Source organism: Stenotrophomonas sp. NA06056, from assembly GCF_013364355.1.
Classification (GTDB): domain Bacteria; phylum Pseudomonadota; class Gammaproteobacteria; order Xanthomonadales; family Xanthomonadaceae; genus Stenotrophomonas.
The window spans coordinates 1996321-2227006 of sequence record NZ_CP054931.1; the positions used below are offsets into that span (position 1 = coordinate 1996321).

The following is a 230686-nucleotide window of genomic DNA, read 5'->3' on the forward strand; positions in this document are numbered from 1 at the left end:
TACAGGCTACGCATGACAGTTCGCTCACAGGCGGGGCCTGCAAGCATACGCCCGCATGGACCATGAGGCAGGTGCTCTGGCGTGCACAGTGATGGAAATGTGCTTGCAGATGCGCATAAGCTGCGGCGATGCAGCAGGCCATGACAGACACCCCATCGTCGAACCCCATCCTCAGCAGTGGCGCCCGCGAGCTGATGAAGTGGCTCGCGCTGCTGTCGATGACCGGTGACCACGTGGCCAAAGTGATGTTCGGCGGCTACGTGCCGGTGGTGAGCGAGTTCGGGCGCATCGCTTTCCCGCTGTTCGCGCTGGTGATGGCGTGCAACCTCGCACAGCCAGGGGCGGACCTGCGCAAGTCGATCCGGCGGTTGCTTGTCTGGGGCCTGGTTGCGCAGCCGGTGCACGCGCTGGCATTCGGCCACTGGTTGCCCTTGAACATCCTGTTGACCTTCGTCCTGGCTGCCGTGGCAGTGCATGCGCTGACGAGCAACCGGCAGCTGTTGCTGCTGGTGGCGGGAGGCCTGCTGCCATTCTTCGTGGACTACCAATGGGCAGGCGTAGGCTTCGTGATGCTGGGCTGGATTGCGTTCCGCCACCGGGTGTACTGGCTGCTGCTTCCGGCGTTCGCTGCCCTGTGCTGGGCCAACGGCAACGGTTGGGCGTTGCTGGCCATCCCGCTGGTACTGGCCTTGGCCCGGGTGCCGTGGGCGGTGCCGCGCTCGCGGTGGACGTTCTACCTGTACTACGTGGGGCACCTAGCGCTGCTGGCTGCCTATGCACTGTGGCTGCGCTGAGCAACGGCAGTCATTGTGGCGGTGAGCCGCTTCCGGCCACGTCGCTGGTGTACTGCAGGACCTTGTCTTCACCCTGCAGGGCGATTGCCTCCACCGGTTGCCCGCGCAGCACGACGCGCAGGCGCCGGATCGCCTCGGCTGCATGACCCAGTTCCGCAGGCGGCAACGACAACGTGATGCGGCCATCGCTGTGCTGGTGAACCACATACCGTGACAATGGCAGCGCAGCGAGTGCATGGGTCAGGTCGATGTTGTTGATCCACTGCTGGTCGGCAGTCAGGTAGCGCACCGGACGCCGACCCTGCAGGCCGATGATCATCGGGGTGTCGCCGGCCAGTGCGAGTGCGCCGCGGTCCCCGGTGCGATAGCGCAGCAGCGGCAGGCAGAAATTGAAGCCGCCGCTGAGGGTGATCTCCCCGGTTTCCCCCGGCGGCAACGGCGCACCGTCGGGGCCGAGAACTTCCACATACATGCCTGGCTGCAGCAACACATGGCCGCCGGCGGCGTCGTCATATACGGCCAGCGGACCTGCTTCGTTCATGGAGTACAGATCGAGCACCGCGCAGCCAAAGCGCGCAGCCAGGGCCCCGCGCAGGCCGGGAGACAGGGCCATTGATACCGACAGCAGCGCCTGCGGGCGGTGCCGTACGGGCAGCTCCAGCAGTGCAGCGAAGGATATCGGGTCGCCGGCAATCACTTCCGGCTGCATCTGGTCGATATAGCGGGCACGATCGTCTGGATGACGCCAGTCATCGGGATGGAGGTTGATCTTGGCCAGGCCGGATTCATCCATCGTCGGCGTCACCGACACATAGGTGAAGCAGCGCTGCTGCATGCCCAGCAGCATCACCCCCATCTGGCCACGGCCGTGCACCAGGGTGATGCCGAATCGCCGCAGCGCACGCTTGTGATGGGCCAGATAGCGTGCCGCCACCACCGGGTGCGATGGCAGTACCAGCGGATGGCCTGTGGTACCGGTGGTGCGGAAATTGATCATCCGTTGCAGGGGCACCGTGTCCGGCACGAAGCGGGCGATGTCGGCGGCGAGGTCGCCGCGGTGTACCGGTGTGATGTCGGTGAAAGTAGAGGGCTTAGGCTGCCCGCGGTAGTACGGTACCTGGGCAAGCACCTCGGCTACGTGCGCCTGCAGCCACGCAGGCGGCTGTTCCGGTGTCCAGTCGAAGCGCGCGTGGCCTATGTCCTGTTCATAGCCACGCAGTGCTTCGATCTCGTCGGGCAGCAGCCGGTTGCCACTGGCGTTGCGGAAGATCGGCGCTGACGGATGTTCGCGCATCAGCTGCAGCATCGCGCGCCCGGCCGGGCTCAGTGCAGGATAACGATCGGCGTCGGTCGGCTCATGGTTCACTCGCGTGTCCACTTGTCCGCGGATTCTTCGGCCGCTTTGCGGGCCAGCGCCTCGCGGATCGCACGGGCGCGCTCCTCGGTGGCACGGCTGGCATCCAGCAGGCGCTGTCGTTCCACACCGCTGACCCGGGCCAGGCGATCGGCGGCCTGCGCGGAGGTTTCCCCTTCGGGCAGCAGGTCCAGGCGGGCCACGACAGTGCGCACCAGTTCTTCGCGGCGCTCAGGATCGAATACGAACCGTTCCGCGGCGGCGCTGGCGGCCAGCGCCGGAACCGTTGCTGCGAACAGGGGCGTCCAAGCCTCGGCCGCGATGGGCAGGTCATTCCAGCACGCGTCGGCCATCAGCCATGCAGCCACCGCTGAAAGCGAGAGCTGGTTGGCATCCACCCCGGCCAGGTCACCGGACAGCGTTGCCCGCAGTGCTGGGGGCAGATGCAGTGAGCGCGCGGCAAATACATCGCCAACGACAGCGGCGACGTGCAGCCGGCCGCTGCCAGCGCGGCGCGGTGGCTCGAGGAAATCGGGCGGCATGTCCAGCAGGCGCCGCAGCAGTACATCAAGGGAGGGGCCGGAGGTCATGGTCAGGTTCCGAATTTGGCAAAGACCTGGGTGGAAGGGCAGTCCAGGCAGGCCTGCGGCGGCGCACCCCGGCGCGCCGCGGCCAGCTGTCCGCGCAGTGCCTGCACGTGGGCGATCGTCTGCACATCGCGGGTGGGAATGAAATGGTCGTCGTTGGTGAAGCTGCAAGCGCTGATGCGTGCGTGTTCGTCGATGAACAGGGTCGGTCGCCGGGCCTCGCAGTCGGTGACGGGCAGCAGGTGGCCCAACGCACTGGCCTGGAAGCGCGCCAGATAGGCGTCCCCAGCATGAAGGCGGACGTCGCGCTCGGCCAGGCGGGTCAGCAGTGACGGCAGCCGCGTGCGCAATGCCAGCACGTCGGCGGCGGTCAACGCATGCAGCCGATGGAACTCCGGCCGGTCGCGCCCGCCCAGCTGGTTCACGGTAATCTCGTCCACGCCCCAATCGGCAAGGCGCAGGCACAACGACTCGAACATCGGCAGGGTGTCGTGCATCAGCACGATATTGGCGCGCAGCAACGGGCGGCGCTCTTCGTCGCGTTGGGCGGCCAGTGCACGAATCGCCTGCTGCACGCGCGCCGCGCCGCCGTCCCAGCCACGCAACGCATCGTGCGCATCGTCCAGCGCGTCGATGCTGAAAGTGATCTCATCGAACGCCGCTGCCAATGCCGACGCAGCACCCTGCTGCCAGGCACGGGTGCCATTGGTGGTCACGCTGATACGCAGCCCGTGTTGATGGCGCAGCCGCTGAGAAAGCTCCAGCAGGCCAGGCCACAACATCGGCTCGCCACCGAGCCAACTGAACAGCACCGGTTGCCCGATTGCCTGTTGGAAGCCAGCGAACAGTATGGCGAGGCGTTCCACTTCGGCTGGATCGGCGTGCAGGCGCGGTTGCCGTACGCGGCGGTCATAGGCACAGAAGCCACAGGACAGATTGCACAACGTGGTCAGGCGCCATAGCACGATCATCGCGGTGCTGCCACGCTGTCGGGCGCGTAGTGCTGCTGGCTGAAGGCGCGTGCGAACTGCAGCAGGTCGGCCATGTCGCGCACCACATGGATGTTCCATCCCTCATCGCGGGCGCGCAGCAGGTCACGGGTCCATCCGGCGTTGCCTGCGTCGGCGATGCTGGCCGGCAGCGGGCTGAACAGGTTGAGTGCCATGGTGCCGCCGCCGCGTGCTGTACGCAGCGCCTTGGCGGCGACGTCCCAGCCGCTGTTGCCATGCTCGTCCTTGTCGAACATGGTGGTGATGCCGTCGTCGGAGATGTGCAGGACATGCACCGCCCGCGCGTGCGCTGGACGGTCCGCATAGGTATCGCGCAGGCGATGGATCGGGAACGCAGTTGCGCCGCCGAAATAGCCGGTCAGCACCTTGAGGATGTCATCTTCCGAGCGCACGAAGCCCTCGGTATGCAGATGCTGCCGGGTACCACTCCACAGCGTGGCCTGCACGCGCGCGCCTGCGCGCAACGCCGACAGGGCGATGATCGCGCCGGCCAGGGTCAGGAATGACGTCCACGCCTGTGGATTGGGCATTGAACCGGAACTGTCCACATACAGGTCCAGGTCGACCGGCTCGGTGGCGGGTTCGCGGCCAGGAGCCTGCCCCTGCACGCGCTGCACCGTGGTCACTCCGGGAATGACGTAGGGCGACTGCAGTACCGATTGCAGCCAGTCCACCGCGTCCAGTGCATCGCCGGGCTCCCACGGTTCCAGACCTTCCGGCAGCGCCTCCAGCGACTGTGGCTGCGGGCGTGATGGAAAGCGGATCAAGTGTGGCAGGGCGCGCTCACGGTAGTAGCGCACGGCAATCTGATGGTCATCCAGATCGAGCCCGGCCGCACGAAGGATCTGCCCATACTCGAACGGCTCGCGCATCTGCCCGCCGGATCGCGTGGGCTGTCCAGCGTCGGGCTTCAGCGGCGGGCCGCTCACGGGCTGCCCATCGGCTGCCCGCTCGTCGCCGGTGATGCGCGGATCGGACGCCGGATGCGGGGCGGGCTCCAGTTCGTCATCCTCCCGTTGCCCCAGGCCGACGGGCTGGCTTCCATGGCCGGCGTGCTGGGTATCCATCAACGCGTCGACCCGCGTGTCCGGCTGGGATTCCAGCAGCCAGGGGAGCAGCAGGGTGGCGAAGCGGCCTGCGCCGGTCATCCAGTCGTTGGCATAGACGCGCACCACGCGTGCGCCCAGCCAGGCGTCTCCCTGCAGTGCGCTGTCGTGGGTTGAACCGCCCAGTTCACCGCGTGGCTGTTGCCAGAGTTCTTCGTAGATGCCCATGTACAGCTGCCACACTGGCGAACTTGCCTGGGACGGCTGCGCGGCCAAGCGGCGATAGATCGCGTCCATGCGCAGGCCGTTCTGGCGCTGCAGGCGGTCGTTGATCAGCAGGTCGGTGTAGAGGTTGGCGACCATCGGTGCATGCGCTTCCAGCGTCGGTAGCGCATGGCGGATGCGGGCCAGCAGCCGTGCGTGGTCGCTGGCCGTGGCCGGCGCCAGCACGTGGTGGCCGATCTCATGGGCCAGGATCTCCAGCGCATAGGGCTGCAGCTGCAGGCGCTGGACCTCTTCCACATCGATGACGATGCGCTGATCGGCCAGACGGATCGCGGCGAAGCTGCCGGTCAGGCCCTGCGCGGCAGCCTGCATGTGCGAGCTGCACAGCTGTGGGTCCTGCAGCCGGGTGAAACGGCTCCATGTGGCCAGTGCCTGCGGCCACGCCTCGCGCCACGGCTGCAGCGGATCAGCGACGGTGGCGTTCATTGCGGCGGCAACACATGGACATGGTGCGACCACGGCGAGAACAGGGCGATTCCCGCAGGGCCGGACACTGCAGCCAGGTTGTCCTTGGACAACGCCGGTGCCATCCATTGCACGCCCAGACGTGCGATCACGCCCGGCGCCGGTCCGCTGCCGCTGGCCGCCGTGTACTCGGCGAGGTCGGCAGGCAGCAGGACGGCACCAAAGGCATCAGCCAGCAGGAGGAAGTACTGGCCTGCGCTTTCAACCACGAAGCCTTCGGCCGTCGCGCGAACCTGGGGTGGGGCGGGGAAGGTGCCATCCAGACCGCTGAAACCACCGATGCGATGCCCGCTCGGATCGACCTTGCCGTGCCGCGGATTCCACCAGCGGTCCTGCTGCAGTTGAGCGCGGACCGAGGGCAGATCACCCGCAGCGATGCCCAGCACAGCGGTCACCGCGTCCGTCGGCAGGGCATCGATGCAGGCAAGGGCGGGCGTGCGCAACTGCACCATGCCCGCCTGCCAGGCGCAGAGTGCGCCCAGGTCACGCAGTGCCGGCAGTGATGCGCAATCACCCGCATGGGCGGCCATCGCATCGATCCATTGAGCGACGCGGACACCGGGACTGCTGCCCAGTCGCACCACCGCATTGCTGATCGTGCCCAGCGTTTCGCGTGGATCGAGTACCAGCAACGGCGCAACGGCCGGAACCAGTGACCGCCAGGCCAGATCGATCCAGGGTAGCCGGGCCTTCGGTCCGGCGTGGCCCTGCGCTACCAGTTCCAGGCCCAGTTCGAAAGCAGCCTCGACGATGCGCAACGTGGCCGACGGGTCGTGGCGCTGCACGGCCTGGCACAGCGGATCGAGGGTGCCGCTGACGAAGCCGCTGAATGCGGCCATGTCGAGGCCGGGCCAACGGTGTCGCGCATCGGCCACGGCCTGGTTCAGCACGGCGCGGCGTGCGGCCAGCACATCCGCCAGAAGGGTGGAAACCACGGTCAGCGCGCCCGCAGCCAATGCAGGTAATTGGTGTAGCGTTGGTGCAGGTACTTCAGTTTCAGCAGGTCGTCATACAGATGACCGTACAGCTTGCGGCCCTTCACCCGATCCTCGACCAGGCGTTCGATGCGGGTCAGGCGCTTGCGGGTTTCGGTTTCGGTCATGCCGTCCAGACCCCGCTGGAACTGTGCCGAAAGCTCGCCCACCGGATCGTCGCGATCCAGATCCAGCCGGTCATACTCGGCATTGGACGCATCCAGCAGCCAGCGCAGCCAACTGAGCCGATCGGTGCGATAGGCGGCGTTCTCCGGCAGGGCGAAGAAGGGCGCATCCAGGTCCGGCTGCAGCTTGTCGTTCAGCACGAACGGCAGCACCTGGCGAACATCCTCCAAGGTTACAGAGGGGCTGCCACGGAAGTACGCCATGGCCTTGGCGAACACCAGAAGCGTCATCAGGTTGCGTACCGACAGGCCATTGCGGGTCTGGCAGCCAAGGTCCTTCATGCGATCGCGGCCACTGTCGGCAGCTGTCACCTGCGCCCATTCGGCACCGGCCAGGCGCGCGGTGTCCTTGGTCAGGTACTCGAACTGCGCACCGGCCGTCTCCATCAGTTCGAACTGGCTGCTGAAGAATTCGATGCGCCGACGCACGTCCTGCGGCACCTCGATCGCCCGGATCTCGTGCAACAGCTGGTCGCCCTCGGCCTCGCTGAAGATGATGTCGCGTGGCACCACCTCTTCCGGCCGGATGTCCTGCTCGATGCGCAGCAGCATCTCTTCCAGGAACCGCGGATTGAACGCCAACGCCTGCACCACCACGTCGATGCGGTCGCGCAGGGCTTCGATCACCTGGTAGGTGCCGCCACCGCGGTCATCGTTGGCGGTCAGGTACCACGCCGATTCCGGGCATTCGTAGACATGGTTGAGGACTTCGGCATAGTTGTCGCCCATCACCGTCAACAGGGCGCTCTGGGTACGGGTCGGAATGCGGTTGTATTCATCGATGATCTTTACCCGCATGCCGAGCCACGACCGCCAGGCGATGCGGATGTCCGCCATGTCCTGCGCGGCCACCAGGTCGGCGGGCAGCGGGTTGCCGAGCAGGTCGGCGATGGTCATCTGCGGGTGGCCGTGCTGCATCGCCCGGCGCACTTCGCGCACCGGATAGCCGGCCAGTACGCCCATCAGGATCGCGCTGGCGGTCTTGCCGCGCCCAGGTCCGCCGATGAACAGGCACTTCCGGCGGGTGGCGAAGGTCAGCAGCGGCAGCAGGACGTAGCTGGAATAGCTCTGTGCCGATGGCAGGGTCAGCGGCCGCCGGGTGTCGCCCACCGTGAACGACGCCGACGGACCTTCGTGATACTCGATGTCGTAGTGCGGACTGATGATCGCGTTGTTGACGATCCAGAAGTAGGCCTGGCGCAGTTTCTCATCCAGCCGCAGCGGTGCGCTGGCGGTGTCATCCTGCAGGCGTACCGGGCCTTCGTACAGTTCGGCCACATCGAACGTACGTGATGCAGTCTCGGTGCGCGGATTGGTCGGTGCCTGCGACAGGCGCTGGAACAGGTTGAACGGTGGCACGCGATTCCTTTGGCAGTGGCCTCGGCGAATTGTAAAGGCGCGGCGCGTGGGTTGGGGGGAGACCTCGCGTCTGCCGTACGCGTTCGGCTCTACAATCAGATCATGCCGTCCATGCCCACCCTCGACGATCTGCGTCGCTACGCCGTAGCCCGCACGCTGTTCACGCCCACCACGCTGCTGACCGCGATACGTCGCCTGGGCTTCGTGCAGGCCGACCCGATCCGAGCGCCCGCGCGCGCCCAGGACCTGACCCTGCGGCACCGGGTGAAGGGCTACCAGGCCGGGGATCTGGAACGTCGTTACAGCCGGTTGCCGATCGAGGAAGACTTCCTGGTGAACTACGGCTTCCTGCCGCGCGAACACCTGTCGTTGATGCATCCCCGGGTGTCCCGCAAACCGTGGGACGCCAGCACGCGGCGCAAGGCGGCGGAGGTGCTGGCGTTCGTCCAGGAGCGGGGTACGGTGCATCCGCGCGAGGTCGACCAGGCGTTCGCGCATGGTCGGGTGACCAACTACTGGGGCGGCACCAGCAATGCCAGCACTCATCTGCTGGACGGCATGCACTACCGCGGCCTGCTGCGCATCGCGCGTCGTGACAGTGGTACCCGCATCTACGCCGTTGCGGCACATGCACCCGCCGATGGCGGCAAGGCCGCACGCCTGCAGCGCGCCACGGCCCTGATCGATCTGGTGGTGCGCAAGTACGCACCGTTGCCTTCGGCGAGCCTGACCTATCTGGCGCGGCTGCTGGGCTATGGCGCGCCGCATCTGGCGGTGGAGATCCAGCAGGCACTGCGGCTGGCGCGCGAGCAACTGGCGGGCTGCAACATCGACGGAACCACCTGGTACTGGCCAGCCGACGAGAATCCCCGTTCGCGGCGCTATCAGGCCGATGAGCAGGTGCGGCTGCTGGCACCGTTCGATCCCGTGGTCTGGGACCGGCGCCGTTTCGAACAGTTGTGGGGCTGGGTCTACAAGTTCGAGGCCTATACCCCGGCAGCCAAGCGCCGCTTCGGCTACTACGCGCTGCCGCTGCTGTGGCGTGAGCAGGTCATCGGCTGGGCCAATATCACCGCCAAGGATGGCGGGTTGTTGCCGGATATTGGTTTCGCCAGTGCCTCGCCCATGAAGGATGTTCTGTTCCGCAATGCGCTGGATGACGAGCTGGAGCGGATGACGCGGTTCCTTGCTGGGTAAGGTTCTGCTTGGGATGACAGCTAGCGCTGCTGCTATTCGTCGCGCCGTTCCGTGCGTACCCGTGCGCGTGCATCATAGAGCTGGCTGTCCGCATGGTGGATGGTGTCGGCCACGGTCTCACCTGGCGCACTGACCGCCGCACCCATGGAGAACGCGGTCGGTGATTGCGCTGCGTTGGCGGCGTACCAGCCTTCCAACAGGGGAAGGCGTACCGACGCCGATGCGGTCAGCACGACCAGGAACTCGTCTCCTCCCAGGCGGACCACCGTCTCCCCCGCGCTCAGCGGCGCCCTGAGGAAGGCGGCAAACTCGATCAGGATCGCGTCACCACGGTGATGGCCCTGCGCATCATTGATCTGTTTGAAATCGTCCAGGTCGAAGACCAGGCACGCCCACGTGCCGGCGGTCATTTCGTCGAGACGGTGCAGGTAACGGCGGTTGTGGCACTGGGTGAGCGGATCCTTCAGCGACAACTCGCGCAGACGCTGTTCCTGCAAGCGCAGCGCGGTGACATCCTGGGCATGGCCCAACACGAAGGGCGGCTGTCCCTCGCTGTCGAGCACGTTGTTGTAGGCCCAGTAGCGGAGCGTACCATCGGCGGCGATGAGTTCGATGACACCTGCATCGGTGTGGTTGGCCTCGATGCGCTTCAGGTAGGCACTGAATACCTCGCGGCGCTCGGGTGGCATGTAGTCGCACAGGCTGCGACCGATGATCTGGCGTTCCTCGTATCCGAGCGATTGCAGCGCTGCCGGGTTCACCGAGGTCAGCGTGCCATCCAGCGTATGCGTGCAGATCAGGCCCAGACTGTAGTGGAACAGCCGCCGATAGCGCACTTCGCTCGCCGCGAGGGCGTCCAGCGCTGCGCGTTCTTCGGTGACGTCCTGGATGGCACCCACGAGCCGAGGATGGCCCTCCACCTGCTGTCGATTGCCCACCACGCGGGTCCAGATGCTGCGCCCATCGGCTGTGCTCATCGGCAGCTGCACCTCCCAAGGCGTACCATCCTCCACGCAACGCTGCACGGCCGCCTGGATGATGCTGCGGCTGTCCGCGCGATAGAACGACAACGCAGACCCGAGTGTCGGCTGGTAACTGGAGCGCACGCCGTGGATCTGTTTGGTCTCACGCGTCCAGCGCACCTCGCTGGTGTCAAGGTCAAGCTCCCAACCACCCACCTTGGCCGCGGCGTTGGTGCGCTGCAGGAAGTCCTCGCTGCGTTTCAGATCGCGATGCAGCGCCTGCGCCTGGTCGATCTGTTGCAGCAGTGCGCTGCGTTGTTCAAGCACCTGCGTGGTGACTCGGCCAAGATGGACCATCAATTCCCGTTGCGATGGCGACAGCACGCCGGGCAGGGTGTCGAGCAGGCACAGTGTGCCGATGCGCGCGCCATGGGCGGTGGTCAGTGCTATTCCAGCGTAGTGGCGTACCCTGTGCCCTGCGGTGACCAGCGGACTGCTGGCGAACCGAGGGTCCTGCCGCGCATCGGCAATCTCCAGCAGCTCGTCCTGCTCGATGGCGTGCGTGCAGAATGAAATCGAGCGCGGGGTTTCGGTAACGTCTCCCAGCCCGATGCTGGATTTGAACCATTGCCGGTGCGCGGCAACGATGGAAATCAATCCGATGGGCATGCCCGTGGCAGCAAGTGCGGCGGCGACGATGGCATCGAATACCGGCTCTGGCGGTGTATCGAGGACACCGAGGCGATCGATCTCGAGGAGTCTGGAGGCTTCATCCATGGCAGGCACTGCGTCTCCGGCAGGGAAGGGCAGGTCACAGCGGTCACGTTACGGCGCGACGCGTTATGCCGTTGCGCGGAACAGTGAGGCTGGTGTCAATGATTGCTCAGTGATGGGGTTCATGCAGGTCGCTTCCGCGTTGCTGCGCGGGGTGGGCGTACCGAAACGTGACGGTGGTCGCGCACATGCCAGCGCCAGGGAAAATCCACGGCACGGGTGATGCCGATGCGCGGTCCCACCACCGGATCGTCCGGTGGCGGCATGCCGTCGTCCAGAATCGTGATGCCGTGGCTGGCGGACACCAGGTCGGCGCCGTCGAAGCGACGGTCCAGGCCAAACGCCTGCGACAGTTTGCCGGGGCCACTGGCCAGGTCATGATCGCGGCGGGCGGCAGGGCGCAGTGGGTACATCAGTTCCTGCCCGGCAACCGGCGCGGCGGCGCGCAGCAGGACCGCAATGCCCTCGCCGACGTCACCGCAGACGACATTGCTGCCCCAGTGCATGCCATAGGTGAAGTAGACATAGAGGTGGCCAGCCTCGCCGAACATGCTGGCGTTGCGCGCGGTCATGCCGCGCCAGGAGTGCGCAGCCGGGTCTTCGCTGCCGGCATATGCCTCGACCTCGACAATGCGTGCCACGCGTCCATCGTTGCGCACCAGCAGCTTGTTCAGCAGCTCTGGCGCCACCACCGTCGAGGCCCGCTGATAGAACGCACGCGGCAGCCGCGTCCCGTCAACGGGCGGCGCGGCGAAGGTGGCGTCTGGACCGGTCTTCTTCGGCATGCTGGAATCATCGCCTGCCAGCAGTGAAGCTGTCGCCAGTGCGGCGTCAATCCGCCGTGGCTGGACGGTCGAGCGCGGCACGGCGCGCCGCAAACACCTCCGGTGTCTGCGGTTTGATGAACAAGGCCACCAGTTCCGGGAACTCCTGTTTCACCGCAGACTCGATCCGGGTGATGCAGGCCTCGATCTGCGGCGTGCTGCGATCGTCCTCGAATTCCGCGCTGAGCATCGCCACCACCTGTTCCGGGCCCATCTGCAGGGTGGTGACACCGTTGGCGCTGCGCAGATCCGGATCGGTCACGGCCACGGCCATGATCCGTTGCGCCACCGCCGGGTGGGCCGGCTCACCGATCAGCAGGCCCTTGGTCTCGCGCGCCAGCAGGAATGCGGTCAGCGCCAGCACACTGGCAATGCACAGCGAGGCGACCCCATCCAGCACCGGCATCTCCAGTAGTTGCGCGGCCAGCAGTCCAACCAGTGCGAAGCCGAGGCCGAGCAGGGCGGCACTGTCTTCCAGCAGCACGGTAAACGTGGATGGGTCCTTGCTGCGGCGGAACGCTTCGAAGTATCCCAGCGAGCCTTTGCTGCGGCGGAACTCGCGTAGCGCCACCCACCATGACGCGCCTTCGAACAGGATGGAGATGCCCAGTACGCTGTAGCTGATGGCGTGATTGGTGGCCGGCTCCGGCTGGCGGATGTGCTGGATGCCCTCGTAAGCGGAGACGCCGGCGCCTGCGGCAAACACCAGCAGGGCGACGATGAAGCTCCAGAAGTACAGTTCGCGGCCGTAGCCGAACGGGTGCAGTGTGTCGGGTGCCTTCTCGGCACGGTGCAGACCGTACAGCAGCAATACTTCGTTGAGGGTATCGACCAGCGAGTGCACGCCCTCGCTGAGCATGGCCGAGCTGCCGGAGAGGCCGGCGGCGATGAACTTTGCGATGGCGATGGCGAGGTTGCCTGCCAAGGCGGCGTAGATGACCAGGCGGGAGCCGGTGGAGGCGGACATGGCGGATCAACTGAGGCGTGTCGGGAGTATGATCACGCCGCCGGCGTTTTCGGAATGTGCAAGCGTGATGGCCTTTCCCGGCATCGTTCGACCGGACTAGGGAAAGTCAGGCCACGCGGCATCTCGATATGCCTCCCAGTGCCACCAGGGAGCCCCGGATTGGCAATAGAACAGAACCTTCTGATTCATCCGCTCCTGATAGCCCAGGTCGGTTCTTCCGAAAACTTCCATTGGCATCGGGCCGCTGGGCAGGTCGAGGAGCCGGAAATCGGGCAATGTCTGTTCATCCGGTGCAAATCGCATCGGCTTGTCGAAATGCCGTCTCTCATCCACCAATGCCTGCTCGATCATCGCCTCGTAGCCGGAATCGAGGGGGATGGCGCGCTCGCTGACACGCATCAGTGCGATCTGCACGAGCCTGAAGTTGGTACCGGTGGTCTTCGGCTCGACAATCAGCAGAGCATAGGTGGCGGCCAGCTCTGTGCGCCATGCATTGAGTTCGCGCTCGAATGACCGTTCCAGGCCCTTCAGTTGCGATGAGCTGAGGAATATGGACGTACAGCCCCAGCCGGCCAGCGGAATTCTGCCGTCCGCCTTTAGTTCGTGCCTGCCCGGCTCGTTGGCGCGCAGTCGTGCAACGATGACCATGCGTGATGTGTTTTCTCGAGCCCGTGCCGCAACGGCTTCATTGAGTTTCTTTAAGTTGCCATCGGAAGGGGCAGAGCCCACCTGCAGGTAGTCGCTTAAGGGGGCGCCTCCCCAGCGGATCTCGGCGGCTGCGTTCAACAGCACCCCGGACACTGACGCAGGGGCGGTGCGGCGTCGTACCCAGTCCGGATGCAACTCATGCAGGCCTGCGATCTCCCAGAGCAGCTTCAGCAGCCCCAGTGCGGTGACCTTGCCTTGTCTCTGTGCACCGTTGGCCTGGGTGGGGGGCGCTTCCACATCGGTTACACCCGCAGACGATTCCGTGGTCTTCCTGCCCACGCAGAGAGATACTTTGTAGCAGCCATTGTCCTCGATGACCCCGGGTACATAGGTGCCGCTGATCCAGCCGCGGGTTACTGCCGGTCCATAGTAAAAACACGTGGTTTGGTGGTCGGGGCCGGTTCCAGGATGGCGTGCCAACCCATAATGGGTCCCGTAGTTGCGGATCACCAGAAGCACTGGTGACGCTGGCCTGCACAGGCAGCTGAGTCGTTCCAGCGAGTGCAAGCACTTCAGCTTCCCTCCCCAGCCGACAGAGGACTGGTACTGTACTGAATAGGTGGAGCCATCGCTGCAGCTCAATTCATACCGACGCTTTTCCGCCACGAATGCCTCTACGGGAAGACCTTTTCAGCATATCCTGCCGCAACGGCTCAGTTTCGGCCATCCTGGCGAACGGCATCGGTCGGCACCGGGGCGCCATAGCCCCCGTTATACGCTGTCCTTCAGTTTGATGGTTCAACTGAAACTACTCTCGTATTCCAGTGTGCAGCTGTGTCGTTGAGATATTGGGGATGAGGTTTCGAGCTGTCTGGAGAATGGATGGCCCCTCGAATCCGCAGTGGCTGGTGAAGCTTCGCGATGCTACAGAGCTAAAGCTCCCGTGGCTGTTTATCGAGCGGATGAAAGCCTCAACTGAGCTATTTTCTCCTCAAGGACGAGGCGAAGCTGGCCCGAGTCCCATTCGATGTCTCCAGCCATTAGATCCTCAACGAGAGAACGAAGGCCGTTTGCTCTCGTGAGTAGATCGCAAACTCGCTTCGCCATTTCGAGTCGTCCGTCCCAAGGTCGTTCAAAGGGTAGTCGCAAGTAGTGCCCTTGATCGTCACGATTCAATTGATGATGCCGATTTAGGAGGTCAATCCTCACATCCTCGTGGATATTCACTCCATTTGCTCTTGCCGCCGATGCCAGGTTCTCCAAAATCGTGATTTTATGAGAATCTGGATCTTGAAGTGCCAGGAAGTAGATCAACGAGTCCCACTGAAGCCAGCCCCGCTCCCCTGCAATCAGAATTCTGAGCGCCTCTGCCAGCCTCTGTTCGATAAAGAGGCATTTGTTCAGGATGGAGCTGTCACGCATGTAGGACTTGATCTCCGCGCACGCCTTGGCGTGAATCCGGCACATGAGCGTTGCCAGAAATCGTTCCGCGACACCGAGCCACCGCAGTTGCGCTCTGGATAAGTAGGGAGTCGTGATCCTTCGCGCCACCAGGCCGGGAAGGTCAAGCGCCTCCTCAAGCTCAATCAGCAGGTGCGCGCTCTCAGTGGAGAGCGTCTCGGCTCGAAACGCTTTCGGGATTCCGCCAGTCTCCAGGCTCTCAAACTCAAGCCAAAGATCGAACATCGTATTGAATCTCGTCGATATATTTTGCTCGACGGATGCGACATGGAGTCGCTCAAACTCCTTGATGGCGGGGGCGAAATCGACAAGGGTCAAGTTGCTGTTCTCGCGCTCCGCAGCAACAATCAGCCTAATCAATTGGCAGCTTGAGATCTCCTCCCCGATACGGGCGTGAAAGCGTCCATCCCTTCCTCGCTCCATCAGTGCGAAAGTAGAGCGGTCATCGTGAACTGCCATCACTCGTTCCGTGACTTTGGAAGGGTCATGGCACGCCCTCGCTCTGATCAGTCTTCACCCGCGCAACACGCTTTCGGTACTCGTACACGTTGTCACCGCGGATGCGCTTTTCCTGCGTCCCGCTGATGCTGTCCACGCGACGATCCGAGCCGGTCACCGGCTGCGCTTCGATAGCGGTTTCGTGTTCGAACGAATGCGATTTGTCGGTGTTCCGGTAAAACCGGTACAGCGCCCAGTACAGCGCGGTCGCGCCAGCCGGGCCTGCAGCCAACAACCAAAGACCACTGTCATCACTCATGTGCTGGCCACCAGGAAGGCAATTGCGAGGGCTTCGATGATCGTGCCGGCGGTCAGCGCCGCCAGCAGCATCTTCCACTGCTGCACCGGCACGCTGCCCATGGTTTCACCGGTCCGGCCGTTCACCGCGATGTAGTGCAGCATGCCGCCGTTCTTTCCGGGCTGGTGGTACGAGTACAGCCACACCGGCAGGTACATGGCCACCCAGCGGGTACCGTGCACCTCAAGCTGCTCCTGTTCCCAGCGTACGCCACGGTCATAACGGCGCACCGTGCCTTCCACCTGCGATCGGGCGATCGACAGCAGCTGGTCTTCCAGGCGCGGCCGCAGCTTTTCGACGTCCAAGTTGCGCTTTTCCGAGGTGAATCCCGCCAGATAGGAGGCGTTCCACTTCACCGCGTTCTTGGTATCGAACGGCAGGATGGTGTTGATGATGTTGTTGGTGTTGGCGCGCGTGTCCAGGTTTCCGCGCTCGGCCGACGATTCCAAAGGCAGGTCGTCCACGGTGAAATCGACCTGGCGTTCCACCTGGTAGACATCCGCGTCGTAGTAGGTCTGCTTGTTCTTCTCGCTGCCACGGGTGTATTCGCGCGTCTTGATCTCACCCTTGCCGGCCACGGCCGCGCTGACATTGCTGTCGACGATCATGTAGGGCAGGTACACGCCCACCACGTTTTCCGGGGTGAACTGATCCTTGAATGCCTTGAGCGCGAACATCCGGCGCTTGTCCACGAACTGCCGGATACGCGCGACCGCATCCGCCTTCTTGATGTGGAACGGCAGCACTGCGTCAGGAACCGCGCCGTTGGCGATCTGTTCGTTGACGCCGAATACGTGACGGCACCAGTGGCACCGCGCCGTCATCGTGCTTTCGGTATTGACCGTGACTTCGGCGCCGCAACCGGTGCACTTGAAGGTCATCAGTGCCGAGGTGTCGGCATCGATATCGCGCGCGCCCGATGCGATGACGGTGCCGCGCAACTGGTCGATGGCTTCGCCCAGCCCGAATTCCTCCTCCACCCGTGCGCCATGCCATTCGTGACGGCAATACAGGCAGACCAGGATGTCGGTGCCCAGCTTGGGCCGGATATCGGTGGCGCCGCACTTTGGGCAACGGTTGAGGCCGTCTTTCAGCTCGGCTGCGGACGTGTCGATGGCGACCGGGTCAGGCGCCTCGACCTCGTTGCGGATGGCCTCAGGCAGCGTCGAGGTATCGAGCGGGAAGCTGCCGGGCAGGGGAGGGACGTCCTGCGGCGATCCCGGCCCATCCAGCACCGCCGCCGGCAGGGGCGGCGGTGCTGAAGCGGATCGGGGCAGCGGCGGAGGCGTGTTTCTGGGATCGGACATGGTGGTTGCGCGTCCTGCGTCTGCTTACAGTCCCAGCGCCTTGGCTTTCAGCGCGTCATAGTCGGTCTGGGTGATCAGGCCCAGATCCAGCATTTCCTTGGCTTTCTTCAGTTTCGCGACCGGGTCGTCGGCAGCCGGCGCGGCCGGGGTTGCCGGCTGCTGCAGATTGCCCGCGCCGAACATGCCCGATGCCATACCCACGCCGACAAGGCCGGCGGCACCGCCGTTCTCGCCTGCGGACTGGATGCCCTGGGCAACGCTGGCCTGCAGGTTGGAATTGCCGCGCGAGCCGGACAGGGCATCGGCGCGCTGCACGGTCTTCAGCAGTTCACGGGTGTTGGCGTCGTACTCGATCGAGACGATGGCGGTCTTGACGATGGCCAGGCCGCGGTCGGACTTCCACTGATAGCCCTGCTCGACGGCGGCCGACAGGCTCTGCGCAAAGCCCAGCGAATCCTGCTGCAGCTTGGTGATGCGGTTGCCCTTGCTTGGATCGTTGGTGTACAGGCTGAACGCCGGCGCCAGCGAACCCACCACTTCATTGAACAGCTGGCTTGCAGCGGCGTTGTCCAGGTCGGTGAAGTCGAACACCTGGCCCGGCTGCAGGTAGCTGGCCGGGACGAAGTTCTTCACGAACAGAATCGGGTCGACGATCTTCAGCGTGTACGAACCACGAGTGACCGCGCCGACCTGGGTGTTGAGGAAGCCGTCGTCCCAGTAGATTTCCGACTGGGTGCCGAAACGGTTGTCCGGCAGTTCCTTCAGCGAAACGAAGAAGGCGGCCTGCTGCGAGCCCGGCTGGCCGCCGAACTTGAAGCGCTCCCAGCTCTGCTTGATGAAGGTGCTGACCAGACCATCGCCGGCAAAAATCGACTGCGAGTTCAGATCATCCGAGCGCCACTCGTAGCCACCCGGCTCGGCGACGAAGGCCGTGATCGCGCCGTCCTGGAACAGCAACAGGCCGTAGCCTTCCGGCACGACGATCTTCGAGCCGTTGCTGATGATGTTGGAGGAGCCGCTGGTGTTCGAGCCGCGCCCGGCATTGGTGCCTTGGGGCACCGCCGCAAACAGGGCTGCCGTGGACGGCAGGCCGGTCGGCACGGTGTAGAAGTCTTTCCATTGGTCAGCCAGCACGCCGCCGACTGCACCCTTCACCGCTTGTACCAGACCCATGACCCACTCCCTGTAGTTGCCGGACAGGCACCACGCCTGTCGTGCTCGGCTGACTATAGAGGAGGCAGGCTACACCCGGCTAGCGCCCGGGCGAGCCCCCATTCATCTCGTCGCTGGAGCGGGGTTGCGCCTGACCACCCGGCAGTGGCCCTGCGCAGCTCAGGCGCGTCTCAGCGCACCGATTGCGGCACCCTGCGCAGCTTGCCGATGTCATAGCCCATGGCCTTGATGCGGGCGACTGCCTGTTGGTATTCCGCCTCGCTCACCTGCGGCGTGCGCGCCATGTACCACACGTAGTCGCGCTTGCTGCGGGCCACGATGGTCTGGGTGTAGCCCTCATCCAGCCAGGCAATGAGGTATTCGGCCTGGATGGGCCAGATGAACTGCATGCCCCACACCGCGCCATTGCCATGCTTTTCCACGCGGCCTATCGGGTGCATCGACTTCTGTGGTGACTGGAAGCTGCCCTTGCGGTAGGTAAAGGTGGTCTGGATGCGGCCATCGGCCTGCAGCGCGTAGCTTTCCACGGCATCGAAGGCCTCGCGCTCCGGCCGCGACGGAATATGGGCGATGACATACCAGTCGCCCATGAAACGGGGCACGTCGACCTTCGGCGCCAGTGGGATAGGGCGGGTGTCGTGGCTGCTGCAGCCTGCGCCGAACAGGGCCACGGCCAGCAGCGGGAACAGTTGGGTGATGCGCATGGCGGCGGTCTCCTTCAGCGCGGACGGAACAGGTAATGGGCCACCAGCCATTGCTGGCCATCGTCGTAGCCGAACAGCTCGGCGCAGGCCATCCAGAACATGCGCCAGCGCTGCCACCAGATGCGTGCGGTGGCCTCGTCGCCATAGGTCTGCACAAGGACGGGCAGCAGTTGCTCGCGGGCGGCATCCTGATTGGCCAGCCAATGGTTGGCGGTGCGCTGGTAGTGAGTGCCATCCAGCAGCCAGCGCTGATCCAGCACCAGTTCGCGCTGGAAGTGCAGCAGCGTGTCCGCGGCCGGCATCAAACCACCGGTGAAGAAGTGCCGGCCCATCCAGTTGTCGTCGCCCTCGGTCTCGAACGGATACATCAACGTGCGATGGGCGAAGATGTGCACGAACAGCGCGCCGTCCGGCTTCAACCAGCGAGCGATGCGGCCCAGCAGGCGGTCGTAGTTGCGCACATGTTCGAACATCTCCACCGACACGCAGCGGTCGAATGCCGCTGCAGGCAGCTCCAGCCGGTTGACGTCGCGGGTCAGCACTTCGACGTTGCCGAACCCGCGCGCCTCGCATTGCGCGAGGATATGGCTGCGCTGGCTGTGCGAGTTGGAAACGGCGGTGATGCGCGCGTTCGGGTAGCGCTCGGCCATCCACAGCGTCAGCGAGCCCCAGCCGCAGCCCAGTTCCAGAATGTGCTGGCCATCGGCCAGGCCGGCGCGCTGCCCGTACAGCTCCAGCATCGCGTCCTCGGCCTGGTCCAGCGTCTCGCTGCCGGTACGGTAATAGCAGCTGCTGTACTTCAGGCGATGCCCCAGGCAGCCCTGGAAGAAGGCAGCGGGAACCTCGTAGTGCTGGCGGTTGGCGGCATCCACGTGCAGGGCCAACGGGCTGCTGGCCAGTTCGGCGATGCGGCGGCTGAAGCGCTGCGACTGCTCCTCCATGCTGCCGGCCGACTCTTCGGCCAGGCGTTGTGCGCACAGGCGCCGGATGCCTGCGCGCAGTGCCGCATCAGGCAGCCAGCCACGCTCGGCCCAGCCAGTGAGGCCGCCTTCTGTATCGGCAACCGAAGCAAGGGAGGGGGTGCTGTTCATCGGAGTCACTCCTTGGGGCTGCGCGGAAACCAGGGGAAGAACATCGAGGTGCTGCGCTGGTAGTCACGATAGTCATCGCCACGACTGCGCAGTGCCTGTTTCTCGGTGAAGGGAACGCCACTGAGGTAGCGCAGGAACACGTACATCAGTACCGGCCCGGACCAGGCCAGCCACCACAAGGGCGACGTTGCTGCCAGCAGCACATAGGTGAACCAGTGCAGCCATTCGAAGAAGTAGTTGGGGTGGCGCGTGTACCGCCACAGGCCCTGACGGCAGGTACGGCCCTTGTTGGCCGGATCGGCACGGAAGCGTGCCAGCTGGCGGTCAGCCAGCGCTTCGCCACCCACGCTGAGCAGCCACACCACCACCGCCGCTGCGATCCAGCCCAGCATGTCGCTGCGCGGGTTGCTGGCCACGGCCACAAACGGCAGCGCAAACAGCACCACCAATGCGGCCTGTGCCATGAAGAAGCCGAAGATCTTTCCCTGGTGGCCGTGCCAGTGCTCACGCAGATAGCGGTAGCGACCATCCTCTTCCTCGCTGCGCACGCGCCGCCACAGGTGCAGGGCAAGTCGGCTTCCCCACAGGCCACCCAGCACCGCAAGCGCGATGCGGGGTTGCAGCGCGCCATCACCCAGCCATGCGAGCAGCAGCGCACCTGCGGCCACGCCCTTTGCCCACAGCACATCGACGATGCCGATGTTGCGGTGCCTGCGCTGCCAGGCCCAGCCCCAAGCCATGATCAGCGCGGCATACAGCAGTAGCCACCACAAGGTGCTCATCGGGCTGCTCCGATCAATGGGGCGTCATGTTTACGGGGCGTTCCGCGACGGGCCACTGCGCACAGCAGCGACAAGGCCACGCACCAGCCCAGTGCCAGTGTTGCCACACCCTGCCAGGCCGGTGCGGTGAAATGCACCGCCTGGAATCCGCGCGCCGCCGACAGATAGGCCAGCGGCGCCAGCAGGCCAAGGGCCACCGGCAGCAACCAGTGCCGCTGCAGGAACGCCATCGGCCCTGTCAGCGTCATCGCAAATGCGGCCCACAGGGCGAAAATCCACGGTGGTGGCACCCAGCCCAGCGGTGCAGCGGCGTACTGCACGCCACCACTGGCGGTTGCGCTGCCATCCACCAGCCAGGCGCAGGCCAGCGCCAACAGCATCAAGCGCAGATCCAAGCGCGGCTGTGACGAGGTAAGCAGCTGGCTGGCCACATACACGGAGGCTGACAGCACGGCCGGCCATTGCCAGCCTCGGCCGGCGCCGGCAACGGCGCACAGCCACACCATCTGGTTGCCGATCACGTTGACCCAGGTGCGGCGCATGTCAGTCGATCCGCTCGCCGCGGGCATCGGCTTCGGGGCGGTAACCCGGCCGTGCCAGCAGTAGGTGCGACACGCCGATGGAGCGTTCCAGGAAGCCACCTTCGCAGTAGGCCAGGTAGAACTCCCACAGCCTGCAGAAGCGCTCATCGAAGCCCTGCGCGCGTACCGCCGGCAACTGCGCGAGGAAGCGCTGCCGCCAGGCGCGCAGGGTCAGTGCATAGGAGTGGCCGAAGTCCTGCTGTGCGATCAGCTGCAGGTCGCTGGCCCGGGTCTTGGCGGCCAGGATGGCGTTGATCGAGGGAATGAAGCTGCCCGGAAACACGAAACGCTTGATGTAGTCCACGCTGCGCCGCGCCTGCTCATAGCGCTGGTCTTCGATGGTGATGGCCTGCAGCAGGGCCACCCCATCGGGTTTCAACAACCGCTGCAGGGTGGCCATGTAGGTATCCAGGTACTCGGCACCGATGGCCTCGATCATCTCGATGGAAACCAGCTTGTCGAACTGTCCCTGCAGATCGCGGTAGTCCTGCATCAGCAACGTCACGCGGTCCTGCAGGCCGGCCTCGCGCACGCGCTGTGCGGCCAATGCGTGCTGTTCGGCAGAGATGGTGGTGGTGGTGACATGACAGCCGTAGTGCTGCGCCGCATGCACCGCAAAGCCGCCCCAGCCGGTGCCGATCTCGACCACGCGATCACCCGGCTGCAATCGCAGCTGTTGGCAGATGCGGTCCAGCTTGCGTCGCGACGCGCTTTCCAGTGATTCGGCGGCACCGCTGAACAGCGCCGAGGAGTACATCAGGTCCGGCGACAGAAACAGCGCGAAGAAGTCGTTGCCGAGGTCGTAGTGGGCGGCGATGTTGCGGCGGCTGCCCTCGCGGCTGTTGCGGCGCAGCCGGTTCCAGCCGCGCAGCAGCCAGCCGCCGATCCGCGCCGGGCCGCGCTCCATGCCGTCAAGCAGGTCGCGGTTGCGCACCAGCAGCTGCACCAGCGCGACCAGATCATCGCAGCGCCAATCACCGTTGATATAGCTCTCGCCGGCGCCAACGCTGCCGTTCGCGGCCACCTTGCGGTAGAACGCCGGGTCATCGATGGTTACGGTGACCTGAAGGTCGCTGCCTGCGTTGCCCAGCTGCACCTCGCCAAACGCATCGCGCACGCTCAGGCGGCCATTGTGCAGTGGCGCAAGCTGGGCCAGCAGACGCCGGCGCAGGAACGCATCCAGCGTGCCGGGCAGGGGAAGAGCGGCCGAGGGGGTCATTTCGTTCATCGTGGTTTCTCGGCAAGGGAAGGATGGTCGTGCACGGGGTTGCGCTTGAGCCAGAGGCGCAGTGCCTGCCAGTGGATGGCGGTGACCACCTGCGCGCTCATCAAGGGGTAGCAGGCCAGCACGCGGGCAAGCCCACGGCCATCGATGGGCCGCCGCTGCATGCTCTGGGTCGCATCGAACTGTCGTTGGCCGTCGCGCCAGACCTGCATGTGCACGCGCAGGTCGTCCGCGGGCGCGGTGAAGCGCCAGTCATACGCGCAATCCATCGGCATGAAGGGTGAAACGTGGAAGGCCTTGTCGAACTGCCAGCGTAGGGCGCGACCCTGCTGCACCGCGGTTGCGACCGGCAGCACATAGGCGTGCCGCTCCTTCCAGGGGGTATTGGTGATCTCGGCGACGATGCAGTCCAGGGTTTCCCCGTCAGCCTGGTAGCAGTAGTAGAAGCTGACCGGGTTGAACACGTGGCCGCCGAAACGCAGGTGGGTCAGCAGGCGCACCGGACCGTCGGGGCGTCGCCCGAGCACCGTGGCTGCGTGATCGCGCACTGCGTCGGACAGGGAAGTCGTCGGGTCGCCGAAGTAGTCGCTGCGGCGGAACTCTGCCACATTGCGGCGCCCGACCGACCACAGCCAGCGGCCGGCAAAGACCTGGTCCAGTTCGTCCAGGTCCAGCAGCAGCTGCGCGATCGGGTAGCGGAACGCATGCGCATGCGGATGGTAACGGCGATGCTCGACGTGCCCGAAGTAGATGGCGCTGGCGCTCACGCGGGCACCTCCGCTTGCTGCGCGCTGTGGCTGCGGAATGAGCGTGCCTGCAGCGCGTCGACCAGGCGGCGGGCACTGCGGATGCCGTCCTCGTGGAAACCCCAGCCCCAGTAGGCACCCGCGAACCAGGTGTGGCGATGTCCCTGCACCTCGGCCCAACGCTGCTGTGCCTGTACCGCAATGTGGTCATGCACGGGGTGCGCGTACTGCAGGCGACGCAGCACCTTGGCCGGATCGATGGCCTCGCTGCGGTTGAGGGTCACCACCAACGGCGTGTCGCCGGGCAGCCCCTGGAGCAGGTTCATGCAGTAGCTGACCGTGCAAGGTGCGGAAGGATCGCGCGGCACATGAGCATTCCAGGCCGCCCACGCCTTGCGGTTGGCCGGCAGCAGCGAGGCGTCGGTGTGCAGCACGGCCTGGTTGGGCTGGTAGCGGATCGCACCAAGCACCGCGTGCTCCACCGGATCCGCGTCAGGCAGCAGGGCCAGGGCCTGGTCGCTGTGGCAGGCCAGGATCACCTCATCGAAGCCTTCGATGCCGTTCGCCGTGTGCACGCGCGCCCCCCAGGGCATGCGCTCGACCGCGTGCACAGGACACTCCAGCCGTTCGTGCACCCGCCATCGCGCACGCAGCGCCTCAACATAGCGCGCCGAACCGCCCTTGACCACGCGCCAGGGCGCGCGTCCGGTCATCTGCAGCATCTGGTGATTGGCCATGAACTGCACCAGGTAACGCGCCGGGAAGTCCAGCACCTGTGCCGTCGGCGACGACCACAATGCCGAGGCCATCGGCAGCAGATGCTCCTGCACGAACGCCTCACCATAGCTCTGGCTGTGCAGATACTGGCCCAGCGTCGGACCGTCCACCTCGCCGAGCAGCAGGGGGGCATCGCGATAGAAGCGACGCAGGTCTGACAGCATGCCCCAGAAGCGCGGGGACACCAGGTTTCTTCGCTGGCAGAACAGGCCATCCAGCGAGGTGGCGTTGTACTCCACGCCACTGCGCTCGCTGTGCATCGAGAAACTCATCGTGGTGGGCTGCGAGGCCACCCCGAGTTCATCGAACAGGGCAGACAACAGCGGGTAGTGCAGGGCGTTGAAGACGATGAAGCCGGTATCGACCGCCAGCCTGCGACCGTCCACGGTTACGTCGTGGGTGTGGGTGTGGCCGCCCAGGTAATCGTTCGCCTCGAACAAGGTGACGTCATGCTCGCCGTCCAGCCACCAGGCGCTGGACAGGCCGGCGATGCCGGAGCCGATGATCGCGATGCGCATGTCAGTGCCTCGCCTTGGCCAGCACCCAGGCCGGGATCGGCTTGAGGCCCTTCACCAGGCCCAGCGCAGCCATCATCCGCAGGCCATACCAGCTGATGTCGATCTCCCACCAGCGGAAGCCCTGGCGCGCGGTGCCGGGGAAGAAGTGGTGGTTGTTGTGCCAGCCCTCACCGAAGGTCAGCAGGGCCAGCCACAGGTTGTTGCGGCTGTCATCGCGGGTCTCGAAGCGGCGCCGGCCGAAGCGGTGCGCCAGCGAGTTGATGGTGACCGTGGCATGGAACAGCACGACGGTGGAGATGAAGAAGCCCCAGACCAGCAGCTGCGGGCCGGAGGTGTGCAACGATGGGGCCACGCGCTCGAGCAGGGCGCCAAGACTATACAGCGCAGCGGCCAGCAACACGGGCACCACGGTGTCGAAGCGGTCCAGCCAGCGCAGCTCGGGGAACTTGGCCAGATCGGGAATGCGCTGCAGGTCGGTGGCAAAGGCGCCGCGGGTGAGGAACCATCCCATGTGGCTGCGCCAGAATCCGCGCTGGCGAGGGGAGTGCGGGTCCTGCGGTTGATCGGCGTGGCGGTGATGATGGCGATGGTGTGCTGCCCACCACAACGGACCGCGCTGCACGCTGGCGGCACCGATGACCGCGAACACGAACTGCACGGTGCGCGATGCCTCGAACGTACGGTGCGAGAAGTAGCGGTGATAGAACGCGGTGATGGCGAACATCCTGATCGCGTACAGGAACACTGCGACGGCGACCGCCGTCCACGACACGCCTACCCAGATCACCGCGAGGCAGGCCACGTGCAGCAGCGCGAAGGGCAGGGCGCGCAACCAGTCGATGCGCTCACCCTGGCCACCTTCGGCCACCGCTTCGCTTCCGGCATCGGTATCGAACCAGCGCTGGAAGGTGCGCAACAGGCGCGAACGTCTGCGGAGTGGAGGCGCTGCGGATGCCATGGACGGAGGCCCGAGGGAGTCGATTGCCTACCTCTACGTGTTGTGGTGCCGGTTGGATGCAGACGATTGCATTCGACTGCGTTTTCACTTGGTCGTAACAACGCAGCTCGATACCAGCGGTCGCTGCAGTTCATCGCGCCAGCGTTGCTCCGGCTGCTCGCTGGCGGCGGCGGCAAAGCGCACGGTCACCTGCGGATAGTCGCCACGCGTATCGCGCAGGTTGCTGGTGCCACGGAATTCCAGCAGGCGGCGATCGGCATCGGCGTACACCAGCGACAGACGCGGGGCCACCGCGCCGAACCAGGTGTCAAGGCGGACGTCCACCGCGTGGGCGGCAAGCCCCTGCCAGAGCACGGGGCCCCGGTACTGCACCTGCACGGGGTAGAAGCGCTGCCGGCCGGGCACCAGGAACGGCAGGCTGACCGGCGTTCCGCTCAGCAGGGTTTGCCAGTGGCCCCGCACGGCCGCATCGAAACCGGCATCGATCACCGCATCCGCCGGCAGGGGCAGCTGCTTTGTTCGTGAAGGGGCCGACGCGTCTTCCTTCCAGTCAACCCGCACTCCATCGCGGTCGACCAGCACACGGGCCGCCTGGCCGCTGCGGGCGTCCTGCAGCACATAGCCCCGCGCCTGGGCCCGCACAGCGGCACGCATCTGCTTGCGGGCGAAAGGTTGGCCGGCAGGGCACAGGTACTCCACCCAGCGCTCGCTGCCATCGCCGGCCCCGCGCTGCCAATGCACTTCGCGGTAGGCGGTGGTTCCATTGGGCAGGGTGGCAACGCCCTCCGAGCGCAACAGCGGCGCCGCGCCGACGGCGCAGGGTGTGAACATCAGCAACCAGGCAACACGCATCGGGGCGATCCATGGGAGGCTTGTCAGGCTGTACGCACGCCGGAGCCGGCTGGATGCAGGCGGCTCCCATCCGGAGTGCATCCAACCGGCTCCGCCATGCGTAGAGGGGAGGACTCCTCTTCACCCAACGGCTGCCCCCGCCGATGTACCGTCCTCCCGCCAGCCCCTCTCTTTCCTTCGACACCGCCCGGATCGTGTCCAGTTCACAGCAGCCCAGCAACGAGCCGACGAACTGGAATGGCGAGATGGACGGCGTCGCCCGGCTGCGCGATCGCGACTGTTTCATGCGCATCTACGACCATTTCATGCCGCGCCTTTGCATTTATCTGCGCGGCCTTGGTGCGCCCGCGTCGGTGGCCGAAGAGCTGGCTCAGGAGTGCCTGCTGCGGCTTTGGCTGCGCGCGGCCGAATTCGATCCTGCGCAGGGTGCATTGAGCACCTGGCTGTACCGCATCGGCCGCAACCTGCACATCGACCGGGTGCGCCGCGAGCGCAGCTGGATGCAGGTACAGGAGGCGGTGGAGGACGCTGCTGCCGGAGATGTCAGCGAGCGCAGCAGCGCCGAGCAGTTTGCCGACCATGCCCGCCTGCGCCAGCGCATCAACGAACTGCCGGCCACGCAGGCGCGCCTGGTGCGGATGTCCTACTTCGAGGCCAAGAGCCACAGCGAGATCGCACAGGCGCTGGGCATGCCGCTGGGCACGGTCAAATCGCACCTGCGAAGGGCGTTTCTGCAGTTGCAGTCGAAGGTGGGGGGCGCACCATGAACCCGCACCACCATCTGCATGAGTCGACGCTGATGAGCTACGCCGCCGGCGCCCTGCCGACGCCGTTGAGCATTGTCGCCGGCACCCATCTGGAACAGTGCCCCCATTGCCGCCAGCGCCTGCGCGAGGCAGAGGCCATCGGTGCCGCACTGCTGGAGCAGACCCAGCCGTCGGCGGGTGAGGGGAGGCTGGCGGGGCTGCGCGACGCGATGCTCGCGCAGCTTGGTGAGGTGCCGGCCGGGATGGTGCCGAACCCGCTGCGGTCGATGCCGCCGGAACGGCCCGAGGCTGACCCGGATCATCTGCCGAAGTCGCTGCATCCTTACTTCGGCGATTCGTTGGGAAGGCTGCACTGGCGCTGGATGGCTCCCGGTGTGCATTGCATCCGCGCCGAGCAGATGCCTTCGCTGATCATGCTGAAGATCGCGCCGGGCAAATGCCTGCCGATGCACAGCCACGGTCGCAGCGAACTGACGCAGATCCTGCGGGGCTCCTACAATGATGCGCTCGGGCTGTTCGCACCGGGCGATGTTGCAGACCTGGACGAGGACGTCGAGCACCAGCCGGTAACGGCGCCTGGTGTACCGTGCATCTGCGTTTCCGCGCTGGACGCGCCGTTGGTGTTCAGTGGTTGGCTGGCGCGGAAGATCCAGCGCTTCGTCAAACTCTAGGCTGCTTCAAGGTCCACACATGCACGAAACACGCCCACTACGGATTCTGCTGACCGGCGCGACTGGGCTGGTCGGGCAGGGCGTTGCCCGTGCCTGTCTCGCATCGCCACAGGTGGCGCGGATGGCTGCCCTGGTCCGCAGCACGGCCGGGCTCGACGCGCGGATCGAGCAGATCGTGCTGGCGGATTTCCAGCATGCCCGCGATGTGCGACCGCAGCTGGACGGATTCGACGCCTGTTTCTATTGCGCCGGCGCACCACCGGTCGGCACTGCCGAGGATGAGTATCGGAAGGTCACGCTCGATGCCACCCTGGCTGTAGCTGCAGCATGGGCAGAGGCGAATCCAGACGGCCGGTTCCTGTACGTCTCGGGTGCCCACGCCAATCCACACAGCCGGATCATGCCGCTGCGCATCAAGGGCGAGACCGAAACTGCATTGGAGCAGCTCCCTGTACGCACCGTCATGCTGCGTCCTGCCGGGGTGCGCCCGGTGGCGGGAACCGGTACCCGCCACGCCGCGTTGAAACCGCTGTACCGCTTCGGCGGCCCGTTGATGGCTGCGGCCGGTCGCATCGCGCCGTCGCTGGTGACCAGCAACGAGGCCATCGGTCGCGCGATGATCGTTCTGGCGACGATGCCTGACCCGCCACCGGTGCTGGAATGCGCGGAGATCAATCGACTGGGTGCTGCGACCAGGACCTGAGGAATGCGCTGCACATCTGCTGCACATCGCGCGCACTACAGTCGTCGCTCACTCTTCTGTGATGTATCGACGTGAATCTGCAGACATCGTTCTCTCCGCTTCGCCCATCGCGCCCCGCGCCTGACAACGGCCGTTTCGACCTGTTGGATATCAACGCACTGCAGGATCCCGGTAGTGGTCGCATCGTCCATCTCTATTCGCTGGTGGCGCGCTGCCTGTCCTGCGAAGTGGTGTTCAAGGCGCAGGAAGGCGACGGACTGGTCAGTACCTCTGTTGCACGCGTGCTGCGTTGTCCGACCGGCTGCGGCGAGCAGGCCTTCAAGGGAAGCGTGCTGCGTCAGTGGCGTCAGGGGTCACACGCTCTGTAAGCCGTGTCCGGCTAGAGCACGGCTGGATTGGCCTGCCACACGGCGAAGTTGAGCGCGCTGGCAAATGCCACCCAGACCAGGTAGGGCAGCAGCAGCCACGCCGCCAGCGGGCGCACCCGATGGAAGGCCACCATCGTGGCCACGATCAGCGCCAGCAACAGCAGGATGTCAGCGAATGCCAACGCGCCCTGTTTCCAGCCGAAGAACAGCCAGCTCCACAGCACATTGAGGGCCAGCTGCAGCAGGTAGAGCGCCAGCGCAGGCGTGGTCGCGCGCCATCCTCCCTGACGCCAGACCAGCCACGCTGCCAGCGCCATCAGCGCGTAGAGCAGCGTCCACACCGGGCCAAACACGCTGGCAGGCGGCGCCCATGTCGGCAACGCGAGGCCTGCGTAGAACTCCGCTGCAGAGATGGAGGCGCGCGCGCCCAGCGCCGCGGCCAGAAAAGTGACGATGGCCCAGCCCAGAAGACCAACTGCCTGCCTGCGGACGTTCATGGTGTATCTCCTCCAGCACAACTGCGGACTGCGGTAGTGCGTTGTACGTAAACGCGTCGCGACTGGATGCAGCCTTCGGTTCAGTCGGCCGTACCGCCGTTGCTGGCCGCTGCGGCACCGGGCAGCAGCGCAGGCCGACCCTCGAACCACTCCCGCGCGCCAGCCAGATGCCATTGACGGCGCTGGCCATCCAGTTCGATGCCGGCGCCCAGCAGGCCCCAGCGCAGGTACAGGTCGCCGCGCTTGCGCTGATCCAGCAGATCCAACCGCGCACGTAGCGAAAGGCGCTCGTTTTCCGCCTGCAGTCCATCCAGCACCAGATGCCCGGCGCGCCAGCGCAGTCGGGTATGCGCATCCACCTGGCCGGAATCGAGCAGGGACAACGCCCAGCGCGGGTAGTCGCTGCGCTCGGCAAACAGCGCCAGCAGCGGGCCCGCGTCGCGCATTGCAAGGTCCGCACGCGCATCCACCTGGAAGGGTGACTGCGCATCGATGTCACCGCGGGCGACGGTGACACGGCCCCACCACGGTTGTGGTCGCTGCTGGTCACCCACCTGCACGTTGCGCAGCTCGATCACGCTTCCGCCGAGATCGAACCGGCGCTGGCTGAAGTCGCCGCGCTGCAGCCTGCCATCGACGCGCGCGTCGCCCTGCAGGTCAAGCCCCGCTATCTGCAGGCGGGCGCGCTGACTGCGCAGACGGACACTGCCGTTGCCGACCCGGCCTTGGGTATCAAGTTGAACGTCGCCGCTTACCTGGCCAGCACCTCCCAGCAGCCGCACCTGGCCCGTGCCCAGGTAGCGGTTGTAGGCGGTGAGGTCTGGAATGGTCGCGTCATCGAAGCGCAGCTGCGCACGTACGCCCTTGCGCAGTTCGCGCAGGCGGCCATCACCCGTCAGTGTCAGCGCCAGATCACGCCCATCGAACAATGTGGCGCCTTTGGCGCCGCCCGCACGGGCATTGAACGTGGGAAGCTTCACTGCCAACACGGCGCGCGTCGGCGTTCCGGCCTGCAGCTGTCCATGGGCGCTGGCCGTTCCCTGCATGTGCACGCCGGCCACCTCGGCCACCGCCCGCGCCGCAGGGATGTCGACGCTGCTGCCAGCAGCCAGCTCTCCGTCCTGCAGGCGCAGGTCCGCGCGCAGGACGCCGCCGCCCTGCAGCTGGAACCAGGGCTTCTGCACGAACAGCGCGGGGATCCAGTTGAGCGAGGTGAAGGTCCATTCGCCCTTGACCGTGCCAGACGTGCGCGCCAGTACATCGCTGGGTTCGGCAAATGGAATGTGCCGCCCGGCGATGATCAGGTCCGCGTCCAGTGCGGCGCCGGTGCCGTCGCGCTGCGGCAATCGCGCCTGCAAGCGGATATCGCGGGCGGCGTCCAGCTGCACCGCCAGCGTTCCGCGATCCGGCGCGCCGGCGCCCACCTGCAATGGAATCCGCCAGACGGCATGGCTGCCTGGCTGCAGTGTGCCTTGATCAAGGGTGATCGAGGCCTGCAAGTGCCCCGGCACGGCGGCGCTGGCAATCGAGGGTAGCTGGGTGTCCGTATCCAGCCGCAGCCCCTGGCTGCGCGCCTGCACCTCCAGCGCTGCATGCAGCAGACCCAGCTTCGCCAACCCCGGTGCCTGATCGCGATAGTGGCGCGGATAGGAGAACTGCGTCTTCAACTGCATGTCGCCGAGCAGCTGGGTGCCGTCGAAGCTGACATCGGCATCAGCGAAAGCCACTTCCGAGCCCAGTAGTTCCGAGGGCCCACCACGCAGCTGCTTGACGAAGCCGACCGTGCCGCTGCCCTGGCCGACGATCAGCAGCTTGCCGGCGCGGAAACTGCGGATGCTGTCGCTATGGATCGCATCGAATCGCAAGGTCCAGCCACGATCACCGCGTGGGGGAGAGGGAATGGCCTCATCCACGCGCGCGATCTCTGCGGCCACACCGGTGGCGTGCAGCGACGGCACGCGCACCTCGCGGTGGAACAGCGGCAACAGCGCCAGTCGGGCACTGGCGCGGTCCGCGCGCAGCACATACACCGTGTGATTGACGTGGCCGCGCATCTGCACGTTCCAGGCGATGACGTGTCCTGGCAGCAGCGTGATCGCAGGGCCGGTTGTCATCACGAACTTGTGCGGTTTGCGATTGGTGACCTGATCGAACAGCGGTGTATTGAGAAAAATGTTCCCCGCAAGCAGATACAGCAGATACAGGCCCAGCAGGTAAGGCAGCAACCTGCGCCCGTAGTGGAGCCATCGCTGCGGGCGGGCGAGGGAGTAGGGCATGAACCCTCGGCGGGGAGTGAGATGGTCATCACTATCGTGGATGCGGCTGCGGCACGATGTGAACGTGCTGCGCACCCTGCGCTCTATAATCAGCATGTCTCTGTTCAAGGAGGTCACGGCATGAATGCCCAGACCAGCAAGGAAGGCGCAACTCCGGACGCGCCGCGCGATGCCGCCACGGCATCGTTCGATCCGACGTATACCTCGGCAAACAGCGAGGTCCGCGCTGCCGCCGCGGGTTACTCGGTCACGTTGAACGAGGGCGACGGCGCGCTGAAAGTGGGCGCTGAGCAGAAGCGCGCTGCGTCCAGTCTTGCATCGCAGTTCCAGGGCACGTCGCTGAGCATGGCCGGCAGCCCGACAGCCGATGGCGGCAGGGACTACCTGCTCACGATGGAGTCGGTGGTCGGCGCAAGCGTGAAGGGTGCCGGCTTCCAGGACACCAGCAGCACGGGTGTACGCGCGCGCTACAGGGTCAGCCTGCCCAGCGACGCGGTGGACGTCGATCCCACCCGCGTCAATCCGTTCGATCCGCAGACCATTCCCAAAGGAGGCAGCGTCACCCTGGATGGTCAGCAGTTCACGGGTACCGCGCTGGAAGGCAGTTTCCGCAACATCGCCATGCAGAGCCAGACGACCGAGGCGAGCGGTGGCAGCTACCGTGTGGATCGCCTGGAAGATGGACGGGTGCGGGTCACCACCGGGCCGAACGAGGCGGTCGAAGCCTTCAACGGCATGGGATTCAACGCTGGCCGGTTCAGCGCGATTGCCGGCCGCCAGGACGCGCTCGGTCACTCTGCCGTCCGCACCGCCACCTTCGATCTGGATCAACCCGAAGGCCGTCAGGCCTATGAACAGTTCATCGACAACGGCACGTTGAGCAGCCAGACCCCGGGCGTACAGGATCTGGCTACGGTCGAGCGGCTGGGCGTGAGTTCGCAGACCCGGCTGAAAGTCGGCTACGGCGACACGTTCGGCGTGGATCTGGCAGGTGCCCGCAACAGCGGTGACGTAGTGCAGGTCAGCCGCGAAGATGGCAGCCGCACCGAAGTGCGCAGCGTGCAGTACAACGGCAATCTGCCGGCAGCCCGGGTCAGCGCTTACGGTGCCGACGGCCAGGAGGATACGGCGCAGCGCCGTTACGAGTTCACCTTCGACCTGCGGGGGCATGCGCAGGGTGAACAGATTGCCGGGATGGTCAACGCGGCGCTGTCCGGTGACCCAGCAGGTGATCGTGGGCCGGTAAAGGCGGGCGAGCTGAATACTCTGAGCTTCAGCGAGGACCAGATGCGCACACTGATGGAGCGCACCCAATCGATGGTCAAGGACAACCCGATGCTGGGTCCGTCGTGGCAGGTGCTTGCAGGGGACGGCAGCGGCAATCCGCAGCAGGATGTGGACGCCTTCGCCCTGGCGCTGGCACGCAACCAGGGGCAATCCACCTACGGCATGGCCGAACGCATGTTCCACATCGCCGCAGCGGGCGGCAAGGATCTGCAGAAGATCGACGCGGGCGTGCAGGGCGAGCACCTGCAGTCGCTTGCGGCGCCGTCACCGCTGCTGCCGCGTCAGGACCCGCGGCACGCCGCAAGCCCGGACCATGGCCTGTGGCTGCAGAGCCAGGGCGCGGTGGGCAGCCTTGACCAGGCCATGGGGCGACAGCCCGATGAGATGAGCGAACGCCTGGGCATGGCGCTGCTGGTCGCGGCAAAGGACAAGGGTCTGCAGCGGATTGACGAGGCCGTGCTCAGCGACGATGGCCGCTATGCATTTGCGGTGCAGGGTCAGCCGCACGCTGCGGATCGTCAGATCGCCCGCACCGAGACCGCGCAGGCGGTGGCCATGCCGGTCGAAGATCAGCTGCGCCAGCTGCAGGACGCGCCCCGGCACTCCAGTGCTGTGCAGCAAGATGCCCGGCAACAGGAGCAGGAGCAGGCCGTACAGGAGCAGGCCGCGCGGGCCATGCCGCGCTGACGCGCACATGGCCCGGCTGTGCGCCGGGCGCGATCATCGTGCAAAGGAGCCCTCGGGCAGGCATTGGCGCTCGGCCGAGTCGACGACCATGCCCAGGTAAGGTTCGCCAATGCCTTGTCTGGCCAGCAACTGGCGCTGCCAACCTTTCGCGGCGGGCACGTCACTGCTGAGGCAGGCATGGCGGGCGGCGGCCTCCAGGTTCCATGCAGTGGGGTACTCGGCCAGGATGTCCTGCCACCCCTGTCGCATCAGCGGCCACTCGACTGCCGAGTTCTGGAACAGCCGCTGCCCTGACACGCCCTCGCTGACCGACGCGTACATGCGCGCATACAGGCTGGCGCGGCGACGCTTGGATGTGCGCGTGATGGCATGCCGCGCGAAGGCTTCCATCTGCTGCGCATCGCCATGCCAGTGCGGGGTGAAGCGCTGGATCGCGATCAGATACAGCGGGTCATGGTCGGGAAAGAGCTTGCTGCCTTCGTCGAACAGCGTCATGAACGCTGCTTCGTCCACCCCCTGCCGCAACGCGATCAGGATGGACATTTCATACCAGTAGGGGTCGCGCTTGGCGATCGCCTTATGCTCCTGCATATAGGCTGCTGCCACCGCGTTGTACTCGTTGAACTGCTGCCAGTCCTGCGCGCCCACCTCGTTCGCATAACCATCACCACGGAAGCTCCAGGCGAGGTTGAGCGGAACGCGCGCGGCGGCCAGGTGGGCCGACGGAGAGCGCGGTGATTGCCGAATCCAGCGTGCGGCCCACGCGGTCCAGTCATTCCACTGCTGTACGTCCTGATGCGCAGTGCCGATGCGGCGCGACATGCAGATGTAGAAACGGCCGAGGTTGGAATAGCCACTGGCATTGCGCTCACCCTTGCGGAAGCGCTCGGCCATGGCATCCAGCGCCTTGAAATCGTCGGCGTCCATCAGTTGCGCCACCTGCTCGCACAGGGCCAGTGAATCGGGGTCTTCCGCAGCCCAGGCGGGCGAAGCGGAAAGACAGGTCACGCTCAACAGCGTGCCGACGAAGTGCATCCTGCGCATCGGGGTCATCCTTGAAATTGAGGGCCGGGGGGGCATCAGGCTGGTCCCGGCAGGCGCAGTATCCCATTGCCCGCCGCCCATCGGAAGCGCCACCGTCTTCTGCGCTACGCTGGGCGCATGTCCCAGAGCCCCGAACTGCTGCGCCGCCTGCTGCGCGCCAAGGACCATATGGACCGGGCCAGCCACGAAGACTGGCCGGTGGCCCGGCTGGCGCAGGTCAGTGCGGTCTCTTCGGCCCATTTCGCGCGCTCCTTCAAGGATGCCTTCGGAGTGCCGCCGCATCGCTACTTGCTCAGTCGACGCATCGAGCGCGCCGTCGCTCTGCTGCGCGATACCGATCTGCCGATCACCGAGATCGCGCTGCAGACTGGCTGGACCAGCCTGGGCACCTTCGGCCGGATCTTCCGCGACATCACCGGCGACAGCCCGGGCGCCATCCGCAGCCGTGAACGTACCGACGCTCCGGCGCAGGGCCCTGTACCGGAGTGCCACGCCCGTGCCGCGCAGCGCCCGGATCTGAAGATCGCAGTTTTGGAGAAGCGCCGTCGCGGCAGCCTTGTTAGCGTAGATCCCACCTGAGGGAGAATCCTATGACTGGCATGGTGAATGTGGTTGGGCTGTATGTGCACGACCAGGACGCGGCGCTCGATTTCTATGTCGACGTGCTCGGCTTCCAGGTGCACACCGACGTGGGCAGCGGCGACTATCGCTGGCTGACGGTGCACTCCGGCGACAAGAACGGCTTCCAGCTGGGCCTGTTCAAGCCGGGGCCGCCGGTACACGATGCCGCCACTGCACTGACCCTGCAGCAGATGGTGGCCAAGGGCGCGATGCCACCGCTGGTACTGGCAGTGGACGATTGCCGGGCCAGCTACGAACGACTGTTGGCGCGTGGCGTGGAATTCACCCAGGAGCCGGTGGAACGCTTCGGTGCGGTGGATGCGGGGTTCCGCGATCCGTCCGGGAATGGCTGGAAGATGATCGAGCGTCCCACGAGGAACCCGCAATGAGGGCTGGTGGCTGGGCGCGCCCCGTGCACCGCTGGACCTCGATCATCTTCACTTTGGCGGTAATCGCCAACTTCGTGGGGCGCTGGGCGGGGCAGGGCGAGCCACCCGCCTGGATCACCTACTCGCCACTGCCGCCGTTGTTCCTGCAGTTGTTCACCGGGCTGTACCTGTTTGCCGTCCCTTATCTGCTGCCGAGGCGTGCGTAGGGGAAGCTGCGCATTGGATCACGCCGCACGGACTGGGCCAGCCTGCGGCGTGTGATGATGGAGCCCAGGTGATCGCTAAGGAATGCACGCATGTCATTGGATTGGTTGTTGATCGGCGCTCTTCTGGCGGCGCCCGCCGTTGATGCGCAGGACGAGACATGGTCCGTGCGGTTGTCCGGCGATCTTGCGGCCATCGATGCGGCCTTGCGTGACAGCCATCCGGGCATGTTCGACGCGCGCAATCCCGGCTTCGTGCCACAGCTCGATGCAGCGCTGGCGCAGGCACGCTCCCGCGCCGCCAAGGTCGACAGCCATGCCGGGTACTGGTGGACACTGAAAGGCTACGCAGCGACCTTCAACGATGGCCATGTCAGCCTGAATGCCATGGCAGGCGCCCCGCAGCTGGCGATCCGTTGGCCGGGATTCCTGACCGGTTTCGATGGCGACGCGCAGATCGTCATGACCGCCGAGGAGGGCGTCGCGCTGCCTCCTCTGGGCGCTACGCTGGCCTCATGCGATGGCGTGGACGCGCAGGTGCTGGCGCGGCAACGCGTGGGTGACTTCAGCGGGCGCTGGAACCTGCAGGCCAGCCGAATCCATGCAGGCGGCGAAGTATTGCTGGATCAGGGCAATCCCTTCATTGCCACGCCACGCATGTGCACCTTCCTCGTGCAGGGGCGAATGGTGGACTATCCGCTGGTGTGGAAGCCCATCGATGCCGCAGCACTTGCACCACGCCTGGCCGATACCCGTCGCAGCTTCCGGCCAGCCAATGGCATGCGCAGGATGCCCGGCGGTGGCTACTGGATCACCACCAGCAGCTTCAATGCCGATCCCACCAAAAGCAATTTCAAGGAATTGACTCGGCTGCTGCAGACGCTTGCTGGCCAGTCCGATGCATTGCGGCAAGCGCCGGTGGTGGTGCTGGATGTGCGCGGCAACAGCGGCGGCGCCTCGCAATGGAGTCTCGAGCTTGCGCGCCTGGTCTGGGGCAGGGAGCGTGTCGACACCATCGGCGACCACACCTGGGTCGAGTGGCGCGCTTCCAAGGCGAATCTGGCCCAGTTGCAGGCATTCCAGGCAACGCTGAAGGCCTCGCCCGATGCAGCAGCTGAAATGCTGTCGATGCTCGACACGGTCACCGCAGGCATGGCCCAGGCGCTGGCCAAGGGCGAGCCGCTCTGGCATGCGCCACGCCCACCGGATGCTGCTTCCCCACCGGCTGCTGTAGATACACCGGCGCGGCCACGGCGCAATGTAGTGGTCGTTGCCGATGCCTCCTGCGGCTCCGCCTGCCTGGATGCACTGGATCTGTGGAAGCAGCTCGGGGCGATCCAGGTGGGCGTCGAAACGTCCGCCGATACGGTCTACATGGATGTAAGGCCAGAGCCGCTTCCCAGCGGCCTGGCGCGCATTTCCATCCCGATGAAGGTGTTCCGCGGTCGCGCGCGGGGATTCAATGAAGCCCTGCTGCCTGATTGCCGTTACGCAGGCGACATGCGCGATGGTGCCGCACTGGAAACCTGGGTGTTGCAGGTCGACGCAGCGCGACAGGCAGGGGATCGCTGCCCGTGATCGCTCAGCCCAGATCGCATCCGCTCGGCAGCGGCCAGCTGGTGCTGGGCAGCATGTTCTTCAGCGAGGCCGGCGCATTGATCGCCACGTAGCTGGCGCCCAGCAGTTCTTCCAGATCCGCGATGGTGACCAGGTAGCTGTCCAGGCTGCCCAGGCCCGTTTCGTTGGGAATGATCCAGCTGATGGCTTTGGCGGTGCCGGTGTTCGGATCCTTGGTGATGATCGTCTTCCAGAAGAATTCCGGGGTCGGAATGCCGTGGCTGGCCAGGAAATAGTCATTGGACGCATCGCCATAGACAACGCCGCCATAGACGTCGACGGGGGCAATGTCCCGATAGCACTCAGCGACATTCTCGGCCTTGACCCAGATGCCCTGATTGAAGCTGGACACCTGCGGCACGATGTTGGTCATGTAGTTGGCGCGGCGGATGTAAGTGGCGTCGTAGTCCATATGGTTGGACGTCACCAGATGGCCCCGGTCATAGCCGGACTGCACGCTGGCATAGGAGGACGTACTGGTCTGGCCGAGGCAACCTGCCGGCAGGTCCGGGTCCCTGTAGAAGCTGGACGGACGTGCGGCCGAACCGGTGTCCGCCACCAGTGTGTATTCGTACCGGGTCGCACTGTGGATGCTGCAGTCATAGGTCAATACGAACCCTCCCTTGTTGAGGGTCACGACCTGGGCGTGTGCTGCGCCGGCAAAGGCGCTGAAAGCAAGGGCAAGCAAGAACGTGGCAAGGCGCATTGCGGATCTCCATGGATGTGGGCAAGGCGCAGCCGTCCACCACGGCAGGCCAGGCCTTTCCGTGTGAAGGACGATGCGGTGACAGGGACGGGGGATGCGATCCGGCCGTGGCCGGTGGTGCCTGGAATCTCGACCGCTGAAGGGCGTTACGAACGCTGTCGCGGTGTCGTTAGCGTCATTTGTTGACGCCGGCAGGTCAACGCCCAAAGTGCGAAGGTGTGACTGCGCGCAAGCACTGGGCTCCTGTCAGATCAGGGCACCTCTGCATGAAAAGAAGAGCTGGTAATGGCGTCGCCGCTACCCGGGCGAGCGCCGGCCGCAGGATGCGCACAGGGGATTAACGTGACGCATCACGCACGGGCCGTTCGATGCCCTGTAGCGGTCGTGCAGCGCTGGCGCTATGCTCGCTCGGAAAAGGGGACTACGCAGATGAAATGGACTTCCATCGCGGCCGCAACGCTCTGCGCGCTGCTCGTCAACGGATGCACCTCCTACCTGGCAAAGCCGGATGTCCCGCTCGCGCCCGACGAGGGCATGGTGGTGATGTCGATGAACTGCCAGAGCAACATCAACTACATCACTCTTTTTCCCGGTGGCGCCGATTCCAGAGGTGCATTTGCCGAGAGGCACAGTGACTTCGATGTGGGCTGCAAGGCAGGGCTGGTGTCATTGCGGATGAAGGCAGGGCGGCACTACGTTGGCCACCTTACCGAGCATGGCTACGGCTTCATGGGTTCGGTGAAGGAAGATGACGCACTCGCTTTCGACGTCCAGCCCGGCGTGATCACCTATATCGGCGAGATCATCGTGTTCGGGCTGTACAGCCACATCGGCGACAGCGACCGCTGGGTGTCGGTACGCAACCGCGAAGTCGAATCACGGCGACTGCTGGAAGAGAGGCAGGGATGGCTGCTTGCGCGGTATCCGTTCCGAAGCCAGCTGGCCACTCCTGCGCCAGGCGCACCCTCCAGCGACGCGCTCGAAGCGGAGCTGAGCACCTGCGGCGAAAAATGCAACGCCTACCTCGCTCCGCCGCTGCAGATGCGGTGACCGCGTATTTCACCCGGCATTCCAACGGAACCAGGCAGATGAAGCGAATCATCGCGGCGGCAGTGCTGTTGATGCTGTCCACTGCGGCCAGCGCGGGCATCGAGAACATGAAGGAATCGAAGAAGCTCAAGCCGGACGAAGGGATTCTGGTCACTTCGGTCACCTGCGCAGATCAGATCAACTTCGTGCAGCTTTACCTGTCTGGCAATACGTCGGCCGGCTTCTGGGGGCCGTACCGGTTCAACTCTGTGGCCACCTGCGCAACGGGACTGAAGACCCGTCCCATCAAGGCTGGCCGCTACTACATCGGCTGGATCGGCATGGGGCAGCAGGGCATGGCCATTCCCGAGCCCCAAGCCGTCAGCTTCACGATCGAGGCGGGCAAGCTCAACTACATCGGTGACATCTACGTCGGCGACGTTTCACCCTTCCGCGTGGACACCGAGACACTGTTGCGGATAACGGGCAATCTGGTCAGCGTCATCGATCGGGAGGCACAGGCAAGAGCCTCCCTGGCTGCCGATCACGCCTGGTTGCTCACGCGCTATGAATTCGTCAGTTCACCCGCAGTGCCGCCGCCAGCAGCAAACATGGTTGAGAAGCACCCAGTCACGCCTTGATGTCCATGGCAGCGGGTGTGGAAGCCCGAGAATCTCCATGCCAGCCGACCCGCCTGCTGGGTGTTCACCCTGCAGGCGCAGGCGACGTCGTAGAACCGCAGACAGCGCGGGGTGTTCGAGAATGAAGCGAGTGGGCGGCCACGCCCGCAGAGGTGGTCGCGTCAAATAATTGACCATTATCCCTGGCGGCACTCCGGGATCCGATGGATTATCTGCACTTTCTACTTTTGCGACGTCGCGCACGATATCTGGCGATTATAGGATCATAATTCGCCGCAACTGCAGGAGCGAATGCAAGGTTCGCCCGCTGGCCTGGATTCAACGAACGGGCCGCATGCAGAGGCGGGACTGCACGATTGGCGTGACAAGAATTTCAGGCTTGTACTTACGTCCAAATGCGAAGGGGGCAGGGGATGCGCACGCGAACCTTTGGAATGCTGGCCGTCGGCATGGTCGCCTTGCTGGGATTTGAAGGCACGGCCCTGGCGGACTTGCCGAAAAACATGATTTTCTTCATGTCCGGAACTGCCTGCCCGGCAGGTAGCAGCAGGCTCACCAATGCGAATGGCAGGATGCTGCTGGTGGCCAACGATACAGGTGCGATCGGGTCGACCTCGGGAAAGGCGCTGGCAGACCGCGAAGATCGCAGACACAAGCACAAGGCGAAGGTATCAGCCAATCTGAACGAGCATTCGATATCGGCCGCCAGCAGTTGCTGCAACAGCCAATCGACCCGCAAGGGAGAGCACTCTGCGGATCTGGAAACCGACGAGTCGACATCTGCGCTTCCGTTCGTTCAATTGCTTGCCTGCAAGGTCGATTGACCCCTCCGTCAAGCTGTGATTCCAGCACCAAGCGCCGTGCTGCGGCCCCGGGTCCAGTACATGCCTGGCCGCGATCGCTTTCGCCTCACGCTCACTCAAAAGGTGCGACATGGCTACCACGCGTCGTCTTTTCCGTCCAACCCCGGCCCCGCTGCTCGCAGCTTTGCTCCTGTACGCATCCGCGCCGCAGATCGTTGCAGCAGCGGATGCCATGCCATTCTTCACTCAGGCCTATTTTGCCGGCACATGCCCAGAAGGCTGGACGTCGGTCGATGGTGCCAAGGGACGCTTTGTGGTGCCTGCGCCCCTGGGCGCCGGTGTCGGCGGCTTTGCCGGAGATGCGCTCGATGGAAAGAAGCCTCCGGCGCACAGGCACCAGCGCATCAACGGCAAAATCAATCTTCCATCGAAGAACTTCGTGCTGATAGGCGGTTGCTGCAACGGCAGCCTGGGTGATTCCGGGGACTATTCGGTCAGCGGTGCCTCCGAGGAGGCGAGCGGCGACTTGCCTTACGCCCAATACGGCCTCTGCATCAAGACCTCCAATGGCGATGGCTCGGCCATCCCGTCAGGTCTGATGACCTTCATGGCACAGACCATGTGTCCAACTTCGTGGGAAGTGGAAAATTCGGTTGCGGGGCGCTATATCGTCGCGCTCCCCGACAATGGCACGCCCTACTACCAGTTCGGCGGAAAGCCGCTGGATCCAAGCGAAGTGCGCAGCCACGTGCATGGCGTGCAGGGAAAGATTCCGTTCAGCGGCCATGACATCGCAGGCGCCAGCGGCTGCTGCGCAAGCGGCTATGCGTCCAAGGGCGATTTCAGCATCGTCGACACCAGGACGGAGCCGGTTACCGGTCAGCCGTCCGACAGTGCGGTGCAGGCGCCGTACTACACCGCGCTGATGTGCCGGAAGCAATGAGGTCGGTCTTCGAACGGCAGGGAGAGCATCATGATGTGGGGTCACTTTGGCGACGAACGGAATCGGGAACGTGTCGATGCCTCCGATCGCCATGCGCCAGGCATGGCCGCCGCAAGGGGGCGCAATCCCACTTGTCCAGCGTTGACGCGTGCGCTTGTTGCGATGTGCCTGACCGCGGCAGTGCTTGCCAACGTTGCGGCGGCAAAGCAAGCAACACACGTGCACCGGGCAAACACTGCTGACGTGCGCCCAGGTGAGGTGGATCCCATCACCAATCCCAAGCGACTGACGATGTTTCCGGTCAGCACCGTCGGAGTGCTGGCGAGCCAGAACTCATCACTCTACAGCGACCTGTTCGACTACGCCGCAGCCAACGCAGGGCTCACCCAGTGGAGCGTGTCGGCGCAGAAGCTGCAGCCGGGAGATTCATGCCAGCAGTCACAGCGGCGACGCCTTGCCCATGGCCGTGTATCCACGCCCGATTTCGAGCAGGCGGTGTGCATGACCAACTTCGGCATCACCGTCTATACAAGCCCGCTGAAGATCAACGATGGTCAACGCGTAACGCTGTCCTTTCCCAATCCGTCCACCAGCACGGTGGGTCGAAATTTCGATCTGGCGGTCGGGGAGATCCTGCGGCGCCCCAACCAGGATGAACAGCCCCAGCAGATGATCGTTGCCGCCTATGCCAACCTGCAGCAGCGACTGCAGGTTGACGTGATCCTCTGGAAGCCAGGCGCGGGTTCACAAGGTGGACTTGAAGTGGCTGCGTCCTATGTCGGCCCGGCCGATGAGGCGCCCACCGGCGACGTCGCGGTGACGCTGGGGGACTACATGAATGACGGCACCCTGCAGATCGTCACTGCTGCCGATTCGTCTGCTGGCCCAGGCGCCGGCCGCATCCGCCTGGCGGCGTACCGCTGTTCGAGCGACGGCAGCAAGCACACCCTGCAGCGAGTCGGTACCTCCTATGCGTACGATGTCCCCAGCGGCCGCCCGAGCTCGATCGGGCTCGCCTCTGCGGACTTCGTTGGTCGAGGCAATGAGCAGTTCATCGTGAGCTATCTCGCCCAGCGCGACGGCGGCATCGACCAGATGCTGTCATTGGCCTATTTCGACCCGGCGAAGCTGGAACAGATCGGGCCTCCGAAGGCGAAGACCCTGATCGGACCTGTCGCCGGCAACTCCTACGCCGATCTCGCCACTGGCCTGTTCCAGTTCGACCCCAGGACAGCCAGTCCGGCAAGTGACCCGTTCTTCCAGCGGCAGCTGGCGATCGCCTACGTAGGACCCGATGCCCGGGTAATGGGACGCGTACTGCAGGTCCGTGATGGCTCGCCGCCGTTCTTCCATGTCGGGCCGGAAGCCCAGTTCTCGTCGGATCGATCGCCGGTCGAAACCGCGGGATTGGGTCCGATGGTCGCGGCAGGCAATTTCATCGGCCTCAAGAACGATGGCATCGATCCGCGGCACCAGTTGGCGGTGGCGCTGCCCCAGCGGGGTGATCAACCCGGGCGCATCCTGCCGGAGATCGTTGTCGCCCGCGTCAACAACGCGTCGTTCGCACTTGATCCGGTGTATCGCCACCGCATGCCCAACTACGCGAGCAGCGGCCTGGTCTTCGGGGTGCCGATCATCGCCTATGATCGCGGCGGCGATTCCCTGTATCTGGGAAATCCAGCCCACATCACCATCCAGGACATGATCGATCCTCAGTATGTGGTCGGCATGCCACCGCGCCACGTCGATGCGCTGCCTGACCCCGGTGGTGATTCTCCCTACAAGATCATCAACCTCCTTGGCGGCTTCGGGCCATCGGCGTTCAGTGTCACCTTGCGCGACAGCGCAGACAGCACGCTCACCGAGACATCAACCAGCTCCAGCTCGTCCCGGTTCGGTGGCGGCCTTACCCAGACCGTGGGCAGCACCGTCGGTGGCGGCTTCATGAACATTGCCAACTTCGAGACGTCGCTCTCGGTAAGAACGGCGGCTTCGTTCGAGACAAACAGCATGGAGCGCACGCTCAACAGCGCCTACCAGTCGATCACCACCCAGAAGGCTGCCACCACCACCCAGGATGACCACCTGGTATTCAACATGCGGCTGATCGATATATGGCGCTACCCCGTTTACGGCGTGAACCGGGAGCGCTCGGGCCGGTTCCCGTTCTACGACATTGTCATCCCCGGGCAATTGATGGAGTACAGCGGTGGCGGCCTGAACTACGACTGGTACAACCCGTCGCACCAGAACTACAACGCCACCAGCTATCCGGAGATCCCGACACAGGGTCTGTTCGCCACCGACATCGGCACGTTCAGTTTTCGTGATGAGGCGGGGAAGACCGTCGAGGTGGCGGGAAAGCCGCTCAACAGCCCAATCGCACGCGCCTTCGACGGCAATGCGCAGACGTTCAGCCTCGACTACACAAGGGAATCGGGCTCCAGCAGCGAGAAGTCCTTCTCGTATTCGCTCAGCAGGAGCATCGACATCACCACCGGATTCCGGGCGTCAGCTGACGTGCGCATGTTCAGCGGCAGCGCCAACTACGAAGGCACGGTCAGCCTGTCTGACGCTTCGAACTGGGAAAGCAGCGTGGTCGCGCAGCGTACGATGCGCAACTCGCGGGGAATCACCCTCGATCAGCCGGACGTGCCCGGAATTGCCTCACGGGCCTACCACTACCAGACACTGATCTATGTCACCGGCAATGGCGGCATCAAGGTCGCGCATGGCACCGACTTCCTCCGCTCGTCCGGCGGATCGCAGTGGTGGAAATCCACTTATGGCGGCCGGCCGGATCCCGCCCTCAACCTGCCATGGCGCATGGCCTACGACCCGACCCAAGGCGCGTGGACACTGGCGCCGCAGGATGAGTACTTCCGGTTGCGCGGACTGACGCTCACCGAAGCGTTGCCGGACGATGTGACCGGCGAGTACCCGCCGCTGCTGGGTGGCGTGGATGCAGGAACCAAGGTCCGGGTCGTGGTGCCGGTGCACAACTACTCTCTCGATACAGCTGCGCAGAAGGTCGTCGTCGCCTTCGCCTATCGCGCAAGGGCGCCGGGTGCCGACAGGCGCGGCGGACCCGAATCGGCTTCTGGACGCGAAGAGGGCTATGTCGAGTTCGCTCGTTCAAAGCCGATCACCATTGCGCCGCGCGGCATCGCCAACGTCGACGTACTTTGGGATACGGCAAACCTGGGCGGTAGCGACGCCGGCACTCCCTATGAGTTCAAGATCACCGTGGACCCCGACAATGCGATTCCGGACAAGTTGCACGGGTCGGATCCCGCCTCCGGTGCGCAGACCATCGGCCATTGGCCATGGAATGGCGGCTTCTGGGTATTCAATGCGCAGACACCGGGCGCGAACAGCCGGCGCGAAGACCTCCCCCAACCGCCACAGGCGCCTGGATTGACGCTGAGCGTGCCGGCGCTGGCGGCCGCACGACAGGCAGGTGAGGGCAGTGCGGTTGAAGGAAGGGGCGCGGACGTTGCCACCGTAACCATCGACATGCCGGCAGCTGACCGCTCGCTACGTCGACTGATCATCGGTGGTATCGACACCGACGGCAGACGCGTTGCGCTGGCGTCGCGCTCCCTCTATGGGCTGGGGCCCGGTCAGCATCGGTTCGACATCAGGCTTGGGGCTGCAGATGGGCCGGTCGCCCTGGTATCGCTGCACGCCTGGATGTCCTCGGGCGCGCTGCGTGGAGAATCACGCGCCGGCGTCAGCACGCAGGACGTGGATGCCATGCATCCCGGTGCAAAGGAATCGAACCCAACAAAGGGGGAGTGATGCGTGACGAGGCGAGGCAGTCGCCTTCGGTGATCCACCCGTACCGGTTGGCACGAGTCTTTGCCGCCGGAATATCGACTTCAATGCATGGAAGGGTATCCCGATGAGAACGACCATTGTTGTTGCGATGCTGCTTGTGGCTGGCTCGATTTCCACAGCGAATGCCGCACAGTGCTATCAGGGAAGGGCCACGGTTCGGCAGAACGCGCCGGCGAACATGTGTACGCAGGTGGAAAAGGGCTATGCCAACACCGGCAAAGGTCCATTGACACATGAGGGGTGCACGGCAGCAAAGAACCAGGCCGCCACCAAGCTGAGAGCGCGCCTGCAGCAGACTTGTCGCGCCTATGTGCAGACCAATGAATCCTGCACCGTGATCACCGCTCCGACCTGCACCTGACAGGCATGGTGGTTGGCGGATTGCTTTCTGCTGGCGGCGGGTTGGCTCGGGCCGGGTGCCGGGGCCGATCCGACCGCTGGCGCTCGAACAGGCAACAGGGAGTACTGCGATGACTGACTGCAGAACCTTCAACGGGGTCACCGAGGCCATCTTCAGCTGCGTCAAGAAGAAGAGCTTCGAGGAGCACGGCACGGTCTACGAACCGGCGAACGCAAACCAGGGCAAGGCAACGACGAAAGTGCCGGTAGTCGGGACTGTGGTCGTCAGCTTCAGCTTCGACCCAACGGCGGGAACGATCGTCTACTGCGTCATCTCAAAGCCTTGGATCGTGTCTGCTTCCCAGATCTTCGATGGCATCGGCGACACCATCAATTCCTGCCGGAAGTCGTAGGGCTTGCGCAGGCGGGTCGATGGCATGCCTCGCGCCTCCGTGCCCTCAGCCATGCTGCAGCGCAAGGTGTAAGCCACCATTCGCACTGGTACGGTCCAGCCCGTTGCACCACCAACGACGGGGAGAGACGACGATGCGCAAGGTACTGCTGCTGTTGATCCTGCTGACCGGACTGGCGCCCACCGCCTGGGCCGCCACGGTCAAGACCACCCACCGCACCGTTCCCAGTTGGGACGGCACAGCCCTCGGGGTCTTTGTCATCGAGCCTCAGGACGCGGGTAGCGGCAAGTACCCGCTGCTGGTGATGCCCAGCAGCTGGGCCGTTCCCAGCGTGGAGTACGTAGGGGTGGCGCAGTCGCTGGCCAAGCGCGGCTATGTGGTCATCAGCTACAGCTCGCGCGGCTTCTGGGAGTCCGGCGGTGCCATCGATATCGCGGGGCCGGCAACGGTCGAGGATGTCAGCGCATTGATCGACTGGGCGCTGGACAATACCCAGGCCGACCCGGATCGGATCGGCGTCTCGGGCATCTCCTACGGCGCCGGCACCAGCCTGCTGGCGGCGGCACGTGATCCCCGCATCAAGGCGGTTGCCGCCCTCAGCGGATGGGCCGACCTGCAGTCATCGCTGTATGCCAACGACACGCCCAGCGCACAGGGGATCGCACTGCTGGTTGCCGCCGGCCTGGTCACCGGCCGCCCAGGGTCCGAGCTGGCCACGATCAATCGCAACGTGGTGGTCGGCAACTATCAGGGCGCAGTGGAATCGCTGTTGCCGGTGGCCGCGATCCGCAGCCCTGCGGCCAGCATCAGCGAGATCAACGCCAACCAGCCGGCCGTGTTCCTGGCCAACGCCTTCAACGACAGCCTGTTCCCGCCGGGCCAGCTGGTGGATTTCTTCAACCAGCTGAAAGTCCCCAAGCAGCTGCAGCTGCGCCACGGCGACCATGCCCTCAACGAGGCCCTGGGCGCACTGGGTATTCCCAACGAGGTCTACGATTCGGTGGGTGACTGGTTCGACCATTACCTCAAGGGGGTGGGCAATGGCATCGACCGCGAACCGGCGGTGCAGCTGAAATCACAGAAGGGCAGCTGGAGCACCTACCCGAACTGGCAGGCCACCAACAGCGGGGCAGTGAGCTACGCGTTGACCGCCCCGGGCGGCCTGCTTCTGCCCACCGGCGGCCTGGCCGAAAACGGGCGCAACACTGGCTGGAACTACCGCATCGGCAGCGGCCTGCCTACCGCCGCCAATTCCGGCGTAGCGATGGTGTCCGGCTCGCTGCAGATGATCAACCTTCCGCCAGGCGCGTACGTGCCCTTCATCGGGCGCAACGCCGCCGGCGTCTGGCAGGGCCCGATCTACTGGAACGCACGCCGCCTGGACGGCGCGCCGGAAGTGCGCGTGACGGTCACCCCCAGCCGTGCCAACACCACGCTCTACGCCTATCTGTACGCGGAAGATGTGCTGGGCAATGGCCAGCTGATCAGCCACAAGCCGTACACCCTGCGCGGCATCGCGCCGGGGCAGGCGACCACCCTCGATCTGCGGCTGGAAGCGAGCAGCTGGAACATCCCACCGGGTAGTCGCCTGACGCTGGTGGTCGACACGGTAGACCTGCGCTATGCAGGCGTCAGCCAGCTGGGCGGGGCGGTGACATTCAGTTCGCCTACGTCCGCGCCATCGGTGCTGAAGGTGCCATTGCACTGAATCCATGCTGCGCCCGCGGATGCGGGCGCAGCCGCTCCATGGGTACACCGGCGGCAGATGCCGCGTGGTGTGCTCACAGCTTGCCGGCCTCCCGGTAGCGGGCGACGCCCTGTTCGATCAGCATCTGCAGTTCGTGCAGCAACGCTGGATCCCCGGCATCGAAGTTGAAGCAGGATTTCCCCTGCATATGCTTCTTCAGGGCCGGGCTGATGCCGACCAACAGCTCGGGGAAGGTGTAGATGGGCATGAAGTGAAAGGAATGCCTGCGCCCCGAAACCTTCACCGCGGCGAAAAACTGCGCCTTACCCTTGGCGTCCACGTTCCTGCAGTTGGCGTAGAAGTGATCGTGGTCGTCATGCACAACGACAAGTTCGGCCTTGTAGGGAAACAGCAGATCCCGCAGGGCGACGAAAAGAGTGCTCGATGGGTCGTCCACCGCACGATTCGGCGGGGTGGTGGGCGCGCGTGGGTTCTTCATGGACGTAGGCCCCGGTCGGAGCGCGGCTGGGAGGGTGTGCAGGCTTGCCGGGTCAGCGTAGCACGGGCCCACGGGCTGGCTGCTGCTCTGGCGGCGCCACCGCTGTGACGCCGGCCGGCATCAGCCCCAGCCCCAGCACCACCATCGATTCAAACCCTTTCAGCATTGGCGGCATCCATCAACTGCCACGCCACCATCGCCAAGCGAAAGGGAAGTCGCCCATGCCCGCAAACCCGCATGTACTCCTGGCTGTAGCCATCGCCTGTGCCACGTCAGGCTTGTGTTACAGCGCCAATGCCGCACCCGTTGAAATCCCGTTCGAGCAGGACAAGGACCATCGGATCTTCGTCCACGGCAGCATCAACAGGTCCGAACCCTTGCGATTCCTGGTGGATACCGGTGCGGATGCATTGGCCATATCACGCGCCATCGTGCCGAAAGCATCGGTGTTCATCGACGACCGCACTGAAAATACCGGTTCAGATGGGGTCACCACACTGGACTACAGCACGCGCAACGACGTTGAGATCAGCGGACTGCATGCGCGCATGGGCGCGGTGGTGGTCGACTACCGGAACCGTCCCTTCGACGCCGTTCTGGGGTGGAAGTTCTTTGAAGGAAAGGTTGTCGAGATCGATTACGACCGGCAGCAACTGGCTGTCCATCGCAACCTGCCGGATATGTCCCGATACACCCGCGTCAACGTCCGCTGGATCGACAATACGCCCGCGATCGAAGTCACGATCGGCAATGGAAATGCCGTCTTCAAGCCTTGGCTGGCGCTGGATACGGGAAGCAACGGCACCATCGATCTCAGCTATGCCTACAGTTCGCGCCAAGGGCTTCTGCAGGTCTTCAACCAGAAGATCGGGACGTCCCGGTTCACGGGCAGCGCCGGCAATGTCATTCGAGCCATGGATGTACGCGTGCCATCGGCGAGCATCCAGGGGCTGGTCATCGATTCTGCAGCCGCGTCCTTTTCCATCGACGATGATGCCTCCACGGGCGACGGCACCATCGGCGCGGGGGTCCTGAGGCAGTTCAACCTGCTGTTGGACATGAAGACCGGCAACGTTTATCTACGCCGCAACCAGTCCGCTGGCGAGGAACCGGCCAGGAAGTAACGGCTTGGCGTGGGCGCCGCAGCAAGACATCGGCCATCGACAGCCCCTTGTGAAGGCTCAGCGCTGACCGCACACTGCTCGGCAGCCCTTTCATTCAAGATACGTCCATGACCCTTCGCATCACCTGCCTGTGCGGCGAAAATGCAATGGAACTGCACGGGGCTCCCGCTGCGCGGGCGAACTGTCACTGCACCACGTGCAGGGATTTCTACGGCGTTGCGATGCTCTCGGCCACGGCATGGGCGGCCGAATCGGTGACCCTTTCCGGCGGCAACCACGCGCGCTTTCAGCACCCGGCAAAGCAGCTTTCCAAGACGTTCTGCCTGAACTGCGGCGATGTGCTGCTTGGCACCAACCGCCTGGGCATGTGCGTGGTTCTCAATGCCGTGGTTGCCCGAACGGCTGACGGCGTTCTGGATGCGGCGTTTGCGCCGACGATGCATCTGTTCTATCGGCAGCGCGTCATTGACGTGACAGATTCGCTGCCGAAGTACCTCGATGGGTGGGACGGTCCGCTTCATGTGCGGCAGGAAGATCCGCAGCCGTGTCCTGGCCCCTGACGATGCGAGGCAGCAATGTTCAAGGATAAATCGTTGGGCAAGATCAAAAGGACTTCGCAGATGAGCCCACCAAGCAGCTACGACCTGGTACTGGACACCCTGCGGAACAGCCTTGCAGAGCTGCCCGCGACCGATGGCGTGGGCCTGCCATTACTTGCAGTCTGCGCCGCGTTTGATGACTTCAATGCGCTTTCCATTGGCAGGAAGCTCGATGAGGAAACGCTCACCAGCCTGTTCCTGGGGCACTTGGGGTCGAGCGTTCGCCATGCAGGCTGCATCTGGCCAGATGGCGACGTTGGCAGCAGTCGAATCGGCCTGCGCTGGCTCCATTACAGCCGCCCTGCAGAGAACACTTTTGGCAGTGACTTCGCGTTGCTGATCGCCGCACCTGGGCAGGACGAGCGCTACCGGTTGGCGGTCTTCCAGGCCAAACGCTGTGATGGGTCTCCCGTTGATCTGAAGCGGGCACCCGCGTGGGATCTGGGTGAAAGTCCCGATGCCAATGGGGCTCCACCGTTGGCCAGCCAGGCCGATAGGGATCAACAGAAGAAGGAACTCAAGGCAAAGCGTGTGGCGGAAGCTGACGCCGCGCTTGAACGCTACCTTGGATGGTTACAGAAAACAGATACCCTGCTTACGGCTCAAGACCTTTTGGAGCTCGAACAGCAACAGCATGGCAAATGCTGGCAACTTACCAAACTGGTCATCCTTGCCCTCAGGCTGAGGCACCAGTTCAACAGACCGGCGGCAGCGAGCGTGAACTATGTGCTGTGGCCAGAGCAGACCGGCAAGCCTGTGATCTATGCGCCCGTGGCCCACGCCCAATTGGAGAGGCCGGCTGACAGCAGCAGACCCGCGACAGCGCCAGTGGCGCAGCAGAATAAAGCGTCCGGGGAAACGCCTGAGCGTAGGACGCAACGTCTGCAACCACCCCAAAGCGAGCTTCGCACGCTTTTGATGACGTGGCTGACGGAAGAAGGGGGCAGCGGAGACTCCCTGAGCGTGGAAGAAGCTGCGGTCGCCTGCCAACTGATCACTGACTGTGTCGGCTCGGTCGCCATCGTCGATCTTCGCAGTTCGGGGCCCGCGCTCACCCTGGATAGCAGCATCAAGCTGGTAGAAGCCGCTGCGGCATTGCCGGCCTACGAACACGCGTTCGCAAGCCCCGGGCCTGCACCCTGATGCACGCAGGCCAAGGGTGCACAGGCTCTGCGATGCTGCAACCCGCATCTGCGGAACCCGGCCCAACGCGGTGAAGGTTTCCGCAGAACCGCCTTCGCCCTGCAGGTGCAGGCCTCAGCGGGCGCCCGGGGCGCCCGCCGGGTCATGCAGGCCACGCAGCCTCTTCTTGTTGATCTTGCCCACGCTGGTGCGTTCCAGCGAATCCACGAAGCTGACGCGGTCCGGGATCGCATAGCGGGAGATATCGCCGGAGCGGCTGCGTGCTGCAACCAGCTCGATGATCTCGGCCTCGGTCACATCGCTGCCCGCCTGCCTGACCACCAGCGGTAATGGTCGCTCCCCCCATTTTGCATCGCTGATGCCGATCACGGCGACCTCGTTGACGGCTGGATGCAGGGCGATGATGTCTTCCAGGGCGAGCGATGAGATCCACTCGCCGCCGCTCTTGATCACATCCTTGATGCGGTCGGCCACGCGCAGGTAGCCGTCTGCGTCGATGTTGCCGATATCTTCGGTATGCAGGTAGCCGCCCGCCCACAGGGCCGTCGATGCGTCCGGATTGTGCAGATAGCCCTGGGTAAGCCAAGGCGTGCGTACCACCACTTCTCCGGTAGCGACGCCATCGTGGGCAACGTCATTCATGTGTTCGTCCACGATGCGCAGGTCCACCAAAGGCACCGGGATGCCGGCCTTGGTGCGCAGTGACAGCTCCTGATCCGGGTCGTCCAGGGTGTGGACATCGATCTGCGCGACGGTGAGCAGGGGGCAGGTCTCGGACATGCCGTAGCCGCCGAAGATGTCGATGCCACGTACCAGTGCCTGCTGCGCCAGTGCCCGCGGTAGCGCTGCACCGCCGATGATGACTTTCCAGTGGCTCAGATCGGTCTCGGCAGCTGTGGGATGGCCGAGCAGCATGTGCAGGATGGTCGGCACGCAGTGCGAGAACGTCACTTTCTCGCGGGCGATCAACGCCAGCAGCGTGCCGGGCAGATAGCGACCCGGATAGACCTGCTTGATGCCCAGCAGCGTGGCCACGTAAGGCATGCCCCAAGCGTGGACATGGAACATCGGGGTGATCGGCATGTAGACATCGTCGCGGTGCAGGCGGCCCTGACTGGCCGCGCTGCCGAGCGCTGCCATTGCCGCAAGCGAATGCAGCACCAGTTGCCGGTGGCTGAAGTACACCCCCTTGGGCAGGCCGGTGGTTCCGGTTGTATAGAACGTCGTGGCACGGGTGTTCTCGTCGAAGTCCGGGAAGCTGACGATGGGAGTGGCCTCGCGCAGCCCGGCTTCATACTCGGTCATGAAGCCCGCTGGCAGTGGACCATTCTCGTCGTCCAGCAGGATGCGGGTGCGCAGGTCCGGCAGCTGTTCGTCGATGGCTTCCAGCACTGGCAGGAACTCGCGGTTGGCGAGGATCACCCGCGCACCGCTGTGATTCAGCGTATAGGCAATCTGCTCGGGCGCCAGGCGGATGTTCACCATCATCAGCACCGCCCCGAGCATTGGCACTGCGAAGTAGCTCTCCAGGTAGCGGTTGCTGTCCCAGTCCATCACTGCCACGGTGTCGCCTCGCTTTACCCCCAGCGAGGTCAACAGTCCGGCCAACTGGCCGATGCGCGCCTGCAGGGTGCGGTAGTCGAAGCGGACCTTGTCGCCGTAGACGATCTCCTGCTGCGGACGCACCGCCAGTGGCGTGAGCAGCAGCTGCTTGATCAGCAGCGGATAGGCATGTGCCTCGGCGGCGGGCGCGTCTGTAGCGGTAGCGAATGACATCTGGGGGTTTCCTGGTGGACGGCGTGTCAGCGGCTTGGGATGGCCTGGACCGTGGGAATGGAAAGCTGTTCGCGCAGCAACGGCGCTTCCGCACGTGGCGTCGGCTGGATGAGTGCATCCTGCGGCAGCGCATGCTGGGGGGCCTCGAGGTGATCCCATACCTGGTCCAGCGCCGCGAACATGTAGGGCAGCAGGGGGACATAGCGCTTCCGGTAGTCCGGGAAGCCAAGCAGCGAGTCGAAGTGCTGTGCGTTGTTCACTCGCCAGTAGGCGATCTGGGCCCCGGCGTTGCGCGCCATTGGAACGTAGCGATCGCTGGTCATGTTGATCGGCACCAGACCGTCGTCCAGGCCATGGATCACCACGATCGGCAGGTCGCGACGCGGTGCCTTGGCGGTGGCCGCTGCGATGCCCGCGCGCACTCGTCGGGCATCAGCGCTGTTGCCCTTGCCGAGCGCACGCAGGCAGTTCAGGCCACGCAACGGAGCGTCCGCTGCAACGGCTGCATTGCCATCCACCAGCGTCACGCCACTGCCCGGCGGAATGCCGCTGCCCTCGCTCCACCAGGTTGCGCGCACCTCGGCTGCGGCCGGGCTGGGCCGGCCATCCGCCGCAGCGGCGGCGAAGCTGTACGCGCAGGGATGTTCGCCAGCGCCGTAGCGCCCATAGGCCGACGAATAGGTGGCCGCGATGGCGCGCCACAGATCGAAGCCGGTCGAGAACGCGCCTGCGCGAAGTGCGTCGGTGCTCAATCCGGCATCGGCCAGTTGCTGCCGTGCCGACCGGGCCTGTGCCGCAGTGTCCTCGCCCTGTACCAGACCGGCGGATTTCAGCGTGGCACACCGCTGGGTCCACACCGGCACGGCCTGCGCTTGTAGAGGCGGTTGCGGCAGATCATCCAGTGCCAACAGCGCGCAGGGCATCAGCAAGGCGGCTTGGGTGACGAAGTCGTACAGCGGCGGCGCCCCTGCCACCGAGATATTGGGTTCGCCAGCGACCATCGCATCGAACCAGTCGCCTTCAATCTCCGCCGCACGCAGCACGGCGCCGCCGCCATTGGATACGCCGACGCCCAGCGTGCGCGTATTGGCCGCCGTAAATGGCGCCGATTCGGGGTAGGCGCGGTCCAGCGCCTGCAGGCCGAACTGCAGCGCCTGCAGCAGATGACGTCCCCAATCTGCTTCCGGGTTGTCGCCAGAATGGGCATGTTTGAAAGCGATGCCCTGCGCGGCTGTCGCACCCGCAGGAATGAAGGCCAGTGCGCCTTGGCTGGCTGGCGTGCCATCTGCCTGGACGCCGGCCTTGGCATCCAGATCGTAGTAGTCACTGCCGGCGCCCTTGTCGGTGTAGGCCACGGCGCAGCCGTGGGCCAGGCCCCAACTGCCCGCAACCGAAATCGCGCCATAGATCCCGCGCGAGCCGGAAGATGCGGCGATCACCAGGCAGCGTCGCGAGGCATCGAAGTTGTCGGGTACCTGCACCAGAACGCGGTGGGGTTGATGTGCGCCAGCGATGCGCGCGTAGGCCGAGAATTCGCGGCCCGGCGACGCCTGCAGGCTGCCGTAGACATCGCCGAAGCCACCGCCGGGGGTCAGGTCGGCGATGCCGCGCCAACTGCTCCAGATCGCACGACGTCGGGCCTCCTCGGCCGTGGGTTGGGCCGGGTTGCTGAACGCTGGCGCGGTGGCCGAGCGCAGCGCGTCGATGCCCAGCCCCGCTGTCAGCAGTTCATCGTCGCCGCGATGCGGGGTTTCCCGCCACTGCTTGAACACCGCAGCGGCAGCGGTGGGGCGGGGCGGGGCGGCATGGGCGGTTGTGATGCTGCCCAGAAGCAGTGGCAGCGCGGCGTACAGCAGCGTAACGGGGCGGTGGCTGTTCATTGCTCCACCCTAACAATGCAGGCGCCACGCGCCAGCGTACCTTGGTACCCGTGCCCAGGCGCGGGCGATTTGCTAACCTCGGCTGGACATGCCGACCCTGCTCATCGCCGATGACCACCCCTTGTTCCGCGCCGCGCTGCATCGCGCGGCCGAAGAGGCGGTTGCTGACCTTCAGATCAGCGAGGCCGATTCGCTGCACAGCGTGCTTGAAGCGATCGAGAGCCGGCAGATCGACCTGATGCTGCTGGACCTGCATATGCCGGGCAACCACGGCCTTGCCGGGCTGGCCACCATCCGTGCGCTGCAACCGGGGCTGGCAATCATCATCGTTTCGGCCAACGAAGAACCGCACGTGATCCGCCGTGCCATCGACCTGGGCGCAGCCGGCTATCTGCCGAAAAGTTCAGGCCTGACCGACCTGCAGTCCGCGCTGCAGACCGTGCTGGAAGGTGAGCGCTGGATCCCGGCGCTGCTGCGCGAGCCGGTGGCGCGGGTCGCGCCCTTCAACAAGGACGCCGATCTTGCCGCGCGCCTGTCCAGCCTGTCGGCGCATCAGTACAAGGTGCTGAGCCTGGTAGCCGAAGGATTGCTCAACAAGCAGATCGCCGACCGGCTGGGTGTGCAGTTGCGCACGGTCAAGGCGCACATGACCCGCATCATGGGCCGGCTCGGGGTGCGCAACCGTGCGCAGGCCATCCGTGTGCTGCACGAGATGGGGCTGAACGACCCTTCGCGGCAGATCGAAGAGGCGCAGGACGCCTGATCCTTGGTCAGGGCGTTGTCGTAGTGGCGGTTGCCAGCAGATGGTTGATCGCCCAGCGCAGTGCCAGCGGTTTGAACGGCTTGTTGAGCAGCGACAGCCCCGCACTGCGCACCGCTTCGCGGGTATCGCTGCCGGTATCGGCGCTGAGAATCACTGTCGGCCGTGCCCCGTGGACGGCAGCAAGGCGCCTCCACAGCGCGACACCCGTATCGCCATCGTCAAGGTGGTAGTCGAACAGCCACAGTGCCGCCTCTTGTGCTGAAGCACCCAGCGCGTTGACGTCGCGCGTCGCGATGACGTAGCAGCCCCAGGCAAGCAACATCTGTCGCATCGCCTCCAGTGCATCCGGGTCGTTGTCGATCACCAGTACGCAGATGCCCTTGATGCTGCTGTTGCCAGCGGCGGGTTCGGTGCGCGGGGCTGCAGGTGGCGCTGCCCGCGCCACGGTGATGGAGAAGGCCGAGCCACGATCGACCAGGCTGCGCAGTTGCAGCGGCGCATGCAGCAGGTCGGCAATGCGGCTCGCGATGGTAAGGCCCAGGCCAAGCCCCTGGCCGTTGCTGAGGTCGCCACGATGGAATTCCTCGAACACCACCGCTTGTTGCTCCGGGGCAATGCCGGGGCCGCTGTCATGCACACTGATCGACAGCGTCTGGCCGTGCCGACGCACGCCCAGCAGCACGCCGCCATGGCGGGTGTAGCGGATGGCATTGGCCAGGAAGTTCTGCAGCACCCGGCGCAGCAGCAACGGGTCGCTGTGCACCCACGCGCGGGTCCGCACATGGCGGAACTGCAGGCCGTGCGCCGCGGCCAGCACGGCGGCCTCCTGCGCAAGCGGGTCCAACACGGTCGACAACGCGAACGGGCGTGGATCGGCCACCAGCCCGCCGGCTTCAAGCCGCGATATATCGAGCAGGCCCGATAGCAGGTCATCGGTGGAATCCAGCGCGCCACGGATCTGGCGCAGGAAGCTGTCCAGGAACTCCGATTCGATGTGCTGCGACATGGCGTCGGTCAACAGCTGCGCCGCATGCAAAGGCTGGATCAGGTCGTGACCAACAGCCGTCAGGAAGCGCGTCTTGGCCACATTGGCCCGCTCGGCTTCGTGCACGGCCAGTTCAAGCCTGGCAGTGCGATCCTGCACCCGGCGCTCAAGGGTTTCGTTGCTGCGCTTCAGCGCGTCCTCTGTCCGACGGAACGCGGTGACATCGGTGAAGGTGGCCACATAGCCACCACCGGGCATCGGGTTGCCGCGGATTTCGACGATGGTGTTGTCCGGGAAGATCCGCTCGGATAGATGCGGGGTGCCGCGGCGCATGTGCACGACCCGCCGTTGCAGTGCCTTGTCGCGTGAGTCGCCCGGAGTGTCACCGATCTTCAGCTGTCCCAACGCCCACGCCGTCAGGTTCGACACCGGTTGCCCCACCTGCAGCAGCTCCGGCGGGAACTTGAACAGTGCGGCATAACGGCTGTTCCAGGCCACCAGCTGCAGCTGTGCATCGACCACGCTGATGCCCTGGCTCATGTTTTCCAGGGCGGCTTCCAGCAGGCGCTGGTTGAAGCGCAGCACCTGGGTCGCTTCGCCGACGGCCCGGGTCACGGCATCCAGCGGCGCAGCCCCGCCATCGCGGGCTGCCTCCACCAGCAGGCGTGCCATGCCCGCACCGACCACGGCGGTCAGCTCGCGCTCGATGGCAATGACCCGGTCGTCATCCAGCATCTGCCCCGCATGTCCGTCCATCAGCTGGCGCGCCCGTTCCTGGCCGAGGAAGCGACCGGCCGTCTTGCGCAACGATGCCGCTGCCACTGCATCGCGCTGCCGTGGCATCGATGGTCGCACCGCACGCGACACCAGCACCACGGTCGCCAAGTTGACCGCCAGGCTTGCGCCCATGCTGATGGCGATGTGGCCCGGCTGCATGCGCAGCGAGAACATCGCCAGCCAGTGCAGTCCCTCCGGGCTGGCCGATGGCGGCGGTGCGGGGATCACCATCGGCAGCAGCACCAGCCACAGCCAGACCAGTGAGCCCAGCACAATGCCAGTGATGATGGCCGGGGAGGGGGTGCGCGGCCGATACACCGCCAGCAGCACTGCCGGCGCCAACTGCGAGAGCGCGGTGAAAGACATCAGACCGAAATCGCTGAGCGCCTCGGTGCCGCTCATCGCGCGGCTGTACAGCCACGACATAAGGAACACCGCGAGGATGCCGGCGCGGCGGAAGGCCAGCACGCGCGGCCGCAGATCGGCTCCGCTGTTGATGCCGTTGACGCCACTCAGCAGGCGCGAGCCCACGCCGTGGTTGCCCAGCATGATCGACAGGGTCAGCCCGGACAGGATCATCATGCCGGTGGCCGCACTCAGGCTGCCCAGGTAGGCCAGCAATGCCAGCAGGTGGTGGCCGCGGTCCTGCGGCAGGGCCAGCACATACAGGTCCGGCGGTACCGTGGACGGCAGCTGTGCGGCACCCGCCAGCGCCATCGGCACCGACGGCAGGCCGATCAGCAGCAGGTACAGCGGGAACAACCAGCGTGCCGTCTTCAGGTCGGACGAGCGGCGCAGTTCGACCACGCCCACATGGAACTGATGGGGCAGGGTGAACGCGGCCAGCGCCCCGAGCGCCACCATCGTCAGGTAGTCGGGCACCACGGCCGGTGGCGGCAGGTGCACCATCTTCTCCAGCAGCGGCGCGCCGGCCTTGTGCACCGAGAGCGCGGCATACAGGCCGATGGCCAGCAGTGCCGTCAGCTTCAACAGCGATTCCAGGCCCAGCGCGACCACGATGCCACGGTTGTGCTCGGTGGCCGACGCCTTGCGCGCACCGAACAACGTGGTGAATGCCGCCATCGTCAGCGCGAACCAGAACGACACGTCCAGCTGCCAGCCGACGGGCGCGAACTGATCGCCGAGCAGGGCGACAAGGCCCTGGCTGACTGCTTTCAGCTGCAGGGCAATATAGGGAATGATGCCAAACAGCGCGACCAGGGTAATGGTGATGCCCAGCCCCTGATCGGCACGCAGCCGCGCGACCACCAGATCGGCGATGGTGGCGCTGTTGTGCTGCTTGGCCAAGCGCCCCAGCCGTACCAGGAACGGCAGACCGAAGGCAAAAATGAGTGCCATGCCGATCAGCGTCGGCGGGATCGGGAAGCCCCATTGCACGCCCTGCGAAGCAGCCCCGTAGTACGTCCATGCCGTGCAGTGCACGCCCAATGACAATGCATAGATGGCAGGCCAGACCTTCGACAACCGATGCCCCTGGCGCTCCCCCCACAGGGCGACGCCGAACAGCAGTACGGTCCACGCGATGCAGGCGAACAGGACGATGGAGGGCGTCAACATCGCTCCAGTGTAGAGAGAACCGCGGCCGGCGGGCAGCCGGCAGGCCCTGTGCAGCGGGGTAGGGTGGCGCTAGTCGGCCAGCACGATCAGCGAGAGCTGTTCGGCGACCACGGCCACCTCGCCGGCCGGGACCACTTCCACCGTCTTGTGCTGGGTCAGAAGCCATTGCCCAGGCCTGCGCGGTTCCAGTGACATCAGCTGCGAGCGCACCCGTACCTCGGAGCCGCTGGGCACAGGCGCCAGGAAGCGGACCTTGTTCAACCCGTAGTTGAGCACGTGGGCGATGCCTGGGAAGCCGGCCAGGGCGGCCACGTCGTCTTCGACGGTGAGCGAGAGCAGAAGGAAGCCGTGCGCGATGGTCTGGCCGCCCGGCAAGCCGGTCTGTGCACGGGCCGGATCGGTGTGGATCCAGTTGTGATCGCCCGTGGCGTCGGCGAAGGCATCGATGCGCGACTGCGCGATGCGCGTGCTGCCGCTCAGCCGCTCGCTTGCCGCCCATCGCTGCAGTGCCTGCAACGCGGCAGGCAATTCATCCAGTGAAACGTCGGGGCTCATCGCACCCGCTCCAACAACGCCAGGATCGCATCACGCGCCTGGGGTTCGGACAACATCGGAGCGTGCCCTACCTCCGGAACTTCAACCAGACGGGCGTTGGGCGAGCTGGCAGCCATCTGCTGCGCGACATCGGCAGGCAAGATGTCCGACAAGGCGCCTCGGACCACCAGCACCGGCACTCGCGCGGTCAGACCGCGCACCGCGCGCCATAGCACGGGGCGCAGCAGCCACAGCACCCACGGCCGTGTGGTGCGGATGACAGCCGGGTCGTAGTCCAGCACCATCAGGCCATCACTGCGCTGGCGGAAGGTGCGTATGGCCATCGCGCGCCAGTCGTCGGTGCTGAAGCGCGGGAACGCGGCCTTGCCGATGGATTCCACATAGGTCGTGGCTTCCGTCAGATCCATCGGTGGCACGGCCTTGCCGGCGTACTTGCCGATCCGCGCCAGGGCGTTGCGCGGCACCTTGGGGCCGGCATCGTTCAGAACGGCTGCGGCGATCAGCCCCGGTGCACGCGAGGCCAGGGTAATGGTGACCAGCACACCCAACGAGGTGCCGACGAACACCGCCTTGTCGATGTTCTGTGACCGCAGCAGCGCCACCATGTCATCGGCGTACGTGCGCGGGTTGTAACTGGACGGGTCCGGCGCACGTTCGGAGCCTGCACGCCCACGCAGGTCAACGGCGATCACCCGCCAGCCGACGGCGGTCAGCGATCGCGCAAGGGCATCGAAGTCGGCGCCGTTGCGGGTCAAGCCGGGGACGCAGACCACCGTGCCACGGGGCGGTTGCCCCGCACCCGGCGCATGGTCACGCGCATGCAGGCGCAGGCCATCGTCACTTTTCCAGTACAGATCGTCGTAAGACGGTGTCATGCAGAGGCTTCCTAGAAATCGTAACGGACGCTGAGGCTATATTGGCGCGGCGGCCCATAGAAGCCAATCAGCGTGCCGACCGCCGGAATGTTGTAGCCGGTGGTGCGGTATTCCTTGTCGGCCAAGTTGGTACCCTGCAGCGAGAAAGTCCAAGCGTCATCAAGCTTCCAGATCACGCCGGCATTGACCAGCCCGTAGCCGTCCTGGCGGATCACCGGGCTCAGGTCGGTGGTCGGCCACACTTCACTCTGGTAGCTGTAGCTCACCCGTGCGGACAGGTTGCCGCCGCTGGCCAGGTCGGTGCGGTACTCCACGTTCAACGCGCCCGAGAAGTCCGGTGCGTTGGTGAACTTCATCTGCTTGGCCACGTTGACGCCACGATCCATGTACTCGTCATACTTGGTGTCCAGCCAGGCCAGATTGCCGGAAATCAGCCAGTGCTGGCTGGGCAGGTACTGGTACTCGATTTCCAGGCCGTTGATGGTGCCGGCACCGGCGTTGGTGAAGTCGCCGAAGAAGGAATCGTCGGTGCCATCGCCATTGGTATCGATACCGGTGAACACCGACAGCTGGATGTCCTTGTACTTGTTGTGGAACGCCGACAGGTTCAGGAACAGGCGCTGGTCAAGGAAGGCCATCTTGCTGCCGATCTCGAAACTGTCGACGGTCTCGTCGTCGAATGGTTCGGCCGAGCGCGGCACGGCAACAGCGTTGGCGCGGATGTTGTAGCCGCCGGACTTGAAGCCACGCGTGGCCAAGCCGTAGACCATGATGTCCGGGGTGATCTGATAGTCCAGCGACACCTTGGGCGAGACGTTCTTGAAGTTGGTCTTCTTGTCGAAATCGGCGGCGATGGCGATCGGGCGGCTGAACGTCGCATCAGAGTAGAAACGGTTGAGCACGATCGCGCGCTTGTCCTCGTCGGTGTAGCGCGCGCCGACGTCCAGCTTCAGCTTGCTGCTCAGGTCGAAGGTCCAATCGGCATACAGCGCGGTGCTGTCGGTGAGCACCTTGCCGCGGGTGTCGCCAAACTGCAGGTTGAAGAAGTTGTTGCGGATCTGGCCACCGGCCTCGCCACTGAACTGGTACAGGCCAACCACGCCGCGCACGCGTCCACCGGCATCGTAGTTCAGCTGTACCTCGTTGCTGACCTGATCGTCGTGGTAGATGCCGCCCACATCGGCCAGTTTGACCGGCGTGGTGTCAAAGTCGATGTTGGCCTCGCTGTCCGATTCGCGCTTGGCCACCACGTATTTCAGCGCAACGTCGTCGCTGGGCCGCCAGTTCACCGTGGCCGAGGCGCCCTTGGTTTCCACGCTGTTGAGGTTGCGCATGCCCGAGCGGATGTCGTAGCGATCATCCATCGGCGGGTAGGCGCGCACGAACGGGTTGGGCGCCAGCATCTTCGAGCCGCGCATGCCGGACTGGTCGTCGATCCAGTCCAGGGCGAACTGCACGTCGAAATCATCGCCGGCATACGCGCCGAGGTTGAAGCGTGCGGCATTGATCTGCTTGTCACTCACCGGTTGGTCGGTGAAGGTGTTCTCGCCGAAGCCGTCACGATTCATGCTGGCGACCGCCACGCGCGCGCGCAGGCCGCTGTCGGCGCCGCCGATCGGGCCGCCGATCGCCGCCTTGGCGTCGAGCTGGCTGTAGTTGCCCACTGTGATCTGGGCAAAGCCTTCAGTCTGGGTGGGCAGGCCGCGCGAAATGTACTTGATGGCGCCGCCGATGGTGTTCTTGCCATACAGCGTGCCCTGCGGGCCGCGCAGCACCTCGATGCGCGAGACGTCGAATACATCCAGCAACGCGCCCTGCGGGCGGGCGATGTAGACGTCATCCAGGTAGATGCCCACGCCCGGGTCGGCACCCCAGGTGGGGTCGGACTGGCCAACACCACGGATGTAGGCCGTGACCGTGCTGCTGGCTCCGCGGGCCGCGTAGATCGTCAGGTTGGGCACCTGTCCATCAAGATCGCTGATGTCCTGGACATTCATCTTGTCCAAGGCTTCGGAGGTAAAGGCGGTGACCGCCACCGGCACTTCCTGCAGGGTTTCCTCGCGCTTGCGTGCCGTCACCGTGATGCTGTCCAGGTTGGTGGCCGATGCGGTCCTGCCCGCCGACGACGAACCCTGTGGTGCTTCCTGTGCCAGAACCGGCCCGGTGGCCAACAGCGTGCCGATCATCAGGCTCAAGCAATTCCGTTTCATTCGGTCCTCCCCCAAGGCAGATGGCCCATTGCCACCCATGCTGCCTAGGCTAGCGGCGCCGTCGCGCACCGGCGAGTGGACCTAGGTCCAGTCGGCAGCGGTCGCCAGATCCGGATACTGGGCGCGTCCCCGTCTGGAAGCGCCGTATGTCGTTACTGATCGTACTTGCAGCGCTGGCCTTCCTGATCCTGGTGGCCTACCGCGGTTACAGCGTGATCCTGTTTGCGCCCATCGCCGCGCTGGGCGCCGTGCTGCTGACCGATCCCTCGCTGGTGGCACCGATGTTCACCGGCCTGTTCATGGACAAGATGGTGGGCTTCCTCAAGCTCTACTTCCCGGTGTTCCTGCTGGGCGCGGTGTTCGGCAAGCTGATCGAGCTTTCCGGCTTCTCCCGCTCCATCGTGGGTGCAGCGATCCGGCTGTTCGGCCCGCAGCGGGCGATGCTGTCGATCGTGCTGGTGTCCGGCCTGCTCACCTACGGCGGGGTGTCGCTGTTCGTGGTGGTGTTCGCGGTCTATCCGTTCGCGGCGGAAATGTTCCGTCAGAGCAACATCCCCAAGCGTCTGATTCCGGCCACGCTGGGAGTGGGCGGTTTCAGCTTCACCATGGACGCGTTGCCGGGCACGCCACAGATCCAGAACATCATTCCCACCACGTTCTTCGGTACCGACACCTGGGCCGCGCCCGTGCTGGGCACACTTGGCGGCATTTTCGTGTTGGCGGTTGGCGTGACTTACCTTGAGTGGCGCCGTCGCGTCGCGCTGCGCAACGGCGAAGGCTACGGCGATCCGGCCACCCTGGTGAACGAGCCCACGCCGTTCGCCGGTACCCATCTGGCACATGCGGGCATTGCCGTGCTGCCGCTGGTGCTGGTGTTCGTCTCCAACAAGCTGTTCACCCTGGGCATGCCGCACTGGTACGGCAGCGAGCACAGCTTCATGCCATCGATCATGGGCAGCGCTGCGCCGGTGGTGCAGGACGTGGCGAAGATCACCGCAATCTGGGCCGTGCTCGGTGCGCTGCTGGTCGGCATCCTGTCGGTGCTGGCGCTCGCCTGGCGCCCGGTGGTCACCCAGTTTGCCGAAGGCACCAAGGCGGCGATCGGTGGTGCCGTGCTGGCTGCCATGAACACCGCATCCGAATATGGATTCGGCGCAGTCATCGCCGCGTTGCCGGGTTTCATGGTGGTGGCCAACGCGCTGGGTTCCATCAAGGATCCACTGCTGCATGAAGCAGTCACCGTCACCGGTCTGGCCGGCGTCACCGGCTCTGCGTCCGGCGGGATGAGCATCGCCCTGGCCGCGATGTCCGAGACCTTCATCGCCAACGCGCAGGCCGCCGGCATTCCGATGGAGGTGCTGCATCGTGTCGCCGCCATGGCCTCCGGCGGCATGGACAGCCTGCCGCACAACGGCGCTGTCATCACCCTGCTGATGGTGACCGGGCTGACCCATCGCCAGGCTTACAAGGACATTTTCGCAGTGACCATCATCAAGACCCTCGCGGTGTTCGTGGTGATCGGCATCTATTACGCCACCGGCTGGGTTTGACAGCGGCGTCGCAGCACCCTCTGGAAGGTCGGTCCACGAGGATTTCCGGTACCCCTTCATCCACGACTCACGCATGAGGATCTGGTCATGAAATCTGGAATCGATTCAATCAAGGCGTTGACGCTGCTGCTGTGTACCTGGCTGGGCTCGACCGGCGCTGCATTCGCAGCAGAACCTGCTGGGCATTGGGATGTTGGCCTGTACGGCAATCTGTTCGGCGCCCGCGAGTACCAGGTATGGGTGCCGGCCGGCTACGACGAATCGCAGCCACTGCCGTTGTTGCTGGTACTGCACGGCTGCGTGACCGGGCCGAACCTGATGGGCGAGGCCTCGGGCTTCAACGAGGTGGCCGACACCGAAGGCTTCATCGTGGTCTATCCCCGGCAGAACGTCACCTCCAATCCTGCACGTTGCTGGAACTGGCAGTTGCCCATCAACCAGTCGCGCGACAGCGGCGAGCCCTCGATCCTGGCCGGCATCGTCGACAAGGTGAAAGCGGGCTACAGCATCGATCCGCATCGCGTGTACGTCACCGGCATTTCCGCCGGCGGTGCGATGACCTCGATCATGCTGGCCTGCTATTCGGATGTGTTCGCTGCGGGCGCGATCCATTCCGGCGGCATGTACAAGGGTGCCACCACGATTTCCGGCAGCGCCTACGCACTGTTGGCCGGCAGCATCTACTCGCCGGACAGCAATGGTCGGCTGGCCTGGCAGTGCTCCGGCTCGCCGTCGCCGCGGCCTATCCCTGTGCTGGTGTTCCATGGCACCGCCGACGCCACGGTGAACCCGATCAATGGACAGCAGGCGGTGCGCCAGTTCCTGCAGACCAATGACCTGGCCGACGATGGCCTGGACAACGATTCGGTGAAGTACGTGCCGACCAATACCTTCCACGGCCAGGTACCGGGTGGGCGCGCCTACACGGTTGACACCTATACCTATGGCGGCAGGACCCTGGCCCAGCATTACGTGGTGCAGGGCATGGGGCATGCCTGGAGCGGCAGCCAGTCCGGCTTGCCGTTCACCGATCCCAAGGGGCCGGATGCCACGCTGATTACGTGGCTGTTCCTGAAGGATCAGCAGCGCTGAGTGTAGGGGAGCAGGAGTAGGGGGGGCGGCGCCAGTGCGGGAGTGGTGGGCTCCCGCACTGGCGCGCGGCCTTTGCCTCGGGGGGCGAGCGTGTTCGATAGCATGCGCCCTCCCGCTCAGCTCTGAGCCAGAAGCTCCTCGCGGATGAGCTGTGCACCTGCACTGAGAGCACGCAGCTTGCCCCGTGCCACCTCACGCGCCAGCGGTGCCATGCCGCAGTTGGTGCTGGGATAGAGCTTGTCGGCATCCACGAACTGCAGGGCCTTGCGCAGGGTGTTGGCCACGTCTTCCGGTGTCTCCACCGTGCTTGACGCCACGTCGATGGCGCCGACCATCACCTTCTTGCCACGCACCAGCTCGATCAGATCAATCGGGACGTGCGAGTTGTGGCACTCCAGCGAGATGATGTCGATGCTGGACGTCTGCAGCTTCGGAAAAGATTCTTCATACTGGCGCCATTCCGAACCCAGCGTCTGTTTCCAGTCGGTGTTGGCCTTGATGCCGTAGCCATAGCAGATGTGTACTGCGGTTTCGCACTTGAGCCCTTCGACCGCGCGCTCAAGCGCCGCCACACCCCAATCGTTCACTTCGTCGAAGAACACATTGAAGGCAGGCTCATCGAACTGGATGATGTCGACGCCGGCGGCCTCCAGTTCCTTCGCTTCTTCGTTGAGGATCTTCGCGAACTCCCAGGCCAGCTTCTCGCGGCTCTTGTAATGCGCGTCGTACAGCGTATCGATCATGGTCATCGGACCGGGCAGTGCCCATTTGATCGGCTGCGCGGTCTGGCGGCGCAGGAACTTCGCATCCTCGACGAATACCGGTCTGGGACGGCTGACAGCGCTCACCACGGTCGGCACGCTGGCGTCGTAGCGGTTGCGGATGCGCACGGTTTCACGCTTTTCGAAATCGACGCCGCTGAGGTGTTCGATGAAGGTGGTGACGAAATGCTGCCGCGTCTGTTCACCGTCACTGACGATGTCGATGCCGGCATGCTGTTGTTCCTGCAGGGACAACAGCAGGGCGTCCTGTTTGCCTTCAATCAGGCCGTCGTCCTGCAACTTCCAGGGTGACCAGAGCTTCTCGGGCTCTGCCAGCCAGGAGGGCTTGGGCAGGCTGCCAGCAGTGGAGGTGGGGAGCAGTTTCTTCGTCGACATTTCGTCTTGTATCCTGGCGGGCGAATGGGAAATCGATGGATCAGCGGGCGGCCCACTGCTCAAGCACGGCGCGGTGCGGCTTGATGAAGTGCTCTTCAGTGAACTTTCCCTGCTTGACCGCGAGCTGGCTGCGCTCCTCGCGGTCGTAGACGATGCGGGTAGACGAGTAGTCCTGATGCTTCAGGCTGGGCTGGTAGACCTTGCCGGCCACGGAATTGGCGTTGTAGATCTCGGGGCGGTAGATCTTCTGGAACGCCTCCATCGTGCTGATGGTGCCAATCAGTTCCAGGTTCGAGTAATCGCCCAGCAGGTCGCCCTGGAAGTAGATCGCCAGCGGTGCGACGCTGCCCGGCGGCATGAAATAGCGCACCTTGAGCCCCATCTTGTCGAAGTACTGGTCGGTGGGGGAGAACTCGCCTTGCCGGTACTCCACGCCCAGGATGGGATGTTGGTTCTCGGTGCGGTGGTAGGTCTTGCTGCTGGAAACGCTGATGCAGATGACCGGGGCCTTGCTGAAGTTCGCACGGTAGGCTTCCGACTCCAGGAAGTGCTGGAACAGCTTGCCGTGCAGATCGCCAAAGTCCTCGGGGATGGCGAAGGTGGCCTTGCCCTCGTTGCTGGCGGGCAGCACCACGCTGAAATCGTAATCGCGGACATAGGAAGAGAAATTGTTGCCGACAATGCCCTCGGTGCGCGCACCGGTGAGGGTGTCGACGATGGTCGGCCGCAGCACCTCGATCAACGGGAACGTATCGTTGCCGTCGCTGCCATCGATGTGCATCTCCACAGAGATGATGTCCAGCTCGACGACGTAGCGGTCCGCGTTCGGGTTGTCCCAGTGCGCGAGGTCGTTGAAGCGGTTGTTGATCATGCCGAGCGTGTTGCGCAGGTTTTCCTGGCGCGATTCGCCGCGGGCCAGGTTGGCGAAGTTGGTGGTGATGCGCGTGCCATCAGCAGGCTGGTAGTCCTCGTTGAAAGGAATACGGGTGATGCTGAAGGTGAAGTTGCTGGTCGTCATGGGCGGCGTTCCGGGTTGCGGGGTGACATCCGAATGCAGATCGATGGCATTCGGCGTTCAGAGAGCGGCGGCGGCCACAAGGGGGGCGGGGGCTGCACGATGGGAGAGGGCAAGCAGCGGCATGGCCCGCTGTACCGCCAGGCGCGCCCGCTGGATCAGCGCTTCGTCGTGTACACGGCCGTCGGCGAAATCACGGTCGGTCGCGTAAACGCCCAAGGGCAGGGTGCGGGCCTGGAAGAAGCTGAAGAGCGGTCGCAGCTGGTGGTCGATCACCAGCGCGTGGCGCTCGCTGCCGCCGGTGGCGGCCAGCAGAATGGGGGTGTCGACCAGCGCGTCCTGGTCGATGAAATCGAAGAAGTGCTTGAACAGGCCGGTGTACGAACCGCGGTAGACCGGCGTGGCCACCACCAGCACATCGGCCTGCTCGACAGCGGTCAGCTGCCGCTCCACGGTCTGGGGCAACTGGGAGCGCCGGAGCGCACCGGCCAACTGCGGCGCCAGCTCACCCAGTTCAATCAGGTGCTGATCGCAGGGCACGCCTTCGCCGATCAGGTCCAGCAGGTGCTCAGCCAGGGTCGCAGCCCTTGAGGGGCGCTGCAGCCCGCCGGAAACGGCGACGATACGGAGGGGGCGGGTCATCTCTTCGCTTTCGGCAGGGGAGGGGCTCCTTCGGGATGATCTGCAGGGGCGCAGTGCTGCTGGCCGGCGAGATGACCGGGCTGGCAGGCAACCGAAGGCATGAGTCGATGCTAGTCAGCCCATCCCATGACGTAAAATGGTATTACTTCACCAATCCATGAGTGAGATTCATCGTCATGTTGGAGCGGATCCATCTCAGCATCGTGCAGCAGGTCGAGCAGCAAGGCTCGCTGACCGCTGCGGCAGGCGTACTCAACCTGACCCAGTCGGCCCTGAGCCACAGCATGAAGAAGCTGGAGTTGCAGCTCGGCACCGATGTCTGGCTGCGCGAAGGCCGCAGCCTGCGCCTGACCCAGGCGGGCCAGTACCTGCTGGCGGTGGCCAACCGGGTACTGCCGCAGCTGGACCTGGCCGAGGAACGGCTGGGCCAGTTCGCGCAGGGCGAGCGCGGCGCGCTGCGCATCGGCATGGAATGCCACCCCTGTTACCAGTGGCTGCTGAAGATCGTCTCGCCCTATCTGGCCGCCTGGCCCGACGTCGATGTGGACGTCAAGCAGAAGTTCCAGTTCGGCGGAATTGGCGCCCTGTTCGGCTACGAGATCGACCTGCTGGTTACGCCCGACCCACTGCTGAAGCCGGGCCTGAAGTTCGTTCCCGTCTTCGACTACGAGCAGGTGCTGGTCGTGGCCAAAGGCCACGCCCTGGCAAGGGCGGACTACGTGAAGCCGCGCCAGCTCTCCCAGGAAATCCTGATCAGCTATCCGGTGCCGTTCGAGCGGCTGGACATCTACAACCAGTTCCTGCTGCCGGCCGGCATCACGCCCCGGCGCCACAAGGCCATCGAAACCACCGACATCATGATGCAGATGGTGGCGAGCGGACGCGGCGTGGCCGCCATGCCGCGCTGGCTGGTGGAGGAATATGCCGAGCGGATGGACGTGGTGCCGGTGCGCCTGGGTGCGAAAGGCATTCCCAAGCAGATCTATCTGGGTGCGCGCGAGGCGGATACCGGAATCGATTACCTGCAGGCGTTTGTCGAGTTGGCACGGCACAGCTCCACCAGTGCCGGCAACCTGCGCGGAGCCGGTTGATGTCCGGTGGTAGCGGCCGCGTGGTCCCGTCGTTGATGGTCCCTGCTGACCGCGCGCAGCGGGCGCAGGCCTTCATCAGCGCCTTTTCGTTGGAGGTCAGCGCCAAGGCCATGTCTGCACTGCGCGCCGAGGCGTCCCGCGTGGCACCGGGGACGACGATCTCCATTCCCTACCTGCCAAGCGAGGACGACACGGCGCGACTGGCAGCAGTACGAACGGCGCGGGAGCTGGGTTTCGAGCCGATGCCGCACCTTTCCGCACGCCGCATCGGCTCGCGGGAGGCGCTTGAGCGCTTCATCGACCGGGCTGTCATCGACGCCGGCGTCGAACGCTGTCTACTGATCGCGGGGGATCTTTCCACGCCTGCCGGGCCGTTTGCCGACAGTACATCGATCATCGAGAGCGGCGTTCTCCAGCGCGCCGGGATCAAGGTCGTGGGTGTGGGCGGGCATCCGCAGGGCCATCCGGTGATGGCTGGCGCCGATCGGTGGCGCGTACTTGAACGCAAGTGCCAGCGCATAGAAGAGCAAGGCATGGCGCCGCTGATCATCACCCAGTTCGCGTTCGATGCCGATATCGTTCTGACCTGGTTGAATGAGCTGCGCGTTCGTGGCATTCCCCATCCAGTGCTGGTCGGTATTCCCGGCCCCGCCAGCATTGCGCGGCTTGTGCGCTATGCAGCGATGTGCGGCGTGGCTGCAAGCACCTCCATGCTGTCCCGCTACGGCATCTCGATCGGCCGCCTGCTGGGAACGGCCGGGCCGGATGTGTTCGTGAATCGCCTGGTTGACGGGTTGACCGAAGCCCATGGGCTGGTCAGCCCGCATGTGTTTGCCTTTGGCGGTATCGCCCAATGGATGGATTGGGCGGAGCACTACTGCAGGGGCGTAGAGACCTGATCTTCCACTGCGCCGTCCGCGTTCAGGCCAAGGCGCTCCTTGCCCTGGCGGCGGGGGAGCATGGGAGTGATGATGGACTATCACTGACGCAACACTCGCTACGGAGCCTGCATGGACACTGAAGTACGGCAACTCGAAGAGACACTGCGTGTCGCGATGCTCAGCAGCGATGTGGCGACGCTGGACGCTCTGATTGCAGATGCCCTGATCTTTGTGGGCCCTTCGGGCGAGGTGTTCGGCAAGCAGGATGACCTGGCGCTGCATCGTTCAGGGCGGCAGAAACTGAGCATGGCCGAGTGGCGTTCGGTGGACATCGTCATGCATGATCAAACGGCGGTTGCCCTCACCACTGCAGATCTGGCCGGGACGTTCGACGGCGCAGCCTTTTCCGGGCGCTTCAGGTACTGCCGCTTCTGGGGGAAGAAAGGCGGAGTCTGGCAGGTACTGGGCGGCTCCGTTCTCGCACTGCCTGCGGCGAAGGAGGCAATCGCCCAGCTCCCGTAAATGCCCTGTCGCAGGGAACAGGCACAGGCGAAGGTCTCTGCCATCGGCTATCGTAAGGTCCCGTTGCCCACCCCCTTTCAAGCACATCCGCATGCAAGCGATTTCGACGAACGTTCGGTACCGCCGATGGCTCAGGGGCGCTGTAGTGTCTGCCGCGCTGATCGCCGCAGGCTGCGTCAGCGAGAAGGTCGCAACAAAGGATCTGGGGGCCGACATCGATGAGGTCGCCGCGACGCTTATCCAGCAGCCGTTGCTGCATTCGGCCTCCATCGGCGTCGTGTACCGGGGCAAGGAGTTCATCCGTCATCGCGGCGACATGGAAAGCGGCAAGCCAGGCCTGCCGACCGATGCCACGCTCTACGAGATCGGGTCGCTGAGCAAGACCCTGGCCGGCACCCTGATGGCCAATGCCGTCCTGGAACACAAGGTGAGTCTGGACGACGATGTTCGACAGTATCTGCAGGGGAACTATCCGAACCTGCAGTACCAGGGAGAGCCCATCCGCATCCGCCACCTGCTGTCGCACACCAGTGGCCTGCCGAACATGTTGCCCGAGCGCGCGAACACGGTGCTGGCGGACTTCACCGATCATCGTACGCCCGGCGAACTCAACGCCATCTACGCGCACTATGGCAAGGCTGATTTCTTGAAGGATCTGCACGCCGTCGAGATGGGTCAGGCGCCCGGCAAGGACTACGCCTACTCCAGTGCCGGAACGGAACTGGTGGCCCATATCCTGGAAACCGTCTACACCAGCGACTACGAGTCATTGCTGCGCCGGTTCTTTGGCGATTCCGCGGCGATGACGGGGCCGAGAATCAGGCTCAGCGATGCCGAAGTTCCCCTGCTTGCGGTCGGCTATCACAGCGACAACCCGGCACCGACCACGCCGATGCCTCAGCTACCGTGGGGCGCATCCGGGAACGTGAAGGCGACCGTCCCGGAGATGGTGAAGTACCTCAGGTTCCAGCTGGCCAATGGGCCCGTGATAAAGGAATCGCACCGGCCCTTGGTCAAGTTCGATTCCGAGTTCAGCATCGGCTACTTCTGGAACATCGTCGCCGGTGATCGGTTGAAGGGCGTCTACTACGCCCATCACGGTGGCGTGCCGCGTTCGCAGTGCTACATCTACATCGTGCCCAAGTATGATCTTGGCATCTTCGTCATCACCAACCAGAGTGGCGACCAGACGGCACGCGCCATGGAGACGGCAATCGATACGCTGGTCGAGAAGATCGCCGCGCGGGAGGCTATCGCTGGTGCTGAAGCTTCCCGATAGAAACTGTAGGTTCCATCTGTCCGGTGTAGTGCCGAACGATCGTTGCACATACGCAGGCAGGAGCACTTCGCGTTGATCACCCGTACGTTGAACCAGGTTCTGTTGCTGGCAGGCCTGGGGCTTGCCCTGGCGCCCACTGCGCCGGCAGCAGAATCGATCCGCAAGACGGTTCCCACGCAGGGGGACATCGATCAAGCGTTGGCGCTCGTGTCCTGCAAGGCGGATCGCAGCGCATTCCGGACCCCGGTCTATCAACTGCGAGACATCGCAGCCAACGCAAAGCCGTCGGCTGGCTGGCAGCCAATCCCCAGCAAGGGTGGGGAATACAGCAACGAACTGGGTGACATGCCCGGTGTTGTGGCGGAAATGCAGCTTCCAGCACCGGTTCTCCTTTTTGGCTATCCGTCCACGCGATTGATCCTGTCGCGCAGTTCCGTGCTGGCTGTCTTCGATGAGGCCACTATTGCGGACCTCAGCAAGACCCTGTCCCTGGACGCAGCAGGGTCACATGGCGCGCCCGCAGCAATGCGGGTGGTGCAATCGGCACCGGAAACCCAGGGCGATGGCATCGACGTGACGGCACTGGTCGCCCAGCGGATCGATGCCGATCCGACGCCGATCACCGTAGCCGGGTGCCTGTACTTCACTCGATGAAAGACCGGCACCTATAGGCCATCAGTCATGGCTCCCAGGTACAGTCTGCGACTGCTCGCCACAGCTACACTGCGCCTTTCCTGAGTGAGGCCTGTAGATGCCCAGCGCCACCCTGCTGTTCGCGCAACAAGGAAGACGCTTTCTGTTGCGGACTGTGCTGGCAGCAACAAGCGGCATGGCGATAGTGATCGGCATTTCGGGACAGGCGAGGGCAGAGGCCACCCCCGCCCAGCTGGAACAGTTGGTGGACAGCTATGCAGCGAATCGCGACTTCAATGGCGTAGTGCTTGTCGCTCAGCACGGACGCGTCCTGTATCGCGGCGCCTACGGGCTGGCCAACCGCGAATGGCAGGTGCCGAATGTGGGCGAGGGTGTTTTTCGCATTGGCTCGCTGACCAAGCCGGTCACCGCGATCCTTGTCATGCAGTTGGTGCAGGAAAACAGGCTTCGGCTGGACGGAACGCTGGGCGAGTACCTGCCGGCACTCTATGCAGGTACGCCCGCCGCCGCGGTCACCGTGGCGCGACTGCTGAACCACACCTCCGGCGTTGCCGATCTGCCTCGCAGTTACGATGACCCGTGGTGGCAGACACAGGCGCGCCTCTCGCTGGAACCCGTTGACTTCGCGAAGGCGTGGATCCCCGGCAATCTGCAGAGCGCTCCGGGAACAGAGTGGCGCTACAACAACAACGGTTACTTCCTGCTGGGCCTGATCATCGAGAAGGTGACGGGCGCCAGCTACGAAGCCAACCTTCGAAGCCGGGTTCTGGACAAGGCAGGCATGAAGGACAGCGGGCTGTATCACGCAAACGAACTCATTCCACGTTTGGCGACAGGCTATCAAACCCGCCCCGACCTCAGTCTGGCTCGCCCCATTCCGATCGACCCGAGTGTCTCGTTCTCGGCGGCCGGCCTGTATTCCACCGTCGACGATCTGCTTCGCCTGGACCAGGCCCTGCAGAGCGATTCGCTGCTGACCGAGTCGTCGCGGCGGGCGATGTGGACCAACCATCGCTCGGGCTACGGGTACGGCTGGGAAGTGGAGAGCTGGCCCTTGCCGGCCGGAGGCACGTACAAGGTGGAGTCGCATACGGGCAGCGTTCCCGGCTATCAGAGCTACTGGCTTCGCGCCGAGCAGGACCAGTCGGTGGTGATCATCCTGGACAACTACTGGCAGGGCGAGACAGTGGTGACCTTGGGCAAGGATCTGATGGCAGTCCTGCACGGCAAACCGATTGCACTCGCCAGAAAGAACCTGGGCGACCTGCTGGTACCGCTGGCCCTGTCACAGGGCGTGGTCGGCATGACCCGAGCCTATGACGGGCTGGGCGCGACCGCCGGGAATTACGATACATCCGAGAAGGCGCTGAACTCGCTGGGCTATCGCCTGTTGAGAATGAAGCGCCTGCCGGAGGCCGTGACGGTTTTCCAATGGAATGCCAGCGCGCATCCGGAATCGGCCAATGTCTACGACAGTCTTGGCGAGGCCTATCTGGCGAATGGACAGCGCGATCAAGCGATAGGCAGTTACCGGAAAGCCGCCACGATTGCGCCGGAGGACATGCGCTTGCGCGGGGTTCTGAAGGAACTGGAAGGGAGATGAGTTCATTGGAAGTTGCTGTAGCAGCCTCACAGCAGACTCCCATTTCACCAGATACAGAAGGGCAAACCGCCACACTCACCACTTCCATGGGGCTACCCGCGCTCACAGAATTGCCCGATGTTCGATCTTCAACAACTCCGCGCACGCCTGTCAGCGATGGTGCTGGCCGAAGGATGGCGTCGTCGCGCGGCATTGTGGAGCGGCGCGGTGGCAGTGGCGCTGGTGGCCATCGTGTTCGCCAAGGCCAGCGATGCGGCGTTCCACGTGTTCCAGCGGGTTATTGCACATTCCCCTTGGTGGGCATTGCTGCTTACCCCGGGCATCTTCGCGCTGCTGGCGTGGCTGACCGCAGGAGCGCTCAAGCCCACACGCGGCAGCGGCATCCCGCAGGTCATCGCATCGCTGGAACAGCCGGACCCGGAGTTCCGACAGGTCAACCTCTCGCCTGCGGTTTCGGCGGGCAAACTGCTGCTGACCTCGCTGTCCCTGCTTGGCGGCGCATCGGTTGGCCGCGAAGGCCCCACCGTACACGTGGGTGCCAGCCTGATGTACCTGTTCGGGCGCTGGTTCGGGTTCAAAGACCCGCGCGAGCTGTCGCACTTCCTGCTGGCAGGTGGAGCGGCCGGCATCGCGGCCGCTTTCAATACACCACTGGCGGGCATCGTGTTCGCCATTGAGGAGCTGAGCGGTCGGTTCGAGCACCGCTTCTCCGGCACCTTGCTCACGGCGGTAATAGTGGTCGGCGTGGTGTCGCTGGGCCTGCTGGGCAACTACACCTATTTCGGGCACGTCTCGGCGCTGCTGCCGCTGGGGCAGGCATGGGGCGCCATCGTGTTGTGTGGCGTGGTCGCCGGTCTGCTGGGCGGACTGTTCGCGCGTGTCGTGCTGCTGACCATGTCCGGCCATCCGCGCTGGCTGGGCACGATCAAGCGGGACCATCCCGTGCTGCTTGCCGCCGCCTGTGGGTTGATCGTGGTGGTGCTGGCATTGATCTTCGGCGACGGTGCGTTCGGCACGGGCTACGAGCAGGCGCGCAGTCTGGTGCAGGGCCAGGCAATCGTCGGTCACGAATTCGGCCTGATGAAGCTGCTCGCCAACCTGGCGTCGTACGTCGCGGGCATCCCGGGTGGCCTGTTCTCACCGGCATTGGCCGTAGGGGCAGGGCTGGGACACAACCTTGCGGTACTGATGCCGGCGGTGGACCCCAAAGCCTTCGTGCTGCTGGGCATGTGCGCCTACCTGACAGGCGTAACCCAGGCACCGTTGACCTCGGCCGTGATCTCGCTGGAGCTGACCGACAGCGGCGACCTGCTGTTGCCGATCCTGGCCACTGTGCTGATCGCTCGGGGTATGTCCGGCATGGTCTGCCGGGTGCCGATCTATCGCGGTCTGGCCGAACAGCTGCTGGCTGGCAGTTCCGGTGCTGGCCAGCGCCGAGACCATTGAGCAAGCGCTTCAGTGTGCAAGGTGCTTGGCCGCATGCTCTCCCGCTCGGGGCCAGTTCGGCTAGGCTGCAGTGATTGACCGCACGGATGAAGGCTTCGATGAACCGTTGGCTCTTTCTGGCACTTTCCGTATTTCCGTTCGCAGCCGGGGCCGTCGTCATCCGCGATGACGTTGAGGATGCCAGCTATCGAATCGATGGATCCGCTTTCCCGGCACTGGCGGACATGCCCGGCGAGGGGCACGGCGTACTCATCGCCCCACGCTGGGTGGTGACCGCAGCGCATGCCGCACCGATGGAGGGGATGGGCGCAAGGATCACCATCAATGGAAATGCGTACGACGTTGAACGTGTCGTCCTGCATCCCGGTTACCGGAGGATGCCCGCGGCATTGGGCCAAGAGGCCTTGGCGACGGGGAATCCCTCCCGGATCCATGCCTTTCTGGCGACGTCGGATGACATCGCGCTGATCAGGCTTGCAACGCCAGTGAACGATGTCGGGCCGGTGCCGCTCTATCGGGGTGCAGCGGAGGTCACGCAGATTGCTGCGTTGATAGGCAAGGGCGCTACTGGCAATGGTGCGGTTGGTCAGTTGCCGGATGCGCCGCACCGCACGTCCCTGCGTCGGGCCTACAACGCAATTACCGGGGGCAACGAACGTTATCTCTGGTATCGGTTCGATCCGCCGCCGCAGGGGCTGCCTCTTGAAGGGGTGCTGGGCAACGGTGACAGTGGTGGTCCGCTTGTGGTCAACGACCATGGAACCTGGCAGCTGGTGGGCCTCGGCTCCTGGATCACTGCTGTTCCTGAACATGCGCTTGAAGCAGGATTCTACGGCCAGGTTGTCCATAACGTCCGTGTATCCCGTTACATCGATTGGATCGAGAACGTAGTGCGTACGAACGGTGATGCGGCACGCTGACTCTCCGTCGCACGCGGTCGGCTCACCTTGGGTAGTGCCGGCCGCTGGCCGGCAAAGCACCTTCGGATGCGAGCGTCAGCTACGATGCACACGTCGGCATCCACGCCGGCGGCTGGTCACGGCAACACGGCAGGCAGATATATATCTTCCATGCATTGGTCATATGCACTCCCGCTCTTCTTCCAGCAGGACTGCACGAATAGATTCTCCTGACAATCTGTCACGGAGTGACCCATGCAGACCCGCACCCGCCTCCGCACTCTGGTAGTTGGCTTCCCCTTCGCACTGATCTGGATCGCGGCGTCCCTCTGTTCCACGGCTGCCATGGCCAACGAGCCACTGCAGATCGAATCGCAAGGAAGCTTCCTCGCGGGCGGCACGACAAAGACAGAATCTGGCACGTTCGATCCGCTGAAGCCCGCCACTCCGGCCGGCCAGAGCTACCACGGTGACCACGTCTACGCCTTCTACCAGAAGCCGGTGAATGCGCGTCCGCTGCCGATCGTGATGTGGCACGGCGCGGGGCAGTCATCGAAGAGCTGGGAAACCACTGCCGATGGCCGCGAGGGCTTCCAGAATCTCTTCCTGCGTCGCCGCTTCACGACCTACCTGATCGATCAGCCCAGGCGTGGCAAAGCCGGGCGGAGCATGGTCGAGTCCACGCTGAAGCCGGTGACAGACGACCAGATGTGGTTCAACCAGTTTCGGATTGGACGCTGGCCGGAGTACTTCGACGGCAGCCAATTCCCGAAAGGCGAGGGCGCGCTTGACCAGTTCTTCCGTTCGGTCACGCCGAACACGGGCCCGTTCGACCTGGACGTGGTCTCCGATGGCGTCGCGGCGCTACTGCAGGAGACAGGGCCTGCAATCCTGTTCACCCATTCGCAGGCAGGCGGGCCCGGATGGTTGACGGCGATAAAGAGTCCAAATGTGCGCGCCATCGTGGCTTTCGAGCCAGGCAGCAGTTTCGTGTTCGCCAAGGACGATGCGCCGGCCCCCATCCCCAGCGCGTTCGATACGGTCGCACCCGCCGTGGTCTCGCCCGGGGACTTCAAGGCGCTGACGCGGATTCCCATTCTGGTGCTGTACGGCGACAACATCCCCGGGAAGCCCGTTGACCTCCCCGCACAGGACAGTTGGCGGGCACGCTTGGAAATGGCGCGTGCCTGGCGCGACGCCGTCAATCGACAAGGGGGAGACGTAACCCTGATCCATCTGCCGGACATGGGCATCCGTGGCAACAGCCACTTCCCGTTCTCGGACCTCAACAACGTGCAGATCGCCGATCTGGTGGGCGATTTCCTGCAGAAGAAGCATCTGGACCGTTGAACCGGAACGCAGTGCGTTGATCGTGCCGCGCCGTCTCATCATTCATATCGCGCGTGCATGACTGATATCCAGCAGATGGCCTGTTTCCATCAGCGCATGACGGGTAGGTTTACTTCTGTTCCCCCGCCACTCCGGGCGCGAGATGCGCACCAGCAGGGGGCTGTCCAGACTGGGAGCACTTGAATGAAGCACATCGTGCACGCCACGCTGTTGGCGATATCGCTTGGCTTGGCGGCAGGCAGCGCCTCCGCCGCCGACTACAGGCTCAATCCGTTCAAACTGGCCTACGAAGGTGCGATCACCCGCAACGTGCCCAGCGAAGTCAACATCCATTCGGTGTCCTATCCGCTGAATGGAATCGAGATTGCGGCCAACTTCTACACGCCCGCCAACTTTGACGCCTCGCGGAAATACCCGACCATCGTGGTGGCCCATCCCAACGGCGGGGTGAAAGAGCAGGTCGCCGGCCTGTACGCGCAGCGTCTGGCCGAACAAGGCTATATCGCCATTACCGCCGATGCGGCCTACCAGGGTGCGAGCGGCGGCCAGCCGCGCAACGTGGACATGCCGTCCCACCGCATCGAAGACATCCACGGCATGGCGGACTTCATCAGTCGATTCCCCTGGGTCGACAGCACGCGCCTGGGCCTGCTGGGCATCTGTGGCGGCGGCGGTTACTCGCTGGCGGCTGCGCAGACCGACAAGCGGTTCAAGGCCGTAGCCACGATCAGCATGTTCAACTCCGGCCGCGTACGGCGCAATGGCTATGCCGACTCGCAGCTGGACACCGTCCAGCAGCGCCTGCAACAGGCTTCGCAGGCGCGCGCACAGCAGGCCGCCGGCGGCGACGTGCTGTACTCCGGCGATGCCAACCTCACCGACGCGCAGATTGCCAAGCTCCCCTTCGATCTCTATCGGCAGGGTTACGAGTACTACGGGAAGACCCACGCCCATCCCAATTCCACCTTCCGCTACACCACCAGCAGCCTGCTGGAACTGATGCGATGGGATGCCACCGACCAGATCGAACTGATCAACCAGCCGCTGCTGATGATTGCCGGTAGCAAGGCCGACAGCCGGTACGTGAGCCGGGACGCCTTCGCCAAGGCGACCGGCACCACCGACAAGCAGCTGGTGCTGCTGGACGGCGCCACACATATCGAGACCTACTGGGTGCCGAAGTACGTGGATACCGCCGTCGCCTCGCTGACAGCCTTCTATACACGGACGCTGGCGCCATGACCGCGCGCCGCACATCACCCGCGCAGTCCGCGCTGCTGGGCGCTGCATTGAGTGTGGCGGCACCGTTCGCTGGTGCCGCCGAAGCGGCCACGCAGCAGATCACCCGGGCGGGAACGCAGTTGTCCGTTGCCGGCCCAGCAGAGACCTTCGTGGGCAAGGTACGGGTGGATCCACTGTTCCCGGCGGACAAGGAGGTGCAGGCCTCTTCGGCGTACGTCAGCTTCGAACCGGGCGCGCGTTCTGCCTGGCACACGCACCCCGCCGGTCAGCGCTTGGTGGTTACCTCCGGCGTTGGGCTGACCCAGGAATGGGGCAAGCCGGTGCAGCAGATACACGCTGGAGATGTGGTGGTGTGTCCGGCCGGGGTCAAGCATTGGCACGGTGCCGCGCCCCACAGTGCAATGACACACCTTGCGGTGACCGGGGTGGCAGACGGTAAATCCGTGGCCTGGCTTGAGCAGGTCAGCGATGACCAGTATCGCCAAGCGGCAGCAAGCATCGATACCGCCGTTGCCGGGCCACTATCGCCCAGGCAGCAGGCAATCCCGCTGATCGCAGCGGCGGTGGCCAGCAGTGACATGCCTCAGCTCAATGCCGCGCTGGGCCGTGGACTGGATGCCGGACTGACCCTGAGCGAGGCAAAGGAAGTGCTCGTACAGCTGTATGCCTATGCAGGGTTCCCCAAGAGCCTCAACGCCCTGGGCGAACTGATGAACGTGGTACGCGAGCGTGAGGCGAAGGGCATCGCCACCGCGCTTGGGCAGTCGCCCACTGGCAAGACTCCCGTAGGCGATGCGCTGCGCGCTGTGGGTACTGCCAACCAGACCCGGATCTCCGGCGCCCCGGTGACCGGGCCGGTGATGGATTTCGCGCCCGTCATCAACCAGTTCCTGCAGACGCACCTGTTCGGCGACATCTTCGAGCGCGACAACCTGGACTGGCAGAGCCGCGAACTCGCCACGGTGGGTGCATTGGCCGCCATGCCCGGCGTGGAGGCGCAGTTGCGGTCGCACATGGCAGCAAGCCAGCGCGTCGGCCTCAGCCGTGCACAGTTGCAGCACCTGGCCCAGCTGCTGGCCCACAACGGTTACCCGGCCGCATCTGCCCGCGCAGTGCAGGCGCTGGAACAGACTCCGGCACCATCGCCCTGACCCTGCCGCCGCTCACCCCCGATAGCGCAAGGCATCACGCAGCACGGTGAACGCAGGAGATGACTGCCTGCGGCTGGGGTAGTACAGGTGGTAGCCGGGGAAGGAGGGGCACCAGTCCTGCAGCACGTGGACCAGAGTGCCGGCCTGCACATGGGGGCGCACCAGGTCCTCGGGCATGTAGGCCAGCCCCAGCCCCTCCAGCGCCGCGCCCAGGCGCAGGGCGATGTTGTTGAACACCAGCTGGCCTTCCACCCGAACCTTCAACTCCTGGCCCTTCTTCTCGAACTCCCACGCGAAGATGCCACCGTGGGTCGGCAGGCGGATGGTGATGCAGTTGTGCCGGGTGAGGTCGTGCGGTGATTTAGGCTTGGGATGGTGCCGGAAGTAGGCCGGTGACCCGACCACGGCCATGCGCAGATCCGGCCCCACGCGCACGGCGATCATGTCCTTGGCCACCTGCTCGCCCATGCGGATGCCGGCATCGAAGCCCTCGGCCACGATGTCGGTCAGCCCATAGTCGACGATCACTTCGATGTTGAGGTCGGCGTGGGTCGGCAGCAGTTTGCCCAGCACCGGCTGCATCACGGTGAGCGCGGCATGCTCGCCCGCGGTGATGCGGATGCGGCCGGCGGGTTTGTCGCGGTATGCACTGAGCTGCGCAAGCTCGGTATCGATCTCCTCGAAGCGCGGCGCGATCACCCGCAGCAGCTGCTCCCCGGCCTCGGTGGGCGAAACGCTGCGGGTGGTGCGGGCAAGCAGGCGCACGCCCAAGCGCTCTTCCAGCTGGCGCATGGACCGGCTCAGGGCAGGTTGGGACATGCCCAGCTGGGCGGCAGCACGGGTAAAGCTGCGCTCCCGCGCCACCAGGGCGAACAGGGCCAACTGGTCGTAGTTTTCGACACCCATTGATGCGCACCGGCTATAAGCGATATTCGATTATGCCCCTGCAAGAATCTATTTGGGGCGCGTAGATTGGCGTCATGCCGATGCCAACCTCCCATCATGGTCGCCGCGCAGTCGTCGCCGCGGCACCGAGGATTCAGCCATGAAGACCCGTATCCTTGGACAAGGACTGGAAGTGTCCGCCCTCGGCCTCGGCTGCATGGGCATGAGCGCGGCGTACGGCCCGGCCGCCGACAAGCAGCAGATGATCGCGTTGATCCGCACGGCGGTGGAGCGTGGCGTCACCCATTTCGATACCGCCGAGGCCTACGGGCCGTTCGCCAACGAAGCACTGGTGGGTGAGGCCTTGGCACCGGTGCGCGACCAGGTGGTGATTGCCACCAAGTTCGGTTTTGACATCGACCCGGCAACCGGCGCCCGCGGTGCCGGCACCAACAGCCAGCCTGCACACATCCGGGCCGTTGTAGAGGCCAGCCTGAAGCGGCTGCGCAGCGAACGCATTGACCTGCTGTACCAGCATCGCGTTGACCCGGCGGTGCCCATCGAGGACGTTGCCGACGCGGTGAAGACCCTCATCGCCGAGGGCAAGGTTGCCCACTTCGGCCTGTCTGAAGCGGGTGTGCAGACGATCCGAAAAGCGCATGCGGTGCAGCCACTGGCGGCGGTGCAGAGCGAGTACTCGCTGTTCTGGCGTGAGCCGGAGCAGGAGTTGCTTCCCTTGCTGGAAGAGCTGGGCATTGGCTTCGTACCTTTCAACCCGCTGGGCGCCGGTTTCCTGACCGGAAAGATCGACGAGAACACGCAGTTCGACGCCACGGATTTCCGCACGGTTGTGCCGCGTTTCTCTGTTGAATCGCGGCGGGCCAACATGGCATTGGTGGACGTAGTGAAGGCGGTGGCGGCAGGGAAGGGGGCCACGCCGGCCCAGGTCGCCCTGGCTTGGCTGCTGGCCCAGAAGCCGTGGATCTCGCCGATTCCAGGCACCACCAAGCTTCATCGGCTGGATGAGAACCTGGGTGCGGTGGATCTGGTGCTGGATGAGGCCGATCTGGACCGTATTGATGAAGAGGTGGCGCAGATACGTGTCAGCGGAGCGCGCTTGCCGGAGGCTGCGTTGAGGATGACTGGGAAGTAGTTGCGTATCCGTCGAGGCCGGCCTATCCCTGCATGAGTCACAGAACGATCGCTGCGTCGTTTAAAGGATGTCCCAGACGATCCTGCCCAGGGAAATGAGAACAATTGAGATCTATTGAGGCAGCGATAGATGCCAAACGTGCGCCTCATTGTCCAACATCACGGCTCCCCCGACTGAGCAGTGACCATGTCCCACCTCGCAGAATCAGCACCGCCTGCCACAGGGCCGGCGGCGGAAACCTGCTGCCCGCTCTGGAAAAAGGCCAGCAAGGTAATCCGATGGCCTGCTTGATATCTGCTGAGCCGTTCGGACTGATCACGCGCGGCGACCTGCGTCGCTGCATCGATGAAGGGCAGCTGCAGTTGCACTATCAGCCGATCATTGACTTGGTGGGCGGGGCGGTTTCCGGAGTGGAAGCGGTGCTGCGCTGGCGGCATCCGGACCTGGGATGGAGTTCGCCGCATGACTTCCTGGCGCTGGTCGAAGCCTCCGACCTGACTCATCATCTTGGCTTCTGGGTACTGGACACTGCAAGTCTGCAGATCGCCCGGTGGCGAGCGCAGGGGGCAAACTGGAGCCTGTCTGCCTGTACGTCGCTGCAGCAACTCCAATATCTGCCGTATCGAAATGGCCTGCAACGCATGTTCGTCAACCAGCGATTGCATCCGCGCCAGCTCACGCTCGTGTTCAGCGCCTCAGAGCTGCCCGATGGCGCACGCAGCTTCCGACAACTTTCAGGGCTGTCCTCACTGGCTGTGGAGTTCTCACTGGCGATTCTCAACACGGGCAGCGTCGATCCGTTGTGGCTGCAATCGCTACCCGTCAAGGAAATCAAGCTTGCCCCGCGTGGTCAGACGCCCCGGAGTGCTTGCCCGGCCGCAACTGTTACGCCGGCGTCCTTGCTGAAGGCTGCCCACGGGCGCCGACTGCGCGTGGTGGGAATGAACGTAGACACCGGGCGCGAGTTCCGCACCTCACAGGAACTGGGGTTGGACCTGGCGCAAGGGGACTTCGTCTGCCCGCCAATGGCCGCTGATGCAGTGTTCGCGCGTCTCTCGCGCATGGGCGCTATCGCCGGCTTGCCGGGTCCATAAGGCCAGGGCCATCGTGTGCATTGGGTTCTACCCCGACATCACGGACGGTTGTAGCGGGAAAGATCTGCAACCTACGCACGTAGCGTTGTCGCCGAAATTGCGTTCGCAAGCGCACGCCCGTTCGATTTCGTAGGGTGAGCCCGCAGGGCCTTCGTCCTGTCCGCTCCATCGGGCATCAAAGTCCGCCCCCCATTCAGTTCTAGATCTGGCAGGCCCCGTCCAAGGCCTCCGATGCGGGTGTATTGCATTGGCGCCACCTGCGGCGTCAAAGTTGCCGGGTAACCGGGCCCCGTGCGTGATATCCCTATGCTATTGATCCAAGAGGAAATGTCCGATTTGATCGTCATGTGCCGCACTGCCGATGCATGCACCGGAGGGGCCGGATGACCGCACCTTGGCCTTCGGAAACGCAGGCGCTCCAGGTCGGCGATCTGCTGCTGGACCTTCGCTATCGACGCATCGTATCGCTCGATAGCAGTATCGAGCTGCAGCATCGAGTGTTCGATCTGCTTCTGTTGCTGGTGTCCGAACCGGACAAGCTCTTCACCCGAAACGAGCTGTTTGATCGCCTGTGGACCGGCCTCGTGGTGGATGATGCCAATCTGTCGCAGAGCGTCTGGCTGCTACGCAAGGCACTGGGAGAATCACGCCGAGAGTGGATTCGTACGGTCGCCAAGCGAGGCTACGTCTTCCAGCCACCCGGTCCGGTTCGATGGTTCCCTGCGATGCCGAGCTTCGACGAGGAGGGGCGCATTGTTCTGCCAGTGGCCAGCGAAGCGTATCCGGCGCCGATCGCGCCGGCCGCCTCCGTGGGCGCTACATCGGAGTCATCACTTCCGCTGGAGAGGGAAGGCGAGGGCACTTCCTCCCAGGAGGGTGCGGGGGACAGCGAGGCGAGATCTGCCCGGAAGCCGGAACCCAATGCGAAGAAGCTGCGCCGGCCGGGCTCCTGGCTGGTGGCCACAGCGGCCATTGTGCTCATCTGCGTGGCCGCGATCGCGTGGCAGCTGTGGCCCCGAGGCCCGGCGGCACCCATCTACGTAGCGATGATGCCCGTACAAGCCAACAGTGGCCTTGATACGCCTTGGGCGTCCGAGCTACTGCGGCAATGGAGCAGCTGGAAACTCCAGCAGCTTCCAGCCGTTCGATTGGTGAGCGGCGAGGCGCTGGCGACCGGCAAGCACTCGATCGCACCGAGCGTGGTTCTGGTGAGTGCTGTCCGCAGCGTAGACGGCAGGCAGGTGACGGTGCGGGCCAGAATCCAGCGGCACGGAAAGGATCAATTGCTGCAGCAAACCGTCCCGACAGAGAAGGTACCCGGCGCGGTAGATGCGCTTTCCCGACAGTTGCTGGAAGCACTGGTGCCCGGCTCTGGAGCGGGATGGCCGGTTCTGGACATCAACGCATCCGCTGCCCAGCGCTACGCCCCTGTGGGCGTGGCGTTCGAGCAGCGCGACTGGCACCGGGTCCAGGTCGAGGGCACCGCGCTGTTGAACGATGCACCGCGATTTGGTTTGTTGCATCTGCAGCTGGCCATTGCCCAGTCGAACCTGGGTGAGAGTCTTGATGCCGTTCGCCAGATGGAGCTGGCCAACCAGTTCTTGACCCCGTTGCCGCCGGATGCGCTGGCTTCGTTGCGCGCCCAGCAGCTGGAGGTCGACCCGCGACGCGCCCGGGACGCGGAGCGCGCGATCAAGTCTCTGGTATCCCGGCACCCGGACTTTCCGCCCTATCGTGAACGCTACGCGCAGGTTCTCAACATGTCCGGGCAGTTCCAGAAGGCCATCAAGGAACTGGAAAGGCCCGAGTGGATGAACCAGGAGAGCATTGATGCCCGCTACCAGCGCGAGATGCTGCTCAGCCAGGCCCACTTGAACCTCGGCAAGTCCGAGGCCGCCATCAGTCACGCACGTGCTGCCCGTGAGCTCGCGCAATCACTCGGCCCGGGTATGCGCACCCAGGCTGCGGACGCTGCGCTGAGGGAGGCGCATGCGGTTGCATCAACCGATCCTGGCAAGGGAGCCGAGGCCTTCAGGCAGGCGGCGAGGCTGTTCGTCGAGGCAGGCTCTGACAATCTTGCGCACTACGCGCTGACCCAGACCGCGATCTACGCAGGGGAGATCGCGCCTGATGGTGAGGAAGTCAGGAAGGCTCTGGATCGCACGCGGCAATCAGGTGCACTCGACCAGCAGCTCAACATCCAGGTGGCACTGGCCAATATCAGCCAGGACCAGGCGCAACGACTCCGCTGGATACAGGAAGCGCTGCTGACTGCACGGAGCATGGGCAATCTCACGATGCAAGCCTCACTCGAGGCCGAACTGGCCTTGGATGATCTTTTGCAGACCCGGGTCAGCAATGCCCAGGCCCGAGCGATCCAGATGCAGGCACTGGGTCTGGACGGCGTCGCAGGTGCGCATGTGAACGCTGTGCTGTCATGGATCTATCTGGCCCAAGGCAAGCTGGAGCCGAGCCGCCTCGCCAGTCAACGCGCGCTCGAGTCTCTTCCGTTGGACGACGGCGCGATCAGTTCCATCCGCAGCGCAGCGGCGTGCTCGCTGTTGCTGTACAGCACCTACATGGCCGATCGGCAGGATGCTGATGCGCTCGCCACCACCTGCCAGTCGGCTCGTAGTGATGCATCGAGATTCGGTGCAGCGTGGATGCAGGCGCAGGAGGCACTACTGTTGGATGATCGTGTTGCGGCCAGGCAGCACTATCAACAGGCACTTGCATTGATTGATGCGGATCCGCAAAGCGCGACGCAGCCTGTGCCCGTTGCCATCGCCACTGGCAGGCTGCGCGTGGCTAGAGTGGCTGTGCGAATTGGCGACCGCGCCACAGCAGCAAGGCTTGCCGGCCAGATCACCGCGGCGAACGCACGCAGTCCGCTGCCCCCGCTGACCCAGCTGGAACTGGCGGTGCTCAATGCAGAGGTCGCCGCCGCCGGTGGTGACTGGCGCGCCAGCCGCAACCATTCCCAGAGCGCCCTTGAGAAGATGCCAGAGGGACTGGTCGAGCTGCGACATCGACTGGATCTGCTCAGCGTGGCTGACGCCGAGCGCCATGGCCAGGCTGCAGTGGCGGTTGCCCGTGCCAAGTCGCTTTTCGGCAAGGCGAAAGCGGAGAAGGATGTCCGCGTCCAGCAGCAGGTATTGAGCCTGGTATCAGCTGGCGCACTGGGTTTGGTGGGGCCGGCGCTCGCCGAGACGCAGGCCGGGCGGCGGGCACTTCCTGGCGCCACCTTGGTGTGGCTGGGGCCTCGTGAGACGTCATCACAGGACCGGACGCAACCCGTGAAGACCACCGCAGGGCACGATTGAGATGAAAATGATCTCTTGGTGAGGACCCGCGCATCAGTTGCTGGAAGGCTGAAGCCCCATTCGCGGACGCCCAAGGTGACCATATGCTCGCGTTGCTGCTAGGACTTCAGTTGGCCACGGCCCCTTACGTGCCGGGCTGGCCGGTTACCCTGCGGTCTCCCCAGTGGGACCGTCCTGCACCAATGCCTGCGGTGAGCGATTGGCCGCAGAGCCTTCTGCCGACGCCGCTGGTGCCCTCGGCGCTGATTCAGGGGCGCCACCCACCGGGATCTGCCGAACCCGTCGATCCAGGGCGGCCGCCAGACAGGATTCGCCCAGCGCGACCGGCCCAGCCGCTTCCGGACTGCATGCTCTTGCCGGACATCCAATCACGCAGCGTGGTTCGGGGTGGCAAGCCGATGCCGATGGAAGCCGCATTCCCTGCGCTTGCGTCCACGCCGCCCAAGCTCTGGCAGACGGGGCGATGTGCGGGTGAGGGCATGCGCTGACAGCTCGCGCTGCGTGGGCTGAGAGAACAATTGACAACAATTGAGGCCGGCGCAGAAGTCGGTCTGGCGCTGGTTGCACAGCATGACGGCTCCCATCATGGAGCAGCGATCATGCTTGTCGTCGATCAGGACAGCCCCGGCGTCCCACTTGCGCCGGAAGACTTAATGCGGGCAATGAGCAACGACGAGCTGGTCGTGCTGTACCGGCCCACGGTCGAATGCGGAAGCCAGCGGGTAGTCGGCGCCGAGGCACTGGTTCGCTGGCAGCACCCGCACCGGGGGCTTATCGCTCCCGGCTGCTTCATCAGGCTTGCCGAGGAGCAAGGGCTCATCCATCGGCTGGGCCGATGGATGCTCAACCGTGCCTGTATCCAGCTGCGGGAATGGCAGGAGGCGGGCAACGTCGACTGGACGGTCTCCGTCAACATCTCACCGATCCAGCTGCGCCGGCGCGACTTCTGCGCACAGGTCCGCGAGGTCCTGCACCGCAACGGCATTGCCGCAGAGAAACTGACACTGCAGATTGCCGAGTCCTGCTTGATGCAGCAGATCGAGGATTGCCGCGAAACGCTGGCGGACCTGTCTGCCGAGGGCGTTCAGATCGCGCTGGACGCGTTTGGTGTCGGCTTCACCAGCCTGGCGCGGATCAAGCACCTTCCGGTCAACGAAGTGAAGATCGACCCCGTCTTCATCGCCGAGGTGGACAGCAATCCGGTCGATTCCAACATCGTGTCGACCATCGTCACCCTGGGGGCAATCCTTGGGCTGCGGGTGGTGGCTGACGGTGTCCAGCGCCAGGAGCAGCGGCATGCGGTCGAGCTGCTTGGCTGCGACCAGAGCCAGGGCCTGCTGCACGCACCCCCTGTCAGCGGCAGTCTGTTCCGGCGCAGATTCGGAATGCAGGCCCACACGCTCCTGGAGGTCCCCAGGTCGACAGTAACGGAGGTGGCGTTTGGATAAGGCCGCCGATCCAGTGCCACCCCTCTGCCTGCATCTGTGTGCAGCGATGCTTCAGCACTTCCAGACGGCGCGCCCCGGCTTCCGCGTGGCCCAGATGGGCCTGCAGGAATACTCCACCCATGACATCCGCAGAACCTTCAACCAACTGCGGCGCCTCCGATGGCTGGAGGCAGCCGTCAGCTTCGACGCCGAAGGCAATCGATACTCAGGTCTGGTGGTCTCGCTGACACCGCTCGGCGAAGCGGCAGCGCGTGCGCTACTGGCTGAGCCGACGTCCAGTACCAGCGCGGCCTGTCAGTTGCGAGTGCGGCTCCGCGGCGATGGTAGAGCACCAGTGATCTGCGCTCCCCCAAAGCCGCCCTGCTTGAAGGCTCCGTCCACGAACCCGAGCCGTCGCAGGCAGCCCCTCAGTAGAGCCGAGCCATGCTCGGCTAACGCCTTCAACCACATCGCGCCCCATCAGGCACCCCGCCAGCGAGCATCAGCAGCATCCGATCCATCAGGACAGGCTCCGGAACGCCCATAAGAACCTGTTCCAGATAGCCCAACGGCTCCAGCTGCCATTGCAGGGTTGCCTGAAACTCCAGAACGGCAGGTGCCCGTTGCTTAGCATCCAGTGACGCCTGCATCAGCACGTGATGCGAGCGCCTCTCCAACCACAGCACCGGCACGCCTCTGCAATGAATCTCGAAGGCCCCATTTCGGTGTTGTTCGACAAACTGGAAGCCTTGTTTTGGCCGGTCTTCCACAAACTGGATCGCCTGGCGGCGCAGCTGCCGCAGATAGCGATCGACGGAAATACTCTGGAACGCGAGCTGTTCGGGCACGGGCGGCTCTGGCCACAGGGCCTGCGCCGCAACCACCGCCGCCAGGCCCAGCGCTGTGGCCGCCCAGCGGTGCCATGCCACTCAGCCTTCCGGCTGCAGCCGCGTACTGGCATGCGCTGTGAGCCCCAGCCCAGCCATGATCAGGCCTTCCATGACGCGCGGGCCGACGTATTGCTCCACTTCGCCGTTCTCGCGGGCACGCTGTGCGGCCAGCAGGAGCTCCAGCACCACGCGAAGGCCCGCCAGCGAGCAGTCGGCATCGGCCAAGGCCAATCGTCGGCCGGGCATCTGGTGGCGCTCTGGCCAGGGCTGGCCATCGGAGGCGGCGCCCGAGCCGATGCTGTGCAGCAGGGCGATGAGCGTGTTGGGATCCAGCACTGGGCCGTTCGCGGGTGCGTCGTGGATCGAGTGCGGGGCAGGGGAGTGGGGTTTGGTCATGGCAGGGCTCCTTGCGTGCAGGCAGAAGCCGCCACCGATAAAGGTGGCGGACGATGCGTGGCTCGAAATCCGGCGTGCAATCAGACCGGCAGGCGCAAGGCCTCCACGCACCGCCCGCCATAGCCGGCAGACGGATTGCCAGCCGGCACCACCTTGGCGATGGTGCCGACTGGCAAGCGTAAGTCACGATTACACAACCGGGATTTCGAGGCCCGACCACCTGTTTTCGGTGGCATGGCAAGGAATACGCTCGGTTGTGCGCGATGCCAATGCAGTAAGGCTGAAGCCGACACCACTTTCAACATTTTCAGAATCGTTGCATAAGGCTAGATTGGGCGAGAACCTTGAGCAGCAAGGCTGTCGACGTTATCAGCGGCTCAGGCTTGCCTCCCGTTGCGGCCGGGTTGGTAGCGGCAAGGGTAGGGCGGATGCGACATACCTACGGCCTCGGGAGGATCACGAACCCCGCAGTCCTTCCGGGGGCGGCGCGCTCAACGTGCGCATGTCACTATTGGCCGCGCATCAGTTTCAATACAGGGGATCCATGGAAGGCGCACAGATCGGGATAGGAACCATGAGGTTGATTCCACTAGCCGCCAATTTACTTTTCGCCCTCGGATGCTCGTCGGCGGGACGGGGAAGCACGGCAAAACCCGATACCCCATTACCAGCCACGATCCCGCTCTCCGCGTTGTCTGAACTGGTAAGGCCACTTGGGAACCGGCCCGCGGCGCGCCTGATGAGACACACTTCTACTGACAGCTACGGCAAGCGGAGAAAATTCCTTGAGCGACAAAAGCACTGCAATCGTCGGATTTGTCGCCAACCTCGCTCCCCTTTACTGGGGCGAACGCCATGGTGAGTTCTGGTGCGCGCGGAGCCTGCACGATGGCACGCTCATCTTGCCATTCAGCGCGGACGAGGATGCCGAAGATGAGGGCTGGATTCGTATCTTCTGGCACGGTGATTCCAGTCGACAGACAGAGATTCTGGGAGCCAGCATCGCAACGCTTGCACTGGAGCGCTATGTTCGACTGCACGGCGCGGGGGCTGATGAGGGGAGTATTGCTGCTGAGTTGTACTTCATGGCCCAGCACTTCACTATCAAGACCGGCTGCCATGCCTACCTCCCGCAATTAAAAGCGCCGGCTCACCCTGCGATTCGTGCGGCGAAGCGCATGGGCGAGGGCGTACTGGTCAACCTCCTGAGCAAGGTGGCGGGCGCCTGACCCGAAAGCGCCATGCCTGGTTGCCGATTACGAGGAGGCGCACCCAGTGCATTCGGTGTTACTCTGCAACCAAGGCGGCTATGGGGGTCCTTCCTTCTAACCTTCCTGAAATAGGGTCTCCGCTCTCCGCCTTTTTAATTATTCCAGCCATGTTCCAGATCCTTCTTCGTCGTAGATCGATGGTTGTGTTGGAGCGGGGTGATGGCACTACACCCGTTGAGCTGGTTGCCACCATCCAGCGGAATCTGGCCGCGTATGGTTACGGCCTGGCCGCGGATCTCGAAGCGCGACTGTCGTCGCTCGGTGCCGATGAAGCGGTCAATTTCTATCGTCGCCTGGAGCGGGAACTGAAGGCGATGCTTGGCGCGTATCGGGTATTCAGGCCGCTGTATCCCGGCTTTCCTGCTCAAGTCATGGCGCTGGCCGAGGGCGAACTCTATCTCAACGCCCTGAGACACTACTGGGGGCTGGTGGATGCGTTTCCCGGAGGCCAGCACCGCTCGCCGTCCAAAGAACAGCCCAGGCTGCGGCCGCTTCGCCTGGGGTCACCGGCTGACCTGACGTCAGTGTTCACTCGGTTGGCGCAATCCAAGGCGCCTTACTCGCCACAGGATCGTGAGGACGTAGCCCGATTCATCGTGCAGTACGGTCAATCGATTACCCGCCTGATACCCGCGAAAGTGGCCTGCAAGGAGAACCTCGCGGTTCTTGCTGGAACGATGTTGCGGGAAGGGTTCGATCCGGCTGCGCTGGACCCCAGCATTCAAACCGCCACCGATGTACTGCGTATCGCAGCAGCGATGAGTGGCGGCGACGTATCGTTGGCGCAACCGACCAAGTTCGGACGGCTTCCGCGCTCGGTTCGTGCGCGCCTGCTGGCGTGGCTGGAACGCACGCCCTCACGGCTGGAGGACATGCAGCGCTGGGAGGGTCGCTGGATTCGTCTCGGCGAGCGCCTACATCCCGGGGAGTACACGCATCGATACCCACAAACTGCGGCGGCGTTTAATGCACTACGCAACGGTCAACGCGAGCGCGGATTCAACAGCCGTGTGGAAGTCGCGCTCGCGCGCACCGACGGTGCGCAGCAGCAAACCGGCTGGGGAGATGGCCCCGCGGAGGCGCTGGAGCTACTGAAGTCACGACCCGGCGAGCTTGCGCGGCGTCTTGACACGCTGCTGCGCCTTGGCGGGGGCAGTGACGTGCTGGAGGCGTTTGCTGCCGTGGCGTCGCGGGTTTCCACGCCGGTGCTGCTCCAGCTGATGACCCACTTCCGCCACCGCAGCACGCCGGGCCAACGAGTGTTCTTCCCCAAGGGCAAGGTGGCCAACGTCTTTGCGCGAAGCGACGCCCTGCAGCCGCTGCAGCCGTGTTCGATCTCGGATGTGATTTCGATTTGTGACCGAACGCTGGTTGTTCGTTTCGCGACACTGCCCCCCCTGGGCCGCTGTTACCTAGATCCAGCGATGATGCGCTATCTGGCACCGTTCTCGCAGCGCTCCGCCTCAAAAGCCCTGCGCACCATTGTGCGCGGCAGCCGTGTGCCGATTGAGAATTCACCCACGCTCCGCTTCTTCACCTGGTGGAGGAACGCACGCGGACGCGTGGATATCGACTTGTCTGCAGCTATGTATGCGGATGATTTCCGCTATGTGGATACGCTCTCTTACTACAACCTTCGTAACTTCGGCGCCGTTCACAGCGGGGATGTCGTTGATGCGCCCAAGGGGGCAAGCGAGTTCATCGATATCGATGTTGCCCGCTGCAGAAGCCTGGACGTGCGCTACGTGGTCGTTTGCATCAACAACTTCACCGGCCAGGCATTCTGTGATCTGCCAGAGTGCTATGCCGGGTGGATGGCGCGGCATCACCCCGATTCCGGCGAGCCCTATGAACCCGCCACGGTCGTGGACCGTTTCGATGTGTCTTCTGACACGCAGTTCTGCCTTCCGATGATCTTCGACCTCGAAGCGAAAGAGATGATCTGGGCAGACATTGCTGTGGCTACCAATCCGCATTGGCAGAACAACGTTGAGAACAATCTTGCCGGCGTATCACTGATGCTGCGCGCGCTCACGCAGCTGCGGAAGCTCGACCTGCATACACTCTTCGATCTTCATGCGCGCGCACGCGGCACATTCGTGGACACGCCGGAGGATGCTGACACTGTGTTCTCAGAGCACGCTGGCATCACACCCAAGTATCTCGAGAAGATTTCTGCCGAGTTTCTCTAGGTCTCGCTCAACCAACACCCGAACACTGATCCAGTCCCTGAATTGAGGTCAAGCCGGAGAGATGAAAAGGATCTGTCTGTTTCGATCTACGGTGAGTCGTGGAACAACGCAACCGTGCACTTTCCTCGGCGCAGAGATCCTACAGTTTCGATCCAGTCAGACACCTTGCAGCCGCTGATGGACGATCTGCAGTGCGCAAGACAGTCGTTGGCCAAGGGCGATGCTGCCGAGGCCATGGATGAGCTGGACGGTGTACTCGAACGTTTGATGGCAGTACACACAGGCATGATCAATGCCGCGCGCCGGGAAGGTGATCCTGGCGGAACCGATTGGCCTGCTGCCAACCGACCATGAGGCTGCATGCGAAAGCCCCGGCCGCTCCTCGTCTCGTCAACTGAACTCGCCTGCTGCCAAGCTGGTCGACGGGACACACTCTACGCGTCCGAATTTCCCGCACGTGCCGGTTCGTTACTCAATTGCTGGCCCGGAGGCCGCTGACACGCATCGGCCACAAGACGATGGAACGCATAGATGGCGATCGTGCCGCGAACACTTACAAGCGCCATCACGGCAGACACGACCAGTGCGGGCACCGAGACATCGCCCATCGCCGCCCTCAGAAATGCTCCCAGCAAACCAATCACACTGATTATCAGTGTGCCCACGGCCACCAGTGGAATACGCTTGTAGATGCCAACCGCCAAAGGAACATACATGCAGGTCGTCAGCCCCAGGCCTGCTGCAATGAAGGTGCCATGGCGCTCGTTGGCGAGCAGCAGAACCAGCGCTGCAACAAGCGAGATGGCGCTCAGCACCGCTAGCATCAGCCACATGTATTTGATAGGGCGAGTGATGGAACCTGGAATCTCAATGATCCAGCTGTCTGCTGGTCGGCCCGGAGGGGGCTGGGTTGCTCGATACGGGTCCTGATCCATGGCGGGCGGCTCCGGTTGAAGGCCGTCGAAGTCTAGCGCTGGTGTGCGGTGCCGGGAATCAGACTTTTGCGATATTGGATCGAGTGTTGATCTGGCCGGGCTTTCAATACTTTCAGAATCGTTGCAGATTTGGCGGCCAGGCTGATGCCTTGGCAAGCAGGGCTTTCGTCAGAATTGGCGACTCAGGCGTGTGTCGGGCCAGGCCGGTCAGGATGTAAGGGTCGTCTCCCAGCGGCGAGCTGGCGGCGCGCTCCAAGCGTTGCCGGCCTCGTTGAGCAGCACTCTTTGGCTGCTTGGGTCTATCGCAGTCAGTGCCCATCTGCTCAGTGAGAAATGCCAGGGATTACTGGAATGTCGCCGCAAATTGCTGCCCCCCCCCTCCACACACACTCTCTCTATCTCTCTCTTGTGGCTATGAGTGATCTAGGGAAACAGTGTGGTCCGGCATTGAGCAGAATCATTGGATCTTGGCCTGATAGCAGCGAGAGTCGCAACCCATACCCCATTGCCTTGGTTAGCCTTGGCGCATCTCAAGTGAGGCCTCGCGCGCTTGGTGGCGATGAGGTCTTAGCAGCATGGAAAGGAGGGGTAGGGAAAGGCGATAGTTCTCCAACATCCAGACGAGCCCACCGCGAGTACTCTCAATCCTCTGTTTACTCGTGACCACCTAGGGGATTCATCGCGGCTCCGAGCTGAGGTCAAATCCTCACCCACCCCGCCTTGAGTAGACGAATAGCTGTTGGAAACGTTGGTCACTATCGAGGTCTGGCGCGACCGAGAGGATCTCACTAAGGCAATCCCCAAGGTTACGGGGCATCCACTGCTTCTGATCCCCTATCACCAAACTGAGGAAGTCCAATGCTTGTTCGGGGAACTTGCCGCAGAGACCTGCCTCGTGTAGTCGATGCACCAAATAGTCAGGATGGGGCGGTGGTTGCAACCAGGGGCGGAGTAGCGTCAAAGCCTCGGGGAACGCATTCTGTGCTGATACACAAAGGCGGCCGAGCCTTTCGGCGATGGCGGGTGAAATGTTAACTCGCGACTTGGGCCAGATGGCGTGCAGATACGGGGCAATACGGTTCGTCCAATAGTCGGCACGTTGCTCACCCGCTCCCTCCAGCGCCCTCACCAATGCCCGTGCAGCATCGCCCAAACCATCCGGGGGCAATGCATGAGTGGCAGCCGCGAGCTCGGCAGCGTTGAATACTTCACCCGGGTCGAGGGCGGCGAATGTCAGCAATGATGCGTACTGCCCGTCGTGCTTGCCCAACTCCGCATAGTGGCGCGCGGTCTCCAGGAAGGCCGGCTTGAGCAATTCCATTAGCGGGCGGTAGAGTCGCGGCGACCATAGAAATCCTTTCCACGCAGCACGCGCTTCGGCTTCTGAGCGCTGCCAGTCGAAAAGCGGCAACAGGTGCTGCGTCGCCCAATCTCCGTCGACGCGGAACAACGCGATAACATGGGCCGCCAGCAATACACGACCATGCCGATACTTGTCGATCAGGGTATCGCAGAGCTCGGTGAACGTGCGCCTGATCTCTTCTGGCAAGCCCTGCCCATCTTCTAACGAGCGCCGATACCACCTGCGTAGCAGTGCCTCGGTTACGTGGCCCACAGGATGATTGATGGCTCGCCCGACGAGGTCGTCGGTATCGACGCTATCCTGGTCATCCAGCGCCAGAACACGGCGGGCGAGAACGAAGAAGAGTGCTTCATGGACTTCGAATGTCTGGGCAATGGCCTGTAGCCACCAGCTGACACCATGGGCCAGCGCCTGCAGGACTTCATCAGGTGCGGCGGCCAGGATCGGAGCCATGTAACGCCAGGAGCGCTTCAGGAGCTTTTCCTCTGACCAGGACTGCAGAGCTTCGCGCCAGCGCTCCGTAGGCCATACACCCTCCTTGGCCAAGGCGCACAGGGCACAGGCGGTCGTGGCAAAATTGTCGCGACAGCGCTGCCGCCAGTCATCCTCCTGCCAATGATCTGGGCTGGATTGCTGCCTGAGCCACTCGATCAGTTCACGGCGACGACGCGGCGTGGCGACGAACTTGCGCCACTCGTCGCCATCGCCCATCCAGTAAGGAAACTCATCTCGGTGATCTGCCTCGATTCGCCACTCAGGATACTGAACTGAAAGTCCGTCCAGCCTGTCTCTGGCGACCCTGCCCAATACCGCGCCGACCTCGACGATCTTTGCCAGCCGGAGCCAGATTTCGCGGTCTACGATACTGATCCAGCGCTCCGGCTCGATGTCGTCATTAAACATGTTTCGTGGAGGACCGGCGAGCAAGGCCTCCTCCAGCTCCCTCAGCATCACCTCATCCAGATGCGGCGTCAGTGCCGCCAGCAGGCGCATGGCCTCCCGTTCGGTTTCCACCGACCACAGCCAGCAGTGATCGTCCGCCAGCAGCCAGTCAAGCGCCTGGCGATGGGAGATTGCGCCGTCCTGTGCCGCGGCAAAGAAGGCGAGGCGCCGGAACAGCGGATAGGGCGCGTGCGACCAAGACTGCGCCACGAGCAATGCCCGCGCCGGCGACTGCGCAACAGTGGCGAGCCACGCATCCCGGGTGAGGTCAATCAATGCCGTCCAGTCCTGGAATTTCTGGTTCTGTGGATGTTCACTGATCGAGGGTTGATGTATATAGGACAGGTCGCTCCTGTCCTCGGCGCCACCGAGCTCGCGCATCAGATCAAGCGTGTCACGCAACAGGGCACTGACATCGGAGAGCAGCTCCGGAAGTGCAGCGTCCCAGCGCTCATCACTGCGCAGTTCGCGCAGGCTAGAATGGACGTGATCTGCCGACAGCACGATCTCCCATTCCACCAGCTCCCTGGTGCGCTGCGGCTCATGAGTCTCGTCGTCCTCGCCGGGCCGGCGGAACGGTTCGCGCAGCGCTACGCGTGGTGTCAACATCTCGCGTAGTTCCAGGCGCAAGGTAGGAGTAAGGCCATCGCGCTTGAAGCGGTCGTGCCAGCGGTACAGGTCGAACTCGCGCAGCCACGATTTGACTCGCCCAGTCAGCAGCAGCCGCCATAGGGTGCGCATCAGCGCGCCGGGAATCGCGTTGGGTGCGCCCTCACGAATGCGCGCTAACTCGGCGGTGCCGCCGTCGTGCTCCAGCTTGGCCAGCTCGTCCAGACGATGTTCGATCCACCACACCAGATCGTCATGCAGCTGCCCGCCCCGCTTGACCATCCACAGCAAAAGGCCCGGGTCGTTCAGATGACGGATCAGCCAGCGCGCCAGTTGCCGCATCACCTCGTCCCAACGGCTGCTGCGCGCGCCAGCATCGACGATGCACATCGACGGCGCGAGCGGATACGGCGAAGGTCGGCGGGTCAGGCTGAATGTGAGCTTGTCATCTGCGGTCGTTATTGACGGCACACCAAAGCGCCCCAGGTCGCCATGCCGGTAGCGTTCCTCGCTCAGCGGCTCCAGCCAATCCAGTGACGGCACCGGGTCCAGATCGGCAAAGCGCCTGGCGGGCAGGCCGCCCGGATCGCTCAGTGCCCACAGCAAGCGCCCGACGAAATCGTCTTGCCGGGTTGTGGCCAAGGGGCGAGCCATGGCGCATTCGGCCACGATGCGTTCCTTGCCACGCACGCCGTCGCGATAGGTTTCGGCCCAGGCGCGCAGCGTCTTGTGCAGATAGGCGTGCCGGTTGTGCTCGCGGTAAAGGATGGGCGTGACATTCTTGGCCCGCCACTCGTTGGCCCGTTCCTCTTCCTTGCCTTTGGAGAAACTGCCGAAGGCAAACATCTCTGGCGGCGACTCACCCAACAGACGGTCGGCGGCCAGCGCATCCATCATGTAGCGAAGCACCGGGTCGTTGATGCTGTAGCCGACGAAGCACACTGTGTAGTTGCGGAACAACTCGCTGACGAAACGCGCCGCCCAGCGCTCGGTGAGATAGGCCAGGCCGAAATCACCACTGGATACGACCAAGCGATCAAGCTCGCTCGCGGTCGGTCCAGCACTGAGTAGGCCATGCAGATACACCAGGCCATCCCAACGGTTCTTCGGCACCGGCAGTAGTGGCGCCTGAAAGTGCTCGATGTGGAGGGACTTCGCCGCAATCACCTCTTCGAACAGACGATCGAAGTTGGTTGTAATGAGGCGGGCGTGGCCGTTGCGACATTTGCCCAGCGTCAGCAAAGCTTCATGGGTGGCGGTTGCGTTCGGGGCACTGAGATCGGGTGTCAGGATGCCGGCCAGCGCCCGGCGCACCTTCTCGCGCCCACCGACGATGTCTGCCTCCAGCAGGCCGATGGCGGTATCGAACTGCCCGGCCTTGATGGCCGCCTGCTGCACCGCGTTGGGCGCGGTGGCCAAGGCCGCATACACCTTCTCCACCAGCCCCGCGAAGCCCGGTAGGCGCGCCGGGTAAGAAATGCCCGCGCCGCAGAAGAACACCACGCGCCCATCTTCGTGCGCCTGCAGCAGACGTTCGGGGATGTCGGGGCCGTGGCGGACGAACTGCATTCAGTGGACCCCGGAGTACACGCGTTCCCGCGTCGCCGGTATCAGCGCTTCGCTGACCTGAAGGATGATCTGGATGTCTGTCGTCACCGAGCTGCGAACAGGGGGGGGCACCTGCGCTATCGGCCGCATGCGCACCGGCAATCGCGCCTCGAAAGCGCACGGCGAGCAGTCGGTCGGCGTCGCGCTCAATGGCGTCAAGGCGTTCGTTGACCTTCCGAACCTTGTCGGCCAGCGTGTCGAGTCGGCTGACGTTGGCTTGTTGCTCGGCAAGCGGCGGCAGCACGATCCCGCTTCTACGAGCTTGGGTGTGACCAGTTCCCGGCAGGTGTCAGCCTCGCTCACGATATCGCCAACTATCATCACTTCCCCCTTAGTTTTCACACAATATTACTCGAGCAGCCTGGCTGCTGGATTCTTGTCGCACACACCCATTTGTAGGTAGCCCAATACACTCGACACCGACCGGTGCTCGGTAAGCCGCATGTTTGACGGCAGCGCTCCCCTTGGCGGCTGGCCTCGGTCACGACTCCTGACCTCAATGCCAACCAAAATCCCCTCCAGCCCGGCCGGGCGGGCGCGCCTTTGCAGGATTTGACCCGCCGCCGCGGGAGAGGGGAGGCAGCGCCGACGCGCAGTTTCCAGAGCCGCCGGAAGATGGCCCACGCGGAGATGCCTGCCGCCTCAAGCCGATCCTGCACCGCGGGGGCGGCCCGATGCAGCACCGGCTTGTCCGGGGTCGAGGTGGCGGAGACGCCGTTGGGTCTTGCTGCGCTCCGACCGCTAGATAAGGCCCGCGTCGCCGATACGGCGCAGGTTGGTGGCGGCGATCTCGCTGCGCCGACGCCCACCGGTTGCAAGCCCGAAGCAGAGCAGGGCGCGATTCCGAATGTCCTCCAGGTTGTCGTCGCATGATGCGTGCAACGCATCCAGTTCGAACAGGGTGACGGCAGTCTTCTTTCGAGCGCGCTCTCCGCGCATTGCCGCGGCCCGCACTGCGCGGCTGACCACGGTGCGGATCGTCGGCTTCTCGCTGGGATTGGCAACGGTCCACGGACCGAGCTTGGCTTGAGGCCAGCCAAGACTGTCCCGAGCAATCTAGGCCAGCGACAGGCCGGTTTGATCCATTGCATCCGCTGGGCGATTACCGTATAGGGCACCACGGTAAGCCACAGCTACTCAGTGCCGAAAAAGGAACACTTCCGCATGGCTTTTGGCAACGGATTTACCTGCTTCGTCAGCCGAGCCAGAGACTCAGCCATTGTCAGGTTGCCCCGAAGAAGGTCGCCGTCGATCCACGCAGCATTTCGCATGATCAAAGCCCGGCACCGCCGCCTGAGCCTTGTGGGGCAGGGCGAAGCCAAGGCCATCTCGGTCACCGCCAAGCGCTTCCAGAAGGTACGCTCCGGCGAAGTAAGTGCCGCACGCTTCATCATCTCAATCGCCTGCTTTTCAGGCATCCGGATGCCCTTGGAGACGGACCGCATCTACGCGGGTCCGCTCAAGGAAGTCATTCCAGTACATAGCCGTCTCGGCTCGTGTACAGGTGTAGCCTACAGGTGTTGAAGTCTACGGATGTAGGTGCCTATGAGGCATCCATCGCCTACGGATGTAGACGGCCCCGCCACCGGCACCCCAAGGCCGCTGGTGGGCTCTCTTGGTGCTTGGGGCAGCAACCCCAGATGAACAGCGCAGCCAATTGACGGAAGCAACTGGATTGCTTAGCCATTCAACAGGGCATCGGCCTCACGTCTCAGCTTTCGAATAATTCGAGCGCGCGAGTGCCTAGTTTCGGTAGCCTCAGCGTCGAGATACGCGGCAAGCGAAGCCATGGGGTCGGCGACCCGCACCAGCAGACCGCCCAGCGTCTTAAGCGTCTCGCCATGATGGGGCAGTGCCGACACGGCCGATTCGCCGCTGCAGATTTCAAGTGTGGTCGTCACAAGAACAACGGCTGTATCCATGTCACGCGTAGTTCGCTCCAGGGCGCGGATTTCCTCGGACCCCATGTCAATGGCGTCCTCGGAAGCCCACGGGATACTAAGAAGGGCTCGCTTGGTTCCTTCAAGCATTTCCTCGATGTACTTAGGGCTAGCCGACTCCATCGGATAATCAGCAAAGAACTGCCCAGCCATCTGCAGTTGATGCGACCAATTTCTGATGCTTGCGACCTTTACCTGCAGGGCAGAAAGTCTTTTTTCCGCATCCTGGAGCAATCGCTCGCGCCGCTCATGAAGCTTGAGCTGGTAGTCGTTCGCGGCAAATTTGGTGGCACCAAACCCGATCATCCAAGTGCCAACCGCGGCGAGCCAATCTGCTGCGCTACCGGGCTCGTCGAAGACTTCCAACCCGCCTGGGACACTCCATCCAACGACAACGACCACGAGAAGAACAATGGCAAGCGCTATCACGGCGCTACGCATCAAGGAAATGCGTTCGCTGCCCAGTTTCTGCTGATTCACTTTGTCGCCCCTCCGGCGTCCTTGCTGAGAGAGGGCATTCTGACATGACCGAGTCTCTTCTGGCCTTCGCCCTATTGTCCGTGGGTCGCGGTCGCTTCTACACGTGGAGAATCAAGATCATCGACGCCGCCAAGAAGTTCGTCGGGGTGATCGAGCTTGGTGGCGAAGATTGCCGTCGCGCGGATGGCACCTATACCTCTCGCATCGAGCTAACCGGTGACAGATGCAAGACGATAGGCGCAGCGCGCTGCGACCATGCGCAGCGGTGGCTGGCGCTTCGAGCGAAACTCAAGAGCTGCGGCGGAAGGATCATTCGAGTGGACATGTGCGCCGACGATCTGGTGGGCAACTACCCCTGCGCTTGGCGCAAAAGTGGACCGCAAGGAACTGCCGCTCGACATTTTGCGCTCGTACCAACCGGGGAGCCTGCATCGCGGTGTGGTGGTTACGTGCTTGCGTCAGCGGCAGAACACGCACAGACCTCAATCCTCATTGATCTATTCCAGTGGCCTGAACTGAACTGCGCATAATGTATACAGCGTGGCCGAATCAATAGCGCTCGCCGTAACGTGATGCACCGCCTGTGCTGCTGCATGAGCGGGGGCGGGCAGGGCCATTCCAATCACCAGACCCAGCCCCATTGCAGTCGCTGCCAGCTTCCGCCACACCGCCTTTTCCTCACGGCTGACGGCTCGAGCCTCGCCGACGATCCCCAGGACACGGGCCAACGGTAGTCCGGTCAACCCGGCCAAAGTTGCGCACATCACCGTGTCCGGCAGCGAATAGCCGGATTTCCAGTTCGCAATTGTTCCGCGCGAGACACCGAGCTGCCGTGCGAATTCCGCGTCACTACTGACGTTCAGCGCCTTGCGTGCCGCATCTATGAGGTCTGTAACGGTCCGCACTGTTCAACCCTGTTGACACCCTTGTTCAACCCCTTTATACATTGCCTCGCGTTCAAAGGTGTTGAGCGCTCCGCCACCGGCACCCCAAGGCCGCTGGCGGATTCTCTTGGGGCAAGAGGGCGTGAAAACGCGGAAATCAAAACGAAGCCTTGCCAACTACGGCACAGCAAGCACTCGTCCACGCTCAGCCAGAAGCCGGCTCTCCAGGACAATCACTTCTTCGCTGAGAGTCGCAAGCGAGGACGCGATCGACTCAAGGAATACGTCGTTCTCGTAGCCGGAATCCCTGCAAACCTCAATAAAGTGCCTGACCTGCAGCATTGTGATCTCCGCGTTTCCAAGCGCCCCTTGATCGGCAGCATTGAGGCTTGCAACGTCCTCCGGCGCCCAAACGATCTTTGCAAGAGCAGCTTCAAGCGCCCTGATCTTTCCCTTCCTGATCGTAGTGCTGAGATCGGTGAGCTTCTCATCATCACCATGAAGCAACTTGAAAGCACGTTCTTGACGGCCGGCGAGCTTCGCCTTGGAGATCATGTAGTCCAGCTTCCGTACTCGAGCTTCGCAGCGCTCTCGCTCAGCTTTGGCCTCTTGCGAAAGGCGATACAGCTGAGCTTCCCTCGCATAACTATTGGCGCCAATGCCAATCGCCCATGTACCTACTGCCGCGGCAGCTCCACCCACTGCTGCGATCCAGTCTGCCGCATTCCCCGTCGTACTGAACTTCCCGACCGCCCAGCCCGCGCAAATAGCGCCAGCACTAAAGGCAAAGACTGTAATCGCCGAGATCACAGTAGTAGAAACTTGATCGATACTCTTTTGCATGCCCCCCCCCTGTGGACCTAAATTTACTCAGGGAATTCTGGCATGACGGAGCCCCTTCTTGTGTTGTTGTTGGTGGGTTCCGTCGCATCCATCTCGTTTGGGCTGGTCAAGCTGGCTTCGTGGTGCACCGACCGGGCAGGGGAGTCGTCCCGCCGTGTTGCCCGGGAAGCCGTGTTCGTGGCCCAGGCACGCGCCGAGCTGGCAGCCACAGGCTGGACCGCTGAGGAAGAAGCAGCGTTCCAAGCCATCCGCGCCCAACAAGGCGTTTCCCTGATGCATCTGCGGGAGGCTCGCCGTGCGTGATGGCCTCCGCAAGAATTTCAGCTTCTCGAATTCTCCTGCGGATCGGCGGATTCGTTCGGAGTGGCGACAGGTGAGCCACCCTCTTCTGACGTCGGCTCAGTCAACAAATGGAAAACTGCCGCGCGCCAGTCGCGCACAAATTCCGGCGGCGTGCGAGTCGCTGGGTTCTGCATGAATTCCTCATGCCATCTCATGGATGCCTTCAGCGCCTGCGCAAGCTCGGGCGATCCGTTGACCATCACCAAGGCGCTGACTGTAGCTTCAAGCGCAGCAATTCGTGCTTCTAGGGTCTTTACGTACGACTGCGGCTTGCCACTGAACTTCATTGGGGTGCGCATGGGCGTCTCCGTTTGCCTGGACACGAATCATCGCATGGCGCCCGCCGCACGTTCGAGGTCGAATATGACTGTTGATCAGGTCCGGGAGTTCCTCTCCGACCCCTTCGTTGCCGCCCTAATTGGCGGCGTGCTGCTCACTGGCCTGTACTGGTCTCTGGTGTTCGCCCTGCGCTGCAAGGGTGGCCGCAATGGTAGGTGATCGCGCGGTGCTGGCCGGCCTTCGGTATGCAGCGGGCAGGCGTGCTTACGTGGTCGCGCGTCCAAAGCGATCCCTACGATGAAAAAGTGCGCGACAAGGCCGAGGAAGAAATCTGGTCCTACCCGAAGGCGCTGTACAGCCGCTATCGCAGTGCGACGCTGCACACGGCCAGTCACAAATTCAAGGTTCCCAAGAGGATTTGGCAGGCGCTTTCGGTAACCATCGTGCTGATTTTTGGTGTCTGAATGATCTACGCGTTCATCATCAAGTCGCCAGCGAATCCAAAAAAGGAGCAGCAGGGGGCCGGTGCTTTGCCGGCGGCTGGAGCCCTGGCGCCCTTGGGCGCGGGCGTGCCGGCGGCACGACCCCTCACCCGCGAAGAGTACGTGGAAAAACACAAGCCACGTGTTGAGTTCCAGCCATGGTCTGCACCCGCGTTCGATGATCGAGCTGTGCAATCGCAGCCTGAGTTGTACTGCATGGCCTCCGGCACGACCGAGCAGGACACCACTTGCACGTGTGTCACAGAGCAGGGCACCAAGGCAAAGATCTCGGTCCCGGTATGCGTGGCGATCGCGCGTGATGGCCCAACCTACAACCCGTATCGGGCGCCACGGCAGGAATCGGAGTCGAGTCAGGATCACTCAGCTCGCGGCATCGCTCAATCAACGTCATCTGGCGCACCTGAGTCATCGCCGCACGTGTGGGTTGAGGTCGGGAAGCGCCCCATGGGGACGTTCCCGGAGACACCTCCTTATCCAGCAAGCTTTTAGCGTGATGCGTCACAGAAATTGCAACCCATTGCAGTAGAGCTAAGCTTGCGCACGGGACTGCCAGGCAAGGGAATGCAGATGTTCTTACTAGACCACAGCAAAGAAATCGCATCGCTGCTCGCTCCTGTTCTCACAGCGACTTTTGGCTGGCTTTCTAAGGGGCGCGCCAGACTGCTTTGCGCCCAGCGGCACGGCTTTACCTTCTATATCCCCCCCGAAACCGACAGCTCAGGCCAGCAGAGGGGACCAATTACTGTGCACACGATTTCCTATTTCATTAGGAATGATGGAAAAATCCCGCTGAATGGTGTTGAGGTCGTCTGGCAGTGGAAGCCGGATGGAATGCATCTCTGGCCTCCGCGCCCCTTTTTACAGGAGCAAACACATGACGGGCGCCATGTGGTCGGCATTAAAAGCTTGGCGCCAGGCGAAGACTTTTTGGTAGAGGTGATTGGGTTTGGCTCAGCTCTCCCGCAGATGCAAAGCTGCCGAAGTGAGCAAACAGTAGCCAGACATGTGGAGCTGAACTTCTATGAGAAGTTGCCGGCCTGGCGATACCGAATGGTGCGGATCTTGACGCTGGCGGGCATCGCGGGCATCGCATATGCGGCACTACTTCTTCTGCAGATCATTTTGGTAGGCAGCAAGTTCGCCACTACGTAAGGATTTCGTCACTCGGCAAGTTCATGCAGGGGTGTAGGGGCAATGCCCCTACGGGCAACACCTCACACGCGCTGACGCGGTTTCGGCCCACGGCTCATGTAGACCACATTGGACGGCTCGGCGTCGGGACCGGACACACCCGTGCCCAACCACCGTTCTCGGCGAATTCTGAGTGCTTCGGCAAGGTAGATCACGCTGGATTTCGTTGTGGCACAAGCCTTTTGAGTCGGCACCGACCGGGTGGGCACCTCGGCGCGAGCTTCGGCCATCATCAGCCGCCATTCCCGGGCGATGTTGCAGGTCAACGACCACCAGGTCATGTCACAGGGTTCTAGCTGGTGGCCTTCGGGGGTGAACATGTGCCACCTTGGAAACCGAAACCGGCCCAAGGGCCGGTTAGATCTATGCGGTCGTGGGGATCAATGTCGGGGGAGCTTGTAGGGAGGCAAGAGCCAAGCCAGAGTTTCAGCCATTGCCAAGCAGAACCGACGAAAGCAGCCCAACGACGCAGTCTGTGACGGATATGTCGCATTTCGCATAATGTATATTATGTTCTGATGCTCTTGACTGGGCTGGCACGGCGCTTGCTCTCGGCGCCCCTAATTGATGGCGTGTCCCTAGATCGCACTCCTTCTTGACTTCTGAGGAACTCTTGAGGGTCCGAGGCCATCCAGTGACAACGTTGCTTCTCAAAGACCCAGTGATGTCCTGCTTAGCTGCACCTGGAGCTCCTTCACCTCCCGGGACTGCTGAGCGCCCGATTCTCGACAGATCTGACGTGCTGGGCCCAGTCTTCCCGCTCAGATTTCGCCGTCTTCAGGGCCTCGTGAAGCCGAACATCGAGTTGATGTCTGCAGACAGTGCTATTCATCAGACTTTCCGCTGGGGCAGCAACTCGGCGAGACTTAGGCCTAGGCGCTGGATGCGCTCCAACACGGCCGTCCATTCTTCATCGAGGAAGTGGTCACGCTCGCTGCTGCGCAGGTGCGTGGCGGCCTGCTCGGTCATGAACATGCCCAGGCCGCGGCGCCTTTCGACCAAGCCTTCATCGGCCAGCTCCTGGTAAGCGCGCGAAACGGTGATGGTATTGAGTTGGTAATTGGCGGCCATCTGGCGCACCGAAGGAAGGGCATCGCCCGGCTTGAGAATTCCGTCGAGCATCATGGCAATCACACGCTTCTTCAACTGACGGTAGATGGGAATGTCATCGCTCCACTGGATGTCACTCATGTTCAGCTCCGCGGGGTCCGCGACCGGGCGAACGAGAAATACCGCGCGTCATAGAGTGCAGCCAATTCAGGTGAAGGTGCCGTCAATGGAAAGCCACTTCGACGCCGCAGTTCTTCGGGCAAAGGCGGGGCGCCAGGGCCGCGTGGATCGACTGAGAGCATGATCGCTACTCCATTGTGGGAGCCGCCATGCTATGGAGCCACTTCAACGCCGACTTCTGCCCCGGCATCAATTGTTATCAATCGTTCTTTCAGGTCAGCCCACGCGCCCTGTCAACGCCCCCCCTCCCCCGTGCATCGCCCCGTCTGCCAGAGCTTTGGGTGCGTGGATGCAAGTGCAGGGGAATGCGACCTGAGCATTTCGGTACGCAGTTCCGTCAGCCATGCCATTGAAGCGCCCGGTAGTGAGATGCGGCCGGTCTAAAGCCCGCATCCACCGTGACGCGTCACGTTAATTGGCGCCACTAGCAGTGTCGACCACCCCAAAGTACTCCCGGATCAGCGCCTTGTTCTCGAAGAAGGCGTCCAGCACCAGGTACAGGAAGTAGCGCCCGTCGATCTGGAAATCCATTGGGATGTGCGCCCCATCAATCTTGAACGTCTTGTACTTGGCGCTACCCTTGACGCTGGCGTCCTGCCGGCGGCGTGCATGGTCGGCATCGGAATACAGGATGTACTCGTGATCAAGGTGGTAGATGACCTCCTGGCCGGCGGCTCCAGCGAACTGCAGATGCACCACCTGCGTTACCACCTGGCCATCCAGGGCTGGCATCTCGGCGCACAATTCTTCGAACGTCATGCTCGGCGGGTTCTGCTCGACCTTGATCCAGAGCGCGTCGTCGTAGCAGTTGTCGCCATAGAACTTCGACACCGACGGCGCCTGCAGATCCGCCAGATGGAATGGCTTGCCGAACTCCAGTTCTTCAAAGCTGGGAATCGCGTCCAGCGCCGCGCTGATGGCGAAGGCAATGCTGGGAACGCGGCTGTCGTCACGCATCGACTCGAGTGCAGACAGCACCGGTCGAGGCACCTCAGTGCCGAAATACAGACCCCAGTCCTCATGTGCGAGCCCCTGGAATGCCAGCTCGTTCACAATGCGTAGAGGCTTACTGAGTGAAAGCAGCTTGTACTTGTCGAACTGCTGGTCGACCGCCGCAAGATCAACGCCCCTGCCCTCGTAGATCGCCGCAAGCTCGCCTGCAAAGGGGGCGTGGAAACGATCAAGCATCCCTCGCCTGCCCAGGTACTCTTCGTAAAGCAGCGCCCCGATCTCGAACATCTGGCTATGCTCGTTCACGTAGGCCTCCGCATCCTTGTCAGGCTCACGCTGCTGGCAGCGTTGTGCACGTAGCTCGCGGACACCCGGCCAAAGCCCATCGCACATCGTTTCGAATGCACTGAGGGAGTCGACTGCAGGCCGACGGAGAAGTGCGTCGATCTTTGCCTTCTCGATGCGGCAGTCGCGATCGCTTGCCTCGGCGTCTCTCACCGCCGCTTGCAGTAGGCGCAGTTCCCGCTGCAGTTGCCGCTGATATGTCGAAACGACGCGATTCTCCAGCGTGCCATCTGCACGCGCCGCTTCCAGCTTCGGAAACAGGGCGTTCAACAGCAGTGGTGAGCGGGCTACGAACAACGCATCGAAGATCGACAAAGTGCCGGACTCGTCCATCCGGTGCTGCAGATCGGCGTTTCGGATATCGGAGAAGCAGGTGTCCATGGCTCGATACACTCCTTGCAGACGTTGTTCAGAAGTTGGCAGACGCAACAGACTACTTCGCTGCAACCATCCAGTGACGATCCCGACACAGATTTTCGATTTTTCCTAATTCCGCTCTAGGAAAAGTCTCAAAAATCGAACGTTTCCGATGTCCGACGCGACAGTGGCGGCAGAATGGTCGCCACGCCACTCGGCGCTGACAACACTCCCGCGCATGAACGGATTCCCTGCACCGCGTCGGCTTCGCCTGGCGCTGCTTGACGACCATGATGTCGTCCGCCGCGGCACCGCCTTTCACCTGGGCAACGACATGCGCTTTGAGATCGTGGCCAGCCACAGTGACAGTTTGGCCTTTGTACTTGCCCTGCAGCAATGCCACGCGGACGTTGCCATCATCGACATTACCCTGGCGCCCACCGACATCAGTGGCACAGCGCTGGTGCGGCATCTACGGAAGGCGCTGCCAAGAGTGACGTTGCTTGGCTTCGCCGGGCAGAACTCTGTAGCAACCATCAACCACCTGCTGGACGCGGGCATCAGCGGCTTTGTCGGCAAATCCGAGCACCTGGATGAGCTTTCCGACGCGGTTGTGCGCGTTGCCCACGGGCTCTGCCGCATCCCGCCTTCGTGCAGACTGCTGGCACCCTGCGATGCCCTGAGCCGGAATGAGCGCGAGGTCATCCAGCTGGTCCTGGATGGACTGACCGTTTCGGAGATTGCTTTGCACCGGCACCGCAGCGTCAAGACCGTCAGCACACAGAAGGTCGCCGCCCTGCGCAAGCTGGGCCTGCGAAATGATGCGGAGATCTTTGCAATGCGGCAGCAGCTGGAGACCCTGTGATCGCGCTGCCGAGGCGCACCCGCACTCCCGTGCTGTTGGTGCTGCTCACCCTGTGGCCCTGCACGTCTGCCAGTGACAACCAGCAGGAAGAATGGGGGGCGGGGCGCGAGGTACGGGTGGCCGCAGCGCCTACGCTGTACCCCGCCCCCGAAGACGTGGGCACCCCCGAGGTGCTGCAGACAGTGGCGCATGGCTATGCGGCACTCGTCGCCCGTCATTCCGGCCTGGCCTTTGTCGAAATCCCCTTCCCCAGCACCTACGCCGCGATGAATGCGGTCTGTGAGGGGCAGGCTGACCTGGTACTGGTGCAGGACGCTGGCGACGGGTCGCGCCTGCCCTGCCCCAACCTGGCCCTCTCGCGCAGCTTCCCGGGTGGCGTGAGCGTGCTTGCCGGCCGCATTGGCGAACGCTTGCCGCGCCACCTTTCCGATGCCAGCACGCTGCGGATCGCCGCCGTTGAGGGTGGCCCTTACCCTGTGTGGCTCGCTGATCGTTACCCGGCAGTTGCCGTGCTGCCCAAGCCCAGCATGCGCGCGGCGCTGGCGGCGGTGGATGCTGGCAGTGCCGATGCGGCGATCGGTATTGAATCCACTGCGGGCGCAATGACACGGCGTCATTTTTCCCACAGCCTGCGGCTGCAGGTGCTTGACGTCAGTTTTCCAACCCAGTTTCATCTCCTGGCCAGGCGCGAAGACCAGAGCCTGCTTGAGCGCATCGAGGTGGCGCTGGATGACATCACCATCGAAGAGCATGCCCAGTTGCTGCAGCGCTGGGCCCGGCAGTCGCTGCCCATCGCGCTCGGTCAGTCAACCGGCGGATGGCTCGACCGCCTTGCACTCTGGTTGTTGCCCGCTGCCGCGCTACTGCTGACGATTCCATTGCTGGCCATGCGAATGCTGCGCCGGCAACGCGGCCGCGATCAGAGGCAGGCACAGATGACGGGCGTCATCAGTCATGAGGTGCGCAATTCCGCCCAGGCGGTCATGGCGTCCATCGATCTGTTGGGGCAGGCGCCTCTGCCTGCTGGCCAGCGTGAGCTGGTGGCCGCCGCGGCCAATGCCGGCCACGCCCTGCGCGGGCTGCTCAACCGCGCACTGGACTTCTCCCGCCTGGCCAGTGGCACCTTCCGGCCAAAGCGGGTGCCCTGCGACGTTCCCGCGATCTGCACGCAGGCGCTGCAGTCCATTGCGCCACAGGCGCAGAAGAAGTCGCTGAGCCTGCAGTTCTCCGCGCCTGATGCGGCGTTCCCCCTTCTGTTGACGGACCCGGATTGTCTGCGCCAACTGCTCGACAACCTGCTCGGCAATGCCATCAAGTTCACCGACGTCGGGGGCGTTGAACTGCGCCTGCAGCTCGACGCGCCAGCAAAGGCCGCATCGCTGCTGATAGAGGTCATCGACAGTGGCATCGGCATCGCGCCGGCACAGATGAGCGGCCTGTTCGAGCCCTTCCAGCAGGCCGATGCGGGTAAGGAGCGCGGCGGCAGCGGACTGGGGCTGTCCATCTGTCGAACGCTGGCCAACGCCATGGGCGGCACCCTGGACGCACATAGCGTGCTCGGCCGCGGCACCCGCTTCATTCTTCGCCTGCCGGCGGAACGGGTGCCGGAGGGTGTGTCCGTCACGTCAGCGGTGCCTGCCGCGTCCCCGCTGATCGGCACGCGCATTCTGCTGGTCGAGGATCACGCGCTGAACCGACGGGTCATTGCAGCGCAGCTGCAGCGCTGGGGCGCGACGGTGCTGGAAGCTGCCACGGCCGCCGATGCGTTGGCGGTGCAGATGAAGACGCCCTGCCCGCTGGTGCTGCTCGACATCGGCCTGCCGGGAATGGATGGCTACGCGCTGGCCCGGCAACTGCGGCTGCAGGAGGTGCAAAGGGCGCCTCGCGCTCGGTTGCTTGCGCTTTCCGCATTTACCGGTGGCGACCACGCGCTACGCTGCCAGGCTGCCGGCATCGATGCCGTGCTGGTCAAGCCGCTGCAGATTGATGCGCTGCTGCAGGCGCTGGATCAACCTGCGGCCGCCACTTCCATCGAGGATGCGGCTCACGAGTTGGCGGCTGCTTACGAAGAAGATATTGATCGCGAGTTGCAATGCCTGCAGGAGGCGGTCGACTGCTGCGACGCCCAGCGGCTGCGCTATCACGCGCATCGCCTGCAAGGTGCGCTGCAGATGCTCGGCGCGGGCTGCATGGCGGCGCTTGCCGGCGAACTATGGGAGCTGGGCGACCACGCGCTACCCGAGTGGGCCGAGGCAGCTCGCCTGCTGGCCGAGATGCAAGCCTGGCGCGGCTCCCGGGTTGCGGGAACCGCGCCCGCGCCCTGAATCAGGCGGCGTTGCGGCCCGCCTGGCGACGGGTCAGGTCGTTGAAACGACCCAGCGACATCAGGTGCTGGTGAATCAGCGCCAGCCAGCCGTTGCGGTGCCATTCGACGACGGTCGCGTCCGGCAGCGCGATGAACTTCTCAACGTCCACCACGAAGAAGCCGTTGAGGTTGAACTCACGGCCATCCGGCAGGCGCACGGTGGCATTGCGCTCGACCAACAGGCCGTTGTCGACCAGTGCCTTGGAGAACGCCTGGGTCTGTTCGTGTTCGCGGGTGAACTGGCCGCAGAACTCGAGCGCCTGCTGCACCATCTCGGTGGCCTTGCCATCAGCGAACAGCGGCTGGCCTTCTTCGCCGCCACGGACGATGCGCGGGCTGTCTTCGTCGATGCCGAGCAGGAAGTCATTGTCCGCGCCGGTGTCGATGAAGATGAAGGGGTGGCGGCGCAGGTAGGCCGGGATGTAGGTCTCGTCGTCCCACAGGCCATCGGTGATGAACAGGTTGTCGGTGGTCACACCCACCGCCGCCATCGGCACCGCGCTCGGGCCTGCGAACAGGATCGGGAAATGGTGCAGCGCCAGCGAGAATTCACCCAGCACCAGCGGGATGGAGTTGCTGCTGGCAGCGAATTCGAGCTTGCCCGGCAGGATGCGCAGATCGGCGTGCAGATCTGCCTGCAGCGGCACCGGACGGGTGTAGAACAGGGGCGCGTTGGTCGGCGCAGCTTCGGTGGTGGTGTCGCTGGTGGTGGTCATCGTAAAAACCATGTCGATCATGCGCGCCTGCCATCCCGGGCGCGCCAGCGGGAACAACCTGAATCCCGCATTATCAACAAGGCAGGTGACAACGGCCACCCCGCAGCCGACTTATTTCAGCTGCAACGGGTAGCGCTGCCACAGAACGTGGACCAGGAAACCGGCCAATTCGGTGTCGCGCGCACTGACCGCAGCGCGGATCTTGTCCAGCAGGACCATGTCGCTGCAGTGCCGCACGTCGGCATGGTTGGCCTGCCCCGCACGTCGCGCCCGGTAGCGTGCAGCCCGCTGTGCATCGCTCATTGCGTACCCGAACTTGGGCGGCCGACCGCGCTTGCGCGGCAGGGTCAGCTCCAGGGTTCCGGGATCATTGTCATCACGCATGGGCAGGGTGCGGGCGGCGGCAAGCAACGGGGGGTGCGCAATTTATCGTGAGGCATCACTTTAATCCAGCTTTTTCTGCAGTTTTGTTGCAATGCAATGCAGGTATGTCGCGCGCAGGCGGCATCCATCCACGCATGGCGTGGACCTACTTCCCTGGGTAGATCCACGCCACGCGTGGATACGGCCCTGCCAATGCGGATCGGTAGATCCACGCCATGCGTGGATACGGATTCCAGCAGCACACAAAAAAAGGGAGCCCGCGAACGGGCTCCCCTGCTCTTCTCTTCCTACGAAGCGCGCACCGGCTCGTAGCCATGCAGGTGCGATTCGCTGCTGGCCCGTCCCTGGCTCAGCGAGCGCAGCGAGGTCGTGTAACCGACCAGCTGCGCCAGTGGCGCGAACCCACTGACTTCGGCGCGACCGTCCTGGTCATCAATGCGGGCGACGCGGCCATGGCGACGATTCAGATCGCCCACCACGTCACCCACCGACGCCGACGGCGAATGCACCGTCACCGCCATCACCGGTTCCAGCAGCTGCGTACCGCTGGCCGCCAGCGCGGCCTTGATGCCCTCGCTGCCTGCCCGATGGAACGCCATCTCCGACGAATCCTTCGCGTGGGTCTGGCCATCCACCAGGCTGACTTCGATGCCGACCACCGGATGACCTTGCGGCCCTTCCGACAGCGCGGCACGAACGCCCTTCTCCACTGCGGCGATGAAGTTGCGCGGGACCACGCCACCGACGATGCGGTCATTGAACACGACCTCGCCGTCGTCGCGCGGCACCACATCCAGCACCACGTGCGCGAACTGACCCTGGCCACCGGTCTGCTTGACCAACCGACCCACAACGCCTTCAACGGCACGCTGTGGCGTCTCCTGGTAAGCCACGCGCGGCGCGCCAATGCCGATGTCCAGTTTCCATTCGCTGCGCAGGCGCTCCACCATCACTTCCAGGTGCAGCTCACCCATGCCCCAGGCCAGGGTTTCACCCGTGTCGCGATCAGTCTCCACGCGGAACGAGGGATCTTCCTGGGCCAGGCTGGCCAGACCCTGCGCCAATCGGATCAGGTCGGCCGCACGTGCCGGCTCCAGCCGCCATGCAAGCACCGGGGCCTGCGTCTGGATACTCTCCAGACGCAAGGGCTGCCCTCGCCCACTCAGCGTTTCACCGCTGACGGCATCCTTCCAGCCCAGCACCGCAACGATGTCGCCGGCCACGGCCTGCCCGATGTCCTGGGTCTGGTCGGCCTGCACGCGCACCAGACGGCTGATGCGGCGCCCTTGTGGGTGCTGCGAGCTGGCCACGTTGTCGCCCACCTTCAAGGTGCCCGAGTACAGCCGCACGAAGCTCAACGCGCCGTGCTGCTGGTGGGTGATCTTGAACAACAGGCCCGCCAGCGGACCGTCCGGGTCCGGCGGCAGCAGGACGTCCCCGCCCTCGCCCTCGGCGGTAACAGCCGGACGATCCAGCGGCGACGGCAGGTAATCGACCACTGCATCCAGCAGCGTTTCGATGCCCTTGTCCTTGAACGCAGCCCCAGCCAGCACCGGCACGCCCGCACCCGCCAGTGTTGCGCGGCGGATCGCTGTGCGCAGCATCGCGGCGTCGATGTCGCGGCCTTCCAGCCATGCCGTTGCCAGCACATCGTCGTGATCGGCCACGGCTTCGACCAGCGCATTGCGCTGCGGTTGCCATTGAGCGCATTCGGCGTCGCTCCAGGCCGTTACCGTCGCCGCGCCGCCGTCCTGCCAGTGCAGCACGCGGCCATCGACCAGGTCGACCCAGCCATGGAATTCACCTTCGCTGCCCAGCGGAACACCGAGCGCCCACGGGCGCGCCCGCAGCTTGTCCTGCAGCTGCTCCAGCACACGCTCGAACGAAGCGCCGATGCGATCCATCTTGTTGACGAACGCGATCAACGGCACGCCATGCCGACGCGCCTGGCGCCACACGGTTTCTGATTGCGGCTGCACACCGTCCACGGCCGAGAACACGGCCACGGCGCCATCCAGCACGCGCAGCGAGCGCTCGACCTCGATGGCGAAGTCGATATGGCCGGGGGTGTCGATCAAGGTCAGCTGGTGCAGCGGCAGATCGCGCGGCGCCCATTGGGCGTGCACGGCAGCGGCGCCGATGGTGATGCCGCGTTCGCGCTCGATCGCCGAGAAGTCGGTGGTCGCGTTGCCGTCGTGCACTTCGCCGACGCGGTGGATCTCGCCGGTCTTCCACAGAAGGCGTTCGGTAAGGGTGGTCTTGCCAGCGTCGATGTGGGCAATGATGCCGAGGTTGCGAAGACGCGACAGAGTCTGGGTATTGGTGCTCATGAGATGGGTTCCTGCTGGGCCAACTTCGGGGGCCGCACACCCCGGTTGGCTACAGGGTGTGCGGCTAACGTTCGGTCTCGGCGATCTGGTGCATGGCACGTTCTCCTCGGTGTTGCGGGTTGAATGAAATGGCGGAAACGAAAAGAGCGCCCCGGAGGGCGCTCTGTGGATGGTCCAGCGTAGGCCGCGATCAGCGGCCTCGTGGGGCTCCAGGCAGACACGCCCGTTCCGCGCTTGCGCGGGTCAGGGTGAAAAACTTCAGGAGCGGCATCCGGTTCATGGGGCGCATTCTAGACCTGTGAATCTGGCGCGCAAGTGAATATTGCGCGCATGAATGGAACGATGAGCCCCAAAGTAGAGCCACCCCATGGGTGGCTGCAACCCAGGACGCTAGGCGGCTTACTTGCAGTCGTGCAGACGGCGGGCATCACCCACGGTCGCCGCGTGCTGTTCAACGGTCGACACCCAGCCTTTCAGGGACATTGCCGGGTCGGTGCGCGGCTTGCGCGGACCGCCATGGATCACCACTTCGGTCCAGCTGCCGGCTACTGGCAATCTCACCCCATGGCACATGGCGACTCATGCCGTTTCGCCGCCGCTTACTTGGTGAGGTCTTGCTTGGCCAGACAAGCCCTCGTCGCAAGGATGTCGCTAAAGCCCCGCCGCAAAGCCTGCCTGCGGACCACTCGCTTGGACGTCGCAACAGCGCAAAGATCCGTGCCACCACGCGTTTGTCGAGTAGATGCAGATCTGGGTCTGCGCACAAGGCTCCAAGCACTTGCCTGGGCGACCAGGCGCATCCAATGATTTCGTACGCCACCTGCGCAAGCTCCCGAAGATCGATCCCGAGAAACAAACGGCCTGACTTTGAATATCCTCGCCCTGATACTGACATCGACCAATCTCATTCGCATCTTCACCACCGGACCGGAATTTGTCCGAGAGAACCCAAACAACTTCCATTGCAACCAGCCTGATGTAATCGCGAAAGCAGTGGAAAAAGTAAGATCCGAAGCCCGGGATCGCATGTATGTAGAGGGGCTATCCCAACATTCAACGCCCCGCAGATCAACCGACGACCTGGAGGAACTGGTTGATTCGATTCCAATCGATCTCAGAGTCACCCAGACCAAAGCGTCAGAAAGCGCCTTTGCGCTCATCGAATGTGAAGCCACGATAGAGTTTGAAATTCCGGATCACACCATGAATGTGATACGCAGGGATCAACGCTCCAAGGACGTCACGACACGCGGCCACGCGCAACTCACCGACAAGGGAATTTTCTGGGGCAATTTTAGATTCGGGGTTGAATTTGACGGAAGGAGGCCAACCATTGTCGAGCTGTCTGGCCTGCAATTTCCACAAGTCCTACTGTCAACCATTGCGATCACGATAGCGGACAGCGACATCATCCTTGAGCGTCGTCTGGCAATGGTCGCTGCCGATTTTTACTTCGTGGATAGAGACCTCAACTCCTTCTGGAGGGCGCTCTCGACACAGCAGCGCCTGCGCATGCGAAGGTCGCAGCGCGAGTGGATTGTCGAGAAGGTGAGAACCTGCAGCGATGTTGATGGAAAAGGTTACGAGTCCCTGACGATCGTTGAGAAAATTGACGCTCTCAATTGCCATCGCGGAATGACAGAGGAGCGGCTGACACGCCTTTACAACTAGCCGCGCCTCGCAGAAAGGTGCGGCCACTGCCGTCAACATCATAGCCTTGGGCCCGAGCAGGCCAGCGACACGTACGGGGCATTCAGCAGTACAACATAGGTACCGCTGACGCTCCACATCGGCTCCGTCCATGAACCCAGCCAGGACCGCGCCTCAAGACTGAATATCTTGAGTTCCCCAAACGCCCTTACTTGCAGTCGTGCAGCCGGCGGGCATCGCCCACGGTTGCCGCGTGCTGTTCAACGGTCGACACCCAGCCCTTCAGGGACATTGCCGGGTCGGTGCGCGGCTTGCGCGGACCGCCATGGATCACCACTTCGGTCCAGCTGTCGTTGGGCGCCAGTTCGGCCAGGCGCGCGGCCTGGTCTTCATCGGTGCTGAAGGTGTCGTCCGGCGAGGACGGCTTTGCGTTGTTGACCGTCGCCTGCTTGCGCACGCGCACGCGCAGGGCGCCGTCCGGCATGCGCTGGGTGGCCACCTCATAGCGCTCCACGCCATAGGCCCAACTCGATTCGCCGGGGCGACGCATTTCGCTGCCGTCATCGGCAACCTCAACCGACTCGCCGGTGACCGCGCCCAGCGCGGCAATGCCGCCGAAGCCAGCCATCATCGCCTCGTAGGCCACCATCTGCCGCTGCTCGATCGACAGCGTGCTGGCCTCGGGCTTCATGCCAGGCAGGTTGAGGTACGCCGCCTTCTTGCACAGCAGCAGGACACGCTTGTCCTCCCAGGCCATGCCGATCTCGCCGTTGCCGAAGTATTCGGTGGTGAAGGATGAAACCGCTGCTCCCTTGCCAGTCGAATGCCGCGTCTCAATCAGCGATGCCTGCTCGGACGCCGTCATCAGCGAAACCTTGGTGGTCGCAGCAGCACTTGCAGCACTTGCAGCACCGGCAACGCCGATCAAGGCGACGAAAAGCGCGCAACGCGGGCGGGAGAGAATCATCGGGCCATTCCTTTGAAAAAATCGAGCCGCACATGATACGCGGCACAGCCTGCCATGCCCTCTTCGTCTCAGGTAACCACCACCAACGGCACACCGCGGCGCGGATGCTGCAGCACCACCACGTCCTGCTGGTAGACGCGCTGCAGGTTGGCTTCGGTCAGCACGTCCGAAGGCGTGCCGTCAGCGGCTACCCTGCCCTGCTCCAGCAGCACGATGCGATCGGAGTAACCGGCCGCCAGATTGAGGTCATGCAGCACCACGATCACACACGCGCCCGCTTCGGCGCAGGCACGCACGCTGCGCAGGGTGCGCTCCTGGTGGCGCAGATCCAGCGCAGCCGTAGGCTCGTCCAGCAACAGCAACGGCGTGTCCTGTGCCAGCACGCGGGCGAAGGTGGTCCGCGCCGATTCGCCGCCCGACAGCTGCTGTACTTCGCGCAGGCGCAGTGCCTGCAGTTCGGCAGCATCGATCGCGCGTTCCACCTGCGCATCGTCCACCTGCGGGTCAGGCGGATGCGGCAGGCGCCCCATCGCCACGACTTCTTCCACGCTGAAGGCGAAGCGCACGCCATGCTCCTGCGGCATCACCGCCCGTTCGCGCGCGAGTGGCCCGGCCTTGTAGTCACGCAACGGGCGTCCGTGCAGCTGTACATCGCCGCCATCGGCGCGCAGATCGCCCGCCGCCACGCCCAGCAGCGTCGACTTGCCCGCGCCGTTGGGCCCCACCAATGCCGTCACCGTGCCCGGCTGGAATGCCAGGGTGATGCCATGCAGGATCTCGCGCTGCTGACGGCGCACCACCACGTCGCGCAATTGCAGAAAAGCGCTCATGCGGCCGCCTTGCGACGCTGCTGCAGCACCAGCCACAGGAAGAACGGCGCGCCTAGCGCGGCCGAGAACAGGCCGAGCGGAATCTCGGCGGGCGGGTCCAGGGTGCGTGCAGCGGTGTCGGCCACCACGATCAGCAGCGCACCCAGCAGGCCCGACAACGGCAGCAGCCAGCGATGGCCAGGACCCACCAGCAAGCGCGCCACGTGCGGCACCACCAGGCCGACAAAACTGATCGAACCGGCGAACGCCACCGCAGCCCCGACCAGCAGCGCACTGAACGCGACCAGCAGGCGTCGCGTACGCGCCACATCCAGCCCCAGGTGCTGCGCCTGGCGCTCGCCCAGCGCCAGCATGTCCAGCGGCGTGGCCAGGCGCTGCAGCGCGATTGCACCGATGGCAAACAGCGGCAACACCGCCACCACATCGGCCCAGTTGGCGCGCGCCAACGAGCCCATCTGCCAGAACACCAGCGATTGCAGCTCGCTTTCGTTGGCGATGTAGGTCAGGAAACCAATCAGCGCCGAGCAGAATGCGGCCATGGCAATGCCCACCAGCAACAGCGTGGCATTACCACTACCCTTGCCCGGCCGTGCCAGCGCGTAGGTCAACCCGATCGCAGCGGCACCGCCGCCGAACGCCGCCACCGGCACCAGCCAACCGGCTGCACCGGCGGCACCGAGCACGATTGCCGCCACGGCACCCAATGCAGCGCCTTGGCTGACACCAACGATGCCCGGATCGGCCAGCGGATTGCCGAACAGCCCCTGCAGGCTGGCGCCGGCCATCGCCAGTGCCGCCCCCACCATGGCACCCAGCAGCGCACGCGGAATGCGCAGCTGCCACACCACGGCCAGGTCACGGCTGCTGACCGATTGCGGATCCAGCAAGCCAAGCTTCACAGCCAGCGCCTGCATCACTTCCAGCGGTGGCAAGCGCAGCGGCCCCACGGCGAACGACGCCAGCACCGCACCCAGCAGCGCGACCAGCGCAATCAACAACATCGTCCGCCCGCGACGGCGGCGTCGATCCGCAGGACTCATGCCTTCGGCAGCGCCGCCAGCGCCCTGGCCAATGCCTGCGCACCCGCACCGGAACCGATGCTGGCGTACTTCAGCTGCGCATCCGGCATCACCCAGACCCGGTTGGCCTGTCCAGCCGGCGTCTGCTTCAGCGTCGGATAGGCCTTCCACAGGCCCTCGGCACCGCCGAACAACTGCAGGTCATGCTCGGTCACCAGGATCACCTCCGGTGCCGCCGCAACCACGCCCTCGTTGCTCAGTCGCGAATAGTTGGCCACACCGGCCTCGGTGCCGATGTTGATGCCGCCTGCCAGCGCGATCAGCTTGGCCGACGCGCTGTCGGCACCGGCCACGGTCGGCGCACCGCCGGCACCCGTTGCCGAGACATGGATCACCCGCGGCGCATGCCCCAGGCCCTTGCCGATCACAGCCGCCTCGTCCAGCTGGCGCTGCACCAGCGTGGCCAGGGTCTGCCCTGCGTCGGCCACGCCGAGCACGGCGGCAATCTTGCGCACCTTGTCCGGTGCCGGCTGCAGGTCATCGATCACGACCGCAGGTTCGCCCACTTCGCGCAGCTTCTTCGCTAGTTCGGTGTGACGGCGCAGGCTGTTGCCGATGAACAGCGAGCCCTGCAGGCTCAGTACGCCTTCCACGCCGGTGGTGCGGTTGAACAGGAACTGGTGCGGTGCGGCCAGGCCTGCCTGGGTGGTGGTGTTGGTCGGCGCGGCAAACACCTGCTGGCCCACCCCCAACGCTTCGATCACCGCGATGATGTCGTCACCGCCGGCAATGATCCGGCTGGTGTCGGCCACCTCCACATCGGCGCCATCATCGGAATGCACCTTGCTCGGCAGCACTGCCTGCTGCCCCATCAGGGTCGGCACATCATCGCCCGCCACCCGCTGCCAGCCTGCGGGAAGTGCCCCGGCCTCGGCGGCGGCGGCAGTCGGCGCGGCCTTGTCGGGGGTGCCCGAAGACGGCGGCGCCTTGTCGCCACAGGCGGCCAGCACCAGCGAAACGGCAATCGGGAGCGCACACAGGCGCAGGCGGGAAGCGATGTTCATGCAGGTTCTCCTTGCTGGCAGGGCGACGGGGTGCCGCCCTGCCCTGTGGCTTACGGCTGGCGCAGGCTGATGCGGGTGATGCGGTCACCCTTCGGATCCTCAGCGCCACGCGACTTGTTCACGGCGAAGACATTGCCCTTGCCGTCGGCGCGAACGTGGTTGGGGAAGGTGCCGCCATCGAGGTTGCCGACCACCTTGCCATCACGATCAACGGCGGTGACCGTACCGGCGCCGCGGTTGGTGACATAGGCAAGGCCGCTCTTGGCATCGAAGGCCACGTTCAGTGCACCGGCACCGACCGGCACGTCGTGCACGACCTTGCCGCTGGCCACGTCGACGATCAGCAGGTTGTCGGTACCCTGCGAGGCGACGTAGAGGCGGTTGCGCTGGGCATCGAACGCCACGCCCGAAGCGCTGATCGAATTGCCCAGGTCGATCACCTTGTCGACCTTGCCGCTGGCCACATCGATCACCGCCGCTTCCGGCGTGCCGATGCTGACGGTGAACAGCTTGCCGCTGGGCTCATCCAGTACCAGGCTCATCGGCACGAACTTCTCGTCGTCCACGCCGGAGGCCAGGGTGATCGGCTCCAGCGCCTTCAGCGTCTTCGCATCGAACACCGACAGATGATCTTCGCCAGTGGCCGAGGCGAACACCTTGCCGTGCGTGCTGTCGACCACCACGTCACGGGCGTGCGGTACGGTGCCGACCGGGAACTGGTGGACCAGCGACAGATCCGCCTGGCGATAGACGGCCACGGTGTCCTGGCGGGTGTTGCTGACCCAGACGTTGCCGTTGGCATCGTCCACGCCCACGCCATACACCGCGAACACCGCACCATTGGTGCTGCCCGGCACCTGCGCCGGGGTGATGGCCTTGGTTACCTTCAGCGACTTCGGGTCCAGCTTCAGCAGCTGCGACTGGGTAACCGGCGGGCGACCGACCGCCGAGGTGACGAACACCGCGTTGCTGGCGGCGCTGTAGGCCGACTGGTACAGACCCGGCACCAGCTTGTTGGACTGGGTGGCGAACTGCGCCTGGCCCGACAGCGGCACCTGCGGCGACACGCGCAGCTTCAGCACGGTTGCAGCGGCCGGCTGGCTGGCGCGCACCACCACCGGGTGGGTGCCCGGCACCGCGTCGGCCGGAATGGCCAGCTGGGTCTTGAAGTTGCCATCGGCATCCACCACCACGGGCTGACTGTTGAGCACGGTATCGCCACGCAGCAGGCTGACCTGCTGGCCCGGCACGAAGCCGCGGCCGGTGACATCGGCGGTGCTGCCGGGAACCACGTTCTCACCGCGTGAGACAACCTGGCCCTTGAAGGTGGCGCTGGCCGGCTGGTCGAACACCGGCTGTGCGGTGGCGGTCACTGCCAGCAGCAGGCCGGCAGCCAGGGAGGTGAGACGGAAAGACGGACGGAACGACATGGAAGGCTCCTTGCACACGTAGGCCGCGCCTCGTGGCGCGGGATTCATCGGTTGCCTTGGCCACTGCACGTCGACAGTCCGCCTGGGTAGTGGGGCCGCACGGCGCCGCCGTGCGAGGGGTTCATTCGGCGGCGGTGTCACCACCGGCTGCCTGGCCGTCACCGGCGCTGCGATCGGTCACGCCGTACAGCTCATGCAGGGCGGCGTGGAAGGACGCCGGCAGCATCGGGCCATGGCCGAGGCCGGGGAACTCGCGGTACTGCACGCTCAGCCCCGGCACCTTGCCCAGGCGTTCGGACAGCTGCATCGCTGCATCCGGTGTGGCGCCGCCAATGCGGCGCAGATGCGCGACCACGCGCGGATTGTTCATGTCGCGCTTGCCACGGTCGCCGACGCGCTCGGCGCCGCCGAGCATCAACCACACCTTCGCGGGCTGACCGTGTGCGTTCTGCACGAACTGCTGCTCAATGTCACCCAGCGGCGCGCCCTGGCTCCACCACAACGATGGACTGGCGCTGAGGTAATACTGGAAAGCGGCCGGACGGGTGTACAGGCTGCTGAGCACGAACAGGCCGCCCAGAGAGTGCCCCCAAAGCGCCTGCTGCTGGTGATCGATGTTGGCGCGCCGTTCGACTTCGGGCTTGATGCGGCGCTCGATCATGTCCAGGAACGCCGCTGCACCACCGCCGACGGCCTGGGTTTTGCCGCTTTCATCATCGGCACGGTCGATCCAGGCGGTGTAGTCGCGGGTACGCGACGCCGAATCGATGCGCAGATCGTTGTCGTAGCCGATCAGCACCAGCACCGGCGGCGCCTTGCGTGCGGCCAGTTCGGTCAGTAGTGGCTGGTCCAGCACCATCGCCACCGCATTGCCATCCAATGCGTACAGCACCGGTGACGAGGCCTTCGAAGCCTTGGCCGGGATCGCGATGTTCACCCGCCAGCGGCGTTGCTGGTCAGGGCTGTCGATCACGAAACGCTCGAAGCGATAGCTGGCGGCCGGCGCATCAAGCACGGTCTGGCCCATCTTCTGCAGCGGATTGCGTTGCTGCGCGTATGCGTACGGGGTAGCCAGGAGCAGGCCCATCATCAGGGTGGCCAGGCCAGATAGCAGCGGGCCACGGCGCGGCGGCAGGACGGAAGACTTCATCAGTGACGGCGGGAGCGGCACACGGCCACCGGTTCACAAGGGACCGCAGTCTACCTCAAACGCGAATGATTATCACATCGATCAAACGTCACGCTGTGTATCCCGCGCGCGAGATCCGGGGGAGGCGCACAGCGCCCCCGCCTTCACAGAGTCCGTACCGGCCCCGAAGATCACCACTGGAATCCCACACCGATGGTGAAGCCATGGTCCTCAGTGGTGGTGGAACCCGACGCCCTGAGCATGAACGAGCCATCCTCGGATACAGCCGAGAAGCCAAGCGCAACTGCAGACTCACCGCCATAGGTTGAACCGGCCATTGCGATCATCCTGCCACCCGGAACGAAGCTGCTTGGAAGGCCTGCCATCGACATCGACAGCGCGATACCTGCGTTTGCTTCACGCCGCAGCTGCTTGATCTGCCGATCCGTGTATCCATTGGCCTGGACCAGCGCCCAGCCCGCCTCCTGCCGTGACAGTGATCGTGCCTGCGCAAGATTGACCGCGTCAGTGTCACGCGTGGCGGGCGCAACATGCGTGATCTGCCGCTCCGCGCCGACTGCCCCCACCGAGAGCGCGTTCGGCCGATCGGCACGCGAGCCAGCACCCAGTGCGACACTGCCAGGCGCACTTGCGACCGCGTCCCTGCCCAACGCAGTGGCCTGTGCAGCGGTGGTTGCAGCCCCCTGCCCCATCGCCACGCTTCCAGCACCACCCGCGGCCGCCCCTGCACCCACCGCGATTGCACCGCTGCCTTTCTCGGCCCGTGCCGCAGGCAGCTCAGCGCCGGGCCTGTCCACCGCGACTCCCTCTCCCAGCGCATCGGCACGCTGCACGCGTTTGTCCAAAGCGTTGAGCTGCGCGCCAGTGACTGCGTCAGTGCTGGCGTCGTCGATCCGGCCCGCAGCGATGCCGGTCACGCGACGTCCGCCTTCGTGGCCACTGACATCCAGCTCGTCGCCTCCCGTGTCTTTTCCGATCGTAAGGGTCTTGCTCTGCGGGTCCTTCTTCACCAGTCCGATCTCTCCGCGCACGATCTGATTCCGGGTCTGCTCCGCCTCCGCAGCGGCGCGGATGACGCCTTCGCCCGCAGCGTTGGCTGCCTGGAGCGCAGCGTTTGCCACGCCTCCCGCCCGATCCGCACTCACCTGTGCCGCGGTCGCCCGGACCGCGGCATCATCTGCCGTGCGCTGCGCACCATCTGCTGCATTCTGCGCGGCTCCGGCCGCCGACTGTGCTGCCTTGGCTACCTGATCCACCGTATTGAGCTGGCCGACATTCACTGCATCGGTCGTGTTCACACCGGCTGCGACGTTGGCGATCTGGCTGCTTGCCTGCCCGCCGTGGGCGGCGTCGTACGCGCCCAGGCTTTCGTTCCAGCGGAGGCTGTCGCGGGCCAGGCCATCGACGCGGTCATTGACCGTGCCAACGTTCTGATCGAGTGCGGTCAGCGCGCCGCCGACATTGCCATGCTGGGTCACCGGGCCGGTGCTGCCATCCGCATTGATCACCGCCACGCCATAGGACGGTGCAGACACGGTGCCGTCGGCATTCGCGCTGGCGCCACCGCCCAAGGCATCGGCAACGGACTGGCCCGCATCCTTGATCCGGCCGGCTACGGTTTCCTGCGGACCGATGCCCGCCAGCTGCGTGCTGGCCGAACCAGCTGCCGCCTTGGCTTCGTTGGCGGTGAGTTGCGCGGCATCCGCAGCTCGCTGTGCGGTTGATGCTGCTGTAGTTGCACCGTCAGCCGTGCGCTGGGCGTTGTCTGCCGCCACACTGGCACCGTCAGCCGTACGTTGCGCGTTACCGGCATCGGCCGCCGCCGTCGCGGCAGCATTGACCGCTGAATCGGCGGTTACCTGTGCCCGGTTGGCCGCAGACGCAACACCGTCAGCCGTGCGCTGCGCACCATCTGCTGCGTTCTGCGCGGCTCCGGCCGCCGACTGTGCTGCCTTGGCAACCTGATCGACCGTATTGAGCTGGCCGACATTCACTGCATCGGTCGTGTTCACACCTGCTGCGACGTTGGCGATCTGGCTGCTTGCCTGCCCGTCGTGGGCGGCGTCGTACGCGCCCAGGCCTTCGTTCCAGCGGAGGCTGTCGCGGGCCAGGCCATCGACGCGGTCATTGACCGTGCCAACGTTCTGATCGAGTGCGGTCAGCGCGCCGCCAACATTGCCATGCTGGGTCACCGGGCCGGTGCTGCCATCCGCATTGATCACCGCCACGCCATAGGACGGTGCAGACACGGTGCCGTCGGCATTCGCGCTGGCGCCACCGCCCAAGGCATCGGCAACGGACTGGCCCGCATCCTTGATCCGGCCGGCCACGGTTTCCTGCGGACCGATGCCCGCCAGCTGCGTGCTGGCCGAACCAGCTGCCGCCTTGGCTTCGTTGGCAGTGACCTGCGCAGCGTCCGCAGCGCGCTGTGCGGTGGATGCTGCTGTAGTTGCACCGTCAGCCGTACGTTGCGCGTTGCCGGCATCGGCCGCCGCCGTCGCGGCAGCATTGATCGCTGAATCGGCGGTTGCCTGTGCCCGGTCGGCCGCAGACGCAGCACCGTCAGCCGTGCGCTGCGCACCATCTGCTGCGTTCTGCGCGGCTCCGGCCGCCGACTGTGCTGCCTTGGCAACCTGATCCACCGCATTGAGCTGGCCGACATTCACTGCATCGGTTGTGTTCACACCCGCTGCGACATTGGCGATCTGGCTGCTTGCCTGCCCGTCGTGGGCGGCGTCGTACGCGCCCAGGCTTTCGTTCCAACGGAGGCTGTCGCGGGCCAGGCCATCGACGCGGTCATTGACCGTGCCAACGTTCTGATCGAGTGCGGTCAGCGCGCTGCCGACGTTGCCATGCTGGGTCACCGGACCGGTGCTGCCATCGGCATTGATCATCGCCACGCCATAGGACGGCGCAGACACCGTGCCGTCGGCATTCGCGCTGGCGCCACCGCCCAAGGCATCGGCCACGGACTGGCCCGCATCCTGGATCCGGCCGGCTACGGTTTCCTGCGGACCGATGCCCGCCAGCTGCGTGCTGGCCGAACCGGCTGCCGCCTTGGCTTCGTTGGCGGTGACCTGCGCAGCGTCCGCAGCGCGCTGTGCGGTGTCGGCGATAGTCCGCGCGTCTTTGGCAGAGCGCTCCACCCCCTGCAGCTGCCCCACGTTCACGGCATCCTGGAGGCCGATTCCCGCTGCAACATTGGCAATTCGATTTGCCTCAGCGGTGCCGTTCCGGGCGGAATACGCACGCTCATTGCCATCCCACAGCAGCGCACTATCAAACAACGTTCCGAGTGCAGCGTTTGTCTTGACCACCTCCCCATCCAGCGCGCCAATGGCCCCGAGCAGCGATGTCGGTTGCGCCGCCGGGGCGGTGGAGTCACCTGATTGACGGCCGAGGCTATCAAGAGTCAGCTCCGGCAGCGAAATCCTTCCATTACCATCCACTTGTGCACCGGGACCGATTGCCGCCGCCAGTGATTGACCATCGACGCCTTTGGGCAGTTTGTTCAGACGATCCTCCAGCTCGGCGTCCTTGGCAGCCAGCGCTATGTCCTTCTGACCCAGCTTGTTGATCTCCTGGTAGGCGGCAAACAGCTGCGATCCATTGACGGCATCGTAGCTGGTCGCATCCAGAACGCCCGGAGCAACATTGATGATCTGCCGCGATGCCGCGGCACCGCCAACACTGACGACGCCGTTCACATTGGCCACTGCAAGACCTTCGGGCAGGAAACTGTAGCGGGTGCCATTGAGGACCACGGGCGCCACGATCCGATGCGGACTGGTCCGCGCAGTGGCGCCAAGCGCAACGCTGTTGAAATGTTCAGAGACTGCTCCACCCCCAAGTGCGATTGCGTCGGCAGCGTTTCCCCGCGAATCCTTGCCGATGGCGATTGCATTGGCCATATCGCTGCTGGCCAGCGCGCCGCTACCCATCGCCAGCGAGTCCACCCCGTTTGCCTGCGCACTTGCACCGATCGCCACCGCCCGGTTGGCACTGGTAGCCGTTCTTGCACCATAGCCTACCGCCGTGGACTGTTCGGAACGCGCTATCGTGTCACGACCGAGAGCGGTGGCGCTGTTTCCAGTGGCCTGTGCAAACCGACCAATTGCGGTTGAGAAATGCCCCATGGCTCTCGCGGCAGCCCCGACTGCCGTTGATCGTGCTCCGCTCGCGTTGGATGCCACGCCTACTGCCACCGCACTCGCATGCAGTGCATTTGCACCGTTTCCAAGGGCAAGTGCCGCGCCCTTGTTGCCGTTATCCGGATCCACTTTGTCACCATCAGCTACGCTGTTCTCGCCCAGCGCCCAGTCGAACTGTCCAAGTGCACTTGCCTTGTTTCCCACTTGCAGGCTCTGGACCTGGATTTTGCCAAGGCCTCCCGGATTGAGGCTGAGCGTTCCCCCGACCACAAGATCCCCACCCAACCCGAGCGAAGTGGCGCCCACACCGGCCACGCTGGCCGGCCGATAGAACAGCACGCCCGTCGGCGAAACGGGAGGAGGCTGGCATTTGCCATCGCCATCCTTGAAATTGATGTTGTAGTTCAGCAGCTCCGTCTGGGTCCGCCTGATGGGGTCCCATGCCGGTTCGTTGATGCTCACGCACTCGCCATCGGAACCGGAATTGATATGGATGCCATTGCCCGCAAGCACTTCGATCGGCAGCCCCAGCAGGGCGACAGTCACCGCCACGCCGAGCAGGTTGTGGCTGACTGAACCCACGGAAGTGGATGCGCCACTGTTTGAACCCGCACGCTGGCGCGATGCCAGCTCGGACGCTACGACCCATCGGCCCAGTGCCTTGCTCCAGACTTTGCTGAAAATTCTGTTCATGTTGTGAATCCTTGATATGTCCAAACGTTGGCCAGACATGCCGGGCTGGCTCGATCGGGGCGCGCGCCCACCCTGTCGCGCCGTTCGGCGCGATGTCGCGGCGGGAACACTTCGAGAGAGATCGGACGGGGGCCCTGGCGGATCGTCCGGGTACGGCCGGGCTCAGTCCGGCGGTGGATGCGGGCAACGCTGCCCGTCCAGCAACAGCAGTCGCCCGTTGGGGCGAGGAGACTTCGCTTTCATCTGTCAGTCCGTGTGAATGAGACAAAAGGCACATATCCAGTGCCATGAAGCGGCATGCTAGGAACCGACGGTCAAGGCGACATCTGCGGCCCGCTCATTCGTTCTCATTCCATCTCATTCGGAATTTTTTTGCCTATTTTTCAATGCGTTGCACAGCACGCAAACAGTGCAAAAGGAGGTCAGGACTTGGAACCACGCCGCTGCTGCCGCCATTCACTGCGGCCCCGACTGCGCTCTGCGTGGGCGCGCAGTGCCTCACCCAGGGGGCTGTTCACCCCGAGTCCAGTACAGACGTCAGCCCAGTAGCCCAGCTCGGCCCAGCGGACATAGCGGACGTAGATCGGCCGCCACGGACCGGCCTCTTCAGGGATGCTGGCCCAAGGCGCATTCCCCCTCGCGACCCAAAGTACAGCCTCGATGAATTGCCGATAGGCGGCATCCCGACTGCGAACGCGTGCGCGCAGCGCGGGGGGCAAGTGGCGCTTGACCTCGCTCCATTGCAGTTCGCTCATGCGGCTGCTGGCAAGCGGATGTGGTTTCATGATCGTAGAAGGGCAGGAAGGACTGCGGCGACCCCGTGGCCGGCAGTGCGCGCGCGTTGCACGGCGAGTCACCCTAGGTGAAGCTTCCGGCAAGCCTCAATCGACCTTGTCTCATTTCTTCTCATTTCGGTCCCCGCGCCGGAGGCCACATCGATACGGTGCGCGGCGACGCTCCACCCTGCACGCATGCCGCAGCTGCCGGCACACGCAAGCTGACCGGGGTCGATCTACACGAACTGCTGTTTCAGCTCGGGATCGGACTATCTGGCACTGGGTGACTGCGTCCTGCAGTAATCGGCATTGCGCCGCTGCCAGCCGTGCAGAAACGACGAAGCCGGCTTTGGGCCGGCTTCATTGCATGGGGCAACGCCTGCGATCTCAGGGGCCAGCGGGCACCGGCCCGTACGGATTGTCCTGCGGCGTGCCCGGCAGCAGCGCGAAGATCAGGATCACGATTCCGCCCCCTGGCACCAGCGCCAGCAGGTACAACCATCCCGACTGGTTGCAATCATGCAGGCGACGTACGGTCACTGCGATCAGCGGCACGATCGTGGCCAGCCAGAGCAGGCCCACCAGCGCCAGCGCCCCGATCGCGATGCCGGCCATCCAGCTGGAATCGGCTTCCAGCACGAGGCCCGCCACCAGCGCCACGGCGAGCGAAAGCGCGCCTACCGCGGTTACGGCAAGCAACAGGAACAGCTGGAACATCCAGTACTCGCGGCGATTGGCGCGGCCCTCGAACTGGGCGTAGCGCTTCAACGGCAGAATCATTTCCTGCACGGCATCGTTCCTTGAAAAACAGGGCCGCGCAGTGTGCCAAATGCACACGAGCGGGGCAATGTAGAGCCGAGCCATGCTCGGCTGCCTCACTGGGGAGGAGGCCTCCATACGACCCTTTTGATCTTCACAGTGGCATTTGCGTCAGCGCCATTTGACGAGCGCGGCAACACCACTACGCTAGGACAAATGAAGAGCATCCTGATTGCCTTACTCCTGACGTCCGCACCGCCCTCAACAGAGCCCGGCTACATAGAGCCCGGCTACATGATGGGCAGCCTCAAGGCAAACCCGCCTCCAATGCCTGGCGCGCTCAAAGCGATGGGTGCGCGATGGGAAATGGACTACAAAACGCTGCGTCGTGCCCTGTTAAAGGCTGGATGGGTCGCAACGCCACGCGAGTACTCTCACTCAACCGTCTACGGATTCCCCGAGGTCAATTGTGGCCAGGGTTGGCAGGCGGTCTGCTCGTCCGGCTATCGGAAAGGCAAGCAGGAAGTCTTTCTCTGGCTTCATCCCACAGGCACCAACCTGATACTGATCGGCGCAGATTGACGTATCCGCCACTTTGGGGTGTGCGTAAACGGTGGTCTCGGTCGTCAAAAGCAGTCGAGCATGGTTCGACTCTACAGAAGCGGAGCTCAGCGGCCCTTGGCCGCCCTCGCCGCCTCACGTTCCGCGCGCAGCCTGTCCAGCTTTTCCTTCAGCTTGATCTCCAGCCCACGCGGCACCGGGTTGTAGTACACCCGTTCGCCCATTGCATCGGGGAAGCCGGTCTGGTCCAGCGCGATACCGCCCTCGGCATCGTGGTCGTACTGGTACTCGGCGCCGTAGCCCAGCTCCTTCATCAGCTTGGTCGGTGCATTGCGCAGGTGCAGCGGCACTTCTTCGGTGCCACTGTCGCGCACATCGGCCTTGGCCTGGTTGAAGGCCGCATAGCCGGCATTCGACTTGGCGGTGCTGGCCAGGTACAGCACCAGCTGGGCGAAGGCGAGCTCGCCTTCCGGGCTGCCCAGTCGCTCGTAGATATCCCAGGCTTCCAGCGCCATGCTCTGCGCGCGTGGATCGGCCAGGCCGATGTCCTCGATGGCCATGCGCGTCAGCCGGCGTGCCAGATACGACGGATCACAGCCGCCATCGAGCATGCGCGTGAGCCAATACAGCGCGGCGTCGGGATTGGAGCTGCGCACCGATTTGTGCAGCGCCGAGATCTGGTCGTAGAACTGCTCGCCGCCCTTGTCGAAGCGACGGGTACGGTCAGCCAGCACCTGGGTGAGGGTCTGCGGGGTGATGCGCCCACCCTCCCCTCCCGCCAGCTCGGCAGCGATTTCCAGCAGGGTCAGCGCACGCCGCACGTCGCCATCGGCGGCGGTGGCGATTTCCAGTAGCAGTTCCGGTGCGACTTCGATGCCCTCCTCGCCCAGGCCACGTTCGCGGTCGCCCAATGCACGTTCCAGCGCTTCAACGATATCGGTCGGTGAGACGCCTTCCAGCACGTGCACGCGGCACCGCGACAGCAGCGCGGAGTTCAGCTCGAACGACGGATTCTCGGTGGTGGCGCCGACAAACAGGATGGTGCCGCGCTCGATGTGCGGCAGGAATGCATCCTGCTGCGCCTTGTTGAAGCGATGCACCTCGTCGACGAACAGTACCGTGCGACGGCCTTCGGCGAAGCGCTGCGCGGCCTCGGCCAATACCTGGCGCACTTCGGGCAATCCGGACAGCACGGCAGAGATGGCGCGGAATTCAGCGTCGGAGTATTCGGCCAGCAGCAGCGCCAGCGTGGTCTTGCCGCAGCCGGGCGGCCCCCACAGGATCATCGAATGCACGCGACCGGATTCGACCGCGCGGCGCAGCGCGCTCTCCGGCGCGAGCAGACGCTTCTGCCCGACCATTTCGTCCAGGGTGCGGGGGCGCATGCGCTCGGCCAGCGGGCGCATGTGTTCCCGATCGACACTCAGCAGATCGGGGCCGGGGAATGAAGTGGAGCGATGTCTTGGCACCCGCTCATTGTACCGCGAGAGCGTGCCAACCAAGGTTGGCACCCACCAGCGCCAGGCCATGATCGGGTGGTGCCGGCCACTGGCCGGCAGATCAAGAGCGTGTCAACCAAGGTTGACACCCACCAAGGCGGTACCGGTTGGCACCCACCAGAGCAGGTAGCGCCGGGCCATGCCCGGCGGATCAGGCCGCAGGGATCGATAGTGCCGGCCGCTGGCCGGCAGCCTGGCAATGTGTCGGAAATGAGCCGAAGCCGCCGCAGCCAATTCATCGGCAAGCCACTGATTCACATGGAACGCCCTTTCCCGGGGGTCGTGCACCCTCGTCAGTGGCCGAGAATTTGGAACTCAACCCTTAAGGACCCAAGCGTGCGAAATCCCGAATCCAATCTCCTTGAGTTCATTGCTGGCTGCGCTGTCGACGAGGACATCTACTATCTGGCTGCCGCCCTTGGCCCCGGACATGACTACTACGACCCGGATCCCGGCCCACCCACCCGCATGTTCGTCTTTGGCCGCACCCCCAAAGAGGAGTGGTTCTACCATGACCTGCAGGACTTCCAGGTCATGTCCACAGAGCTTGTCCCAGAGGAAGAAGGCGGTCGCCCCCGTCGTGTGCTTGCCCTGGATTTCTATGGGCAGCTGGAAGATTACTCCCGTGCTGGGGCAACGATCGAGTACGTCTCGGCTGAAGGCGCCGACTTCCCTGGAGGTCTTACCCGCTTGCGACTGCTGGGCGACGCCCTTTTCTGCGCGGGCACAAGAGGACAGATCCATCATCGGGGCGACGGCGGATGGCGGCAACTTCCAACCCAATTCGCGACTGCCTTCTGCGAGGAGTACGAAGACGAGTCGGATCTGGATAACTTCGACAGTTGGCTCGAAGATTTCGGCCATCTGCTCGAACTGGGCGATGCTCCCGCACTTCCTCGAGATCCGATGGAACGCGACGCAGAGCTTCGCCGGAGATTCGCCGATTGGCGCGCCCACATGACCCATGTCCGGGAGGATGAAGGATTCAACCAGCTACTCGCTAAGTTTCGCGTGGGCAGCGTGAACGACGTCTGCGGAACGGGCTTTGCTGACCTCTACGCAATCGGCTCCCAAGGCCTGATTGCGCACTGGGATGGCTCGAGCTGGACCGTGCCCGAACAAGTCACTACTGCGGAGCTGTTTCATGCTTGCAGGACCGACCAGGGCCGCCTCGTCTTTGTAGGCATGGACGGCACCATCGTTACGGGCGACATCTCCACTGGATTCGAGTGCTTGCACCACGACGTCAGCGAAGGCATCAACTTCAACTCTGCGTGCCAGTACAAGCAACAGGTTTACATCGGCTCGGAGAATGGCGGCCTCTACGTCTACAGGCTAGAAACCGGCGTAGTTGAACCGTTGCTGGAAGGCATCCCCGAAGAACTGAGAGGCGCAACGATTGTTGATATCAGTTCCGTCGGTAGCGTGCTGTGGGTGCTGACGCCCTGGGACCTGATTCGATTTGATGGCACCGCGTGGCAGGTGATCGTTCATCCGGACAACGGATGAGCCAGCCGGAAGCGTGTCAACCAAGGTTGACACCCACCAAGGCGGTGCCGGTTGGCACCCACCAGAGCAGGTAGGGCCAGGCTATGCCCGGTGGATCAGGCCGCACGGGTGGTAGTGCCGGCCGCTGGCCGGCAGATCAAGAGCGCGTCAACCAAGGTTGACACCCACCAGAGCAGAGGGTTGACCCCCACCAAGGTGGTGCCGGTTGACACCCACCAGAGCAGGTAGCGCCGGGCCATGCCCGGCGACCGCCATCAATTACCGATGACGTCGGTGCCGGCCGGTGGGGTGAAGCGGAAGGTGTTGGCGGCGAAGCTGGGATTGCGCTTCCAGCCGCTGAAGCTGATCACAGTGCGCTGGCCCACGGCGTCGGTGATCTCCATCTTCGCCAGACCCTGAGCGTTGAAGCCCAGCGCGGCGTACTGGAAGCTGGCTTCGGTCTCGCGCTTCGGCGATAGCGACAGCCACTGCAGGCCGTCACGCTGTGCGGCCTCTTCGCTGACGTCGTACTGCTGCTCCAGCAGCGCCGGGTTGATCAGCGCGGTCAGCGGGCTGTTCTGCTCTTCCTTGCCCTGCTCGCGCACGGTCGCCTGCTCCAGGTCCGGCTCGAACATCCAGACCTTCTTGCCGTCGGCCACGATCAGCTGTTCATGCGGGCGCACGTACTCCCAGCGGAACAGGCGCGGTGCCGACAAGGCGACGCGGCCACTGGTGGATTCCTTGACCTTGCCACGGCTGTCGAACACCTGCTGGCTGAACTGCCCATCCAACCCCTTCAGGCCGGTGGTGAAGGTCTTCAGGTCATCGCGGGCACCCGCCCAGGCGCTGCCGGCGGCGGCACAGGCCACGGCCAGGGTGGTGGTGGCAAGGAAACGACGGAGGCGGAGGTTCATGCAGGAATCCTGTGGGCGCGTACGCCAGGAAAGATGGGTGCCAGTGTGCCCGGAAAAAGATGAATGGGCGATCAGGGCGCCATTATGACGCCCCTCCCCGTCCATCGGCGATTCAGCCGCCGACGCCCGGCACCTTGCCGTACAGCACCTGGCCACGGAAGCCCCGGCGGACCTCGCGGAACAGCGCGCGGAAGGCGGCATAGTCCTGCGGCTGGCACAGCGCCTCGGCGCCACGTACCGCGTTCTGCTGCAGGCGGTGGTGCACAGTCACTTCCTGGCCCTGCCGACTCCAGTCGACCCGGTACTCGCCTGCCGCATTGGCAAACCGCTGGCTGCCGGGAATCGCGATGATCGGGGCATTGACCGGGAACTGCAGGCGATAGGTTTCCTCGCGCAGGCTGGCATTGCAGTAGAACGGCGTTTCGTTGTCCGGCGCCGAGGCGCTGGCATACAGCCCGCGCACCGATTCGCCGCCCGGCGGATCGGGCACGGCCATGCCGCCGGCCACGTCGAAGTCCACGTAATCCTCGGCCTGGAACGCCATGCGGTAACCGAACGGCCGGGTCAGGTCGACCGGCACGCCCTGCAGCTGCAGCTGGCCACGGCCATCGAAACCGGATGCGGCCATGATCGATTCTTCAGCGCGCGCACGGTTCTGCGCATTGAGCTGGGCGAACTGCGCGCGCATGCCGATCTCGGCGTTGTCGCTCAGCTGCGGCACGGTCTCGCCGCGCAGATTGCCCTGCGCGTCGAAGGTGAAACGCACGTCCATCACCGTCGTGTTGCGCCGCGGGTCGTTGGCAGGCGTGCGCGCCAGGGTGGCATCGCGGGTGTGCAGCACCGGCGCGCCGAGGTCGCCATCGGGCAGCTGGCCGAAGCGCGCCCACGCACTGGTCGAGTCCAGGTACAGATCGAACTCGGGTACATAGGTGATGGCGTGGTTGAAGCGGCCCAGCAGCGGAATCTTCGGCAGCGTCGGCCCGCCGCCGGCACCGATCAGCACCGGTGAACTGGTGATGCCCTTGGCCGCCAGCAGCGCTTCAAGGATCGTCACGTGGTCCTTGCAGTCGCCGTAGTGGTTGTCGAGGATGCTCTGCGCGCTGTTCGGCTCCAGCCCGCCATTGCCCAGGTACACCGCCACGTAGCGGATGTTCTGCGCGACCCAGCGGTACAGCGCATCGGCCTGTGCGCGTCGATCACTGATGCCGCTGGTCACTTCGTCGGCCAGCGCCTGGATCTCCGGCGTGACCTGCGCGGCTGGCCCTGCCTTCAGTTGATAGGCACGGCCCATCTGCGCCCAGTCGCGGTAGGTGCTGGCCATGATGTTCGGCCCGAACTCCCACACCGCCGCCGACCAGTTCTGCGCCTGCATCGGCTCGCGGCGCTGGTAGCGCCAGCGCCACGTCGCCTGGCCGTTCTTCACCACCGGGCGATCGCTGCCCTGCACGCCGCGGCTGTCCACATGCATCGGCAGGTTGGCCGGCGCGCTCAGGGTCACCTCGGCATCGTCGTACTGGGTGAACACATTGAAGGTTTCCCACAGGCCGAAGTAGCCCGGGAAGTACGGCGTCAGCTGGGTGCGCCGCACCTGGTAGAACAGCCGCGTGCCCGGTGCCAGGTTGGGGAACACGATCACCCGCACCTTGCGGTCGGCATACATCGCCGCCGAGGCGCTGGAATAGCTTTCCTGGGTGTAGATGCGGTCGGCCGGCACCTCGCGGCGCTGGCCATCGGCGGTCAGCGTGTAGGCGTTGACCACGTCCAGCGTTTCCATCTTCTCGCTGTAGCTCAACCGCACCTGGCTGAACTGTTCCACCGCCGCCTTGGTCTTGAGCAGGATCTCGTAGGTCTCGGTCTGCACGTTGCCGGCATCGGCGCGCACCTGGTAGTCGGCGCGATAGCGGACGAAGCTGAAGTTGTTGCTGGCCTCGGCATCGCTGCCGGTGGACGGCGGCGCGACCGCGGGCGCCGCCGTCGCGGCGGCGTCGGCCAGCGCCGGGCCGGCTGCCAGCAGGCAGGCCAGCGCCAGCGCGCAGGAAACGGGTTGAAGCATGCGTCGGTTCCTTGGACGTCGGGAATGCGGCAGGGTTACTTCGGCGGCGGCGGTGCCAGCACCGTACGGTCGCCGTTGTGTTCGGGCGAACTGACCACGCCGGCCGCTTCCATGGCCTCGATCAGTCGCGCCGCCCGGTTGTAGCCGATCTTCAGGCGACGCTGCACGCCGGAAATCGAGGCGCGACGGGTCTCGGTGACCACGCGCAGCGCTTCGTCGTACAGCGGGTCGGACTCGTCGCCGCCGCCAGAGCTGGTCTCCGGCAGGCCGGTCGCACCGACCACAACGCCATCGCCCATCGTCTGCACCTCGTCCAGCACGCCATCGACATAGTCGGCCGGACCCATCGCCTTGAGGTGCTCGACCACGCGGTGCACTTCCTCGTCGGACACGAAGGCGCCGTGCACACGCTCGGGCATCGCCGTGCCGGGCGGAAGGTACAGCATGTCGCCGTGACCAAGCAGCGTCTCCGCGCCGGACTGGTCGAGGATGGTGCGCGAATCGATCTTCGAGCTGACCTGGAAGGCGATGCGGGTGGGAATGTTGGCCTTGATCAGGCCGGTGATGACGTCCACCGACGGGCGCTGGGTGGCCAGGATCAGGTGGATGCCGGCCGCACGCGCCTTCTGCGCCAGACGCGCGATCAGCTCTTCGACCTTCTTGCCGACGATCATCATCATGTCGGCGAATTCGTCGATGAAGATGACGATGAACGGCAGCGTCTCCAGCGGCCGCGGCGCCTCGCCCAGCTCCGGGTTCGGCTTGAACAGCGGGTCCATCATCGGCTGGCCAGCGTCCTGCGCGTCCTTCACCTTCTTGTTGAAGCCGGCCAGGTTGCGCACGCCCACCGCGCTCATCAGCTTGTAGCGGCGCTCCATCTCGGCCACGCACCAACGCAGGCCATTGGCGGCCTCCTTCATGTCGGTGACCACCGGCGCCAGCAGATGCGGGATGCCCTGGTAGACGCTCAGTTCGAGCATCTTCGGGTCGATCATCAGCATCCGCAGGTCTTTCGGAGAGGCCTTGAACAGCAGGCTCAGCACCATCGCATTGACCGCCACCGACTTGCCCGAACCGGTGGTACCGGCCACCAGCAGGTGCGGCATGCGCGCCAGGTCGGCCACGGTCGAGCGGCCGGCGATGTCCTTGCCCAGCGCAAGCGTCAGCACGCTGGCAGATTTGTCGTATTCCTTCGAGCGCAGCAGCTCGGACAGGTAGATCATCTCGCGGGTGACGTTGGGGATTTCCAGGCCGATCACCGACTTGCCCGGAATCACATCGACCACACGCACCGATTTGACCGACAGGCCGCGGGCGATGTCCTTGTCCAGCGAACTGATCTGGCTGACCTTGATGCCCGGCGCCGGCTCGATCTCGAAGCGGGTGATGACCGGGCCAGGGTTGGCGCCGACCACTTGCGCATCGATGCGGAAGTCCTTGAGCTTGAACTCGATCTGCCGCGACAGCGCGTCCAGGGTGTCCTTGTCGTAGCCCACCGGCTGCGGCTTGGGGTCGTCCAGCAGGGCCAGCGGCGGCAGGTCCGAGCCGTCGCCGTTGACACCACGGAACATCGGGATCTGGTTGTCGCGCTTGGCCCGGTCACTCTTTTCGATCACCGGTTCGGGGCGCGGCTCGATTTTCACCGGTTCGCGCTTGGCGCGCACTTCGGCATCGGCCTTGCGCACTTCCTGGCGCTCCTCGCGCATCACCCGGGTCTGCTGCCACTCGGTGACTTCTTCCTTCTTGCGCTCCAGCAATGGCGCCAGCGACATCACGCCGCGACCGATCTTTTCCATCACAGTGAACCAGGACAGCCCGGTGGCCAGGGTGATCGACGCCAGCAGCAGCACCAGCACGAACAGGTTCGCGCCCAGCGCGCCGAAGCCTACCGTGAGCGAATTGCCGACCAGCTTGCCGAGGATGCCGCCGGCACTGGAGACGTCGCCACTGAACAGGCGCACGTGCAGGAAGCCGGTGCCGGCGATCAGGAAGCCGACCAGGCCGACCAGGCGCAGCGCGGGGTCCAGATCGTTCTCGCCCTTGCTCTCGCGCTTCAGGCCGAACATCGCGATCCAGGCCAAAGCACCCAGCACCACCGGCAGCAGGAAGGCGATGTAGCCGAACAGCTGCAGTAGTACATCGGCGATCCACGCGCCCGCGCGGCCGCCCATGTTGTGTACCGGCGCAACCACGCTGCCGGTGTGTGACCAGCCCGGGTCAGTGGCTGAATAGGTGAAAAGGCTGGCTGCCAGGTACAGCAGCGCCGGCGCGATGGCGATCAGACCCAGGTCGCGCCACAGGCGCTGACGGCGTGGATTGTCGGTCGGGGCCGCTGCCGCCGAGCGACGCGATGCCTTTTTGTCGTCGGACTTGGAGCGTTCGGGGACCTGCTTCGCCACCTTAGACCATACCTTTGGAATGCGCTGTTAGTGTTTGATAATAAACGAGACGGCGTCAGTTTTCAGTTATCCGTTGCCGCCCAGGCAGGGACAGGGCCCAAAGCCGCCCATGGATGGCGCTGTTCTGTTCATCGGCTTGAATCGCCCTGCCCCAGCCGCCACTCTATGACCAGCCAAGGATGCTGTGCAAACATCGCCGCGCCTTGTCCCATCTACCTTTTCGCGAGTCTACATGAGCACCAGCCTGCCCTCCCGCCACCAGCGTCTTGTCATCCTCGGTTCCGGCCCGGCCGGTTGGACCGCTGCCGTCTACGCTGCCCGCGCCAACCTGAAGCCGGTCGTCATCACCGGCCTGCAGCAGGGTGGCCAGCTGATGACCACCACCGAAGTGGACAACTGGCCGGGTGACGCCCACGGCCTGATGGGCCCGGACCTGATGGCGCGCATGCAGGCCCACGCCGAGCGCTTCGAGACCGAGGTCATCTTCGACCACATCCATACCGCGGACCTGTCGCAGCGCCCGTTCAAGCTGATCGGCGACAGCCACGAGTACACCTGTGACGCCCTGATCATCTCCACCGGCGCGACCGCCAAGTACCTGGGCATCCCGACCGAAGACGAGTTCAAGGGCCGCGGCGTGTCTGCCTGCGCCACCTGCGACGGCTTCTTCTACCGTGACCAGGACGTGGTCGTGGTCGGCGGCGGCAACACCGCCGTGGAAGAAGCGCTGTACCTGTCCAACATCGCCCGCAAGGTCTACCTGGTCCACCGCCGCGACACCCTGAAGGCGGAAAAGATCATGCAGGACAAGCTGTTCGCCAAGGTCGCAGCCGGCAAGATCGAAACCGTCTGGCACCACCAGGTGGAGGAAGTGCTGGGCAACGAGGCCGGCGTCACCGGCGTGCGCGTGAAGTCGACCCTGGACGGCAGCACCCGCGACATCGACGCCCACGGCTTCTTCGTGGCCATCGGCCACCACCCGAACACCCAACTGTTCGACGGCCAGCTGACCATGAACAACGGCTACCTGGAAATCCGTTCGGGCTTGGGCGGCAACGCTACCCAGACCTCGGTGGAAGGCGTGTTCGCCGCCGGCGACGTGGCCGACCAGCACTACCGCCAGGCGATCACCTCGGCCGGCTTCGGCTGCATGGCCGCACTGGACGCCGAGCGCTACCTGGATGCACAGGGCAAGGCCAGCTGAGGCCTGCGTTGAACCATGCTTGACTGTGAAGGCCGACGCGAAGGCGCCGGCCTTTTCTTTTCAGTAGTGCCAGGCCATGCCTGGCCATCAAGGTCACGCCCTCCGGTACCACCTCGCGTTGCTCCACCTGCCCTATCCTTCCCCCATGCCCTCCGCCCGCTTCCTCGACTCCCTGCAGTCCATTTCCGCCACCGACTGGGATGCCCTGCACGACGGCCGCAACCCGTTCGTCAGCCATGCCTTCCTGTACGGCCTGGAAACCCATGGCTGCCTGCGCGAGGACTGGGGCTGGCAACCTCAGCACTTCACTCTGTGGGAAGGCGACACCCTGGTCGGCGCCATTCCCGGCTACCTGAAGACCAACTCGCACGGCGAGTTCGTGTTCGACCACGCCTGGGCCAATGCCTATGCGCGCCACGGGCGCGACTACTACCCGAAGTGGCTCGGCGCGGTGCCGTACTCGCCGGTGACCGGCCCGCGTCTGCTGGCCCGCGATGAATCGCGGCGCCCTGCCTTGCTGGCTGAGCTGCACGACCAGTTGCCCGCACTCGATGTGTCGTCAGCACACATCAATTTCCACACGGCGGCTGACGAAACCGCCTTCGGCGATGACTGGCTGCTGCGTGAGGACATCCAGTTCCAATGGCAGAACCCGGGCGACTGGAGCACGTTCGAGCAGTTCCTTGGCGCGATGAACCACAAGCACCGCAAGAACATCCGCCAGGAGCGGGCCAAGGTCACCCGCCAAGGCATCACTTTCCGGGTGGTGCACGGTGACGAAGCCAGTCGCGTCGATCTGCAGGCGATGTACCGCTTCTACCTGCAGACCTTCCTGGAATACGGCAATGCGCCAGCGCTGACCGAGGCGTTCCTGCGCCACCTGGCGATTTCGCTTGGCCGCGGGCTGGTGCTGTTTCTGGCCGAACAGGATGGCGAGCCTATCGCTGGCGCGTTGTGTCTGCGCGGTGGCGACACGCTGTACGGCCGCTACTGGGGCGGCGCCACCCTGCCCGGCCTGCACTTCGAGGCCTGCTACTACCAGGGCATCGAGTACTGTCTGCGCGAGGGCCTGGCGCGCTTCGAACCCGGCGCACAAGGTGAGCACAAGCTGGCACGCGGTTTTTTGCCGACGCTCGTGCGAAGCAGGCACTGGATGACTGACAAGGACTTCGCAGAAGCGCTGCAGGACTGGTGCCGGCAGGAGCGGCGGGATGTGCGGCGCTACCAGCAGGAGCTGCAGGGGCATGGGCCGTTCCGCGCGGAACCGTAGCGTCGGAGAAGCGTGCCAACCAAGGTTGGCACCTACCAGAGCAAGTCAGGGCACTGCGCTCAGGTGCACTGCCAGAAATGCCCGCTCACCCGGCACTTCGCGCACCAGAAGCTGTACAGCATGCCGCCACTCCCCCACAGCAGAATGCTTTCATTGGTGGTCGGCAACGTCGAGTCGAGCTGCATCACGAAAGGCATCTGCTCGCCGCAGTCGATGCACGCCGGGTAGTGCGCGCCCTGCACCCAGCTGGGTGCGCCGCCCACCCGTGACAGGTTCTGCCGATGATTGGACTGACCCCAGTCCTGCTGGTGCCAGCGATGGCTGTCCATCGCGGCAAGACCGACGTCGGCCTGCATCAGGTCACCACTGTCAGTGGGATTGATTGGCACCTCACGGTGCTGGCTGGGGTGGCAGCTCGGCAGACCTTCCGCATCGTGGCGATAGAAACGCACGGGCGGATCTTCCCAGCCGCAGCAGTCCAGGCACAGACCCAGGGTGATCGAGCCGGCCGCGCCTTCCTCAAGCGCCGCAGCGTCGGTCTGCAGCAAACGCTGCAGCGGTGCCTGACAGCTGCCACACACGGCATCGAGCATGCCGCCCATATGCCCGGCATGATGCACCTGACCATCGTTCCAGGTGGGATGCAGCCGCCAGATCCGCTTGCGCCAGCTCGGCTCTTCGGCCACCTGCGCGCGGTGCTGCCTGCTTCCGAAGCGCAGGTGCAGCGGTTGCTGGCCATGCAGGCGGTGCAGCCGAGGGCCATCAGCCAGGCCTGCCCAGTGCGCCCACACCTCCGCGTCGAGATCGCTCCAGTCAGCGAGGTAGCCACGGGCGGCGGCATGGGTTTCCGGCTGGGTGGCCAACAGCAGCGCCTTGGCGCGTTCCAGTTCGCGATCGTCATCGGCCTCGGTCAACCGATGCGCCCACTGCGCCGCGAGCGGCGGCGGCAATGCCTGCCAGACCTGCGCGGCCAGCTGGACGTCGCCGTCAATGGCGACCTCCAGCAGCGCCTCCCAATCGTCCTGCAGCGTGTGCGGCGCCTGGTAGCTGGCGAACTCCAGCACGCTGGTCAGAAGCTCACCGCGCTCGCCGTCACGATAGCGCCGCCAGGCATCGCTGCAGACCGGCACGACGGCCTCATCCGGCAGCAGATCCAGCGCCGTATCGAGGAAGGCAGAGCTGGGCGAGCGGCGCTCCAGCGCCTGCAGCAGCAACGCGCCAAGCTGGGGGCGGTCTTCGCTGGCCAGGGTCAACAGCATGGCCTGGCTGTCATTGCGTGTGCGCGGCGCATCGTGCACATCGAGGATGGCGGTGATGGGGTCGCTCATGCGGGGCTCCTTGCCGGTAGTGCGTGATGGTGCCAGACATCGCGTATCGCTACGACGAATACAATGCCGGCATGACCCGCCAGCTGCCCTGGCGCCTGGCCGATGCGCCGGACGCCCCCTTCCCTCCGGCCGAGACCGCACTGCGCCAGCCCGATGGCCTGCTGGCGGTGGGCGGCGACCTGCATCCGCTGCGCCTGCTCAATGCCTATGCCGGCGGCATCTTTCCGTGGTTCAGCGAGGGCGAGCCGATCCTGTGGTGGTCGCCGGACCCACGCATGGTGTTCCGCACCGATGGCGTGCACCTGAGCAGCAGGTTCCGCCGGCAACTGCGCGGCAGCAATTGGCACGTGACCGCCGATACCGCCTTCAGCCAGGTGATGCTTGCCTGCGCCAGCGCGCCCCGCCCCGGCCAGGACGGCACCTGGATCAGCCCGGCGATGGTGGATGCCTACAGTCAGCTGCACGACCTGGGTTTCGCGCATTCCTTCGAAGTGTGGGACCGGCAGACGCTGGTCGGCGGCATCTATGGCGTGGCCATCGGCGCGATGTTCTTCGGCGAAAGCATGTTCAGCGGTGCCAGCGGCGGCTCCAAGGTGGCGCTGGCTGCACTTGCATCAACACTGCGCGGCTGGGGCTGGACGCTGATTGATGCGCAGGTGGAGAATCCGCACCTGCTGCGCATGGGCGCCGAGCACCTGCCGCGTGCCGCATTTCTGGCGCAGGTCCGCAGTGCGGTGCAGGCGCCGGGCCAGGAAGGCGCCTGGACCCGGCTGATCGGGCGAGTGTCGGCAGCGGATTTTGCCGGGGAATAACACAATCTTTGCAAGCTGGGCGTTTGACGCGTAAAATGCTGCGCCTTAGGCCCAACGTGGCCGTTTTCTGAACCGCACAGGACTACATGTCGAAAGACGATTCCATCGAGTTCGAGGGCACCGTCAGCGAGACGCTGCCGAACACCACTTTCCGCGTTCGTCTGGAAAATGGGCACGAAATCATCGCCCACATATCCGGCCGCATGCGCAAGAACTACATCCGCATCCTCACCGGTGACCGGGTCAAGGTTGAAATGACCCCGTACGACCTGACCAAGGGTCGTATCACCTACCGAATGAAGTAAGCGGCTGGCGTATTGCGCCACCCCGACAAGGCCAGCCCTGGATGCTGGCCTTTTGTCATGCCTGAAATCCGGCCCTGCCGGACGGCACCCTGACCGAATGCACCGTGACATCGGTCAGCCATGCTTGCGGCAGATTCGCATTCGCAGCGGCGGCGGCATCGTGACATCCGATCCAGTCCGGATCGCCATCCCCTGCCCCCGCCATGAACATGCCTACCCTGCCCACCGGCTTTGCTGCGCTCGCACTCATCGCCGCCACCCTGATCGCACCTGCCGCCCAGGCCGCCGACACACCGTCGGCGAGCGCCGGTGACAGCTGCATTGCCTTGAGCGAGGATCAGCAGATCGTCCGCGCCGGCGCTGATCGTGATGTACTGCTGCGCAGTGGCGACCAGCACTACCGCGTCGTGTTCACCGCCTCCTGCAACAGCGCCGTGACCTCGCGCCGGCTGGCGTTTGAAACCCAGGGCCAAAGCAACCAGCTGTGCGGCGGCTCGCGCAGCCAGCTGAAAACCGACCGCGCCAGCTGCACGGTCGAGCGGATAGAACCCCTGGAAGCCACCGCCTTCAAGCGCATGGCCCGCCAACGCAGTCGTTGAAGGGCCTGACACGACAAGGGCGGCCGTAGCCGCCCTGTCGTTGCTTTCGCCGCCGGGCAATACCCGGCCCCCCTTACTCCACGGTGGCCGGCAACAACCGCTCCGGCTCGGCCTGCGCTTCGACCACCAGCTCGTCGTCGCGCACGTCGATGCTGACCTTGCCGCCGTTGACCAGCTTGCCGAACAGCAACTCGTCGGCCAGCGGGCGCTTGACCTTGTCCTGCAGCACCCGCGCCATCGGGCGGGCGCCCATCAGCGGGTCGAAACCATGGTGGGCCAGCCAGTCGCGCGCGGTCGGCGTGGCCGACAGGCTGACATGCTTCTCCTGCAGCAGCATTTCCAGCTCGATCAGGAACTTGTCCACCACGCGCAGGATGTGCTCGAAGCCCAGCGGCTGGAACTGCACTACCGCATCGAGGCGGTTGCGGAACTCCGGGGAGAACGCACGACGGATGGTCTCCATCGCATCGGTGGCGTGGTCCTGCTTGGTGAAACCGATCGAGCGCCGCGACGCCTGCGCTGCGCCGGCATTGGTGGTCATCACCAGCACCACGTTCTTGAAGTTGGCTTCACGACCGTTGGTGTCGGTCAGCACGCCGCGGTCCATCACCTGCAGCAGGATGTTGAAGATGTCCGGGTGCGCCTTCTCGATTTCGTCCAGCAGCAGCACGCAGTGCGGCGTCTTGACGATCTTCTCGGTCAGCAGGCCGCCCTGATCGAAGCCGACGTAGCCCGGAGGGGCGCCGATCAAGCGGCTGATCGAATGCGGCTCCATATACTCGGACATGTCGAAACGGACCAGCTCGATGCCCAGCTGCAGCGCCAGCTGCTTGGTCACCTCGGTCTTGCCCACGCCTGTGGGGCCGGCGAACAGGAAGTTGCCGATCGGCTTTTCCGGATTGCCCAGGCCCGAACGGGCCAGCTTGATCGCCGAGGCCAGGGTGCCAATGGCCGGGTCCTGGCCGAAGATCACCATCTTCAGGTTGCGCTCCAGGTGCTGCAGCACATCCTTGTCGGTGGCGCTGACCTGCTTGGCCGGGATGCGCGCCATCTTGGCGACGATGGCCTCGACCTCTTCGACGTCGATCAGCTCCTTGCGCTGGCCTTCCGGCAGCAGGCGCTGGCGGGCGCCGGCCTCATCGATCACGTCGATGGCCTTGTCCGGCAGCAGGCGGTCGGCAATGTGCTTGACCGACAGGTCGACGGCAGCCTGCAGCGCCTCGTCGGCGTAGGTAACGCCGTGGTGGGCTTCGTACTTGGACTTCAGGCCCTGCAGGATCTCGTAGGTCTCGCCCACGGTCGGCTCGACGATGTCGATCTTCTGGAAGCGGCGGGCCAGCGCCCGGTCCTTCTCGAAGATGCCGCGGTATTCCTGGAAGGTGGTCGAGCCGATGCAGCGCAGCTCGCCCGACGCCAGTGCCGGCTTGATCAGGTTGGAGGCATCCATGGTGCCGCCCGACGCGGAACCGGCGCCGATGATGGTGTGGATCTCGTCGATGAACAGCACCGCATTGGGCACCTTCTTCAGCGCGGTCAGCACACCCTTCAGGCGCTTTTCGAAGTCGCCACGGTATTTGGTACCAGCCACCAGCGCACCCAGGTCGAGCGAATAGATGACCGCATCGGCCAGCACGTCCGGCACCGAGCCTTCGACGATGCGCCGGGCCAGGCCTTCGGCAATGGCCGTCTTGCCGACGCCGGCCTCGCCCACGTACAGCGGGTTGTTCTTGCGGCGGCGGCACAGGACCTGGATGGTGCGTTCGATCTCGTCGGCACGGCCGACCAGCGGGTCGATGCGACCGGCACGGGCCTGTTCGTTGAGGTTGCTCGCGAACTCGGTCAGCGCATCGCCCTTGGGCTCGCCCTCGCCCCCTTCCATGCGGCCGTCACCCTCGGACGAGGACGGCTGCTCGCCCTCCTCGCCCAGCTTGGCGATGCCGTGGGACAGGTAATTGACCACATCCAGCCGGGTGACATCCTGCTGGTTGAGGTAATAGACGGCGTGGGAGTCCTTTTCGCCGAAGATGGCGACCAGCACGTTGGCGCCGGTGACCTCCTTCTTGCCGGAGGACTGCACGTGGTACACGGCCCGCTGCAGCACGCGCTGGAAGCCCAGCGTCGGCTGGGTATCGCGGCCGTCATCTTCGGCCAGGCGGGACACGGAGGCCTCGATGGCCTGCTCCAGCTCCTGGCGCAGGCGGTCGGCATCGGCGCCACACGCCTTCAGGACGGCCTGGGCGGACGGGTTGTCGAGCAGTGCCAACAGCAGGTGTTCGACCGTCATGAACTCATGTCGGGCCTCACGGGCGCGCTTGTAGCACTGGCCGATGGTGTGTTCGAGGTCTTTGCTGAACATGGATTACTCCGGCGGCAGTTGGGGACAATATGCGGCCTGACTACGCGATTTCCATCACCCTAGCGGATTGCGACGTTCAGATGGCGTTAGCAGTGCGAACCGCTTGATCATCGTTCACTCCAGGACAGCACACTCACCATGAGCGAACCCTACCTGAGCCGCTGGCGATTGCGACGTGATGGTCCTGCGATCCGTACCCCCCATGCCCGGCTCTGGCCGGTGCTGACCGCCTCTGGCGAGGCAGCCATGTTGAAGGTGAGCACGGAGACAGAGGAACAGAACGGCCATCGCCTGCTGCGCTGGTGGGACGGTGACGGTGCCGCACGCCTGCTGGCCCACGACGGACCGGCGATCCTGATCGAACGCGCGCACGGCGATTCGCTGCGGCAACGCTCGATCGCGGACGAGGACGACACCTGCACCACAATCCTGTGTCAGGTCCTTCAGCAGCTGCACCGGCCACGGAGCGCGCCGCCAGAAGATCTGGTCTGCCTGCGTAGATGGTTCGCAGATCTGCTGCAACCAAGGGCAGCGCTGCCGCCATTGCTGGAACAGTGCAGATCGCTGGCGATGGCACTGCTGGACTCCGAGCAGGAGATACGGCCGCTGCATGGCGACCTGCACCACGACAACGTGCTGGATTTCGGCGCGCGGGGCTGGCTGGCGATCGATCCGAAGCGGTTGCTGGGTGACCGCGCGTTCGACTACACCACGCTGTTCAGCAACCCGGACCTGTGCGGGCCGGGCATCCACGTGGCGACGCGGCCCGAGCGCTTCCATGCCCGCGTGGAACAGGTCTGTCGGCTGGCCGATATCGAGCGCGCGCGGCTGCTGCGCTGGATCGCGGCCAGTGCAGGATTGTCGGCGGTGTGGTTCCGGGATGACGGCGACCCGGCCGACATCGATGAGGCGGTCGCCGTCATGGCCCTGCAGGCGCTGCTGGCGGAGGCCTGATCCCCGTCTTCGGTAGGTGCCCACCTTGGTGGGTTGGTGGGCACGATGCACCAGGCACCGGTACGCCTTGACGAAAGGCAGCCGAGCATCGGCTCGGCTCTACAGATCGGGGGCGGTCAGGCCTTTTCCATCGTGCACAGCAGCGGATGCTGGTTCATCCGCGCGTATTCGTTGACCTGGGCCACCTTGGTTTCAGCCACTTCGCGGGTGAACACGCCGCAGACGCCACGGCCACGGGTGTGGACATGCAGCATCACCTGGGTGGCCTTGTCCAGGTCCATGTTGAAGAACTGCTGCAGGACGTCCACGACGAAATCCATCGGGGAGTAGTCGTCATTGAGCAGCATGACCTGATAGAACGGCGGCGGCGCCACTTCCGGGCGCGCGGGCTCCACGGCAACGCCGTGCTCGTGGTGGGAATCGGGGGCGGACTCGCGAGGCATCTGCCTATTATAAGGGGTGCGACGGCCCTGCGTCGGCCCGCCGCAGAATGGACGGCACGGACGCCCGCCGTCACAATTGCACCTTCCCACACTCTTGGTTTCACAGGATCTTCATGAAAAGGACCCTTCTCCCCGCCCTGCTGATCGCCCTGGCTGCCGCTGGCACCGCTGGCGCTGCGACCACCACTGACAGCGCGAAGGCCGACAAGGCCGTTGCCCGTCATCTGGAAAAGCTGGGCTACACCTACGAGGTGGACGAGGACGGCGACTACCAGATGGTGTTCGACGTCGAAGGCGATCGCACCCAGATGGTCTACGTGCGCTCGTCGGTGGAAGACTTCGGCACCCACAACATCCGTGAGATCTGGTCGCCGGGTTACACCTCGCAGACCAAGCAGTTCCCGGTGGCCGTGGCCAACCGCCTGCTGGAAGACTCGCAGGACGCCAAGATGGGCGGCTGGGTGAAGCAGGAGTCGACCGCGATGTTCGTGGTGAAGATCGACGCCGACGCCACCTCCGACCAGCTCAGCGACGCCATCGATGCGGCCATCCGCACTGCCGATGCGATGGAGCTGGAGCTGACCAAGAAGGACGATCTCTGAGTTGAACACCTCGCCGGACCCGCGCTGGGCACCGCATGCAACCGTCGCCACCGTGGTGGTCGACGGCGGCCGGGTGCTGCTGGTCGAAGAGACCATCGAGGGCCGGCAGGTGCTGAACCAGCCGGCCGGGCACCTGGAGCCCGGCGAAAGCCTGGCAGAGGCCGCCCTGCGCGAGACCGTCGAGGAGACCGGCTGGACGGTGGAACTGACCGCTTTCATCGGCTGCTACCAGTGGACTGCCGCTGACGGCACCCCGTTCCTGCGCTTCTGCTATGCCGCGCGCCCGCTCTCGCACGACCCGGCGCGGCCACTGGATACCGGCATCGATCGGGCGCTGTGGATGACCCCGGACGAACTGCAGGCCGCCACCGGACGCCAGCGCAGCCCGCTGGTCTGGCAGGTGCTGGCCGACTACCTGGCCGGCCAGCGCTACCCGCTTGCACTGGTCCGGGAGGTCGCATGAGCAGCCCACGGGTGATGGTTGGCGTGTCTGGCGGCGTGGATTCCTCCGTGGCGGCCTGGCGCCTGGTACAGCAGGGCGAGGCCGTGGCCGGTCTGTTCATGCAGAACTGGGCCGACGATGGCAGCGGCGACTGCCGCGCCGAGGACGACCGCCGCGATGCGGTGGCCGTCTGCGGGCTGCTGGGCATCCCGTTCCATTTCCGCGATTTTTCCAACGAGTACTGGCAGGGGGTGTTCGAACACTTCCTTGCCGAGTACGCCGCCGGGCGCACGCCCAACCCGGACGTGCTGTGCAACCGCGAAGTGAAGTTCAAGCACTTCCTTGATGCGGCCCGCGAGCTGGGCGCCGAGCGCATCGCCACCGGCCACTACGCGCGCATTGCCCAGCGCGGCCACCAGTGGCTGCTGCTGCGCGGTGCCGACCGCTCCAAGGACCAGAGCTACTTCCTGCACCAGCTGGGGCAGGAGCAACTGGCCGCCACGCTGTTCCCGATTGGCGACCTGGAAAAGAGCGACCTGCGCCGCATTGCCCGCGACGTCAGCCTGCCGACCCACGCCAAGAAGGACTCCACCGGCATCTGCTTCATCGGCGAGCGCGATTTCCGCGAGTTCCTCGGACGCTACCTGCCGGCCAAGGCCGGGCAGATCCTCGACCCCAGCGATGGCAGCGTGATCGCCGAACATCCTGGCGTCTTCTATTTCACCCTGGGCCAACGCGAAGGCCTGAACATCGGCGGCGTGCGCGGCCGCCCTGCCGCTCCGTGGTATGTGGTTGGCAAGGACGTGGCCAGCAATGTGCTGTACGTGGACCAGGACCGTGACAGCCCCTGGATGCTGTCCAACCGGCTGCGCTCGGAGACCGCCCACTGGATTGCCGGCGCGCCGCCGGCCCGGCGTTTCGAATGCACCGCGCAGACCCGCTACCGCCAGCCGGATGAGCCGTGCACGGTGGACGTGCTGGACGACGGCAGCGTGCAGGTTTCCTTCGCCCGGCCGCAGCGTGCAGTCACCCCTGGGCAATCACTGGTGCTGTATGACGGTGAGGTCTGCCTGGGTGGCGCGGTGATCGCCGCCACCGACGCGCCACTGGAACAGCGCCTGCGCACCACCCCTTCTCCTTTTGAGGTACTCGCTGCATGAGTTTCACTGTCGACGACCGCGTTCTGGCTTTGGCCGGCATTGCCCAGGCCCTGCAGCAGGTACGCCGTATCGCCGATACCGGCCATTCCGACGCCGCTGCCGTGCGCACCGCCGTGGACAGCGTGTTCCGCATCGATGCGTCCTCGCCGCAGGCGGTGTTCGGTGATCGGCACGCCCTGAAATCCGGCCTGCGCCTGCTGCACAACCATTTCCGCAACCAGGGCCAGGATCCGATCCTGCCCAAGCTGGCCCTGTCGGTGCTGCAGCTGGAACGCCGATTCGTGCAGGACGGGGCCACCGTGAACAAGGTCGCCTCGGGCATCGAGCGCGCCCAGCGCCAGGCCACCGAGCTGGGCGACAGCGGCCACCCTGATGTACTGGCCGCTTTGGGCGGCCTGTATGCAGACACCATCAGCCACCTCAAGCCGCGGGTCATGGTGCAGGGCAACCCGCACTACCTGGGCCAGGCCGGCGTGGTGGCCGAGATCCGTGCACTGCTGCTGGCCGCCGTGCGCGCCGCCGTACTGTGGCGGCAGCTGGGTGGCAGCTACTGGGACTTCCTGCTCAGCCGCAAGGCCATGGTCGAGGCCGTGGACCGGCAGCTGGCCTGACCTTCACACCCGCCGGGCCATGCCCGGCGAGCGATCCGCGCGACGGCATGCCAAGCGCCGGAAAACCGGCGCATTCAGAAAGCATTTCGAAGCACATCGACGTTAAAGAGAAAGGGGGTACGGCCGATACATCCTCCGTGCACCTCCCGAGAACGTCCATGTACTCACGCATTTTCATCCGTCTGGCCGCCCCCCTGGCCCTGACCCTGCTGCTCCCCTTCGCCATCGGTTTCGAATGGCCGGTCGCCCTGCGTTGGGCGATCCTGACCACGATGACGCTGAGCTGGCTCGGCTTTGCGTGGTGGACCGCCCGCGCCCAGGCGCACCGTTCCCCCGAACATGCCCGTGTCATGCGTGAGCAGGACCAGCTGCTGACCGAGCTGCGCAGCTTCGTCGGCAACGAAATCGACGGTTCGCGCGGCGAAGTGGAACGCGCCCGTGACCTGATCCGCCAGGCCGTTTCCAGCCTCGGCGGCAGCTTCGACGCCATGAACCGCAAATCGCGCCAGCAGAGCCAGGCGCTGTCACGCATCGTCGACCGTGCCGGTGACGAAGGCGGTGCCGGCCTCGACGTTGCCCGTTTCGCCCAGCACGCCAGCCACCGCATGGAACAGCTGGTGGAAGCGCTGGAACAGGTGAGCGGCCAGAGCAGCACCACCGTGCAGCACATCGACCAGATGGCGCAGCACCTGGATGGCATCTTCGCCCTGCTGGAAGACGTCAAGTCGATTGCAGACCAGACCAACCTGCTGGCCCTGAACGCCGCCATTGAAGCCGCGCGCGCCGGTGAAGCCGGTCGTGGTTTCGCCGTGGTTGCCGACGAAGTCCGCAACCTTTCCGAGCGCTCGACCACCTTCAACGAACAGATCCGCAAGCTGGCGCACAGCTCCAAGGACGCCATCGCCAAGGTGCGCGAGACGGTTTCGCACATGGCCTCGCGCGATATGGACCGCTCCCGTGAAGCGCGTCAGGAAGCCGCGGCGATGCTGGACAACGTGGCGCAGATCAATGCGTCGTTGGGTGACGGCATGCGCGAAGTGTCCGATTGCGCGCGTTCGATCGACGGCAGCGTGGCCGAAGCCGTGCGCGCCCTGCAGTTCGAGGACATCGCCACCCAGGCGCTGGGCGGCGTGCATACCCACCTGGATCGCCTGACCGCGATCAACCGCGAAGCGGTGGCCCTGCAGGAACTGCTGCACCGCAACGGCGGCGTGTTCGACGAGGAAATCGCCTCTGCCCTGCAGCGCACTGGCAGCCGCCTGCGCGAACTGCGCAGCGAATGGGAACGCCCGCCGCACAAGCCGGTTGCCCAGCAGAGCATGGGCGCCGGTACGGTCGAGCTGTTCTGATCCTGATGTCCGCTGCCTCTTCCGGCAGCGTGCAAGGCCCCGGTTCTGCCGGGGCCTTTGCGTGTGACCCGCCTTTGGATGCATCCTGCAAGCGCACCATGACCCTGATCCGCGCCCTGCCCCCTATCAACAAGAACGAGCGCCCGCGCAATGCGGGCGTACGTGAGCAGCTGCGGCAGCTGGAAGATGTGGCCCGCGAGGAAATACAGGAGCTGCAGCAACTGGCCGATGCGCGCCCTGCCCCGGCTGTGGCCGGCGACGACCTGCTGGGGTTGGCCTGGGATCTGGGGCTGGATGGGAATGCGTTGAAGTAGATCCACGCCATGCGTGGATGCGACTTCCCCGTGGCATGATGCGCCGCTCCCGTTCATGGAAGACCGATGGCCATCGCCCTGATCACCCTGCTGCTGGTCGAAGTTCTGCTGCTGGTGATGTGGACGCCGTTCTTCTTCCGTACCGGCATCGTCCTGTTCAACCAGCGTATTGCCGCTACGCCGGCCGAGCTGGCCCAGCTTTCGCTGGCCGGCCTGGAGCATGACCTTCCGACCGATACCTGGCTTCGTCTGGTGTTCCGCGCGCTGCCGGACGGCAGCATCGCCTTTCGCGAGAGCTTCGCACCCAACTTCGGCGGTCGCTACTTTCCGTTGATGCGCGGTCGAGTGATGATCGACGCGCGGTGCCGGGAGGTGCGGGTGGTCGGGCTGTGCAGCTGGTTCGCGCTGGGCCTCACGCTGATGCTGGTGCCGATCATTCTGGTCCGGCCAGCAGCCTGGCCGATGTTGGTGGCCTTGCTGCTGTTCTACATGGGCTACTACATCCAGCTGCGACGCTATGCCAACGTGGTCGAAGCGGTGCGCGCACGGCTGCGCTCCGAATCTCCGCAGCGTTTGGTTGCCGCGCGATAGTAGATCCACGCCATGCGTGGATGATCGCGCGTGCCGGCATCCGTGCCGACCAACGGTCGGCACCCACCATTGCAGGCTCCGGTAGATCCACGCCATGCGTGGATGATCGCGCGTGCAGGCATCCGTGCCGACCAACGGTCGGCACCCACCATTGCAGGCTCCGGTAGATCCACGCCATGCGTGGATGGTCGCGCGTGCCGGCATCCGTGCCGACCAACGGTCGGCACCCACCATTGCGGGTTCCGGTAACTCCACGCCATGCGTGGATGATTGCGCGTGCAGGCATCCGTGCCGACCAACGGTCGGCACCCACCATTGCGGGTTCCGGTAGATCCACGCCATGCGAGGATGATCGCGCGTGCCGGCATCCGTGCCGACCAACGGTCCGCACCCACCATTGCAGGCTCCGGTAGATCCACGCCATGCGTGGATGATCGCGCGTGCGGGCATCACTGCCGACCACGGCCGGCACCCACAGGAGCCGGGCCGCGACGCCTCAGCGCGCCAGCACCACTTCGCTGGCGGCATCGGTTCGCCCTGGCGCGAGGTGCTGCTGGCGAAGCCACTGCGCCAGATCGCGCGGGCTGAGCGGGCGCGAGTACAGGTAGCCCTGGATCTCGTCGCAGCCCTGGCGGCGCAGCATGTCCTCTTCCTGATGCGTTTCCACACCCTCGGCCACCACTTTCATGCCCAGCGCGTGGCCCAGATGGACGATGGCCTGCGTGACTTCCGCCGTACCCGAATCATGCAGCATGCCCTGCACGAAACTGCGGTCGATCTTCAGGCGGCCGACCGGGAAACGGTTGAGGTAGTTGAGATTGGAGAAGCCGGTACCGAAGTCATCCACCGCCAGCGGCACACCGTGCCGTTCAAGCACGTCGAAGCAATGGCGCAGGATGTCGGTGTCACGGATCAGGGCGGACTCGGTCAGCTCCAGCTCCAGCCGTTGCGGCGGCCATCCGTGCGCGTGGCAGATCTCGATCACGCGCTCGGCGAAGCCGCGATCACGCAGCTGCACCGCCGACACGTTCACGGCAATGCGCTCGAAATGCAGGCCGGCACGGTCCCACGCGGCCGCCTGGCGACAGGCTTCGGACAGTACCCAGTCGCCGATGCGGACGATCTCGCCGCACTTTTCGGCGATGGGAATGAACTCTGCCGGGCTGCAGTAGCCGATGCCCGGGCGATGCCAGCGCAGCAGCGCCTCAATCGCCGGCGGCTCGCCGTGATGGGCGTGCAGCAGCGGCTGGTAGGCCAGGCTGAACTCGTCGCGCTCGATGGCGCCGTGCAGACCGTGCTCGATCTCCAGCCGCCGCTGGATCCGCGCCAGCGCGTCCTGGCTGTAGTACTGGTAGGTATTGCGACCCGCTTCCTTGGCCGCGTACATCGCCGCATCGGCTGCGCGCAGCAGGGAATCGAAGTCGGTCTGGCTCTCGCCGAGCATGGCGATGCCCACGCTGGCCCCCACTTTCAAGGTGGTGTCGCCACGGCGTAGCGGCTCGGCCAGCGAATTGATCAGCTTGCGTGCTACGTGCCCAGCGTCTTCCGGCTCGGCCAGGTCGCGCAGCACCACGATGAACTCGTCGCCACTGAAGCGGCCGAACAGGTCGTTGTTGCGCAGGTTCTGGTGCAGCCGGGTCGCGGCGGCCTTCAGCAGCGCATCGCCGGTGGCGTGGCCGAAGCTGTCGTTGATGTTCTTGAAACCGTCCAGGTCGATGAACAGCATGGCCAGCGAGGTGCCGCGATCGCGCGCTTCCTCGATGGCCTCCGATGTCTGCTCGCCCAGCAGGACGCGGTTGGGCAGCCCGGTCAGCAGATCGTAATGGGCCAGCAGCTCGATGCGTTCGTTGGCTTCGCGCTCGCGGGTGATGTCACGGAACAGGACCACAAAGCGCGGCGGCAGGCCATCGCGACGGTCCAGTTCGATCAGCACCTGCACCCAGACGCGCAGACCGGATTGGCGGTAGAAACACAGATCCAGCTGCTCGGGCAGGCCGCCACCGGCAATGCGCCCCAAGGCCGCTTCAAAGGCTGCACGCGAATCTTCGGCATACAGCGCGAGCGCCTGGTCGAGGGTGATCGGCTCCTTGCGCAGGCCATGGATGCGGTAGCACTCCTCGGTCCATTGCATGTTGCGCGTGGCAACTTCGATCTCGCAGCCGCCGATGCGGCCCAGCGCGGACACGCGGTTCAGCAGCTCGGTGCGCCAGCGGATGAGGGCGTCGGTCTGGTGCTGCTCGGTGATGTTCTGCACCTGCCCCAGCAGGCGCTTGGGCTGCCCATCCATGTCCAGCAACGGTTGCATCCACAACCGTAGATGCTGCGAAGGCTCGGTGCCGCGGGTCAGTTCCAGTTCGATGTTGGCGGCCCGGCCATCACGCCACAGGCGGCGCCAGGCAGCGCGCAGTGCGCCGCGCGAGCGGGGGTGCAGCTGCTTGAGCCAGCGCCGCTGCCCAGGAATGCTGCCTTGCTGCAACGCCAGCAGCGAGCTCAGCTCCGGCGACCACCAGAACTGGCGGCTGTGCGGATCGAACGACCAGCTGCCCATGCTGGCGATGCGCTGGGCTTCGCGCAGATGCAGCTGTTGCTCCTGCAGCATCGCTTCCAGCTGCTTCTGCTGCTCGATGTCGGTATGGGTGCCGACCATGCGCAGCGGCTGGCCATCGGCGGTACGCGCCACCACCCGGCCACGATCCAGCACCCATCGCCATTGGCCATCGGCCTGGCGGAAACGGAACTGGGCGCTGTACTGCTCACTGTCGCCGCGCAGGTGTTCATCCAGTGCGGCGCGCACCTGGGCGATATCGTCAATATGCACGCGCGCCAGCATCTGGGCGGCGGTTTCCTCGCCCAGCGCGGGTGTGCGCGCTACGCGGTCGCTGGGGATGTCCCAGTCCCACAGGCTGTGGCCGGCGCTGTCCAGTGCAAGTTCCCAGCGACCGCCGCCGTCAACCGGAACCGGCTCGGGCACGCTGAGGGTGAAGGCAAGCAGGTTGCCACTGCCGTCATGCACGGCACGCAGGTGGCCATCATAGTGACCCCGTGGGCCGCCCGGCAGCGTGCAGGCGACGATGCCGCCGTCGGCGGCCAGCAGGCGCAGATCTTCCAGCATCGGCGCGTAGGCGGCCACCGTGGCCGGCAGGCCATGCTCGCGCGCGGCTGGATTGGCCGCGAGCGGGCGACCACTACGGTCGACGATGACCAGCGCCGAGGCGAGCGGGTGCTGCAGCAGGCTGGCGATGATCCCTTGGTCCACGCGATCTTGCTCCGGATGAAACGCCCGACAGCGGGGCACGAAGTGGTTAACGGCGCCTGCGGCGGATAATTGAGTGGCCAGGGCACACCTGCGCGGTAAGATGACCGGCACCCCTCTTCCCTGCCCGCCCCCTTGCCCTGTCCATGCCCGTAGAACCGACCGGCACCGCCCCTGTTCCCGACCCGCGGATGGCGCAGGCGCTGGGTCGCGACCGTCGGCGCGTGGTGCTGAGCTACCTGGCGATGGCGCTGGCCTGGATGATCGCCAGCGACGGCGCGGTAACGGCCCTGGTGCCCGACCCGCAGCAGGCAGCACTCTGGCAGAGCGTGAAAGGCGCATTCTTTGCGCTGGCCAGCGCGGGCCTGCTGTACCTGCTGTTGCGGCCGCTGGCCGAGCACGTGCTGCACACCCACGCCCGCCTGCAGGCCTCCGAGCTGCGGCTGCGGCAGATGTTCGAGGGCAACCCCGGCCCGATCCTTGTCTATGACCTGGACACCCTGGCCATCCTCGATGCCAACCCGGCCGCCTGCAGCACCTTCGGCTGGGAACGCGACGCGCTCCTGGCACAGACCATCGACGTGCTCTGGCCGCCCGGCCAGGACCAGGCGTTGCAGACCAAGCTGGAAGAGATCCGCGAGGCACCCGAGCAGCTGTGCATCCTGCGCACGCAGTTGCAGCTGCGCGATGGCAGCCTGCGACAGATGGAGCTGCGCTCGAACGCGATCGACTACGACGGACACACGGCGCGCCTGCTGATCGCCATCGATCGTACCGCCGAAGACCTGGCCCAGCTGCGCCGCGACCAGGCATTGGCCCGCGTCGAAGAAGCCCATGAGCTGGCCCGCATCGGCGCATGGGAGCTGGACCCGGCCTCCGGCCAGGGCCGCTACTCCAACCAGGTCTATCGTCTGCTGGGCCGTCGCCCGCCCGAGGCGCGACGCTGGCACCGTTTCGACGAACTGCTGGTGGCAGCTGACCCGGCCACCGCCGCACAGACCGATCAGGTGCTGGCCGAGCTGTGCTCCGGGGAACAGGTGCAGCTGGATGTGCTGCTGCCGGTACTGGCAATGGATGGCCGCGCGCTGATGGTGCACCTGCGCGCAGCCAGCGGCGTGGATGAGGCCGGCCGGGACCGGATCCTGGGCACCCTGCAGGACGTGACCGAGCGTGAGCAGTCGCGGCGCCTGCTGCGCGAACGCGAAGAACAGTTCCGCGAGCTGGTGCGGGTGTTGCCCGATGGCGTGGTGATCCTGTCCGACGAACATGTGCTGTATGCCAATGCGTGGGCAGCCAGCCTGTTCGGCTACGGCAGCCACACACTGCTGGGCGAGCCGCTGTCGGCCCTGGTGGCAGGCGCCGACCTGGCCCGCACGCGCGCGCAGCTACGTGCCGGGCAACCCCAGCACAGCCCCGGCCACAGCAGCGTGGTGGCCATGCAGCGCGCCGATGGCCGCAGCTTCCAGGCCGGCCTTGCAGTAGGCGACGTGCGCTACGGCGGGCGTGACTGCAAGCTGCTGATCGTGCGCGACCTGAGCGAATCGGAACAGACCCGCAGCGCGCTGGAGACCAGCAACCGCGAGTTGCAGGCAATGGCCGGCCGCTTGTTCTCGCTGCAGGAAGATGAGCGCCGGGCCATCTCGCGCGACCTGCACGATGACATCGGCCAGGCGATCACCGCGATCAAGCTTTCGGCCTATGCGGCGCAGGACGAGGACGACGCGCAACGGCGCGGCGAGGACCTGGCGCAGATCGTCAGCCTGGCCGATACCACCGTCGCCAAGCTGCGCGACATCTCCACCCTGCTGCGGCCACCACAGCTGGATGCACTGGGCCTGGAGGCGGCATTGAGCTGGCAGGCGCGCGTGCTGTTCCGCTCGTCCTCCGTCGAGCTGCAGGCCGAGATCGAATCGCTGCCTACGCGCCCGGACAACAGCATCGAACAGGCCTGCTTCCGCATCGCCCAGGAAAGCCTGACCAACGTGCTGCGCCACGCGCGCGCCAGCCAGGTGGTGCTGCAGCTGCGCGACGTCGACCAGCGCGGCCTGCACCTGATGATCCGTGACGACGGCGAAGGCTTCGACCCGGATGGCCCGCGCGGCCTGGGCCTGATCGTGATGCGCGAGCGTGCGCAGAGTGTGGGCGGCCACGTGCGGATCGAGTCGGCGCATGGCGCCGGTACCCTCGTCGATGTCCACCTTCCTTACCAGGCCGCTGTTACCGCGGCCGTAGAGTCAGCGGAATACTGAGCCCATGTGGAACCCCAACCTGCCCCCGGTCAGCATCGATGACGCGCCTGATCGACTCGGCGCCGGCAATCCCGAGCTGCAGGCGATGGTCGCCGAAGCCGCTTCCGGTGGCACCGCGCTGATGCTGATGCACGTGGACATCGACCACTTCGCCTCGGTCAACGAGAACATGAGCGCGGAGGTGGGTGACCAGGCACTCGTGTTGGTCGCCCAGCGCCTTCAGTCCTACCTGCGCGGTCGCGGCAAGCTGTGGCGACACGGCAGCGATGAATTCCTGATCGCCGTGCCGCGCACCGCTGACCTGCCACTGGCCGAGGATTTCGCCGAAGAGATCCGCCAGCAGATGGAGCTGCCCCTCTCGGTACTGCCCTATACGCTGTTCATGACCGGCAAGCTGGGCGTGAGCCTGTGCCCGGAGCACGCCAGCAACGCCTCGCGCCTGCTCGACCATGCCGAGGACGCCCTCTACCAGGCGGCCCGCGAAGGCGGCAATGCGGTGCGCATCCATGCGGTGGACACGCCACCGAGCGCGCACAGCGAGAGCATCATCGCGCGACAGATCGTTGATGCCATTCCCAACGGCGAACTGAAGCTGCGCTACCAGCCGCTGGTGAGCGCACGCGATGGCCATGTGGTGGGCATGGAAGCGCTGCTGCGCTGGCAGTCGCCCACCCTGGGCATGCTGGTGCCGGAACGCTTCATGCGCACCGCCGAGCGCTTGGGCATCATCGTGCAGATCGGCACGTGGGTGCTTGAAGGCGCGTTGAAGCAGGCCAGGCTGTGGCGCGACCAGGGCTTCGATGACTTCACCATTGCGGTGAATGTCTCGACCCTGCAGCTGCTGCGGCCGAACTTCTTTGCCGAAGTGATGGGCGTGATCCAGGCCTCTGGCGTGCCGGCACAGATGCTGACGCTGGAGATCAACGAAAGCGCCCTGACCAACAACGTCAACTTCGTCCACGAAACGCTGGCCAACCTGCGCAACGAAGGCATCAGCCTGAGCCTGGACAACTTCGGCACCGGCGATTCGAGCCTGAGTGCGCTGGTGCGTTACCCGGTGGACAAGCTGAAGATCGACCGCAGCTTCATCAAGAGCGCACCGGCGGGCAATCGTGAAGCCGCCATCGCCCGCGCGATCATTGCGATGGGCCACCAGCTGGGCATGACGGTGATCGCCAACGGCGTGGAGTCGCAGGCGCAGCTGGGCTTCCTGCGCCGCAACGACTGCGATGTGTTCCAGGGCTATCTGTTCGGCGAGCCGATGTCGGCCGATGCCGCCGGCATGACCCTGCGCCGCCGCTACCTGCGCCCGGAAGCGTTCGCCGAAACCCGGCCGGATCGTACGCTGCTGCTGCTGGACGACGAGGAGAACGTGCTGCGTTCGCTGGTGCGCCTGTTCCGCCGCGATGGTTACCGCATCCTGGCGGCAGGTAACGTGCGCGATGCGTTCGACCTGCTGGCGATCAACGACGTGCAGGTGATCCTGTCCGACCAGCGCATGAGCGACATGAGCGGCACCGAGTTCCTGGGCCGGGTGAAGATGCTGTACCCGGACACGATCCGCCTGGTGCTGTCCGGCTACACCGACTTGAACACGGTGACCGACGCCATCAACCGGGGGGCGATCTATCGATTCCTGACCAAGCCGTGGAACGACGACGAGCTGCGCAAGCACATCCACCAGGCGTTCCGTACGTATGAGGAACAGCGGCGCAGCAACGGCGGGCAGCTCGCCGCCGAGTCGGCGGACGGCGGCGAGGATCGTTCACCGCTGCGCTGACCCTGCACGAGGTAGTGCCGGCCGCTGGCCGGTAACTGCAGGGTATTGAGGTCCACAGGGTTGCCGGCCAGCGGCCGGCATTACCACAATCCTTTACCGGGGCTGCTTGATCGGCAGCACCAGGCGGAAGCGCGAGCCGACGCCCGGGGTGCTGTCCAGGTCGATGCGGCCGTGGTGCTTGTTGATGATGCTGTAGGAAATCGACAGGCCCAGGCCGGTGCCACTGCCCACCGGCTTGGTGGTGAAGAACGGATCGAAGATACGCTGGCGCAGTTCCGGCGAAATGCCACCGCCGGTGTCTTCGAACTCGACCCACACCGTATCGCCATCCACGCCGGTACGCACGGTGATCGTGCCGCGCTCGGCAATGGCGTGACCGGCGTTGAGCAGCAGGTTCATGTAGACCTGGTTCAACTCCGACGGCAGGCACTCCACAAGCGGCAGCTGGCCGAACTCGCGCACCAGGTGCACCTTGTACTTGAGCTCGTTCCAGATGATGTTGATGGTCGATTCAAGGCCGGAATGCAGGTCGACCAGCTTCCACGACTCGTCGCGGCCGGAATAGGAGAAGTCCTTCAGGTCGCGCACGATGCGGGTGACCCGCTCGATGCCTTCGCGCGATTCGGCCATCAGCTGCGGCAGATCGCGGCTGATGAAATCGATATCCAGGCGGTCACGGATATCGTCGATTTCCGGAATCAACGCCTTCGGGTCGGGCGCACGCAGGGCACGTTCGTAGGCTTCGATCACCGTGAACAGACTGCGCAGGTATTCCTGCAGGCTGCCCAGGTTGGAATGCACGTAGCCGATCGGGTTGTTGATCTCATGGGCCACGCCGGCGGCAAGCTGGCCGATGGACGCCATCTTCTCCGACTGCAGCAGCTTTTCCTGGGTGCCGTTCAAGCGCAGGTACGCCTGGCGCAGTTCGGCATGGCGCTGCTGCAGTTCGCGCTCGTAGTCTTCCTGGCCTTCGATATGGCGGAACAATGCCAGGTAGTGCCCCGAGCCGGGTTCGCCATGGAAGTACAGATGGGCGATGACCACGCCCTCCCCCAGCGGCAGGCTGCCGTTCCAGTGGCCGTGCTGGCGCGCATGTTCGAGCGCATCCGGCGGCAGCAGCTCGCGCAGTCGCTGGGGCGCCGGCAGGGCGCCTTCGTCGCTGCCCAGCAGGCTCTGTGCGGCCGGGTTGGCCAGGGCCACCTGGCCATCTTCGGTGAACAGCAGCAAGCCCTCGCGCAGGCGCTCAAGCAGGGCCTGCAACACCGGTTGCGGCGGAAGGGGGGCGGTAACCAGGACGTTGGCGGCGGACACGGCGACTCGAGGCGATCAAACAGGCGCCCAATATACGCGCTCGTGCGGCGGCCGACAGCCGCCATCGGGCGGCCGACCGACCGCCGGCCTGTCAGGCGACGGCGAGTGGCCGCCGCGCGGTGACGGTGTGCGACTGGCCCTTGGCATCGTACGCCGAGGACTCCTCGGTGCGGCCCATCTGGCGCAGTGCCCAGTTGACCTCGCGCCGGCGCCGCGACAGCAGCACGCCGTTGGCGCGATTGCGTTCGGCCAGTTCCTGCAGCTGCTCGCCCTCGCCCACCGGTGGCGCGCCTTCCAGCGCACGCAGCGCTTCCAGCTTCGCGCCGGTGGCACGGATCAAGGCGTGCACGTCGTGCTCGACCAGGGCCTGGCGTTCAACGTCCAAGGCCTGGGCAAGGCGCTGCAGCGGCTCGCTCATCGCCGCGGTCATCCTTGCAGCTGCTGGTCCAGTTCAAGCATGCGCGAAGCGATCGCGTCCGGATTGATCTTGTAGGTGCCGTTCTGCAGCGATTCGCGCACCGCTGCAACACGCTGGGCGTCGATCGCCGGGGCGGTGCTCAGCTCACGCTCGATGGCCTGCAGGTTGGTGGCTTCGCCGGTCAGGCGCAGGCTGTCGGCCGCCTCGACTGGACGTGCCGCCGAATCGGTGCTGACGCCGGGCTTGGCGGCCGGAGTGGTCACGCTGCGCAGTGCCTGGGGGACCTGCAGGTTGCCGTCGATTTTCTGGCTCATGGGGTGTCCTGGAGTTGCCGTACACAAGGGATAACGGCCGCAGGGCCGTGATCTTTAGGGGAATTCTGCATTATTTCAACGCGCCACGATTACGTCACCGGCCGCGTCCACCGTGCCCTGCACGATACGGCGCGAGGACAGGTTTTCCACTGAGACGCGTTCGTTCTGGCCGGCATCACCCAGTGCGCGCCCGGCAATGCGGACCTCGACTGAACCACGCCGCGATACCAGTGCCACACTGTCTCCTCGCTTGATGAGACGCTGGGCGACCAGATCGTTGCTGGACAACAGGGTTCCCGCCGGCAACGGCCGACGGGCGATGCGACCGATCGCTGCCGCAGGATCGGCCAGCACTGCGCCGGCAATCCGTGCCGCGTCACGCTGGGCAGTACTGATATCGGCGGCGGCAATGGATTCTCCAGTGCCAATACCACGGGTCAGCACCAGCACCGTCTGGTTGCGACGCACCTTCACCGGCACGAACAGGCGCCAGCCACCGGCATCGGGGCAGCTGACTTCCACCGTGGTGGTAGCGGTGGGCTGCACCTGCAATGCGCCGCCACACTTTGGAAGGCGCAGCGCATCGGCGACGACGGCCTCACCTTCGGTGCCAGCCGCGAGGGTCGACAGCGCAGCAGCACGGATGCTGGCGACCGGTTGCCAGTCGGCAGCGGTCGCCCACGGCGCGGCCACGGCCAGTGCAATGGCAAGGAAACAAGCAACACGGCGCATGGCGCCTCCTGTCGGTAAGACCTGGCCCAGACGCGTGCAAGCTGCGTGCCACTGGCAATGGGCGGAACTCTCCCATTCCTGGCCCTGCACACAGGCCCTCAAGTTCCGCCCTGCCCGCGCCGATACAGCAGCCATGTCCCATGACCTGCTCAACCGGATCGACCAGCGAACCCGACTGGCCGGCCACAATCGCCTGGCGCTGCTGCTGTTCCGCCTCGGCGGACGTCAGCTTTTTGGCGTCAACGTCTTCAAGGTGCAGGAAGTACTGCGCCGCCCGGAACTGTTCCAGGTACCCGGTCTGCCCGGCCAGTTTGCCGGCGTGGCCGATGTGCGCGGCCGCTCGGTACCGGTGCTGGACCTGGGCCTGGCCATCGGCCACCCCGAGCGCGAGCCGGATGCGGACACCGCCCCCGGTTACCTGGTCGTGACTGAGTTCAATCGCTCGATCCAGGGCTTCCTGGTCAGTGGCGTGGAGCGCATCGTCAACATCGCGGTGGAAGACATCCACCCGCCGCCGGAACTGGGGGCGGAGTCCAGCTACCTGACCGCGGTGACCCGCTTCCAGGGCGAGCTGATCCAGGTGATCGACGTGGAAAGCGTACTGGCCGATATCGCCCAGGTCCGCAGTGAAGCAGTGCTCGACCCGGCCATGGCGATGCCCGCCGATGCCCCGCAACTGCAGGTGCTGGTGGTGGATGATTCGCGGGTGGCCCGTCAACAGATCCGCAGCGTGCTGGACCAGCTGGGCGTGGGTGCGACCCTGCTCTCGGACGGCAAGCAGGCGCTGGACCATCTGCTGCAGATTCACGCTTCGGGTGAAAACCCGGCCGATCGCTACGCCATGGTGATCTCCGACATCGAGATGCCGGCGATGGACGGCTACACGCTGACGACGGAAATCCGGCGGCACGCTGGCCTGTCTGGGCTGTACGTGCTGCTGCACACCTCCCTGTCGGGCGTATTCAACAATGCGATGGTGGAGCGCGTGGGCGCCAACGCCTTCGTCGCCAAGTACTCACCGCACGAGCTGGCCGACTTCGTGCTGGACCGCCTGCGCAAGGTGGCAATGGCGGCGTAAGGCCGCCTCACGGGTCTCCGCCGGGCATGGCCCGGCGCTACCAGACACCTGCCCCGACCCACGGTAGCGCCGGGCCATGCCCGGCGAGCGCGCCGTTGCGCACCACGGTTTGGCACACCGCTTGCAGCTTCCCGGGCAACGTTCCCGTGGGAGTGCACCGTGCGCAACCTGATTACCGACTACCTGGGCGTCCATGCCCAGGCCATGCCGTTGCGCGAACAGCGGATGAAGCTGATCGCCAGCAATCTCGGCAATGCCGACACTCCCGGCTATAAAGCCCAGGACCTGGACTTCGATTCCGCCCTGCGCCATGCCCAGGGGCTGGATGCCAACGGCCTGATGACCACCACCAACGAGCAGCACTACGAAATCAGTAGTGGCCTCAATCCGTTCCAGGTGGCCCGCGAGGGCGTGCAGCCCAGCATCGACGGCAACACCGTCGACCCCGATGCCGAACGCGCCGCCTATGGCCGCGCCGCGCTGGAATACCGCGCCTCGCTGAGCTTCGTCGAAAGCAAGGTGCGTTCCATGCTCACCGCGATCACGGGGCAATAAGCCATGAGCAACCTGCCGATCTTCGACATCGCCGGCTCCGCGCTGCAGGCGCAGTCGGTGCGCATGAGCACCATCGCCTCCAACCTGTCCAACGCCGACAGCATCGCCGGCTCCGCCGACGCGGTGTACAAGCCGCTGGAACCGATCTTCCAAGCGGTCACCAGCAAGACCGATCCGAACATCACCTCGGTGCAGGTCAAGGAGATCACCCAGAGCAACGCGGCGCCGATCAAGCGCTACGAGCCGGGCCATCCGCTGGCCGACGGCGAGGGCTACATCTACCAGCCCGACGTCGATCCGGTGGCGCAGATGGTCAATCTGATTTCCACCTCGCGCAATTACCAGGCCGGCGTGGAGATGTTGACCACCGCCAAGGAACTGGCCCTGGCCACCCTGACCATGGGCCGCTGAGGCCCGCTGCACCGGACACCGCCATGACCACTGCCGTCAACAACCAGACCAACCAGGACGTCTACGCCGCACTCGGCCTGAACGCCCCCAACAGCAACGCCACCAAGAAGAAGAACACGCTGGACCAGGCCGATTTCCTGCGCCTGATGACCGAGCAGCTGCAGCACCAGGATCCGCTGAAGCCGATGGACAACACGCAGATGGTCTCGCAGATGGCGCAGATGTCGACCGTGCAGGGCATCACCGATCTGAACAAGTCGGTGAAGGGCTTCCAGGAGTCGATGGCCAGCGACCAGGTGCTGCGCGGCGCGGCGCTGGTCGGCCACCAGGTGCTGGTGCCTTCGGAAAAACTGGTACTGGAAAAGGAAGGCTCGGTGGAAGGCACGGTTGCCGCACCGGCAGCCGGCATCGTCACCGTGGACGTCACCGACGCCAACGGCGCCAAGGTCACTTCGATCAGCGTGGAAGCCAAGGCGGCCGGCGAGACCGCGTTCACCTGGGATGGCAAGGATGCCAACGGCAAGCGCATGGAGCCGGGCAAGTACAACATCGTCGCCAACCACGTCGACACCGCCGGCAAGAGCACCAAGCTGTCCACCTTCGTGCAGGCACCGGTGGAAAGCGTGACCGTCGGTTCCGACGGCCTCTACCTGAATCTCAAGGGCCTGGGCACGGCCCCTCTCGACTACGTGCTCCGCGTCAGCTGAGCCGCACCCACCGCATCCAACAGGAGCATCCCATGGGCTTCAACATTTCCCTGTCCGGCATCAACGCTGCCAACTCGGACCTGAGTGTCACCGCCAACAACGTGGCCAACGTCAACACCACCGGCTTCAAGCAGTCGCGCGCGGAATTCGCCGACCTGTTCGCCGCCACCAGCTACGGCCTGTCCAAGAACGCGATCGGTTCGGGCGTGCGCGTGTCCAACGTCGCCCAGCAGTTCATCCAGGGCAACAACGAGCAGACCGGCCGCAGCCTGGACATGGCCATTTCCGGTGAGGGCTTCTTCACCATGAACATGAACGGTGCACGCGTGTACTCGCGCGCCGGCAATTTCCAGACCGATGCCGCCGGCTACGTGGTCAACCCGCAGGGCGCACGCCTGCAGGTATTCGCACCCAACGCCGACGGCACCAACTTCGACGCCGGCCGCCTGGTCGACCTGCAGCTGCTGACCACCGACAGCCCGCCCAAGCAGACCAGCGAAGTCAAGGTCGGCTTCACCCTGCCCGGCAATGCCAAGCAGCCGACGGTGACCACCTTCGACCCGACCAACTCCAACAGCTACAGCCACTCCAGCGGCGGCATCACCGTGTATGACTCGCTGGGCGTCAGCCATACCCAGGTGTCCTACTTCGTGAAGGAAGCGGCCACCAACGCCTGGACGGTGCACAACTACGTCGATGGCCAGCCGGCCGGCACGCCGACCCCGCTGACCTTCGACAACGCCGGCAAGCTGACCGCGCCGGCCAACGGCAAGATCAGCCTGGGCACCTTCACCCCGACCACCGGTGCCGGCGTGCTGAACATGACGCTGGACGTGAGCGGCTCGACCCAGTACGGCGAGAAGTTCGCCCTGCGCAACACCCAGCAGGACGGCTACGCGGCCGGCAAGCTCAATGAGATCACCGTTTCGGAAACCGGCGTGGTGTTCGCCCGCTATTCCAACGGCGACGACAAGCCGCTGGGCCAGGTGGCATTGACCAGCTTCAACAACCCGCAGGGCCTGGAACAGAAGGGCAACAACCTGTGGGTGGAGACCTTCGATTCAGGCACGCCGCGCACCGGCGCCGCCGATACCTCCAACCTCGGCAAGATCCAGGCCGGTTCGCTGGAATCGTCCACCGTCGACCTGACCGAACAGCTGGTCAACATGATCACCGCGCAGCGCAACTTCCAGGCCAACGCGCAGATGATCACGACCCAGGACCAGATCACCCAGACCGTCATCAACATCCGTTGATGACCTGCTGACCCTGTCACGGAACTCCCCGCATGGATAAAGCCCTTTACGTGGCGATGACCGGTGCCCGCGCCTCCCTGCAGGCGCAGGGAACGCTCAGCCACAACCTCGCCAACTCGGATACTCCCGGCTTCAAGGAAGCGCTGGCCAATACCGAAGCCTTCCCGATCCGTGGCCCGGGCTTTGCCTCGCGGGTGGATGCGCTGCACGTCGATGCCGGCTTCAACCGCACGGCCGGCGCGCAGCACATCACCGGCAAGCCACTGGACCTGTCGTTGCAGACCGGCACCTGGCTGGCCGTGCAGTCCACCGATGGCAGCGAGGCGTACACCCGTGGCGCCGCGCTGTCGGTGACGCCGAACGGCCAGCTGGTGACCTCCAGCGGCCGTCCGGTGCTGGACGACAACAACAATCCGATCGCGATCCCGCCCTACCAGGCAATGGAGATCGGCAACGACGGCACGATCTCGATCATCCCGCAGGGCGAAGGCCCGCAGACGATGGCGATGATCGGCCGGATCAAGGTGGTGCAGGCGCCGGACGAACGCCTCGAACGCGGCCTGGATGGCCTGTTCCGCAATACCGATCCGCTGCAGCCGTTCGCCCAGGCACAGGGCACGGCGGTGCACAGCGGCCAGCTGGAAGGCAGCAACGTCGATGCCGCCGGTGCGCTGGTGCAGATGATCCAGCTGCAGCGCCAATACGAAATGCAGGTGCAGGTGATCAAGCACGGCGATGACAACGCGCGCAGCGCCAACAGCCTGTTGCGCCTGGGCAGCTGACGGAATTCCGGCACCGGCCTGCGCCGGTGCTGGCACGCCGCTTGCACTCCCTACCCCATGGGCCGCATCGCGCGGCCGGCTTCACCCAGACAGGACTCCGAAGATGAACCAGGCATTGTGGATCGCGAAAACCGGACTGGATGCGCAGCAGATGCGCATGTCGGTGGTTTCCAACAACCTCGCCAACACCAACACCACCGGCTTCAAGCAGGACCGCGCCAGCTTCGAGGACCTGTTGTACCAGCAGGTGCGCCAGCCCGGCGGTTCGTCTTCGGCACAGACCCAGCTGCCCACCGGCCTGCAGATCGGCACCGGCGTGCGCGTGGTGGCCACCGCCAAGAACTTCGAGCAGGGCAGCCAGCAGCAGACCGGCCGCGCGCTTGATGTGATGGTCAACGGCCGCGGCTTCTTCGAAGTGCAGATGCCCGACGGCAGCTCGGCCTACACCCGCGACGGCTCGTTCAAGATCAACCAGGACAGTGAGCTGGTCACCAACAGCGGCTACCCGGTGCAGCCGGGCATCCAGATTCCAGAAGGCGCGCAGTCGGTCACCATCGGTACCGACGGCACCATCAGCGTGAAGATGGCTGACGGTGCGGCATCGGTGGAAGTCGGTGCGCTGACCCTGACCGATTTCGTCAATCCGGCGGGCCTGCAGGCGCGTGGCGAAAACCTGTTCCTGGAAACCACGGCCTCCGGCCCGGCACAGAACGGCAACCCCGGCCTGAACGGCCTGGGCACCGTGGTGCAGGGTGCGCTGGAAGGCAGCAACGTGAACGTGGTGGAAGAGCTGGTGTCGATGATCGAAACCCAGCGCGCCTACGAAATGAACGCCAAGGCGATCTCGACCACCGACTCGATGCTCGGCTACCTCAGCAACAAGCTCTGACCGCCCTCACCGGGAAACTGCCATGTCGCCCCTTTCTTCCTTCGCCCGTACTGCCCTCGCCTGCGCCGTGGCCGCCCTGCTCGGTGGCTGCGTGATCGCGGGCGACGTGCGCCCCTATCCGACAATGGCGCCGTTGCAGCCGATCATGCCGCCGCAGGCCGAACCGACCGCGGGCGCGATCTACGCCGCCGGCCCGACCCTGCAGCTGTACTCGGACCGGCGTGCGCGCGATGTCGGCGACCTGCTGACCATCACGCTGCTGGAAAACACCACCGCGCAGACCAGCGCCAACACCGCCACCAACAAGGAATCGAACCTGAGCCTCGGCACGCCGTCGATTCTCGGTGCACCGGTCACCCTGGGCGGCAAGGACATCCTGAGTGCAACGGCCAAGGGTGCGCGCGACTTCACCGGCAAGGGCAACAGCGCGCAGAGCAACCGGCTGCAGGGCAACGTGACCGTGACCGTGGTGCAGCGCCTGCCCAACGGCAACCTGGTGGTGCAGGGGCAGAAGAACCTGCGCCTGAACCAGGGCGACGAACTTGTGCAGGTACAGGGCATCGTGCGCCCCGGCGACATCAGCGCGGACAACACCGTGCCCTCCAGCCGCGTGGCTGAAGCGCGCATCGTCTATGGCGGCCGCGGCCCTGTCGCGCAGTCCAACGCGATGGGTTGGTTGAGTCGCTTCTTCAACTCCGGCCTGACGCCGTTCTGAGTATGGCCATGAAGATTTCATTCCGATATTTCCTGCAGCGACGCATGGCGTCGCTCTACTGCTTGGTCCTGCTGCTGATGGTGATGGCCCCCGCCAGCGCCGAGCGCATCAAGGACCTGGCCCAGGTGGGCGGCGTGCGTGGCAATGCGCTGGTGGGCTATGGCCTGGTGGTCGGCCTGGATGGCAGCGGTGACCGCACCAGCCAGGCACCCTTCACCGTGCAGAGCCTGAAGAATCTGCTGGGCGAGCTGGGCGTCAACGTGCCGGCCAACGTCAACCCGCAGCTGAAGAACGTCGCAGCCGTGGCCATCCATGCCGAGCTGCCGCCGTTCGCCAAACCCGGCCAGCCGATCGACATCACCGTGTCCTCCATTGGCAACGCGGTGTCGCTGCGTGGTGGCTCGCTGCTGATGGCGCCGTTGCGTGGTGCTGATGGCCAGGTCTATGCGATTGCCCAGGGCAACCTGATCGTCGGCGGCTTCGGTGCGCAGGGCAAGGACGGTTCGCGCGTCTCGGTGAACGTGCCCAGCGTCGGCCGCATTCCCAACGGTGCGACCGTTGAACGCGCCCTGCCCGATGTATTCGGTGCCAGCGGCGAGATCACCCTGAACCTGCACAACAGCGACTTCACCACCATCTCGCGGATGGTGGGTGCACTCAACAATGCCTTCGGCGAGGGCTCGGCCCGCGCGGTGGACGGTGGCACGGTTGCCGTGCGTGCGCCGACCGATGCCGGAGCGCGCATCGGCCTGCTGGCCCGCATCGAGAACCTGGAACTGACCCCTGGCGCCGCACCGGCCAAGGTGGTGGTCAATTCGCGTACCGGCACCGTGGTGATCGGCCAGCAGGTACGGGTCGGCCCGGCCGCGATCTCGCACGGTTCGTTGACGGTGACCATCCAGGAAAACACCAACGTCAGCCAGCCCAACGCCTTTGCCGGTGGCCAGACCGTGGCCACGCCGCAGTCGACCATCACCGCCACCAACGACGGCAGCCGCATGTTCAAGTTCAATGGCGGTACCACCCTGGACGAGATCGTGCATGCGGTGAATGCCGTTGGCGCGGCACCGGGCGACCTGATCGCGATCCTGGAAGCACTGAAGCAGGCCGGTGCGCTGAGCGCCGAGCTCGAGGTGATCTGACATGCGCATCACTCCCGCATTCGAACTGAGCCCGGCACAACAGAACGACCCGGCAAAGATCGACAAGGTCGCGCGCCAGCTTGAAGGCCAGTTCGCGCAGATGCTGGTCAAGAGCATGCGTGATGCCAGCTTCGGCGATTCGCTGTTCCCGGGTGAAAACAAGATGTTCCGGGACATGTACGACCAGAAGATCGCCGAGGCGATGACCCGCGGCAAGGGCCTGGGCCTGTCGAGCATGATCACCCGCCAGTTGTCCGGCGCGCAGGCCGAGGGCCCGGCGCTGGATACCCGGGTGGACCCGGCCAAGGCCAGCCGCGCCTACCAGCTCAATGCGCCGGCAGCACCGTCGCTGCCACTGCAGGACGCCGGCCAAGCCGTACGCATGCTGCAGCAGATGGCGGCCGGTGTGCAGGATGGCGCGCAGTCCTCCGTCGCACCGATGGAGCAGGCGCTGGACCTGATTGCAGGCCGGGAAAGCAGCGGCATGCACCGCTCGCTGGGCACCGACGATCCCTATGCCGGCGCCATCGGCGGTGCCGACTGGGCCGCGGCCAGCGACCAGTGGGCACCGACCGCCAGCAACCGCGGCAGCAGCGGCACTCCGGCCGATGCGCTGGCCACCCGCACCGCCGTCGCCCAGCTGGGCGCGCACACCCCTGAAGGCTTCGTCGCCAGCATCTGGCAGCACGCGCAGAGCGCGGCCAAGGAACTGGGCGTGGACGCCCGCGCCCTGGTGGCCCAGGCAGCGCTGGAAACCGGTTGGGGCAAGCGCCAGATCAAGCATGCCGACGGCAGCACGTCGCACAACCTGTTCGGCATCAAGGCCACCGGCTGGAAGGGCCAGAGCGCTACCGCCGGCACCCATGAGTATGTCGATGGCGTACGTCGCAACGAAACCGCCAGCTTCCGCGCCTACACCTCGCCCGCTGAGAGCTTTGCCGACTACGTGCGCCTGCTGAAGACCAGCCCGCGCTACCAGCAGGCGCTGCAGGCCGGCACCGATGTGCAGGGCTTTGCGCGCGGCCTGCAACGTGCGGGCTATGCCACCGACCCGCGCTACGCGGCCAAGATCGCCGCGATCGCCGGCGGCCCGACCATCGAGCGCGCCGTAGCCGCCGTGGCCGACGCTGGCTCACGCATCGGTCAGACCTTCGCCAGCACCGCAACCGCGGCGCTGGGTATCACTCGTCGTTGAGGAACCCCATGTCCAGCGTACTTTCCACCGGTACCAGTGCCCTGCTCGCCTTCCAGCGTGCGTTGGCCACCACCAGCCACAACGTGGCCAACCTCAACACGCCCGGCTACAGCCGGCAGAAGGTCGACTTCGCCACGGCCACCCCGCAGAACTATGGCTACGGCGACGTTGGCAACGGCACTCGCATCGTCGACATCCGTCGCGCCGCCGACCAGCTGGCGATCTCGCGCCTGCTCGACAGCAGCGGTGAGCTTGCGCGCCTGAAGCAGCTCTCTGGCATGGCCGACCGGGTCAATGCACTGTTCTCCGATCCCGCCACCAATGTGGCCGGGGTGTGGTCGAACTTCTTCGATTCGGTCAGTGGCCTGTCGTCCAATGCCGCCGGCACCGCCGACCGGCAGAATCTGCTCGATGGCGCCAAGGCGCTGGCCACCCGTTTCGGCCAGCTCAACACGCAGCTGAACAACCTCAATGGCGAGGTCAACAACGGTCTGCAGGCCGGCGCCACCGAGGTCAACCGTCTCGCCGCGGAAATCGCGCAGATCAACGGTGCCATCGGCACCAACATCGCCAATGCCGCACCGGACCTGCTGGACCGTCGCGACCAGTTGATCTCGCAGTTGATCGGCTACACCGGCGGCACGGCGGTGGTCCAGGACGGCGGCATCATGAACGTCTACACCGCCGGCGGCCAGGCGCTGGTGGTGGGCACCACCGCGTCCAAGGTCACCACGGTGGCCGACCCCTACCAGCCCGAGCGCCTGCAGCTGGCACTGCAGACCCAGGGTGGCACGATCAAGCTGGACCCGAAGTCGGTCGGCGGCCAGATCGGCGGCATGCTGGAGTTCCGCGATACCGTGCTGACTCCCGCCCAGGCCGAACTGGGCAAGCTGGCCATCGGCCTGGCCGAGACTTTCAACAGCACCCACCGTCAAGGTGCGGATCTGTACGGGCAGATGGGTGGGGACTTCTTCAACATCGGTACCCCGCGCGTGACCGGCAACAGCAGCAATACCGGCACCGGCTCGATCAGCGCCAGCTTTGGCGACCTCGGCAAGCTGGACGCACAGAACATCGTGCTCAAGTTCGACGGCACCAACTGGGCCGCCAGCCGCGCCGACACCGGCGCCACGGTACCGATGACCGGCACCGGTACCGCTGCCGACCCGCTGCTGATCAACGGCGTGAAGCTGGTGGTCGGCGGTGCGCCCGCAGCCAATGACCGCTTCCTGCTGCAGCCGACCGCTGGCGTTGCCGGCAGCCTGGAAGTGGCGATCACCGATCCTTCGCGCATCGCTGCTGCTGCTGCCGTCAAGGGCGCGGCTGCGCTGGCCAACACCGGCACCGGCAAGATGAGCGGCGTTACCGTGACCAATGCGGCCAATGCCAACCTGCGCAATCCGGCAGCGATCGTGTTCACCTCGGCCACCACGTTCACCATCGATGGCGGCCCGCCGCAGACCTACACCCCCGGCCAGACCATCAGCGCCAACGGCTGGAGTTTCGTGCTCGATGGCGTGCCCAAGAACGGGGATACCTTCAACATCACACCCACCCCGGCCGGCTCATCGGACAACAGCAACGCCACCAAGCTGTCCAAGGTGGAAGATGCAAAGGCATTCAACGCCGGCACCGTCACCCTCAACGGTGCGCTGGGCGGCTTGACCACGCAGGTGGGCGCCGCCGCGCGTTCGGCCGAGTACTCGCTGGACGCACAGCAGGTCATCACCAACCAGGCACAGAGCGCCCGCGACGAAGTGTCCGGCGTGAACCTGGATGAGGAAGCGGCCGACATGCTGCGCCTGCAACAGGCCTACCAGGCCGCCTCGCAGTTGATTTCCACCGCCGACAGCATGTTCCAGACCATCCTGGGAGCCGTGCGCCGATGAGCACCCGTATTTCCACCAGCATGATGTACAGCCAGTCCGTTGCGCTGATGATGTCCAAGCAGGCCAAGCTGAGCCATCTGGAACAACAGATCGCCACCGGCAGCAAGATCCTCAGCGCCAAGGACGACCCGGTCTCGGCCGGCGCCGCCGTCGGCCTGGACCGCAGCCTGGCCGCGCTGGACCGCATGAAGCTCAACGCCGGCAACGTGCAGAACCGCCTGGGCGTGCAGGAAAATACCCTGGCCCAGGTGGGCGACATGATGGGGCGGATCAACGAGCTGACCATCTACGCCAACAATCCGGCGTTGGCGCCGGCCGACAAGCAGTCGCTGGTTACTGAAATCAAGGCGATCCGTGACAACCTGCTGTCGCTGGCCAACAGCAGCGATGGCACCGGCCGCTACCTGTTTGGCGGCACCAACGATGGCGACCCGCCGTTCTCGCAGGTGGGCGGCAAGATCGTCTACAGCGGTGACCAGACCCAGCGCAAGGTGGAAATCGGCCCTGACACCTACGTACAGGACGCGTTGCCCGGCAGCGAGATCTTCCTGCGCATCCCCACCGGCGATGGCTTCGTGGATGGTGGCCCGGCAGCGGGCAACACCGGCACCGGCGTGCTGACCAACGTCACCCGCGATGGCTCCAGCACCTGGAACGGCCAGTCCTTCAGCGTACGCTTCACCGCCGCGGACCAGTACGAAGTCCTGGATGCCGGTGGCACGGTAGTGGGCACCGGCAACATGAAAACCGGCGACGACATCGTGGTCAATGGCGTGCGCATGCACATCGATGGCAAGCCTGCTGCCGGTGACAGCTTTGCGGTCACGCCGTCCAGCAGCCGCGATATCTTCGGCACCCTGGACGCGCTGATCGGAACACTGGAAGCCGACACCGGTTCGCCGGCAAAGCTGGCCGTGCAGCAGAACGCATTGCAGAGCAGCCTGCGTGATGTGGCACGCGCCGCCGAGCGGATGATCGATTCGCGTGCGGCCGGTGGCGCGCAGTTGAAGGCGCTGGACAATGCCGCCGACATGCGCGAAGCCAACGGCGTGACGCTGAAGACCACGCTGTCGCAGATGCGCGACGTGGACTACGCCGATGCGATGAGCCAGTACCAGCTGGAAAGCACGGCGCTGCAGGCGGCGCAGACGCTGTTCTCGCAGATGCAGTCGATGTCGCTGTTCAACAAGATCCGCTGATTCCACGCGCCAGCGCTGGAACCGAAGGCCGCGATGCCAAGCATCGCGGCCTTTTTCGTTTGCGGCCGTCGCGGCGCCCGCCAGGCATGGCCCGGCGCTTCAGACCGTCGTTCAGCTTGGCCGCCAGCCGCCGATACCCCTTCCAGCGCTGGCCGGGCCCTGCCCGGCCGCCCTTCCTGGGGCAACGCAAACCCCGGAAAAACAGCCTTCCCGCACGAATTACGGTGTCAACGGAATTCCCGGCTAAAGGTTGTTGACAAAGCGCCGTTATTCATTTGGCAACGGCGAAGCACACAGCCAAACAAAAAAACAGGCGGCGCTTCGTTTCTTTCACCAACGGGTTCCACATAAGAGGAGACGACCCCATGGCACAGGTAATCAACACCAATACGATGTCACTCAACGCTCAGCGCAACCTGAGCACGAGCGGCAACTCGCTGGCCACCACCATCCAGCGCCTGTCGTCCGGTCTGCGCATCAACAGCGCGAAGGACGACGCCGCCGGCCTGGCGATCTCGGAGCGCTTCAGCACCCAGATCCGCGGCCTGGACGTGGCCATCCGCAACGCCAACGACGGTATCTCGCTGTCCCAGGTCGCCGAGGGTTCGCTGAGCGAAGTCGGCAACAACCTCCAGCGCATCCGCGAGCTGGCCGTGCAGTCCTCCAACGCCACCAACTCCTCCAGCGACCGCAAGGCGCTGCAGGCCGAAGTGACGCAGCTGGTCTCGGAAGTGGACCGCGTGGCCAAGCAGGCCGACTTCAACGGCACCAAGCTGCTGGACGGCAGCTTCACCAGCCAGCTGTTCCAGGTGGGCGCCAACGCTGGCCAGGCCATCGCCATCAACAGCGTGGTCAACGCCAAGGCCGATTCGCTGGGCGCGGCGAGCTTCGCCAACGGTTACACCGGCACCGCGCTGGCAGCCGACAAGGCCACCGCCGATACCACCTTCTCACAGCTGCAGGTCGTGGTCACCCCGCCGGGTGGCACCGCAACGTCGGTCAACATCGGCGACATCTCGGTGAAGTCCGGTGAGTCGATCAGCGCCGCGACCGCGGCTGCGATCAACAACAAGCTGGGTGAAACCGGCGTGGTCGCTTCGGTCAATGCGGGTGTCATCAGCCTGGCCTCGGTCAAGGATGGGCAGACCTTCTCACTGGCAGCCGCCGGCCCGGCCTCCACGGTCCCCGGTGCGGTCGTCACCGACCTGGCCAACATCGGCCTGACCCAGAGCAGCACCAATGGCGGCACCCTCACCGGCGTCACCAGCAGCTTCGTCAAGGATCTTGATGTCACCACCGCCGTTGGCGCCCAGAAGGCCCTGTCGATCGTCGACAAGGCGCTGGAGTCGGTCAACAGCGTGCGCGCCGACCTCGGCGCCATCCAGAACCGCTTCACCTCGGTGGTCGCCAACCTGCAGACCTCCTCGGAGAACCTGTCCGCATCGCGCAGCCGCATCCGCGATACCGACTTCGCCAAGGAAACCGCCGAGCTGACCCGCACCCAGATCCTGCAGCAGGCCGGTACGGCCATGCTGGCCCAGGCCAACCAGGTACCGCAGAACGTGCTCAGCCTGTTGCAGCGCTGACATGAGCCGCCCCCGGGGCACGTCGGGGGCGTCTAACCCAACTCACGTGCAACCGCTCAAGGACCTCTCCTCATGGCACAAGTAATCAACACCAACACGATGTCGTTGAATGCTCAGCGTAACCTGAGCACCAGCGGCAGCTCGCTGGCCACCACCATCCAGCGCCTGTCCTCCGGTTCGCGCATCAACAGTGCCAAGGACGATGCGGCCGGTCTGGCCATCTCCGAGCGTTTCGGCACCCAGATCCGCGGTACCGACGTGGCCATCCGCAATGCCAACGACGGCATTTCGCTGGCCCAGGTCGCCGAAGGTTCGCTGACCGAAATCGGCAACAACCTGCAGCGCGTCCGTGAGCTGTCGGTGCAGGCCTCCAACGCCACCAACTCCGCCAGCGACCGCAAGGCGCTGCAGGCCGAAGTGACCCAGCTGGTCAGCGAAATCGACCGCGTGGCCAAGCAGTCGGACTTCAACGGCACCAAGCTGCTGGACGGTTCGTTCTCCAGCCAGCTGTTCCAGGTCGGCGCCAATGCGGGCCAGGCCATCGCCATCGACAAGACCATCGACGCCAAGGCCAATGCCCTGGGCGGTGCGCAGTTCGCCAGCGGCAAGGTTGCCATCGCCGCTGCCGGCAGCGCCACCGCCGACATCGCCCTGACCGGCCTGAGCATCACCGACAGCAAGGGCGCCAAGGTCGACTTCGCTGACCTGACCGTCAAGAGCGCTGGCAGCGTCGCCGCTACCGGCACCGCCGCTGCCACGGCACTGGCTGCTCATATCAACGCCAAGATCGGTGAAACCGGCGTGCTGGCCGAAGTCGATGCCGCAGGCACCGGCCTCACCCTGAGCTCGGTCAAGGACAGCGTCGACAAGGACGGTGCCTACAAGGGCTTCACCGTCGCCGCTACCGGCGCGACCTACACCGACGACGTGACCGCGCCGGCAGCTCCGGCCAAGAAGTTCGCCGACAAGATCGACGTGTCCACCGTGAAGGGTGCACAGCAGGCAATGGAAGTGGTCGACAAGGCCCTGGGTGCGATCAACAGCACCCGCGCCGACCTCGGCGCCGTCCAGAACCGCTTCACCTCGGTGGTTGCCAACCTGCAGACCTCTTCGGAGAACCTGTCGGCGTCGCGCAGCCGCATCAAGGACACCGATTTCGCCAAGGAAACCGCTGAGCTGACCCGCACCCAGATCCTGCAGCAGGCCGGTACGGCCATGCTGGCCCAGGCCAACCAGGTGCCGCAGGGCGTGCTCAGCCTGCTGCGCTGATCCGCTCTCTGATCGATCACCGGGCGCCGGCTGAGGCCGCGCCCGGTTTCTGAAACACGTTCCACCTTCGCCAAAGGAAAAGCACCATGGCACAAGTCATCAACACCAATACGATGTCCCTGAACGCTCAGCGCAACCTGAGCACCAGCGGCAGCTCCCTGGCCACCACCATCCAGCGCTTGTCCTCCGGTTCGCGCATCAACAGCGCCAAGGACGATGCGGCCGGTCTGGCCATCTCCGAGCGTTTCGGTACGCAGATCCGCGGTACCGACGTGGCCATCCGCAATGCCAACGACGGCATCTCGCTGGCCCAGGTCGCCGAAGGTTCGCTGACCGAAATCGGCAACAACCTGCAGCGCGTCCGCGAGCTGTCGGTGCAGGCCTCCAACGCCACCAACTCCGCCAGCGACCGCAAGGCGCTGCAGGCCGAAGTGACCCAGCTGGTCAGCGAAATCGACCGCGTGGCCAAGCAGTCGGACTTCAACGGCACCAAGCTGCTGGACGGCTCGTTCTCCAGCCAGCTGTTCCAGGTCGGCGCCAATGCGGGCCAGGCCATCGCCATCGACAAGACCATCGACGCCAAGGCCAATGCCCTGGGCGGTGCGCAGTTCGATGCCGTGTCCTTCACCGTGGCCGCTCCGGCTGACGGCGCGACCGGCCTGAAGGTTGCCGGCATGACCATCACCAACGCCTCCGGCGCTGCGGTGGCCATCGATGGCATCGATGTCGCTGCCCAGGGTGGTGCCGACGGCACCAAGACCCAGGACGCGGCCACCAAGGCCATGGTCGCTGCCATCAACGCCAAGATCGGCGAGACCGGCGTGCTGGCCGAGATCGATACCGCCGGCGGCGGCAAGATCAACCTGAGCTCGGTCAAGGACAGCGTCGACAAGAACGGCGCCTTCCTCGGCATCGCCGTGGAAACCGGCACCTGGACCGGCGCCACCGGCCCGGCCGACATCGCTGCCAGCACCACCGCAGTGGCCAAGAGCTTTGCCGACAAGATCGACGTGTCCACCGTGAAGGGTGCACAGCAGGCAATGGAAGTGGTCGACAAGGCCCTGGGTGCGATCAACAGCACCCGCGCCGACCTCGGTGCGATCCAGAACCGCTTCACCTCGGTGGTTGCCAACCTGCAGACCTCTTCGGAGAACCTGTCGGCGTCGCGCAGCCGCATCAAGGACACCGATTTCGCCAAGGAAACCGCTGAGCTGACCCGCACCCAGATCCTGCAGCAGGCCGGTACGGCCATGCTGGCCCAGGCCAACCAGGTGCCGCAGGGCGTGCTCAGCCTGCTGCGCTGATCCACGGCAAGAAGGCGCCGCTACCGTCGGCTTGAACCGACGGTAGCGGCAACCCGACAGCCACGGCGTACACAGGTGCGGGCTATGCCCGGCCCGGGAAACGTCCCGAACCGGCTTGGCATCGCCCGCCTCTGCGGACCTCTCTTTCAGCGTTGTGCATTTTGACTGTACGTACCGGGCGGCTTCGTCTCCCCCCGATTGTCAGTAGCCTGATCCCTCCCCTGCATTGGGGGAGGGTTTTTTACAGACCCCCGGCAGCCCGCGGTGAACCCACCCGCACCCTGCCCCAGATCTCCTGCAACCGGCGTGCCAGAACCGCCCCTGCGGCCAGTGGCACGGCACATGCATCAACGAAGTCCTCAAGACCCAGCGGCGCAGGCCGCTATTTTCGTTGACGACGGGCCGCCGCACGACGGCCAGGCCCGTATACCAGGAGAAACGACGTGGCAGACTTTGGATACGGTGGCATTGGCTCAGGCCTGGATATTTCCAGCATCGTCAACCAGCTGGTCGCGGCTGACCGCAAGCCGGCCGACAATGCGCTGAACCTGCAGCAGTCCAAGACCAAGATGCAGCTGTCGTCGATCGGCACGGTCACCTCGGCCTTCGACAAGCTGAAGACCGCACTGACCGCGCTGAAGGCCACCACCGCCTTCGACACCCGCACCGTTACCGCCACCGGCAAGGCCGGCCCCAACAACGCCAATGACGTGCTGACGGCGTCCGTGGCGCTGTACGACGTAGGCACCACCAAGGCCGCCGCGTCCAACGGCACGCATCTGGTCGAGGTGAAGAACCTGGCGTCGGCGCACAAGCTGATCGCCGACACCTCGGTACCCAAGACCGACACCTTCGGTGCCGGAACCTTGACGCTGACCGTTGGCGTGGGCGACAAGGCCAAGACCATGAACATCGAGGTCGAAGCCGGCGACACACTGACCACGGTGCGCAACAAGATCGATGCCGCCGGACGCAAGGAGGGCGTGCAGGCCACGCTGATCAGTTCCGGCGACAACCAGTACCTGTCCATCGCCCAGGAAAAGACCGGCGCGGCCAGTGCCATCAAACTGGAGTACGGCGGCAGTGATCCGAAGCTCGGCGCCCTGGTTGGCAGCCTGAAGGAAAACACCCCGGCAAAGGACGCCCTGCTGACCATCGATGGCGTGGAGGTGACCAGCGCCAGCAACACCGTGGCCGATGCCGTGCCGGGCCTGACCCTGAACCTGAAGGAACAGGGCAAGAGCACGGTCGTCATCAGCACCGACACGACCGCGGCGACCAAAGTGATGCAGGAGTTCGTCACCGCCTACAACGCGGCGCTGGCGGCGATCAACACCGAGACCAAGTACGACCTCAAGACCAAGGAAGCCTCCTCGCTGACCGGTGACGCGCAGATGCGCGGCGCGGCCAGCCAGCTGCGCTCGGTGATGAGCGCCGTGCTGAAGAACCTGTCGGCAGACGGCCTTGATCCCAAGACGCTGGGCCTGCAGACCCGGGGCTTCCCCAACGCCGATGGCAGCCTGGTGCTGGACACCACCAAGTTCGCTGCCGCGCTCGGCAGCCAGCCGGAAAAGATCCGCCAGGCGATCACCGGCGACAAGGGCGGTGCCGGCGAACTGTTCACCATGGTCGATGGCTATGTGAGCACCACGGTCGGCAAGGAAGGCGCGTTCGTGGCGCGCACCAAGAGCCTGAACAACACGCTGACCGACATCGACAAGCGTCGCAAGGCGCTGGACGTGCGCATGACCGGTGTGGAAGCGCGCTACAAGAAACAGTTCCTGGCGCTGGACAGCCTGATGGGCAAGCTCAGCCAGAGCAGCAGTGCGCTGTCGCAGCAGCTGGCCCAGTTGAACCGCTGAGGAAACACGCACGGCGCTCAAGTTTGGCGCCGTACGCACCGATAACGGACGCAACAGCAATCATCGCAGTGCCGGCGTCAACGGTCCCTCCGACCGCACCCCGGCACCCCGCGCAAGGGAGAATCACGAATGTACGGTTCCAGCCGTCAGTACGCCGAGCAATACCGCCAGGTGGGTGTGACCAGTGCGGTCGCCGATGCCGATCCGCACAAACTGGTGGCGCTGCTGCTGTCCGGCGCACTGGAGCGCGTGCGCCGTGCACAGGCCACCCTCGATCAAGGCGACCAGGCCGGCAAGGGCAAGGCGATCGGCGAAGCATGCGCGATCGTCGCCCACCTCAACGGCTCGCTGGACCATGAAGCCGGCGGCGAGATCGCCGGCAACCTGTCGGCGCTGTACGACTACCTGCTGCAGCGCCTGACCGAGGCGAACCTGCACAACGACCGCGCTGCGCTGGACGAATCGCTGCAGCTGCTGGGCGAGATCGACGGTGCCTGGAATGCCATCCCGCACGAGCAGCGCCGTCCTGCGGCGGTGGCGCCATGAGCCTGCTTGAACTCAACGCGCAGCTGGATGCCTTCGAGAAGGCACTTGAGGAAGAAGCCTTTGAACAGGCCGACAGCCTTCTGGATGGCCATGACAGCACCCTGCACTCGCTGCTGAGCCAGCCGTTGGGCAGCGCCGACCACGCACCCTTGTCGGCCCTGCTGGAGCGCCAGCAGAGCCTGCTTGGCCTGCTGCGGCAGCGTCGCGATGCGGTATCGGTGCAGCTGCAGGATGGCCGCCGCTCCCTTCGCGCCGCGCGTGCTTACCTGCAGGCAGAATCGCTGGCATGACCCTCCTGCCGACCACGTCCCTGCATCACCCTGCCGAAAGCGAGCTGTTCGACGAAACACTCAGCTGCGAACTGGCCTTGCCGGCCGAGTTCCAGGCCGGCAGTGCAGTGGGCCGCACCAGCAGCGCCGAAGGCCTGCTGCGCAGCCTGGCCCTGGTCGAAGACAGCCGCATTGACGAACACGAAGAACGCAGCGAAGCCAGCCTGCAGCTGCAGCGGCTGGAGGCCAAAGTGGACCTGACCATGGTCCTGCTCGGCCGCCTGATCCGCCAGCAGGGCCAGGAGCCGACGCTGCGCCCGGTACGCTGGTCGCGCCGCGGCATCCGCCTGCAACTGGGTCCACGCAGCGGCAGCCTGCCCGGTCAGGCCGGCGTGGTCCGCCTGCAGCCCAGCGACTGGCTTCCCGACCATATCGACCTGCCGGTGGAAGTCATTGCCGAAGCGGCCGATGGTGGCGGTGGCCACTACTTGTGGCTGCGCTTCCATCGCCTCGGCGACGGCCTGGAAATGGCGATGGAACGGCATCTGTTCCGGCTGCATCGGCGGCAGGTGGCCGAGGCCCGCCGCGCACGCTGAAATCTGCCACCATGCAGACGGACGGACGGCCCTTGGCGCGCCCGTTCAGCTAAGTTAAGGTGGTCCCCCCTCCCCAACCTCCAGCGTGCCTGTGCGAGTTCTCATCGTCGACGATCACACCCTGGTTCGCGCCGGCTTGGCGCGGCTGCTGCAGGGGTTTGCCGACGTGCAGCTCGTCGCCGAGGCCAGCAATGCCGAACAGGCACTGCAGATGGCCCTGCTGCATGCGCCGGACGTGGTGTTGATGGACCTGTCGCTGCCCGGCCGGACCGGCCTGGAAGCGCTGAGCGACATCCGCCTGCGCGCACCCGGCACGCGCATCGTGATGATGACCATGCACGATGACGCCGCCCATGTGCGCGATGCGCTCGATCGTGGTGCGGTCGGTTTCGTGGTGAAGGATGCCGCGCCGCAGGAACTGGAACTGGCGCTGCGTGCCGCGCATGCCGGCCAGGTATTCCTGAGCCCGCAGATCTCGGCCAAGATGCTGGCGCCGATGCTTGGGCGCGAAAAGCCGACCGGCATTGCCGCGCTGTCGCCGCGCCAGCGCGAGATCCTTCGCCGCATCGGCAAGGGCGAGAGCAACAAGGAAATCGCCGCCGACCTGGGCATCAGCGTCAAGACGGTGGAAACCCATCGCGCACGCATGATGGAATCGCTGGGCTGCCGTCGCGCCAATGATCTGCTGCTGCTGGCTGCGCGCCACCAGCACGAGCTGGAATGACCTCCACTCGCCGCGGGTGACGCCGCGGTGCCGCGCGCAGGACGGGCGACGAAATACCGTCACCCACACGCACCCCGACGGGATTCCGTGCCACTGGCGCGAACAGCCACCTCGGCGACCGACCACGAATCAACGATTTAGCGAGCGGGATCGTCAAATTCCCGCGTCCGTGTAGGGAATTTCCTTACACGCTGTCGGGAATGCCACCAATCCCCTCAGGAACCCCCCGATTCCGCCCTTGCAGGATCAAAAGCAAGATGTGTTCCACAAGGCGTCGGGGAGCGGCGCCGGGGAACTGCAATGAAGGCTTCACTTTCGACCCAGCTGGGCCAACAGCTTCACCTCACCCCGCAGTTGCTGCAGTCGATCCGACTGCTGCAGCTGGACGGCCTGCACCTGGAGCAGGAAATCCAGCGCCTGCTGGATTCCAACCCGCTGCTGGAAATCGAAGACGCCGAAGCACCCGCCGCTGACGCCACCGATGCAGCCAGCACCACGATCGATACGGCCGCGTTCGACGAGCTGCCCGAATCCTCGATGTGGGATGTGTCTGGCGCCAACTGGCAGGACGGCGACGACGACCGCATGGCACGCATTGCCGCCGGCGAATCGACCGACCCACAGCTGCGCGTGCTGCAGCGCCTGGCGCTGGACCTGGACGAGCGCGAACTGGCGGTGGCCGCCTTCTGGCTGGAACACTGCGACGATGCAGGTTACCTGCAGGCACCGCTGGCGCAGTTGCAGTTGCTGGCCAGCGCGCAGTTCGATATCGATGGCAACGGCGTTGAAGCCATCCGTCAGCACCTGCTGCAGGGCGAGCCGGCCGGCATGGCCGCGCAGGACCTGCGCGAATCGCTGCTGGCCCAGCTGTGCAGCCTGCACGGCGTAGTGCCGGCCCGGCATCTGGCTGCGCGCATTCTCGAGGGCGCACTGGATGCCCTGGCCGCACATGACTACCCCGCCCTCGCCCGCCAGCACGACGCCGAGATCGAGGACGTACGCGAAGCGGTTCGCCTGATCCTGTCGCTGCAGCCGCGCCCGGGCGACAGCCTGCTGCCCGAACGCAATGCGGTGGTGGTGCCGGATGTGGTCGCCTGGCACGGCGACGATCAGTGGAAAGTGGCGCTGAACCCGGCCACCAGCCGCCGGGTGTCGATCAACAGCCAGTACGAACAAGCCCTGACCGACAGTGGCGATGCCGCCCCGGCACTGCGCGAGATGCTGCAGGAGGCGCGCTGGTTCAGCCGCGGCCTGTCGATGCGCTACGACACCCTGCTGCGCACCGCGCGGGTGATCGTCGAGCGCCAGGCGGCCTTCCTGGTACGTGGCGAGGAAGCCATGGCGCCGCTGACCCTGAAGGAAGTGGCCGAGGAAATCGGCATGCACGAATCCACCGTTTCGCGCATCACCACCGGCAAGTACCTGCAGACCCCGCGCGGCACCTTCGAGCTCAAACACTTCTTCGCGGTGCGCCTGGAAGGGGCCAGCGTGTCCGGACAGGCGGTCAAGGCCATGGTCCGTCGCCTGATCGACGCCGAACCCGCCGGCCGCCCGCTGGCGGACGAGGCCATCGCCGGCCTGCTGTCCCGCCAGGGGGTGAACATTGCCCGTCGAACCGTCGCAAAATACCGCGAACAACTGGACATCGCCCCGGCCCGTGAACGGCGCCGGGTCAACGCCAGGCAACCGCAGCTGGCCCGGGTGGGCTGAAAAGGATGTTGGACATGAACAAGCTCACAGTTCTGTTGGTCGATGACCACGAGGGCTTCATCAACGCGGCGATGCGCCACTTCCGCAAGATCGACTGGCTGCAGATCGTCGGCAGCGCCGGCAACGGCCTGGAAGCGATCGAACGCTCGGAAAGCCTGCGCCCGCAGGTGGTGCTGATGGATCTGGCGATGCCGGAAATGGGCGGCCTGCAGGCCACCCGTCTGATCAAGTCGCAGGATGATGCGCCCTACATCGTGATCGCCAGCCACTTCGATGACGTCGAGCATCGCGAACACGCGCTGCGCGCCGGTGCCGACAATTTCGTCAGCAAGCTGTCCTACATCCAGGAAGTCATGCCGATCCTGGAAGGCCTCAGGGAGGATCGGTCGTGAGCGAATCGCGCATCCTGGTACTGGACAACGATGCGGTGCGTGCCGAGCGCACCGTCGCCCTGCTGGAATTCATGGACTTCAACCCGCGCTGGGTGTCCGATGCGGCCGATTTCGACCTGGCCCGACAGCGCCAGAACGACTGGATGGCGGTGATCGTCGGCAACCTCGACGACAGTGCCGCCAGCACCGCGCTGTACGCCTGGCTGGGGGGCAGCAGCCTGCCGCCGCCGGTGCTGCTGGCCGACGGTGATGCCACTGCATTCGCCCACCGGCATGGCCTGCACGAAGCCAACATCTGGCCGCTGGAGGCGCCGCTGCGCCATGCGCAGATGGAAGCCCTGCTGCGTCGTGCCAGCCTCAAGCGGCTGGATGCCGAGCACCAGGCCGGTGCCGTGCAGGAGCAGGGCCCGACCGGCAATGGCCCGGCGGTGACCGAGCTGCGCACCATGATCGAGCAGGTCGCCGCATTCGACACCACCGTGCTGGTGCTGGGCGAATCGGGCACCGGCAAGGAAGTGGTATCGCGCAGCATCCATCAGCGCTCGCCGCGCCGCGATGGTCCGTTCGTGGCGATCAACTGCGGCGCGATTCCGGCGGAACTGCTGGAAAGCGAGCTGTTCGGCCACGAGAAGGGCGCCTTCACCGGCGCACTCACGGCGCGCAAGGGCCGTTTCGAAATGGCCGAGGGTGGCACCCTGCTGCTCGATGAGATCGGCGACATGAGCCTGCCGATGCAGGTCAAGCTGCTGCGCGTGCTGCAGGAGCGCAGCTTCGAGCGCGTGGGCGGCAACCAGACCATCCGCTGCAACGTGCGGGTGATCGCCGCGACCCACCGCGACCTGGAGAGCCGGATTGCCGATGGAAAGTTCCGCGAGGACCTGTTCTATCGCCTCAACGTATTTCCCATTGACGTACCGGCCCTGCGTGAACGTCGCGAGGACCTGCCGGCGCTGGTGGAGACCATCGCCACCCAGCTGGCACGCACCGGCCGCGGCGAAGTGCGCTTCACTCCGGAAGCACTGCAGGCACTGGCCGGTTACGAGTGGCCGGGCAACGTGCGCGAGCTGACCAATCTGGTCGAACGCCTGGCGGTGCTGCACCCGGGTGCGTCGGTACGCGTACAGGACCTGCCGGCACGCTATCGCGGCGATGCCGCGCTGGCCACCGTGGCTGTCGCCGCAGCCCCGCCGGTGGTCGCCAGCGAAGAGCGCCTGGACCTGCGCAGCTTCTCGTTCCACACCCCGGGCAGCGGCAACCAGCCGTCGCTCGAACACGGCATTGCAGTGAACCGTGCCGCAGCACCGGCCGCGTTGCCGGACGACGGCCTGGACCTGCGCAACCACATGGCCAACATCGAACTGGGCCTGATCAACGAGGCACTGGAGCGCACCCAGGGCGTGGTCGCCCACGCCGCCCAGCTGCTCGGCCTGCGCCGCACCACCCTGGTGGAAAAGCTGCGCAAGTACGGCATCGAACGCGAGCAGGCCGAACTGGCCAGTTGACCCGCGTTGCCAGCACGAAGGGGGCACGAACGCCTGGGCTTGCCCGGGCGTTGGTGTTTCTGGGGGTGTTACCGGGCTGCCGCCCGGCACCCGCAGAGGCAACGGCCGAAGCAACGGCAACAGCTGACTTCCTGCGCGATGCGCGGGTGGGTCTGCAGCAGCGGCCGGATTGCTCAGTAGATCCACGCCATGCGTGGATGACGGATGACGGCACGAAGAACGGCTCGCTGCTTTTGCATGTTTTCCTACAGACAACGCAGCTGCATTGCGCAGCATGGCAGGAACATCCCAACGAGGTTCCGCCATGCGTCGCCTGACTCTGCTCACCGCCCTGCTCTGCCCGGCCCTGGCCACGGCCGCCGACTGCACCCTGCCCGCCACGCTGGACCAGCGCCAGTTCACCAACCTCAGCGATCCGCTGTACGCGCCCGACAACCCCAACGCCGGACGCATGGTGCAGGTCAGCTTCGCCGGCAACCAGTACGTCCTGGACATCCTGGGAACCGACCTGCGCATCGGCGGCAGCTATCGCTACCAGCGCCTGGCCCCGCACGTGGCGGAAATCCGGATGAGCGAAAACCATCCGGCCGGACCCGCCCACTACACGCTGCTGCTGACCTGCCAGACCGACCGCCAGGGCCGCTTCATCTACACCCAGCACAACGGCCCCATCGCACCACGCCAGCGCCAGAATTCCGGCCGGTGGACCCTGCAGCCCTAGGCCAGAAAACCGACGCCGGTTAAATGGCGCGAACAGCGTGCCGACCAACGGTCGGCACCCACCACAACAGCGGCCAACGGTCGGCACCCACCATCAGCAGCAGGTTCCGACAGATCGCGGAAATCTGTCGAAGGCGGGGTGGGTCCGGTGGCGGGGGTGTCCGCGGCATGGATGCCGCGGCCAAGCCCCCATGGATGGGTTTACGGCGTCCCCCGCCACCGGACCCACCCCGCCCCCCGACGGAATGCAGGTTTTTGACGTTGACGTTGACGTTGACGTCGATTCGGCAGGTGCAGGGCGCAGCCCTGCCCAACACCCCCAACCCTCACGTCACTGAACCGATCAGCGATTTCGGCACGGCACTTGCACTAGCTCCAGCAGACACCCCCATCCCTGTTTCTGGAACCGTTGCAGATGTCCCACTCCGTCACTTCGATCCTTTCCCAGATCCGCTCCTACCAGACCCAGGTGGGACAGCCCGCGCTCAACCCGCTGGCCGAAGCGCCGCGTAGCAATGCCCTGCCGGGCACGGTGCTGGATGCGCCGCAGGTCCAGCCTGCCAGCTTCACCGAAACCCTGCGCGGCGCCATCGCCGGCGTCAACGATGCGCAACAGAAATCCGGCGCGCTGGCCAAAGCCTTCGAACTGGGTGAACCCGGCGCCGACCTGGCCAAGGTGATGGTCGCCTCGCAGCAGTCCCAGATCGCCTTCCGCGCCACCGTGGAAGTCCGTAACCGTCTCGTCCAGGCCTACCAGGACGTGATGAACATGCCGCTGTAAGGATAGAACCGCATGGCCCTGTCGCTCTCCAAGGAATCCCTGAACGCCGAAAAAGCGGGCCAGTGGTTCGATCGGCTGCAAAGCCTGCAGATCACCCGTCGGCTCGGACTGATGGCGATGATCGCCGTGGCCGTGGCGGCCGGGCTGTTCGTGTTCTTCTGGTCGCAGAAGCCGGGCATGGTGCCGCTGTATACCGGCCTGGACCAGAAGGCCACCGCTGAAGCGACCGACCTGCTGCGTGCCGCACAGATTCCGTTCCAGCTGGACCCGGCCACCGGTGGCATCACCGTGCCGGAAAAGAACCTGCACGATGCCCGCCTGAAACTGGCGGGCTCGGGCCTGACCGACAGCGGCAAGCTCGGCTTTGAACTGATGGAGCGCGACCCCGGTTTCGGTGTCAGCCAGTTCGTGGAAAGCGCGCGCTACCAGCATTCGCTGGAAACCGAACTGTCGCGCACCATCAACACGTTGCGCCCGGTGCGCGATTCGCGCGTGCACCTGGCCATTCCCAAGCCCAGTGCCTTCACCCGCCAGCGTGACGTGGCCAGTGCCTCGGTCACCCTGGAACTGCGTGGCGGCCAACAGCTGGAACGCAGTCAGGTCGATGCCATCGTGCACATGGTCGCGGCCAGCATTCCGGACCTGGCCCCCGAGCGCGTGACCGTGGTCGACCAGAGCGGTCGCATGCTCAGCGTCAGCGACCCGAACAGCGAGGCAGCAGTCAACGCCGCCCAGTTCGAACAGGTGCGCCGCCAGGAAACCTCGTTCAACCAGCGCATCCGCGAACTGCTGGAACCGATGACCGGCCCCGGTCGGGTGAATCCGGAAGTCAGCGTCGACATGGACTTCTCGGTGACCGAAGAGGCGCGCGAACTCTACAACGGTGAACCGCAGAAGCTGCGCAGCGAGCAGATGAGCGAGAACACCAGCAGCACACCGGGCCCGCAGGGCGTGCCGGGCGCGACCAGCAACAGTCCGCCGGGCCAGCAGGCCGCACCTGCCACCGCGCAGACTCCGACCGAAAGCAGCAAGAACGCGACCCGCAACTACGAGCTGGACCGTACCCTGCAGCACACGCGCCAGCCGGCTGGCCGCATCAAGCGCGTGTCGGTGGCGGTGCTGGTGGACAACGTGCCGCGCGCCGGCGCCAACGGCAAGGTTGCACCGCAGCCGCTGTCGGCCGCCGAACTGACCCGGGTCGAAGCGCTGGTCAAGCAGGCCGTCGGCTTCAATGCCGAGCGCGGCGACACCGTGTCGGTGATGAATGCCCCGTTCGTGCGTGACACCACGCCGGTGGAAGGCCCCGCCTGGTGGGAACTGCCGTGGGTGCACGATGCCGGCCGCATGCTGCTGGGTGCGCTGGTGGTGATGGCACTGCTGTTCGGCGTGCTGCGCCCGGCACTGCGTGGCATCACCGGCCAGAACAGCAAGAACGAAGAACTGGCGCTGGAGCCGCATACCGCGGACGTGCAGCTGGTCGATGACGATGGCACCCCGCTGCCGGCGCTGGGCGCCGACCGGGCAAGCCTGGGCGGGCCGGAAGCATTGGCCTTGCCGGTGGATTCATATGAGGAACGACTGCGGATGGCCCGTGAAGCCGTGAAGACCGACTCCAAGCGCGTGGCCCAGGTGGTCAAGGGCTGGGTGGCCAATGACTGAGGTCGTCCCCCTGACCGGCGTGCAGCGCGCTGCCGTCCTGCTGCTGTCGCTGGGTGAACTGGACGCAGCCGAAGTGCTGCGCCACATGGAACCGAAGGAGGTGCAGAAAATCGGCATCGCCATGGCCACCATGTCCGACATCACCCGCGAACAGGTGGAACGGGTGATGGACCAGTTCAGCCAGGAACTGGGCTCGAAGACGTCACTGGGCGTGGGCTCGGACGACTACATCCGCAACATGCTGGTGCAGGCGCTGGGCAGCGAGAAGGCCGGCAACCTGATCGACCGCATCCTGCTGGGCCGCAATACCACCGGCCTGGATGCACTGAAGTGGATGGACCCGCGCGCGGTGGCCGACCTGGTACGCAACGAGCATCCGCAGATCATCGCGATCGTGATGGCGCACCTGGAAACCGACCAGGCCGCCGACGCGCTGAAGCTGCTGCCCGACCGCACCCGCGTGGACGTACTGCTGCGCATCGCCACCCTCGACGGCATTCCGCCCAATGCGCTGAACGAACTCAATGAGATCATGGAACGGCAGTTCGCCGGCAACCAGAACCTGAAGTCGTCCAACATCGGCGGCGTGCAGTGCGCGGCCAACATCCTCAACTTCATGGACAGCGGCCAGGACCAGGCGATCCTGGGTGAAATCGCACGCATCGATGCACCGCTGAGTGGCCGCATCCAGGACCTGATGTTCGTGTTCGACGACCTGGTGGACCTGGACGACCGCGAGATGCAGCTGGTCCTGCGCGAGGTCAGTGGCGAACGCCTGGGCCTGGCCCTGCGCGGCGCCGACATCAAGGTGCGCGACAAGATCACCCGCAACATGTCCCAGCGCGCGGCCGAGATCCTGCTGGAAGACATGGAAGCGCGCGGCCCGGTACGCCTGTCCGACGTGGAAGTGGCGCAGCGCGAGATCTTGGCCATCGTCAAGCGCATGGCCGATGAAGGCACCGTCACCATCGGTGGCAGCGCGGAGGCGATGCTGTGAGCAACGTCGTGCGCTGGCTTGCCCCGGACCTGCTGGCCCAGCCCGAACCCGTGCTGGACCGCGAGGAGGCCTTCGAACTCACCGAGCCGGACCCTGAGCATGAGCCGGAGCCGCCGCTGCAGCTGCCCACCCTGGAAGAAATCCAGGCGATCCAGGACAGCGCCGAGAAGGAAGGTTTCGACCACGGCCATGCCGACGGCTTCAGCCAGGGCCAGGCCGAGGTACGCCGGCTGGTCGCACAGATCGAGGGCATCCTCGACAACTTCGGGCGGCCACTGGCGCGTCTGGAAAACGAAGTGGTCGGCGCGCTCGGCGAGCTGGCGGTACGCATTGCCGGTGCGCTGGTAGGCCGTGCCTACGAGGCTGATCCGGCGCTGCTGGGGCAACTGGTCGGCGAGGCGATCGACGCTGTCGGCGGCAGCAACCGCGAAGTGGAAGTACGCCTGCATCCGGATGACATCACCGCCCTCGCCCCGTTGTTGACCCTGACGCCGCAGCAGCGGCTGGTGCCTGACACCAGCCTGGGCCGTGGCGACCTGCGCGTGCATGCCGAGGCAGTACGCATCGACGGAACGCTGGAAGCCCGCCTGCGCGGCGCACTGGATGCTGTGATCCGCCAGACCGGAGCCATCGCATGAACACCGACACCGTGTCGCCGTCTTCGCCGCCGGCCGACTGGGCCGTTGCCCGCAACCTGCGCCTGGCCAACCGTCTCGACGGCCTGAAGGTCGACACCGCGCACGGTCGCGGGCTGATCCGCGAAGGCGTGCTGCGCCGGGCGGTCGGACTGACGCTCGAGGCGGTCGGCTGCGAAGCGCCGCTGGGTGCCAGCTGCAAGGTGGAAGTGGTCGACGGCGGCTGGGTCGATGCCGAAGTAGTCGGTTTTGCCGGCGAACGCACCTACCTGATGCCCAGCGCCGAACTGCATGGCCTGCTGCCGAATGCACGGGTGGTGCCGTCGGCCCGACGTGGCGGCGTGGAAGTGGGCGAAGGTCTGCTTGGCCGCGTCATCGACAGCGATGGCGTGCCGCTGGACGGCAAGGGTCCGATCCGCGCTGAAGGCCACGTCGGCATGGCTGGCGTATCGATCAATCCGCTGGCACGCGAGCCGATCACCCAGCCACTGGACGTGGGCGTGCGCGCGATCAATGCGCTGCTGCCGATCGGCCGTGGCCAGCGTGTCGGCCTGTTCGCCGGCTCCGGCGTCGGCAAGTCGACGCTGCTGGGCATGATGACCCGCTACACCGCGGCCGACGTGATCGTGGTTGGCCTGATCGGTGAACGTGGCCGCGAAGTGCGCGATTTCGTTGAAAGCACCCTGGGCGAGGAAGGCCTGCGTCGCGCGGTGGTGGTGGCCAGTCCGGCCGACCGGCCGCCGCTGGCACGTCTGCATGGCGCCTACCGCGCCACCGCCATCGCCGAGTGGTTCCGCGACCAGGGCCTGAACGTGCTGCTGCTGATGGATTCGCTGACCCGCTTCGCCCAGGCGCAGCGCGAGATCGGCCTGTCGGTGGGTGAGCCGCCCACGACCCGCGGCTATCCGCCATCGGTGTTCGCCAAGCTGCCGGCGCTGGTCGAACGCGCCGGCAACGGCGCCAAGGGCCGCGGTTCGATCACCGCCTTCTACACCGTGCTCACCGAAGGCGACGATCCACAGGACCCGATCGCCGACGCCGCGCGCGCGATTCTCGACGGCCACATCCTGCTCTCGCGCCGCGTGGCCGACAGCGGCCTGTACCCGGCCATCGACGTGGAATCGTCGGTCAGCCGCGTGGTCACGGAAATCGCCGATGAACCGTGGCGCCTGCGCATCCGCAAGCTGAAACGACTGGTCTCGGCATACTCGGCCAACCGCGACCTGATCGCCATCGGCGCCTATCAGCGCGGCAACGACGCCGCGACCGATGAGGCGCTTGAGCGTTGGCCGGAAATCATGGAATTCCTCGGCCAGGATGTTGCCAAGGCCGCAGATCTACCGCACAGCCAGGCGGCGTTGCAGCGCCTGGTGGAACAAGAGAATGAGAGGCTGACATGATCCAGTCCAAGCGCATCGATCCGCTGCTGAAGCGGGCCCAGGAACACGAAGATGCAGTCGCCCGCGACCTGGCCGAACGCCAGACCGTGCTCGACACCCATCTGTCGCGCCTGGATGAACTGCGTCGCTACGCCGAGGAGTACGCCTCGCAGCAGATGGCCGACGCGCAGATGGCCGCGACCAGCCCGGCGCAGCTGTTGAACCGGCGTGCATTCCTGGACCGGCTGGACAGCGCGGTGGAACAGCAGCAGCAGACCGTCAACGGCAACCGCGAAAAGGTCGAAGCCGAGCGCGCGCGCCTGATCCTGGCCAGCCGTGACAAGGCAGTGCTGGAACAGCTGGCCGCCAGCTACCGCGCGCAGGAAAAGGTGGTGACCGACCGCCGTGACCAGCGCGAGATGGACGACATCGGCGCACGCCGTGCGCGTCTGGCGCAGACCGAAGACCAGGATGATGGCGAGCAGGGAGGCGGCTCGTGATGCCCTCCCCCCTGAGCAGCAACGCCAGCGCACCGACACCGGGCGGTAGTGGCAATGCCGCCAGTGCACGCACCTCAAGCAGTGATTCGGGCAAGGATTTTGGCAGGATGCTGCAGGGCGGCAGCGCATCCACACGCAATGCCAGCGCCGCGGGCACCGCCAGCACGGGCAGCAGCCCGGCGAAACCGGGCGACGCAACGTCCACCTCCGATGGCAAGCAGGACACGTCGACGACGCGGCCGGGCGACGGCGAAACAGCCGCCACGGACGCCACGGCATCGACGCCTGCTGCACCGGCAACACCCGCAACCGCCGGCGACGAGGACACCCCGCCCAGCACGGACGACGCACCCTGGCCGCCACTGGGTCTGGCCGGACTGATGCTGGCCGTGCCCACCGGCGTCGATCCGGTAGCCGTGGTGCCGACGCCGACAGCCAGCGACGCCGAGGCTGGCGCGCTGCCCACGGCCGCCACGGCACTTCCGGCCGCCGCAGTGGCGGCCAACGCAGCACAAGGTGCGGCAGCGCCAGCCGCCAACGCATCGGCATCCGCTGCCGGCGACGGTGAAGCCAGCGGCCTGCCGTTGCCCGAGCTGGTGCTGGGTGGCAAGGCGTTGGATCGTGCCGATGACGGTGACAGCCTGCAGATCGGCGACCGCGCACCGCCGGCGCCGCTGCAGCCCCCGCTGCCCGCCGCCCTGCAGGACCTGAAGGCCGCACTGGCCAGCAATGCCGTCTTCAATGGCGAACCCACACCGAAGCCGGTGCTGGGCGACGATGGCTTCGACCAGGCCATCGGCGCGCGCATCGGCTGGCTGGCGGACCAGAAGATCGGCCATGCCCATATCCGCCTCAATCCGGAAGACCTCGGCCCGGTGGACGTGCGCCTGCAGATGAACGGCGACAAGGTCCATGCCAGCTTCAGCAGCCCGCATGTCGATGTCCGCCAGGCGCTGGAAAGCAGCCTGCCGCGCCTGCGTGAACTGCTCGGCGAGCAGGGCTTCCAGCTGGCGCATGCCGATGTCGGCCAGCAGCACAGTGGTGACGGCAATCCGGGCAGCCAGGCCACCGGTGGCGGTCGCGGCGGTGACGGAGAACCGTCACTGGGCGATACCACGGTATCGGCGTCGCAGTTGATCCGCCAGCGCGGGTTGCTGGACGCGTACGCCTGACAGGCGTGCCAACCAAGGTTGGCACCCACCAGAGCAGGACGGTTGGCACCCACCAGAACACACGGTTGGCACCCACCTGGGTAGCGCCGGGCCATGCCCGGCGGATACCCGACATTCCGCCGGGCATGGCCCGGCGCTACCGATATCAACACCCGACGGAATTCCGTCGCCCCCCTCCCCGACCGCTCCGGCACGCCCCTTGCATATCCCGGTGAAGCAACCCTCAGGAGCTTCACCCCGTGGCCGCAGCCGCTGACAAAACCAAGAAGACCGCCGACAAGGACAAGACCGCCAAGCCGCGTAGTCCGATCCTGATCACCGCCCTGGTCGCTGTACTGGCCGCCGGCGCCGCCGGTGGCGGGGTGTGGTTCTTCACCCAGTCCAAGCACGAAGACAAGACCGCGCAGGCACCGAAGAAGACCACCACCCCGGCTCCGGCCCAGTACTTCGCGCTGGAACCGGCGTTCGTGGTCAACCTCAACGGCTCGATCGACGGCCCGCGCTACCTGCAGGTGGAAGTGCAACTGATGACCCGGGATCCCGCCGCGCTGGAAGCGATCAAGACCCATGCCCCGGCCATCCGCGCACGCCTGCTGATGCTGTTCTCGCAGGTCAGCCCACAGCAGATCGCCGACATCGCCGGCAAGCAGAAGCTGCAGGCCGATTCGCTGGCCGAAGTGCAGAAGGTGCTGAAGGCCGAGACCGGCAGCAACGGTGCCGACGACCTGCTGTTCACCAGCTTCGTGACCCAGTAAGGGCTCCCCGATGAATGACCTGCTGTCCCAGGATGAGATCGATGCCCTGTTGCATGGCGTGGACAGCGGCGCGGTCGAAACCGAGCCGGACGCCCCCAGTGGCGAAGCACGCTCCTACGATTTCGCCAGCCAGGACCGCATCATCCGCGGTCGCATGCCCACGTTGGAAATGGTCCACGAGCGCTTCGCGCGCCTGTGGCGGATCGGCCTGTTCAATCTGATCCGGCGTTCGGCCGAACTGTCCGTGCGCGGCATCGAGCTGATCAAGTTCAACGACTACATGCATTCGCTGTATGTGCCGACCAACCTGAACCTGATCCGTTTCAAGCCACTGCGCGGCACCGGCCTGATCGTGTTCGAGCCAACCCTGGTGTTCGCCATCGTCGACAACTTCTTCGGGGGTGACGGGCGCTATCCGACGCGCATCGAAGGTCGCGAGTTCACCGCCACCGAAATGCGGGTGATCCACCTGCTGCTGAAGCAGACCTTCGCCGACCTGCGCGAAGCCTGGGCACCGGTGATGGACGTGGACTTCGAGTACATCAACTCGGAGATCAACCCGCACTTCGCCAACATCGTGACGCCGCGCGAATACGTGGTGGTGTGCCGCCTGCATGTCGAACTCGACGGCGGTGGCGGCGACATCCACGTGACCCTGCCGTACTCGATGCTGGAGCCGATCCGCGAACTGCTCGACGCCGGCATCCAGAGCGACCGCAACGACCGCGACGAAAGCTGGGGCCGCACCCTGCGCGAGCAGCTCAACGTGGCCGAAGTCACCCTGTCCAGCGTGCTGGCCAGCAAGCGCATGACCCTGCGCGACCTGACCCAGCTGAAGGTCGGCGACATCCTGCCGATCGACCTCAGCCCACAGGTGCCGCTGTGCGTGGAGAACATCCCGGTGTTCACCGGTGAGTTCGGCGTCGCCAACGGCATGAACGCCGTAAAGATCACCGCTACCCATCCGCCGGGCACCCGTCCGCGCGTACCCGTCATCCAGGAAGACCCGCAATGAACGATATCGACGCCCTCGAACCGACCCCGGCACAGTTCACCAACCTGCAGGCCGATGAGGCGACCGGCCCGGATTTGAACCTGGACGTGATCCTCGACGTGCCGGTGACCTTGTCGCTGGAAGTCGGCCGCGCCCGCCTGCCGATCCGCAACCTGCTGCAGCTCAACCAGGGTTCGGTGGTCGAGCTGGAGCGTGGTGCTGGTGAATCGCTGGATGTGTTCGTCAACGGCACGCTGATCGCCCACGGCGAAGTGGTTGTGATCAACGACCGCTTCGGCGTGCGCCTGACCGATGTGGTCAGCCCCAGCGAGCGGATCCGGAGACTGCGTTGAGCCTGCTCGCCGCCACCACGTTGGCCGTCGCCAAGACGGCCCCGCAGATCGGCCAGCATGCGCCGGCCGCACCGAGCCTGTTCGGTGCGGTGCTGGCCCTGCTGGCCGTGCTGGCCCTGGTCATCGGCCTGGGCTGGCTGCTCAAGCGGCTGCCCGGCAGCGGCTTCCGCCCGGCCGAGGGCATGAAGCTGGTGGCGAGCCTGAATGTCGGTGCCAAGGAACGCGTGGTGGTGGTCGAGGTCAATGGGCAGCAACTGCTGCTGGGCGTGACCGCAGGCGGCATCAACGCCCTGCATACCCTGCCCGAACCACTGCCACCGCCCGCGCCGGTACGCGTACCCGATCTGAAGAACCTGCCGAATTTCGCCCAGCTGCTGCAACAGCGGCTGCGCAAGGACCCCTGACATGCGTCTGACCCGCTCCCGTCTTGCCACCCTGCTGCCGTGGCTGACCCTGATCGCCCTGTGCCTGCTGCCTGCGTTGGCGTTCGCCGCCCCGGGCGCGCCGACCACGCCGCTGCCTGACATCAACGTTGGCAAGATCGGCGGTGCGCCGGTCAGCCTGCCGCTGCAGACGCTGCTGCTGATGACGGCGATCACACTGATCCCGTCGATGCTGCTGGTGCTGACCTCCTTCACCCGCATCATCATCGTGCTGGGCCTGCTGCGGCAGGCACTGGGCACCGGCCAGACGCCGTCCAACCAGGTGCTGCTGGGCCTGGCGCTGTTCCTCACCGCGATGATCATGCTGCCGACCTGGGACAAGGCCTGGAGCACCGGCATGGCGCCCTACCTCAATGGCGAGATCGACTTCCAGACCGCCTGGACGCTGACTACCACGCCACTGCGCGCCTTCATGCTGGCGCAGATCCGCGAGACCGACCTGATGACCTTCGCCGGCATCGCCGGGCACGGCACCTACGCCAGCCCCGATGCGATTCCGTTCCCGGTGCTGGTCGCTTCGTTCGTCACCAGCGAACTGAAGACCGCCTTCGAGATCGGCTTCCTCATCTTCATCCCGTTCGTGATCATCGATCTGGTCGTGGCCAGTGTGCTGATGTCGATGGGCATGATGATGCTGTCGCCGATGCTGGTCTCTGCGCCATTCAAGATCCTGCTGTTCGTGCTGGTCGACGGCTGGGTGCTGACCGTCGGCACGCTGGCGGCGAGCTTCAATCCGGCCTGACAGACGCGACGCCGGATAGTGCCGGCCGCCGCATTGACCACCGCCGGACGTGGCCCGGCGCTACCAATGGAACCCTGATGTCCCCCGAACTTGCCCTGACCGAACTGCGTGGCGGCCTGATCACCGTGCTGTGGGTGGCCGGCCCACTGCTGCTGACCGTACTGGTGGTCGGCGTTGTGGTGGGCGTGGTGCAGGCTGCGACCCAGCTCAACGAACCCACCATCGCCTTCGTTGCCAAGGCTGCCGCCCTCACCGCCGTGCTGTTCGCACTGGGCAGCCTGTTGATCGGCCATCTGGTCGAGTTCACCACGCTGCTGTTCCAGCGCATACCGCACCTGATCGGCTAGACGGACGCGCACGAAGATGGACGCCGCCACCCAGATGGCTGCCGACGGCCTGAATGCCTTCGGCATGATCGGCACCGTGTTGTGGACCATGCTGCGCATCGGCGCGGTGGCCATGGCAATGCCGATGATCGGGACCCGCGCCGTGCCTGCCCGGGTGCGCGTGATGCTGGCCGGCACCCTGGCCATCGCACTGGCACCCTTGCTGCCACCGGTACCGGACTGGACCGGCTTCGACGCCGCCACCGTACTGACCATCGCCCGCGAGCTGGCGATCGGCGTGGCCATCGGCTTCATGCTGCGGCTGGTGTTCGAGGCCGGCGCCATGGCCGGCGAACTGGTCGCCCAAGGCACCGGCCTGGCGTTTGCGCAGATGAGCGACCCGCTGCGCGGCGGCACCTCCGGTGTCATCGGCCAGTGGTTCTATCTGTTGTTCGGGCTGCTGTTCTTCACCGCCAACGGCCATCTGGCGTTGATCTCGCTGGTGGTGGACAGCTACCGCGCCCTGCCCATCGGCGCACCGCTGCCCGACCCGCATGCCTTCTTCAGCATCGCCCCGACCTTCCTGCTGACTGTGCTGCGTGGGGCGCTGACCCTGGCCATCCCGCTGACCGTGGCGATGCTGGCGGTGAACCTGGCCTTCGGCGTGCTGGCCCGCGCCGCGCCGGCACTGAACCCGATCCAGCTGGGCCTGCCGGTCTCGCTGCTGCTGGGCCTCTTCCTGCTGACCCTGCTGGTGGGCGAAATGGGCCCGCCGGTGCAGCGCCTGTTCGATGCCGCTTTCGAGGCTGCCGGTGCAGTGACCCGCTGACGCGGTCGTCACGTTTTGCTGCTTGCCGTCCCCCCCGGTGCCCGCGTTACAGTGAATGGGCAGCGACCGGGGGGACGCTGCAACCGGCGGCCCCAGGGTCGCTTGCCTTACGCATGCCCCACCGTAGTTTTTCCGTTGACAGGCAGGTCCGGGAGACTGACGAATGCTGGAAGGCACGTACAACCCGTGGCTGGTGGCCACCTCATTGCTGGTTGCAGTGATGGCGTCCTACACCGCGCTGGCGATGGCCGGGCGCACCGTCACCGCGCCCGGCAAGGGCGCGACCTGGTGGTGGCGACTGGGCGGCGGATTTGCGATGGGGCTGGGCATCTGGTCGATGCACTTCATCGGCATGCTCGCCTTCGACCTGCCCATTCCGTTGGGCTACGACCTGCCCATCACCCTGCTGTCGCTGGCACTGGCGATCGGCTCATCGGTGTTCGCGCTGTGGCTGGTATCGCTGCGCACCCTGCCCCATCCACGCTTGGCCGGCGGGGCACTGCTGATGGGCAGCGGCATCGCCAGCATGCATTACGTGGGCATGGCCGCGATGCGCATGCGACCGGGCATCGACTACCAGCCGGTGTGGCTGCTGCTGTCGCTGCTGGTTGCGGTGGCCGCGTCGTGGACCGCGCTGTACGTGGCCTTCCGCCTGCGCGCGCAGCACACCCGCATCGGCGACCGCCTGGCCGCCGCCGGCCTGCTCGGCCTGGCCATCGTCGGCATGCACTACACCGGCATGGCCGCCGCACGCTTTCCCGATGGCAGCGTCTGCGGTGCGGCAGTGGGCGATGGCCTGCAGAACAACTGGCTGGCGATGCTGGTGGTGGTGCTGACCGTGGCGATCCTGGCGGTGGTGCTGGTGGTGTCCTGGCTGGACCAGCGGGTGGAGGCGCAGCTGCTGCGCCTGCGCAATTCGCTGCTCAGCACGTCGCTGACCGACGCCCAGCAGGAACTGACCCAGGCCGCGCTGCACGACCCGCTCACCCGCCTGCCGAACCGGCTGCTGCTGCAGCGGCGCATCGTGCAGGCACTGGCCGAGGCCGAACAGGGCGGCAGCCGCTTCGCGGTGATGTTCATGGACCTGGATGGCTTCAAGCAGGTCAACGATGCCTATGGCCACCAGGCCGGTGACGCGCTGCTGGTGGCGGTGGCCGAACGCACCCGCCAGCTGCTGCGACCGCACGATCTGCTGGCACGGCTGGGCGGCGACGAATTCGTGCTGGTGGTGCGCATCGAGCACGATGAAGACCTGCCGACCCTGGCCCGGCGCATCCTGCAGGCGGTGGGCAGCGGCCCGCTGCTGCCGGACAACGAGCTGCAGGTGACCGCCAGCATCGGCATCGCGATCTGTCCCGACCATGCGGCCAGCGAACGCCAGCTGATGGCCTTCGCCGATGCCGCGATGTACCAGGCCAAGGAGTCCGGCCGCAACGCTTTCGTGCTGTTTGCCGACTGGATGAACGACAGCGCCGAGCAGCAGTTCCGCCTTCTGGCCGACCTGCGTCGGGCGATCGGCAGCGAGCAGCTGTTCCTGCATTACCAGCCGAAGATCCGTGTGGCCACCCAGAAAGTGGCCGGCGCCGAGGCGCTGATCCGCTGGCGCCACCCGGAACAGGGCCTGATTCCGCCCGACCGCTTCATCCGCCTGGCCGAGCGCAGTGGTGCGATCAACGAAATCGGCCGCTGGGCGCTTGACCAGGCCTGCCAGCAGCTGCGCCACTGGCACGATGCTGGCCATGACAGCTGGACGATGTCGGTGAACCTGTCGCCGGTGCAGTTCAGTTCGCCGCACCTGTTGCAGGACGTCCGCGAGGTGATCGAGCGCTACGCGATCGCCCCGCGCAATCTGGTACTGGAGATCACCGAAAGCACGGTGATGCGCGATACCGACACCAGCCTGCGCCTGCTGCAGAGCTTCTCCGCGCTGGGCGTGGGCATCTCGATCGATGATTTCGGTACCGGTTACTCCAGCCTGCTGTACCTCAAGCGCCTGCCCGCCACCGAGATCAAGATCGACCATGCGTTCGTGCGCGACCTGGAACACAGCGCCGAAGACGTGGTGATCGTGTCGGCCATCGTTGCGCTGGGCCATGCGTTGGACATGGACATCGTGGCCGAGGGCGTGGAGACCGCGGCGCAGCGCGCCTATCTGGAACGCCTGGGCTGCGACTACCTGCAGGGCTTCCTGTTGGGCCGGCCAGTGGACGCGGCCCGTTTCATGCAGCTGCACGACCTGCCGCGGCCACGGGTGGAAATGGCCAGCGGGCCGCCCCGCAACCCCCAGTAGATCCACGCCATGCGTGGATTGCCCTTCCCGCCGAGCCAAACCCCGTAGATCCACGCCATGCGTGGATGTCCCGCGCCGCCGTCACGGAACGGTTCTTGCACGCACCCCGGCATCCCCTGCTGCAGTGCCTGTGATGTCCGAGAACGAATCGGCCGGCGAAAAGACCGAACAACCGACAGAAAAACGCCTGCGCGACGCCCGCGAACAGGGCAACCTGCCGCGCTCGCGTGAACTGGGCACGGCCGCCGTGTTCGGCGCCGGGGTGATCGCGGTGATGGCCATGAGTGGCTCGATGGCCAGCGGGGCCAGCGCCTGGATGCGCCACGCACTCAGCCCCGAACAGAGCCTGCGCCAGCACCCGAAGGCCCTGTTCGGTCACTTCGGCGACCTGCTGCTGCAGCTGATGTGGGTGATCGCCCCGTTGGTGCTGGTCTGCCTGCTGGCCAGTTTCCTGGCGCCGGTAGTGATGGGCGGCCTGCGCTGGTCGGCCAAGGCGATGATGCCCGACATCAACCGCATGAACCCGATGAGCGGACTCAAGCGCCTGTACGGCCCGGAAGCCGTCGCCGAGTTCATCAAGTCGCTGCTGCGCGTGGCCTTCGTCGGCGTCGCCGCCGGCATGGTCGTCTGGACCAGCTTCAACACCCTGCGCGGGCTGATCCACCAGCCGCTGGAAACCGCCATCGGCGATGGCCTGGGTTTCACCCTGCGGCTGCTGCTGGCCACCGCCGGCGCGATGCTGGTGCTGGCCGCCATCGACGCCCCGTACCAGCGCTGGAACTGGATGCGCAAGCTGAAGATGACCCGTGAAGAGCTGCGCCGGGAGATGAAGGAGAGTGAAGGCAGCCCGGAAGTGAAGGGCCGCATCCGCCAGCTGCAGCAGCAGATGGCCAACCGCCGGATGATGGAAGCGGTACCCACCGCCGATGTGGTGGTGGTCAACCCGACCCACTATGCGGTGGCGCTGAAGTACGAAGGTGGGGCCATGAATGCGCCCACCGTGGTCGCCCTGGGCGTGGATGAAACCGCCCTGCGCATCCGTGAAGTGGCCGACGGCAACAAGGTCGCCATCGTCTCTGCCCCGCCTTTGGCACGCGCCTTGTATCGGGAAGGCCAACTCGGCAAGGAAATCCCCGTGAGACTGTATTCAGCCGTCGCCCAGGTCCTCTCTTACGTCTACCAGCTGCGCAGCTGGCGGACCGGCCCGATGCCGTCCACGCCACACATCCAGGTCGATGAATTCGGCAACGGGGGCCGCCCATGAGCGCCCAGGCATCCAGCTTCAATACCCGCCGCGCGCTTGAAATGATCCGCCAGGGTCTTGGCGCGCCGCTGATCGTGCTGGCCCTGCTGGCCATGGTCGTGGTGCCGCTGGCCGCGCCGGTGCTCGATGCGCTTTTCACCTTCAACATCGCCATCTCGCTGATGGTGCTGCTGGCGGTGGTCTACGTGAAGCGCCCGCTGGACTTCACCATCTTCCCGATCGTGCTGCTGATCACCACCATGCTGCGGCTGGCGCTGAACGTGGCCTCCACCCGCGTCATCCTGCTGAACGGCCAGAACGGCCACGACGCGGCCGGCAAGGTGATCGCCGCGTTCGGTGAATTCGTGATCGGCGGCAACTATGCCGTCGGCATCGTGGTGTTCGCGATCCTGACCATCATCAACTTCGTGGTCATCACCAAGGGCGCCGGCCGCGTCTCGGAAGTGACCGCGCGCTTCATCCTGGACGCCATGCCCGGCAAGCAGATGGCGATCGACGCCGATCTCAACGCCGGTTTGCTGACGCGCGAGGAAGCCAAGCTGCGCCGCGAAGAGGTCCGCGAGGAAGCCGACTTCTACGGCGCGATGGACGGCGCCAGCAAGTTCATCCGTGGCGATGCGATCGCCGGCATCCTGATCCTGTTCATCAACATGCTCGGCGGCCTGGCCGTCGGCGTGCTGCAGCATGGCATGCCGTTCGGCGATGCAGCGGCCACCTACACCCTGCTGTCGATCGGTGACGGCCTGGTGGCGCAGCTGCCGGCGCTGCTGGTGTCCAGCGCGGTGGCGATGCTGGTTACCCGTGCTTCGCGTTCGCAGGACATGGCGCAGGCGATGACCGGCCAGGTGTTCGGCCAGTACCGTGCACTGGCGATCACCGCCGGCATCCTCGGCGTGGTCGGCCTGGTGCCGGGCATGCCCAACGTCGCTTTCCTGACGCTGGCGGCGATCCTCGGCTTCATCGCCTGGAAGGTCTACCGCAAGGGCCTGGTGCCAGCGCAGGCCGACACGGCGGCGGGCGAAACCAACGCACTGAACGCGCTGGGCCGCCCCGCTGCTCCCGCACCCACTGCTGAATTGAGCTGGGACGAGCTGCGCCCGGTCGATCCGCTGGGCCTGGAAGTGGGCTATCGATTGATTTCGCTGGTCGACAGCAACCAGGGCGGCGAGCTGATGCCGCGCATCAAGGGCGTGCGCCGCAAGCTGACCCAGGACGTCGGCTTCCTGATTCCGTCGGTCCACATCCGCGACAACCTCGAACTGCCGGCCAACGGCTACCGGGTACTGGTGCATGGCGTGCCGGTGGCCACCGCCGAGATCCATCCCGACCGCGAACTGGCGCTGGACCCTGGAAGTGCGCTCGGTCCGCTGGAAGGCATTGCCGGCAAGGACCCCGCCTTCGGCCTGGATGCAACCTGGATCCAGCCGCACCAGCGCGCCCAGGCCGAAACCCTGGGCTACACCGTGGTCGACCCGGCGACGGTGGTGGCCACCCACCTTTCGCACCTGATCCGCGAGCACGCACCGGAACTGCTCGGCCACGAGGAAGTGCAGCACCTGCTGGCCAACCTGGCCAAGAGTGCGCCCAAGCTCGTCGAAGATCTGACGCCGAAGGCGCTGCCGCTGTCGGCGGTGGTGCGCGTGCTGCAGAACCTGCTGGTCGAGCGCATTCCGATCCGCCAGCTGCGCAAGATCGCCGAAGCACTGGTCGAGCACGCCCCGCACAGCCAGGACCCGGCCACGCTGACCGCTGCAGTGCGCACCGCGCTGGGCCGTTTCATCGTGCAGGAGATCGCCGGAATGTCGGCGGAGCTGCCGGTGTTCACCCTCAACCCGCAATTGGAACGTGTCTTGCAGGAGTCCACGCAGGGCAACGGCGCCGCGCTGGAACCCGGACTCGCTGAGCGACTGCACCAGAGCCTGGCCGAATGTGTCAGCAAGCAGGAAGCCCGCAACGAGCCCGCGGTCGTGCTGGTACCAGGCCCGGTGCGCGCCGCGCTGGCCCGCCTGGTCCGCCACAGCGTTCCGTCGCTGTCGGTCCTGGCGTACAGCGAGGTGCCGGAGGACAAGCGCCTGAAGCTGGTTGGAACGATCAGCTGACGCCGCCCTGCAAAGCGCCAGAAAACAGACACCACTTTCAAACACCCGCAACAGACAGATTCCAAGGGGAACCCGAACCGTGCAGACCACCGACCACCCGCGTTCTCCGACCGCCACTCCGCCGACTTCGTCCCGTGACCACAGCATGAAAATCAAACGATTCGTCGCCGCCGACATGCGCTCGGCCATGAACCTGGTGCGCAAGGAACATGGTCCTGACGCCGTGATCCTGTCCAACCGCCGGATCGAGGAAGGCATCGAGATCGTGGCTGCCGCCAACTACGATGAGAGCGCCGTGCAGCGCGCCCTGGAAGCCTCGCGTCGCGACGTGGCACCGCCGCCCGCGCCGAAGCCGCGCACCGCCGCCGATGCGGTGATCGCCGCCGTCACCCGCCGTCGCAGCAGCACCCCGGCACCGGAGCCGGTGGCAGCCACCACGTCGGCCGTCGCCGCCCTCGCCCGCGCCGCTGTCGGCGCGACCGGCCGCACCCTGGACAGCGCCGACGAGATCGTGCCGACCCGCGGCAGCACTGGCTTCGCTGCTACGCTGGCGCGTGCCGCCGTCAATGAATCGACGCTGCCGGAACAGATCTTCGCCCCGTTCGCCGACGCCATCGTGGCGCCCTCGCCGGCTGCGGCCGCGCCGGTGAACCGCGCCCGCTTCCAGATCGATCCGCCGCTGGAAGACAGCGCGCAAATGTCGGCAGTGTCGCCGCCGCCGTTGCCGGTCGCCCTCCAGGCCGCCGTCACGCCCGAAGACGAAGCCCCCCATGCGCCGGTTGCCGTGCAGCCGACAGAGCTTGTGCCCGCACCGCTGCCGACCCTGGCGCCGGCACCGGCGCTGACCCTGGTCGCCGACGACGCCGAAATCCGCCACCTGCGCCAGGAAGTGGCCGGTATGCGCCAGGTGATCGAGCGCGAGATGAACCGCTTCACCGACGAGCGCCTGCGCGGCTGCCCGGTGCGCGCCACTGCGCTGGACCTGATGGACGAGTACGGCTTCGACGCTGGCATCGCCCGCGACGTGGCCATGCAGATTCCGTTGGAGACCGAAGCCCATCGTGGCCGCGGCCTGATGCTGGGGTTGATCTCGCGCAAGCTGCCGATCGCCCCGGTCGATCCGATGGAAGAAGGCGGTGTGATCGCCCTGGTCGGCCCGACCGGCGCCGGCAAGACCACCACCATCGCCAAGCTGGCCTCGCGCTTCGCTGAAGCCCATGCGGCCCGCGATGTCGCCCTGGTCACCACCGATACGATGCGCATCGGCGCCCGTGAACAGCTGTACGGCTACGGCCGCCAGCTCGGCATCGCGGTGCACGAGGCCAACAGCGGCACCGACCTGGACCAGCTGCTGGAGCGATTGAAGGACTACAAGCTGGTGCTGATCGACACCGCCGGCCTGGGCCCGCGCGACCGTGCGCTGGCCGCCCAGCTGCAGTGGCTGCGCGCCGCCCGCCAGGTGCGCACCCTGCTGGTGCTGCCGGCCAACACCAGCTTCGGTGACATGGACGAGGTGGTCCGCCGCTTCGGCGCAGCCAACCTGCAGGGCCTGGTACTGAGCAAGCTGGACGAGACCGGCCGCTTCGGCAACGCCCTGTCGGTGGCGGTGGACCACAAGCTGCCGATCACCTGGGTGACCGATGGCCAGGACGTCCCGGACGACCTGCACCGGGCCAGTGCAGCCAATCTTGTACTTCGCCTTGAAGATTTGCGCCGCGCGGCCGATATGCCCTGCAACCCGGAGTTGAACCATGCCGTCGCGTGAGTACGCCAAGCTGACCACCACCTTCCCGCTGACGGCGACCCGCAGCGAGCCGCTCGGCCCTGTGCGCACGATTGCCGTGACCGGCGGCAAGGGCGGCGTCGGCAAGACCAACGTGTCGGCCAACCTGGCCGTGGCGCTTGCCGGCATGGGCAAACGCACCCTGTTGCTGGATGCCGACCTCGGCCTGGCCAACATCGACGTGATCCTCGGCCTGAACCCCACCAATACCCTGGCCGACCTGGTCGCTGGCCGCTGCAGCCTGGATGACGTGATCATCGAAGGCCCGAACGGCGTACTGGTGGTCCCGGCCGCGTCCGGTCGCCGGCACATGGCCGAGCTGGCCCCGGCCGAGCACGTGGGCCTGGTCAACGTGTTCTCCGAACTGGAACGCGAGCTGGACATCATGGTGGTGGACACCGCCGCCGGCATCAACGATGGCGTGCTGACCTTCTGCCAGGCCGCGCAGGACACCGTGGTCGTGGTCTGCGATGAACCGGCCTCGATCACCGACGCCTACGCCCTGATCAAGGTGCTGTCGCGCGAACGTGGCGTGGACCGCATCCAGGTGGTGGCCAACATGGTGCGCGACCCCAACGAAGGCCGCGTGCTGTACGAGAAGCTGACCCGCGTCTGCGAGAAATTCCTCGCCGATGTCTCGCTGAACTACCTCGGCTGCGTGCCGCAGGACGACTGGCTGCGCCTGTCGGTGCAGCGCCAGCAGCCCGTGGTGAAGGCCTATCCGTCCAGCCCGTCGGCACTGGCGATCACCGAGATCGCCCGCCGCACCGCCCGCTGGCAGGCACCCACCGAGCCGCGCGGTGGCGTCGAGTTCTTCCTCGAACGCATCATCAAGCAGCGTGGGGTGGCCGCATGAAAGGCGCCGCCCAGTACAGAGAGGTCCAGCGCACGGCGGCCAATGAGGTCATCGCCCAGCACTCGGACCTGGTGCGGCGCATCGCCCACCATCTGGCCGCACGTCTGCCGGCCAGCGTTGAAGTGGACGACCTGATCCAGGCCGGCATGATGGGCCTGATCGAAGCGTCGCGCAGCTACGACGCCGATCAGGGCGCTTCGTTCGAGACCTACGCCTCGATCCGCATCCGCGGCTCGATGATCGATGAGATCCGTCGTGGCGACTGGGTACCGCGTTCGGTGCACCGCCGTGCCCGCGACGCTGCTGCCACCATCCGCCGCCTGGAGCAGAGCACCGGTCGCGCCGCCAGCGCCACCGAAGTGGCTGCCGCGATGGAGATGCCGCTGCCCGAGTACCTGCGCCTGATGGAAGATGCCTCGCGCGGCCAGGTGCTGAGCCTGGAATCACGCATTGAAGACCAGGGCGAGCTCGACACCGTCGCCCAGGGCGGCCCGACCCCGCAGCAGGTGCTGGAACGCGGCGAGTTCGGTCGTGAGCTGGGCAACGCCATCGGCCACCTGCCCGAGCGCGAACAGCTGGTGCTGTCGCTCTACTACGAGCAGGAACTGAATTTGAAAGAGATCGGCGCAGTGCTCGGCGTGAGCGAGTCGCGGGTCTGCCAGATCCACGGCCAGGCGGTCCTGCGCCTGCGTGGCCGACTGAAGATTTTCGAGGCGGCCGACGCCGGCCTCGAGAGCTGATCAACAAAGGAACTCTGCTTTGAACAAGAACATGCGCATCCTGATCGTCGACGACTTCTCGACCATGCGTCGTATCGTCAAGAACCTGCTGGGCGATCTGGGCTTCACCAATACCGCCGAAGCCGAGGACGGGCATGCCGCGCTGTCGTTGCTGCAGAGCCAGCCGTTCGATTTCGTGGTCACCGACTGGAACATGCCGGTGATGACCGGCATCGAACTGCTCAAGGCGATCCGTGCCGATGCCAAGCTGAAGACCCTGCCGGTGCTGATGGTGACGGCCGAAGCCAAGCGCGAGCAGATCATCGAAGCGGCGCAGAACGGCGTTAACGGTTACATCATCAAGCCGTTCACCGCACAGACGCTGGAAGAGAAGCTCGGCAAGATCTTCGAACGCCTGGCGGCCAGCGCTTGATGGACACCACGGTCGACAAGAGCGCCCTTGCCCTGCGCCTGCAGGAAGCCCTGGACGCACTGGAATCCGGTGACGAGGCTGCCTGGCGCCAGCGCATCGACGGCCTGGTCGCGCTGCGTACCCAGCCGATGATGAGCGGCCTTTCGCGGCTGGCCCGCGAACTGGGCCAGGCGCTGGGCGAACTGCCGACCGTGCCCGATGAAGCCGGCGAGCTGGACGATGCCTGCGCGCGCCTGGACCACGTGGTGGCGATGACCGAACAGGCCACCCACCGCACCCTGGACCTGGCAGAAGAGTGCCGCAGCCTGACCGAACAGCTGCGCGCCGATGGCCTGCAGCCGGGCCAGGACGTGCAGCTCGACCGCATCCGCCACAACCTCACCGAGATCGCCCTGACCCAGAGTTACCAGGACCTGACCGGACAGATCATCCGCCGCGTGGTCGGCATCGTGCGCCGCGTGCATGAGGGTTTCGGCGCGCTCGGCCTGCCGCCGGAACAGCATCGCACCGACCCGGAACTGGCCGGGCCGGCACTGAAGGGGCTGGACCGCCATGCGGTCTCGCAGAACGACGCCGACGACCTGTTGTCGGATCTGGGGCTGTAACCATGGGCGCGGTAGCCGACGACATCACTGCCGATTTCATCATCGAGGCCCAGGAAATCCTGGATCGCCTCGGCGAACAGCTGGTGTCGCTGGAACAGGCACCGCAGGACAATGACCAGCTCAACGCGGTGTTCCGTGGCTACCACACGCTGAAAGGCGGCGCTGGATTCCTCGGCATCACCGCGATGGTCGAACTGTGCCACGCCGCCGAAGAGGCGCTGGGCGCCGCGCGCGCCGGCCAGGCCGTATTGCAGGCCCATCACTTCGATGCCGCCCAGCAATCGCTGGACTACCTGCAGTCGATGCTTGACGCGGTGTCTTCAGGCACCGAGCCGGGCTTTGCCCCACCCGAACTGGTCGCCCAGTTCGATGTGCATGGCGGTGGCGCAGCAGCGCCATCGGCCGCGGCGCCGAGTACCGGCGGGAGTGACCTGATCACCGACGACGAATTCGAGGCCCTGCTCGACCAGCTGCACGGCGGCAAGGCGCCGGCACCCGTGGCGGCGGCGAAGAAGGCCGACGACATGATCAGCGAGGACGAGTTCGAGGCATTGCTCGATCAGCTGCATGGCGGCGCCGCCCCGGGCAGCAACCCCACCGCAGCGATTGTCGCCGTACCGGCACCACGACCGACGCCCGCGCCGGCCGCACCAGTCGCCAAGCCGGCGCCCAACAAGCCCGTCGCCGAAGCCGAACACACCGTGCGCGTGGATACCAAGCGCCTGGATGCCATCGTCAACCTGATCGGCGAACTGGTGCTGTCACGAAACCGGCTGAAGACGCTGCGCACCCGCCTGCGCGATGAAGAGCTGGACCGCGCGGTGTCGACGCTGGATATCGCCACCGCACGCTTGCAGTCGGCAGTGATGCGCACCCGCATGCAGCCGGTCGGCAAGGTGTTCTCGCGCTTCCCGAAGGTGGCGCGCGACGTTGCGCGTTCGCTGAAGAAGGAAGTGGATCTGGAGCTGATCGGCGCCGAGACCGAGCTTGACCGCAACCTGGTCGAAGCACTGGCCGATCCGCTGGTGCACCTGGTCCGCAACGCCATCGACCATGGCGTGGAAATGCCTGACCTGCGCGAAGCGCAGGGCAAGCCGCGGATGGGCCACGTGCGCCTGTCGGCACAGCAGGAAGGCGACTACGTCAGCATCGAAGTGCAGGACGACGGTGCAGGCATCGATCCGGAGAAGCTGCGTGCCAAGGCGCGCGAGAAGGGCCTGATCGATCCGGAAGCCGCTGCCCGCCTGAGCAGTGAGGAATGCCTGCACCTGGTGTTCCTGCCGGGGTTCTCGACCAAACAGCAGGTGACCGATATCTCCGGCCGCGGCGTCGGCATGGACGTGGTGCAGTCACGCATCCGCGAGCTGAGCGGGCAGATCCAGATCCAGTCGGAACTGGGCCGCGGCAGCCGCTTCATGATCCGCGTACCGCTGACCCTGGCGATCCTGCCGACCCTGCTGGTGCAGGCCGGCGAAGACGTCTACGCGCTGCCGCTGGCCCGTGTGATGGAAGTGCTGCATGCACCGCGCACCTCGCTGGGCTGGTTCGACGGCCGCGCCGTGCTTGACCGCCGCTCGCACACGCTGGCGCTGGTCGATCTGCGGCAATGGCTGGATGTGACGCCGGCCGCCTCGCCCCTGCTGACCATCGTCGTGCTGCAGGCCGGTGAGGCACGCTTCGGGCTGGTGGTGGACCAGGTGCGCGGGCGCGAGGAAGTGGTCATCAAACCGCTGCCGAAAGCCCTGCGCGGCCTGCGCGGTTATGCCGGTGCAACCTTGATCGGCGATGGTCGCATGGCGTTGATCCTGGACGTGGACGGGCTGCGCAGCCCACACGACTGACCCGATTGCTGAACCCGACATGCAACAGCGCCGGGCCATGCCCGGCAACAGAAAAAACTGTGAACTCCGTTACACCAGAATCTCCCGGTGTCTCAAGTCCCATTCATACAAGCCGATACCGGACCCATGGATAGACTCAGCCTCATTGGACTTTTCCTCGCCCTGGCCTCACTGGTCGGTGGCAGCATCCTCAAGGGCGCCGGCCTGGCGTCGTTGTGGTCGCCTGCGGCGTTTGTGATCGTGATCGTGGGTACCGTGGCGGCCATCCTGCTGCATACCGCGCCGGCGGTGTTCAAGCATGCGTTCAAGATCGTGCGCTGGGTCGTGCGGCCGCCGCACAGCGACCGTCGCGAACTGATCCAGCAGATCGTGGAATGGAGCAACATCGCCCGCCGCCAGGGCCTGCTGGGCCTGGAATCGCAGGTGGAAGCGCAGCGTGATCCGTTCCTGCGCAAGGGTCTGCAACTGCTGGTGGACGGCGTGGAACCCGAATCGATCCGGCACATGCTGGAAATCGAACTGGGCAGCCAGGAACACCAGGACCAGGCCGGCGCCAAGGTATTTGAAGCCATGGGCATCTATGCGCCCACGCTGGGCATCATCGGCGCCGTGCTGGGCCTGATCGCGGTGATGAAGAACCTGGCCGACCCCAGCAAGCTGGGCCACGGCATCGCCGCTGCGTTCACCGCCACCATCTACGGCATCGCCTCGGCCAACCTGCTGTTCCTGCCAATCGCGGCCAAGCTGAAGGGCGTGATCGCCCACAACTCGCGCGACCGCGAAATGGTGATCGAAGGCCTGATCTCGATCGCCCAGGGCGAGAACCCGCGCAACATCGAAACCAACCTCTCCGGCTTCCTGCACTGACATGGCCCGCCGCAAGCACCACGAAGAGCACGCCAACCACGAAGCATGGGCGATACCCTATGCCGACCTGATGACGCTGCTGCTCGCCTTCTTCGTGGTCATGTACGCCATCTCCTCGGTCAACGAGGGCAAGTACCGGATCATGGCCGACGCCCTCACCGATGCCTTCGGTGGTGCACCGCGTACCATCAACCCCGTGCAGGTCGGCAACAAGCAGGTACAGGGCGGCGGCTGGGACAGCCCGTCGGTGATCAAATCGGGCACCAAGATCGGGCCCTCCGCCCCGGCGCCGTCGCACGACCCCACCCTGCTGCCGGCGATGGCCTCGCAGATGCGCATGCCGGTGTCGGTACACAACCAGGAGCAGATCGCGCGTGCCGAGCGCCAGCTCAACAGCATCGCCGACCGCCTGACTGCTGCACTGGCGCCACTGATCGACCGCGGCATGATCAGCGTGCGCCGCACCGAACTGTGGATCGAAGTCGAGATCAACAGCGACATTCTGTTCCCGACCGGCTCGGCAGCGCTGGATGTGCATGCCCGCGACACCCTGGCCAGCCTGGCCGGCGTGCTGCGCGACGTACCCAACAGCGTGCGCGTTGAAGGCCACACCGACAACGTGCCGATCGCCACCGCCACCTTCCCGTCCAACTGGGAACTGTCGGCCGGGCGCGCGGCCAGCGTGGTGCATCTGTTTGCCGACCAGGGGCTGCAGCCGTCGCGGCTGGCGATGGTCGGCTATGGTCAGTTCCGCCCACGCGAAGAGAACGACAGCGCGCAGGGCCGCAATCGCAACCGGCGGGTGATGGTCATCATCCTGGCCGACACCAGTCATTCGGTGGACCCGCTGGGCGAACGCCTGAACGCAGCCACCAGCGCCACCCGAGGCGCCAGCGAACAGGCCGCCGCCGCGCCGGCCAGCACCCCCACTTCCCCCATCGCACCGGTGCAGTTGCCACCGGTGCCGGCTGGCAGCCGTGTCGGCGCCGCCGTTCCCCCGGCAATGAAGGAGTAATCCGATGCGCATCTGGGCAGTCGCCAACCAGAAGGGCGGAGTCGGCAAGACCACCACCACCCTCGCCCTCGGTCGCGGCCTGGCCGCGCTCGGCCACCGCGTTCTGCTGATCGATCTCGATCCGCATGCCTCGTTGACCCGCGCCTTCGGCGTTCCGATCGAGCCGGCACCGGCCGGCGTGCTGGAACTGTTCGGCGCCCCCCCAGCCGACCTGTCCACGCTCAGCCACGCCAGCACCACCGGCGGGCTCGACTACGTGTGCGCGCAGGCCTCGCTGGCCACGCTGGAGCGACGCAGCGCCAACCAGCCGGGCCTCGGCCTGGCACTGCAGAACGCCCTCGCCCGCCACCAGGGCCAGCACGACTACATCCTGCTGGACTGCGCACCAACGCTGGGCCTGCTGATGATCAACGCGCTGGCCGCGGCTGATCGCCTGATCATCCCCACCCAGGCCGAGCCATTGGCTTTGCATGGCCTGGATGGCATGGTCCGGACCGGCGAGATGGTCGAGCGTTCGCGCCGCCGCCCGCTGCCGATCTCGATCCTGCCGACGTTGTTCGACCGCCGCACCCGTACCGGCAACGAATCGCTGCGCGCGATGCAGGACCGTCACGCAAGCCGCGTCTGGGAAGATGCGATTCCGATCGACACCCGCATCAGCAACGCGGCCGGCCTGACCCTGCCCAGCATCGGCGAGGACTACCCCGGACGTGGACTGGCGGCCTATCGGCGCGCGTTGAACTGGATCCTCGGTGAGGACGCACGCGCCCTGGAGCAGGCGGCATGAACACCACCGGCATGCTGGACGACTACCTGGACGAACTGCTCGGCGACATTGCCGTCGCACCGGTTGCCAGCGATGCCGCACCGCGCCCGGCGAGCGCGGCGGCTGACGCCGAGCGTGAGCCGACCTGGGATGATCTGCCGGCTGAAGTGATCTACGAAACCGACACCCTCGCAGCCGCACCGGCCAGCGACGACGCGACCCTCGAGGCCGCCTTCGACGCCGCTGCCACACCGGCCGCCGATGCAGAACGCGAGCCCACCTGGGACGATCTGCCCGCTGAAGTGGTCTACGAAACCGATACCGTCGCGGTCGCCAGCCCTGTCGCACCGCCTGGGCCGGAACCCACCTGGGATGACCTGCCGGACGAAGTGATCTACGAAACCGACGCTGCCGACAGCCTTGCGCACACCGACAGCCCCGGACTGCAGGCCGCGTTCGAGGCCGCCGCCGACGGCGAGGTGGTTCCCGCCTTGGCCCCGCCGGCAGTGACCAAGGTTGCAGCACGCCCCGAGCCGGCACCGATGCCGTCGATGGCCCGTGTCGCCGTCGCGCCGCCGCCACGGGTCGCAGTGGACACCCCATCCAGCAACCGCCCTGGAACCTGGCAGGAGCTGCAGGCGCAGGCGCACCAGCCCGCCAGCAGCCCGCATCCGCAGAACCGTCGCGCCGGCGAACGTACGTCGCGTTGGCTGCGCCTGCGTTGCGGCACCCAGGCCTACGCGCTGGAACTGCTGAAGGTGCAGGAAGTGGTGCTGCCGGTGCCGTTGCTGCCCTTGCGCGGTACCGCCCCGGAAATGCTTGGCATCATGAACCTGCGTGGCCAGGTGGTGCCGGTGATGGATCTCGGCCTGCATCTGGGCGCGGCCTCCGCCGAGGATGACGCGCAGACCCGCATCGTCGTGCTCGAAGAGAACGGCGAGACCCTGGGCCTGCGTGTGTCGGCCGTGGAGGACGTCGCCAACCTGACTGACTCGCAGATCGAACCGCCCGATACCGCGCGTATCTGTCAGATCTCCAATGAACTGTTCCGCGGCGTGGCCCGCATCAGCCAGCGGCCGATGATCCTGCTCGACGCCACGCAACTGTTGGGGTGAATCGGCGCTCCGCGCCGATTCCGACCCTAAAGAACCGCCCTGCGGTGCCGTTATGAATGCTGGAACCGTTTGTCCGGAGCAACGATGAGCACTGTCGAACTGGGTGAGGATCTCGGCATCGAGAGCAGCACCGAGCTCAAGAACCGCCTTTCGCCCTTGGTGGCGGAAGCAGGCGAGCTGACCCTGGATGCAAGCCAGGTCGGTCGCATCCACACCGCCAGCGTGCAGGTGCTGTGTGCCTTCGTGCAGGCCCGCCGCGAGGCAGGCCTGGGCACCGGCTTCCACGGTTGCACTGCAACCTTCCGTGACGCTGCACGCCTGTTGGGCGTCACCCAGGCCCTGGGCCTGGACGTACCCCATGACAACCTGAAATCTGTGGAGAACGCTGCATGAGCGCACGTATCTTGGTGGTGGACGATTCGGCGTCGATGCGCCAGATGGTTTCCTTCGCCCTCACCTCGGCCGGTTTTGCCGTCGAAGAAGCTGAAGACGGCGCTGTCGCGCTCGGACGTGCCAAGGGCCAGCGCTTCAATGCGGTGGTCACCGACGTCAACATGCCGAACATGGACGGCATCGCGCTGATCCGCGAGCTGCGCCAGCTGCCCGACTACAAGTTCACGCCGATGCTGATGCTGACCACCGAATCGGCCGCGGACAAGAAGTCCGAAGGCAAGGCCGCCGGCGCCACCGGCTGGCTGGTCAAGCCGTTCAATCCCGAACAGCTGGTCGCCACCGTGCAGAAAGTGCTGGGCTGATCGCCCCGCACTGCTCCCCTTCTTCGCTTCCGGATCGCCACTGCCATGAGCATGGACCTGCAACGCTTCCACGCCACTTTCTTCGAGGAGAGCCGCGAAGGCCTCGACGCCATGGAGGCTGGCCTGCTGGCCCTGGAATCGGGGCAACAGGATGCGGAGATCATCAACTCGGTGTTCCGTGCCGCCCACTCCATCAAGGGTGGTGCCGGCACGTTCGGCTTCGATGCCATCGCCGGGCTGACCCACGTGCTGGAGACGCTGCTGGATGAGCTGCGTGCTGGCAAGCGCGCACTGGAGGGCAACGCCGTCGATGCGATGCTGTCGTCGGTGGACGTGCTGCGTGCGCTGTTGCGCGAGGCCGAACACGGCCAGCCCGCCGATCCCGCAGCCGTTGCCGCGGTGAAGGCGCGCCTGGAATCAGTGCTGTCTGGTCAAGCGCCTGCCGCTGCCGCACCTGTCGCCGCCAGCAAGGCCGACGACACGCCGGAAGCCTGGCAGATCGGCTTCACCCCGGCACCGTCGCTGTTCATGAGCGGCAACGACCCGCTGCGCATCATCCGCGAGCTGGAACACCTGGGGTCGCTGCAGGTGGCCGCACGCATGGATCGCCTGCCCGGCTTTGCCCAGCTTGACCCGCTCGAAGCCCACCTTGCGTGGGACCTGGGCCTGGTCGGCAAGGTGCCGCGCAGCAAGATCGAAGACACCTTCGCCTGGGTGCTGGACGACTGCGAACTGGATATCCGTCCGGCCGCGCCGCCGAGCCTGGCCACGCAGGCACCAGCTGCCGCACCGGTGGCTGCCGCCGCGCCTGCCACTGCAGCACCGGCTGCCGGTACCGGCGCCAGCCAGGAAGCGGAAACCTCCATCCGCGTCAGTGTCGACAAGGTCGATGCGTTGATCAACCTGGTGGGTGAGCTGGTCATCACCCAGGCCATGCTCAAGCAGGTCTCTCACGCGCTGGACCCGGTCCATGCCGAGAGCCTGTTCGCAGGCCTGGATCAGCTTGAACGCAATACCCGCGACCTGCAGGAAGCCGTGATCGGCGTGCGCATGCTGCCGGTCGATGCGGTGTTCCGCCGCTTCCCGCGCCTGGTCCGCGACCTGTCCGGCCGCCTCGGCAAGCACGTGCGGCTGCGCACGATCGGTGAGGGCACCGAGCTGGACAAGGGTCTGATCGAGAAGATCGCCGATCCACTGGTGCACCTGGTCCGCAACTCCATCGACCACGGCCTGGAAATGCCGGACGTGCGTCGCGAGGCCGGCAAGGACGAAACCGGCACGATCACCCTGGCAGCCTCGCACCAGGGCGGTCATATCGTCATCGAAGTCAGCGACGACGGCCGCGGCCTGAACCGCGAGAAGATCCTGGCCAAGGCGCACGAACGCGGCCTGGCCGTGCCGGACAACCCGACCGATTCGCAGGTCTGGGACCTGATCTTCCAGCCCGGCTTCTCCACTGCTGATGCGGTCACCGACCTGTCCGGCCGTGGCGTGGGCATGGACGTGGTCCGCCGCAACATCCAGGCGCTCGGTGGCGAGGTGCAGATTGAAAGTGGCCTCGGCACCGGCACCCGTACGCTGATCCGGCTGCCATTGACCCTGGCCATCCTCGACGGCATGACCGTGGCGGTGGCCGGCGAAACCCTGATCCTGCCGCTGGCCTACGTGCTTGAAGCGCTGCAGCCGCAGCCGGACGACATCCGCAGCATGGCCGGCGAAGGCCGCGTGTTGCGCGTGCGTGGTGAATACCTGCCGATCCTGTCGCTGAGCGAATACTACGGCTACGGGCAGCGTGCACCCGGCAGTGAATCGCTGGTGGTCGTGGTTGAAGGCGATGGCCAGAAGATCGCGCTGGAAGTGGACGAACTGGTCGGCCAGCAGCAGGTCGTGGTGAAGAACATCGAGAACAACTATCGCCGCATCGGCGGCGTCTCCGGCGCCACCATCCTCGGTGACGGCCGCGTCGCCCTGATCGTCGACATCGGCGGCCTGGTGCGTTCACTGCGGGTGCCGCAGGCCGCCTGAGCCACTGCATGCGCTGTGCCTGACCGCCGCCCTTCGGGGCGGCGGTTTTCGTTTGCGCGGGTGCACAGCGACCTTCCCGCCCGGGCCCGGCAGGGCGGCGCGGCGCACTGTGAACTCCGTCAACGCACTCTGTGAACTCCATCGTCCGCATGGTTTCGCCTGAAACCACGATGTCGATGCGAAAACCGTGTCATAGCGCGCTTTCCGTTGCATCACCCTACGCCATCGAATGTGACACAGGTCCATAAAGTCCGTCGCACAGGCGCCGCTATTTCGACATGACGGCAGTCACCGAACCCCCACCCGGCACGACCGTTCCCTCCTGCAACGACCTTTTGCCTGCGGTTTCGCCGCCGGCATTCTGCCCACCTTGGAGCACCCTGCATGAAGTGGTTCCACGATCTGCCCATCGCCCGCAAGCTGGCTGTGGGATTCACCCTGACCACCCTGATGACCGTCGTGCTGGGTGCCTTCGCCCTGGTCCGCCTGTCCGAAGCCAACGCGCAGCTCAGCGCGATGGCGTCCAACGATATTCCGTCGGTGCAGTACCTCGGCGAAGTGCGTTCGCAGCTGGGTGAATTCCGCACCTACGAACTGGCCCAGCTGAGCATGCTGGACCAGCCGGAGAAGGTGGCCGACTACAACAAGCGCATGAACGACACCGCCAAGGTGGTGCGCGAACAGCTGGCGGCCTACGCCGCGCTTCCGGCCGGGGCCAAGGAGCGCGCGCTGTACCAGGCCGTGCAGGCCGACGTCGATGGCTACTTCGCCGCCAATACCAAACTGCGCGAAGCCGCCACCGCCGGCGATGGCGAGGTGGCCCGGCAGATTTCCGACGACCAGTCACGCCCGCTGCGCCGCAAGGCCTTCGAAGACCTCAAGGCACTGGGCGCCTACAGCAGCTCGCTGATGCAGGGCAAGATCGACGACGCCAACGCAACCCACCGCAACAGCATGCTGGCCATCATCGCCGCCATCGTACTGCTGGTCGTGGTCGCCGCTACCCTGGCCGTGGTCATCTCGCGCGCCGTGGTCGGCCCGCTGGGCAAGGCTGTGCATGCCATCCAGGCCGTCGCCCGCGGCGATCTCAGCGTCACCACCCAGGCCACTGGCAAGGATGAAGCGGGGCGCATGCTGGCAGCCACCGCCGAGATGACCGCGATGCTGCGTCGCTTCTCCGAGCAGACCCAGCTGATGGCACAGATGCATGCCGGCCCCGATATCAGCCACCGCATCCCGGAAGACTTCCCGGGTGTCTATGGCCAGCTCGCCGGCGGCATCAACACGGTGATCTTCGAACACCTCGATGCGATCCGCGATGCCATCGACGTCCTCAACCAGTACGCCACCGGCAACCTCGCCCCAGACGCACGCCGGTTGCCGGGAAGCCGCGCGATCCTGCACGAATCGATGGATGCGGCCAAGGCCAGCCTGCTGGCGATCAACACGCAGATCCAGCAGTTGGCGTCGGCCGCTGCCGCCGGCGATTTCAGCCAGCGCGGCGACGCCCAGCGCTTCGATCACGATTTCCGCCTGATGATCGAGCAGCTGAACAGCATGATGCAGGTCGCCGACGGCAACCTGGGCCAGCTGTCGCAGCTGCTGCAGGCCATCGCCGCAGGCGACCTGACCGCACGCATGGACGGCCAGTTCCACGGCGTGTTCGCCCGCATGCGCGATGATGCCAACACCACGGTCACCCAGCTGACCCAGATCGTGAGCCAGATCCAGGCCAGCACCTCGAGCATCACCCTGGCCGCAGGCGAAATCGCCTCGGGCAACAGCGACCTGTCGCGCCGGACCGAACAGCAGGCTGCGAACCTGGAAGAAACCGCCGCTTCGATGGAGGAGCTGACCTCGACCGTGCGCCAGAACGCCGAGCATGCGCGCCAAGCCAACCAGCTCGCCATCGGCGCACATGGGGTGGCCTCGCAGGGTGGCGAAGTGGTCGGTCAGGTGGTCACCACCATGTCGGCCATCGAAGCGTCCTCGAAGAAGATCGCCGAGATCATCTCGGTCATCGACGGCATCGCCTTCCAGACCAACATCCTGGCGCTGAACGCCGCGGTCGAAGCCGCCCGCGCCGGTGAACAGGGCCGCGGTTTCGCCGTTGTCGCCAGCGAAGTGCGCACCCTCGCCCAGCGCTCGGCCGCCGCCGCCAAGGAGATCAAGGGCCTGATCGACGAATCGGTCGGCAAGGTTGCCGAAGGCTCCAGCCTGGTCCATCAGGCCGGCAGCACCATGGGCGAGATCGTCGCCTCGGTGCAGCGCGTCACCGACATCATGGCCGAGATTTCTGCCGCCTCGCAGGAACAGTCCGCCGGCATCGAGCAGGTCAACCAGACCGTGGTGCAGATGGACGAAACCACCCAGCAGAACGCCGCGCTGGTGGAAGAAGCCACGGCTGCAGCGCGGGCGATGGAAGACCAGGCCGTGCAGCTGGGCGAAGCGGTTGCACGCTTCCGCCTGGCCGCACCCAGCGCAGGCAGTGCGATGCCGCGCGCAGCGATGACCACCGCAAGCAGCACCTCGCGCAAAGCGGCGCCCGCACCCACCGCCACGCCATCGCGCGCGCGCAAGCCTGTTGCGCAGCCGGTGCTGGCCGGCGACGGCGACTGGCAGGAGTTCTGATCGCAGCACCGGGGTGGCGCCACGCCACCCCGTCATCAGACAGGGAGTGCCGGGCCATGCCCGGCCCCAGCGTCGCGCTTGCCTGGCGGCGCCCGCCATGGCACAACGGGGCAATCGAGCACGTTCGGTGCTACATAAATCCGCAACGCAGCCGATACTGCTTTAGAGCCACCCGCCCACACGCGTTGGCGCCCGCCCCTGACCACAGATTCCATGTCCGACGGCCACGACACTGCACCGCCCGAAGTCCATGCGGCCGACGCCGCCGACGATCGCTTTCTGGTCCGCAATCCTCGCCAGGTGCGGCAGCTGCTGCGTTCACTGATCGACCAGCGATCACTGATCAACGCCCACATCGACGGCCGTGATCGCTCTTTCCCAACCGCCCTGCTCGAACTGGACGACGACGAAGACATCCTGCTGCTCGATGGCAGCCCGCAGGAAGCCTCCAACCGCGCCGCCGAACAGGCAGACCATCTGCTGTGCTTCGCCCAGCTGGAACGGGTGATGGTGCGTTTCCGCCTGCACGACCTGCAGCGCGTGGACAACGAAGGCCATGTCGCCTTCCGCGCACCATTCCCCGAGGAGCTGGTGCACCTGCAACGGCGTGAGATGTACCGGCTGGAGACCCCCATCACCGATTCACCGCAGTTGCTGCTGCCACCGGGCGAGGCCCAGGCCGAAGCCCTGTCGATGCGGGTGGTGGACATCAGTGGCGGCGGCCTGGCGGTGACCGTACCGACCGACTGCGCCATCTTCAGCCTGCAGCAGCGCTACCGGGCACAGCTGTCCATGCCTGATGGCCCGGACCTGCACATCGGACTCGTGGTCTGCAACCTCCTGCCGCAGCGCCTGCCCAACGGCACCGAGGTCAAGCGCGTCGGCATGCGCTTCGACGAGCTGCCACGCGGCGGCGACAGCGCCATCCAGCGCTACATCTTCCGCATCGACCGCCAGCGCAAGGCACGCCGCAACGGCGAGCTCTGACATCTGCCGGCCAGCAGCCGGCACCGCCTATCCCAGATGGATCCACGCCATGCGTGGATACGCCCCCGGTAGTCCACGCCATGCGTGGATACGCCTCGGTAGATCCACGCCATGCGTGGATACGCCCCGGTAGATCCACGCCATGCGTGGATACGCCCCCGGTAGATCCACGCCATGCGTGGATGGATGCCTAAAGTCCCCCACCACGGGGCCGATATCGAGCCTGACACCGGCACTTCCGGCAGAACCAGGACCCCTCGATGAACGACAAGAACAGCTCCGCCGCCGGCGCCGATGGCGAATTCCTCAGCTTCACCCTCGGCGCCGAGCACTACGGCGTTGACATCCTCAAGGTGCAGGAAATCCGCGGCTACGACGCCGTCACCCGCGTCCCCGATGCCCCGGACTACATCAAGGGTGTCATCAACCTGCGCGGCACCATCGTGCCGGTGATCGACCTGCGCCTGAAGCTGCGCCTGGAAGACGCTCGCTACGACGCCTTCACCGTGATGATCGTGCTCAACGTGGAGGACCGCGTGGTTGGCATCGTTGTCGACAGCGTCTCCGACGTGATCCCGCTGTCGGCCGAGCAGATCCGCCCGACCCCGGAATTCGGCGCAGCCGTTGATACCCGTTTCATCTCCGGCATCGGCACCCACGATGACCGCATGCTGATCCTGCTCGATATCGAAACCCTGCTGGACAGCGCCGACATGGGCCAGACCAACATCGTCGAAGACGCCGCCGCCTGAACAAACGGACCTTCTTCACGTTTCTGTTACGCGGCCCTTCAGTTCCCCCCATCCACGCCGATAGGGGGACAGAAGCCGGTCGCGCAGGAACGCGCCAAGGCCGGATCCACCCTCACCATCCCCGGAGAATCACCCCGATGAAGTCCCTGCTTGCGTTCGTTTCGGCTGCCGTCCTGGCCACCACCGCTTCCTCCGCCTTCGCGCAGTCGGCCGAGATGATTCCGCCGGAGATGGCACCGCGCGCCGTCGGCAAGGACGGCATGGTCTGCGGCAAGGTCGAAAAGGCCCGCTTCGCAGAAGGCTCCGAAGGCCAGCCGACCTTCCTGTACATGGGCGGCGCCTTCCCGCGCCACACCTTCTCGGCGCGTATCGCCGGCGAGAACCGCGGCAAGTTCTCCTTCCCGCTGGAAACCCTGGAAGGCAAGACCGTGTGCGTGATCGGCAAGATCCAGCGCGACGCTTCGCGCGCGGAAATCGAAGTCAGCTCGCCGTCCAGCCTGAAGCTGGCCAACATCAAGTAATCCGCTGTCCGTCAGACCGCGCCGGCCAGCGTGCCGGCGTGGCTGTTGCAACCGGGCCCTGCGCCCGGCCGCGTCTGCCTTAGGAGATCGCAACGCCCATGCCGTGGATCAACAACCTGAAACTGATGCCGAAGCTCATGCTGACCTTCGGTGTCCTCTTGCTGGTGATGCTGCTGCAGGGCATCGTCGCCTATCGTGGCCTGCATTCGCTGAACAACGTGACCACCGAGCTGGCCGGTTCTCGCATGGAGAGCATCCGCATGGCCGGCGAGATGCGCGGCATGCTTGGCGAGTACCGCAACAGCGCCTACCAGCAGCTGATCCGCGCCAGCGACGACGTCAAGGCCGACGCCCGCAAGCAAGCGGTCGAGCTGCGTACCAGCATGGACACGTCGATCAAGGACTATCCGAAGCTTGTCGACAACGCACAGCAGAAGAAGCTGTTCGACACCTTCGCCAAGGACTGGAAGGATGCGCTGGCTTCCTACGACAGCGTCACCGAGATGCTGGAGCTGGACCTGCCCGACGATGCGATCGACACCTTCGTCGGCGAAACCCGCACCAAGCACCGCAAGGCTGGCGCCGCGCTCGAAGCGCTGATCGCCGAGGACAACCGCCTCGCCCGCGCCTCGCGCGACGAAGCTGCCTCCACCTACTCCGCCTCGGCCGTACTGACGGTCATCGCCCTGCTCGGCGGTGCCGCGCTCGGCCTGGTGCTGGTGTGGCTGTTCGCCCGCGCCTTGGTCGGCAGCGTGCGTGGCGCCGTCTCGGTGGCCAACGACGTCGCCGGTGGCAAGCTTGATGGTCACATCGACGTCAGCCGCCAGGACGAAGTCGGCGAGCTGATGCAGGCCATGCAGCGCATGCAGCGCGACCTGCGTGAGCGCACCGAAACCGACCAGGCCATCGCCCGCGAGAACCTGCGCATCCGCACCGCGCTGGATTACAGCTCGACCGGCGTCTACCTGACCGATCCCAACAACACCATCGTCTACAGCAACCGCGCCCTGCAGCAGACCCTGGCCCAGTACCAGGACGAGCTGCGCCGCGACCTGCCCGACTTCGACGTCCACGCCTCGCTGGTCGGCAAGCCGGTCACCGTGCTCGAGCACCGTGGCGAGATGGACAACACCCTGCTGGCCAACCTCAAGCAGCATGGCGTGGCCCGCCGCCCGATGCAGTATGGCGACGCCCAGTTCGCCCAGGTCGTGTCGACCATCCGCAATGAAGACGGCGACACCGTCGGCTACGTGGTGGAATGGCGCGACCGCACCCAGGAAGCGCAGGTCGAGGCAGAAGTGGCACGGGTGATCGCCCAGGCCGCCGCTGGCGACCTGTCCGGCCGTATCGACGCCAACGACAAGGAAGGCTTCTTCCTGCAGCTGGCCCAGCAGATCAACGGCCTGCTGGACGCCAACTCGGGCAGCATCGAACAGATCTCCGGCCTGCTCGCCGCGCTGTCGCAGGGTGACCTGACCGTGCGCATGCATGGCGACTACCAGGGCGTGTTCGCCCGCATGCGTGATGATGCCAACGCCACCGCCGCACAGCTGAGCGAGATCGTCACCCGCATCAAGCAGTCCAGCCGCGCGATCAGCTCGGCCGCCGGTGAAATCGCCTCCGGCAACAGCGACCTGTCGCGCCGTACCGAACAGCAGGCTGCCAACCTGGAAGAAACCGCTGCCTCGATGGAGGAACTGACCTCCACCGTGCGCCAGAACGCCGAACACGCCCGCCAGGCCAACCAGCTCGCCATCGGCGCGCACGGCGTGGCCTCGCAGGGCGGCGAAGTGGTCGGCCAGGTGGTCACCACGATGTCGGCCATCCAGGCCTCGTCGAAGAAGATCGCCGAAATCATCTCGGTCATCGACGGCATCGCCTTCCAGACCAACATCCTGGCGCTGAACGCCGCGGTGGAAGCCGCGCGTGCCGGCGAACAGGGCCGTGGTTTCGCCGTGGTCGCCAGCGAAGTGCGCACCCTCGCCCAGCGCTCGGCTGCAGCGGCCAAGGAAATCAAGGGCCTGATCGACGACTCCGTCGGCAAGGTCAATGACGGCTCGGCGCTGGTGCACAAGGCCGGCGCCACCATGGGCGAGATCGTCGCCTCGGTGCAGCGCGTGACCGACATCATGGCCGAGATCTCCGCTGCCTCGCAGGAACAGTCGGCCGGCATCGAGCAGGTCAACCAGACCGTGGTGCAGATGGACGAAACCACCCAGCAGAATGCCGCGCTGGTGGAAGAAGCCACTGCTGCCGCACGGGCAATGGAAGAGCAGGCCGGCCACCTGAGCGAGGCGGTGTCGATCTTTGTGGTCGACGAAGCCGAAGTCGTGGTCGCCGCGCGCACGCCGGCACCGCGTGCCGCAGCACCGGCAGCTCCGGCTCCGGTGGCACCGCCGGCCCGACGCGTCAGCGGCGGTCGCCCGGCAGTGACCGAACTGGCCGATGGAGACTGGCAGGAATTCTGATTCCTGCCCGACCTGGAGCATGAAGACGCCCCGGCCCTGCGCTGGGGCGTTTTCGTTTACGGAATATCTGGTTGTCCAGCCAACGGCGAAGCCCCTCGGGGTGGTCGCGGAAAGCGCCAGGCCGTTGAGGATTGGCCGGGAGGGTGGGTTGCGCAGGGGCCGCCGTGAATACGTCCTTGTAGGCTCGGGCGCGCCATCCATGGCGCTTACGCCCCTGCGCAGCCCACCCTCCCGGCCACAGACAGTTTCCGTGCGCGATCCACCCCGGATTGAAGAAAGAAAAGCAAAGAGCAAAGCCACAGCTGCAGCGCTTCCGGGGTCAGATCCGTTTTCCGCAGGAAAACGGATCTGACCCCTCTTTCCACTTGGAAACCCAACGCTCTTGCCGTCCGACACTGGAATGCTGGATGAGTCGTGCGGGCATGGGCTGGCGGGACCGTTGGCGCCATGGATGGCGCCATCGAGCCCCCATGGATGGGTTTACGGCGTGTCCCGCCAGCCCATGCCCGCACGGCTCCTTCTCAACACTGCAGAGCCGACCAATCGCCGTTGCTGTTGTCGTTGCTTCAAAGCCTGCCGCAGGCAGCGCCGCAGCCGCCGCTGCAAGGAAACCTGAATACGTTCGAACACCCCGCCTCAATCCCCCGCCCCCGCGGCCGATAACGGTCATGTCACCGCTGCTCCCGCTCAGCACCGGCGGCTCCACCCACCACGACCCGGGTCCTGCTCGATGAATCTCCTGCATCGCTGGCAACACTACTTCAGCAATCTCTCCGTCCGACGCAAGCTCAATCTGCTCACGCTGCTGATCGCGCTCGGCGTGATCGCGCTCTCGGTGATCGCTGCCCGCATGCAGTACCTGGACCTGACCGATACCCGCAAGTCTTCGCTGAAGACCCAGGTCGAGCTGAGCTACGGCATCCTCGACCACTACCACCGCCTCGCCGGATCCGGTGAACTCAGCGAAGACGCCGCCAAGGCCGCCGCACTGCAGGCGCTGGAAGTCATGCGCGCGCAGAACGACACCTATTACTACAACATCTACGACACCGGCTATCACGTGCTCATGCACCCGTTCCGCAAGGATCTGGTGGGCAAGGACATGAAGGATTTCCGTACTGCCGATGGCGTTCGCATCTACTACGACCAGATCGAGGCGGCCAAGGCCGGCGGCGGGTTCGTGGCCTATCGCTGGGCCAAGCCCGGCGAGAAGGGCGAGGTCGAAAAGGTGGCCTACGCCGGCCTGTTCAAGCCCTGGAACTGGGTGGTCAGCAGCGGCGTCTACATGGACGACGTGCAGCAGCAGGCACTGGTCTTCACCGCCGTCATGACCCTGGCCGGCGGCGTGCTGGTGCTGATCGTGCTCGCATTGAGCTGGGTCATCGGCAACCGCATCGCACGACCGCTGAAGCAGGCCACCGCTGTGGCCGAAGGCATCGCCAGCGGCAAGCTGGACAGCCATATCGGTCCGCAGCCGCACGACGAAACCGGTCGCCTGCTCGAAGCCATGTCGCGCATGCAGCAGCAGCTGCACGCGGTCATCAGCGGCCAGCGCGAGATGGCACGCCGCCACGACGGCGGTGAGCTCAGCTACCGCATCGACGCCAGCACCTTCCCCGGCGAGTACGGGCTGATGGTGCAGGAAACCAACGCCCTGGTCGGCGGCCACGTGCAGACCCTGCACGATGTGCTGAACGTCGTGCAGCAGTACGCCGTCGGCGACCTCAGCGCCGACATCGCCCGCTACCCGGGCGAAAAGGCGGCGATGACCACCACCGTCGACACCGTCAAGGCCAACCTCGGCCGCATCAATGCCGAGATCAAGCAGCTGGCCAGCGCCGCAGCCGCGGGCGACTTCAGCCAGCGCGGCGACGCCCAGCGCTTCGATCACGATTTCCGCACCATGCTGGAAAACCTCAACGCCATGATGGCGGTCAGTGATGAGAACCTCGGCAAGCTCTCGCAGCTGCTGTCGTCCATCGCCGACGGCGACCTGACCGCACGCATGCACGGTGACTACCAGGGCGTGTTCGCGCGCATGCGTGACGATGCCAACGCCACGGTCAGCCAGCTCACCCAGATCGTTGGCCAGATCCAGCTCAGCGCCTCCAGCATCACCCTGTCGGCCGGCGAGATCGCCTCGGGCAACAGTGATTTGTCGCGCCGCACCGAGCAACAGGCGGCCAACCTGGAAGAAACCGCCGCCTCGATGGAGGAGCTGACCTCCACCGTGCGCCAGAACGCTGAACACGCGCGCCAGGCCAACCAGCTCGCTATCGGCGCGCATGGCGTGGCCTCGCAGGGCGGCAGCGTCGTTGGCCAGGTGGTCACTACGATGTCGGCCATCGAAGCGTCCTCGAAGAAGATCGCCGAGATCATCTCGGTCATCGACGGCATCGCCTTCCAGACCAACATCCTGGCGCTGAACGCGGCAGTCGAAGCCGCCCGTGCCGGCGAACAGGGCCGAGGCTTCGCCGTGGTCGCCAGCGAGGTGCGCACCCTCGCCCAGCGCTCGGCCGCCGCCGCCAAGGAGATCAAGAGCCTGATCGACGAATCGGTCGGCAAGGTCGCCGAAGGCTCCAGCCTGGTGCACCAGGCTGGCAGCACCATGGGCGAGATCGTCGCGTCGGTGCAGCGCGTGACCGACATCATGGCCGAGATTTCTGCTGCCTCGCAGGAGCAGTCCGCCGGCATCGAGCAGGTCAACCAGACCGTGGTGCAGATGGACGAAACCACCCAGCAGAACGCCGCGCTGGTGGAAGAAGCCACGGCGGCAGCACGGGCGATGGAAGACCAGGCTGCGCAGCTTGCCGATGCCGTGGCGATCTTCCGACTCGACAACCAGGTCGCTGTCGCAGTGAAGGCGGTGACTGCCAAGGTCGCGCCGAAGGTTGCCAGCGCCGCGCCTTCGCGGCCGTTGTCGACGCCCGCACCGATCCGCCGTACCCACTCCAGCACCGTCGTCTCCAACGACGGCGACTGGCAGGAATTCTGATCCTTGCGGCGGCTCAGGCCGCCGCCCCGCCGATGGACACGTCACCCGTGCAGAGCCCTACCCCCATCGTCAGCGGTACACGCGAATTCGAGTTCGCCGACCGTGATTTCCGCCGCGTCTGCGACCTGATCTACCAGCGCGTGGGCATCGCTCTCGCCCCGGCCAAGCGCGACATGGTGTATGGACGCCTGTCGCGCCGGCTGCGCACGCTGGGCATGCGCAGCTTCCAGCAGTACCTGGACCACCTGGAACAGGGCGATGGTGACGAGTGGCAGGCATTCACCAATGCGCTGACCACCAATCTCACTGCGTTCTTCCGCGAGCCGCACCATTTCGACAAGCTGCGCGAGGAGCTGCAGCAGCGCAACGGCCGTGGCCCGCTGCTGCTGTGGTCATGCGCTGCCTCCACCGGTGAGGAGCCTTACTCGATGGCGATCACCGCCTGCGAAGCGTTCGGTACCCTGAAACCACCGGTGCGCATCGTCGCCACCGACGTAGACACCCAGGTGCTGGCCACCGCCGGGCGCGGTGTCTACAACATCGATCGTGTCGCCGGCCTTGATCCGGACCTGCGTCGACGCTACTTCCAGCGCGGCAGTGGCCCCAACGAAGGCCAGTGCCGCGTACTGCCGGCGCTGCGCGAGCTGATCGAGTTCCGCCCGCTCAACCTGCTGGCGCCGCGCTACGACGTCGGCGGCCCGTTCGATGCGCTGTTCTGCCGCAACGTGATGATCTACTTCGACAAGCCGACCCAGCGCGCGATTCTCGGCCGTCTGGTCAACCATCTGGCCGACGACGGCCTGCTCTACACCGGCCACTCGGAGAACTACCTGCACGCCGCCGACCTGATCCAGCCCTGCGGTCGTACCCTGTATCGACGCGCGCAGGGAGCCGGCGCATGAATGCATCGCTGCGCACCGATGATGTGATGCGCTACCAGGACGCACGCTTCAAGACCATCGCCGCCAAGCTGCTGCCGACCCAGTACCTGGTGGTGGATGACACCACTGCGCTGACCACAACGCTTGGCTCCTGCGTGGCGGCATGCCTGCGCGACCCGGTGCTGAAGATCGGTGGCATGAACCACTTCCTGCTTCCTGAAGGCAACGCTGGCGATGGCGCGCCCGCACGTTACGGCAGCTATGCAATGGAACTGCTGATCAACGACATGCTCAAGCGTGGTGCGCACCGCAAGCGCATCGAGGCCAAGGTGTTCGGCGGCGCCAACGTGCTGAAAGGCTTCACCAGCAACCCGGTGGGTACGCGCAACGCCGAGTTCGTGCGCCAGTACCTGCAGGCCGAGCACATCCCGATCCTGGCCGAAGATCTGTGCGGCATCCATCCGCGCAAGATCTGGTTCTTCGCCGATACCGGCCGCGTCGTCGTACAGCGCCTGCCGCACGCCCACGAAGCGGAAGTGGCCGCGACCGAATCGGCCGTGCGCGCACGCCTGTCCAAGGCCCCGGTCACCGGTGGCGTGGAGCTGTTCGAATGACCCTGACCGGCAACGCCCCCTGCCGGGTCCTGATCGTCGACGATTCCGCCGTCGTACGGCAGATGCTTACCGAAATCCTGTCCAGCGATCCGGCCATCGACGTGGTCGGCACCGCGGCCGATCCGCTGCTGGCCCGCGAGAAGATCAAACGCCTGGCCCCGGACGTGATCACCCTGGACGTGGAAATGCCGCGCATGGATGGCCTGGCGTTCCTGGAAAACCTGATGCGCCTGCATCCGCTACCGGTGGTGATGATCTCCTCGCTGACCGAGCGCGGTGCCGACACCACCCTGCAGGCGCTGGGCCTGGGCGCGGTGGATTTCGTCTCCAAGCCCAAGCTCGATGTGGCCCGTGGCCTGCAGGCCTATGCCGATGAAATCATCGCCAAGGTGAAGATGGCTGCGCGCTCGCGGGTGCGCCCACTGGTGCGCGTGGCCACACCGAAACTCACGCTGGACGCCGCCCCTGCCCTGCGTCCGGCAGCAACGCAGTTCCGCACCACGGATCGTCTGATCGCCATCGGCTCGTCGGCCGGTGGTACCGAAGCACTGCGCGTGGTGCTGGAAGGCATGCCCGCCGATGGTCCCGCGGTGGTGATGACCCAGCACCTGCCGGCCAGTTTCAGCACCGCCTTCGCCGAGCGCCTGGACCGCCATTCGGCGATGGCCGTGCGCGAAGCCAGCGATGGTGAAGCCGTGCTTCCCGGCCACGCTTACCTGCCACCGGGCGGCAAGCATCTGCGGATCATCCGCGACGGTGCGCGCTGGCGCTGCCGTGTGGATGACGGCCCTGCAGTCAACCGGCACAAACCGGCAGTGGACGTGCTGTTCCGTTCGGTGGCGCAGGCCGCCGGCGGCAATGCCATCGGCGCCATCCTCACCGGCATGGGCGATGACGGCGCACGTGGCCTGCTGGAAATGCGCCAGGCGGGCGCGCCCACCCTGGTGCAGGACGAAGCGACCAGCGTGGTCTGGGGCATGCCGGGTGCCGCGTTCAAGCTCGGCGCCGCCGAGGAACAGGTGCCGCTGGAACGCATTGCCGAGCGTCTGCTGGCACTGGCCCGAGGCTGACCGTCCACCGCATCGCACCGCCTCATCCTGTCTTTCAAACGCCGGCCCCGGAAGGGTCGGCATGGCTGTTTTGTTTCTCAAGGAGCTTGACCATGGCCCCGCGCCGTATCCCCACCCGAACGCCACTACTGGCTGCCGCGCTGTTGGCCCCGCTGATGGCCGCCGCCGATGGGCTGCCGTCATCGCCGCAGGCCACGCCGACCGCTGCCCCCGCCACCGATGGTGCCGCAGCTTGGACCGAGCGCGTCCAGATCCAGAGCGGTCCGGATACCGGATCGCAGCGTGTGCACGCACCGGATGTAGCACTGCGCATCGTTACCCCCGATGACAGCGAGGCGCTCACCCCCAAGGGGCTGGCACTGCTCTTCAGCGGCAATGAGCCGGACTACTTCCGGCGCAACACCCTGCCCGGCAGCATCGTCGAGAGCCAGGCCAGCCCCGCCATCACCCTCATGCCGTCGGTGGCCAAGGCACTGGTGGGCGGCTACTTCAGGCACTTCCCCGACGCTGTCCCCAAACAAGTCAGCACCCTTCGCTTCAGCGCAGACAGATGGGCCCTGGTGCACCAGGGCAATACGCGCAAGGATCCCCTCTACCGCCTCAATCACTCCAGCACCATCCAGCAGCGCCGAGCCGACGGCACGCTGGCGGAAATCATCAGCTGCAATGACAGCGACAACCGGGCGACTCTGGACGCATGGCAAGCCGATGATTACGCGCGGCTCAAGGCGGCCGCGCAGATGATCACGATGAAATGCATCGAGAAGCTGGTCAAGAGAATCCCCGCGATGTATCCGCGCCCGTTGGCAGGTGGAGATCTTACGGCCTACGCCGACGGCGCCGCGCCGCCGGCACGGGTGCGCATCTACGCCGCCCTGGGGCGGACCACCACCCTGTACACCGATGCCGCCTGCCGCGAAGACTACCGCGACAGGATCGACGTCAAGTACAACAACGCCGGCGACAAGGGCGTGCTCGGCATCCCCGTCACGGAAACCCTGCGCAGCAAGGAGAACGAGCGCTTCTCCATGCTCAGCTACCAGGAATACGAAGTACCCGGTGGCAAGCCGCTGATCTTCGAGGCCCGCTTCGATGCAAGCAGTCGCTTGTACTGCGACGGCAAGCTGTCTGGCCAGTTCGTTGCCAGGCCGGGCCAGGACTATGAAGTGGAATTTGAAGTGGCCGACAAGATGTGCCGGCTGCATATCCGCCAGGTGCATGCCGACGGCAGCATGACACCGCAGCAGGCACGGGCGACCCCCACCATTTGTGAGGGCACCCGCGCGCCGGTGCGCATCGAGCCACGC

206 protein-coding genes and 2 pseudogenes (2 of these 208 running past the window's edge) are annotated in these 230686 nt (G+C 65.2%); 133 read left to right on the forward strand and 75 right to left on the reverse strand.

What is annotated here, in order from left to right:
• Nucleotides 1–14, reverse strand: the 5' end (the start) of a protein-coding gene (pip, locus tag HUT07_RS08820) for a prolyl aminopeptidase (RefSeq protein WP_176020628.1). It extends 934 nt beyond the left edge of the window; only the first 14 of its 948 coding nucleotides appear in the window; the start codon lies at nt 12–14; its stop codon lies beyond the left edge, outside the window.
• A 126-nt stretch (nt 15–140) separates the two neighbouring features.
• On the opposite strand from pip, the gene HUT07_RS08825 reads away from it, so the two are divergent.
• Complete coding sequence (locus HUT07_RS08825) at nt 141–794, forward strand: TraX family protein (RefSeq protein ID WP_254898833.1); 654 nt, start codon at nt 141–143, stop codon at nt 792–794.
• A gap of 10 nt (nt 795–804) precedes the next feature.
• On the opposite strand, the gene HUT07_RS08830 is transcribed toward HUT07_RS08825, so the two are convergent.
• Genes HUT07_RS08830 through HUT07_RS08855 form a run of 6 tightly spaced genes read right to left on the reverse strand, consistent with a single transcriptional unit; the run spans nt 805 to nt 8059 of the window.
• Nucleotides 805–2160 (reverse strand): AMP-binding protein, encoded by a 1356-nt coding sequence (locus tag HUT07_RS08830; RefSeq protein WP_217706635.1) that lies wholly within the window; start codon nt 2158–2160, stop codon nt 805–807.
• Complete coding sequence (locus HUT07_RS08835) at nt 2157–2738, reverse strand: hypothetical protein (protein ID WP_176020630.1); 582 nt, start codon at nt 2736–2738, stop codon at nt 2157–2159. The genes HUT07_RS08830 and HUT07_RS08835 overlap by 4 nt, the downstream gene beginning before the upstream one ends.
• Before the next feature lie 2 nt (nt 2739–2740).
• Nucleotides 2741–3706 carry a radical SAM protein gene (locus HUT07_RS08840; protein ID WP_176020631.1) on the reverse strand — a complete coding sequence of 322 codons (966 nt, stop codon included), beginning with the start codon at nt 3704–3706 and terminating at the stop codon, nt 2741–2743.
• Nucleotides 3703–5502 carry a VWA domain-containing protein gene (locus HUT07_RS08845; RefSeq protein ID WP_176020632.1) on the reverse strand — a complete coding sequence of 600 codons (1800 nt, stop codon included), beginning with the start codon at nt 5500–5502 and terminating at the stop codon, nt 3703–3705. Before HUT07_RS08845 ends, HUT07_RS08840 begins: the two co-directional genes overlap by 4 nt.
• Complete coding sequence (locus HUT07_RS08850) at nt 5499–6476, reverse strand: hypothetical protein (RefSeq protein ID WP_176020633.1); 978 nt, start codon at nt 6474–6476, stop codon at nt 5499–5501. The genes HUT07_RS08845 and HUT07_RS08850 overlap by 4 nt, the downstream gene beginning before the upstream one ends.
• Nucleotides 6477–6478: 2 nt before the next feature.
• Entirely contained in the window at nt 6479–8059 is a 1581-nt protein-coding gene (locus HUT07_RS08855) for an AAA family ATPase (protein ID WP_176020634.1), read from the reverse strand.
• Between the two features lie 102 nt (nt 8060–8161).
• On the opposite strand from HUT07_RS08855, the gene HUT07_RS08860 reads away from it, so the two are divergent.
• Nucleotides 8162–9256: a crosslink repair DNA glycosylase YcaQ family protein gene (locus tag HUT07_RS08860; RefSeq protein WP_176020635.1), complete on the forward strand. Its 1095-nt coding sequence runs from the start codon at nt 8162–8164 to the stop codon at nt 9254–9256.
• A gap of 32 nt (nt 9257–9288) precedes the next feature.
• Here the strand turns inward: HUT07_RS08860 and HUT07_RS08865 are convergent, their stop codons facing one another.
• The 17 genes from HUT07_RS08865 to HUT07_RS08945 all read right to left on the reverse strand — a co-directional run bounded on the left by HUT07_RS08865 (nt 9289) and on the right by HUT07_RS08945 (nt 26402).
• A complete protein-coding gene (locus HUT07_RS08865) occupies nt 9289–10995 on the reverse strand; it encodes a PAS domain S-box protein (protein WP_176020636.1) in 1707 nt (568 codons plus the stop codon).
• 119 nt (nt 10996–11114) lie between these two features.
• On the reverse strand, nt 11115–11777 hold the full coding sequence (locus HUT07_RS08870; RefSeq protein ID WP_176020637.1) for a DNA-3-methyladenine glycosylase: 663 nt from the start codon (nt 11775–11777) through the stop codon (nt 11115–11117).
• Nucleotides 11778–11823: 46 nt separating this feature from the next.
• Nucleotides 11824–12783, reverse strand: coding sequence for a cation diffusion facilitator family transporter (locus HUT07_RS08875; protein WP_176020638.1), 960 nt, complete (start codon nt 12781–12783; stop codon nt 11824–11826).
• A gap of 96 nt (nt 12784–12879) precedes the next feature.
• The gene (locus HUT07_RS08880) at nt 12880–14097 is read right to left on the reverse strand and encodes a DUF1173 family protein (protein ID WP_176020639.1); all 1218 of its coding nucleotides are present in this window, start codon (nt 14095–14097) and stop codon (nt 12880–12882) included.
• 285 nt (nt 14098–14382) lie between these two features.
• Entirely contained in the window at nt 14383–15351 is a 969-nt protein-coding gene (locus HUT07_RS08885; RefSeq protein WP_176020640.1) for a hypothetical protein, read from the reverse strand.
• 25 nt (nt 15352–15376) lie between these two features.
• Entirely contained in the window at nt 15377–15649 is a 273-nt protein-coding gene (locus HUT07_RS08890) for a hypothetical protein (protein WP_176020641.1), read from the reverse strand.
• Nucleotides 15646–16995, reverse strand: a complete 1350-nt coding sequence (locus HUT07_RS08895) for a TFIIB-type zinc ribbon-containing protein (protein WP_176020642.1) — start codon at nt 16993–16995, stop codon at nt 15646–15648. Before HUT07_RS08895 ends, HUT07_RS08890 begins: the two co-directional genes overlap by 4 nt.
• A gap of 24 nt (nt 16996–17019) precedes the next feature.
• Complete coding sequence (locus HUT07_RS08900; protein ID WP_089235748.1) at nt 17020–18168, reverse strand: SPFH domain-containing protein; 1149 nt, start codon at nt 18166–18168, stop codon at nt 17020–17022.
• Between the two features lie 170 nt (nt 18169–18338).
• Nucleotides 18339–18872, reverse strand: a complete 534-nt coding sequence (locus HUT07_RS08905) for a lipocalin family protein (protein ID WP_176020643.1) — start codon at nt 18870–18872, stop codon at nt 18339–18341.
• A 14-nt stretch (nt 18873–18886) separates the two neighbouring features.
• A complete protein-coding gene (locus HUT07_RS08910) occupies nt 18887–19963 on the reverse strand; it encodes a class I SAM-dependent methyltransferase (RefSeq protein ID WP_176020644.1) in 1077 nt (358 codons plus the stop codon).
• Nucleotides 19964–19968: 5 nt separating this feature from the next.
• On the reverse strand, nt 19969–20745 hold the full coding sequence (locus HUT07_RS08915) for a DUF1295 domain-containing protein (RefSeq protein ID WP_176020645.1): 777 nt from the start codon (nt 20743–20745) through the stop codon (nt 19969–19971).
• Nucleotides 20742–21287: a DUF2878 domain-containing protein gene (locus tag HUT07_RS08920; protein WP_176020646.1), complete on the reverse strand. Its 546-nt coding sequence runs from the start codon at nt 21285–21287 to the stop codon at nt 20742–20744. The genes HUT07_RS08915 and HUT07_RS08920 overlap by 4 nt, the downstream gene beginning before the upstream one ends.
• A 1-nt stretch (nt 21288) precedes the next feature.
• Nucleotides 21289–22554 (reverse strand): cyclopropane-fatty-acyl-phospholipid synthase family protein, encoded by a 1266-nt coding sequence (locus HUT07_RS08925; protein ID WP_176020647.1) that lies wholly within the window; start codon nt 22552–22554, stop codon nt 21289–21291.
• Entirely contained in the window at nt 22551–23318 is a 768-nt protein-coding gene (locus HUT07_RS08930) for a DUF1365 domain-containing protein (protein ID WP_176020648.1), read from the reverse strand. Before HUT07_RS08930 ends, HUT07_RS08925 begins: the two co-directional genes overlap by 4 nt.
• On the reverse strand, nt 23315–24592 hold the full coding sequence (locus HUT07_RS08935; RefSeq protein ID WP_176020649.1) for an FAD-dependent oxidoreductase: 1278 nt from the start codon (nt 24590–24592) through the stop codon (nt 23315–23317). Before HUT07_RS08935 ends, HUT07_RS08930 begins: the two co-directional genes overlap by 4 nt.
• 1 nt (nt 24593) lies before the next feature.
• Nucleotides 24594–25550, reverse strand: coding sequence for an acyl-CoA desaturase (locus tag HUT07_RS08940; protein ID WP_176020650.1), 957 nt, complete (start codon nt 25548–25550; stop codon nt 24594–24596).
• 84 nt (nt 25551–25634) lie between these two features.
• Nucleotides 25635–26402, reverse strand: a complete 768-nt coding sequence (locus HUT07_RS08945) for a hypothetical protein (protein ID WP_176020651.1) — start codon at nt 26400–26402, stop codon at nt 25635–25637.
• 143 nt (nt 26403–26545) lie between these two features.
• On the opposite strand from HUT07_RS08945, the gene HUT07_RS08950 reads away from it, so the two are divergent.
• The 4 genes from HUT07_RS08950 to HUT07_RS08965 all read left to right on the forward strand — a co-directional run bounded on the left by HUT07_RS08950 (nt 26546) and on the right by HUT07_RS08965 (nt 28911).
• Nucleotides 26546–27169, forward strand: a complete 624-nt coding sequence (locus HUT07_RS08950) for a sigma-70 family RNA polymerase sigma factor (protein ID WP_176020652.1) — start codon at nt 26546–26548, stop codon at nt 27167–27169.
• Nucleotides 27166–27840, forward strand: a complete 675-nt coding sequence (locus tag HUT07_RS08955) for a ChrR family anti-sigma-E factor (RefSeq protein ID WP_176020653.1) — start codon at nt 27166–27168, stop codon at nt 27838–27840. The genes HUT07_RS08950 and HUT07_RS08955 overlap by 4 nt, the downstream gene beginning before the upstream one ends.
• 19 nt (nt 27841–27859) lie before the next feature.
• Nucleotides 27860–28543, forward strand: coding sequence for an NAD(P)H-binding protein (locus HUT07_RS08960; RefSeq protein ID WP_176020654.1), 684 nt, complete (start codon nt 27860–27862; stop codon nt 28541–28543).
• A 71-nt stretch (nt 28544–28614) separates the two neighbouring features.
• A complete protein-coding gene (locus HUT07_RS08965; protein ID WP_176020655.1) occupies nt 28615–28911 on the forward strand; it encodes a hypothetical protein in 297 nt (98 codons plus the stop codon).
• A gap of 11 nt (nt 28912–28922) precedes the next feature.
• Here the strand turns inward: HUT07_RS08965 and HUT07_RS08970 are convergent, their stop codons facing one another.
• Nucleotides 28923–29408 (reverse strand): TspO/MBR family protein, encoded by a 486-nt coding sequence (locus HUT07_RS08970; RefSeq protein ID WP_176020656.1) that lies wholly within the window; start codon nt 29406–29408, stop codon nt 28923–28925.
• Nucleotides 29409–29488: 80 nt separating this feature from the next.
• Nucleotides 29489–31684: a hypothetical protein gene (locus HUT07_RS08975; protein ID WP_176020657.1), complete on the reverse strand. Its 2196-nt coding sequence runs from the start codon at nt 31682–31684 to the stop codon at nt 29489–29491.
• A gap of 120 nt (nt 31685–31804) precedes the next feature.
• Here HUT07_RS08975 and HUT07_RS08980 point away from each other — a divergent pair, with 120 nt between their 5' ends.
• The gene (locus HUT07_RS08980; RefSeq protein WP_176020658.1) at nt 31805–33658 is read left to right on the forward strand and encodes an XVIPCD domain-containing protein; all 1854 of its coding nucleotides are present in this window, start codon (nt 31805–31807) and stop codon (nt 33656–33658) included.
• A gap of 33 nt (nt 33659–33691) precedes the next feature.
• Here the strand turns inward: HUT07_RS08980 and HUT07_RS08985 are convergent, their stop codons facing one another.
• Nucleotides 33692–34702, reverse strand: a complete 1011-nt coding sequence (locus HUT07_RS08985; protein ID WP_176020659.1) for a DUF4034 domain-containing protein — start codon at nt 34700–34702, stop codon at nt 33692–33694.
• 117 nt (nt 34703–34819) lie between these two features.
• Here HUT07_RS08985 and HUT07_RS08990 point away from each other — a divergent pair, with 117 nt between their 5' ends.
• From HUT07_RS08990 to HUT07_RS09005, 4 genes are all read left to right on the forward strand, one after another.
• Nucleotides 34820–35281, forward strand: a complete 462-nt coding sequence (locus HUT07_RS08990) for an AraC family transcriptional regulator (RefSeq protein ID WP_176020660.1) — start codon at nt 34820–34822, stop codon at nt 35279–35281.
• Nucleotides 35282–35292: 11 nt separating this feature from the next.
• Nucleotides 35293–35712: a VOC family protein gene (locus HUT07_RS08995; RefSeq protein WP_176020661.1), complete on the forward strand. Its 420-nt coding sequence runs from the start codon at nt 35293–35295 to the stop codon at nt 35710–35712.
• Entirely contained in the window at nt 35709–35918 is a 210-nt protein-coding gene (locus tag HUT07_RS09000; RefSeq protein WP_176020662.1) for a hypothetical protein, read from the forward strand. Before HUT07_RS08995 ends, HUT07_RS09000 begins: the two co-directional genes overlap by 4 nt.
• Nucleotides 35919–36008: 90 nt before the next feature.
• On the forward strand, nt 36009–37493 hold the full coding sequence (locus HUT07_RS09005; RefSeq protein ID WP_176020663.1) for a hypothetical protein: 1485 nt from the start codon (nt 36009–36011) through the stop codon (nt 37491–37493).
• 4 nt (nt 37494–37497) lie between these two features.
• Here HUT07_RS09005 and HUT07_RS09010 read toward each other — a convergent pair whose 3' ends face one another.
• Nucleotides 37498–38238 carry a DNA/RNA non-specific endonuclease gene (locus HUT07_RS09010; RefSeq protein ID WP_176020664.1) on the reverse strand — a complete coding sequence of 247 codons (741 nt, stop codon included), beginning with the start codon at nt 38236–38238 and terminating at the stop codon, nt 37498–37500.
• A 384-nt stretch (nt 38239–38622) separates the two neighbouring features.
• On the opposite strand from HUT07_RS09010, the gene HUT07_RS09015 reads away from it, so the two are divergent.
• The 8 genes from HUT07_RS09015 (at nt 38623) to HUT07_RS09050 (ending at nt 47954) form a co-directional block, all read left to right on the forward strand.
• On the forward strand, nt 38623–39288 hold the full coding sequence (locus HUT07_RS09015; RefSeq protein WP_176020665.1) for a hypothetical protein: 666 nt from the start codon (nt 38623–38625) through the stop codon (nt 39286–39288).
• 38 nt (nt 39289–39326) lie between these two features.
• Nucleotides 39327–39908 (forward strand): hypothetical protein, encoded by a 582-nt coding sequence (locus HUT07_RS09020; RefSeq protein WP_176020666.1) that lies wholly within the window; start codon nt 39327–39329, stop codon nt 39906–39908.
• A gap of 413 nt (nt 39909–40321) precedes the next feature.
• Entirely contained in the window at nt 40322–40732 is a 411-nt protein-coding gene (locus tag HUT07_RS09025) for a hypothetical protein (RefSeq protein ID WP_176020667.1), read from the forward strand.
• Nucleotides 40733–40841: 109 nt separating this feature from the next.
• Entirely contained in the window at nt 40842–41654 is an 813-nt protein-coding gene (locus HUT07_RS09030) for a hypothetical protein (RefSeq protein WP_176020668.1), read from the forward strand.
• 30 nt (nt 41655–41684) lie between these two features.
• Nucleotides 41685–45455 carry a hypothetical protein gene (locus tag HUT07_RS09035; protein ID WP_176020669.1) on the forward strand — a complete coding sequence of 1257 codons (3771 nt, stop codon included), beginning with the start codon at nt 41685–41687 and terminating at the stop codon, nt 45453–45455.
• Nucleotides 45456–45558: 103 nt separating this feature from the next.
• Nucleotides 45559–45855, forward strand: a complete 297-nt coding sequence (locus HUT07_RS09040) for a hypothetical protein (protein WP_176020670.1) — start codon at nt 45559–45561, stop codon at nt 45853–45855.
• Between the two features lie 109 nt (nt 45856–45964).
• The gene (locus HUT07_RS09045; protein ID WP_176020671.1) at nt 45965–46246 is read left to right on the forward strand and encodes a hypothetical protein; all 282 of its coding nucleotides are present in this window, start codon (nt 45965–45967) and stop codon (nt 46244–46246) included.
• Nucleotides 46247–46379: 133 nt separating this feature from the next.
• Entirely contained in the window at nt 46380–47954 is a 1575-nt protein-coding gene (locus HUT07_RS09050; protein ID WP_176020672.1) for a CocE/NonD family hydrolase, read from the forward strand.
• A gap of 73 nt (nt 47955–48027) precedes the next feature.
• On the opposite strand, the gene HUT07_RS09055 is transcribed toward HUT07_RS09050, so the two are convergent.
• Nucleotides 48028–48432: a hypothetical protein gene (locus tag HUT07_RS09055; RefSeq protein WP_176020673.1), complete on the reverse strand. Its 405-nt coding sequence runs from the start codon at nt 48430–48432 to the stop codon at nt 48028–48030.
• A gap of 221 nt (nt 48433–48653) precedes the next feature.
• On the opposite strand from HUT07_RS09055, the gene HUT07_RS09060 reads away from it, so the two are divergent.
• From HUT07_RS09060 to HUT07_RS09070, 3 genes are all read left to right on the forward strand, one after another.
• A complete protein-coding gene (locus HUT07_RS09060) occupies nt 48654–49556 on the forward strand; it encodes an aspartyl protease family protein (protein WP_176020674.1) in 903 nt (300 codons plus the stop codon).
• 107 nt (nt 49557–49663) lie between these two features.
• Nucleotides 49664–50116 (forward strand): GFA family protein, encoded by a 453-nt coding sequence (locus HUT07_RS09065; protein ID WP_217706636.1) that lies wholly within the window; start codon nt 49664–49666, stop codon nt 50114–50116.
• 15 nt (nt 50117–50131) lie between these two features.
• The gene (locus HUT07_RS09070; RefSeq protein ID WP_217706637.1) at nt 50132–51298 is read left to right on the forward strand and encodes a hypothetical protein; all 1167 of its coding nucleotides are present in this window, start codon (nt 50132–50134) and stop codon (nt 51296–51298) included.
• A gap of 114 nt (nt 51299–51412) precedes the next feature.
• On the opposite strand, the gene HUT07_RS09075 is transcribed toward HUT07_RS09070, so the two are convergent.
• Both HUT07_RS09075 and HUT07_RS09080 read right to left on the reverse strand, forming a co-directional pair.
• Nucleotides 51413–53074, reverse strand: coding sequence for a fatty acid--CoA ligase (locus HUT07_RS09075; RefSeq protein WP_176020676.1), 1662 nt, complete (start codon nt 53072–53074; stop codon nt 51413–51415).
• 26 nt (nt 53075–53100) lie between these two features.
• Nucleotides 53101–54954 carry a 3-hydroxybutyrate oligomer hydrolase family protein gene (locus HUT07_RS09080; protein ID WP_176020677.1) on the reverse strand — a complete coding sequence of 618 codons (1854 nt, stop codon included), beginning with the start codon at nt 54952–54954 and terminating at the stop codon, nt 53101–53103.
• Nucleotides 54955–55042: 88 nt separating this feature from the next.
• Here HUT07_RS09080 and HUT07_RS09085 point away from each other — a divergent pair, with 88 nt between their 5' ends.
• Nucleotides 55043–55717 carry a response regulator transcription factor gene (locus HUT07_RS09085; RefSeq protein ID WP_176020678.1) on the forward strand — a complete coding sequence of 225 codons (675 nt, stop codon included), beginning with the start codon at nt 55043–55045 and terminating at the stop codon, nt 55715–55717.
• Nucleotides 55718–55724: 7 nt separating this feature from the next.
• Here HUT07_RS09085 and HUT07_RS09090 read toward each other — a convergent pair whose 3' ends face one another.
• From HUT07_RS09090 to HUT07_RS09105, 4 genes are all read right to left on the reverse strand, one after another.
• Nucleotides 55725–59057, reverse strand: coding sequence for a PAS-domain containing protein (locus tag HUT07_RS09090; RefSeq protein ID WP_176020679.1), 3333 nt, complete (start codon nt 59055–59057; stop codon nt 55725–55727).
• A 69-nt stretch (nt 59058–59126) separates the two neighbouring features.
• The gene (locus HUT07_RS09095) at nt 59127–59612 is read right to left on the reverse strand and encodes a MaoC family dehydratase (RefSeq protein WP_176020680.1); all 486 of its coding nucleotides are present in this window, start codon (nt 59610–59612) and stop codon (nt 59127–59129) included.
• Nucleotides 59609–60487 carry an alpha/beta hydrolase gene (locus HUT07_RS09100; protein WP_176020681.1) on the reverse strand — a complete coding sequence of 293 codons (879 nt, stop codon included), beginning with the start codon at nt 60485–60487 and terminating at the stop codon, nt 59609–59611. The genes HUT07_RS09095 and HUT07_RS09100 overlap by 4 nt, the downstream gene beginning before the upstream one ends.
• 11 nt (nt 60488–60498) lie before the next feature.
• Complete coding sequence (locus HUT07_RS09105; RefSeq protein WP_254898835.1) at nt 60499–62697, reverse strand: TonB-dependent receptor; 2199 nt, start codon at nt 62695–62697, stop codon at nt 60499–60501.
• Between the two features lie 146 nt (nt 62698–62843).
• On the opposite strand from HUT07_RS09105, the gene HUT07_RS09110 reads away from it, so the two are divergent.
• A complete protein-coding gene (locus HUT07_RS09110) occupies nt 62844–64247 on the forward strand; it encodes a GntP family permease (protein WP_176020682.1) in 1404 nt (467 codons plus the stop codon).
• Between the two features lie 87 nt (nt 64248–64334).
• Nucleotides 64335–65339 carry a PHB depolymerase family esterase gene (locus HUT07_RS09115; protein ID WP_176020683.1) on the forward strand — a complete coding sequence of 335 codons (1005 nt, stop codon included), beginning with the start codon at nt 64335–64337 and terminating at the stop codon, nt 65337–65339.
• Between the two features lie 116 nt (nt 65340–65455).
• On the opposite strand, the gene HUT07_RS09120 is transcribed toward HUT07_RS09115, so the two are convergent.
• The 3 genes from HUT07_RS09120 to msuE are packed head-to-tail and all read right to left on the reverse strand — an operon-like array spanning nt 65456 to nt 68153.
• Nucleotides 65456–66496: a methionine synthase gene (locus HUT07_RS09120; protein ID WP_176020684.1), complete on the reverse strand. Its 1041-nt coding sequence runs from the start codon at nt 66494–66496 to the stop codon at nt 65456–65458.
• Nucleotides 66497–66536: 40 nt separating this feature from the next.
• Complete coding sequence (locus HUT07_RS09125; RefSeq protein ID WP_176020685.1) at nt 66537–67514, reverse strand: DUF1852 domain-containing protein; 978 nt, start codon at nt 67512–67514, stop codon at nt 66537–66539.
• A 57-nt stretch (nt 67515–67571) separates the two neighbouring features.
• Complete coding sequence (gene msuE / locus HUT07_RS09130; protein WP_176020686.1) at nt 67572–68153, reverse strand: FMN reductase; 582 nt, start codon at nt 68151–68153, stop codon at nt 67572–67574.
• A 176-nt stretch (nt 68154–68329) separates the two neighbouring features.
• Between msuE and HUT07_RS09135 the strand changes: the two genes are divergently transcribed.
• The 11 genes from HUT07_RS09135 to HUT07_RS20520 all read left to right on the forward strand — a co-directional run bounded on the left by HUT07_RS09135 (nt 68330) and on the right by HUT07_RS20520 (nt 80271).
• Complete coding sequence (locus HUT07_RS09135; protein WP_176020687.1) at nt 68330–69244, forward strand: LysR family transcriptional regulator; 915 nt, start codon at nt 68330–68332, stop codon at nt 69242–69244.
• Between the two features lie 35 nt (nt 69245–69279).
• On the forward strand, nt 69280–70143 hold the full coding sequence (locus HUT07_RS09140) for a methylenetetrahydrofolate reductase (protein WP_176022512.1): 864 nt from the start codon (nt 69280–69282) through the stop codon (nt 70141–70143).
• Between the two features lie 111 nt (nt 70144–70254).
• The gene (locus HUT07_RS09145; protein ID WP_176020688.1) at nt 70255–70647 is read left to right on the forward strand and encodes a nuclear transport factor 2 family protein; all 393 of its coding nucleotides are present in this window, start codon (nt 70255–70257) and stop codon (nt 70645–70647) included.
• 145 nt (nt 70648–70792) lie between these two features.
• On the forward strand, nt 70793–71926 hold the full coding sequence (locus HUT07_RS09150; protein WP_254898836.1) for a serine hydrolase domain-containing protein: 1134 nt from the start codon (nt 70793–70795) through the stop codon (nt 71924–71926).
• A gap of 87 nt (nt 71927–72013) precedes the next feature.
• Nucleotides 72014–72580, forward strand: a complete 567-nt coding sequence (locus HUT07_RS09155; RefSeq protein ID WP_176020690.1) for a hypothetical protein — start codon at nt 72014–72016, stop codon at nt 72578–72580.
• Between the two features lie 97 nt (nt 72581–72677).
• Nucleotides 72678–74183 (forward strand): serine hydrolase domain-containing protein, encoded by a 1506-nt coding sequence (locus tag HUT07_RS09160; RefSeq protein ID WP_176020691.1) that lies wholly within the window; start codon nt 72678–72680, stop codon nt 74181–74183.
• Between the two features lie 117 nt (nt 74184–74300).
• Entirely contained in the window at nt 74301–75629 is a 1329-nt protein-coding gene (locus HUT07_RS09165) for a chloride channel protein (RefSeq protein ID WP_176020692.1), read from the forward strand.
• Nucleotides 75630–75727: 98 nt separating this feature from the next.
• The gene (locus tag HUT07_RS09170) at nt 75728–76549 is read left to right on the forward strand and encodes a trypsin-like serine protease (protein ID WP_176020693.1); all 822 of its coding nucleotides are present in this window, start codon (nt 75728–75730) and stop codon (nt 76547–76549) included.
• A gap of 234 nt (nt 76550–76783) precedes the next feature.
• A complete protein-coding gene (locus HUT07_RS09175) occupies nt 76784–77878 on the forward strand; it encodes an alpha/beta fold hydrolase (RefSeq protein WP_176020694.1) in 1095 nt (364 codons plus the stop codon).
• A 183-nt stretch (nt 77879–78061) separates the two neighbouring features.
• Nucleotides 78062–79120, forward strand: a complete 1059-nt coding sequence (locus HUT07_RS09180; RefSeq protein WP_176020695.1) for an alpha/beta hydrolase — start codon at nt 78062–78064, stop codon at nt 79118–79120.
• Nucleotides 79117–80271, forward strand: coding sequence for a carboxymuconolactone decarboxylase family protein (locus HUT07_RS20520; protein WP_176020696.1), 1155 nt, complete (start codon nt 79117–79119; stop codon nt 80269–80271). The genes HUT07_RS09180 and HUT07_RS20520 overlap by 4 nt, the downstream gene beginning before the upstream one ends.
• A 12-nt stretch (nt 80272–80283) precedes the next feature.
• Here the strand turns inward: HUT07_RS20520 and HUT07_RS09190 are convergent, their stop codons facing one another.
• On the reverse strand, nt 80284–81177 hold the full coding sequence (locus HUT07_RS09190; protein ID WP_176020697.1) for a LysR family transcriptional regulator: 894 nt from the start codon (nt 81175–81177) through the stop codon (nt 80284–80286).
• A 139-nt stretch (nt 81178–81316) separates the two neighbouring features.
• On the opposite strand from HUT07_RS09190, the gene HUT07_RS09195 reads away from it, so the two are divergent.
• The 4 genes from HUT07_RS09195 (at nt 81317) to HUT07_RS09210 (ending at nt 88174) form a co-directional block, all read left to right on the forward strand.
• A complete protein-coding gene (locus tag HUT07_RS09195) occupies nt 81317–82309 on the forward strand; it encodes an aldo/keto reductase (RefSeq protein WP_176020698.1) in 993 nt (330 codons plus the stop codon).
• 278 nt (nt 82310–82587) lie between these two features.
• Nucleotides 82588–83403 (forward strand): EAL domain-containing protein, encoded by an 816-nt coding sequence (locus HUT07_RS09200; RefSeq protein WP_176020699.1) that lies wholly within the window; start codon nt 82588–82590, stop codon nt 83401–83403.
• A 383-nt stretch (nt 83404–83786) separates the two neighbouring features.
• Nucleotides 83787–86726 (forward strand): winged helix-turn-helix domain-containing protein, encoded by a 2940-nt coding sequence (locus tag HUT07_RS09205; RefSeq protein WP_176020700.1) that lies wholly within the window; start codon nt 83787–83789, stop codon nt 86724–86726.
• 599 nt (nt 86727–87325) lie between these two features.
• The gene (locus HUT07_RS09210; RefSeq protein ID WP_176020701.1) at nt 87326–88174 is read left to right on the forward strand and encodes an EAL domain-containing protein; all 849 of its coding nucleotides are present in this window, start codon (nt 87326–87328) and stop codon (nt 88172–88174) included.
• A 440-nt stretch (nt 88175–88614) separates the two neighbouring features.
• Here HUT07_RS09210 and HUT07_RS09215 read toward each other — a convergent pair whose 3' ends face one another.
• Together HUT07_RS09215 and HUT07_RS09220 are read right to left on the reverse strand one after the other, a co-directional pair.
• Nucleotides 88615–89082, reverse strand: a complete 468-nt coding sequence (locus tag HUT07_RS09215) for a hypothetical protein (protein ID WP_176020702.1) — start codon at nt 89080–89082, stop codon at nt 88615–88617.
• On the reverse strand, nt 89083–89439 hold the full coding sequence (locus HUT07_RS09220) for a hypothetical protein (protein WP_176020703.1): 357 nt from the start codon (nt 89437–89439) through the stop codon (nt 89083–89085).
• A gap of 785 nt (nt 89440–90224) precedes the next feature.
• On the opposite strand from HUT07_RS09220, the gene HUT07_RS09225 reads away from it, so the two are divergent.
• The 3 genes from HUT07_RS09225 to HUT07_RS09235 all read left to right on the forward strand — a co-directional run bounded on the left by HUT07_RS09225 (nt 90225) and on the right by HUT07_RS09235 (nt 93256).
• On the forward strand, nt 90225–90668 hold the full coding sequence (locus tag HUT07_RS09225) for a hypothetical protein (RefSeq protein WP_176020704.1): 444 nt from the start codon (nt 90225–90227) through the stop codon (nt 90666–90668).
• Between the two features lie 149 nt (nt 90669–90817).
• Nucleotides 90818–92902 (forward strand): TerD family protein, encoded by a 2085-nt coding sequence (locus HUT07_RS09230; protein ID WP_176020705.1) that lies wholly within the window; start codon nt 90818–90820, stop codon nt 92900–92902.
• A 177-nt stretch (nt 92903–93079) separates the two neighbouring features.
• Nucleotides 93080–93256, forward strand: a complete 177-nt coding sequence (locus HUT07_RS09235; protein ID WP_176020706.1) for a hypothetical protein — start codon at nt 93080–93082, stop codon at nt 93254–93256.
• 80 nt (nt 93257–93336) lie between these two features.
• On the opposite strand, the gene HUT07_RS09240 is transcribed toward HUT07_RS09235, so the two are convergent.
• Both HUT07_RS09240 and dsr1 read right to left on the reverse strand, forming a co-directional pair.
• On the reverse strand, nt 93337–93837 hold the full coding sequence (locus HUT07_RS09240) for a hypothetical protein (RefSeq protein ID WP_176020707.1): 501 nt from the start codon (nt 93835–93837) through the stop codon (nt 93337–93339).
• Nucleotides 93838–94543: 706 nt separating this feature from the next.
• Nucleotides 94544–98320, reverse strand: coding sequence for an anti-phage defense-associated sirtuin Dsr1 (dsr1, locus tag HUT07_RS09245; protein ID WP_176020708.1), 3777 nt, complete (start codon nt 98318–98320; stop codon nt 94544–94546).
• Nucleotides 98321–98393: 73 nt separating this feature from the next.
• On the opposite strand from dsr1, the gene HUT07_RS09250 reads away from it, so the two are divergent.
• Nucleotides 98394–98762 (forward strand): hypothetical protein, encoded by a 369-nt coding sequence (locus HUT07_RS09250; RefSeq protein ID WP_176019163.1) that lies wholly within the window; start codon nt 98394–98396, stop codon nt 98760–98762.
• A 338-nt stretch (nt 98763–99100) separates the two neighbouring features.
• Here the strand turns inward: HUT07_RS09250 and HUT07_RS20525 are convergent, their stop codons facing one another.
• Nucleotides 99101–99328, reverse strand: a complete 228-nt coding sequence (locus HUT07_RS20525; RefSeq protein WP_343203028.1) for a hypothetical protein — start codon at nt 99326–99328, stop codon at nt 99101–99103.
• A 300-nt stretch (nt 99329–99628) separates the two neighbouring features.
• Here HUT07_RS20525 and HUT07_RS09260 point away from each other — a divergent pair, with 300 nt between their 5' ends.
• Nucleotides 99629–99883 (forward strand): hypothetical protein, encoded by a 255-nt coding sequence (locus tag HUT07_RS09260; RefSeq protein ID WP_176020709.1) that lies wholly within the window; start codon nt 99629–99631, stop codon nt 99881–99883.
• Nucleotides 99884–100038: 155 nt separating this feature from the next.
• Here HUT07_RS09260 and HUT07_RS09265 read toward each other — a convergent pair whose 3' ends face one another.
• Nucleotides 100039–100779 carry a hypothetical protein gene (locus tag HUT07_RS09265; RefSeq protein ID WP_176020710.1) on the reverse strand — a complete coding sequence of 247 codons (741 nt, stop codon included), beginning with the start codon at nt 100777–100779 and terminating at the stop codon, nt 100039–100041.
• A gap of 83 nt (nt 100780–100862) precedes the next feature.
• On the opposite strand from HUT07_RS09265, the pseudogene HUT07_RS09270 reads away from it, so the two are divergent.
• Nucleotides 100863–101135: pseudogene (locus HUT07_RS09270) on the forward strand (replication protein); the annotation flags it as partial.
• Between the two features lie 705 nt (nt 101136–101840).
• Here the strand turns inward: HUT07_RS09270 and HUT07_RS09280 are convergent.
• Nucleotides 101841–102506, reverse strand: coding sequence for a hypothetical protein (locus HUT07_RS09280; protein WP_176020712.1), 666 nt, complete (start codon nt 102504–102506; stop codon nt 101841–101843).
• A gap of 42 nt (nt 102507–102548) precedes the next feature.
• On the opposite strand from HUT07_RS09280, the gene HUT07_RS09285 reads away from it, so the two are divergent.
• Entirely contained in the window at nt 102549–102809 is a 261-nt protein-coding gene (locus tag HUT07_RS09285; RefSeq protein ID WP_176020713.1) for a hypothetical protein, read from the forward strand.
• Between the two features lie 17 nt (nt 102810–102826).
• Here HUT07_RS09285 and HUT07_RS09290 read toward each other — a convergent pair whose 3' ends face one another.
• A complete protein-coding gene (locus HUT07_RS09290) occupies nt 102827–103147 on the reverse strand; it encodes a hypothetical protein (protein ID WP_176020714.1) in 321 nt (106 codons plus the stop codon).
• Nucleotides 103148–103387: 240 nt separating this feature from the next.
• Here HUT07_RS09290 and HUT07_RS20435 point away from each other — a divergent pair, with 240 nt between their 5' ends.
• Together HUT07_RS20435 and HUT07_RS09300 are read left to right on the forward strand one after the other, a co-directional pair.
• Entirely contained in the window at nt 103388–103591 is a 204-nt protein-coding gene (locus HUT07_RS20435; protein ID WP_254898837.1) for a zonular occludens toxin domain-containing protein, read from the forward strand.
• A gap of 600 nt (nt 103592–104191) precedes the next feature.
• Nucleotides 104192–104782: a hypothetical protein gene (locus HUT07_RS09300; RefSeq protein WP_176020715.1), complete on the forward strand. Its 591-nt coding sequence runs from the start codon at nt 104192–104194 to the stop codon at nt 104780–104782.
• Nucleotides 104783–104844: 62 nt separating this feature from the next.
• Here HUT07_RS09300 and HUT07_RS09305 read toward each other — a convergent pair whose 3' ends face one another.
• The 3 genes from HUT07_RS09305 to HUT07_RS09315 all read right to left on the reverse strand — a co-directional run bounded on the left by HUT07_RS09305 (nt 104845) and on the right by HUT07_RS09315 (nt 107728).
• Nucleotides 104845–105141, reverse strand: coding sequence for a hypothetical protein (locus tag HUT07_RS09305; RefSeq protein ID WP_343203029.1), 297 nt, complete (start codon nt 105139–105141; stop codon nt 104845–104847).
• 511 nt (nt 105142–105652) lie between these two features.
• Complete coding sequence (locus tag HUT07_RS09310; protein ID WP_176020716.1) at nt 105653–106012, reverse strand: GntR family transcriptional regulator; 360 nt, start codon at nt 106010–106012, stop codon at nt 105653–105655.
• Between the two features lie 450 nt (nt 106013–106462).
• Nucleotides 106463–107728, reverse strand: coding sequence for a hypothetical protein (locus HUT07_RS09315; RefSeq protein WP_176020717.1), 1266 nt, complete (start codon nt 107726–107728; stop codon nt 106463–106465).
• 148 nt (nt 107729–107876) lie between these two features.
• Here HUT07_RS09315 and HUT07_RS09320 point away from each other — a divergent pair, with 148 nt between their 5' ends.
• Complete coding sequence (locus HUT07_RS09320) at nt 107877–108569, forward strand: response regulator transcription factor (RefSeq protein ID WP_343203030.1); 693 nt, start codon at nt 107877–107879, stop codon at nt 108567–108569.
• A complete protein-coding gene (locus HUT07_RS09325) occupies nt 108566–110893 on the forward strand; it encodes an ATP-binding protein (protein ID WP_254898838.1) in 2328 nt (775 codons plus the stop codon). Before HUT07_RS09320 ends, HUT07_RS09325 begins: the two co-directional genes overlap by 4 nt.
• Nucleotide 110894: 1 nt before the next feature.
• Here HUT07_RS09325 and HUT07_RS09330 read toward each other — a convergent pair whose 3' ends face one another.
• The 4 genes from HUT07_RS09330 to HUT07_RS09345 form a co-directional block, all read right to left on the reverse strand.
• Nucleotides 110895–111650, reverse strand: coding sequence for a SapC family protein (locus tag HUT07_RS09330; RefSeq protein WP_176020718.1), 756 nt, complete (start codon nt 111648–111650; stop codon nt 110895–110897).
• Between the two features lie 111 nt (nt 111651–111761).
• The gene (locus HUT07_RS09335; RefSeq protein WP_025877210.1) at nt 111762–112034 is read right to left on the reverse strand and encodes a hypothetical protein; all 273 of its coding nucleotides are present in this window, start codon (nt 112032–112034) and stop codon (nt 111762–111764) included.
• Nucleotides 112035–112321: 287 nt separating this feature from the next.
• The gene (gene fusA, locus HUT07_RS09340) at nt 112322–114364 is read right to left on the reverse strand and encodes an elongation factor G (RefSeq protein ID WP_176020719.1); all 2043 of its coding nucleotides are present in this window, start codon (nt 114362–114364) and stop codon (nt 112322–112324) included.
• A gap of 399 nt (nt 114365–114763) precedes the next feature.
• A complete protein-coding gene (locus HUT07_RS09345) occupies nt 114764–114925 on the reverse strand; it encodes a hypothetical protein (RefSeq protein ID WP_176019164.1) in 162 nt (53 codons plus the stop codon).
• 306 nt (nt 114926–115231) lie between these two features.
• Between HUT07_RS09345 and HUT07_RS09350 the strand changes: the two genes are divergently transcribed.
• Nucleotides 115232–116035 carry a lysozyme inhibitor LprI family protein gene (locus HUT07_RS09350; protein WP_176020720.1) on the forward strand — a complete coding sequence of 268 codons (804 nt, stop codon included), beginning with the start codon at nt 115232–115234 and terminating at the stop codon, nt 116033–116035.
• A gap of 187 nt (nt 116036–116222) precedes the next feature.
• On the opposite strand, the gene HUT07_RS09355 is transcribed toward HUT07_RS09350, so the two are convergent.
• From HUT07_RS09355 to HUT07_RS09395, 9 genes are all read right to left on the reverse strand, one after another.
• Nucleotides 116223–116981 carry a hypothetical protein gene (locus tag HUT07_RS09355; RefSeq protein WP_176020721.1) on the reverse strand — a complete coding sequence of 253 codons (759 nt, stop codon included), beginning with the start codon at nt 116979–116981 and terminating at the stop codon, nt 116223–116225.
• A gap of 68 nt (nt 116982–117049) precedes the next feature.
• The gene (locus HUT07_RS09360) at nt 117050–117811 is read right to left on the reverse strand and encodes a heme ABC transporter ATP-binding protein (protein WP_176020722.1); all 762 of its coding nucleotides are present in this window, start codon (nt 117809–117811) and stop codon (nt 117050–117052) included.
• Nucleotides 117808–118851: an iron ABC transporter permease gene (locus HUT07_RS09365; RefSeq protein ID WP_176020723.1), complete on the reverse strand. Its 1044-nt coding sequence runs from the start codon at nt 118849–118851 to the stop codon at nt 117808–117810. The genes HUT07_RS09360 and HUT07_RS09365 overlap by 4 nt, the downstream gene beginning before the upstream one ends.
• A complete protein-coding gene (locus tag HUT07_RS09370) occupies nt 118848–119894 on the reverse strand; it encodes an ABC transporter substrate-binding protein (RefSeq protein WP_176020724.1) in 1047 nt (348 codons plus the stop codon). The genes HUT07_RS09365 and HUT07_RS09370 overlap by 4 nt, the downstream gene beginning before the upstream one ends.
• A 50-nt stretch (nt 119895–119944) precedes the next feature.
• Complete coding sequence (locus tag HUT07_RS09375) at nt 119945–121324, reverse strand: ATP-binding protein (RefSeq protein ID WP_176020725.1); 1380 nt, start codon at nt 121322–121324, stop codon at nt 119945–119947.
• Between the two features lie 121 nt (nt 121325–121445).
• Nucleotides 121446–122474 (reverse strand): alpha/beta hydrolase-fold protein, encoded by a 1029-nt coding sequence (locus tag HUT07_RS09380; RefSeq protein WP_176020726.1) that lies wholly within the window; start codon nt 122472–122474, stop codon nt 121446–121448.
• Nucleotides 122475–122644: 170 nt separating this feature from the next.
• A complete protein-coding gene (locus HUT07_RS09385) occupies nt 122645–126247 on the reverse strand; it encodes a YadA-like family protein (protein WP_254898839.1) in 3603 nt (1200 codons plus the stop codon).
• A 1493-nt stretch (nt 126248–127740) separates the two neighbouring features.
• Nucleotides 127741–128073 carry a transposase gene (locus HUT07_RS09390; protein WP_176020728.1) on the reverse strand — a complete coding sequence of 111 codons (333 nt, stop codon included), beginning with the start codon at nt 128071–128073 and terminating at the stop codon, nt 127741–127743.
• Nucleotides 128074–128481: 408 nt separating this feature from the next.
• Nucleotides 128482–128883: a DUF805 domain-containing protein gene (locus HUT07_RS09395; RefSeq protein WP_176022515.1), complete on the reverse strand. Its 402-nt coding sequence runs from the start codon at nt 128881–128883 to the stop codon at nt 128482–128484.
• A gap of 186 nt (nt 128884–129069) precedes the next feature.
• On the opposite strand from HUT07_RS09395, the gene HUT07_RS09400 reads away from it, so the two are divergent.
• On the forward strand, nt 129070–129435 hold the full coding sequence (locus tag HUT07_RS09400) for a hypothetical protein (RefSeq protein ID WP_176020729.1): 366 nt from the start codon (nt 129070–129072) through the stop codon (nt 129433–129435).
• 86 nt (nt 129436–129521) lie between these two features.
• Here HUT07_RS09400 and HUT07_RS09405 read toward each other — a convergent pair whose 3' ends face one another.
• Nucleotides 129522–130820, reverse strand: coding sequence for a replication-associated recombination protein A (locus tag HUT07_RS09405; protein ID WP_254898840.1), 1299 nt, complete (start codon nt 130818–130820; stop codon nt 129522–129524).
• Nucleotides 130821–131249: 429 nt separating this feature from the next.
• Here HUT07_RS09405 and HUT07_RS09410 point away from each other — a divergent pair, with 429 nt between their 5' ends.
• Nucleotides 131250–132422, forward strand: coding sequence for a hypothetical protein (locus tag HUT07_RS09410; protein ID WP_176020731.1), 1173 nt, complete (start codon nt 131250–131252; stop codon nt 132420–132422).
• Nucleotides 132423–132676: 254 nt separating this feature from the next.
• Here HUT07_RS09410 and lolA read toward each other — a convergent pair whose 3' ends face one another.
• The 3 genes from lolA to HUT07_RS09425 form a co-directional block, all read right to left on the reverse strand.
• The gene (lolA, locus tag HUT07_RS09415; RefSeq protein ID WP_176020732.1) at nt 132677–133315 is read right to left on the reverse strand and encodes an outer membrane lipoprotein chaperone LolA; all 639 of its coding nucleotides are present in this window, start codon (nt 133313–133315) and stop codon (nt 132677–132679) included.
• A 112-nt stretch (nt 133316–133427) separates the two neighbouring features.
• The gene (locus HUT07_RS09420; RefSeq protein ID WP_176020733.1) at nt 133428–135368 is read right to left on the reverse strand and encodes a DUF3857 domain-containing transglutaminase family protein; all 1941 of its coding nucleotides are present in this window, start codon (nt 135366–135368) and stop codon (nt 133428–133430) included.
• Between the two features lie 35 nt (nt 135369–135403).
• Nucleotides 135404–137767 (reverse strand): DNA translocase FtsK, encoded by a 2364-nt coding sequence (locus HUT07_RS09425; RefSeq protein ID WP_176020734.1) that lies wholly within the window; start codon nt 137765–137767, stop codon nt 135404–135406.
• Between the two features lie 232 nt (nt 137768–137999).
• Between HUT07_RS09425 and trxB the strand changes: the two genes are divergently transcribed.
• Nucleotides 138000–138971, forward strand: a complete 972-nt coding sequence (gene trxB, locus HUT07_RS09430) for a thioredoxin-disulfide reductase (RefSeq protein ID WP_176020735.1) — start codon at nt 138000–138002, stop codon at nt 138969–138971.
• Nucleotides 138972–139116: 145 nt separating this feature from the next.
• Entirely contained in the window at nt 139117–140241 is a 1125-nt protein-coding gene (locus HUT07_RS09435; protein WP_176020736.1) for a GNAT family N-acetyltransferase, read from the forward strand.
• A 59-nt stretch (nt 140242–140300) separates the two neighbouring features.
• Here the strand turns inward: HUT07_RS09435 and HUT07_RS09440 are convergent, their stop codons facing one another.
• Entirely contained in the window at nt 140301–141569 is a 1269-nt protein-coding gene (locus tag HUT07_RS09440; protein WP_176020737.1) for a hypothetical protein, read from the reverse strand.
• Between the two features lie 71 nt (nt 141570–141640).
• Between HUT07_RS09440 and aat the strand changes: the two genes are divergently transcribed.
• The 3 genes from aat to HUT07_RS09455 all read left to right on the forward strand — a co-directional run bounded on the left by aat (nt 141641) and on the right by HUT07_RS09455 (nt 143285).
• Nucleotides 141641–142381 (forward strand): leucyl/phenylalanyl-tRNA--protein transferase, encoded by a 741-nt coding sequence (aat, locus tag HUT07_RS09445; protein WP_176022516.1) that lies wholly within the window; start codon nt 141641–141643, stop codon nt 142379–142381.
• Nucleotides 142382–142467: 86 nt separating this feature from the next.
• Nucleotides 142468–142686 (forward strand): translation initiation factor IF-1, encoded by a 219-nt coding sequence (infA, locus tag HUT07_RS09450; protein WP_005409596.1) that lies wholly within the window; start codon nt 142468–142470, stop codon nt 142684–142686.
• A 209-nt stretch (nt 142687–142895) separates the two neighbouring features.
• On the forward strand, nt 142896–143285 hold the full coding sequence (locus HUT07_RS09455; RefSeq protein ID WP_343203031.1) for a hypothetical protein: 390 nt from the start codon (nt 142896–142898) through the stop codon (nt 143283–143285).
• A 73-nt stretch (nt 143286–143358) separates the two neighbouring features.
• Here HUT07_RS09455 and clpA read toward each other — a convergent pair whose 3' ends face one another.
• Nucleotides 143359–145641 (reverse strand): ATP-dependent Clp protease ATP-binding subunit ClpA, encoded by a 2283-nt coding sequence (gene clpA / locus HUT07_RS09460; RefSeq protein ID WP_176020739.1) that lies wholly within the window; start codon nt 145639–145641, stop codon nt 143359–143361.
• Nucleotides 145642–145779: 138 nt separating this feature from the next.
• Between clpA and HUT07_RS09465 the strand changes: the two genes are divergently transcribed.
• Nucleotides 145780–146595 (forward strand): APH(6) family putative aminoglycoside O-phosphotransferase, encoded by an 816-nt coding sequence (locus HUT07_RS09465; protein ID WP_176020740.1) that lies wholly within the window; start codon nt 145780–145782, stop codon nt 146593–146595.
• Between the two features lie 116 nt (nt 146596–146711).
• Here HUT07_RS09465 and clpS read toward each other — a convergent pair whose 3' ends face one another.
• Entirely contained in the window at nt 146712–147038 is a 327-nt protein-coding gene (gene clpS / locus HUT07_RS09470; protein ID WP_025879127.1) for an ATP-dependent Clp protease adapter ClpS, read from the reverse strand.
• A 113-nt stretch (nt 147039–147151) separates the two neighbouring features.
• On the opposite strand from clpS, the gene HUT07_RS09475 reads away from it, so the two are divergent.
• The 7 genes from HUT07_RS09475 to HUT07_RS09505 all read left to right on the forward strand — a co-directional run bounded on the left by HUT07_RS09475 (nt 147152) and on the right by HUT07_RS09505 (nt 152107).
• On the forward strand, nt 147152–147640 hold the full coding sequence (locus HUT07_RS09475; protein WP_176020741.1) for a hypothetical protein: 489 nt from the start codon (nt 147152–147154) through the stop codon (nt 147638–147640).
• Nucleotide 147641: 1 nt separating this feature from the next.
• The gene (locus HUT07_RS09480) at nt 147642–148103 is read left to right on the forward strand and encodes an NUDIX hydrolase (protein WP_176020742.1); all 462 of its coding nucleotides are present in this window, start codon (nt 147642–147644) and stop codon (nt 148101–148103) included.
• The gene (mnmA, locus tag HUT07_RS09485; protein WP_176020743.1) at nt 148100–149242 is read left to right on the forward strand and encodes a tRNA 2-thiouridine(34) synthase MnmA; all 1143 of its coding nucleotides are present in this window, start codon (nt 148100–148102) and stop codon (nt 149240–149242) included. Before HUT07_RS09480 ends, mnmA begins: the two co-directional genes overlap by 4 nt.
• Nucleotides 149239–149853, forward strand: a complete 615-nt coding sequence (gene hflD, locus HUT07_RS09490) for a high frequency lysogenization protein HflD (protein ID WP_176020744.1) — start codon at nt 149239–149241, stop codon at nt 149851–149853. The genes mnmA and hflD overlap by 4 nt, the downstream gene beginning before the upstream one ends.
• Before the next feature lie 158 nt (nt 149854–150011).
• A complete protein-coding gene (locus HUT07_RS09495) occupies nt 150012–151202 on the forward strand; it encodes a methyl-accepting chemotaxis protein (protein WP_176020745.1) in 1191 nt (396 codons plus the stop codon).
• Between the two features lie 98 nt (nt 151203–151300).
• The gene (locus tag HUT07_RS09500; protein WP_176020746.1) at nt 151301–151516 is read left to right on the forward strand and encodes a hypothetical protein; all 216 of its coding nucleotides are present in this window, start codon (nt 151301–151303) and stop codon (nt 151514–151516) included.
• A 66-nt stretch (nt 151517–151582) separates the two neighbouring features.
• On the forward strand, nt 151583–152107 hold the full coding sequence (locus HUT07_RS09505; protein ID WP_176020747.1) for a hypothetical protein: 525 nt from the start codon (nt 151583–151585) through the stop codon (nt 152105–152107).
• 496 nt (nt 152108–152603) lie between these two features.
• Here the strand turns inward: HUT07_RS09505 and HUT07_RS09510 are convergent, their stop codons facing one another.
• The gene (locus tag HUT07_RS09510; protein ID WP_176020748.1) at nt 152604–155363 is read right to left on the reverse strand and encodes an EAL domain-containing protein; all 2760 of its coding nucleotides are present in this window, start codon (nt 155361–155363) and stop codon (nt 152604–152606) included.
• Nucleotides 155364–155506: 143 nt separating this feature from the next.
• Between HUT07_RS09510 and HUT07_RS09515 the strand changes: the two genes are divergently transcribed.
• Together HUT07_RS09515 and HUT07_RS09520 are read left to right on the forward strand one after the other, a co-directional pair.
• On the forward strand, nt 155507–157609 hold the full coding sequence (locus tag HUT07_RS09515) for a PAS domain-containing sensor histidine kinase (protein WP_176020749.1): 2103 nt from the start codon (nt 155507–155509) through the stop codon (nt 157607–157609).
• Nucleotides 157610–157613: 4 nt separating this feature from the next.
• Complete coding sequence (locus HUT07_RS09520; protein WP_176020750.1) at nt 157614–159389, forward strand: EAL domain-containing protein; 1776 nt, start codon at nt 157614–157616, stop codon at nt 159387–159389.
• Between the two features lie 93 nt (nt 159390–159482).
• Here the strand turns inward: HUT07_RS09520 and HUT07_RS09525 are convergent, their stop codons facing one another.
• The 4 genes from HUT07_RS09525 to flgA all read right to left on the reverse strand — a co-directional run bounded on the left by HUT07_RS09525 (nt 159483) and on the right by flgA (nt 162164).
• Entirely contained in the window at nt 159483–160700 is a 1218-nt protein-coding gene (locus tag HUT07_RS09525; RefSeq protein WP_176020751.1) for an ATP-binding protein, read from the reverse strand.
• A gap of 91 nt (nt 160701–160791) precedes the next feature.
• Nucleotides 160792–161130: a flagella protein gene (locus HUT07_RS09530; protein ID WP_025879114.1), complete on the reverse strand. Its 339-nt coding sequence runs from the start codon at nt 161128–161130 to the stop codon at nt 160792–160794.
• Nucleotides 161127–161432, reverse strand: a complete 306-nt coding sequence (gene flgM / locus HUT07_RS09535; RefSeq protein ID WP_025879113.1) for a flagellar biosynthesis anti-sigma factor FlgM — start codon at nt 161430–161432, stop codon at nt 161127–161129. Before flgM ends, HUT07_RS09530 begins: the two co-directional genes overlap by 4 nt.
• A 75-nt stretch (nt 161433–161507) precedes the next feature.
• The gene (flgA, locus tag HUT07_RS09540) at nt 161508–162164 is read right to left on the reverse strand and encodes a flagellar basal body P-ring formation chaperone FlgA (protein ID WP_176020752.1); all 657 of its coding nucleotides are present in this window, start codon (nt 162162–162164) and stop codon (nt 161508–161510) included.
• A 133-nt stretch (nt 162165–162297) separates the two neighbouring features.
• Here flgA and HUT07_RS09545 point away from each other — a divergent pair, with 133 nt between their 5' ends.
• The 64 genes and pseudogenes from HUT07_RS09545 to HUT07_RS09860 all read left to right on the forward strand — a co-directional run.
• Complete coding sequence (locus tag HUT07_RS09545) at nt 162298–163242, forward strand: chemotaxis protein (protein WP_176020753.1); 945 nt, start codon at nt 162298–162300, stop codon at nt 163240–163242.
• A gap of 159 nt (nt 163243–163401) precedes the next feature.
• Nucleotides 163402–163797: a flagellar basal body rod protein FlgB gene (gene flgB, locus HUT07_RS09550; RefSeq protein WP_089241053.1), complete on the forward strand. Its 396-nt coding sequence runs from the start codon at nt 163402–163404 to the stop codon at nt 163795–163797.
• A 3-nt stretch (nt 163798–163800) separates the two neighbouring features.
• On the forward strand, nt 163801–164208 hold the full coding sequence (gene flgC, locus HUT07_RS09555; RefSeq protein WP_176020754.1) for a flagellar basal body rod protein FlgC: 408 nt from the start codon (nt 163801–163803) through the stop codon (nt 164206–164208).
• A gap of 23 nt (nt 164209–164231) precedes the next feature.
• Nucleotides 164232–164915: a flagellar hook capping FlgD N-terminal domain-containing protein gene (locus HUT07_RS09560; RefSeq protein ID WP_176020755.1), complete on the forward strand. Its 684-nt coding sequence runs from the start codon at nt 164232–164234 to the stop codon at nt 164913–164915.
• A 32-nt stretch (nt 164916–164947) separates the two neighbouring features.
• Nucleotides 164948–166171 carry a flagellar hook protein FlgE gene (gene flgE, locus HUT07_RS09565; protein ID WP_032974827.1) on the forward strand — a complete coding sequence of 408 codons (1224 nt, stop codon included), beginning with the start codon at nt 164948–164950 and terminating at the stop codon, nt 166169–166171.
• A gap of 32 nt (nt 166172–166203) precedes the next feature.
• The gene (locus HUT07_RS09570) at nt 166204–166953 is read left to right on the forward strand and encodes a flagellar basal body rod protein FlgF (RefSeq protein WP_099818408.1); all 750 of its coding nucleotides are present in this window, start codon (nt 166204–166206) and stop codon (nt 166951–166953) included.
• 103 nt (nt 166954–167056) lie between these two features.
• Nucleotides 167057–167842 carry a flagellar basal-body rod protein FlgG gene (gene flgG / locus HUT07_RS09575; RefSeq protein WP_025879105.1) on the forward strand — a complete coding sequence of 262 codons (786 nt, stop codon included), beginning with the start codon at nt 167057–167059 and terminating at the stop codon, nt 167840–167842.
• A 22-nt stretch (nt 167843–167864) separates the two neighbouring features.
• Nucleotides 167865–168557: a flagellar basal body L-ring protein FlgH gene (flgH, locus tag HUT07_RS09580; protein WP_025879104.1), complete on the forward strand. Its 693-nt coding sequence runs from the start codon at nt 167865–167867 to the stop codon at nt 168555–168557.
• 8 nt (nt 168558–168565) lie between these two features.
• Nucleotides 168566–169699, forward strand: coding sequence for a flagellar basal body P-ring protein FlgI (locus HUT07_RS09585; protein WP_240790678.1), 1134 nt, complete (start codon nt 168566–168568; stop codon nt 169697–169699).
• A 1-nt stretch (nt 169700) separates the two neighbouring features.
• Nucleotides 169701–170894 (forward strand): flagellar assembly peptidoglycan hydrolase FlgJ, encoded by a 1194-nt coding sequence (flgJ, locus tag HUT07_RS09590; RefSeq protein WP_176020756.1) that lies wholly within the window; start codon nt 169701–169703, stop codon nt 170892–170894.
• Between the two features lie 8 nt (nt 170895–170902).
• A complete protein-coding gene (gene flgK / locus HUT07_RS09595) occupies nt 170903–172783 on the forward strand; it encodes a flagellar hook-associated protein FlgK (RefSeq protein ID WP_176020757.1) in 1881 nt (626 codons plus the stop codon).
• A complete protein-coding gene (gene flgL, locus HUT07_RS09600) occupies nt 172780–173982 on the forward strand; it encodes a flagellar hook-associated protein FlgL (RefSeq protein WP_176020758.1) in 1203 nt (400 codons plus the stop codon). Before flgK ends, flgL begins: the two co-directional genes overlap by 4 nt.
• A gap of 365 nt (nt 173983–174347) precedes the next feature.
• On the forward strand, nt 174348–175568 hold the full coding sequence (locus HUT07_RS09605) for a flagellin (RefSeq protein ID WP_176020759.1): 1221 nt from the start codon (nt 174348–174350) through the stop codon (nt 175566–175568).
• Nucleotides 175569–175640: 72 nt separating this feature from the next.
• Nucleotides 175641–176837, forward strand: a complete 1197-nt coding sequence (locus HUT07_RS09610) for a flagellin (protein ID WP_176020760.1) — start codon at nt 175641–175643, stop codon at nt 176835–176837.
• 86 nt (nt 176838–176923) lie between these two features.
• On the forward strand, nt 176924–178141 hold the full coding sequence (locus HUT07_RS09615; protein WP_176020761.1) for a flagellin: 1218 nt from the start codon (nt 176924–176926) through the stop codon (nt 178139–178141).
• Nucleotides 178142–178584: 443 nt separating this feature from the next.
• Entirely contained in the window at nt 178585–180003 is a 1419-nt protein-coding gene (gene fliD / locus HUT07_RS09620; RefSeq protein WP_176020762.1) for a flagellar filament capping protein FliD, read from the forward strand.
• 129 nt (nt 180004–180132) lie between these two features.
• On the forward strand, nt 180133–180549 hold the full coding sequence (gene fliS / locus HUT07_RS09625; RefSeq protein ID WP_025879005.1) for a flagellar export chaperone FliS: 417 nt from the start codon (nt 180133–180135) through the stop codon (nt 180547–180549).
• The gene (locus tag HUT07_RS09630; protein ID WP_176020763.1) at nt 180546–180839 is read left to right on the forward strand and encodes a hypothetical protein; all 294 of its coding nucleotides are present in this window, start codon (nt 180546–180548) and stop codon (nt 180837–180839) included. The genes fliS and HUT07_RS09630 overlap by 4 nt, the downstream gene beginning before the upstream one ends.
• Nucleotides 180836–181414, forward strand: a complete 579-nt coding sequence (locus tag HUT07_RS09635; protein WP_176020764.1) for a PilZ domain-containing protein — start codon at nt 180836–180838, stop codon at nt 181412–181414. The genes HUT07_RS09630 and HUT07_RS09635 overlap by 4 nt, the downstream gene beginning before the upstream one ends.
• Before the next feature lie 91 nt (nt 181415–181505).
• The gene (locus HUT07_RS09640; RefSeq protein ID WP_089241023.1) at nt 181506–182138 is read left to right on the forward strand and encodes a response regulator transcription factor; all 633 of its coding nucleotides are present in this window, start codon (nt 181506–181508) and stop codon (nt 182136–182138) included.
• A 300-nt stretch (nt 182139–182438) separates the two neighbouring features.
• Nucleotides 182439–183848: an RNA polymerase factor sigma-54 gene (rpoN, locus tag HUT07_RS09645; RefSeq protein WP_176020765.1), complete on the forward strand. Its 1410-nt coding sequence runs from the start codon at nt 182439–182441 to the stop codon at nt 183846–183848.
• Nucleotides 183849–183862: 14 nt separating this feature from the next.
• Complete coding sequence (locus HUT07_RS09650) at nt 183863–184240, forward strand: response regulator transcription factor (RefSeq protein WP_049460600.1); 378 nt, start codon at nt 183863–183865, stop codon at nt 184238–184240.
• Nucleotides 184237–185742, forward strand: a complete 1506-nt coding sequence (locus tag HUT07_RS09655; protein ID WP_176020766.1) for a sigma-54 dependent transcriptional regulator — start codon at nt 184237–184239, stop codon at nt 185740–185742. Before HUT07_RS09650 ends, HUT07_RS09655 begins: the two co-directional genes overlap by 4 nt.
• A 304-nt stretch (nt 185743–186046) precedes the next feature.
• A complete protein-coding gene (locus HUT07_RS09660) occupies nt 186047–186463 on the forward strand; it encodes a hypothetical protein (protein WP_176020767.1) in 417 nt (138 codons plus the stop codon).
• A 414-nt stretch (nt 186464–186877) separates the two neighbouring features.
• Nucleotides 186878–187243 carry a flagellar hook-basal body complex protein FliE gene (gene fliE / locus HUT07_RS09665; RefSeq protein ID WP_025878997.1) on the forward strand — a complete coding sequence of 122 codons (366 nt, stop codon included), beginning with the start codon at nt 186878–186880 and terminating at the stop codon, nt 187241–187243.
• A 12-nt stretch (nt 187244–187255) separates the two neighbouring features.
• Nucleotides 187256–188902 (forward strand): flagellar basal-body MS-ring/collar protein FliF, encoded by a 1647-nt coding sequence (gene fliF, locus HUT07_RS09670; protein ID WP_176020768.1) that lies wholly within the window; start codon nt 187256–187258, stop codon nt 188900–188902.
• Nucleotides 188903–188912: 10 nt separating this feature from the next.
• Nucleotides 188913–189899, forward strand: coding sequence for a flagellar motor switch protein FliG (fliG, locus tag HUT07_RS09675; RefSeq protein ID WP_099818764.1), 987 nt, complete (start codon nt 188913–188915; stop codon nt 189897–189899).
• Nucleotides 189896–190537, forward strand: coding sequence for a FliH/SctL family protein (locus tag HUT07_RS09680; protein ID WP_176020769.1), 642 nt, complete (start codon nt 189896–189898; stop codon nt 190535–190537). Before fliG ends, HUT07_RS09680 begins: the two co-directional genes overlap by 4 nt.
• Nucleotides 190534–191934, forward strand: coding sequence for a FliI/YscN family ATPase (locus HUT07_RS09685; RefSeq protein WP_176020770.1), 1401 nt, complete (start codon nt 190534–190536; stop codon nt 191932–191934). Before HUT07_RS09680 ends, HUT07_RS09685 begins: the two co-directional genes overlap by 4 nt.
• A complete protein-coding gene (gene fliJ, locus HUT07_RS09690) occupies nt 191931–192413 on the forward strand; it encodes a flagellar export protein FliJ (RefSeq protein WP_176020771.1) in 483 nt (160 codons plus the stop codon). The genes HUT07_RS09685 and fliJ overlap by 4 nt, the downstream gene beginning before the upstream one ends.
• Nucleotides 192413–193585 (forward strand): flagellar hook-length control protein FliK, encoded by a 1173-nt coding sequence (locus HUT07_RS09695; protein ID WP_176020772.1) that lies wholly within the window; start codon nt 192413–192415, stop codon nt 193583–193585. The genes fliJ and HUT07_RS09695 overlap by 1 nt, the downstream gene beginning before the upstream one ends.
• A 239-nt stretch (nt 193586–193824) precedes the next feature.
• Entirely contained in the window at nt 193825–194340 is a 516-nt protein-coding gene (locus HUT07_RS09700; protein ID WP_025878990.1) for a flagellar basal body-associated FliL family protein, read from the forward strand.
• A gap of 10 nt (nt 194341–194350) precedes the next feature.
• The gene (fliM, locus tag HUT07_RS09705; RefSeq protein ID WP_176020773.1) at nt 194351–195355 is read left to right on the forward strand and encodes a flagellar motor switch protein FliM; all 1005 of its coding nucleotides are present in this window, start codon (nt 194351–194353) and stop codon (nt 195353–195355) included.
• The gene (gene fliN / locus HUT07_RS09710; RefSeq protein ID WP_099818392.1) at nt 195352–195687 is read left to right on the forward strand and encodes a flagellar motor switch protein FliN; all 336 of its coding nucleotides are present in this window, start codon (nt 195352–195354) and stop codon (nt 195685–195687) included. The genes fliM and fliN overlap by 4 nt, the downstream gene beginning before the upstream one ends.
• Nucleotides 195684–196091 (forward strand): flagellar biosynthetic protein FliO, encoded by a 408-nt coding sequence (gene fliO / locus HUT07_RS09715; protein ID WP_176020774.1) that lies wholly within the window; start codon nt 195684–195686, stop codon nt 196089–196091. Before fliN ends, fliO begins: the two co-directional genes overlap by 4 nt.
• Before the next feature lies 1 nt (nt 196092).
• Nucleotides 196093–196872, forward strand: a complete 780-nt coding sequence (fliP, locus tag HUT07_RS09720; protein ID WP_176020775.1) for a flagellar type III secretion system pore protein FliP — start codon at nt 196093–196095, stop codon at nt 196870–196872.
• Nucleotides 196873–196949: 77 nt separating this feature from the next.
• Nucleotides 196950–197219, forward strand: a complete 270-nt coding sequence (locus tag HUT07_RS09725) for a flagellar biosynthetic protein FliQ (protein ID WP_005413254.1) — start codon at nt 196950–196952, stop codon at nt 197217–197219.
• Nucleotides 197220–197235: 16 nt separating this feature from the next.
• On the forward strand, nt 197236–198027 hold the full coding sequence (fliR, locus tag HUT07_RS09730; RefSeq protein ID WP_176020776.1) for a flagellar biosynthetic protein FliR: 792 nt from the start codon (nt 197236–197238) through the stop codon (nt 198025–198027).
• 163 nt (nt 198028–198190) lie between these two features.
• Nucleotides 198191–200317 (forward strand): bifunctional diguanylate cyclase/phosphodiesterase, encoded by a 2127-nt coding sequence (locus HUT07_RS09735; RefSeq protein ID WP_176020777.1) that lies wholly within the window; start codon nt 198191–198193, stop codon nt 200315–200317.
• A 133-nt stretch (nt 200318–200450) separates the two neighbouring features.
• Nucleotides 200451–201581, forward strand: a complete 1131-nt coding sequence (gene flhB / locus HUT07_RS09740; RefSeq protein WP_089240997.1) for a flagellar biosynthesis protein FlhB — start codon at nt 200451–200453, stop codon at nt 201579–201581.
• Nucleotides 201578–203680, forward strand: a complete 2103-nt coding sequence (gene flhA / locus HUT07_RS09745; RefSeq protein WP_176020778.1) for a flagellar biosynthesis protein FlhA — start codon at nt 201578–201580, stop codon at nt 203678–203680. The genes flhB and flhA overlap by 4 nt, the downstream gene beginning before the upstream one ends.
• 145 nt (nt 203681–203825) lie before the next feature.
• Nucleotides 203826–205445, forward strand: a complete 1620-nt coding sequence (gene flhF, locus HUT07_RS09750; RefSeq protein ID WP_176020779.1) for a flagellar biosynthesis protein FlhF — start codon at nt 203826–203828, stop codon at nt 205443–205445.
• Nucleotides 205432–206319: a P-loop NTPase gene (locus tag HUT07_RS09755; protein WP_176020780.1), complete on the forward strand. Its 888-nt coding sequence runs from the start codon at nt 205432–205434 to the stop codon at nt 206317–206319. The genes flhF and HUT07_RS09755 overlap by 14 nt, the downstream gene beginning before the upstream one ends.
• Nucleotides 206316–207059: an RNA polymerase sigma factor FliA gene (locus HUT07_RS09760; RefSeq protein ID WP_025878979.1), complete on the forward strand. Its 744-nt coding sequence runs from the start codon at nt 206316–206318 to the stop codon at nt 207057–207059. The genes HUT07_RS09755 and HUT07_RS09760 overlap by 4 nt, the downstream gene beginning before the upstream one ends.
• Nucleotides 207060–207078: 19 nt before the next feature.
• Complete coding sequence (cheY, locus tag HUT07_RS09765; protein WP_005413247.1) at nt 207079–207471, forward strand: chemotaxis response regulator CheY; 393 nt, start codon at nt 207079–207081, stop codon at nt 207469–207471.
• Nucleotides 207471–208076: a protein phosphatase CheZ gene (locus tag HUT07_RS09770; protein WP_025878978.1), complete on the forward strand. Its 606-nt coding sequence runs from the start codon at nt 207471–207473 to the stop codon at nt 208074–208076. The genes cheY and HUT07_RS09770 overlap by 1 nt, the downstream gene beginning before the upstream one ends.
• Nucleotides 208077–208078: 2 nt before the next feature.
• Nucleotides 208079–209917 carry a chemotaxis protein CheA gene (locus HUT07_RS09775; RefSeq protein WP_176020781.1) on the forward strand — a complete coding sequence of 613 codons (1839 nt, stop codon included), beginning with the start codon at nt 208079–208081 and terminating at the stop codon, nt 209915–209917.
• A 126-nt stretch (nt 209918–210043) separates the two neighbouring features.
• Nucleotides 210044–210784, forward strand: coding sequence for a flagellar motor protein (locus HUT07_RS09780; protein WP_108749544.1), 741 nt, complete (start codon nt 210044–210046; stop codon nt 210782–210784).
• 1 nt (nt 210785) lies between these two features.
• Nucleotides 210786–211652: pseudogene (gene motD / locus HUT07_RS09785) on the forward strand (flagellar motor protein MotD); the annotation flags it as partial.
• A gap of 151 nt (nt 211653–211803) precedes the next feature.
• Nucleotides 211804–212586: a ParA family protein gene (locus HUT07_RS09790; protein WP_176020783.1), complete on the forward strand. Its 783-nt coding sequence runs from the start codon at nt 211804–211806 to the stop codon at nt 212584–212586.
• Nucleotides 212583–213680 carry a chemotaxis protein CheW gene (locus HUT07_RS09795; protein ID WP_176020784.1) on the forward strand — a complete coding sequence of 366 codons (1098 nt, stop codon included), beginning with the start codon at nt 212583–212585 and terminating at the stop codon, nt 213678–213680. Before HUT07_RS09790 ends, HUT07_RS09795 begins: the two co-directional genes overlap by 4 nt.
• A gap of 84 nt (nt 213681–213764) precedes the next feature.
• Nucleotides 213765–214073, forward strand: a complete 309-nt coding sequence (locus tag HUT07_RS09800; RefSeq protein ID WP_059064119.1) for an STAS domain-containing protein — start codon at nt 213765–213767, stop codon at nt 214071–214073.
• Nucleotides 214070–214435 (forward strand): response regulator, encoded by a 366-nt coding sequence (locus HUT07_RS09805; protein WP_025878971.1) that lies wholly within the window; start codon nt 214070–214072, stop codon nt 214433–214435. Before HUT07_RS09800 ends, HUT07_RS09805 begins: the two co-directional genes overlap by 4 nt.
• A 45-nt stretch (nt 214436–214480) precedes the next feature.
• Entirely contained in the window at nt 214481–216460 is a 1980-nt protein-coding gene (locus HUT07_RS09810) for a chemotaxis protein CheA (protein ID WP_176020785.1), read from the forward strand.
• A gap of 384 nt (nt 216461–216844) precedes the next feature.
• Entirely contained in the window at nt 216845–219091 is a 2247-nt protein-coding gene (locus HUT07_RS09815) for a methyl-accepting chemotaxis protein (RefSeq protein ID WP_176020786.1), read from the forward strand.
• Between the two features lie 213 nt (nt 219092–219304).
• The gene (locus HUT07_RS09820; RefSeq protein ID WP_176020787.1) at nt 219305–220078 is read left to right on the forward strand and encodes a flagellar brake protein; all 774 of its coding nucleotides are present in this window, start codon (nt 219305–219307) and stop codon (nt 220076–220078) included.
• Nucleotides 220079–220338: 260 nt separating this feature from the next.
• On the forward strand, nt 220339–220830 hold the full coding sequence (locus tag HUT07_RS09825; RefSeq protein ID WP_176020788.1) for a chemotaxis protein CheW: 492 nt from the start codon (nt 220339–220341) through the stop codon (nt 220828–220830).
• A 137-nt stretch (nt 220831–220967) separates the two neighbouring features.
• On the forward strand, nt 220968–221351 hold the full coding sequence (locus tag HUT07_RS09830) for a hypothetical protein (RefSeq protein ID WP_025878966.1): 384 nt from the start codon (nt 220968–220970) through the stop codon (nt 221349–221351).
• Between the two features lie 98 nt (nt 221352–221449).
• Complete coding sequence (locus tag HUT07_RS09835; RefSeq protein WP_176020789.1) at nt 221450–223819, forward strand: methyl-accepting chemotaxis protein; 2370 nt, start codon at nt 221450–221452, stop codon at nt 223817–223819.
• A 730-nt stretch (nt 223820–224549) separates the two neighbouring features.
• On the forward strand, nt 224550–226814 hold the full coding sequence (locus HUT07_RS09840) for a methyl-accepting chemotaxis protein (RefSeq protein ID WP_176020790.1): 2265 nt from the start codon (nt 224550–224552) through the stop codon (nt 226812–226814).
• A gap of 32 nt (nt 226815–226846) precedes the next feature.
• Nucleotides 226847–227716, forward strand: coding sequence for a CheR family methyltransferase (locus HUT07_RS09845; RefSeq protein ID WP_132825192.1), 870 nt, complete (start codon nt 226847–226849; stop codon nt 227714–227716).
• A complete protein-coding gene (cheD, locus tag HUT07_RS09850) occupies nt 227713–228309 on the forward strand; it encodes a chemoreceptor glutamine deamidase CheD (protein ID WP_025878962.1) in 597 nt (198 codons plus the stop codon). Before HUT07_RS09845 ends, cheD begins: the two co-directional genes overlap by 4 nt.
• Nucleotides 228306–229379: a chemotaxis response regulator protein-glutamate methylesterase gene (locus HUT07_RS09855; RefSeq protein WP_089240973.1), complete on the forward strand. Its 1074-nt coding sequence runs from the start codon at nt 228306–228308 to the stop codon at nt 229377–229379. The genes cheD and HUT07_RS09855 overlap by 4 nt, the downstream gene beginning before the upstream one ends.
• Before the next feature lie 92 nt (nt 229380–229471).
• Nucleotides 229472–230686, forward strand: partial view of a hypothetical protein gene (locus HUT07_RS09860; protein ID WP_176020791.1) — the 5' portion only. The gene runs 369 nt beyond the window's last position; the window shows 1215 of its 1584 coding nt (coding positions 1–1215); its start codon is at nt 229472–229474; its stop codon lies beyond the right edge, outside the window.

Excerpts from the sequence above, each read along its gene's own strand:
- HUT07_RS08825 (WP_254898833.1), top strand. The coding sequence starts at position 141 with ATGACAGACACCCCATCGTCGAACCCCATCCTCAGCAGTGGCGCCCGC.
- HUT07_RS08835 (WP_176020630.1), bottom strand. The coding sequence starts at position 2,738 with ATGACCTCCGGCCCCTCCCTTGATGTACTGCTGCGGCGCCTGCTGGAC.
- HUT07_RS08840 (WP_176020631.1), bottom strand. The coding sequence starts at position 3,706 with ATGATCGTGCTATGGCGCCTGACCACGTTGTGCAATCTGTCCTGTGGC.
- HUT07_RS08845 (WP_176020632.1), bottom strand. The coding sequence starts at position 5,502 with ATGAACGCCACCGTCGCTGATCCGCTGCAGCCGTGGCGCGAGGCGTGG.
- HUT07_RS08860 (WP_176020635.1), top strand. The coding sequence starts at position 8,162 with ATGCCGTCCATGCCCACCCTCGACGATCTGCGTCGCTACGCCGTAGCC.
- HUT07_RS08865 (WP_176020636.1), bottom strand. The coding sequence starts at position 10,995 with ATGGATGAAGCCTCCAGACTCCTCGAGATCGATCGCCTCGGTGTCCTC.
- HUT07_RS08870 (WP_176020637.1), bottom strand. The coding sequence starts at position 11,777 with ATGCCGAAGAAGACCGGTCCAGACGCCACCTTCGCCGCGCCGCCCGTT.
- HUT07_RS08875 (WP_176020638.1), bottom strand. The coding sequence starts at position 12,783 with ATGTCCGCCTCCACCGGCTCCCGCCTGGTCATCTACGCCGCCTTGGCA.
- HUT07_RS08885 (WP_176020640.1), bottom strand. The coding sequence starts at position 15,351 with ATGGCAGTTCACGATGACCGCTCTACTTTCGCACTGATGGAGCGAGGA.
- HUT07_RS08890 (WP_176020641.1), bottom strand. The coding sequence starts at position 15,649 with ATGAGTGATGACAGTGGTCTTTGGTTGTTGGCTGCAGGCCCGGCTGGC.
- HUT07_RS08895 (WP_176020642.1), bottom strand. The coding sequence starts at position 16,995 with ATGTCCGATCCCAGAAACACGCCTCCGCCGCTGCCCCGATCCGCTTCA.
- HUT07_RS08900 (WP_089235748.1), bottom strand. The coding sequence starts at position 18,168 with ATGGGTCTGGTACAAGCGGTGAAGGGTGCAGTCGGCGGCGTGCTGGCT.
- HUT07_RS08905 (WP_176020643.1), bottom strand. The coding sequence starts at position 18,872 with ATGCGCATCACCCAACTGTTCCCGCTGCTGGCCGTGGCCCTGTTCGGC.
- HUT07_RS08910 (WP_176020644.1), bottom strand. The coding sequence starts at position 19,963 with ATGAACAGCACCCCCTCCCTTGCTTCGGTTGCCGATACAGAAGGCGGC.
- HUT07_RS08915 (WP_176020645.1), bottom strand. The coding sequence starts at position 20,745 with ATGAGCACCTTGTGGTGGCTACTGCTGTATGCCGCGCTGATCATGGCT.
- HUT07_RS08920 (WP_176020646.1), bottom strand. The coding sequence starts at position 21,287 with ATGCGCCGCACCTGGGTCAACGTGATCGGCAACCAGATGGTGTGGCTG.
- HUT07_RS08925 (WP_176020647.1), bottom strand. The coding sequence starts at position 22,554 with ATGAACGAAATGACCCCCTCGGCCGCTCTTCCCCTGCCCGGCACGCTG.
- HUT07_RS08935 (WP_176020649.1), bottom strand. The coding sequence starts at position 24,592 with ATGCGCATCGCGATCATCGGCTCCGGCATCGCCGGCCTGTCCAGCGCC.
- HUT07_RS08940 (WP_176020650.1), bottom strand. The coding sequence starts at position 25,550 with ATGGCATCCGCAGCGCCTCCACTCCGCAGACGTTCGCGCCTGTTGCGC.
- HUT07_RS08945 (WP_176020651.1), bottom strand. The coding sequence starts at position 26,402 with ATGCGTGTTGCCTGGTTGCTGATGTTCACACCCTGCGCCGTCGGCGCG.
- HUT07_RS08950 (WP_176020652.1), top strand. The coding sequence starts at position 26,546 with ATGTACCGTCCTCCCGCCAGCCCCTCTCTTTCCTTCGACACCGCCCGG.
- HUT07_RS08955 (WP_176020653.1), top strand. The coding sequence starts at position 27,166 with ATGAACCCGCACCACCATCTGCATGAGTCGACGCTGATGAGCTACGCC.
- HUT07_RS08960 (WP_176020654.1), top strand. The coding sequence starts at position 27,860 with ATGCACGAAACACGCCCACTACGGATTCTGCTGACCGGCGCGACTGGG.
- HUT07_RS08970 (WP_176020656.1), bottom strand. The coding sequence starts at position 29,408 with ATGAACGTCCGCAGGCAGGCAGTTGGTCTTCTGGGCTGGGCCATCGTC.
- HUT07_RS08975 (WP_176020657.1), bottom strand. The coding sequence starts at position 31,684 with ATGCCCTACTCCCTCGCCCGCCCGCAGCGATGGCTCCACTACGGGCGC.
- HUT07_RS08980 (WP_176020658.1), top strand. The coding sequence starts at position 31,805 with ATGAATGCCCAGACCAGCAAGGAAGGCGCAACTCCGGACGCGCCGCGC.
- HUT07_RS08985 (WP_176020659.1), bottom strand. The coding sequence starts at position 34,702 with ATGCGCAGGATGCACTTCGTCGGCACGCTGTTGAGCGTGACCTGTCTT.
- HUT07_RS08990 (WP_176020660.1), top strand. The coding sequence starts at position 34,820 with ATGTCCCAGAGCCCCGAACTGCTGCGCCGCCTGCTGCGCGCCAAGGAC.
- HUT07_RS08995 (WP_176020661.1), top strand. The coding sequence starts at position 35,293 with ATGACTGGCATGGTGAATGTGGTTGGGCTGTATGTGCACGACCAGGAC.
- HUT07_RS09000 (WP_176020662.1), top strand. The coding sequence starts at position 35,709 with ATGAGGGCTGGTGGCTGGGCGCGCCCCGTGCACCGCTGGACCTCGATC.
- HUT07_RS09005 (WP_176020663.1), top strand. The coding sequence starts at position 36,009 with ATGTCATTGGATTGGTTGTTGATCGGCGCTCTTCTGGCGGCGCCCGCC.
- HUT07_RS09010 (WP_176020664.1), bottom strand. The coding sequence starts at position 38,238 with ATGCGCCTTGCCACGTTCTTGCTTGCCCTTGCTTTCAGCGCCTTTGCC.
- HUT07_RS09020 (WP_176020666.1), top strand. The coding sequence starts at position 39,327 with ATGAAGCGAATCATCGCGGCGGCAGTGCTGTTGATGCTGTCCACTGCG.
- HUT07_RS09025 (WP_176020667.1), top strand. The coding sequence starts at position 40,322 with ATGCGCACGCGAACCTTTGGAATGCTGGCCGTCGGCATGGTCGCCTTG.
- HUT07_RS09030 (WP_176020668.1), top strand. The coding sequence starts at position 40,842 with ATGGCTACCACGCGTCGTCTTTTCCGTCCAACCCCGGCCCCGCTGCTC.
- HUT07_RS09035 (WP_176020669.1), top strand. The coding sequence starts at position 41,685 with ATGATGTGGGGTCACTTTGGCGACGAACGGAATCGGGAACGTGTCGAT.
- HUT07_RS09040 (WP_176020670.1), top strand. The coding sequence starts at position 45,559 with ATGAGAACGACCATTGTTGTTGCGATGCTGCTTGTGGCTGGCTCGATT.
- HUT07_RS09045 (WP_176020671.1), top strand. The coding sequence starts at position 45,965 with ATGACTGACTGCAGAACCTTCAACGGGGTCACCGAGGCCATCTTCAGC.
- HUT07_RS09050 (WP_176020672.1), top strand. The coding sequence starts at position 46,380 with ATGCGCAAGGTACTGCTGCTGTTGATCCTGCTGACCGGACTGGCGCCC.
- HUT07_RS09055 (WP_176020673.1), bottom strand. The coding sequence starts at position 48,432 with ATGAAGAACCCACGCGCGCCCACCACCCCGCCGAATCGTGCGGTGGAC.
- HUT07_RS09060 (WP_176020674.1), top strand. The coding sequence starts at position 48,654 with ATGCCCGCAAACCCGCATGTACTCCTGGCTGTAGCCATCGCCTGTGCC.
- HUT07_RS09065 (WP_217706636.1), top strand. The coding sequence starts at position 49,664 with ATGACCCTTCGCATCACCTGCCTGTGCGGCGAAAATGCAATGGAACTG.
- HUT07_RS09070 (WP_217706637.1), top strand. The coding sequence starts at position 50,132 with ATGTTCAAGGATAAATCGTTGGGCAAGATCAAAAGGACTTCGCAGATG.
- HUT07_RS09075 (WP_176020676.1), bottom strand. The coding sequence starts at position 53,074 with ATGTCATTCGCTACCGCTACAGACGCGCCCGCCGCCGAGGCACATGCC.
- HUT07_RS09080 (WP_176020677.1), bottom strand. The coding sequence starts at position 54,954 with ATGAACAGCCACCGCCCCGTTACGCTGCTGTACGCCGCGCTGCCACTG.
- HUT07_RS09085 (WP_176020678.1), top strand. The coding sequence starts at position 55,043 with ATGCCGACCCTGCTCATCGCCGATGACCACCCCTTGTTCCGCGCCGCG.
- HUT07_RS09090 (WP_176020679.1), bottom strand. The coding sequence starts at position 59,057 with ATGTTGACGCCCTCCATCGTCCTGTTCGCCTGCATCGCGTGGACCGTA.
- HUT07_RS09095 (WP_176020680.1), bottom strand. The coding sequence starts at position 59,612 with ATGAGCCCCGACGTTTCACTGGATGAATTGCCTGCCGCGTTGCAGGCA.
- HUT07_RS09100 (WP_176020681.1), bottom strand. The coding sequence starts at position 60,487 with ATGACACCGTCTTACGACGATCTGTACTGGAAAAGTGACGATGGCCTG.
- HUT07_RS09105 (WP_254898835.1), bottom strand. The coding sequence starts at position 62,697 with ATGAAACGGAATTGCTTGAGCCTGATGATCGGCACGCTGTTGGCCACC.
- HUT07_RS09110 (WP_176020682.1), top strand. The coding sequence starts at position 62,844 with ATGTCGTTACTGATCGTACTTGCAGCGCTGGCCTTCCTGATCCTGGTG.
- HUT07_RS09115 (WP_176020683.1), top strand. The coding sequence starts at position 64,335 with ATGAAATCTGGAATCGATTCAATCAAGGCGTTGACGCTGCTGCTGTGT.
- HUT07_RS09120 (WP_176020684.1), bottom strand. The coding sequence starts at position 66,496 with ATGTCGACGAAGAAACTGCTCCCCACCTCCACTGCTGGCAGCCTGCCC.
- HUT07_RS09125 (WP_176020685.1), bottom strand. The coding sequence starts at position 67,514 with ATGACGACCAGCAACTTCACCTTCAGCATCACCCGTATTCCTTTCAAC.
- msuE (WP_176020686.1), bottom strand. The coding sequence starts at position 68,153 with ATGACCCGCCCCCTCCGTATCGTCGCCGTTTCCGGCGGGCTGCAGCGC.
- HUT07_RS09135 (WP_176020687.1), top strand. The coding sequence starts at position 68,330 with ATGTTGGAGCGGATCCATCTCAGCATCGTGCAGCAGGTCGAGCAGCAA.
- HUT07_RS09140 (WP_176022512.1), top strand. The coding sequence starts at position 69,280 with ATGGTCCCTGCTGACCGCGCGCAGCGGGCGCAGGCCTTCATCAGCGCC.
- HUT07_RS09145 (WP_176020688.1), top strand. The coding sequence starts at position 70,255 with ATGGACACTGAAGTACGGCAACTCGAAGAGACACTGCGTGTCGCGATG.
- HUT07_RS09160 (WP_176020691.1), top strand. The coding sequence starts at position 72,678 with ATGCCCAGCGCCACCCTGCTGTTCGCGCAACAAGGAAGACGCTTTCTG.
- HUT07_RS09165 (WP_176020692.1), top strand. The coding sequence starts at position 74,301 with ATGTTCGATCTTCAACAACTCCGCGCACGCCTGTCAGCGATGGTGCTG.
- HUT07_RS09170 (WP_176020693.1), top strand. The coding sequence starts at position 75,728 with ATGAACCGTTGGCTCTTTCTGGCACTTTCCGTATTTCCGTTCGCAGCC.
- HUT07_RS09175 (WP_176020694.1), top strand. The coding sequence starts at position 76,784 with ATGCAGACCCGCACCCGCCTCCGCACTCTGGTAGTTGGCTTCCCCTTC.
- HUT07_RS09180 (WP_176020695.1), top strand. The coding sequence starts at position 78,062 with ATGAAGCACATCGTGCACGCCACGCTGTTGGCGATATCGCTTGGCTTG.
- HUT07_RS20520 (WP_176020696.1), top strand. The coding sequence starts at position 79,117 with ATGACCGCGCGCCGCACATCACCCGCGCAGTCCGCGCTGCTGGGCGCT.
- HUT07_RS09190 (WP_176020697.1), bottom strand. The coding sequence starts at position 81,177 with ATGGGTGTCGAAAACTACGACCAGTTGGCCCTGTTCGCCCTGGTGGCG.
- HUT07_RS09195 (WP_176020698.1), top strand. The coding sequence starts at position 81,317 with ATGAAGACCCGTATCCTTGGACAAGGACTGGAAGTGTCCGCCCTCGGC.
- HUT07_RS09200 (WP_176020699.1), top strand. The coding sequence starts at position 82,588 with ATGGCCTGCTTGATATCTGCTGAGCCGTTCGGACTGATCACGCGCGGC.
- HUT07_RS09205 (WP_176020700.1), top strand. The coding sequence starts at position 83,787 with ATGACCGCACCTTGGCCTTCGGAAACGCAGGCGCTCCAGGTCGGCGAT.
- HUT07_RS09210 (WP_176020701.1), top strand. The coding sequence starts at position 87,326 with ATGCTTGTCGTCGATCAGGACAGCCCCGGCGTCCCACTTGCGCCGGAA.
- HUT07_RS09220 (WP_176020703.1), bottom strand. The coding sequence starts at position 89,439 with ATGACCAAACCCCACTCCCCTGCCCCGCACTCGATCCACGACGCACCC.
- HUT07_RS09230 (WP_176020705.1), top strand. The coding sequence starts at position 90,818 with ATGTTCCAGATCCTTCTTCGTCGTAGATCGATGGTTGTGTTGGAGCGG.
- HUT07_RS09235 (WP_176020706.1), top strand. The coding sequence starts at position 93,080 with ATGGACGATCTGCAGTGCGCAAGACAGTCGTTGGCCAAGGGCGATGCT.
- HUT07_RS09240 (WP_176020707.1), bottom strand. The coding sequence starts at position 93,837 with ATGGATCAGGACCCGTATCGAGCAACCCAGCCCCCTCCGGGCCGACCA.
- dsr1 (WP_176020708.1), bottom strand. The coding sequence starts at position 98,320 with ATGCAGTTCGTCCGCCACGGCCCCGACATCCCCGAACGTCTGCTGCAG.
- HUT07_RS09250 (WP_176019163.1), top strand. The coding sequence starts at position 98,394 with ATGTCTGTCGTCACCGAGCTGCGAACAGGGGGGGGCACCTGCGCTATC.
- HUT07_RS09260 (WP_176020709.1), top strand. The coding sequence starts at position 99,629 with ATGATCAAAGCCCGGCACCGCCGCCTGAGCCTTGTGGGGCAGGGCGAA.
- HUT07_RS09280 (WP_176020712.1), bottom strand. The coding sequence starts at position 102,506 with ATGCAAAAGAGTATCGATCAAGTTTCTACTACTGTGATCTCGGCGATT.
- HUT07_RS09285 (WP_176020713.1), top strand. The coding sequence starts at position 102,549 with ATGACGGAGCCCCTTCTTGTGTTGTTGTTGGTGGGTTCCGTCGCATCC.
- HUT07_RS09290 (WP_176020714.1), bottom strand. The coding sequence starts at position 103,147 with ATGCGCACCCCAATGAAGTTCAGTGGCAAGCCGCAGTCGTACGTAAAG.
- HUT07_RS09300 (WP_176020715.1), top strand. The coding sequence starts at position 104,192 with ATGCAGATGTTCTTACTAGACCACAGCAAAGAAATCGCATCGCTGCTC.
- HUT07_RS09305 (WP_343203029.1), bottom strand. The coding sequence starts at position 105,141 with ATGTTCACCCCCGAAGGCCACCAGCTAGAACCCTGTGACATGACCTGG.
- HUT07_RS09310 (WP_176020716.1), bottom strand. The coding sequence starts at position 106,012 with ATGAGTGACATCCAGTGGAGCGATGACATTCCCATCTACCGTCAGTTG.
- HUT07_RS09315 (WP_176020717.1), bottom strand. The coding sequence starts at position 107,728 with ATGGACACCTGCTTCTCCGATATCCGAAACGCCGATCTGCAGCACCGG.
- HUT07_RS09320 (WP_343203030.1), top strand. The coding sequence starts at position 107,877 with ATGTCCGACGCGACAGTGGCGGCAGAATGGTCGCCACGCCACTCGGCG.
- HUT07_RS09330 (WP_176020718.1), bottom strand. The coding sequence starts at position 111,650 with ATGACCACCACCAGCGACACCACCACCGAAGCTGCGCCGACCAACGCG.
- HUT07_RS09335 (WP_025877210.1), bottom strand. The coding sequence starts at position 112,034 with ATGCGTGATGACAATGATCCCGGAACCCTGGAGCTGACCCTGCCGCGC.
- fusA (WP_176020719.1), bottom strand. The coding sequence starts at position 114,364 with ATGAGCACCAATACCCAGACTCTGTCGCGTCTTCGCAACCTCGGCATC.
- HUT07_RS09355 (WP_176020721.1), bottom strand. The coding sequence starts at position 116,981 with ATGATTCTCTCCCGCCCGCGTTGCGCGCTTTTCGTCGCCTTGATCGGC.
- HUT07_RS09360 (WP_176020722.1), bottom strand. The coding sequence starts at position 117,811 with ATGAGCGCTTTTCTGCAATTGCGCGACGTGGTGGTGCGCCGTCAGCAG.
- HUT07_RS09365 (WP_176020723.1), bottom strand. The coding sequence starts at position 118,851 with ATGAGTCCTGCGGATCGACGCCGCCGTCGCGGGCGGACGATGTTGTTG.
- HUT07_RS09370 (WP_176020724.1), bottom strand. The coding sequence starts at position 119,894 with ATGAACATCGCTTCCCGCCTGCGCCTGTGTGCGCTCCCGATTGCCGTT.
- HUT07_RS09375 (WP_176020725.1), bottom strand. The coding sequence starts at position 121,324 with ATGTCGTTCCGTCCGTCTTTCCGTCTCACCTCCCTGGCTGCCGGCCTG.
- HUT07_RS09380 (WP_176020726.1), bottom strand. The coding sequence starts at position 122,474 with ATGAAGTCTTCCGTCCTGCCGCCGCGCCGTGGCCCGCTGCTATCTGGC.
- HUT07_RS09390 (WP_176020728.1), bottom strand. The coding sequence starts at position 128,073 with ATGAGCGAACTGCAATGGAGCGAGGTCAAGCGCCACTTGCCCCCCGCG.
- HUT07_RS09400 (WP_176020729.1), top strand. The coding sequence starts at position 129,070 with ATGAAGAGCATCCTGATTGCCTTACTCCTGACGTCCGCACCGCCCTCA.
- HUT07_RS09405 (WP_254898840.1), bottom strand. The coding sequence starts at position 130,820 with ATGCGCCCGCTGGCCGAGCGCATGCGCCCCCGCACCCTGGACGAAATG.
- lolA (WP_176020732.1), bottom strand. The coding sequence starts at position 133,315 with ATGAACCTCCGCCTCCGTCGTTTCCTTGCCACCACCACCCTGGCCGTG.
- HUT07_RS09420 (WP_176020733.1), bottom strand. The coding sequence starts at position 135,368 with ATGCTTCAACCCGTTTCCTGCGCGCTGGCGCTGGCCTGCCTGCTGGCA.
- trxB (WP_176020735.1), top strand. The coding sequence starts at position 138,000 with ATGAGCACCAGCCTGCCCTCCCGCCACCAGCGTCTTGTCATCCTCGGT.
- HUT07_RS09435 (WP_176020736.1), top strand. The coding sequence starts at position 139,117 with ATGCCCTCCGCCCGCTTCCTCGACTCCCTGCAGTCCATTTCCGCCACC.
- HUT07_RS09440 (WP_176020737.1), bottom strand. The coding sequence starts at position 141,569 with ATGAGCGACCCCATCACCGCCATCCTCGATGTGCACGATGCGCCGCGC.
- aat (WP_176022516.1), top strand. The coding sequence starts at position 141,641 with ATGACCCGCCAGCTGCCCTGGCGCCTGGCCGATGCGCCGGACGCCCCC.
- infA (WP_005409596.1), top strand. The coding sequence starts at position 142,468 with ATGTCGAAAGACGATTCCATCGAGTTCGAGGGCACCGTCAGCGAGACG.
- HUT07_RS09455 (WP_343203031.1), top strand. The coding sequence starts at position 142,896 with ATGCCTACCCTGCCCACCGGCTTTGCTGCGCTCGCACTCATCGCCGCC.
- clpA (WP_176020739.1), bottom strand. The coding sequence starts at position 145,641 with ATGTTCAGCAAAGACCTCGAACACACCATCGGCCAGTGCTACAAGCGC.
- HUT07_RS09465 (WP_176020740.1), top strand. The coding sequence starts at position 145,780 with ATGAGCGAACCCTACCTGAGCCGCTGGCGATTGCGACGTGATGGTCCT.
- clpS (WP_025879127.1), bottom strand. The coding sequence starts at position 147,038 with ATGCCTCGCGAGTCCGCCCCCGATTCCCACCACGAGCACGGCGTTGCC.
- HUT07_RS09475 (WP_176020741.1), top strand. The coding sequence starts at position 147,152 with ATGAAAAGGACCCTTCTCCCCGCCCTGCTGATCGCCCTGGCTGCCGCT.
- mnmA (WP_176020743.1), top strand. The coding sequence starts at position 148,100 with ATGAGCAGCCCACGGGTGATGGTTGGCGTGTCTGGCGGCGTGGATTCC.
- hflD (WP_176020744.1), top strand. The coding sequence starts at position 149,239 with ATGAGTTTCACTGTCGACGACCGCGTTCTGGCTTTGGCCGGCATTGCC.
- HUT07_RS09495 (WP_176020745.1), top strand. The coding sequence starts at position 150,012 with ATGTACTCACGCATTTTCATCCGTCTGGCCGCCCCCCTGGCCCTGACC.
- HUT07_RS09500 (WP_176020746.1), top strand. The coding sequence starts at position 151,301 with ATGACCCTGATCCGCGCCCTGCCCCCTATCAACAAGAACGAGCGCCCG.
- HUT07_RS09505 (WP_176020747.1), top strand. The coding sequence starts at position 151,583 with ATGGCCATCGCCCTGATCACCCTGCTGCTGGTCGAAGTTCTGCTGCTG.
- HUT07_RS09515 (WP_176020749.1), top strand. The coding sequence starts at position 155,507 with ATGCCCGTAGAACCGACCGGCACCGCCCCTGTTCCCGACCCGCGGATG.
- HUT07_RS09520 (WP_176020750.1), top strand. The coding sequence starts at position 157,614 with ATGTGGAACCCCAACCTGCCCCCGGTCAGCATCGATGACGCGCCTGAT.
- HUT07_RS09530 (WP_025879114.1), bottom strand. The coding sequence starts at position 161,130 with ATGACCGCGGCGATGAGCGAGCCGCTGCAGCGCCTTGCCCAGGCCTTG.
- flgM (WP_025879113.1), bottom strand. The coding sequence starts at position 161,432 with ATGAGCCAGAAAATCGACGGCAACCTGCAGGTCCCCCAGGCACTGCGC.
- flgA (WP_176020752.1), bottom strand. The coding sequence starts at position 162,164 with ATGCGCCGTGTTGCTTGTTTCCTTGCCATTGCACTGGCCGTGGCCGCG.
- HUT07_RS09545 (WP_176020753.1), top strand. The coding sequence starts at position 162,298 with ATGTCCCATGACCTGCTCAACCGGATCGACCAGCGAACCCGACTGGCC.
- flgC (WP_176020754.1), top strand. The coding sequence starts at position 163,801 with ATGAGCAACCTGCCGATCTTCGACATCGCCGGCTCCGCGCTGCAGGCG.
- HUT07_RS09560 (WP_176020755.1), top strand. The coding sequence starts at position 164,232 with ATGACCACTGCCGTCAACAACCAGACCAACCAGGACGTCTACGCCGCA.
- flgE (WP_032974827.1), top strand. The coding sequence starts at position 164,948 with ATGGGCTTCAACATTTCCCTGTCCGGCATCAACGCTGCCAACTCGGAC.
- HUT07_RS09570 (WP_099818408.1), top strand. The coding sequence starts at position 166,204 with ATGGATAAAGCCCTTTACGTGGCGATGACCGGTGCCCGCGCCTCCCTG.
- flgG (WP_025879105.1), top strand. The coding sequence starts at position 167,057 with ATGAACCAGGCATTGTGGATCGCGAAAACCGGACTGGATGCGCAGCAG.
- flgH (WP_025879104.1), top strand. The coding sequence starts at position 167,865 with ATGTCGCCCCTTTCTTCCTTCGCCCGTACTGCCCTCGCCTGCGCCGTG.
- HUT07_RS09585 (WP_240790678.1), top strand. The coding sequence starts at position 168,566 with ATGAAGATTTCATTCCGATATTTCCTGCAGCGACGCATGGCGTCGCTC.
- flgJ (WP_176020756.1), top strand. The coding sequence starts at position 169,701 with ATGCGCATCACTCCCGCATTCGAACTGAGCCCGGCACAACAGAACGAC.
- flgK (WP_176020757.1), top strand. The coding sequence starts at position 170,903 with ATGTCCAGCGTACTTTCCACCGGTACCAGTGCCCTGCTCGCCTTCCAG.
- flgL (WP_176020758.1), top strand. The coding sequence starts at position 172,780 with ATGAGCACCCGTATTTCCACCAGCATGATGTACAGCCAGTCCGTTGCG.
- HUT07_RS09605 (WP_176020759.1), top strand. The coding sequence starts at position 174,348 with ATGGCACAGGTAATCAACACCAATACGATGTCACTCAACGCTCAGCGC.
- HUT07_RS09610 (WP_176020760.1), top strand. The coding sequence starts at position 175,641 with ATGGCACAAGTAATCAACACCAACACGATGTCGTTGAATGCTCAGCGT.
- HUT07_RS09615 (WP_176020761.1), top strand. The coding sequence starts at position 176,924 with ATGGCACAAGTCATCAACACCAATACGATGTCCCTGAACGCTCAGCGC.
- fliS (WP_025879005.1), top strand. The coding sequence starts at position 180,133 with ATGTACGGTTCCAGCCGTCAGTACGCCGAGCAATACCGCCAGGTGGGT.
- HUT07_RS09630 (WP_176020763.1), top strand. The coding sequence starts at position 180,546 with ATGAGCCTGCTTGAACTCAACGCGCAGCTGGATGCCTTCGAGAAGGCA.
- HUT07_RS09635 (WP_176020764.1), top strand. The coding sequence starts at position 180,836 with ATGACCCTCCTGCCGACCACGTCCCTGCATCACCCTGCCGAAAGCGAG.
- rpoN (WP_176020765.1), top strand. The coding sequence starts at position 182,439 with ATGAAGGCTTCACTTTCGACCCAGCTGGGCCAACAGCTTCACCTCACC.
- HUT07_RS09650 (WP_049460600.1), top strand. The coding sequence starts at position 183,863 with ATGAACAAGCTCACAGTTCTGTTGGTCGATGACCACGAGGGCTTCATC.
- HUT07_RS09660 (WP_176020767.1), top strand. The coding sequence starts at position 186,047 with ATGCGTCGCCTGACTCTGCTCACCGCCCTGCTCTGCCCGGCCCTGGCC.
- fliE (WP_025878997.1), top strand. The coding sequence starts at position 186,878 with ATGTCCCACTCCGTCACTTCGATCCTTTCCCAGATCCGCTCCTACCAG.
- fliF (WP_176020768.1), top strand. The coding sequence starts at position 187,256 with ATGGCCCTGTCGCTCTCCAAGGAATCCCTGAACGCCGAAAAAGCGGGC.
- HUT07_RS09685 (WP_176020770.1), top strand. The coding sequence starts at position 190,534 with ATGAACACCGACACCGTGTCGCCGTCTTCGCCGCCGGCCGACTGGGCC.
- fliJ (WP_176020771.1), top strand. The coding sequence starts at position 191,931 with ATGATCCAGTCCAAGCGCATCGATCCGCTGCTGAAGCGGGCCCAGGAA.
- HUT07_RS09695 (WP_176020772.1), top strand. The coding sequence starts at position 192,413 with ATGCCCTCCCCCCTGAGCAGCAACGCCAGCGCACCGACACCGGGCGGT.
- fliM (WP_176020773.1), top strand. The coding sequence starts at position 194,351 with ATGAATGACCTGCTGTCCCAGGATGAGATCGATGCCCTGTTGCATGGC.
- fliN (WP_099818392.1), top strand. The coding sequence starts at position 195,352 with ATGAACGATATCGACGCCCTCGAACCGACCCCGGCACAGTTCACCAAC.
- fliP (WP_176020775.1), top strand. The coding sequence starts at position 196,093 with ATGCGTCTGACCCGCTCCCGTCTTGCCACCCTGCTGCCGTGGCTGACC.
- HUT07_RS09725 (WP_005413254.1), top strand. The coding sequence starts at position 196,950 with ATGTCCCCCGAACTTGCCCTGACCGAACTGCGTGGCGGCCTGATCACC.
- fliR (WP_176020776.1), top strand. The coding sequence starts at position 197,236 with ATGGACGCCGCCACCCAGATGGCTGCCGACGGCCTGAATGCCTTCGGC.
- HUT07_RS09735 (WP_176020777.1), top strand. The coding sequence starts at position 198,191 with ATGCTGGAAGGCACGTACAACCCGTGGCTGGTGGCCACCTCATTGCTG.
- flhB (WP_089240997.1), top strand. The coding sequence starts at position 200,451 with ATGTCCGAGAACGAATCGGCCGGCGAAAAGACCGAACAACCGACAGAA.
- flhA (WP_176020778.1), top strand. The coding sequence starts at position 201,578 with ATGAGCGCCCAGGCATCCAGCTTCAATACCCGCCGCGCGCTTGAAATG.
- flhF (WP_176020779.1), top strand. The coding sequence starts at position 203,826 with ATGAAAATCAAACGATTCGTCGCCGCCGACATGCGCTCGGCCATGAAC.
- HUT07_RS09755 (WP_176020780.1), top strand. The coding sequence starts at position 205,432 with ATGCCGTCGCGTGAGTACGCCAAGCTGACCACCACCTTCCCGCTGACG.
- HUT07_RS09760 (WP_025878979.1), top strand. The coding sequence starts at position 206,316 with ATGAAAGGCGCCGCCCAGTACAGAGAGGTCCAGCGCACGGCGGCCAAT.
- HUT07_RS09770 (WP_025878978.1), top strand. The coding sequence starts at position 207,471 with ATGGACACCACGGTCGACAAGAGCGCCCTTGCCCTGCGCCTGCAGGAA.
- HUT07_RS09775 (WP_176020781.1), top strand. The coding sequence starts at position 208,079 with ATGGGCGCGGTAGCCGACGACATCACTGCCGATTTCATCATCGAGGCC.
- HUT07_RS09780 (WP_108749544.1), top strand. The coding sequence starts at position 210,044 with ATGGATAGACTCAGCCTCATTGGACTTTTCCTCGCCCTGGCCTCACTG.
- HUT07_RS09790 (WP_176020783.1), top strand. The coding sequence starts at position 211,804 with ATGCGCATCTGGGCAGTCGCCAACCAGAAGGGCGGAGTCGGCAAGACC.
- HUT07_RS09795 (WP_176020784.1), top strand. The coding sequence starts at position 212,583 with ATGAACACCACCGGCATGCTGGACGACTACCTGGACGAACTGCTCGGC.
- HUT07_RS09800 (WP_059064119.1), top strand. The coding sequence starts at position 213,765 with ATGAGCACTGTCGAACTGGGTGAGGATCTCGGCATCGAGAGCAGCACC.
- HUT07_RS09805 (WP_025878971.1), top strand. The coding sequence starts at position 214,070 with ATGAGCGCACGTATCTTGGTGGTGGACGATTCGGCGTCGATGCGCCAG.
- HUT07_RS09810 (WP_176020785.1), top strand. The coding sequence starts at position 214,481 with ATGAGCATGGACCTGCAACGCTTCCACGCCACTTTCTTCGAGGAGAGC.
- HUT07_RS09815 (WP_176020786.1), top strand. The coding sequence starts at position 216,845 with ATGAAGTGGTTCCACGATCTGCCCATCGCCCGCAAGCTGGCTGTGGGA.
- HUT07_RS09820 (WP_176020787.1), top strand. The coding sequence starts at position 219,305 with ATGTCCGACGGCCACGACACTGCACCGCCCGAAGTCCATGCGGCCGAC.
- HUT07_RS09825 (WP_176020788.1), top strand. The coding sequence starts at position 220,339 with ATGAACGACAAGAACAGCTCCGCCGCCGGCGCCGATGGCGAATTCCTC.
- HUT07_RS09830 (WP_025878966.1), top strand. The coding sequence starts at position 220,968 with ATGAAGTCCCTGCTTGCGTTCGTTTCGGCTGCCGTCCTGGCCACCACC.
- HUT07_RS09835 (WP_176020789.1), top strand. The coding sequence starts at position 221,450 with ATGCCGTGGATCAACAACCTGAAACTGATGCCGAAGCTCATGCTGACC.
- HUT07_RS09840 (WP_176020790.1), top strand. The coding sequence starts at position 224,550 with ATGAATCTCCTGCATCGCTGGCAACACTACTTCAGCAATCTCTCCGTC.
- HUT07_RS09845 (WP_132825192.1), top strand. The coding sequence starts at position 226,847 with ATGGACACGTCACCCGTGCAGAGCCCTACCCCCATCGTCAGCGGTACA.
- cheD (WP_025878962.1), top strand. The coding sequence starts at position 227,713 with ATGAATGCATCGCTGCGCACCGATGATGTGATGCGCTACCAGGACGCA.
- HUT07_RS09855 (WP_089240973.1), top strand. The coding sequence starts at position 228,306 with ATGACCCTGACCGGCAACGCCCCCTGCCGGGTCCTGATCGTCGACGAT.